At 43.3% G+C, this 230,686-nt stretch carries 187 protein-coding genes, 2 tRNA genes and 2 pseudogenes (2 of these 191 cut by a window edge); 91 read left to right on the forward strand and 100 right to left on the reverse strand.

The genetic code is table 11. From position 1 onward, the window contains the following. Positions 1 to 2,196, reverse strand: partial view of a hybrid sensor histidine kinase/response regulator transcription factor gene (locus tag BDE36_RS00755; protein ID WP_141813358.1) — the 5' portion only. It extends 1,845 nt beyond the left edge of the window; only the first 2,196 of its 4,041 coding nucleotides appear in the window; its start codon is at positions 2,194 to 2,196; its stop codon lies off the left edge, out of view. Between the two features lie 340 nt (positions 2,197 to 2,536). Between BDE36_RS00755 and BDE36_RS00760 the strand changes: the two genes are divergently transcribed. From BDE36_RS00760 to purT, 7 genes are all read left to right on the forward strand, one after another. Next, on the forward strand, positions 2,537 to 5,671 hold the full coding sequence (locus BDE36_RS00760; protein WP_141813359.1) for a SusC/RagA family TonB-linked outer membrane protein: 3,135 nt from the start codon (positions 2,537 to 2,539) through the stop codon (positions 5,669 to 5,671). Positions 5,672 to 5,681: 10 nt separating this feature from the next. Beyond that, positions 5,682 to 7,313 carry a RagB/SusD family nutrient uptake outer membrane protein gene (locus tag BDE36_RS00765; protein WP_141813360.1) on the forward strand — a complete coding sequence of 544 codons (1,632 nt, stop codon included), beginning with the start codon at positions 5,682 to 5,684 and terminating at the stop codon, positions 7,311 to 7,313. Between the two features lie 5 nt (positions 7,314 to 7,318). After that, entirely contained in the window at positions 7,319 to 8,296 is a 978-nt protein-coding gene (locus BDE36_RS00770; RefSeq protein ID WP_141813361.1) for a DUF5017 domain-containing protein, read from the forward strand. Between the two features lie 34 nt (positions 8,297 to 8,330). Beyond that, a complete protein-coding gene (locus BDE36_RS00775; RefSeq protein WP_141813362.1) occupies positions 8,331 to 9,569 on the forward strand; it encodes a glycoside hydrolase family 88 protein in 1,239 nt (412 codons plus the stop codon). Between the two features lie 11 nt (positions 9,570 to 9,580). Further along, entirely contained in the window at positions 9,581 to 11,473 is a 1,893-nt protein-coding gene (locus tag BDE36_RS00780) for a heparinase II/III domain-containing protein (RefSeq protein ID WP_141813363.1), read from the forward strand. Continuing rightward, positions 11,467 to 13,407, forward strand: coding sequence for a sialate O-acetylesterase (locus tag BDE36_RS00785; RefSeq protein WP_141813364.1), 1,941 nt, complete (start codon positions 11,467 to 11,469; stop codon positions 13,405 to 13,407). Before BDE36_RS00780 ends, BDE36_RS00785 begins: the two co-directional genes overlap by 7 nt. 62 nt (positions 13,408 to 13,469) lie before the next feature. After that, positions 13,470 to 14,645, forward strand: a complete 1,176-nt coding sequence (gene purT / locus BDE36_RS00790) for a formate-dependent phosphoribosylglycinamide formyltransferase (RefSeq protein WP_141813365.1) — start codon at positions 13,470 to 13,472, stop codon at positions 14,643 to 14,645. 4 nt (positions 14,646 to 14,649) lie between these two features. Here the strand turns inward: purT and BDE36_RS00795 are convergent, their stop codons facing one another. From BDE36_RS00795 to BDE36_RS00810, 4 genes are all read right to left on the reverse strand, one after another. After that, complete coding sequence (locus BDE36_RS00795) at positions 14,650 to 15,360, reverse strand: hypothetical protein (protein WP_141813366.1); 711 nt, start codon at positions 15,358 to 15,360, stop codon at positions 14,650 to 14,652. A gap of 42 nt (positions 15,361 to 15,402) precedes the next feature. After that, the gene (locus BDE36_RS00800; protein WP_141813367.1) at positions 15,403 to 16,140 is read right to left on the reverse strand and encodes a hypothetical protein; all 738 of its coding nucleotides are present in this window, start codon (positions 16,138 to 16,140) and stop codon (positions 15,403 to 15,405) included. A gap of 147 nt (positions 16,141 to 16,287) precedes the next feature. Next, complete coding sequence (locus BDE36_RS00805) at positions 16,288 to 16,611, reverse strand: nuclear transport factor 2-like protein (RefSeq protein WP_141813368.1); 324 nt, start codon at positions 16,609 to 16,611, stop codon at positions 16,288 to 16,290. A gap of 48 nt (positions 16,612 to 16,659) precedes the next feature. Next, complete coding sequence (locus tag BDE36_RS00810; RefSeq protein ID WP_141813369.1) at positions 16,660 to 17,454, reverse strand: SDR family oxidoreductase; 795 nt, start codon at positions 17,452 to 17,454, stop codon at positions 16,660 to 16,662. 125 nt (positions 17,455 to 17,579) lie between these two features. On the opposite strand from BDE36_RS00810, the gene BDE36_RS00815 reads away from it, so the two are divergent. Beyond that, on the forward strand, positions 17,580 to 17,957 hold the full coding sequence (locus BDE36_RS00815) for a winged helix-turn-helix transcriptional regulator (RefSeq protein WP_141813370.1): 378 nt from the start codon (positions 17,580 to 17,582) through the stop codon (positions 17,955 to 17,957). On the opposite strand, the gene BDE36_RS00820 is transcribed toward BDE36_RS00815, so the two are convergent. Further along, positions 17,919 to 18,119 (reverse strand): hypothetical protein, encoded by a 201-nt coding sequence (locus BDE36_RS00820; RefSeq protein WP_141813371.1) that lies wholly within the window; start codon positions 18,117 to 18,119, stop codon positions 17,919 to 17,921. The genes BDE36_RS00815 and BDE36_RS00820 overlap by 39 nt on opposite strands. Before the next feature lie 178 nt (positions 18,120 to 18,297). Here BDE36_RS00820 and BDE36_RS00825 point away from each other — a divergent pair, with 178 nt between their 5' ends. Beyond that, positions 18,298 to 18,801 carry a GNAT family N-acetyltransferase gene (locus BDE36_RS00825; protein WP_235904420.1) on the forward strand — a complete coding sequence of 168 codons (504 nt, stop codon included), beginning with the start codon at positions 18,298 to 18,300 and terminating at the stop codon, positions 18,799 to 18,801. A gap of 18 nt (positions 18,802 to 18,819) precedes the next feature. Further along, positions 18,820 to 19,881: a basic secretory protein-like protein gene (locus tag BDE36_RS00830; protein ID WP_141813372.1), complete on the forward strand. Its 1,062-nt coding sequence runs from the start codon at positions 18,820 to 18,822 to the stop codon at positions 19,879 to 19,881. A gap of 88 nt (positions 19,882 to 19,969) precedes the next feature. On the opposite strand, the gene BDE36_RS00835 is transcribed toward BDE36_RS00830, so the two are convergent. Beyond that, the gene (locus tag BDE36_RS00835; protein ID WP_141813373.1) at positions 19,970 to 20,938 is read right to left on the reverse strand and encodes a GlxA family transcriptional regulator; all 969 of its coding nucleotides are present in this window, start codon (positions 20,936 to 20,938) and stop codon (positions 19,970 to 19,972) included. A 199-nt stretch (positions 20,939 to 21,137) separates the two neighbouring features. On the opposite strand from BDE36_RS00835, the gene BDE36_RS24070 reads away from it, so the two are divergent. Beyond that, positions 21,138 to 22,052, forward strand: coding sequence for an SRPBCC family protein (locus BDE36_RS24070; RefSeq protein WP_235833163.1), 915 nt, complete (start codon positions 21,138 to 21,140; stop codon positions 22,050 to 22,052). A gap of 199 nt (positions 22,053 to 22,251) precedes the next feature. On the opposite strand, the gene BDE36_RS00850 is transcribed toward BDE36_RS24070, so the two are convergent. The 3 genes from BDE36_RS00850 to BDE36_RS00860 all read right to left on the reverse strand — a co-directional run bounded on the left by BDE36_RS00850 (position 22,252) and on the right by BDE36_RS00860 (position 24,305). Then, positions 22,252 to 23,028, reverse strand: coding sequence for an SDR family oxidoreductase (locus BDE36_RS00850; protein WP_128770661.1), 777 nt, complete (start codon positions 23,026 to 23,028; stop codon positions 22,252 to 22,254). Between the two features lie 61 nt (positions 23,029 to 23,089). Further along, positions 23,090 to 23,668 carry a TetR/AcrR family transcriptional regulator gene (locus BDE36_RS00855; protein ID WP_128770660.1) on the reverse strand — a complete coding sequence of 193 codons (579 nt, stop codon included), beginning with the start codon at positions 23,666 to 23,668 and terminating at the stop codon, positions 23,090 to 23,092. A gap of 292 nt (positions 23,669 to 23,960) precedes the next feature. Next, a complete protein-coding gene (locus BDE36_RS00860) occupies positions 23,961 to 24,305 on the reverse strand; it encodes an EthD domain-containing protein (protein WP_141813374.1) in 345 nt (114 codons plus the stop codon). A gap of 161 nt (positions 24,306 to 24,466) precedes the next feature. Between BDE36_RS00860 and BDE36_RS00865 the strand changes: the two genes are divergently transcribed. From BDE36_RS00865 to BDE36_RS00875, 3 genes are all read left to right on the forward strand, one after another. Further along, positions 24,467 to 25,126, forward strand: coding sequence for a hypothetical protein (locus BDE36_RS00865; protein WP_141813375.1), 660 nt, complete (start codon positions 24,467 to 24,469; stop codon positions 25,124 to 25,126). Positions 25,127 to 25,252: 126 nt separating this feature from the next. After that, positions 25,253 to 25,765, forward strand: coding sequence for a hypothetical protein (locus tag BDE36_RS00870; RefSeq protein WP_141813376.1), 513 nt, complete (start codon positions 25,253 to 25,255; stop codon positions 25,763 to 25,765). 173 nt (positions 25,766 to 25,938) lie between these two features. Then, positions 25,939 to 26,253: a PD-(D/E)XK nuclease family transposase gene (locus BDE36_RS00875; protein WP_128770657.1), complete on the forward strand. Its 315-nt coding sequence runs from the start codon at positions 25,939 to 25,941 to the stop codon at positions 26,251 to 26,253. 727 nt (positions 26,254 to 26,980) lie between these two features. On the opposite strand, the gene BDE36_RS00880 is transcribed toward BDE36_RS00875, so the two are convergent. Then, the gene (locus BDE36_RS00880) at positions 26,981 to 27,433 is read right to left on the reverse strand and encodes a carboxymuconolactone decarboxylase family protein (RefSeq protein ID WP_128770656.1); all 453 of its coding nucleotides are present in this window, start codon (positions 27,431 to 27,433) and stop codon (positions 26,981 to 26,983) included. A 66-nt stretch (positions 27,434 to 27,499) separates the two neighbouring features. Further along, positions 27,500 to 28,075: a Crp/Fnr family transcriptional regulator gene (locus BDE36_RS00885; protein WP_128770655.1), complete on the reverse strand. Its 576-nt coding sequence runs from the start codon at positions 28,073 to 28,075 to the stop codon at positions 27,500 to 27,502. Positions 28,076 to 29,313: 1,238 nt separating this feature from the next. Here BDE36_RS00885 and BDE36_RS00890 point away from each other — a divergent pair. The 15 genes and pseudogenes from BDE36_RS00890 to cap12 all read left to right on the forward strand — a co-directional run bounded on the left by BDE36_RS00890 (position 29,314) and on the right by cap12 (position 42,228). Next, the gene (locus BDE36_RS00890) at positions 29,314 to 30,204 is read left to right on the forward strand and encodes an Rpn family recombination-promoting nuclease/putative transposase (RefSeq protein WP_141813377.1); all 891 of its coding nucleotides are present in this window, start codon (positions 29,314 to 29,316) and stop codon (positions 30,202 to 30,204) included. After that, complete coding sequence (locus tag BDE36_RS23860; protein WP_141813378.1) at positions 30,182 to 30,532, forward strand: hypothetical protein; 351 nt, start codon at positions 30,182 to 30,184, stop codon at positions 30,530 to 30,532. The genes BDE36_RS00890 and BDE36_RS23860 overlap by 23 nt, the downstream gene beginning before the upstream one ends. Before the next feature lie 185 nt (positions 30,533 to 30,717). Continuing rightward, positions 30,718 to 31,926 carry a peroxiredoxin family protein gene (locus BDE36_RS00900; protein ID WP_141813379.1) on the forward strand — a complete coding sequence of 403 codons (1,209 nt, stop codon included), beginning with the start codon at positions 30,718 to 30,720 and terminating at the stop codon, positions 31,924 to 31,926. 15 nt (positions 31,927 to 31,941) lie between these two features. Beyond that, positions 31,942 to 32,445 carry a hypothetical protein gene (locus BDE36_RS00905; RefSeq protein ID WP_141813380.1) on the forward strand — a complete coding sequence of 168 codons (504 nt, stop codon included), beginning with the start codon at positions 31,942 to 31,944 and terminating at the stop codon, positions 32,443 to 32,445. 921 nt (positions 32,446 to 33,366) lie between these two features. Beyond that, positions 33,367 to 34,908: an IS1182 family transposase gene (locus tag BDE36_RS00915; RefSeq protein WP_141813451.1), complete on the forward strand. Its 1,542-nt coding sequence runs from the start codon at positions 33,367 to 33,369 to the stop codon at positions 34,906 to 34,908. A 251-nt stretch (positions 34,909 to 35,159) separates the two neighbouring features. Continuing rightward, positions 35,160 to 35,546 (forward strand): hypothetical protein, encoded by a 387-nt coding sequence (locus BDE36_RS00920; RefSeq protein ID WP_141813381.1) that lies wholly within the window; start codon positions 35,160 to 35,162, stop codon positions 35,544 to 35,546. Between the two features lie 76 nt (positions 35,547 to 35,622). Further along, positions 35,623 to 36,045, forward strand: coding sequence for a hypothetical protein (locus BDE36_RS00925; protein WP_141813382.1), 423 nt, complete (start codon positions 35,623 to 35,625; stop codon positions 36,043 to 36,045). A 73-nt stretch (positions 36,046 to 36,118) separates the two neighbouring features. Next, entirely contained in the window at positions 36,119 to 36,469 is a 351-nt protein-coding gene (locus BDE36_RS00930) for a hypothetical protein (RefSeq protein ID WP_141813383.1), read from the forward strand. An 82-nt stretch (positions 36,470 to 36,551) separates the two neighbouring features. Beyond that, positions 36,552 to 36,863: a hypothetical protein gene (locus tag BDE36_RS00935; RefSeq protein ID WP_141813384.1), complete on the forward strand. Its 312-nt coding sequence runs from the start codon at positions 36,552 to 36,554 to the stop codon at positions 36,861 to 36,863. A 122-nt stretch (positions 36,864 to 36,985) separates the two neighbouring features. Continuing rightward, entirely contained in the window at positions 36,986 to 37,249 is a 264-nt protein-coding gene (locus BDE36_RS00940; protein WP_202618231.1) for an ASCH domain-containing protein, read from the forward strand. A 195-nt stretch (positions 37,250 to 37,444) separates the two neighbouring features. Then, positions 37,445 to 37,804, forward strand: a complete 360-nt coding sequence (locus BDE36_RS00945; RefSeq protein ID WP_141813385.1) for a YbjQ family protein — start codon at positions 37,445 to 37,447, stop codon at positions 37,802 to 37,804. A 183-nt stretch (positions 37,805 to 37,987) separates the two neighbouring features. Continuing rightward, positions 37,988 to 38,525 (forward strand): annotated as a pseudogene (locus tag BDE36_RS24075) (DUF1016 N-terminal domain-containing protein). After that, positions 38,423 to 38,919: pseudogene (locus BDE36_RS24080) on the forward strand (PDDEXK nuclease domain-containing protein). Before BDE36_RS24075 ends, BDE36_RS24080 begins: the two co-directional pseudogenes overlap by 103 nt. 1,315 nt (positions 38,920 to 40,234) lie before the next feature. After that, entirely contained in the window at positions 40,235 to 41,290 is a 1,056-nt protein-coding gene (locus BDE36_RS00955) for a nucleotidyltransferase-like protein (RefSeq protein WP_141813386.1), read from the forward strand. Further along, positions 41,290 to 42,228 (forward strand): CBASS system CD-NTase-associated NAD(+) hydrolase Cap12, encoded by a 939-nt coding sequence (gene cap12 / locus BDE36_RS00960; protein ID WP_141813387.1) that lies wholly within the window; start codon positions 41,290 to 41,292, stop codon positions 42,226 to 42,228. The genes BDE36_RS00955 and cap12 overlap by 1 nt, the downstream gene beginning before the upstream one ends. Positions 42,229 to 42,293: 65 nt before the next feature. Here cap12 and BDE36_RS00965 read toward each other — a convergent pair whose 3' ends face one another. The 4 genes from BDE36_RS00965 to BDE36_RS00980 all read right to left on the reverse strand — a co-directional run bounded on the left by BDE36_RS00965 (position 42,294) and on the right by BDE36_RS00980 (position 47,240). Then, positions 42,294 to 43,205, reverse strand: a complete 912-nt coding sequence (locus BDE36_RS00965; RefSeq protein WP_420837437.1) for an IS982 family transposase — start codon at positions 43,203 to 43,205, stop codon at positions 42,294 to 42,296. A 462-nt stretch (positions 43,206 to 43,667) separates the two neighbouring features. Next, positions 43,668 to 44,543 carry a macro domain-containing protein gene (locus BDE36_RS00970; protein WP_141813389.1) on the reverse strand — a complete coding sequence of 292 codons (876 nt, stop codon included), beginning with the start codon at positions 44,541 to 44,543 and terminating at the stop codon, positions 43,668 to 43,670. A gap of 2 nt (positions 44,544 to 44,545) precedes the next feature. After that, a complete protein-coding gene (locus BDE36_RS00975; RefSeq protein WP_141813390.1) occupies positions 44,546 to 45,040 on the reverse strand; it encodes a TIR domain-containing protein in 495 nt (164 codons plus the stop codon). Positions 45,041 to 45,158: 118 nt separating this feature from the next. Continuing rightward, entirely contained in the window at positions 45,159 to 47,240 is a 2,082-nt protein-coding gene (locus tag BDE36_RS00980; protein ID WP_141813391.1) for a hypothetical protein, read from the reverse strand. A 37-nt stretch (positions 47,241 to 47,277) separates the two neighbouring features. Here BDE36_RS00980 and BDE36_RS00985 point away from each other — a divergent pair, with 37 nt between their 5' ends. The 3 genes from BDE36_RS00985 (at position 47,278) to istB (ending at position 50,646) form a co-directional block, all read left to right on the forward strand. Continuing rightward, the gene (locus tag BDE36_RS00985) at positions 47,278 to 48,027 is read left to right on the forward strand and encodes a hypothetical protein (protein WP_141813392.1); all 750 of its coding nucleotides are present in this window, start codon (positions 47,278 to 47,280) and stop codon (positions 48,025 to 48,027) included. A 344-nt stretch (positions 48,028 to 48,371) separates the two neighbouring features. Then, positions 48,372 to 49,928, forward strand: coding sequence for an IS21 family transposase (gene istA, locus BDE36_RS00990; RefSeq protein WP_141813393.1), 1,557 nt, complete (start codon positions 48,372 to 48,374; stop codon positions 49,926 to 49,928). A 1-nt stretch (position 49,929) separates the two neighbouring features. Then, complete coding sequence (gene istB, locus BDE36_RS00995; protein ID WP_141813394.1) at positions 49,930 to 50,646, forward strand: IS21-like element helper ATPase IstB; 717 nt, start codon at positions 49,930 to 49,932, stop codon at positions 50,644 to 50,646. Positions 50,647 to 50,970: 324 nt separating this feature from the next. Here the strand turns inward: istB and BDE36_RS01000 are convergent, their stop codons facing one another. After that, positions 50,971 to 51,774, reverse strand: coding sequence for a DUF2971 domain-containing protein (locus tag BDE36_RS01000; RefSeq protein WP_141813395.1), 804 nt, complete (start codon positions 51,772 to 51,774; stop codon positions 50,971 to 50,973). Positions 51,775 to 52,084: 310 nt separating this feature from the next. Further along, a complete protein-coding gene (locus BDE36_RS01005; protein ID WP_141813396.1) occupies positions 52,085 to 52,717 on the reverse strand; it encodes a hypothetical protein in 633 nt (210 codons plus the stop codon). A gap of 655 nt (positions 52,718 to 53,372) precedes the next feature. On the opposite strand from BDE36_RS01005, the gene BDE36_RS01010 reads away from it, so the two are divergent. The 3 genes from BDE36_RS01010 to BDE36_RS01020 are packed head-to-tail and all read left to right on the forward strand — an operon-like array spanning position 53,373 to position 59,680. After that, positions 53,373 to 56,711, forward strand: coding sequence for a SusC/RagA family TonB-linked outer membrane protein (locus BDE36_RS01010; protein ID WP_141813397.1), 3,339 nt, complete (start codon positions 53,373 to 53,375; stop codon positions 56,709 to 56,711). A gap of 22 nt (positions 56,712 to 56,733) precedes the next feature. Continuing rightward, a complete protein-coding gene (locus BDE36_RS01015) occupies positions 56,734 to 58,125 on the forward strand; it encodes a RagB/SusD family nutrient uptake outer membrane protein (RefSeq protein WP_141813398.1) in 1,392 nt (463 codons plus the stop codon). A gap of 13 nt (positions 58,126 to 58,138) precedes the next feature. After that, a complete protein-coding gene (locus BDE36_RS01020) occupies positions 58,139 to 59,680 on the forward strand; it encodes a TlpA family protein disulfide reductase (protein ID WP_161993432.1) in 1,542 nt (513 codons plus the stop codon). Positions 59,681 to 59,761: 81 nt separating this feature from the next. Here the strand turns inward: BDE36_RS01020 and BDE36_RS01025 are convergent, their stop codons facing one another. The 3 genes from BDE36_RS01025 to BDE36_RS01035 all read right to left on the reverse strand — a co-directional run bounded on the left by BDE36_RS01025 (position 59,762) and on the right by BDE36_RS01035 (position 61,228). Beyond that, on the reverse strand, positions 59,762 to 60,112 hold the full coding sequence (locus tag BDE36_RS01025; RefSeq protein WP_141813400.1) for a hypothetical protein: 351 nt from the start codon (positions 60,110 to 60,112) through the stop codon (positions 59,762 to 59,764). Further along, positions 60,109 to 60,591 carry a MauE/DoxX family redox-associated membrane protein gene (locus tag BDE36_RS01030; protein WP_141813401.1) on the reverse strand — a complete coding sequence of 161 codons (483 nt, stop codon included), beginning with the start codon at positions 60,589 to 60,591 and terminating at the stop codon, positions 60,109 to 60,111. The genes BDE36_RS01025 and BDE36_RS01030 overlap by 4 nt, the downstream gene beginning before the upstream one ends. 67 nt (positions 60,592 to 60,658) lie before the next feature. Further along, on the reverse strand, positions 60,659 to 61,228 hold the full coding sequence (locus BDE36_RS01035; RefSeq protein ID WP_141813402.1) for a Crp/Fnr family transcriptional regulator: 570 nt from the start codon (positions 61,226 to 61,228) through the stop codon (positions 60,659 to 60,661). A 249-nt stretch (positions 61,229 to 61,477) separates the two neighbouring features. On the opposite strand from BDE36_RS01035, the gene BDE36_RS01040 reads away from it, so the two are divergent. From BDE36_RS01040 to BDE36_RS01060, 5 genes are all read left to right on the forward strand, one after another. Beyond that, positions 61,478 to 62,698: a hypothetical protein gene (locus BDE36_RS01040; RefSeq protein ID WP_141813403.1), complete on the forward strand. Its 1,221-nt coding sequence runs from the start codon at positions 61,478 to 61,480 to the stop codon at positions 62,696 to 62,698. Between the two features lie 114 nt (positions 62,699 to 62,812). Further along, positions 62,813 to 63,127, forward strand: a complete 315-nt coding sequence (locus tag BDE36_RS01045) for a helix-turn-helix domain-containing protein (RefSeq protein ID WP_141813404.1) — start codon at positions 62,813 to 62,815, stop codon at positions 63,125 to 63,127. 366 nt (positions 63,128 to 63,493) lie between these two features. Then, the gene (locus BDE36_RS01050) at positions 63,494 to 64,135 is read left to right on the forward strand and encodes a DUF6266 family protein (protein ID WP_128768203.1); all 642 of its coding nucleotides are present in this window, start codon (positions 63,494 to 63,496) and stop codon (positions 64,133 to 64,135) included. Between the two features lie 61 nt (positions 64,136 to 64,196). Then, complete coding sequence (locus tag BDE36_RS01055; protein WP_128768202.1) at positions 64,197 to 64,826, forward strand: DUF6266 family protein; 630 nt, start codon at positions 64,197 to 64,199, stop codon at positions 64,824 to 64,826. Between the two features lie 132 nt (positions 64,827 to 64,958). Next, entirely contained in the window at positions 64,959 to 65,315 is a 357-nt protein-coding gene (locus BDE36_RS01060; RefSeq protein ID WP_141813405.1) for a hypothetical protein, read from the forward strand. 16 nt (positions 65,316 to 65,331) lie between these two features. Here BDE36_RS01060 and BDE36_RS01065 read toward each other — a convergent pair whose 3' ends face one another. Both BDE36_RS01065 and BDE36_RS01070 read right to left on the reverse strand, forming a co-directional pair. Next, positions 65,332 to 65,628 carry a type II toxin-antitoxin system RelE/ParE family toxin gene (locus BDE36_RS01065; protein ID WP_141813406.1) on the reverse strand — a complete coding sequence of 99 codons (297 nt, stop codon included), beginning with the start codon at positions 65,626 to 65,628 and terminating at the stop codon, positions 65,332 to 65,334. Then, positions 65,625 to 65,867 (reverse strand): DUF2683 family protein, encoded by a 243-nt coding sequence (locus BDE36_RS01070; RefSeq protein WP_141813407.1) that lies wholly within the window; start codon positions 65,865 to 65,867, stop codon positions 65,625 to 65,627. Before BDE36_RS01070 ends, BDE36_RS01065 begins: the two co-directional genes overlap by 4 nt. A gap of 45 nt (positions 65,868 to 65,912) precedes the next feature. Here BDE36_RS01070 and BDE36_RS01075 point away from each other — a divergent pair, with 45 nt between their 5' ends. The 4 genes from BDE36_RS01075 to BDE36_RS01090 all read left to right on the forward strand — a co-directional run bounded on the left by BDE36_RS01075 (position 65,913) and on the right by BDE36_RS01090 (position 67,852). Next, entirely contained in the window at positions 65,913 to 66,593 is a 681-nt protein-coding gene (locus BDE36_RS01075; protein WP_141813408.1) for a hypothetical protein, read from the forward strand. Between the two features lie 44 nt (positions 66,594 to 66,637). Further along, positions 66,638 to 67,168 carry a hypothetical protein gene (locus BDE36_RS01080; RefSeq protein WP_141813409.1) on the forward strand — a complete coding sequence of 177 codons (531 nt, stop codon included), beginning with the start codon at positions 66,638 to 66,640 and terminating at the stop codon, positions 67,166 to 67,168. Positions 67,169 to 67,246: 78 nt separating this feature from the next. After that, positions 67,247 to 67,435 carry a type II toxin-antitoxin system HicA family toxin gene (locus BDE36_RS01085; RefSeq protein ID WP_141813410.1) on the forward strand — a complete coding sequence of 63 codons (189 nt, stop codon included), beginning with the start codon at positions 67,247 to 67,249 and terminating at the stop codon, positions 67,433 to 67,435. Between the two features lie 27 nt (positions 67,436 to 67,462). Then, positions 67,463 to 67,852, forward strand: coding sequence for a helix-turn-helix domain-containing protein (locus tag BDE36_RS01090; protein ID WP_202618227.1), 390 nt, complete (start codon positions 67,463 to 67,465; stop codon positions 67,850 to 67,852). A gap of 51 nt (positions 67,853 to 67,903) precedes the next feature. Here BDE36_RS01090 and BDE36_RS01095 read toward each other — a convergent pair whose 3' ends face one another. The 4 genes from BDE36_RS01095 to BDE36_RS01110 all read right to left on the reverse strand — a co-directional run bounded on the left by BDE36_RS01095 (position 67,904) and on the right by BDE36_RS01110 (position 71,009). After that, positions 67,904 to 68,572 carry a lipid-binding SYLF domain-containing protein gene (locus BDE36_RS01095; protein WP_141813412.1) on the reverse strand — a complete coding sequence of 223 codons (669 nt, stop codon included), beginning with the start codon at positions 68,570 to 68,572 and terminating at the stop codon, positions 67,904 to 67,906. Positions 68,573 to 68,656: 84 nt separating this feature from the next. Beyond that, positions 68,657 to 69,442, reverse strand: a complete 786-nt coding sequence (locus BDE36_RS01100) for a LytR/AlgR family response regulator transcription factor (RefSeq protein WP_141813413.1) — start codon at positions 69,440 to 69,442, stop codon at positions 68,657 to 68,659. Continuing rightward, positions 69,435 to 70,451, reverse strand: a complete 1,017-nt coding sequence (locus BDE36_RS01105; protein ID WP_141813414.1) for a sensor histidine kinase — start codon at positions 70,449 to 70,451, stop codon at positions 69,435 to 69,437. The genes BDE36_RS01100 and BDE36_RS01105 overlap by 8 nt, the downstream gene beginning before the upstream one ends. A 15-nt stretch (positions 70,452 to 70,466) precedes the next feature. Then, positions 70,467 to 71,009: a serine hydrolase domain-containing protein gene (locus BDE36_RS01110; protein ID WP_141813415.1), complete on the reverse strand. Its 543-nt coding sequence runs from the start codon at positions 71,007 to 71,009 to the stop codon at positions 70,467 to 70,469. Positions 71,010 to 71,083: 74 nt separating this feature from the next. Here BDE36_RS01110 and tnpA point away from each other — a divergent pair, with 74 nt between their 5' ends. The 3 genes from tnpA to tnpC are packed head-to-tail and all read left to right on the forward strand — an operon-like array spanning position 71,084 to position 73,333. After that, complete coding sequence (gene tnpA / locus BDE36_RS01115; protein WP_141813416.1) at positions 71,084 to 71,386, forward strand: IS66 family insertion sequence element accessory protein TnpA; 303 nt, start codon at positions 71,084 to 71,086, stop codon at positions 71,384 to 71,386. Beyond that, positions 71,387 to 71,746 (forward strand): IS66 family insertion sequence element accessory protein TnpB, encoded by a 360-nt coding sequence (gene tnpB, locus BDE36_RS01120; RefSeq protein ID WP_141813417.1) that lies wholly within the window; start codon positions 71,387 to 71,389, stop codon positions 71,744 to 71,746. A gap of 51 nt (positions 71,747 to 71,797) precedes the next feature. Then, positions 71,798 to 73,333 carry an IS66 family transposase gene (gene tnpC / locus BDE36_RS01125; RefSeq protein ID WP_141813418.1) on the forward strand — a complete coding sequence of 512 codons (1,536 nt, stop codon included), beginning with the start codon at positions 71,798 to 71,800 and terminating at the stop codon, positions 73,331 to 73,333. Here tnpC and BDE36_RS01130 read toward each other — a convergent pair. Both BDE36_RS01130 and BDE36_RS01135 read right to left on the reverse strand, forming a co-directional pair. Further along, positions 73,321 to 73,905 carry a serine hydrolase domain-containing protein gene (locus BDE36_RS01130; RefSeq protein WP_161987509.1) on the reverse strand — a complete coding sequence of 195 codons (585 nt, stop codon included), beginning with the start codon at positions 73,903 to 73,905 and terminating at the stop codon, positions 73,321 to 73,323. The two genes, tnpC and BDE36_RS01130, sit on opposite strands and share 13 nt — an antisense overlap. Before the next feature lie 23 nt (positions 73,906 to 73,928). Then, positions 73,929 to 74,300, reverse strand: coding sequence for a hypothetical protein (locus BDE36_RS01135; RefSeq protein ID WP_141813420.1), 372 nt, complete (start codon positions 74,298 to 74,300; stop codon positions 73,929 to 73,931). Positions 74,301 to 74,495: 195 nt separating this feature from the next. Here BDE36_RS01135 and BDE36_RS01140 point away from each other — a divergent pair, with 195 nt between their 5' ends. Beyond that, entirely contained in the window at positions 74,496 to 74,987 is a 492-nt protein-coding gene (locus BDE36_RS01140; RefSeq protein WP_128768193.1) for an exonuclease domain-containing protein, read from the forward strand. A gap of 19 nt (positions 74,988 to 75,006) precedes the next feature. On the opposite strand, the gene BDE36_RS01145 is transcribed toward BDE36_RS01140, so the two are convergent. The 7 genes from BDE36_RS01145 to BDE36_RS01175 form a co-directional block, all read right to left on the reverse strand. Next, positions 75,007 to 75,768, reverse strand: a complete 762-nt coding sequence (locus tag BDE36_RS01145; RefSeq protein WP_235904465.1) for a LytR/AlgR family response regulator transcription factor — start codon at positions 75,766 to 75,768, stop codon at positions 75,007 to 75,009. An 85-nt stretch (positions 75,769 to 75,853) separates the two neighbouring features. Beyond that, positions 75,854 to 77,173 (reverse strand): RagB/SusD family nutrient uptake outer membrane protein, encoded by a 1,320-nt coding sequence (locus BDE36_RS01150; RefSeq protein ID WP_141813421.1) that lies wholly within the window; start codon positions 77,171 to 77,173, stop codon positions 75,854 to 75,856. A gap of 7 nt (positions 77,174 to 77,180) precedes the next feature. Beyond that, positions 77,181 to 80,537 (reverse strand): SusC/RagA family TonB-linked outer membrane protein, encoded by a 3,357-nt coding sequence (locus BDE36_RS01155; protein WP_141813422.1) that lies wholly within the window; start codon positions 80,535 to 80,537, stop codon positions 77,181 to 77,183. A gap of 15 nt (positions 80,538 to 80,552) precedes the next feature. Further along, positions 80,553 to 83,141, reverse strand: coding sequence for a zinc-dependent metalloprotease (locus BDE36_RS01160; protein WP_141813423.1), 2,589 nt, complete (start codon positions 83,139 to 83,141; stop codon positions 80,553 to 80,555). Positions 83,142 to 83,275: 134 nt separating this feature from the next. Beyond that, positions 83,276 to 84,886, reverse strand: a complete 1,611-nt coding sequence (locus BDE36_RS01165) for a histidine kinase (protein ID WP_141813424.1) — start codon at positions 84,884 to 84,886, stop codon at positions 83,276 to 83,278. Positions 84,887 to 84,973: 87 nt separating this feature from the next. Then, positions 84,974 to 85,651 carry a hypothetical protein gene (locus tag BDE36_RS01170; RefSeq protein WP_141813425.1) on the reverse strand — a complete coding sequence of 226 codons (678 nt, stop codon included), beginning with the start codon at positions 85,649 to 85,651 and terminating at the stop codon, positions 84,974 to 84,976. A gap of 63 nt (positions 85,652 to 85,714) precedes the next feature. After that, positions 85,715 to 86,431, reverse strand: a complete 717-nt coding sequence (locus BDE36_RS01175) for a hypothetical protein (protein WP_141813426.1) — start codon at positions 86,429 to 86,431, stop codon at positions 85,715 to 85,717. A 159-nt stretch (positions 86,432 to 86,590) separates the two neighbouring features. Between BDE36_RS01175 and BDE36_RS01180 the strand changes: the two genes are divergently transcribed. Next, entirely contained in the window at positions 86,591 to 89,245 is a 2,655-nt protein-coding gene (locus BDE36_RS01180) for a glycoside hydrolase family 78 protein (RefSeq protein WP_235904462.1), read from the forward strand. Between the two features lie 4 nt (positions 89,246 to 89,249). Here BDE36_RS01180 and BDE36_RS01185 read toward each other — a convergent pair whose 3' ends face one another. The 8 genes from BDE36_RS01185 to BDE36_RS01220 all read right to left on the reverse strand — a co-directional run bounded on the left by BDE36_RS01185 (position 89,250) and on the right by BDE36_RS01220 (position 102,769). Further along, entirely contained in the window at positions 89,250 to 91,664 is a 2,415-nt protein-coding gene (locus BDE36_RS01185; protein WP_235904460.1) for a GH92 family glycosyl hydrolase, read from the reverse strand. A gap of 21 nt (positions 91,665 to 91,685) precedes the next feature. Beyond that, positions 91,686 to 92,885, reverse strand: coding sequence for a glycoside hydrolase family 76 protein (locus BDE36_RS01190; RefSeq protein WP_141813427.1), 1,200 nt, complete (start codon positions 92,883 to 92,885; stop codon positions 91,686 to 91,688). Between the two features lie 61 nt (positions 92,886 to 92,946). After that, the gene (locus BDE36_RS01195) at positions 92,947 to 94,089 is read right to left on the reverse strand and encodes a SusE domain-containing protein (protein ID WP_141813428.1); all 1,143 of its coding nucleotides are present in this window, start codon (positions 94,087 to 94,089) and stop codon (positions 92,947 to 92,949) included. 16 nt (positions 94,090 to 94,105) lie between these two features. Beyond that, entirely contained in the window at positions 94,106 to 95,710 is a 1,605-nt protein-coding gene (locus BDE36_RS01200; RefSeq protein ID WP_141813429.1) for a RagB/SusD family nutrient uptake outer membrane protein, read from the reverse strand. 10 nt (positions 95,711 to 95,720) lie between these two features. Then, entirely contained in the window at positions 95,721 to 98,720 is a 3,000-nt protein-coding gene (locus tag BDE36_RS01205) for a SusC/RagA family TonB-linked outer membrane protein (RefSeq protein WP_141813430.1), read from the reverse strand. A gap of 39 nt (positions 98,721 to 98,759) precedes the next feature. After that, positions 98,760 to 99,863 (reverse strand): ROK family protein, encoded by a 1,104-nt coding sequence (locus BDE36_RS01210; RefSeq protein WP_202618205.1) that lies wholly within the window; start codon positions 99,861 to 99,863, stop codon positions 98,760 to 98,762. After that, positions 99,863 to 101,026: an MFS transporter gene (locus BDE36_RS01215; protein ID WP_141813431.1), complete on the reverse strand. Its 1,164-nt coding sequence runs from the start codon at positions 101,024 to 101,026 to the stop codon at positions 99,863 to 99,865. The genes BDE36_RS01210 and BDE36_RS01215 overlap by 1 nt, the downstream gene beginning before the upstream one ends. Positions 101,027 to 101,044: 18 nt before the next feature. Continuing rightward, a complete protein-coding gene (locus tag BDE36_RS01220) occupies positions 101,045 to 102,769 on the reverse strand; it encodes a class I mannose-6-phosphate isomerase (RefSeq protein WP_141813432.1) in 1,725 nt (574 codons plus the stop codon). Positions 102,770 to 102,898: 129 nt separating this feature from the next. Between BDE36_RS01220 and BDE36_RS01225 the strand changes: the two genes are divergently transcribed. After that, positions 102,899 to 103,633, forward strand: coding sequence for a GntR family transcriptional regulator (locus tag BDE36_RS01225; RefSeq protein WP_141813433.1), 735 nt, complete (start codon positions 102,899 to 102,901; stop codon positions 103,631 to 103,633). A gap of 107 nt (positions 103,634 to 103,740) precedes the next feature. Here the strand turns inward: BDE36_RS01225 and BDE36_RS01230 are convergent. Both BDE36_RS01230 and metG read right to left on the reverse strand, forming a co-directional pair. Next, positions 103,741 to 103,815, reverse strand: a tRNA-Arg gene (locus BDE36_RS01230). A 5-nt stretch (positions 103,816 to 103,820) separates the two neighbouring features. Further along, a complete protein-coding gene (metG, locus tag BDE36_RS01235) occupies positions 103,821 to 105,881 on the reverse strand; it encodes a methionine--tRNA ligase (RefSeq protein WP_141813434.1) in 2,061 nt (686 codons plus the stop codon). 130 nt (positions 105,882 to 106,011) lie between these two features. On the opposite strand from metG, the gene BDE36_RS01240 reads away from it, so the two are divergent. Further along, positions 106,012 to 106,902, forward strand: a complete 891-nt coding sequence (locus BDE36_RS01240; RefSeq protein WP_141813435.1) for a S66 peptidase family protein — start codon at positions 106,012 to 106,014, stop codon at positions 106,900 to 106,902. A 41-nt stretch (positions 106,903 to 106,943) separates the two neighbouring features. On the opposite strand, the gene BDE36_RS01245 is transcribed toward BDE36_RS01240, so the two are convergent. From BDE36_RS01245 to BDE36_RS01315, 17 genes are all read right to left on the reverse strand, one after another. Further along, positions 106,944 to 109,106: a hypothetical protein gene (locus BDE36_RS01245; RefSeq protein ID WP_141813436.1), complete on the reverse strand. Its 2,163-nt coding sequence runs from the start codon at positions 109,104 to 109,106 to the stop codon at positions 106,944 to 106,946. Between the two features lie 230 nt (positions 109,107 to 109,336). Then, positions 109,337 to 110,476: a DUF4249 domain-containing protein gene (locus tag BDE36_RS01250; RefSeq protein WP_141813437.1), complete on the reverse strand. Its 1,140-nt coding sequence runs from the start codon at positions 110,474 to 110,476 to the stop codon at positions 109,337 to 109,339. A gap of 1 nt (position 110,477) precedes the next feature. After that, complete coding sequence (locus BDE36_RS23935) at positions 110,478 to 111,101, reverse strand: TonB-dependent receptor (protein WP_202618204.1); 624 nt, start codon at positions 111,099 to 111,101, stop codon at positions 110,478 to 110,480. After that, positions 111,085 to 113,223 (reverse strand): TonB-dependent receptor, encoded by a 2,139-nt coding sequence (locus tag BDE36_RS01255; protein ID WP_202618203.1) that lies wholly within the window; start codon positions 113,221 to 113,223, stop codon positions 111,085 to 111,087. Before BDE36_RS01255 ends, BDE36_RS23935 begins: the two co-directional genes overlap by 17 nt. A 52-nt stretch (positions 113,224 to 113,275) precedes the next feature. Then, positions 113,276 to 114,013 carry a hypothetical protein gene (locus BDE36_RS01260; RefSeq protein ID WP_141813438.1) on the reverse strand — a complete coding sequence of 246 codons (738 nt, stop codon included), beginning with the start codon at positions 114,011 to 114,013 and terminating at the stop codon, positions 113,276 to 113,278. 5 nt (positions 114,014 to 114,018) lie between these two features. After that, entirely contained in the window at positions 114,019 to 114,852 is an 834-nt protein-coding gene (locus BDE36_RS01265; RefSeq protein ID WP_141813439.1) for a hypothetical protein, read from the reverse strand. Positions 114,853 to 114,940: 88 nt separating this feature from the next. After that, complete coding sequence (locus BDE36_RS01270) at positions 114,941 to 115,954, reverse strand: toxin-antitoxin system YwqK family antitoxin (RefSeq protein ID WP_141813440.1); 1,014 nt, start codon at positions 115,952 to 115,954, stop codon at positions 114,941 to 114,943. 135 nt (positions 115,955 to 116,089) lie between these two features. Then, complete coding sequence (locus tag BDE36_RS01275) at positions 116,090 to 116,497, reverse strand: hypothetical protein (protein ID WP_141813441.1); 408 nt, start codon at positions 116,495 to 116,497, stop codon at positions 116,090 to 116,092. A gap of 5 nt (positions 116,498 to 116,502) precedes the next feature. Further along, positions 116,503 to 116,904, reverse strand: coding sequence for a hypothetical protein (locus BDE36_RS01280; protein ID WP_141813442.1), 402 nt, complete (start codon positions 116,902 to 116,904; stop codon positions 116,503 to 116,505). 45 nt (positions 116,905 to 116,949) lie between these two features. Then, positions 116,950 to 117,486, reverse strand: a complete 537-nt coding sequence (locus BDE36_RS01285; protein WP_141813443.1) for a hypothetical protein — start codon at positions 117,484 to 117,486, stop codon at positions 116,950 to 116,952. A 42-nt stretch (positions 117,487 to 117,528) separates the two neighbouring features. Next, on the reverse strand, positions 117,529 to 117,987 hold the full coding sequence (locus BDE36_RS01290; protein ID WP_141813444.1) for a hypothetical protein: 459 nt from the start codon (positions 117,985 to 117,987) through the stop codon (positions 117,529 to 117,531). Further along, positions 117,984 to 118,931, reverse strand: coding sequence for a TolB family protein (locus BDE36_RS01295; RefSeq protein ID WP_141813445.1), 948 nt, complete (start codon positions 118,929 to 118,931; stop codon positions 117,984 to 117,986). The genes BDE36_RS01290 and BDE36_RS01295 overlap by 4 nt, the downstream gene beginning before the upstream one ends. Positions 118,932 to 118,949: 18 nt before the next feature. Continuing rightward, positions 118,950 to 122,561 (reverse strand): DUF6443 domain-containing protein, encoded by a 3,612-nt coding sequence (locus tag BDE36_RS01300; RefSeq protein WP_141813446.1) that lies wholly within the window; start codon positions 122,559 to 122,561, stop codon positions 118,950 to 118,952. Between the two features lie 27 nt (positions 122,562 to 122,588). Continuing rightward, positions 122,589 to 124,811: a PKD domain-containing protein gene (locus BDE36_RS01305; protein WP_161987511.1), complete on the reverse strand. Its 2,223-nt coding sequence runs from the start codon at positions 124,809 to 124,811 to the stop codon at positions 122,589 to 122,591. Further along, positions 124,708 to 126,477: a hypothetical protein gene (locus BDE36_RS23515; protein ID WP_161987512.1), complete on the reverse strand. Its 1,770-nt coding sequence runs from the start codon at positions 126,475 to 126,477 to the stop codon at positions 124,708 to 124,710. Before BDE36_RS23515 ends, BDE36_RS01305 begins: the two co-directional genes overlap by 104 nt. 245 nt (positions 126,478 to 126,722) lie before the next feature. Then, the gene (locus BDE36_RS01310) at positions 126,723 to 128,186 is read right to left on the reverse strand and encodes a SusD/RagB family nutrient-binding outer membrane lipoprotein (protein ID WP_141813448.1); all 1,464 of its coding nucleotides are present in this window, start codon (positions 128,184 to 128,186) and stop codon (positions 126,723 to 126,725) included. Between the two features lie 21 nt (positions 128,187 to 128,207). Continuing rightward, positions 128,208 to 131,774: a TonB-dependent receptor domain-containing protein gene (locus BDE36_RS01315; protein WP_202618202.1), complete on the reverse strand. Its 3,567-nt coding sequence runs from the start codon at positions 131,772 to 131,774 to the stop codon at positions 128,208 to 128,210. 296 nt (positions 131,775 to 132,070) lie between these two features. On the opposite strand from BDE36_RS01315, the gene BDE36_RS01320 reads away from it, so the two are divergent. The 3 genes from BDE36_RS01320 (at position 132,071) to BDE36_RS01330 (ending at position 136,662) form a co-directional block, all read left to right on the forward strand. Next, on the forward strand, positions 132,071 to 132,403 hold the full coding sequence (locus BDE36_RS01320; RefSeq protein ID WP_128768169.1) for a PadR family transcriptional regulator: 333 nt from the start codon (positions 132,071 to 132,073) through the stop codon (positions 132,401 to 132,403). 104 nt (positions 132,404 to 132,507) lie between these two features. Beyond that, positions 132,508 to 134,067 (forward strand): PspC domain-containing protein, encoded by a 1,560-nt coding sequence (locus tag BDE36_RS01325; protein WP_141813449.1) that lies wholly within the window; start codon positions 132,508 to 132,510, stop codon positions 134,065 to 134,067. Between the two features lie 150 nt (positions 134,068 to 134,217). After that, positions 134,218 to 136,662 carry a TonB-dependent receptor domain-containing protein gene (locus BDE36_RS01330; RefSeq protein WP_141813450.1) on the forward strand — a complete coding sequence of 815 codons (2,445 nt, stop codon included), beginning with the start codon at positions 134,218 to 134,220 and terminating at the stop codon, positions 136,660 to 136,662. 401 nt (positions 136,663 to 137,063) lie between these two features. On the opposite strand, the gene BDE36_RS01335 is transcribed toward BDE36_RS01330, so the two are convergent. Next, on the reverse strand, positions 137,064 to 138,605 hold the full coding sequence (locus BDE36_RS01335) for an IS1182 family transposase (RefSeq protein WP_141813451.1): 1,542 nt from the start codon (positions 138,603 to 138,605) through the stop codon (positions 137,064 to 137,066). 146 nt (positions 138,606 to 138,751) lie between these two features. Here BDE36_RS01335 and BDE36_RS01340 point away from each other — a divergent pair, with 146 nt between their 5' ends. The 6 genes from BDE36_RS01340 (at position 138,752) to BDE36_RS01365 (ending at position 143,224) form a co-directional block, all read left to right on the forward strand. Next, the gene (locus BDE36_RS01340) at positions 138,752 to 139,303 is read left to right on the forward strand and encodes a hypothetical protein (protein WP_141813452.1); all 552 of its coding nucleotides are present in this window, start codon (positions 138,752 to 138,754) and stop codon (positions 139,301 to 139,303) included. Next, positions 139,300 to 140,199, forward strand: a complete 900-nt coding sequence (locus BDE36_RS01345) for an IS3 family transposase (RefSeq protein ID WP_141813453.1) — start codon at positions 139,300 to 139,302, stop codon at positions 140,197 to 140,199. The genes BDE36_RS01340 and BDE36_RS01345 overlap by 4 nt, the downstream gene beginning before the upstream one ends. A 134-nt stretch (positions 140,200 to 140,333) precedes the next feature. Then, positions 140,334 to 140,885, forward strand: coding sequence for a hypothetical protein (locus BDE36_RS01350; protein ID WP_141813452.1), 552 nt, complete (start codon positions 140,334 to 140,336; stop codon positions 140,883 to 140,885). Then, positions 140,882 to 141,781, forward strand: coding sequence for an IS3 family transposase (locus BDE36_RS01355; RefSeq protein WP_141813453.1), 900 nt, complete (start codon positions 140,882 to 140,884; stop codon positions 141,779 to 141,781). Before BDE36_RS01350 ends, BDE36_RS01355 begins: the two co-directional genes overlap by 4 nt. 193 nt (positions 141,782 to 141,974) lie before the next feature. Then, complete coding sequence (locus tag BDE36_RS01360) at positions 141,975 to 142,346, forward strand: helix-turn-helix domain-containing protein (protein ID WP_141813454.1); 372 nt, start codon at positions 141,975 to 141,977, stop codon at positions 142,344 to 142,346. Next, a complete protein-coding gene (locus BDE36_RS01365; protein WP_141813263.1) occupies positions 142,346 to 143,224 on the forward strand; it encodes an IS3 family transposase in 879 nt (292 codons plus the stop codon). The genes BDE36_RS01360 and BDE36_RS01365 overlap by 1 nt, the downstream gene beginning before the upstream one ends. 442 nt (positions 143,225 to 143,666) lie before the next feature. Here BDE36_RS01365 and BDE36_RS01370 read toward each other — a convergent pair whose 3' ends face one another. From BDE36_RS01370 to BDE36_RS01380, 3 genes are all read right to left on the reverse strand, one after another. Continuing rightward, complete coding sequence (locus BDE36_RS01370; protein ID WP_141813455.1) at positions 143,667 to 146,978, reverse strand: vitamin B12-dependent ribonucleotide reductase; 3,312 nt, start codon at positions 146,976 to 146,978, stop codon at positions 143,667 to 143,669. Positions 146,979 to 147,369: 391 nt separating this feature from the next. Further along, the gene (pyk, locus tag BDE36_RS01375; protein ID WP_128768165.1) at positions 147,370 to 148,800 is read right to left on the reverse strand and encodes a pyruvate kinase; all 1,431 of its coding nucleotides are present in this window, start codon (positions 148,798 to 148,800) and stop codon (positions 147,370 to 147,372) included. 62 nt (positions 148,801 to 148,862) lie between these two features. After that, positions 148,863 to 149,282, reverse strand: coding sequence for an IPExxxVDY family protein (locus BDE36_RS01380; protein WP_128768164.1), 420 nt, complete (start codon positions 149,280 to 149,282; stop codon positions 148,863 to 148,865). A 148-nt stretch (positions 149,283 to 149,430) separates the two neighbouring features. Here BDE36_RS01380 and BDE36_RS01385 point away from each other — a divergent pair, with 148 nt between their 5' ends. The 3 genes from BDE36_RS01385 (at position 149,431) to rnc (ending at position 151,854) form a co-directional block, all read left to right on the forward strand. Beyond that, positions 149,431 to 149,667 carry an acyl carrier protein gene (locus tag BDE36_RS01385; protein WP_008508386.1) on the forward strand — a complete coding sequence of 79 codons (237 nt, stop codon included), beginning with the start codon at positions 149,431 to 149,433 and terminating at the stop codon, positions 149,665 to 149,667. A 20-nt stretch (positions 149,668 to 149,687) separates the two neighbouring features. After that, positions 149,688 to 150,941: a beta-ketoacyl-ACP synthase II gene (gene fabF / locus BDE36_RS01390; protein WP_128768163.1), complete on the forward strand. Its 1,254-nt coding sequence runs from the start codon at positions 149,688 to 149,690 to the stop codon at positions 150,939 to 150,941. A gap of 184 nt (positions 150,942 to 151,125) precedes the next feature. Further along, positions 151,126 to 151,854 carry a ribonuclease III gene (gene rnc / locus BDE36_RS01395; protein ID WP_202616824.1) on the forward strand — a complete coding sequence of 243 codons (729 nt, stop codon included), beginning with the start codon at positions 151,126 to 151,128 and terminating at the stop codon, positions 151,852 to 151,854. 269 nt (positions 151,855 to 152,123) lie between these two features. On the opposite strand, the gene BDE36_RS01400 is transcribed toward rnc, so the two are convergent. From BDE36_RS01400 to BDE36_RS01415, 4 genes are all read right to left on the reverse strand, one after another. Continuing rightward, complete coding sequence (locus BDE36_RS01400; RefSeq protein ID WP_141813456.1) at positions 152,124 to 153,095, reverse strand: MlaD family protein; 972 nt, start codon at positions 153,093 to 153,095, stop codon at positions 152,124 to 152,126. Then, positions 153,095 to 153,868, reverse strand: coding sequence for an ABC transporter ATP-binding protein (locus BDE36_RS01405; RefSeq protein ID WP_128768161.1), 774 nt, complete (start codon positions 153,866 to 153,868; stop codon positions 153,095 to 153,097). The genes BDE36_RS01400 and BDE36_RS01405 overlap by 1 nt, the downstream gene beginning before the upstream one ends. A 1-nt stretch (position 153,869) precedes the next feature. After that, positions 153,870 to 154,652 carry an MlaE family ABC transporter permease gene (locus tag BDE36_RS01410; RefSeq protein ID WP_128768160.1) on the reverse strand — a complete coding sequence of 261 codons (783 nt, stop codon included), beginning with the start codon at positions 154,650 to 154,652 and terminating at the stop codon, positions 153,870 to 153,872. A gap of 307 nt (positions 154,653 to 154,959) precedes the next feature. Continuing rightward, positions 154,960 to 155,193 carry a DUF3072 domain-containing protein gene (locus BDE36_RS01415; RefSeq protein ID WP_141813457.1) on the reverse strand — a complete coding sequence of 78 codons (234 nt, stop codon included), beginning with the start codon at positions 155,191 to 155,193 and terminating at the stop codon, positions 154,960 to 154,962. Positions 155,194 to 155,274: 81 nt separating this feature from the next. Here BDE36_RS01415 and BDE36_RS01420 point away from each other — a divergent pair, with 81 nt between their 5' ends. Next, complete coding sequence (locus BDE36_RS01420) at positions 155,275 to 156,345, forward strand: PA0069 family radical SAM protein (protein WP_202618224.1); 1,071 nt, start codon at positions 155,275 to 155,277, stop codon at positions 156,343 to 156,345. Positions 156,346 to 156,418: 73 nt separating this feature from the next. Here the strand turns inward: BDE36_RS01420 and BDE36_RS01425 are convergent, their stop codons facing one another. The 7 genes from BDE36_RS01425 to BDE36_RS01455 form a co-directional block, all read right to left on the reverse strand. Continuing rightward, the gene (locus BDE36_RS01425) at positions 156,419 to 157,177 is read right to left on the reverse strand and encodes a zinc ribbon domain-containing protein (protein ID WP_128768157.1); all 759 of its coding nucleotides are present in this window, start codon (positions 157,175 to 157,177) and stop codon (positions 156,419 to 156,421) included. After that, positions 157,177 to 158,271 (reverse strand): Nif3-like dinuclear metal center hexameric protein, encoded by a 1,095-nt coding sequence (locus BDE36_RS01430; protein WP_141813459.1) that lies wholly within the window; start codon positions 158,269 to 158,271, stop codon positions 157,177 to 157,179. Before BDE36_RS01430 ends, BDE36_RS01425 begins: the two co-directional genes overlap by 1 nt. Beyond that, positions 158,268 to 158,729, reverse strand: a complete 462-nt coding sequence (locus tag BDE36_RS01435; RefSeq protein ID WP_141813460.1) for a hypothetical protein — start codon at positions 158,727 to 158,729, stop codon at positions 158,268 to 158,270. Before BDE36_RS01435 ends, BDE36_RS01430 begins: the two co-directional genes overlap by 4 nt. Before the next feature lie 70 nt (positions 158,730 to 158,799). After that, positions 158,800 to 159,015, reverse strand: a complete 216-nt coding sequence (locus tag BDE36_RS01440) for a DUF2905 domain-containing protein (RefSeq protein ID WP_128768154.1) — start codon at positions 159,013 to 159,015, stop codon at positions 158,800 to 158,802. Positions 159,016 to 159,021: 6 nt separating this feature from the next. Next, on the reverse strand, positions 159,022 to 159,378 hold the full coding sequence (locus tag BDE36_RS01445; RefSeq protein ID WP_128768153.1) for a TM2 domain-containing protein: 357 nt from the start codon (positions 159,376 to 159,378) through the stop codon (positions 159,022 to 159,024). Beyond that, complete coding sequence (locus BDE36_RS24215; RefSeq protein ID WP_141813461.1) at positions 159,378 to 159,671, reverse strand: DUF2752 domain-containing protein; 294 nt, start codon at positions 159,669 to 159,671, stop codon at positions 159,378 to 159,380. Before BDE36_RS24215 ends, BDE36_RS01445 begins: the two co-directional genes overlap by 1 nt. After that, positions 159,672 to 160,085: a DUF4199 domain-containing protein gene (locus tag BDE36_RS01455; RefSeq protein WP_128768151.1), complete on the reverse strand. Its 414-nt coding sequence runs from the start codon at positions 160,083 to 160,085 to the stop codon at positions 159,672 to 159,674. A 269-nt stretch (positions 160,086 to 160,354) separates the two neighbouring features. Between BDE36_RS01455 and mfd the strand changes: the two genes are divergently transcribed. Beyond that, positions 160,355 to 163,702: a transcription-repair coupling factor gene (gene mfd, locus BDE36_RS01460; protein ID WP_141813462.1), complete on the forward strand. Its 3,348-nt coding sequence runs from the start codon at positions 160,355 to 160,357 to the stop codon at positions 163,700 to 163,702. 114 nt (positions 163,703 to 163,816) lie between these two features. Here mfd and BDE36_RS01465 read toward each other — a convergent pair whose 3' ends face one another. From BDE36_RS01465 to BDE36_RS01480, 4 genes are read right to left on the reverse strand one after another with little or no spacing between them, the layout of a single operon-like run. Continuing rightward, positions 163,817 to 164,821, reverse strand: coding sequence for an energy transducer TonB (locus BDE36_RS01465; RefSeq protein WP_128768149.1), 1,005 nt, complete (start codon positions 164,819 to 164,821; stop codon positions 163,817 to 163,819). A 10-nt stretch (positions 164,822 to 164,831) separates the two neighbouring features. Beyond that, on the reverse strand, positions 164,832 to 165,638 hold the full coding sequence (locus BDE36_RS01470) for a phosphatidate cytidylyltransferase (protein ID WP_141813463.1): 807 nt from the start codon (positions 165,636 to 165,638) through the stop codon (positions 164,832 to 164,834). Further along, on the reverse strand, positions 165,635 to 165,847 hold the full coding sequence (locus BDE36_RS01475; RefSeq protein ID WP_235833016.1) for a putative signal transducing protein: 213 nt from the start codon (positions 165,845 to 165,847) through the stop codon (positions 165,635 to 165,637). The genes BDE36_RS01470 and BDE36_RS01475 overlap by 4 nt, the downstream gene beginning before the upstream one ends. After that, a complete protein-coding gene (locus tag BDE36_RS01480) occupies positions 165,831 to 166,754 on the reverse strand; it encodes a CPBP family intramembrane glutamic endopeptidase (RefSeq protein ID WP_161987513.1) in 924 nt (307 codons plus the stop codon). Before BDE36_RS01480 ends, BDE36_RS01475 begins: the two co-directional genes overlap by 17 nt. A gap of 65 nt (positions 166,755 to 166,819) precedes the next feature. On the opposite strand from BDE36_RS01480, the gene dusB reads away from it, so the two are divergent. Continuing rightward, positions 166,820 to 167,818 carry a tRNA dihydrouridine synthase DusB gene (gene dusB, locus BDE36_RS01485; protein ID WP_128768146.1) on the forward strand — a complete coding sequence of 333 codons (999 nt, stop codon included), beginning with the start codon at positions 166,820 to 166,822 and terminating at the stop codon, positions 167,816 to 167,818. Positions 167,819 to 167,929: 111 nt separating this feature from the next. Then, positions 167,930 to 168,316, forward strand: a complete 387-nt coding sequence (apaG, locus tag BDE36_RS01490; protein WP_128768145.1) for a Co2+/Mg2+ efflux protein ApaG — start codon at positions 167,930 to 167,932, stop codon at positions 168,314 to 168,316. A 215-nt stretch (positions 168,317 to 168,531) separates the two neighbouring features. Here the strand turns inward: apaG and BDE36_RS01495 are convergent, their stop codons facing one another. Next, complete coding sequence (locus BDE36_RS01495) at positions 168,532 to 170,073, reverse strand: IS1182 family transposase (protein ID WP_141813451.1); 1,542 nt, start codon at positions 170,071 to 170,073, stop codon at positions 168,532 to 168,534. Positions 170,074 to 170,173: 100 nt separating this feature from the next. After that, positions 170,174 to 170,869 carry a zinc metallopeptidase gene (locus BDE36_RS01500; RefSeq protein WP_128768144.1) on the reverse strand — a complete coding sequence of 232 codons (696 nt, stop codon included), beginning with the start codon at positions 170,867 to 170,869 and terminating at the stop codon, positions 170,174 to 170,176. Positions 170,870 to 171,120: 251 nt separating this feature from the next. On the opposite strand from BDE36_RS01500, the gene BDE36_RS01505 reads away from it, so the two are divergent. Then, positions 171,121 to 172,464, forward strand: a complete 1,344-nt coding sequence (locus tag BDE36_RS01505) for a DNA recombination protein RmuC (protein ID WP_235904431.1) — start codon at positions 171,121 to 171,123, stop codon at positions 172,462 to 172,464. 11 nt (positions 172,465 to 172,475) lie between these two features. On the opposite strand, the gene thiL is transcribed toward BDE36_RS01505, so the two are convergent. Both thiL and nadA read right to left on the reverse strand, forming a co-directional pair. Further along, complete coding sequence (gene thiL, locus BDE36_RS01510; protein WP_128768143.1) at positions 172,476 to 173,513, reverse strand: thiamine-phosphate kinase; 1,038 nt, start codon at positions 173,511 to 173,513, stop codon at positions 172,476 to 172,478. Positions 173,514 to 173,760: 247 nt separating this feature from the next. Next, complete coding sequence (gene nadA, locus BDE36_RS01515) at positions 173,761 to 174,753, reverse strand: quinolinate synthase NadA (protein WP_128768235.1); 993 nt, start codon at positions 174,751 to 174,753, stop codon at positions 173,761 to 173,763. Between the two features lie 411 nt (positions 174,754 to 175,164). Here nadA and nadB point away from each other — a divergent pair, with 411 nt between their 5' ends. Continuing rightward, positions 175,165 to 176,751, forward strand: a complete 1,587-nt coding sequence (gene nadB, locus BDE36_RS01520; RefSeq protein ID WP_141813465.1) for an L-aspartate oxidase — start codon at positions 175,165 to 175,167, stop codon at positions 176,749 to 176,751. A gap of 76 nt (positions 176,752 to 176,827) precedes the next feature. On the opposite strand, the gene BDE36_RS01525 is transcribed toward nadB, so the two are convergent. Then, positions 176,828 to 176,900 (reverse strand) — tRNA-Gly (locus BDE36_RS01525). Positions 176,901 to 176,926: 26 nt separating this feature from the next. Between BDE36_RS01525 and BDE36_RS01530 the strand changes: the two genes are divergently transcribed. Continuing rightward, entirely contained in the window at positions 176,927 to 177,478 is a 552-nt protein-coding gene (locus BDE36_RS01530; RefSeq protein ID WP_128768141.1) for a gamma carbonic anhydrase family protein, read from the forward strand. Here the strand turns inward: BDE36_RS01530 and BDE36_RS01535 are convergent. The 12 genes from BDE36_RS01535 to BDE36_RS01590 form a co-directional block, all read right to left on the reverse strand. Next, positions 177,429 to 179,063 (reverse strand): Ig-like domain-containing protein, encoded by a 1,635-nt coding sequence (locus BDE36_RS01535; protein ID WP_141813466.1) that lies wholly within the window; start codon positions 179,061 to 179,063, stop codon positions 177,429 to 177,431. The genes BDE36_RS01530 and BDE36_RS01535 overlap by 50 nt on opposite strands. A 132-nt stretch (positions 179,064 to 179,195) precedes the next feature. Continuing rightward, positions 179,196 to 181,058: a tRNA uridine-5-carboxymethylaminomethyl(34) synthesis enzyme MnmG gene (mnmG, locus tag BDE36_RS01540; protein WP_141813467.1), complete on the reverse strand. Its 1,863-nt coding sequence runs from the start codon at positions 181,056 to 181,058 to the stop codon at positions 179,196 to 179,198. 53 nt (positions 181,059 to 181,111) lie between these two features. Continuing rightward, entirely contained in the window at positions 181,112 to 182,983 is a 1,872-nt protein-coding gene (locus BDE36_RS01545) for an ABC-F family ATP-binding cassette domain-containing protein (RefSeq protein WP_141813468.1), read from the reverse strand. Continuing rightward, complete coding sequence (locus tag BDE36_RS01550; RefSeq protein WP_141813469.1) at positions 182,980 to 183,633, reverse strand: NAD(P)H-binding protein; 654 nt, start codon at positions 183,631 to 183,633, stop codon at positions 182,980 to 182,982. The genes BDE36_RS01545 and BDE36_RS01550 overlap by 4 nt, the downstream gene beginning before the upstream one ends. 86 nt (positions 183,634 to 183,719) lie before the next feature. Then, complete coding sequence (locus tag BDE36_RS24320; RefSeq protein ID WP_202618197.1) at positions 183,720 to 183,962, reverse strand: Txe/YoeB family addiction module toxin; 243 nt, start codon at positions 183,960 to 183,962, stop codon at positions 183,720 to 183,722. Positions 183,963 to 183,992: 30 nt separating this feature from the next. Next, the gene (locus tag BDE36_RS01560; protein ID WP_128768136.1) at positions 183,993 to 184,247 is read right to left on the reverse strand and encodes a type II toxin-antitoxin system prevent-host-death family antitoxin; all 255 of its coding nucleotides are present in this window, start codon (positions 184,245 to 184,247) and stop codon (positions 183,993 to 183,995) included. A gap of 189 nt (positions 184,248 to 184,436) precedes the next feature. After that, the gene (gene ybeY / locus BDE36_RS01565) at positions 184,437 to 184,868 is read right to left on the reverse strand and encodes an rRNA maturation RNase YbeY (protein WP_128768135.1); all 432 of its coding nucleotides are present in this window, start codon (positions 184,866 to 184,868) and stop codon (positions 184,437 to 184,439) included. Continuing rightward, on the reverse strand, positions 184,868 to 185,302 hold the full coding sequence (locus tag BDE36_RS01570; RefSeq protein ID WP_141813470.1) for an ATP-binding protein: 435 nt from the start codon (positions 185,300 to 185,302) through the stop codon (positions 184,868 to 184,870). Before BDE36_RS01570 ends, ybeY begins: the two co-directional genes overlap by 1 nt. Positions 185,303 to 185,306: 4 nt before the next feature. Further along, positions 185,307 to 188,630 (reverse strand): coiled-coil domain-containing protein, encoded by a 3,324-nt coding sequence (locus tag BDE36_RS01575; RefSeq protein ID WP_141813471.1) that lies wholly within the window; start codon positions 188,628 to 188,630, stop codon positions 185,307 to 185,309. A gap of 107 nt (positions 188,631 to 188,737) precedes the next feature. Then, on the reverse strand, positions 188,738 to 189,979 hold the full coding sequence (locus BDE36_RS01580) for a sulfate adenylyltransferase subunit 1 (protein WP_141813472.1): 1,242 nt from the start codon (positions 189,977 to 189,979) through the stop codon (positions 188,738 to 188,740). A 64-nt stretch (positions 189,980 to 190,043) separates the two neighbouring features. Next, a complete protein-coding gene (gene cysD, locus BDE36_RS01585) occupies positions 190,044 to 190,952 on the reverse strand; it encodes a sulfate adenylyltransferase subunit CysD (protein ID WP_141813473.1) in 909 nt (302 codons plus the stop codon). Positions 190,953 to 190,972: 20 nt separating this feature from the next. After that, on the reverse strand, positions 190,973 to 191,689 hold the full coding sequence (locus BDE36_RS01590; RefSeq protein WP_128768130.1) for a phosphoadenylyl-sulfate reductase: 717 nt from the start codon (positions 191,687 to 191,689) through the stop codon (positions 190,973 to 190,975). A gap of 675 nt (positions 191,690 to 192,364) precedes the next feature. Between BDE36_RS01590 and gltX the strand changes: the two genes are divergently transcribed. From gltX to BDE36_RS01695, 21 genes are all read left to right on the forward strand, one after another. Then, positions 192,365 to 193,885, forward strand: a complete 1,521-nt coding sequence (gene gltX / locus BDE36_RS01595; RefSeq protein WP_128768129.1) for a glutamate--tRNA ligase — start codon at positions 192,365 to 192,367, stop codon at positions 193,883 to 193,885. A gap of 384 nt (positions 193,886 to 194,269) precedes the next feature. After that, positions 194,270 to 196,603 (forward strand): GH92 family glycosyl hydrolase, encoded by a 2,334-nt coding sequence (locus BDE36_RS01600; RefSeq protein WP_141813474.1) that lies wholly within the window; start codon positions 194,270 to 194,272, stop codon positions 196,601 to 196,603. 521 nt (positions 196,604 to 197,124) lie between these two features. Continuing rightward, positions 197,125 to 198,885, forward strand: coding sequence for a RagB/SusD family nutrient uptake outer membrane protein (locus tag BDE36_RS01605; protein WP_141813475.1), 1,761 nt, complete (start codon positions 197,125 to 197,127; stop codon positions 198,883 to 198,885). Between the two features lie 118 nt (positions 198,886 to 199,003). After that, positions 199,004 to 199,453 carry a DUF5004 domain-containing protein gene (locus BDE36_RS01610; RefSeq protein WP_141813476.1) on the forward strand — a complete coding sequence of 150 codons (450 nt, stop codon included), beginning with the start codon at positions 199,004 to 199,006 and terminating at the stop codon, positions 199,451 to 199,453. A gap of 10 nt (positions 199,454 to 199,463) precedes the next feature. Beyond that, positions 199,464 to 200,456, forward strand: a complete 993-nt coding sequence (locus BDE36_RS01615) for a DUF4961 domain-containing protein (RefSeq protein ID WP_141813477.1) — start codon at positions 199,464 to 199,466, stop codon at positions 200,454 to 200,456. Positions 200,457 to 200,550: 94 nt separating this feature from the next. After that, a complete protein-coding gene (locus BDE36_RS01620) occupies positions 200,551 to 203,619 on the forward strand; it encodes a SusC/RagA family TonB-linked outer membrane protein (protein ID WP_235904428.1) in 3,069 nt (1,022 codons plus the stop codon). Between the two features lie 21 nt (positions 203,620 to 203,640). Then, a complete protein-coding gene (locus BDE36_RS01625) occupies positions 203,641 to 205,419 on the forward strand; it encodes a RagB/SusD family nutrient uptake outer membrane protein (protein ID WP_235904426.1) in 1,779 nt (592 codons plus the stop codon). A gap of 36 nt (positions 205,420 to 205,455) precedes the next feature. Next, on the forward strand, positions 205,456 to 208,458 hold the full coding sequence (locus BDE36_RS01630) for a SusC/RagA family TonB-linked outer membrane protein (RefSeq protein ID WP_141813479.1): 3,003 nt from the start codon (positions 205,456 to 205,458) through the stop codon (positions 208,456 to 208,458). A gap of 28 nt (positions 208,459 to 208,486) precedes the next feature. Then, the gene (locus tag BDE36_RS01635; protein ID WP_141813480.1) at positions 208,487 to 210,373 is read left to right on the forward strand and encodes an RICIN domain-containing protein; all 1,887 of its coding nucleotides are present in this window, start codon (positions 208,487 to 208,489) and stop codon (positions 210,371 to 210,373) included. A gap of 46 nt (positions 210,374 to 210,419) precedes the next feature. Beyond that, positions 210,420 to 211,805 carry an SGNH/GDSL hydrolase family protein gene (locus BDE36_RS01640; protein WP_141813481.1) on the forward strand — a complete coding sequence of 462 codons (1,386 nt, stop codon included), beginning with the start codon at positions 210,420 to 210,422 and terminating at the stop codon, positions 211,803 to 211,805. Positions 211,806 to 211,836: 31 nt separating this feature from the next. Then, positions 211,837 to 214,116: a GH92 family glycosyl hydrolase gene (locus tag BDE36_RS01645; protein WP_141813482.1), complete on the forward strand. Its 2,280-nt coding sequence runs from the start codon at positions 211,837 to 211,839 to the stop codon at positions 214,114 to 214,116. A 40-nt stretch (positions 214,117 to 214,156) separates the two neighbouring features. After that, positions 214,157 to 216,487 (forward strand): alpha-L-rhamnosidase-related protein, encoded by a 2,331-nt coding sequence (locus tag BDE36_RS01650; RefSeq protein WP_141813483.1) that lies wholly within the window; start codon positions 214,157 to 214,159, stop codon positions 216,485 to 216,487. Positions 216,488 to 216,527: 40 nt separating this feature from the next. Further along, positions 216,528 to 217,454 (forward strand): prolipoprotein diacylglyceryl transferase, encoded by a 927-nt coding sequence (locus BDE36_RS01655; protein WP_141813484.1) that lies wholly within the window; start codon positions 216,528 to 216,530, stop codon positions 217,452 to 217,454. 100 nt (positions 217,455 to 217,554) lie between these two features. Beyond that, positions 217,555 to 219,762 (forward strand): GH92 family glycosyl hydrolase, encoded by a 2,208-nt coding sequence (locus tag BDE36_RS01660; protein ID WP_141813485.1) that lies wholly within the window; start codon positions 217,555 to 217,557, stop codon positions 219,760 to 219,762. A gap of 52 nt (positions 219,763 to 219,814) precedes the next feature. Beyond that, a complete protein-coding gene (locus tag BDE36_RS01665; protein WP_141813486.1) occupies positions 219,815 to 220,918 on the forward strand; it encodes a glycoside hydrolase family 130 protein in 1,104 nt (367 codons plus the stop codon). 1 nt (position 220,919) lies between these two features. Next, complete coding sequence (locus BDE36_RS01670) at positions 220,920 to 223,574, forward strand: glycoside hydrolase family 2 protein (protein ID WP_141813487.1); 2,655 nt, start codon at positions 220,920 to 220,922, stop codon at positions 223,572 to 223,574. A 39-nt stretch (positions 223,575 to 223,613) separates the two neighbouring features. Beyond that, on the forward strand, positions 223,614 to 225,035 hold the full coding sequence (locus BDE36_RS01675; protein ID WP_141813488.1) for an MGH1-like glycoside hydrolase domain-containing protein: 1,422 nt from the start codon (positions 223,614 to 223,616) through the stop codon (positions 225,033 to 225,035). A gap of 82 nt (positions 225,036 to 225,117) precedes the next feature. After that, the gene (locus BDE36_RS01680; RefSeq protein ID WP_141813489.1) at positions 225,118 to 225,954 is read left to right on the forward strand and encodes an alpha/beta hydrolase; all 837 of its coding nucleotides are present in this window, start codon (positions 225,118 to 225,120) and stop codon (positions 225,952 to 225,954) included. Between the two features lie 59 nt (positions 225,955 to 226,013). After that, positions 226,014 to 227,186 carry a DUF4185 domain-containing protein gene (locus tag BDE36_RS01685; protein ID WP_141813490.1) on the forward strand — a complete coding sequence of 391 codons (1,173 nt, stop codon included), beginning with the start codon at positions 226,014 to 226,016 and terminating at the stop codon, positions 227,184 to 227,186. 40 nt (positions 227,187 to 227,226) lie between these two features. After that, a complete protein-coding gene (gene fucP / locus BDE36_RS01690) occupies positions 227,227 to 228,465 on the forward strand; it encodes an L-fucose:H+ symporter permease (protein WP_141813491.1) in 1,239 nt (412 codons plus the stop codon). Between the two features lie 77 nt (positions 228,466 to 228,542). Then, complete coding sequence (locus BDE36_RS01695; protein WP_141813492.1) at positions 228,543 to 229,580, forward strand: LacI family DNA-binding transcriptional regulator; 1,038 nt, start codon at positions 228,543 to 228,545, stop codon at positions 229,578 to 229,580. 33 nt (positions 229,581 to 229,613) lie between these two features. Here BDE36_RS01695 and BDE36_RS01700 read toward each other — a convergent pair whose 3' ends face one another. Further along, positions 229,614 to 230,686: the 3' end of a S41 family peptidase gene (locus BDE36_RS01700; protein WP_141813493.1), read on the reverse strand. It continues 1,171 nt past the right edge of the window; 1,073 of the gene's 2,244 nt are visible here — the last part of the coding sequence; the start codon falls outside the window, past its right edge; the stop codon is at positions 229,614 to 229,616.

The following is a 230,686-nucleotide window of genomic DNA, read 5'->3' on the forward strand; positions in this document are numbered from 1 at the left end:
GCCCTTCAGCAGGTATTTATAAGTGTTTTTTGAAGCCTTTATATAGTTGAGCGCGGCAAAGTCAATGGTAAAAAGATTTTGATCATAACGGAGTTTGACTTCTCTTCCGGCGGTTTCAGATTTTAATCTTCTCTCTTCTTCATCCGTTAAGCCTTTATCGTCATTAAACTTCAGTTTTGTAATATATACAGGTGGCGGTGCCTGGTTAATCTCTATATTCTCTGGAAAAAAACTGATAAAACCATTATAACCGCCGAAGAACATCGCTCCGCCTTTACTTTTATAATAGGAGTTATGATTGAAAATGTTCCCCTCCAGTCCGTCTGCTTCCGTATAACTGGTAAAAGTATTATTGCTGATATTAAAGCGGCATAAGCCATTCCCAGTACTTATCCAGAGCGTATTTCTATCGTCCTGGAGTATCCCCACCACATTGTTGTCTGAAAGACCGTCAGCTTCACTGTAAGCATGTATTAATTTCCCCTGCTTACTGTATTTCCGGAGGCCATTATTGTTAACACCGACCCAAACATCTCCCCGGGCGTCTTCAAACAAGCAATTTGCTTTTACCGCCGATACATCACCCGATTGCCGACCGGCAACCGAAATTTTATCCTTGCCAATAATATACAGGCCACGTACAGTGCCAAGCCATATGTTGTTACCGGTAGTCTCCAGTATCGAAAGTATAGCTGCATTTTTTGTCATCCGGTTTACCGGTACTATGTTGACGGGAATAATATCCGTACCGCTTTTCTTGAAGGTTCTTATTCCGGCCGTCTCTGTGCCCACCCAAAACACACCACGGCTGTCCTCCAGCATGCACGTGATCTCAGAACCTAAAGTTTCATTGTTTTCATACATGAATCTTCTGAAGGTCTTTCTGTCTTTATTGAGCAGGTTGAGCCCGCCTCCATGTGTCCCTATCCAGATATTTTTGTCTTTGTCTTTATAAATAATTTTCACCAGGTTTGAGCCAAGGCTTAACGTGTCGTCGGGATTGTGAGTATAGTATACCACCCGCCCAGTGGACATATCCAGGTAGTTAACACCGCCGCCCTCTGTTCCCACCCAAAGATTTGAATGATCATCTTCAATAATTGAACTAATGACGTTATTATTGAGCCTGTTCCGTGGTGAGCGGTTATTATATAATTTAAATGCAGTTTTGTACGAAAAAAAGCTGTTCACTCCGCCAAAAAATGTTCCTATCCAGATTGTTCCCGTTCTATCCCTATAGAAACTATGGATAGAATTTTGGCTCAGGCTTAATCTGTCCCAGGGATCATTCCTGTAGTTTCTGAACGTTTTAGTTTTGATATCCAGTATCGAAAGCCCATCCTGAGTACCAATCCATAGGTTTCCTTTAGTATCAGTGAGCAACTTTCTGATATTATTATTTATCAAACTTCCCTCATTAGCATTGTTATGAATAAAATGGATGAACGAGCCCGATAACCGGTTATAAAGATTCAGGCCACCCGCCGATGTTCCAACCCAGATATTCCCCTGAGTATCTTCAACGATACTTGTCACGTGATTACTGCTTAGCCCGCCTTTGCTCTCTTTATTTTGAAGCGTATCTAAAAGTACAAAACCGTTTTTACCATCTCTCAGCCTGATCACCCCATTGGAAGTACCAATCCAGAAAACGTTCTCCCGATCCTGATAGATGCACCGTACGATCAGCTTCTTTTTAAACAAAGGAACAGTACTAACCTTGATTTTAGCGCCGGCGCGATTCAAGATCTTTACTGTAAAATCTGTACCAATCCAGATCTGGCCTCTCCGGTCCTGGTAAATACAATTTATAGATTTATTGACCTCATCAGAAGAGGTCCCGGTTGCGAGCGATATCCTGGTAAAACTATCACTGTCAGCATCGTACCTGTTTAATCCCTGATGTGTCCCCGCCCATATTGTATTCTGTTTGTCGCACAGCAACGCAGTGATATAGTTATCTGAAATACTACCTTTCTTTAACGGCGAATTTTTATAAACAGTAAAGCGGTATGAATCGTACTTATTGAGGCCGTTACGCGTTCCGAACCATAAAAAGCCGTTGCTATCCTGGGTTATCGATAATACGGAATTTTGCGACAGGCCATTTTCAATACTGAGATGGCTGAATTCGATTTCCTGCGATATACCAGCCAAAGTAAAAAGCAATAAACAGTAACTGAAGATGTACTTCATATAGAGTGTTGAATACTGTTTTAACGATTAAAAGTAAATTAGCCAGAATCTGATCGCCCGGTAATCAAATTTATAAAAAAGATTATCATAACCGAAAACTGCAATAGCGCCTTGCATCACCGTCGCTATTTTGCACGTTCTTTGTACTGTCTGCTATTTTTGATTTTCTGCCCTGAGAGGCATGAAAAAGACCAAATTTTAAAAATTGCCCCCAAATGCTCGATTTTTTGACCCACGACTATAATGAACATTTTCCAGTTTTGTCTTGACCAAATGGAGTGCACGACGTGGTCTGCCTTCAGATAAATAAACTATTAAACTAATATTAAACGAGTTGCGGATGACACTATTATTTTACCATGAAGCGGGTAAAGGAAAGGTCTTTTTTTTAAAACCCTTTCTTGCCTTGTCTGCCTTCCTGTTCTTTTCATTAAACGCCTTCTCTCAAAAGAATATCTCAGGATATGTAAGAGATACAGAAGGACCAATACCAGGCATTAATGTAACCGTTAAAGGAAAGGCAGGCGGCACCCAAACCAATGCCGGAGGCAGGTTTAAGATCAACGCCGGTTTAAACGACATAATTGTTATTTCAGGTGTGGGATACGAGTCTGTAGAGCTAAGGGTCGATTCAAGAAATGAGTATACCATAACTTTGAGAAATAAGGTAAACGACCTGAGTGAAGTGGTCGTCATTGGTTATGGCACAGTTTCAAAGCGCGATCTAACCGGAGCTGTCGAAAAGGCTGATATAAAAGAAATGCAAAAAGCGCCAGTGCTGGGTTTCGATCAGAGCCTGGCCGGAAGGGTCGCTGGCGTAAACGTAGTTTCGGCCGAAGGCCGCCCGGGTGCCGAAGCTGACATTGTAATCAGAGGAGCCAATTCTCTAACCCAAAATAACAACCCCCTATATGTTATAGACGGTTTTCCCCTAGAAACTTCTATGAGCAATGCCATAGATCCTAAAGACATAGAGTCTATTGAGATCCTCAAAGATGCCTCAGCTACCGCGATTTACGGTGCCAGAGGAGCCAATGGGGTCATTATGATCACAACGAAGGCAGGTAAAGGGACGAAGCCGACCATAGCTTACGACGGTTTCTTTGGAACACAATCAGTAACCAGGAAGATGGATCTAATGGATGGTTACGAGTTTGTAAAACTTCAGAGCGAAGTTTTCAATGAAGAGACTATGAACAAGTATTACTTTTTCGATGGACGGACGTTAGAAGACTATCGCGGGACCGGTATTGATTTTCAGGATCAGTTGTTCCGTACGGCGCCCATGCAAAAACATGGTTTGTCGTTAATGTCCGGAGCCGGCACCACTAAGTACAATCTATCTCTTTCGTATACCGGGCAGGATGGAGTTGTAATAAATACCGGATTCGACCGGCTGCAGGGGCGTTTTTCACTAGACCAGGAATATAGGAAATGGTTAAAAGTGGGCACCAAACTTTCCTATTCGCACACAAAATACAGCGGAACCTTTCTTTCTGAGGGGACAAGTACTTACAGTTTAATGCAAAATACATGGTCTTACAGGCCTGTTACCGGCTCAAGTGATTTTGATCTGGAAAATGATCTCTTTGATCCGATACTTAATTCTAACGACAACTACCGCATCAATCCGATCATCGCAGTTAACAACGAGCTGAACGACAATAACTACACTTTTTTCACTGGTAATGGATATGTGGAGATCGATCTCATGCGGAATTTAAAATTCAGAAGCACCGTGGGCTACTCTAAAAACAGTACAAGGAACGATGTTTTTAATAATTCAAAAAGCCGCAGCGGAAATCCTCTTACCAGCTCGCTTGGCGTAAATGGAGCACTCGGATTTAACGAGAGGTCTAACTGGCTTACAGAAAACACCCTTACTTATACCAGAAAGAAAGGCAGTCATAATCTTGATGTATTGGGTGGCTTATCTATGCAGCACGAAAATTATCTGTACAACTATACAAGAATGCAACAGGTTCCATACGAAACCCTGGGCATGAGCGGATTAGACCAGGGTAGTTTTTATTCAATGAGCACCTATCGGAATGAATGGTCGTTGATGTCATTCTACGGACGACTGAATTACAACTATAAGTGGAGGTATTACCTTACCGCTACCATGCGCGGAGATGGATCTTCTAAATTTTCCGACCGTAACCGCTGGGGCTATTTCCCTTCAGCTTCATTAATGTGGCGTTTTACAGGTGAGAACTTCATGAAGAAGTTAACGTTCATTAATGACGGAAAGCTACGTGCCAGCTGGGGTATGACCGGAAATAACAGAGTCGGCGAATACGCCTCGTTAGCGCAGATAACTGCCGAACGGCCTGATAAATATTACTTTGGAGGAGTGCCGGTTATCGGAACAGCAAAAACGACCATGGGCAATCCCGACCTTAAATGGGAAACAACCATACAAAGCAATATAGGTCTGGATCTTACGATGTTTAATAAACGCGTAAACCTGACCGTGGATGCTTATCAAAAACGAACCAAAGACTTACTGTTGAATGCTCAGCTCCCCGGTTCGTCTGGTTATATGGCTTCCTTCAAAAACATCGGTGAAGTCGAAAACAAGGGCCTTGAATTTACCCTGAACACGCGAAACATTAGTAAACCAGCTTTTTCGTGGCAAACTAACTTCAATATATCTTTCAATAAAAACAAGGTCCTGGGGCTTACCGAAAATCAGCAAACGCTGGTAAGCACAGTTTTCTGGGAATTCAGTCGCGACACCCAACCAGCATACATTGCCCGGATTGGTGAGCCAATGGGTCTGATGTTCGGTTATGTCTATGAAGGAACCTACAAACCCGATGAGTTTACCCAAACAGCGGGCGATTTCTACCTGAGGGATAATGTTGCTTACCCCGGAACCAGGAGAAATGTGAGGCCTGGCGACATGAAGTACAGCGACATTAATGATGACGGCATTATCGACGGAAACGACCGCACCATCATTGGCAACGGCGTTCCGGTGCATACGGGCGGTATTACCAATACGTTCACCTATAAGAATTTCGATTTAAGCGTATTCTTTCAATGGTCGTACGGCAATGATATTCTCAATGCAAATAAATACATGTTCGAGCGCTATTTTATGCAGAATTCTAACATGTACGCTTCTTATAGTAACAGGTGGACGCCTGAAAACCCCTACAGTGACATTCCACGGGTGAACGAGGGGTCGGGAAGTTACTATTCGTCTTATGGCATAGAAGATGGTTCATATTTGCGGCTCAAAACCCTTTCACTCGGGTATGCCATCCCACAGAAAAGCCTCGCAAAATCCTTTCTGCAAAATTTACGGCTATACCTGTCGGCGCAGAACCTCTGGACATTAACCAACTACTCTGGCATGGACCCTGAAGTGTCTACCCGCAATAGCGCTTTAACACCCGGTTTTGATTTTTCAGCCTATCCCCGCGCCGCAACAATTACAATAGGACTTAATATGAGCTTAAAATAAAAGAAACAAGATGAGAAACAGATTTTTATTCGTTTACGTTTTTTGCCTGTCAACTTGTTTAACCGCATGCGATAAGTTCCTCGAAACAACACCCAAAGATTTTCTGTCCCCCGAAAACTATTACAATACAGAAGATGATATCGTAAATGCTCTCGGAGCAGTATACGTTACTTTAGGCAGTAATTACACGTACGGCCGGTATATGGTGATCGATGGCGCCATGGACGATCTTGGGTACTGGAACCAGACAGAAGTTAACCTGATCGACAGGCTTTCGGGCTGGAATTACACAGCAGCCCAGCCTCAGATCGCGATGATGTGGCAGCGACTTTATGAAGGTATCGAAAGGGCGAATGTCCTGCTTGAAAATATTGACGATGCGGAAATGAGTGATGCCGCAAGTGAGAGGTACCGGGGCGAGGCTATTTTCTTAAGGGCCTATTACCATTATTTATTGGCCGACCTCTGGGGAGACGTACCTATGCGCCTTACTTCCAATCAGGCTGTAACCGATGTGAATATTGAACCGACACCAGCCCTGGCCGTTATTGAACACTCAGCAGCAGACATCGAAGAGGTGATCGGAAAAGGGATGCTGCAAGCAGCTGCCGCCTATCCGCATAGCAGCAGGGTTACGATAACAGTAGCGCAAGGCATCCTGGCCAGAATATACCTTAAAATGGCCGGTGAGCCTTTTAAGATTCAGGGAATGTACGAAAAAGCACTCCATTGGGCAAGCCTGGTAAAATCAAGCGGACAACATTCCCTGAATCCTGATTATGACAGGATATTTATCAACCATTCACAGGATTTATATGATACGCAATACCGGGAAAGTATGTGGGAAGCTGAGTTTAACGGCAATTCGACTACAGATCCCGGCAAATCTGACAAATACAGCTGGGTGGGCGTTACCAACGGTATTATTTGTTACGATCCTTCCGACGCACTGGGTTATTCATATGGATATATCCGCACAAGGTTAAAGCTGTGGGACCTGTTCGAAGCCGCTGACAAGCGTAAGAGCCGGAGCATTGCTTCGTATAGGTATAACACTACCGACAACACGAAATACAATGAAAGACTTACGACCTTTAGCTCTGTAGCCGAACGGTGCTCAGCAAAGTGGCGAAGAGAAGAAGAGACATTAAAACCTAAAGACAAAAACTTCAATGCTACCAATTTTCCTATACTTCGCTATTCAGACGTATTGCTGATGATTGCAGAAGCTGAAAATGAATTAAACGGACCAACAGCCACGGCATTAAACGCAATCAACGAAGTAAGGCAAAGAGCAGGTGTAAAGAGCTACAGCACAGCGTCCGGGCCCGATGTAATTACTATTTCGGGGAAAGATGATCTTCGCGAAGCAGTGAGAGACGAACGAGCAAGAGAGCTGTGCTGGGAGGGGATCAGGCGCCATGACCTGATACGTTGGGGCATTTTTGAAGAGGCTATGCAGCAAGCGGCTGCCGAGCCATTCATTGCAGCGAATGTTGGTAACGGGCGCACCGCGAACGCGTCTCAACGCACCATAATGGCAGCAATAGCGGGTAAAATGTCTGAAAAATACCGGCTATACCCCGTTCCCCAAAAAGAATTAAATCTGAATAATAAAATGAGACAAAACAGATTCTGGTAGTTACAATGAAAAAGAGCATTTTAATACTAATATTTGCCGGGATCCTCGCCTGTGTATCTTGCGAGGACAACAGGCTAGATGTCCCCCAGTTTAGCGTTACCGTAGATACCGGGAACGCTGTAGGGTTCGATGATGCCGGAACACCAGTGTTTAAAAAGGGCAGCAGCGTTAAGTTCATGTTCGATGGTCAGGCCGATATGATCACATTCTACTCGGGAGAACCGGGAATGATGTATCAGCATAAAGACCGCACAAAGCTTCAGGGATTTCCCTTTATGCAATTTAATACTCAAATGGAAAATGGGAATATGCCTCCCGGATTCCTATCGGTATTGCTTTCTTCCGATTTTGCAGGGTTTACAAAGAACAGGGAAACTGATGTCCGGAATATCTCAGACGCCACCTGGACTGACGTCACAGAGCAATGTAATATTCCCCTCACACAGACCACTCAATTATCTCCACGCATAGACTTGTCTGCTTATGCCGGCAAACCCCTATACGTAGCTTTTAGATATAACAGGCCTGCAAATACGGATTTCCCAAGATACCAGATCAAGAACTTCAGAATCCAAAATGAGGCAGATGGAACAGCATACGAAATAATGACGACCAGAAACGCCGGATGGACTGCTTTTGATTTCAATGCACCTGCCAATACCGACCCGTACGCTTCTACCGGTGGCGGAACGGCAAACAGGATATGGGATTTACGAAATGCCACATCGGATGACCGGATCGCCATAGGTTATAACAGCCAGATTAACAATAACGACTGGGCAATCACGGCTGCAATCGACCTTACATCGGTTTCACCGGATCTCGGGCAAGGCATCAAGGCCTATAACGACGACCGATTAAAAGAATATCGCTATATATTCAATACCGCCGGAACCTTTACGGTTAGTTTCCTTACTACCAATTCAAGATATTCAGAAACAAAAACCTCTTTAAAAGAAGTGACCATCACAGTCGAAGAATAAACATCACAGCTTAAATAACATCAAAATTTTTGAAATGAAATACTATATTCCAGCGTTTTTAATACTTGCCTTCTTTACAATAGCATTTACCGGCGACCCATCGGAAGAACGTTTTATACAGGAGAACTTCCATTTTTCGGGCAAGCAGTTAAGTTCTTTGTTGAATGAGGCCAACAAGGCAGATACATTATATCCCAGAACCCTTGACGAAAACGGGAAAGTTAAGCTGACCAATAAATACGAGTGGACATCTGGTTTTTTTGCGGGTACTTTATGGTATGCTTTTGAAGGATCAAAAGATTTAAATTTAAAGAAGGAAGCAATCAAATGGACAGAGAAACTCGAGCCACTCAAAAACTTCACGAGGCATCATGATCTGGGCTTCATGATGTATTGCAGCTATGGTAATGCCTACCGGTTAACCGGAAATAAAAAATATAAAGACATTCTGATACAGGCAGCGACTTCGTTAAGCAGCAGGTACAGTGCGAAAACAGGCAGCATAAAATCATGGGATGTATTTGGTTCATGGCGTGGCAAAACCCGTTACAACTTCCCGGTCATTATTGATAATATGATGAACCTTGAACTGCTTTTTTTCGCATCGAAAGAAACGGGAAATCCATACTTCAAAAATATTGCAGTGAGACATGCAGAGAATGCAATGAAAAACCAGGTACGACCAGATTACAGCTGTTACCACGTGGTTTGTTACGACCCCGAAACCGGAAACGTTCTTTCGAGAGAGACAGCACAGGGATATGCCGATAATTCTACCTGGTCGAGAGGGCAGGCCTGGGGAATATACGGGTTTACCATGACCTACCGGGAAACCGGTGATAAAAGATTTCTTCAAACTGCTGTTAAAATGGCGGATTATTATCTTAATCACGCAAATCTGCCCTCTGATAAAGTCCCTTACTGGGACTTCAACGCAAATCAGGAAGGATATACACCTTCCGTACGATCGCGTGCCCCAGAAACTCCGGTAAACTATCGCGACGTTTCGGCTGCAGCCATAACGGCTTCGGCGTTGTTTGAATTAAGTACGCTTAAAGGAGTCGACGGCAATAAATACCGCGACGCAGCTGTAACGATCCTGCATTCTTTAGGCAGCCCTGCTTATAAAGCAAAAACAGGCGAAAATGGTGGCTTCATTTTAAAACATAGCGTAGGAAGCATTGCCCATCACTCAGAAATTGATGTTCCATTGATTTATGCCGACTACTATTACCTTGAAGCCTTAAACAGGTATAATAAAATGATCAACTAAAGTCTCAGATAATGTTAAACCGATATTATTCAGAATTCAGCCTGACGTCAGTTGCGATCTGTTTATTTTTCGTGCTTATCTCTCAGGGGATATACGCACAATCACTTCCGGAAACTGTTTCAAAAATCACAGAGCACCCTCGCTTATTACTTTTAAAAGGGGAAGAAAATGCCATCAGGCAGGAGCTTCAGAAAGATACTGTGCGGGGACGTGTAAACAGAGCAATCCTAACCGAGTGCGATCTTATCCTAACGCAGCCCCCTGTCGAACGGAAGATGATCGGCAGGCGGCTGCTCCAGGCTTCAAGGGAAAGTTTAAGGCGCATCTTTTTTCTGTCGTATGCATGGCGGATCACCGGAAAAGAACAATATTTCCAAAAATGCGAAAAGGAATTACTGGCCGCTGCTGCTTTTGAGGACTGGAATCCCACCCATTTCCTGGACGTTGCCGAAATGACCCTGGCATTATCAATCGGTTACGATTGGCTGTATAATGGTCTCTCTGCTAATTCACGTGACATCATCAGTAAGGCAATCATACAAAAGGGGCTGAATCCGTCTTTTGACCCCAAATACAACGGCTGGCTACGAGGATCGAATAACTGGAACCAGGTATGCAATGCCGGAATTACTTTCGGCGCGCTGGCAGTTTACGAACAGCAACCCGAATTATCTGGAAAACTAATAAACAGGGCAATAGAGAGTGTGCTTATTCCTATGAAAAAATATGCTCCCGACGGTAACTACATGGAAGGATACAGCTACTGGGCCTATGGCACCTCCTTCAATGTTTTCCTCATCAGCGCACTTGAGAAAATTTTTAAATCCGACTTTGGACTGAGCAAACAACCGGGCTTTCTGAAAACAGCATCTTTCTACGAACAGCTCACCGGAACGTCGGATATGCCGTTCAATTATGGCGACGGAGGCGGACCAGAAGGTCTGCAGCCAGCCATGTTCTGGTTTGCAGAAAAGCTGCAGGATCCATCGATACTTTACATTGAAAAAGAGAACCTGTTATCGTCTCGGTTTCATGTAAAATCAAACCGCTTACTGCCTGCGGTAATGTTATGGGGCCGGGCCATTCCGGTTGACAAAATAACGGTGCCCACTACTCTGTTCTGGGCTGGTGTAGGGGAAAACGAAGTCGCCATTCTACGGACCGGCTGGGATAAGAACGGCATTTATGTAGGTTTTAAGGCCGGCACCCCATCACTCAGCCACGCCCATATGGACATAGGTTCTTTTGTTATGGATGCCGAAGGGGTAAGATGGTCTGCTGATTTAGGTATGCAGCAGTATAATTCACTTGAATCTGCAGGTTTAGATATTTGGAATATGGCACAGAACTCACAACGCTGGCAGGTCTTCCGGTATTCAAATCCCTCGCATAGCACCTTGACCGTTAACGGGCACCACCAGAGTGTTAAGGGCAGGGCAAAAATCATCGCCAGGTCTTCTGATCCGCAGCATACAAGAGCCGTTATAGACATGTCGGAGATTTATAACGAAGATCTCGTGACGGCAAAAAGGGGAGTTGCGATTACTGGCAGAAAGTATGTGAACGTTAGAGATGAAATAGAAACCGGCGACAGCGAATGCACCATAAGATGGGCAATGCTTACACCAGCGAAAGTTAAATCGATCGAAGGCGCTCAAATCCACCTGGTCAATAAGGGAAAACACCTCAAAATGTACATCGCCGGCATAGAAGGCGCTGTGTTTAAAACCTGGAGTACCGACCCCCCGAATAATTACGATGCACCCAATCCCGGCACCACCCTGGTTGGTTTCGAGCTGAAGGTACCCGCGCATACAAAAAAGTCCTTCAATGTTATTTTGGCACCGGGAAATGAGAAAATGGAGGTTAAAAATATTAACTTAACGGCTTTAAACGAATGGTAAAGCAAATAAAGTATTATACAATCCTCCTGTGGATATTTATACCCGCAATCGTAAAATCGCAAATAAAACTTCCCAGGCTTATCAGCAACGGAATGGTATTGCAACGCGATCAAAAAGTAAATATATGGGGATGGGCCTCACCCGGAGAAAAGATCACAATCAGCTTTAATAATCATATAGTACATACAACCTGTTCTGAGAATAAAAAATGGCTGGTTACTCTACCTCCGATGAAAGCAGGAGGTCCTTTTGATATGATTATTAAGGGCAAGAACAGCGTTGTGGTCAAAGACATCCTGTTAGGTGATGTATGGCTTTGTTCAGGCCAATCCAATATGAATTTCGAGCTATACAAAGCCCGCGAGCTGTACACTAAGGAGATCGAAGCTGCTGGAAATAACCAGATCAGGGAATTTTCGGTAAAACTGCCTTCTAGTTTTGCAAAACGGGATGATGTAGAAGGAACGTGGAAACCAGCTAATCCGGGCAACGTTCTGAATTTTAGTGCAGTGGGCTATTTCTTTGCATTGAGCCTTCATAAAAAACATAAAGTTCCCGTCGGAATCATTCATTCCAGTTATTCGGGAACACCTGCAGAGGCCTGGATAAGCGAAGAAGGGCTGAAAAACTTTCCTCATTACCTTGAAAAAGCTGCCACATTTAAGGATACAGCATACGCCAATGCTGCCGTTTCGAAAGATAAACAAACCACCAGTGAATGGTTTGCAGCAATAGAACAGCATGATAAGGGACTAAAAGGCAAGGAAGCGTTGTGGGCGCAACCCTTTGCCGATACTTCAGGCTGGAGACCAATCGTCTTTCCCGGCTACTGGGAAGACCAGGGTATTGATGGTATCGATGGCGCAGTATGGGTCAAAAAAACAGTAAATGTGCCGGCGTCAATGATCGGGCAGCCGGTTTATCTGGAGCTCGGATTAATAGACGACATAGATATCACATACGTCAACGGGCAAAAAGTAGGTTCTAAAGACAATAAGTACCTGGCACGTCGTTATGAAATACCATCCCATTTGCTAAAGGAAGGAAGAAACACCCTCACCATCAGGATCATTGATAAAGAGGGCCGGGGAGGTATTGTTCCCGGCAAGAAATACAGATTTACAAATGGAAAAACAAGCATTGATCTTTCCGGAACATGGTACTATAAAACAGGTTATGCATTACCGGAACTTCCGGTATCCCGTTTCGTACGGATGGATTATATGCCAACGATCATGTACCATAGTAGGATAGAACCGATCATTGGATACACGATAAAAGGAGTAGCCTGGTACCAGGGTGAAGGAAATTCAGGTAAAGCCATTGAATACAGAAGCCTGCTGCCAGCGTTGATCGCCGACTGGCGAAAGAGATGGGGACAAGGCGATTTTCCATTCCTTATCGTTCAGCTGGCAAATTACATGGACCCTCCGCAGGTACCCCAGGAAAGCAGGTGGGCAATGCTGAGAGAATCGCAGGCAAAAGTAGCAGACTCGATACCAAACTGCGGACTGGCAGTTGCTATCGACATTGGCGATGCAAACGACCTTCACCCTTTAAACAAGAAAGAGGTTGGAAACCGGCTCGCCCTTATCGCGCAAAAAGTGGCTTACCGCGACCTGAAAGCCGTGTATCCGGTGCCCCAATACGAATCTGCCACTTTCAATGGGAGCAAGGTTATTATCTCTTTCAAACATACAGGCAGCGGTTTGACAGCAAAAAACGGGGCGCTGAAGCACTTTGCTATAGCCGGCGAAGATCGTAAATTCCGTTGGGCCGAAGCAGAGATCAAAAATGGAAAGGTAGTAGTTTGGAGTAAAGACATTGCAAAACCAGTAGCCGTAAGATATGCATGGGCCGACAACCCCGCCGGTTGTAACCTGTATACTAAAGAGGGTTTACCGGCAGCACCTTTCAGAACAGACAAATGGTGAGCTCAATCACATCTTTTTAAACAGCATTTTCGTAGTTTTGAAGCTTCAATATTTTAGCTTTTATGCAGAAAAAGATCATGCTTTTGGGCTCTGGAGAGCTGGGTAAAGAATTCGTAATAGCAGCCCAAAGGCTCGGCCAACACATCATAGCAGTAGATTCTTACGACGATGCCCCTGCACAACAGGTGGCCGACGAAAGGGAGGTGATCAATATGCTGGATGGCGCCGAACTGGATCGCATCGTAGCTAAGCACAAACCCGACATCATTGTGCCCGAGATAGAGGCCATAAGAACGGAGCGTTTTTATGATTACGAAAAACAGGGCATCCGCGTCGTACCAAGTGCTAAAGCAGCCAATTTTACAATGAACCGGAAGGCCATCAGGGATCTCGCAGCAAAAGAGCTCGGCCTGCGTACAGCCGACTATCGCTACGCAAACAACCTCGAAGAGCTTCAGGCAGCAGTAAAAGCCGTAGGCATGCCTTGCGTGGTAAAGCCACTTATGTCTTCTTCCGGCAAGGGACAGTCGGTAATCAGGAATGAAGCCGACATTGAAAAAGCATGGGAGTATGCACAACATGGCAAGCGCGGCGACCAGACCGAAGTAATCGCAGAGGCTTTTGTGAAGTTCAACTCTGAGATAACCTTACTTACAGTAACCCAGGATAGCGGTATTACCCTATTTTGCCTGCCTATAGGCCACCGGCAGGAGAATGGCGACTACAGGGAAAGCTGGCAACCCGCAGCTATAAGTCCCGAACATTTAACGGAGGCGCAGGATATGGCCGCCAAAGTAACCCGCGCACTTACGGGAGCAGGTATTTGGGGCGTTGAATTCTTCCTCGCCGATGAAGGAGTATATTTCTCAGAACTGTCGCCAAGGCCGCACGATACCGGCATGGTAACCCTGGCAGGCACACAAAACCTGTCGGAATTTGAACTGCATGCCCGTGCCGTATTAGGCTTGCCGATTGCTGAAATAACACACGAGCGAAATGGCGCAAGCGCCGTAATTCTGGCCGATACCGAAGGCAGCGAGCCGGTGTTTACCGGCGTGGAACAAGTGTTGGCGCAACCAAAAGCCGACATCCGCCTGTTCGGCAAACCTATAGCCAGGCCTCAACGCCGTATGGGGGTGGTGCTTACTTATGATGGCACCGGCACCAATGTAGATTCAATAAAAGATCGTGCAGCAGAACTCGCACAACTGGTAAAGGTAGTAACCCAGGTTCATTAAGTTTCTATTTTCCGCCATTCATGCTTGGGAACAGGGAAGTGGAAATCAAAATCTGCAGCGCCTGTTCCTTTGAAAATCCAACTTCAATGAGTGCATCGTAGTAATCTTTGTTTATTTGAGCCAGTTCCTTTAATTTTTTTGGCTGTTTCAAATAGTTCAGGTAAGAATCAATCGTGGCTTTATACATCTCCGCAAATCCCCTTACCATATCACCAGGAGGAGGGGGCGGAGTTAGAACAACCTCCGTCTCTATTCTTCTTTCTGTGAAGTGCGGTTTTTGGCTATCAGAAGTTCTTTTTTTATTCAAATTTACCCCGTAAAAGTTGAAATCATATTGTCCACCCGACTCAACTTCTATTAGGTCAAATTCCTTTACCTTTTTTGGAAGGGGCTCAAAATAAACCTTGAAAGCATGCTTCTGCTCCCCGGGAGCAAAATTATACTGACCGGGAACCAGCGGTATATCCTCAGATTTAACATAATTTAACTTCTTGCCGGTATTCGTTCTGATGAAAATAGCAGGGTCGAGCCTTATCCATCCATTGTTGTTTAAATGTTCGAAGCTTACAATCGTATTTTGCTTGGTCACTTCAACTTTGGTTATAAAGCAAATTCGGTCCCCAACGCTCTCCACGTAAGGGTCAACGTATGTTTGAGCAAAGCCGAAGCTGCAAAGAATGGAGATTAGAGAGGTTAAAATAAGTTTAGCTTTCATTGTTCTTCTTTTAATATTATGACTTCATGATATAAGATCCTGCTACTCCTCTTTGCTTACCACAACGTTTACTACGGTTTGCCAGTTCTGTATAACCTGATCGTAAAATGGCTCATCAGCCGATCCCCCCTTCCAAATAACATAGGTCTTCTTATGATCTGGCCAGGTATAGCTCCTCGCTGTTTGCAGTGCAGCTGTTGTGATTCCTGTTAACACTCTTGTCAGGTCAAAATTAAAAATCACGTTATATTTACCTGACGGATCTATTGCGATTTCTGTAACAGTGAGATTCGCTTCAAACGGATAAGAACTTCCCACCATAATGCTATCCTTCCCTCCTTCAGTATTTGTAAATGTACCTTTAAAGTCAAAAGCCATTTCCGACCTCGGCGACTTCTTAAAAAACATTTTGATCTTTACATCTCTATAAGAACCCGCAGGCAATTTGATTATACCAGCTAACGCATCTGCACTAAAAATGTCCAGTTTCTTTTCTATTGTAATTGTGGTATCAAGCAAACTATTGCTCTTCCCGGAAAAAGCAATTTTTTCTACGTAAACAGATGCGGAAGACCAGCCAACAGATACCTGACCTCCAACGGTATCAGATTTAACCGAGGCCGTTTTGCTATGTGAACCAAAAGCTTTTGCAAAATAGGAGACATCGCCATACCCCGAAGTTATCTTTTCAGAGGGATTATCTTTTTTGCAGGATATAATTGCGGATGTTGCCAGAAGTGCGCCAAGGCAACATATCAATAATAACGATTTAGGTCGCATATGATTTAGCTTGTGGGTTTAAATTTCAGTATAAATATACGAAAACTTTCAAGCTGCAACATTATTTTTATAATCGATATGGAACAGGTTTTAACCGCCAATCCTATCCCATATCTGTCAGAAATAAGATCTCCCGCCATTATCTCATTATCCGGTTATTTTCAGCGACCGGACCAACCCGTCAATGAATTCGAAATGATAATTCAGAACAATCGGACTTCCTTCAAAATCGCCAGAAATATCCGCCGTTAAAATGCTTTCTGGACCTTTCTCTACAAAGCTGATTGGCTTCATTACACTCTTATACTTCTCATTAGCGTTAGATATCCAAAGCTTGATCTCTGCTCTTCCTGTGTACGTCTGGCCCTCATCAAACACTACGGCATCTTCGGTAAAACAATTTGTATAAGCAACGCTATCATAATTGTCCTGTGCCTTAACTAAATCTGCTACTACTTTTGGTAAATTCATATTCTTCTTTTTTGTTTAATGATACATACTCTTCTTTTATTGCGAATCTTAAATTGTTGGGATAGTGCCGCCGTCGATTACATATTCCGCACCGGTCAGATAATTTGCCCTTGGCGAGACCAAAAATCCAACTAATTCGGCCACCTCTTCAGGTTGTGCAGGCCTGCCATACGGAATTCCTCCTAAGCCGTCCATCACGCTTTTTGTAGCCTCTTCAACGGTTACGTTTGAGCTTTGCGCAATGCGCTCCATCATTCTGGTGGAAGATGCAGTCATAATCCAACCTGGCGAAACCGTTAAAACCCTTACACCTTTTGGTGAAACTTCATTTGACAGACCTTTACTGTAATTGATCAAACCGGCTTTAGCAGCTGCATACGGCAAAGTAGAATCGTACAATGGCAATTTTCCCTGAATAGAAGCTATGTGAATGATAACGCCCTGGCCCCGTTCAAGCATTTGCGGCAGGAACTGTCTGTCTAAACGTACAGGAGCAAGTAAATTGGATTGAATAGTCATTTCCCAATCTTCATCGCTCAAAACCGCAAAACCACCACCCTGCGTTTCAGAACCGCCTAAGTTATTTACCAAAATATCCAGCCTTCCATATTTTGCTAAAGCCCCACCGGCCACTTTTTTTGCTCCGCTAGGCTTACTCAAATCAGCCGGAATAAAATGCATAGCTTCATTAAGCTCGTCGGGGGCATTTCTTGCCGTAATGATCACCGTTGCGCCTGCCGCCAATAATCTTTGGGCAATAGCTCTGCCTGCACCTTTTGTGCCTCCTGTTACTAAAGCTATTTTCCCTGATAGCTCATCGCTGTAATTAAATTCCTTATTCATTTTACAATTTCCTCTGAGCAAATTTCAGTGGTATATTCACTTCAAACAAGTACGGAAAATCGAATTGCATAGGGATAAATTCTTCCCCTATTGCACATTCTGAACAATGGGAATACCTTTGCAATATGTATGAAAGAAAGATTCCGTTAAGCTTAAATTGCGGTCTTGATCTGATCGGTGAGGTACTTTACGGCAAATGGAAAATCCGCTTGCTGTGGTTTATTAATGAGGGCCATAAACGTCCAAGTGAGCTGCAGCGCAAAATCCCCGACGCTTCACGCAGAGTATTGAACATACAACTAAAAGAATTGGAAGGACACGAATTGGTCGTCAAAAAGATTTATCCCGTTGTTCCACCAAAAGTAGAATATACCCTTACCGAATTTGGCAAAACGCTAATTCCCGTGATTGCCGCACTCGGACAATGGGGCGATGAGAACGAAGAACGTTTAAGGAATGTAATTTTAAATTGCCAGCAAAATCCGGAAAGCCCCATAATTTAGCTGAATTAATGACAACATGCCCGCCGAGACGTCGCGTAGCTGACCGGTTTCCGCATTAAGCGCCGGCGTAGGTTTTGCCGTACACGAACGGGTGGAAAGTGTACCGCCCCTTACAGCCACTACGACAAGCTGACTACCCGTCATCTTCGCTTCGGCGGACATGCGTCAAATATTTTAAAATTCGATCTTCAAAAAACTAATAAACTGCCACTTGAACTTTGTAAAATCAAAAACCAGGCCAATAGCAAGCCCGCAAATCAACCTAAATAGCTTTCCTGACACCAATCAATAGGAGGTAACATTGCCCTCGCGTCAAAGGAGTATTACTAATGCCCATAATATGGGCAATAACATTACCTTTATTTTCAGACATTTGACCATGATTTTCAGAGAAGCAACAGTAGACGACATTAAACAAATACAGATTGTAAGGAATTCAGTCAAAGAAAACGCATTGTCTGATCCCAATTTAGTAACTGATCAAGACTGCAACGTCTTTATGTTCCAAAGAGGCAAAGGCTGGGTATGCGAAATTGACAATACAGTTGTGGGGTTCGCAATTGCCGATCTGGTTAACAACAATATCTGGGCATTATTCCTCCATCCAAATCATGAGCACAAGGGCATCGGAAGAAAACTCCATGATATGATGCTCGACTGGTATTTCTCAAAGCAGGACAACGTTTGGCTCGGCACAGCTCCCGGCACAAGAGCAGAATTATTCTATCAAAAATCAGGCTGGCGCAAAGCTGGTATGTATGGCAAGGAAACCAAATTTGAAATGACGGCAGAAGAATGGAAATCTATTAAGCAAACCCGCAAAACGATGATATTGGGTATCTAACTATTTTAATTTATTTTTATGCCAAATAATCAACTCATGCTCAAAAATACATTCACCCTGGCCTTCTTTGCACTGTTTTGTTTTGCAGCAACAGCACAGCCAACTTCAACCAATACCACTACAGCGGGACAGACGTCCCAGCGCAGACGCGTCGGACCTCACCCTTACACCATAACTATTTTAAATAAAACAAAGGTTAAACTAGACACGGTGAAAGTAGATGCGGCATTCCAGGCAACCTATCCGGCTTTTGCAGTAGCGGATGGTTATCGCACCAAAAGGGAGGTAACCATGCGGGTTATTGATACGGCAAAAAAGTTCACGATAAGCGCCAAACCCGGTGAAATCGTAGTAAACAGCCGGTGGATTAAGAAGAAAGATAACATCAACAGATTCCAGGCTCACCTGCAGGAAGCGCTTCATAAAAACTGGACGTCAGTTGATACGGTTAAACAGGGTGATTATCAATTGGTATTTATAAACAAAAACTCAAACTTCAACCCCGTAATTCAGAAGGAACTCATTGAAACCTATTTCAAGGTTTTCCCCGTACTTGTCAGTACGTTTAATGATAAAACCACCCATGAGGTTATATTTGTGACCGACACTGCATATAAAGGGGTCGCCGAAGCCAGCGGAAACCGTATTTTATTCAGCACTACTTATATGAATGCGCATCCAACGGATATTGATATTGTCACACACGAAGGGATGCACCTTGTGCAAGGTTACGGTTACGGATCAGGACCAGTTTGGTTAACCGAGGGAATAGCTGATTTTATACGTTATAAATATGGCGTTGATAATATTGGCTCCAAATGGTCACTACCAGCATTTACAGCGCAGCACAACGAGAAAAAATACGAGAACAGCTACCGCATAACCGCACGCTTTTTTGAATGGATTGATCAAAAAGTTAAACCGGGAATGATCATACAATTAGATAAAGAATTGAGAAACCACACCTACAATCAGGATACGTGGGTAAGGTTATCAGGAAAAACAATTGACGAGCTTTGGGACGACTATGCGAAAAACCCTGAATTAACGCTTAAATACAGCGGGAAGGAGAGAATCTGATTTACATCAGTAGATGTTTAAGCCTTGCTTAACCAGAAAACAAGCCAGTATACCGTCTTCATCAGTTTCAAATTCAGGAGCAGGCGAGTCATCTATTGTACTTGCTCTTGTATTCCAACGGACTGATACCGGTTACTTTTCTGAATACTTCCCGGAAAGCCTTAACATCAGAATAACCTACCTCGTACATCACTTCATTAACTGTTTTACGATTGTTTTCAAACGCCCGTTTTGCCCACTCTACCCTTGCCCTCTGCAAATATTCGAGAGGGGTATTGCCTGTGGCTTTAATAAATCTTCTGTCAAAGTTACGTCTGCCAACAGCAAACCTGGCGGATAAATGCTCAATCGCTATTTTCTCATGAAGGTTGCTTTCAATATATGACTGCGCTTCTTTTACCATGTCGTCATCGTGCTGTTTCTGACCCTTAAAGATTATAAATTCCTGCTGGCTCTGCCTCCCTATTTCAATTTGAAACACTTTGGAACAGTAAATGGCAGTCTGCCTGTCAAAATATTTTTCTACAAGGTAAATGAGCAAGTTCAGAAAAGAATACGCGCCGCCATTTGTATAGATTCCCTTTTCGTCGGTAATTAACTTGTCTGGCTGCAAATTCACTTTAGGAAACTCCATCCTGAAATTATCTGCAGCAATCCAATGTGTAGAACAGCTCTTACCGTCTAATAAACCTGCCGATGCCAGAAGATATGCGCCTGTACACACACTGGCTATCTCGGCTCCATTTCTATATTGCTGGGCAATCCAGGTAATCAGATCCTGGTTTTCCTGGATCGCCCTTTTATAATTATGGTTTAACGACGGTATAATCACAAAATCTGTTTTTTCTAAAGCCGAAATATTGGTATGAGGTTTTACTGCAAAAAGGCCTTCATAAAACTCCACTTTTTCGCAGCTTCCAGCCAGTTCCACCTTAAATACCGGCGGTCTGTTACCGGCCTTCCAAAATTCATTTGCCCGGGTTAATATCTTATAAGCGCCCACAATACTGCTGAGGTTATTCTCGCCATTGGGCACCAATATAGTAAGGTGTTTCATGTCATTTTTTTCTAAAGGTACATAAACAACCTGTCCAAATCAACCCGTCATAATGTCCATTTTGCACCCCTATAGCCAGAAATTGAGACGATACCTTTGTAATGTGACAATGAAAGTTAATTACCATGATAAAACTTTGTATGTATTGCTTTTAACCATTTCCAGCCTCGTTTTATTTAACAATAAAAAAAATACACCGATGACAACATTTGATTTTACAACAACCTTATTGGTAGACCAAACGCCCACTGAAGTGTTTAATGCTATTAATAGCGTACCCCTGTGGTGGTCCGAAGATTTTAAAGGTCATTCGCAAGCGTTAGAAGATGAGTTTGAAGTGCGTTTTGGCGATGTACACTATTCTAAACAAAAGTTAGTTGAAGTAGTGCCCGGCAAAAAGATAGTTTGGCTTGTTACAGTGAGCCATTTGAGTTTTCTTAAAAACAAGACGGAATGGACAGGAACAAAGATCATCTTTGAAATTGAGCCAGCAGGCAAGAAGACGCAGATACGCTTTACCCATCAGGGACTGTCCCCGCAGGTGGAATGTTATAAGGACTGCACAAGCGGCTGGGAACAATTTCTGCACAGTAGCTTAATCCCTTTAATTACCGCCGGAAAAGGTAATCCCAACGTACTCAACAAGGAAATCAAGGAAAAAACCGCCACGGCTGCGAAAAATTACACTACATCCTTTACGGTAACCAAAAGCGCCAAAGAAGTGTTTGATGCTGTTACAAATGTTCGCGGATGGTGGTCAGAAGAAATTGAAGGCGATACGAAGAAACTTGATTCCGAATTTAAGTATCACTATAAAGATGTTCACTCATGCACCATGAGAATAGTAGAGTTTGTACCCGGCAGGAAAGTAGTGTGGCTGGTTACCGCCAACCATTTTAATTTTACCGACGACAAAACCGAATGGATAGGCACAAAAATCAGTTTTGAAATCACTGAAAAGGATAGCAAAACACAGTTGTGCTTTACGCATATTGGCCTGATTCCAGAATATGAATGTTACGAAATTTGCAGAAATGCATGGACCGATTATATCAACACAAGCCTATTCAACCTTATCACTACAGGAAAAGGAAAACCTAACTTAAAAATGTAAAAGTATCGGTATGGCTGCCAAGGCCCGGCAGCAGACATCTTTGATAAATCTTCAGTGTCATTAAGAATCACATCTGGGCAGGCTTCAGAATAAATTATAAACCCGGCTATGCCGGGTTTTGCCAGGAGTTCCACCTCCTAATTCTTACTTCAGAAAAACAGGAGATGGCAGGGTACTCTGGCAATGCATGGCCGTTTTTTTATACTACCGGCATCAGGCCGCCATCAACCAGGTAGTTTGTCCCTGTAAGGTACCTCGCCTCATCAGAGGCCAAAAATCCTACAAGATTTGCAACTTCTTCAGGTTCTGCCATCCTGCCCAGGGGTAGGTTCCCAACTTTTTCTACTAATGTTTTAGCAGCCTCATCCGTTGAAATGTTCATGGCTTCCGCCATATTGTCGATGAACTCCTCCATCAAAGGCGTTCTAACCACTCCCGGCGAAACAGTCAGCACGCGTATGCCCTTCGGGCCAAGTTCACCGGACAGACCTTTGCTGTAGGCATTAAGCGCAGCCTTAGCAGCCGAGTACGGTATCGTTATGTCCCATAAAGGCAGCATAGCGGCGCCCGAAGAAATATTTATAATTACTCCGCTTTTTTGGGCAACCATTGACGGCAGTAAGGCCTTGTTAATACGGACTGCCGACATCAGGTTCAACTGAAATTCATGATTCCAATCTTCATCAGACAATGTACTGTAGCCTCCATTAGGGCTTGTGTTAGCACCAGCGTTATTTATAATGATATCTACCCGGCCATACTTTTCAAGTAAATTTGCTGACACAGTCAATGCACCATCCGGCGTCGAAAGATCAGCTGCGATAAAATAGTGATCATTTTCACCATCTTTTGGTGCAGTTCTGGCTGTAATTACAACCGTGGCACCTGCCCGATGTAATGTATCGGCAATAGCCTTTCCGATACCTTTAGTTCCACCTGTAACCAAGGCAATTTTTTCATTTAGTGAGTAACTCATAATTATTGTATTTGATTATAATTTATTTTAAAGCGATTGATTTAAAATGAGGTAAATTTTTTTACTGTTTTAATTGCCGGATAGATAAGCCAGCCATTTTGAGGATACGCTGACCATCCTTATGCATAATAAAAGAATTATACCACCCGGTAAACAAGCTATCCAAATAATCAGCTATTATATCAGCGTCTTCATGAGCTGCAATCTCGCCAGCCTCCTGTGCGTTCTCAACCATACGTTTTATAAACTGATGAACATGATCATTATACTCATTGATCGCTTTCTGCACTTCAGGGTCACAGCCTTCAGTTTCAAAAGTTGCCTTTACACACAGGCAACTGTTTGGCTCTGATACAATCGTTTTGGCCGCGTCATTTATAAAACTCTCCAGGGCTGCAAAAGGCGAATCAAAATTAGCTACACGTTTTTGCGCGGACTGTATCCGGCCATTAGTATAATGCCTGATACATCTGATAAATAATTCATGTTTATCGCCTATACTATTATACAGGCTACTGATGTTTATCTGCATGGCATCAGTCAGGTCACGCATCGAAGTAGCTGCATAGCCCTTTCTCCAGAAAACTTCCATTGCTTTCTGAATTACCTCGTCTTCATTGAATTCCAGATTCCTTGCCATTGGGACAAAGATAGCATTATTTTAAATCGATTGATTTAAAATAATGCTATCTGATTGTAATTTTACGTCACCTTAGAGTTTATTTATACCACTTAAGTAATGTCCCGTCCGTCGCCCCGAGTAAAATTGGCCAGTCTTTTAATTGATGCACATGGATATTAACTGCACTTATGCGGATAATAATATAAACATCGTTGGCTTTAAAGGAGAGTTAGTGATTGTATTCATTGTATTTGAAATAACAGCCATCTCACTTAATGGGTGAGATAGGTGTTATCGACAAAGTTATTAATTATGCACCAGCTTTGATGATTGTTTCATTGGTTGCCATTGCAATATAGTTTGAAGTATCAAAAAATTTGGGCTCATCGGGATGCACCTTTGTTAAATAATTTTCCGATGTGAAGAAAGCGTTGAAATCATCGAACGAGTCAAACGAGATTTCTACTACAGCATCATATAAAGGCTTAGGAAAACCTTCAGCTACTATAGGGTGGTTAACTACATACTTTCTAACGTAAAGTTCTACCTCAGGGATGGAACAGAATAAAGGAGCGTGGTGATTTTTGTGATAATCCACAAATTCTTCAAGGCTCATGCCTGGCAGTTTTTGCACTAAAAACGTAAATTTGATCATTGTCTTTTTATAATCGCAAGGCAGCTATACATTGTATTACCGCTTTTTGATCTCATAGCCTAAATCCGATTTTCAATTTACCAATTCCATTACCCTTATTATGATTCTTCCTGTATATTTGAGTTATATCCTATATCTCATAAAAGAACCAATAAACCGACATGAAAAAACAACTGCTGTTACCATTACTACTTTTAGGACAGATCGCTTTAGGTCAGACAAACGAATTGATAAAAGTGGCAGGCACAAAATGCAGTTTAATTCCGCCATCTGGTTTTGTGACTGCATCAGTAAACGGAATTTATCCGGAAGAGTCGAAAACGATTGAAGGAAAAATAAAAGACGCGTTACTGTCCACCGTATATGATAGTGCTCAGAACGATGATCCACTAAGTGCCGCAACATTTTCAATAGACGTTACCAATACTGATTTTAAACTTATAAAGTATATATCGGGCAGTCTCATTTACTCTACAGACGGAAAGATCCCAACCGACAAGCCAACTTTAATTCTGGGCCACTCTATTGCCAAAGTTGCAGTTGATAATCAAAAAGAATACGCCGAAAAAAGACTTAAAAAGCTCCCCGGCGGAGAACGCCTCATTCTGAAGATAATTAAAGAAATAACTATAGACAATCTTAAAGGCTACGAAATTATTGCAGGCGGAAAAACCAAAGAAGATAAAACCGAGATAATTTATCAGGTCATGCTGTTTGACGGCAAGGGCGACTATTATTTGATAGTTGGAACAACAAGGGAGGATACAGCACAAAATATCAAAACGTTTAAAAGCATAGCAAGAACATTTAAGCGAAAATAGAGAAAGGTTCTGTATGTGCCTGAACTTAGAAAGCAGCCTTCTCTCCTTTACGAGAACTAATGAGTCTTTGTGAATAGATCATCACCAAACACACCCGGCACCGAGAAACTTCAAACTCATACCATTATGGGCAAAATAGTTTTTGCAGCTATACTTTGTTTATTATCATCATGTAAGTCTGCCTCACGGTATACGTATGATGAGCAAAAATATAACCTCATAATTGAGTATAACCCCTGGATAAAAATTGACCTTAATAATAGAGTGGCGATAATGGAATTTCATGACTTCAAGTCGGTCGATACTCTTGACTTGACGACAGCAAGTATAGACGCCATAAAAAGTTCTTTTGAAAAGAATAGAATTGGCATTATCCACGGAGATGTAAGCTACGGTGATCCTTTAGAGCTTCCTGCATGGGGGCTGAAAGTTAAGATTTTTAGGGCTGAGAAATTGCAGGCATACTTATCCATATTTAACGAAATCCATTTCAATAATAGTCCTGTATCTGATGGTGATAAACATGCGTTTCGTTTTAAAGACGAAATATATCGTGTTTTGGAAAAAAGCAAAAAGTTCAAAGCAGTAAAAGAGAAATGTAGGGAACAACAAAAGAAAAGTAATGAATATCTGATGTGATTGCAGTGTGGTAAAGGGCTGCCAGGTGGCTTGAATGGTCTGGCTGCCGGCTGGGTTAGATGGGTTTAATGGACAGAGACAGCAAAGAAATATTTTACAAAAAGCTGGGATATAAATTCTTGGAACCCCGAAGGGCTCTATCAGGCCATTAAAAACAAACACTTTCTGATAAATTGCCTAATTTTACAAAAGAGGCAGAAGATCTGGAAACAGATGTCGAAAAATGGACATACCTGTTAAAGAATATGAGCCGTTTAGATCAGATCCCGGTCTATCTGAACAAGCGGATATTTCAGCGGATTTTCCAGATAGCAGAAATAAGTAACTTAACACCGGAGGAGCAAACCATGTACGAAGCAAGTTTAAAAGATAAGTGGGATTACGAAAACGTTCTTGCCACTGCAATGAGAGAGAGTAAGCTAGAAGGTAAACTTGAAGGCGAGCGGAAGGGTGAACTTAAAGCAAAACTCGAAACTGCCCGCGAATGAAAGCTGCAGGACTGTCGATATCGCAGATTGCACAGTTCACCAAGCTCTCAGTCGAAGAGATCAATAAGCTATAATTATTAAGATTCAGCAATAACTCACAAGCCCGCCTACGCCGGGCTTTGTTGTTTTTAAGCATAGGCTCCGGCTTTGCTGAATGAGAACTTCCCCTTACCGGAACCCATAACAATGATAGATTTCCGGGATGCAGTACTTCAGTTTGCAGTGCGGGCCACATCATGTATTCCCTCGATAGTCTCATACACCATGCTAAAACAAGGATGGCTTACAACAAATAACAAACGCCTGGCTCTACTAAAAGAACCAGGCGTTTTAAGTTTATTCAATTCGAACGGCTAACGAGAGTACTTCACGTTCACATTTGAGTGATTTTCAACATTCCTTTGCTTCTCAAAAGCAAAGGAAATAATCGCCTTTTGCATTTTACTGTCGAGATATTTACCTATAATTGAAAACTTTTCCTTAGGAATCTTCTAAAACCTTAAATAGTTTCATTTTTCGCTACCTTAAAACCACCTTTTCATTTGAGGCTGTTACCAAACAAGAACAGAAACTGTTCAATATTTTCTGCGGGAGTATTGAAGGACAAAGCAAGTTCATTCATTGTTCTTAAACAGGCAGGGTAATAATCCACAGCAAAGAAAAATACATGAGCTTCTATTAAGGTCCAGTGTCATTATAACGACTTACGATCTTTTTTTATGTACTCTTATGCAAGACTTTCTCCTATTAATAGGTGGGTACTTAGAACAATCCTGTTCCATAGGTTGATGGTAGTAACTGCCATTATAATATCTGCAATTTGGGTTTCGCTAAAAAATTGTAAGGCTTTTGTGTAGGTTTCATCTGTTAATCCTTTTTGTTGGATTAACGTTATCTCTTCCGTTACTGCCAACACTACTTTTTCTTCTTCCGTAAAAACACCTTCAACTTCTTTCCAAGCACTTAGCAAGAAAATACGTTGATTGGTTTCACCACTTTTAATTGCGTCTTGAGTGTGAATATTAATACAAAACGCACACCCGTTTATTTGTGAAGCACGGATTTTGATGAGTTCTTTGGTAGTTTTGGAGATAGAACACTGTGATAAATAGGTTTCTAAACCAATAATTGCTTTCAGAGCATTTGGAGCTACTGCTTTAATGTTAAACCGTTTTTGCATTGTACTTCTTTTAAAATTGTTCACTACAAAATTGAAAAATGCTAAAACGGAAAAACTTAAACTGGTTTAAGAAATGCCCCTCTTACGGATCTCGCTTAAATATTCGGGGGTAAATCCTAAATATGATGCGATTAAGTACTGGGGAACACGCTGTACAAATTCAGGATGATTCCTAACAGCCTGGAAATAAAATGCTTCTTTCGAAAACGTAAAAAGATATTGAATACGCCTTTGAGCCGCTGCATAAGCCCGCTGGTAGACAAAACGGAAATACCGTTCCATTATCGGAAATGCCGTTAATAATTTTTCTTGATTGTCCTGTGATATATAAAGTATTGTTGATTGCTCTACGGCTTGAATATAAAAATCTGAAGGGATTTTATTTTCGTAGGCAAAGTTGTCAGTAAGCCACCAGGTTTCTATCGCAAATTCGGTTGTTTGTTCAGTCCCTTTCTCGTTGATGAAAAACTTCCGTAGCAACCCTTTTAATACAAAGTAATGGTGTTTGCAAATTTGGCCCTCCTCTAATAAGTTTTCTTTTTTAGCTACATCTTTGGTATCAAAGAATTTTTTTATCTCTTCAAATTCCTCATCAGAAATTTGTGCGAATTTTTCTATATGGTCTTTTAGAATATTCAACATTAGGTTTAAAAGAGTTTTGTTTTTTTAGATTACAGGTACCGAATAGCCTACACATACCCGTATTCCACTCTTCGAAGATAACATATTTAAGTATCGATTAAATGCGTTTCCATAGTTAGGGACATATGGTTCAAAAAGTCATTCACTTTTTGAACCATATCTAATTATATTAGAATGGAGATTCCGGAGATGCTGGTTCTTCGTATCCGTGTCCCGTAAGTAGGTTCCCGGAAGCCGGCATTCCGGTGCTATCCCTTCATTACTGGATTTATGTAAAAGAAAAAGAAAGCAAGACAAAAAAGAGGGATACCCTCTTTTGTTCGCCTGCAGGTGAAAGAAGATCAGACCCCACATCTGGATATCACCCTTGAACTGCCCCGGGATATACGGATTATCCTTCAGGGACAGGTGAGTGCTGAATATATCAAAAGTCTTCTTGCATGAGCCCTTACGGGAACCCGCAACCACCCTTCCCCGCCTCTCAGTATCTTTGCCCTATAGAACCAACAAAATGATGAATTTCTGAATGTAGCACTTCAATTTACGGCGTGAGCAGAAAAGCAGTGTAAAACTTTTCTTCCCTCTGCCTCTTGCAAAGCATCGTCCCCATCCTTACATTTACATAAACCTTCAAACGCTATTTTCCTTTCCCTGATACCGGTAAAAGGGTCGGCCATCGAAATCAAAGTAGTAGTCGGCACGATTTCGTTACTGTTGTGGAATATTCAAGAATATAATGAAAGTACTGTTATTCTCCTTAAATACATAAGTGCCTGGTAACATGAAAATAAGATATTATATCCTTATTATATTTTATGTGTTCTGTCTTTCATCTTTCAATATAGGAATGCAGATTAAGGACTACCTATATCATCTAAGTCAGTTTGATACCTTAACGAGTAGTTTCAGCTTCATCTTTGAGGGATTTATTCAAATGATTTACTTGTTGTTACTATTGTGGCTGGCTGTAGCATCAGGAACTTACGCCTTCGTTAAAAAAAGAATGGCAAGAGGAGATACTTCTAACACGATAATGAAAGAGTGGTTACTTGGAGCGAAGCTATCGCTGCTCTCTGTGCTAGCATTATTCATTATAGTTTCACTTATAATGTTTCTCGAACTATGAAGTTCAATATCTTTCGGGAAATCGCAATTTCCCCAAAAGTGACCCCGATCATTTCCCTGCTTCTGCAAAGCTCCTAACTTAGCTATACCAAACATTATTATTCAAGCAGAACATGGGCAGATATTTTGACCCACTGACGGACTGGTCATTCAAACGGCTGTTCGGAGGCGAGCCTGGCAAGGAGATCCTGATCGAATTTTTAAACGACCTGTTTGCCGGCGAAAAGGTGATCACCGATCTGGTATACGGTCCCGGCGAACATAACGGGCCAGCTAGCGATAAAAAGAAAGTAGTTTTCGACCTTTTTTGTACCGGGAATAAGGGTGAAAAATTCATTGTGGAGATGCAGCGCGGTCGGCAGGATTTTTTCCGGGAGCGGTCAATCTTCTATACATCCCGGGTAATCAGCGACCAACTACCGGCAGGAATGGAGCATTTCAGCTATGACATTCCCGAAGTATACCTCATCGCCATCCTGGAGTTCCGGATGGATAAGGAACCCTCAGAACAATATTTCCATAATATCTGTTTAATGGACAGAGACAGCAAAGAAATATTTTACAAAAAGCTGGGGTATAAGTTTATAGAATTGCCTAATTTTACAAAAGAGGCAGAAGATCTGGAAACAGATGTCGAAAAATGGACGTACCTGTTAAAGAATATGAGCCGTTTAGATCAGATCCCGGTCTATCTGAACAAGCGGATATTTCAGCGGATCTTCCAGATAGCAGAAATAAGTAATTTAACACCGGAGGAACAAACGATGTACGAAGCAAGTTTAAAAGATAAGTGGGATTACGAAAACGTTCTTGCCACTGCAATGAGAGAGAGTAAGCTAGAAGGTAAGCTAGAAGGTAAACTTGAAGGCAAACTTGAAGGCAGACTAGAAGGTGAGCTTAAAGCGAAACTCGAAACTGCCCGCGAAATGAAAGCTGCAGGACTGTCGATATCGCAGATCGCACAGTTCACCAAGCTTTCAATTGAGGAGATCAATAAGCTATAGCAGTAATGCGGGCCTCACAGATGGCGAAATCAGTAATTTAGCAGCCGAAGAAAAAGAGATGTCCGAAGCAAATATAAAAGACAAACCTAGTGATGATGACTTTTTTACAAGAGCCTTTGGAAACATCCCTTTCGCGAAGTGGGATTACGAAAACGTTCTTGCCACTGCAATGAGAGAGAGTAAGCTAGAAGGTAAACTTGAAGGCAGACTAGAAGGTGAGCTTAAAGCGAAACTCGAAACTGCCCGCGAAATGAAAGCTGCAGGACTGTCGATATCGCAGATTGCACAGTTCACCAAGCTTTCAATCGAAGAGATCAATAAGCTATAATTATTAATATTCAGCAATAAATCACAAGCCCGCCTACGCCGGGCTTTGTTGCTCTTAAGCCTAGACTCGCGCTTTGCAGAATGAGAAAGGAGCAAAATCTACATGGGTAAATAGTAAAAACCTTCCGGTATTGCAAATCGCAATCTCATCTCCTACATTTACATAAACCTTCACGCAATCCCCAAATGAAAAAAATACCATTCCTGCTGTTACTTTTCCCGGCATTATCCAGTTACAGCGTCGCTTACGCCCAGCAAACCGAAGGCAAACAGAATCAATTGTCAGGGAAGGTACATATAAGGATTGATGTTTCTCATATGCAGGATACATCCGGAAAATTTATGCTTATGATTGGAGGATCGGTGTTCTATCCATATATCCAAGGCAATATGCTTCTTGTTGACAAAGATCTGGAAGAGCCTAGAAGAAGCTTTTTAGCCTTTTTTCCCAAAAAGAAAATGAAGGAAAATCCGGGTAAGCCGCTTAATGAAATTGCCGCTGAGGTTTCAGACTATTTCAATTTTTTGGCTGTTCCAGGTACAAACAAAATTATTGTACAGGAGTCGGTGGCAGGCAGTGAGATTGCCGGGGGAACATGGGCACAAAAAGACTACTTCGCGTTGCTTAAGCTGAAAAACAATTTTGAAGTTCGGATAAAAGAAGAGTATGCGCCGTTGCTTAGCGAAATAAAGAACGAAAAGAAACCTTCCGTTAAAGATTCGCTCCTGTCGCTCTTTTATAGCTATGCCCGAAGAGGATTTCCTAAATATTACCGCGATACGATTCTTGGCTTTGTGAGGGACAACCCAGATTCGCCGGCCTCGCTCGTTGAACTGGAAGAATATTCGCATGAAGAAAACAAAGATCTAAAGCTATTCTCTTTTTTGTACAATAACCTCTCAGATAGGATGAAGGCACTGCCAACCGCAAAACGCATTTATGCCACGGTCGATGCCGAAACCTTTGCAGCCGATTCTCTTCTGGGCAAAATGGCACCGAACTTTAGTCAGAACAATCCAGCGGGCAAAACCGTTTCCCTAAGCGATTTTAAAGGCTATGTAACCCTGCTGGAATTCTGGGCAAGCTGGTGCGGCCCCTGCCGGGCATCCAACCCGGCTCTGGTGAAAATTTTTAATAAGTATAGCAATAAGGGTTTCAAAATCCTGGGAGTGTCTCTCGATGACAAGCGAGACCATTGGTTAAAGGCCATAAAAGACGACCATCTTACCTGGGAACATACGTCCGACCTTAAATTTTTTAATAATTCTGTTGCCGTTTTATATCACATTAACAGTATCCCATCAAATTATCTAATTGATAGTTCCGGTAAGATTGTAGCCTGTAATCTCGATGAAAAGCGCCTCACAGAACAATTGGAAAAACTGCTGAATTGATTCAAGCCTTCGCCCATGAGAACAATTATCATCTTATCTGTGCTTTTAATAAGCAGGTGCGGTCATTCTGATCAACGATTACAAATAGAGAACACTACGTCGAAAGGCGTTTACTACATTTATTCAAAGGGTTATGTATTGAATAATATTGAGCGGGTAGATCGGTTTGTAGACGCCAGAAGTAGAATGGGCGATACTTCTTATGTTAACTATTTACCTCCCAAATCTATAACCCGAATCATTGTAGATTCTCCATGGGAGGGGTATGTAGAAAGCACTCCTGGCGAGCGCATCAATTTCTTCTTTTTTTCGGCAGACACTTTGAGTCGATATACCTGGGAGGAAATTATGGAGGGCCGCCGTTATTCTAATATGCTTTCGTATAAGATTAGCGATCTAGAGCGAATGAATTGGCTGATAACCTATCCTGCGGAGAATTATAAAGTTCCTTCTGGTCGAGTTTTGTTTAACAACAAAACTCTTCTCAAGATGCTTAACGTTGATTCTACTTTTAGATAGAGGCTTAGTGGAGAAAGCGTGCACCAAAAGGAACTGAGGACTACAAAGAAAAGCTCCTCCTGGTGCACCTTATATCTGAATATGAAAAAATAGAATGGGATCTTCCTGAAGTTGATCATAAAAGCTATGAATTGAGCAAGCCTATTGAAGTACAGGTCTGGTCGGATAAAATTGAAGTCATGAGCTACCCCGGCCCTGTACCGCCCGTGGATGCACCGGATTTCCGACTTTTAAATTCGAATCAACAACTCAAACACCTATGCCAATGCCGGATATCCGTATGGTTAAGTTTCCGCCACCGACTAAAAAACATTCGAAATAGCAGTTAATTGGCATAAAGTCAACTATCCACCCGCGTGGCAGGGGTAGATGTGCGCAGACAAATAATACAATGCATAGAAGCTAACGGAACATCCTATATAAAACACATGCTTATTTTCGTCGACTGAAATGGGGGAATCCGTAACTCCTTCTCCTGTGCCTTTGTATCTTTGCCCTATAGACCCAATAACACAACTGACACTCTCGAAGGCTGGGAGATCAACGAGTATTTTCCTCCGGTTTCCTCTAATGTGCTGCAATTGCTCTGATGAACATTATAATATACTCGTCATTAGCTATATTTAATAAATTTGATTCATGTCCACTTATATTGATGAGATTAAGCAAATACTGGCTTCCGCCCGGCAAAATGCCTATACCGCAGTAAATAAGGCTATGGTCGAGGCCTAATGATTAATTGGGAAGCGTATTGTAGAGGAGGAACAGCATGGAGCAGATCGTGCCGTTTACGGAGAAAGGATTTTAAAGCAAAACTTTCGCCAGTTCTATTTAACATATCGATATGATAAGAAAGAGGGTGTCCAAAAAGTAAGGACACCCTTTTTTGTTTTCCCATTAATTCGTAAATTAATGGTGCTAATGAAAACAAGATCAAATGTACATTTTAAGGCGTTAACCTCGCAGCAGGTTGTGCTTTTTCCCTCGAACATAGGGGATCGGATTCCATCAGATCATCCTGTCCGTATTGTTAACCAAGTTGTTGAATCACTTAATATCGATGATATTCTTTCAGGATATAAAGGCGGCGGTACCAGCAGCTTTCATCCCAGAATGCTAATTAAAGTACTTTTCTACAGTTACTTCTGTAATATTTATTCTTGTCGAAAGATGGCTCAGGCCCTGCAGGAAAATATCCACTTCATGTGGCTATCAGGCAACAGTACCCCTGATTTCCGCACTATTAACGATTTTCGTGGTAAGCGGTTAAAGGATAAGATCCAGCATCTGTTTGCAGAACTGGTCCGTTTGATGGCTGATCTTGGCTATGTCAGTCTTGATATCCAGTATGTGGACGGCACCAAGCTGGAATCGGCTTCGAACCGGTATACCTTTGTATGGAAAGGCTCTACAGAGAAGAATAAAGCAAAGCTGGAAGAAAAAATAACCGGAGTACTTGGGGATATAGATAGGTCTATAAAGCATGATAAAGCGGAACTGGCCTCACCGGAAAAGCCAGGCGTTCCTGTAAGTTCAACGGAACTTAAGAACAGGATAGATGAACTGAACGGTCGTTTGGCAGAGCTGAACAAGCAACAAAAAAAAGAGGTTAAGAAGCTTGAAAAAGATGCACTTCCCCGACTTGAGAAATATGAAGCGCAACTGGAAACTTTAGGCACACGCAACAGCTACAGCAAGACCGATCAGGATGCTACTTTCATGCGGATGAAGGAAGACCATATGAAAAACGGCCAGCTTAAACCGGCTTATAATACCCAGATTAGTACCGAGAATCAGTTTATTACCAACTTTTCCATTCACCAGCGTGCCGGAGATACTGCCACTTTGACCCTCCACCTGGAGCAGTTCAAAGCACATTACAATAAACAATCAAAGAAAGTAGTGGCAGACTCAGGGTATGGAAGCGAGCAGAACTACCAGTGGATGGAGGATAATGATATTGAGGCTTTTATCAAGTACAATTACTTTCATAAAGAACAAAAACGCAGCTTTAAAAAGAATATATATCATGCCTCAAACCTGCCCTACGATGTGCAAGGGGATTACTTTATATGTCCGGCAGGCAAACGTATGATCAAAATGGAGGAATCTGAGCGCATCTCAGAGCTGGGGTATAAATCTAAGGTGAGCTGTTACAAAACAGAGAGCTGCCAGGGCTGTCCGCTCAGGAAAATGTGTTATAAAGGCGATGAAGACCGTAAAATTGAGGTCAACCATGCCTTAAGGGCCTTTAAGGAGAAAGTGAAGCAAAAGCTGTTAAGTGAAGAAGGTGTTAGGCTCAGAAAGAACAGAGCGATAGAACCAGAAGCTGTATTTGGTCAACTAAAAAGCAATAACAGGTTCAATCGATTCAGACTACGTACACTCCCTAAAGTAAATATCGAGTTCGGACTGGCCGCCATAGCACATAACTTAAGGAAAATGGCAGCAAAAGCTGCTTAAAAAGCCTAAATTGACGCGATTCATCATGATAACACAATGTCTATACGATCTAATGCAGCAATTAACTGCATTAAACATAAAGTGAAAAGCTATTTCATAAGAATCTGAAAAACTCCTACTCTCTTGTAAAAGGAAAGAGGGTGCCTTTTTGGACACCCCCAATTGACATGGAGCCATAATCGAAAGGTTAATTAATTATGGGTTTTAAAAATAAAAGGTTACGGAGGTTATCAATATTTATTCTTTTTTTTATGTCATGCGATCCCGCAGATAACCGGTTAAACATCAAGAATACTTCAAATTATCCAATATACTATACTTATTCGGCTGAAAATAAACTAAATGAGAATGAGATAAGAATTGGTATTAATATTGACTTGAATGACCCTACTGCGAAAACACCAGATAACTTCTATCTCATTTCACCTAAAAGTACTGCAAATGCAGCTTTGACCAGTGCAAAATGGGAGTCAATAGCGAATAAGTCGGAAGAAGGAAAGGTGTATTTCTTTTTTTTCTTAAAGGATACATTAATTCAATATAGCTGGGAAGAAATTGTTAAAGGAAATAAATACGCAGGTAAAGCCTTCTATTCAGGACCTAAAAAACATGAATTGGGAAATAATTTATCCTGTTGAAAACTATAGGGCTCCGACAAAAAAATCACATCTAGAAGAAAGATGAAAGATACCATAAGAAATCAAGATTAGAGTAATGAAAAAGATACTTTTAGTATTAGGCATTCTCACTACACTCATTGTGTTGATTATGATATACATTAACGAAAATATAACCTCTCCTAAAAGTAGATTGAAACAGCAATTTAACCTGGAACTAAAGGATGGCCAGTTTTCAATAGCAAATGAACGAGAGCAATGGTCTCCTAATGGCGATGGGTTTTACTACGTTGAAATTAATCTAATAAACGATTTCAGCATTATTAAAGAAATACAATCCAAATTTAAGTCACTACCAGTCAAAGAAGATTTTCCAGGTAATTCTGTCATCGGAAATGTCAATAATTTTCAAGATGGCTATTATAGTATAGGAACAATTGAATCTGACCCAACAACTTTTAAAATTGCCCTCTATGATTCAAAGAAAAAGAAAATAATACTCTACTATGAAATTTTGTAACAATTATTCACGGATTTTGATACAATTGTCTGTTTTAATTTATGTTTCTGGTTGTATGACTTACAAACCTTTAATGAACAATAACATAAAAAAAGTTTATGTCCTTTTTAAAGATACTTCTTGGAATCACTACGAGGGCTACAAATTGCACGATGGCGCTACAGTTAAGTGGGATAAAAAGTATGATCATGTTAAAAAAACATTAAATGACTACAAGGATAAAATACAAGAATTACCACAGGAAAGCTCCAATTACATGCAGCATTTTCTTTTGAACAAAAAGGCAGTAAAATACACCCCTATCAAGACAGTGCCTCTAAAAGAGTTCGGATTTCTAGAGACAAATTCAAATGATCTCACTTTTTACGGAATTATAGGCGATTCTGTGTTAATTGATCTAAGTAGAGGCCGTATCTATTACTAATTAATCAAACGTCGTCATGAATATAAGTTATATCTGCGTTAGGTCAACTCTATTATTGTTGTTAACTTTACTTTTTACGACTGTGTCTGCCCAATCACTCAACAATACCCAACTTGACGGCAGCAGACAAAATAGCCTCCAGACCGCCGTTCCCTTCCTGCGGATTACTCCCCATTCCCGGTCAGGCGGCATGGGAAACGCAGGAGTAGCTGTTGAAGGCGATGCCAATGCTTCGGCGATCAATGTCGCTTCGCTGGCTTTTCTTCCGTTTAACACCGGCGGCGTGGCTGTTTCTTATAGTCCCTGGTTAAAGGAACTGGCTTCCGATATGAGCCTGTCTTATCTTAGCGGTTATTACCGGCTGGATGAGCGCAACACCATAACGGTTGTATAATATTCGAGAACGTGATGAAAGTACTGTTATCCATAAAGCCAGAATACGCCTTTAAAATTTTTGAAGGATAAAAGAAATTCGAATTCAGGAAGACCATTTTTAGAAACCCTAACATTAAAACGGTGGTGGTTTATGCATCCTCCCCTGTACAGAAAGTAATCGGAGAGTTTGAGATAGATAGCATACTTAGTAGCAGTCCTGAAATGCTATGGGAAGAAACCCGGGATTTCTCAGGGATATCAGAGTCGTTCTTCTTTGAATATTTCGCCAATAAAGAGGTAGGTCATGCAATTAAAATTAAGAATACGCTTATGTACGACAAACCGAAATCAATAAAGGATGATTTTAATGTAGCCCCGCCTCAGTCATTTGCTTATTTGCGTTAATATGTAGTATGTCGAAATAGATAATGTATAATGGACGCCACAGAGATAAAAATAGCTCATTTAGTTAAAGTCCTAACCAATAAAGAGTGGCTTGATTGATATCCACCAGCCCCTCCCTTACGGAAACCCGTAACCTCCCTTTCCTGTACCTTTGTATCTTTGCCCTATAGAACCAATAAATAACCTCAATCTTCAATGAACAGAATCATCACCACCACTACCGACACCCTCGAAGGCTGGGAGATCAATGAGTATTTTCCTCCGGTTTCCTCTAATGTGGTTGTCGGGACAAACATTTTTAGCGATATCACCGCTTCCCTTACCGATTTCTTTGGAGGGCGCTCAGGCACCTACGAAAAGAAACTGCAGCAGCTGTATAGTCAGGCCATTTCGGCAATAGAAAGTAAGGCGAAAGCTGTGTCTGCCAATGCCATTGTAAGGCTAAAGGTCGATATCGATGAGGTAAGCGGTAAGAACAGCCAGATGTTTATGATCACTGCTTACGGAACAACGATTAAAGTCGCCCGGCTGAAACCCAATGTTCCCGAGTCGTAATAGACACAGAACTCCGTTATTGACTGAGCTTATATCATGCAAAAGGTTATAGTTAAAAAAGTATTTTTGTTGATCCTTTAAATATTAATGATGGCAAATATTTCTTCAAGCAATTTGCTCCAAAAGATATCAACGCTACTTAATGACGCCCGGCGAAGAGCAGTCCAGTCAGTTAATCAAACAATGGTCCTGACCTACTTTGAAATTGGACGGATGATTGTAGAAGAGGAACAAAATGGACAAGAGAGGGCCGATTATGGAACACAGCTTATAAAAACTCTTTCCAAAAAGCTAACGATCGATTTTGGAAAGGGCTTTTCCCAGGAACCTTGAACAGATGAGGCAACTTTACCTTGTATACTCAAAAGCGCAAACGCTGTCTGCGGAATCTGAAAAAGAACATGCAATGTCTGATCGATTCAAGTTAAGCTGGTCCCATTATCTAAAACTAATGAGAATCGACGATGAATACGAGCGAAGATTTTATGAGATAGAGTCCTTGAAGAACAATTGGAGTCTACGCGAACTCAACAGGCAGTACGACTCAGCGTTGTTTACACGTCTTACGTTGAGCAAAGACAAAAACCAGGTTCTGAAACTTGCGGAGAAAGGCAGGTTGTGGAAAAGCCCCAAGATGCAATTAAGGACCCTTACGTTCTGGAATTTCTCGGATTACCTGAAAAGTCTTTCTATTCTGAAAGCGAGTTGGAGCAGAGGCTGATTGACAAACTGGAACATTTTCTTTTGGAACTGGGCACGGGTTTTACATTTGTAGCAAGACAAAACCGGATAAGCTTTGATGATAAGCACTTTAGGATAAATCTGTTTTCTATAATAGGGTCTTGAGGTGCTTTGTGCTCATCGATTTGAAAGTTGGAGAACTGAAACACCAGGATATTGGTCAAATGCAGATGTATGTCAATTATTATGATCGAAAGGTAAAGCTTGAGGAAGAGAACAAGACCATTGGTATTATACTTTGTCAAAACAAAAGTGAAGCTGTTGTAGAGTTTACACTTCCGGAAAACAATCAGCAAATTTTTGCAAGTAAATACCTGACCGTGTTGCCAAGCAAAGAGACATTGATAAAATTCATTGAGAATGAATCCTATTGAGCCCGCGATTTAAGGATATGATCCGGGTTCCTGTTCTGCATGCTGTAAAAATACGATAGTCATTTAATTTTTTTCTATGGGTTCCATTTTCTTTTGATATAGACACAAAGGAATTAACCGGGGGCAGTTACTACCGGTATAACAGGGACACAAAGAAAAGGCCCTGGTGGAAAACAGGGCTTTGAAAGCCCATGAATGACTCACAATCGACGCTTAAAAACTCGTCAAAACAGAAGGAGCGGGTAGCAGCCTGTGTGTCATACGACCCAAGGATTAGACTGCTGAAATGATCTTAAAAGGAAAGACATTCTATTACATCTAACAAAGTTAAATAGTTTAATATGAGGATATTGAGATATTATTATTTTAGAATTTATACTTATTATAGCAAAGGGGATCCCGATCCGTTTTTAAAGACTTTTGTTGTAATCTTCGCTGGTGCCTTTTTTAACTTTTTGACACTTGCTTCAGCCATATCTATAATTCGTAAAGTAAAGTTCACTTTTTTTACTGTAGAGAAAGGAATAGGACGTTTATGGCCTTTGCTGCTCTTGTTACCGCTTTTTGGACTATTTATTTATTACTTTAAAAAACTAAGATACCATGATAAAATCATTCAAGAATTTCGAGTTGAGACCTCCAAACAAAAGTTTAAAAGCAGCTTTTTTGTGATTTTATATTTTGTTATCACCATAATTTTGTTCGTATTCAGTTTGTGGATACGGCAAGAGGCGAATGGTTATTGAGTAGGTCGCCTGGATCTTTAAATATTGTGATCTTCCGTCTTTCCTTGCCCGTCCGGGTCTTTCAAAGAATTCAGAAATAAAAACACTGCACCAGGCAAGTTGGCTTAGTTCTATCTCAAATCGAATATACTCTAATTTTATGAATAATAGTGTCAACTTCTCCCTTACGGGAACCCGTAAACTCCCTTCGCCGCCCCTCTGTATCTTTGCCTTATAGAACCAATAACAATGATAGATTTCCGGGATTCAGTACTTCAATTTACAGCGGGCACCGAAAAGCAGTATGAAATTTTTCTTCCCTTTCTCTCTTGCAAATCACCATTCGCTCTCCTACATTTACATACACCTTCAAACTCTATTTTCCTTTCCCTGATGCAGGTAAAAGGGACCGACCGTCGAAACCAAAGTAGTAAGAAGCAGAAATTAAGTGAATGCCCAGGCCAAGCGTAAACCTATTATACAAACGACAAAAATCATCCGTAATGCCGACTGGCATATCCACCGGCAGGTGTTTGGAAAAATATTACTTAAATTAAAAACAACATATTTTTAGCTGACAATTATCGCTCATGAACCATAACTACAGGCAACTAACTGAAAATATCCGAAGCCGGATCAACCCAGAAAATATTATCCTCTCTAAAACCTACAGGGACGACCTGTCAGGCATTTCCTATAGCGACGCGCTTGTATTTATCAGAACCGCAATGAAAGCTGTTGAACCCGAATACACGTTAAAAAGTAAGCAAGCCGGAGAGAGGGTAAAGGATCATCTATCGGATTTACAGAGAGTATCTTTTGAGTACCAGGGTTCCGTTATGACCAATACCCACATTAAGGGTTATAGTGATATCGATTTACTGACTATCTCAGATAAGTTCTATCAACCCGACCGCATTGGTATAAATCAATTATTGGAATCCTCGGAGCAGGTAACCAGGCTTTCAACCTCTTCTATTTCTAAACTGAAAAACGAAATAAGTGCTCCTTTTTACCAAGGAAACGCAGAAGATGATCTTAGGGCATTGAGAATGGAGTGCGAAAACACGTTAGAAACAGTCTATTCGGTTTGTGATAAAACCAAGCCAAAATCCATCAAGATAAAGAATCTCAATCTGAACCGAGACGTAGATATTGTAATTGCCAACTGGTACGATGACATCACTTCGATCATCAACGATAAACAAATGTATCGTGGCATACAGGTTTACAACAAAGAAACGCACTCCAGGGGAAAAGCTGACTTTCCCTTTTTAAGTATCAAAAGGATTAACGAGCGAGGCGACGAAACAAATGGCAGAATCAAGAAAATGATCCGATTTATTAAAAACATCAAGTCACTTTCAACAAAGAATATTGAGCTTAGCAGTTTTGACATCAACGCCATCTGTTACGACATATCTGTCGATAAATATCGTTATTCCACTTACCTGCAGCTTGTTCCCATTCTTTATCATCAGATAAAAAGCTTGTGCGAAGATAAAAATCACTCGGATAACTTGGTCTCCGTAGATGGGCGTGAACGGATTTTTCGTAATAATAATGCCAAGCTGGAAAATTTAAAACTAGTTCTTACAGAATTTATTTCATTAATCGCTGATATGCCTGCAAATAGTTTGTCCTGATGATCAAAAAGAAAATATTCATAGGTTCTTCATCCGAAGAACTGCCACTGGCTGAAATAGTAAAAGCCACACTCGAAAAAGATTTCGATGTTACCATCTGGAACGAAAGCTTGTGGGATACCGCCGTATTTAAAATCAACCAAAACTTTTTAGCAGATCTGTTAAAAGCTTCGCTCCAGTATGATTACGGCATCCTAATTGGAACAGAAGATGATAAAGTAACTGTCCGCGGGAACGACATGCTGCAACCCCGTGACAATGTTTTGTTCGAACTCGGGCTTTTTACCGGAAGGCTTGGTAGTACAAAATGTGCCTTTTTGATCGAAAAAAACATCAAATTACTCTCAGACCTGGCCGGGCTCACCCTTGCTAAATTTGACAAAACCAATCCTGCCACGCTTATCAAAAGCACCCAGCAAATCAGCCAGCTTTTTATGGCTAGTGCTGACGACGAAATCAACTTCTTTCCTTCGGCGACCTTAGCTGCGGTCTACTTTGAAAACCTGGTTTCGCCTATCTGTAAATTCGTCATCGAAAACGATGGCTTTGAATCCAAAGGCTCCACCTATAAAAACTGTCGGCTGAACATTATTGTTCCTGAGAAAATCCATGGAGATGTCAACCTACAATTTGAAAAAATGAAGCGTCAGATCGCAACCGAAAATGTTTCCTTTAAGTATGCGGGCAGACCGAGATATATAAGTATCGACACCCAGATCAAAGATGACACCTTGGTCTTTATTGATTTCCCTACAATCCTCACAGGGATCAACCATGCAATAGCCAATCTGCTGCCAAATGACTTCAATAATTTGAGTCCGGATTACAATGCAATTTTAGACAGGGAGCTTAGAAGATTTATTACGACGTTAAAAAAACTGCTCATCCGGCATGGGTTCGATGAAATGGTATTTGTCAAAAGGGATTCCAGCATATAAACGATTGAGGTCCCTCAATATAAAGTCAGGCTTTTACTTTTATAACTATTAACCCGTTGTGCGGTTTAAGCGGCAAGGGCATGTTTTAAGTGATTAATGGGTTTGTTGTTTTTGAAATTGATCAACTGCAGAACGGCTACGCCACTTATCTTTGAACACATCCTTGTGAAGAGCCCGCTGAGCGATTTTGCATAATTCCTTTTGATGTAAAGGTGGTCGCAAAGCTGAGAAAACAGAGTTTCCACTCTCTTGCGGACGTATCGGTAAGAAGGATTCCAGAGCGTTGTTCTTTTCTTCATATTATTCCTTAAAGGGGTGATTAACCGAATCCTGTCCTGTTCAAAAAGAGTGGTTTGATAGGGCAGGGATAAATATCCTTTATCTGCAATTAATTCACATTCATTTAGTTCCAGATTTTCAAGCTGGCTGAGATAGTGTACATCATGTACATTAGCAGCCGTTATTCCCATTGATACCGGAACACCGGCTTTCGAAATAATCAGTTGCATTTTGAAGCCGTAATAATGCAGCCTGTGAGATGCATGATACCCTCTGGAAGGTTGTACATGCAAATCTTCTCTGCAAATGCTGGTCCTGGAAATCCTTACATTCTGACAAATAGGAACAGGTACCGAATCTATAATAAACTGGCGGTTATCGGGATTGATTATTTCCGATATAGGTTGAGCCACCAGGGCAATATAATCCTGAAGTCTCTTTCGCCTTCTGTTGTAATTAGACCGGTCTATTAAATTAGGAAACTCCCCGCTATATTCTGTTCTAAGTTTAGAAAACAGCAGGTTTTCCGAGTCAATACCCAGTGCTTCGGAAGTAATAGACAAAGCAACTATCTCTATATCTGACAGTTTTGGCAAATTCCTGTACTTGAAGAAGTTGCCATCCGCTAACATATATTCTGTCAAAGCAAGTTTGCTAATCTCAAGAATCTTATCGAAATTGGTCTTTAAGTTGTGCATGTAAGAAAATGTCGAATACTTTCTTAATTTACTGCTTATCAGTAACGTGCACAACTTTATTCCTTCTTCTTTTTTCATTTATTTACTTTTACTCAAACCGCACAACGGGTTAACTATTAGCAATTTTACTCGCTGTTCTATTGAGTGGAGAGAGGGGAATCGAACCCCTCAAGCCCGCATTATGGGAAGTCGGAATAACTTTGGTCTGAACTTCAAAAGGCTATCTTGGGGTGGTATTCATACCAATATCTCCGCTAAGGCCCCACACCAGATTTTTTTGCCAATAGTTTTATAGTCTACTTTCATAATTCTTTGTTTTAAATGTTTAAATACTAATTCCAATATTTCGTGGAGAATAACACCAAACACCACCCCAAAGACCCAGTGAAGTAAAAGAGCTAGACCGACTTTGATCCCCAATATTTTTAACGTGCAAATATAAAGAGTGAAAACCAAATATTCTTATGGCAGATAATGATGAAGTAAGTCTTTGACCTCAAATAAATTCAAATTTGCCTTGTCAACATCAGTGGGATGAATCACAATGGTAAGCTTATTTGCGAAGATTTGACTTTCAGAAGCTGTTACAAATGATTGTGCGATCAAAGCAATCAATTTTTTACGACTGGTAGAAAGCCTGCCAAGTCCAGAACCCACTACTGGGATTACCGTATCTAATTTTTCTCCTTTAGTTTCAATGAATTCCCACAAACCTTCTAGTGCCTGGTTTATATGCTTAAGTTTGGTGGTTGCAGTATTGCTTGCATTTAGATCTGCCATGGCAAACCAGTAAAAATAATCACCTGCAATTCTTAGTTTGACTGTTGTACCAAAATCATAGCGAGTAGTTTTTCCAGACTGTTTCTGTACAGTTGTACTGGTAATACCACTTAGGCCTTGGGCAAGCTCGGCATCTAATTTTGGAATATCTCCAGGGTAATATTTTTGAGTGAACTGGCCCTGTAAGCTATTTAAGGAAATTATTCCACTACCTGTGTCTGTGTCAAACGTAGTATTTGTACTTATAACCTTCTGTCCCGGGACTGCGAATAGATCACCAATTAGAACTTCAATCGTTAAATCCATTCCAGGATATTTATACTTGATTTTCTTAACTGGCCTTCTGGTAAATATAACGACCACAATTCCGAATATAAACAAAGGCGCGAGCAACCATAAAGGTAGTTTTGCTTTTTCAAGACAGTGAAAGGAATCTAAAATATCTACAAAAGTCCATATTCCTGCTACAACAGCAACAAATGTCTTTAATGAGTCTACAGACCATAAAGCATACGCCCAATATGACCTGGTACTAAATGATCTGATGTGATAGTTCATAATTATATACCCAAGTCAGTGTACACATTTTGCTCGTAATAAAACGGACCGGTCTTGCCATTTTGTTGATGAGCTTTATGCCAGCTGGGCCAATATTTTATGGCAAAATCAACTATCTTATGGGCAAAAGGTATATGAATAGCCAACGTATTTCGTAATATTGGAGGGCATAAATCGGAATCCATATGCCTCTTCTTGTTCAAATTAACAACGATAATTGGCATGTTTTTCTCAATTGCTACTTCAATTTCCCAGCGAACAAATTTAAAAAGATTCTTTGTGCTGTCCCCAACCAATACAATTAAAACATCACTGGAATCTAGCCTGATTCGAAGACTACGCTTAATGGTTTCTTCTGTACTGGAATCCCTTGCTTGGGTGATATCGTGAGCATTCACAAAAGTGAAATTAAAATTTTCATTTTCGTGCCATGCTTGCATTAGTCGGTAATAATGAATGTCATTATCCCCGTCAAAACATGTGTAACAAGTAGCCATATTAATTTAAGATTATGGGATAAATATAATCTTAACTCGGGTAATATAAAATTGACTGTAACAGGTCTATTCAGAAGGACTTTACTTTTTAATTGCCCATTTTTCCAACTTCTGAGACCTACGCTATTTTATCGGTCTCAGCCCAATGTAAAGCGATTGGTGCCCACTTGGTAAAATTGACTCCTTCAAAACCATTATCAAGCCATGCAGAACGCCTTGATGTGAAATAATTTTCTCCAGAATCAGCACAAACACTTTGCAATATATGGATAGATGGGATTGCCTCGATTCCCGGTTCGTCAAACATAAGCTGCTCATCTTTATTCAAATTTATTGTCCATTCAAAATTGTGTAGCCTATTTTCTTTGAACTCATATTCGGAATTAAGCAAAGTCCGCTTGGCGTAGAGCACTCCATCCATTTGAATCATTTCAGCCATCAAAGGCTTATCCGGATTAAAGGCAAATCTTTCGAGGTATGTTCTCTGATGAGATACCCAATCAGCAAATGTTTCTTCTTCATCAGGAAAAGGAAGATTTTCTAACAGCCATTCATATAACTCACTAACCGGGCCATATGCGGAAATTTGGACGATTTTGCCGTCAATTACAATTCCTATCGTCATTGATACCTTAAAGAAATATTCCCTATCTATCATTTTGGAATAGAGCAACTTAAAAGCTGCAATTGTATCCTTTAAGAGGATCCAGGAATTTTCACCATTATGCATGATTAATGGTATGTTCCAATAGTTATCTGGGCTTCTGATCAATAACACATCCTCTGGGATTTCGAGGTCACAATCAAATCTCATCAATGCTTTCTTGAATTCTAAAATGTAATAGTCAAGGCAACGATATGATTTCTCCATATCCCCTATAATATCGAAGGAATTTATAAATCTTCCTTCTTTGAGATTTTCAGGAATGGGAATATACGATATTAGCAGACGAATTCCATCACCAGGTTCTATGCCATAGGGTATCACACTTTCTTTAATGGACAACTTTCTTTGCACTGGAGATTTCAATTTTTCAAGGTCTTTTTTCAGACCGAAGTATTCGTATATAATAGGATTTCCCCTTAAATATAGAGTGACAAGAAGCTTCCAGGTTTCCAATGGGAATTTGCCGTTAATTTTAAAAAGTTTTGTGTAGCGTGATTTTTTTCCGTAGGATTTAAAATCTTTGTCCAATCTTTCCAACATTTCATAAGAATCATATGCCCGCACCGCACCATCAAAATGCTCTAAGCACGACGTAACTTTATCATACACTGTATGAACATACCTGCAATTGTATTGGTCTTGTTCCGTTGGAGATTCCTCATCTTTTAACTCTTCCATTTGAAACGAAAACTTGGTTTTCTTTTTATCCCATTCCCAAAGAAACTCACTTCTACTGAAACCGTAATACGCCCTTTCAAAATCATCACAATCATGGCGTGAAAGTCCTTCCTTAATCGATTCAAGTTCGTCACTATACTTCGGCCCCCATTGGTACTCTAGCTCCATGTATTCCTGAAATGAAGGAGCATAACCAATCTGGTTTTCGTCAATCCTTATTGATAGATCTAAACTTTGCTCATCTTTTAAAGCTAAAAATCGATCTAAAAATGCAGAATTTGGCGTATTATGTACTGATTCAGAGCGTCTGAAGTAGCGATGTGCAAATACGGTTAGTTCGGATGTTTTATTTTTAAATACTCCTTGTCCCAGATAGTCGAAACTTGCTAAAAGAATGCTAAAAGGAACAAGTTCATCCCGGTAATCTTTACTGAATAATTCTGGAAATAATGTACTGGCTATTTTTTCCCTATTTGCTGTTAGGCAATTTATATTGGTGATCTTAAAGTCACTAATGCCTTTTTGATTTAAAACCTCATGAAATGTTTCCAAGTACTTTTTTGATGAATTATAATATCTGTTCGACCTGAAAATATTATGGTTGTTTAATACTTGTTCACTTTCTTCTTCGGTGGTTGGTGTTGCCTGTATTGCAATCAGACGGGTTAGATGAGGTTCTAAATACAATGCAAAAGGAGTACCCCATCCAATAGGTTTGTGATGATCGTGACCAAAAAGCATCGGTATTCCTTCTCGCATCCTATCTCGTAGCATCATCTCCAATGCCTTAATGTGGATTCTGTATCCATACCTATCGACTGAATCTGAACTTAATACGATTAAATTGGTTTTCATCTCTTATATTTAATTTTTAGCGTAATTGGATCACGCAATGAAAAAAGTAGACAATAAAAATAACAGAATGTCGCAACAAAAATGCGCATTATGTGGTAAACATGAATTGCTCACGTTTGAGCATATTCCGCCTCAATGTGCTTTTAACAACAAAGCTATTTTTGTTCAGAGCCACGAACATCTTACTGAAGAGAACAGCTATTTATATGGTAAAATGAAAAAATCCCAACGAGGATTTGGCAAACAGTCACTTTGTGCATCATGCAATAACAGTACTGGTAATTGGTATGTAAAGGATTTTTGCAGTTTTGCGGAGCAGGGGATGAAGATCTTGAAAGACAATAAAGTTCCGGAATATATTCAGGGAAACTATATTATTAAACCCCAAAACGTAATTAAGCAAATACTGATCATGTTTTTGGCGGCAGACTCCTTGGGTGCGATTAGGGATTCCCCCGGTATTTCAGAATATTTGTTAAACAGGGAAAGCATGGCCTGGCCAGAAAAGGTAAATATTTATTTGTACTCAAACTCATCTCCTAAAAAGCGTATGCTTGGATATTGCATAGTTGGCGATATTGGTGCTCAAGGTGTATATAAGTGGTCTGAAATAAACTATCAACCATTCGGGTATTTTTTTACTTACGATAGTCCTCCTCCCAATGAATTTATGATCAATATAAGCGATTTTAGTAAAGTGCCATATAACATAGAAAAAAGTGTACAAATCACTACTGCATATCTAAAAGTAGAAAATATGCTGATTGGTCATTACGCTAATATTTAAACCAGGCTGCAAAAATTACTGGTCTTCAGACCTAAGATCATCAAGCACTGCCTGTCTAGGTTTATCAGGGTAAACGTAGTCCGTAATTGCTGGTGGATATTCCGGAGCATGTTGACCCCTCAAAAGCGGTTAGAATAGCGCATAGGAATGCGGCTTAATTCAACAGAATCGCCTGCCATTCCGGCGGATGCTGACCCCCTCTAGGAGATAGGCGCAATGCGTACCGGAGCATGTTGACCCCCTTGATATGATTAAAGGGAAGGCTTTACCGGAGCATATTGACCCCTCTAACTTTGGTTTTGGTTATACTTAGTGATCCAATTTATTAAAAAAGAAGATCGCTGATGGCCGGAAAACCAAGACCCATGAGTCAGATAAAACAACTATTACGCTTACACACCCAGGGCTATTCTATTAAGGCCATCGCACGAACGCTGAACATCAGCAAGAACACGGTGAAGTCTTATCTTGCCAAGCTTCAGTCTGCTGCCCTGGACCCACAGGAACTGCTTCAGTTGGAGGATCCTGTCCTGGAAACCCGGTTCCATTCCGGTAATCCTGCTTATAAGGATCCACGTTATATTCATTTCAAAGGAAAACTGGAATATCTCTCCAAAGAGCTTAAAAAAATAGGGATGACTAAAAAACTGCTGTGGGATGAATACATTCTGGGTTTTCCCCAGGGGTATGCCTACTCCCAGTTCTGCTTTCATCTGCATCAGCAGCTTGTTGCCCGTAAGCCGACCTCTGTATTAAGCCATGAGCCTGCCGATAAGCTGTTCGTCGACTTCGCCGGCAAACAGATCAGTTATACAGACCGCCAGACCGGGGAAATTATCAGTTGCCAGTTGTTTGTAGCCTGTCTTCCTTTTTCTGATTATGCTTTTGCTATGGCTGTACCCTCTCAGCGAATCGGTGACTTTCTGTATGCCCTTTCCTGCTGCCTGAAAGAATTGGGCGGGGTACCCCGGGTACTGGTACCCGATAACCTTAAGTCTGCTATCGTCAAGGCAGACCGGTATGAGCCGGAGGTCAACCGGAGCCTGGAAGACTTTGCCAATCATTATCAGATGTCGGTCGTGCCTGCAAGACCGGGCCGTCCCCGCGATAAAAGTCTGGTTGAGAACCAGGTAAAGCTGCTCTATACCAGAGTGTATGCCCGGCTGCGCAACCGGCAGTTCTTCGATCTGGCTTCTCTAAATCAGGCCATCAGCGAAAAAGTACGCGAGCATAACCAGACCCGCATGCAGCGTAAGGACTACTGCAGGGAAGAACGCTTCCTGGCCGCTGAAAAGCCGTTACTCTCTGAGCTGCCCCAGCAGGACTTTGAACTAAAACACTATTGTGAACCCAAGGTAGCCAGTAACGGGCATGTCAGTGTTCAGAAACACTTTTACAGTGTTCCCTACACGCTGATTGGTTCCAAAGTAAAGGTGATCTATACCCGCAGTATGGTCTCTATCTATGCTGAAGGGAAACAGGTGGCTGTCCATATCAGAAGCTACAGCGGGGGATATACTTCGGTAAAGGAACATCTGAGTTCTGCTAATCAGGCCTGGCTGAACCGCAGTCCGGAATATTACCTGGAGCGGGCCCGTTATAAGTCGGAAGATCTCTACCGCCTCCTTGAGATCATCTTTCAGCAGGACCGTTATCCAGAGCAGTTGTACCGCACCTGCGACGGCCTGTTCCGTTTACACCGGAATACCGAGGCAGAAAAGTTCACCCGTGTTTGCCGGATCGCTGTGCAGCACCGGATCTGCTCCTATAAGGCCATCCAGAAAATACTGGAGAACAACATGACGCTCTATCTGCAGGAGGAGAGCATTGAACATCCGCTTCCTGCCCATAACAATATCAGAGGAAAAGAATACTATATACAATCCACTATTCACTTTTAATATGCAAATCGAAACACAACTCAAAGAGCTGCGCCTGCATGGAATGTGCCGCAGTTGGCAGGTACTGCTGGAGACCCGCCGCCATCACGAACTGAACCTCTCAGAGGGCCTACAATTGCTGCTGCAGGCCGAACAGGAACAGCGCAGCGGAAAACGCTTTGACCGTCTGCTTAAAAATGCCGGCTTCCGCTACCGGGCTTCTGTGGAAGAACTGAACATGGATGCCTCCAGGGGGATTGACCGTTCACTCATTACGGACCTTGCCATGGGAACTTATCTCTCCAGTGGAGATGCCGTTCTGATCAGCGGGGCCTCAGGTGCCGGTAAAAGCTTTCTGGCTTCTGCCCTGGGGCACCAGGCTTGTGCACAGGGATATAAAGTGGCTTATTATAACCTGCAGAAGTTACTGCTGCGCACGAAGATGAGCCGGATTGATGGGAGCATCTATAAGTTTATGGAAAAGCTTTCGCGCACGGAACTGCTCATTCTGGACGACTTCGGACTCACTCACCTGGAACAGCAGCAACGCATGGATCTGATGGAAATCATAGAAGACCGTCATGGCCGCAAATCTACTATCATCGCCAGCCAGCTGCCGGTGGCAAGCTGGTATGATGTGATCGGTGAAGAGACGATTGCTGATGCCATACTCGACCGGTTGGTACATACCGCTTACCGAATTGAACTTAAAGGTGAAAGTCTAAGAAAAAAAAGGTAAAATTGTCAGGCCTTCAGAATCTAAGGGCCAAAGCCAAATTAGGGGGTCAGTATGCCCGGTACGGGGTCAGCATCTCCGGAATCTCCAATGTGGCCTGCCTTCCAAATTATTCTGATATGATCTTGCTGTGAAAAAATCTCTTGCATCTCCCTCATCTGCAAAAAAGGAATAGTAAGTCCCCAGTCTCAAGCAGACCTACTAAGCAGTTGTTGATTACCTTCTGAAATTCTTCCAATATTACATCAATCACCTCATCTTCATCATTAATCAATTGAAACATGCCCTTGCCGGTGTTAGTATTAAGTATAGGCTCACGATCTCAATTTACTTTCGGATAATCCCTTTCAGTGCACTACGTTTTGCCGTGCCATTAGGTGCATATATTTTCAATAACGATTCCACTATAATTTCATTAGAATGGGAACAAAGAGGTCCTGTCGTCACGATAATATTTTGAAGTTTATCACTATCTATTTCCACATCAATATACTCAACAGAATTTCCGATGCCATAGCTCATGCAATAATTAACTAATTCCATTTGCTTGAACTTGGAATGATTCACTAGCGGATGATCAAGAGGTAATAAAGGATGTGCTAACAGGGTAAAACGACTTTCTTGCTGAAATTCCCATTGAGTCTTTTTGTACAGACCCAAATCAAAGGTATTTTTAACATGATAGCCTTTTTCATCAGCCACGAAGAAACTTTTGTATATTTCTGGATAATCATTTCTATAAACAATTTTCTTATAAAATGAATTTGGTTTGTCAAACAAATTCATTATTATATAATTGTCGGTAAATGTTTCTTCTTTACTTAGGGGGCCCCAATAATCTTGATTACTGCCATAATTCGCTTCATTAAACGCCGGGACAAATTTTCTCTTAAACAGATTCTTAGGAAATGAAATTTTTACCCCAGCCATGTTTGGTGTATACATCTTCCACAAAGGGATGCTTTCTTCAGCCTCTTCGGTCCAGCACGACACAAATATATGGGTTGAAAAAAATTGTGCTATACCTTCAAGCTCAGAAACATCGTCAACTAAATCAAGTCTATTAAATCGGATTTTTCCATACTTAAGGATTAAGGCGAGCGTTTCGACAGATGTATAATGATGGATCATGTGTTATATTCTATGCCTTACTAATGATAATTTCGCATTCTTGATACTAATAATGTCTGCTATAGTATTGTCTAAGTCAACGTCCACTTTAACTTTATCGTTGTTTTTCAATAAAATTGTAACCAAGAGCTACCAGTGGTATTAAACAAATAAAGCCTTCGTCCAACATAGTCAGCAAGCTTATTCTTAGAATAAAACAACTAAGAATATTGAATTGGTACAAAAGTAAATAAGCTAAAGCCATTTCATTTGTCAATGGCCTTAAAAATAACGATGCATTATATGCAAAAAAAACGAATCAATTTGCATATTATTCTCGTCTGCTCTCTTTATTTTTATCCGAGCTATCTCCTAATCTTATAACAGTCTTTCCTTTTTCAGTGGTAATGTAAGTTTGATTTGGAGCATTTTTAGCTGTCTGTGTCATTTCCAGCCAACCATATTCTTTTAATTTATTGGCAGCTCTTTTGAAGGTATTGTACGAAGTATTTAATTCAAATTCGCTTAAAATTTCAATGCGACTTTTTGCTTCCAGGCAAGAAATTAAAATATCTACATATCGTTGTGCTACTTTGGAGCTTATTTTGACATTTGTCGCTGCTTTCTCTTGAATAGCTACTTGTGACATTACTTGCAATACTCTTGCTTTTTTCATTTCATTCACAACCCTAGAACGACCAGAATTATCACTTAAGTAGTCAAAGTTCAACCACCCACTAACCTGAACCCCAAGCTCAAACAGCAGATCTCGGAAGGTTAGCATGTTCATGTTTTTGCCGGACTCGTACTCGTAATATTGCGAGCGATGCCTTCCTGTGAGATGTACAAATGCTTCAGGAGTAGAAAACCCTGCCTTGATACGGAAATATTTAATGATTGAACCTAATAGCCTGTAAAATGCTTCATCATCCGTATTAGGGTCTTTGGAGTCGATATTTTCCATGCTTTCAAGATGGTCAAATCGATTTATTCCGTCATCCAATTATAATTGGATTTATAAATTTAATTTTTATATATAAAAAGTTATATTTGTATTGAAAAAAAGCCCTTATAAGTGCAATTTGTATGAAAATGTAAAAAATAATTACTTGTGACATTTTAATATATATTAAGTTAGAGTAGAACATTGGTAAAACGAACCTCGTAGCAAGAATCTGGTAAATTTTTAGTGATACGAGCGTGAGTGAAGCGCCAAATGTCCTATCTTTAGGACTTATCCTAATAAGATAGGGCAAAGCGCTCGCTTATAGTCTTTTTGTATCACTACGCCGGCCTTTTCAGGTTGGCAAAACGAAAGTTGGCATTTGCCACGAGTAGGAGGCCTACCAGAGCCTTTGCTGCATTAAGATGCGAGTCGCTGGCCCTATTTTCTTAGGAATAGAGCCTCCTGAATCCTGTCGGTTCGTTCTTAAAGAGCGAACAGTATGAATCAACAAACTCAAAAAAAGCAGTTCCAGAAAAATATCATCAGAGCCCCCGAATGAGGCGACATGCCTCATTGGCAAGTATTTTACCCATCCCCCCATTCCCGCACCGGGGCCCCGTGCAGAGGAATTTTCCTTAATCAATTAGTGTGAAACTATTAACTTTTACAGATAATGAAGCCCAAAACAGGCTGCACAGGATCCCCATTGCCGTTTTTCCGGCCCAGCAAACACAGAAAGCAAGTCCATTATTCGAACTCTTCAACAACTAAATACAATGATGATAATCGTTTACAAGGCCTTTACATTGTTTTATTCTATCTGCTCCTCATTACAGTTCTTTCCCTCTCTGATATTATCAGTTCTTATGCGCAAACCATTCAGTCCGTCCAGGGTCGCGTAGTCGATGAAAGAGGCGAACCTCTTACCGGGGCCATCGTGAAAATCAAAGGCCATACAGCCGGTACTTCTACCGGGAAGAATGGCGAATTTTCTCTCCGGCAGATTCCTGCTGATGGGGTTTTGCTCGTCTCCTTCATAGGTTATAAAACAAAAGAGCTTGCCGTTCCGGCTGTAAAAACCAGCCTTCTTATTACCATGGTTCCCGATGCCACCCAACTTCAGGAGGTTGAGGTGGTCAGCACCGGCTATCAGCAGATCCCGAAAGAACGGGCTACCGGAAGCTTCGTGCAGATAGACAGTGCCCTGCTGAGCCGCAGGGTAAGCACCAACTTTCTTGACCGGCTCGATGGAATAACCAGCGGATTGGTGTTTAACCGTCAGCCGGGTGCTACCGACCAGAATATGCTGAATTTTATTCAGTTGCGCGGACGCTCTACGCTTGGCAGCTATGGCGCTCCGCTTTTAGTAGTAGATAATTTCCCCTATGAGGGCAGCATCACAGATATCAATCCCAACGACATCCGGAATATTACCGTACTAAAAGACGCCACGGCGGCTTCAGTATGGGGCGCCCGCTCGGGAAATGGGGTCATTGTGATTACTACCAACAAAGGGCGGCTCAATGGAAAGCCCCAGCTAACGGTCAGCTCGGCAGTGTCTGTTACACAGAAACCAGATTTATATGCTGCCAGCCTCCCGCAGCTGAGCGCTGATCAATATATCGAAGCCGAGCAGTTTCTGTTTAACCGCGGGGCATACAACCAGGCAATCAGTAACGGATATACCGGCCTCTCTCCGGCAGTCGAGATCTTCCTTGCATCAAAAAATGGACTGATATCACCCTCTGATTCTCTTGCCCGTATCAATACCCTGAAAGGGTACGATTCGAGAAAAGACCTCCTTAACTATTACTACCGGCATGCGCTCAATCAGCAATACTATGCTGCCATTTCGGGCGGAAGTACGTCTGCAAAATATTATTTCTCGGCAGGCTATGATAAAGATCTGCAAAATGTGCGTAACAGCGATAATGACCGCGTCAGCCTGAATGCCAACCATTCTTATTTTCTGCTTGATAACCGGCTGGAACTGGCTACCCGCCTTGTTTATACGGCCAGCCGCTCTGAATCGGGAGCGTCGGTTTCCGGCTTGTATCCGTATGACCGCCTGGCAGATAACGAGGGAAATGCGCTTGCTTTGGTAAATAATGCGGCGGGGTCGCTGCGACTGGCCTATACGGATACTGCCGGGGCCGGTAAGCTGCTCGACTGGAAGTACCGCCCGCTTGACGAGATCAGGAAGGGCTATAGCACGGCTCAATCAGAGCGGAACAGCTACCTGCTCAATTTCTCCCTGAACTACCGCGTGAATAACAGCCTGAATGCTTCTCTTATTTATGGCTATGAGCGGGGGGACAGCGAAACCGGCAGGCTGAATGAGGAACAGTCGTTTTATACGCGCAGCCTGATCAACACCTTTACGCAGATAACCGGCTCGTCGGTAACGTATGGAATGCCCCGTGGCGACATTCTTGTGAATGGAGAGAACTCGGCACGGTCGCACAACGGCAGGTTCCAGGCAGATTATAACCATACCTGGCACAAGCATTCGCTGACAGCACTAGCCGGATACGAAATAAGGCAGGTTACTAATTTTAATACAGGCTATACGCTGTATGGCTACAATCCGGCAACTGCTACCAACCAGAACGCTGCGATCATTCCCGACCGGTATTATCCTTATTACTATGGCTCTGGGAGCGGAACGATCAGCACGGTGCTGTCGCAGGATGGCACGGAATATCATTTTCTGTCGGCTTATGCCAATGCCTCTTACACCTATTCAGGCAGGTATACTGCCTCCATGAGTATACGGAAGGATGAATCAAACCTGTTTGGCGTGAAAACCAACCAGAAAGGGGTTCCCCTGTGGAGCGCCGGACTTGCCTGGAATGCCACCGGCGAGCCTTTTTACCGCTTTGCCTGGTTGCCCTCGCTGAAGATAAGGGCTACATACGGCTATACCGGCAATGTGGATAACAGCCTTTCGGCGCTGCTGACGGCCTCGGGCAGAAGTACCAACCTGAATATGTACAACGACCTGTACCTCGCCATTGTAAATCCGCCCAACCCATCGCTGAGGTGGGAAAAAGTCCGGAATATGAACCTGGGGCTTGATTTTAGACTGAAAGAGAACAGGCTGAGCGGAAGTGTCGACCTCTGGCGGAAGAAAGGGGTAGACCTGATTGGCCAGAGTCCTCTTGCTCCTCAAACGGGAGTCGTTTCTTTTAAGGGCAATTCGGCTAACACGCGTTCCAGGGGAGTGGATGTGCAGCTTAATTCTGTCAACCTGAAGGGGGCTTTCGGCTGGAACACCGGCCTGCTGTATAACTACAGCAAGGATGAAGTAACGAAATACATGGTTGAAAGCGGCAGCAACTTCAGCGTGGTAACTACTAACTCTATTAACCCCTTGCCGGGCTATCCGCAATATGCTGTTTTCAGCTTTAAATATGCCGGGCTGGATGCCACCGGCGCGCCGCTCGGCTACCTGAATGGTGAACAAAGCAACGATTACAGTGGTATTTACAATTCTTCGAACCGCGCCGATCTGGTTTACAACGGCCCTGCCGTGCCGGTACACTCGGGAAGCCTGATGAATACTTTTACGTTCAAAGGATTTGCCCTCTCGGTAAACATCAGCTATAAGCTGGGCTACTATTTCAGGAGGCAGTCGCTGGATAACAGTTCGCTCTACGGGGGAAATGGTGTGGTATATGCGGGGCAGGCTGATTACGATAAACGCTGGCAGAAACCGGGCGATGAGTTGATAACTAACGTCCCGGCATTGATATATCCGGCCAACACCTATCGCAGCGCCCTTTATACGTACTCGGATGCCCTGGTAGAAAATGCAGGCAACATCCGTCTCCGCGACCTCCGGCTGAACTATCATGCAGGGAAAAGCGCCTGGCATCCCTTCCGTAATCTCGATCTCTTTGCTTACCTCGATAATGCAGGCATTCTCTGGCGGGCTAACAAACATCACATCGATCCTGAACCGTGGTATGCGGTCCGCTCGCTGTCATTCGGATTGAAAGCAGCGCTCTGATAATCAACTAAACAGAACAAAAATGAAAAGACATTTATTGAACAACTACTGGATTGGCATTCTGCTCTTACTTGCGGCATGTGATAAAGACAGCTTCCTTGATAAAAAGAGCTCGACTGCTATTGTCTCGCCCACCAGGCTTACCGACTTTCAGCAGTTACTGGATAATACGATTTTTAACTACACGGCGGCTTTGCCTCAGCTGGCTGCGGACGAATACGAAGTAAGTTATGCCAGCTGGCAGGCTTCGGCCTCTGTTACTCAGAGGAACTCGTATATCTGGGCAAAGGATATATACGGCGGCGAAAAGAACGTGCGCGACTGGAATGTTGCCTTCACCCAAATATTTTACACGAATGCGGTGCTGGAAGGGCTGGCATCGTCGGAAAGCGCCGGTACCCCGACCGGCCAGTTTATTAAAGGCCAGGCGCTGTTTAAGCGCGCCTACGCCTGTTATGATCTGGTCCGCAATTTTTGTAAGGCGTATGACGAAGCAACGGCTGCCACAGATGCCGGAATTCCGATCCGCCTGAATGCCGGGGTTAACGAGATAGCGCAGCGCGCTTCCCTGAAGCGGAGTATGGACCAGGTTTTGACCGATCTGCGCTCTGCCGTCCCGCTGTTACCGGCTGCGCGGCCTTCCACAGATTTGTTCCGTCCGTCAAAGCCAGCGGTCTATGCCCTGATTGCCCGTGTTTATCTGGATATGCGACACTATACGGAGGCAGAGGCATATGCTGATTCGTGCCTGGCGCTGTATAGCAGGCTTATTGACTACAACAGCGTGAGCACCTCGTCGGCTACTCCTTTTTCGACCACCAACGACGAGCTGATCTATAATACCTGCGGATTTGCGAATGCCACCCAGGCCTATACGTTTATACAGGCATCCACCTCATCGGCTGCTAAGGTGCCGGCTGCCCTTACCGGTTTGTATGCTGCCAGCGACCTGCGTCTGAAAGTGTTTTACGCCCGGGCGGCCGATGGAAGCTACACGCGAAAAAGGGGGTATTACGGAAGCGGAAACTATCCGTTCACGGGCCTGGCTACCGACGAAGTTTATCTCGTTAAGGCTGAATGCCTCGCCAGGAGAGGGGAAACGGCGGCGTCCTTACTGGCATTGAACACATTGCTGCAAAAGAGATTTGTGAACACGGCAGCTTACGTGCCTGTTACGGCTGCCACACCGCAGGAGGCGCTGGACAAGGTTTTACTGGAACGGCGGAAAGAACTTTCGTGGCGCTGCCTTCGCTGGCCCGACCTGAAGCGGCTCAACAAAGAAGGTGCAGGCATCGTCCTCAGCCGCGAGCTGAACGGCGAAACGTATACACTCGAACCCAATTCGCCCCGGTATGTGCTCCCGATTCCCGACGACGAGATCGCTCTTAGCGGGATAACCCAGAATGAACGTTAATAATCACCGCTTTATGAAATGTATCAAGTTAAAAATACGATGGCGCCTGCTTTTTGCCTGTACGCTTTTTCTTCTTATTTCGGCCTCCTTAGCCGGACAGGCAGGGCCTGCGGCGCCACCTTTACAGGCTGTGATCGACCTGATCGCCGAAGACAGCAGCATGCTGGAGGACGCGGTATTCCGCTACGAAACTTTAAAAGGAGGGGTTAACTCTCTTTATTCTTTACAGGCAAACGCCGGAGAGGAAAAGATAACAGGGCGGGAAAGCCGTCATGTTATCCTGCTCCCGGAGGCATACAGCTATGTAAGGCTTTCATACAAGGCCGCGTATCACCAGGGCGAAGACCCCGATCTTCGTCAGCCACTGGGGGTGGATCCATGGCTTTTGCAGGATGGCGATACCGTCGTTATTCACCTTAGCCGCAGAAAGAACGGTGTATGGTTCAGCGGAAATGCAGCCACCAAAATGACCTGCATGCTCCGCATCCGGCGGAAATTCAGGAACGGGATCGGCAGTTTCAGCCGCTCAAATAACCTGTACCGGCAGGCTCGCTACAGCGAGGCACTGGAAGCAAAGAAGCAGCAGTTCGATTCATTGTATACGGTGTGTTCGGGGATATTGAATGAGTACCGCCCGCAGATCAGCGCACGGGCTGCAGCGCTGTTGGCCACAGACTGTCTGGCCTACTATTATACGATGATGGTGAACCACTTTAGTCTTGCGGGAGACGAGCCTGATCTGCGTGCTTCATTTGATGATACGAAAAAGGTGTTTATGCGCTATTTCGGAAGTTTCAAAGAAGGGAATAATAGAGACGAGGGGCTGCTTACGCAATCGTACTTTTATGCTGATTTCCTGCTGAAAAAGGATATGGCATTGCTGGCGTTCCGCAATAGTTCTGCGGATGCTTTTCGTAAATGTACGTTTGAAGAACTAACGGACTTTATTGCCCGGAACTATCAGGGGATGCTGCGTGATAAGCTTCTTTTGCTGGCCTTTTACCGGAGTGGAAAAGGGAAGAATCTTACCGAAAAAGAGCTAAGCCAGAGTATTGATAAGGCCGGCGACAGCCGCTATGGCCGGGCATTGAGGGAATATGCGACGAGAATAAGCGCCGGTATACCTGCATATAACTTTTCGCTTTGGGATGAAGCAGGAAAGGTGGTGCGGCTGGCCGATCTCCGTGGAAAACTTCTGGTAATGGATTTCTGGTTTACAGGTTGCCATGGCTGCACCCTTATGGCTGAAAAGTTAAAGCCTCTGGCCGGGAAATATAAAGACAATCCGCGTGTGCTGTTTATATCGGTAAGTATAGACCGTAAAAGAGACCAGTGGCTCAGGAGTGTGAAAGAAGAGAAATATTCGGGCAAGCACGAGCTTAACCTTTGGCTGGGTACCGGTACCGGGAGGTGCCCTCTTCCGGAGTATTATAATTTTGATAGTTATCCGCAGCTGATGGTCATTTCGGCCGATGGGAAGCTCATCACCACCTCTCCTCCGGACCCCAGGCGCAGCGAAGAAGCGTTTATTTCTTTTATTGAAGGCTCCTTATAATCTTATTTATCAGAGTGCATATTTATTGAAAGAGGCCGTTCCCCATGGGGAGCGGTCTCTTCTTCAAAAGGAGAGAGTCCTTTAGTTATCGTACAGGGCGGGCTGAGAATCGGCGTCTGCTGCTATCCACCCGTTACTCAGATAGGTGGTGACCTCTGAGTCGCTGTAACTTGTCTGATCGGGAATATTCGTTTTCCCTGAAGCGGTGACATCGTACACACAGTGGCGGGAATCGGTGTCATTACAGTTAGCAAGAGGATCAACCGATGCCCGTTGCTGGAAGTTGCTGGTCCCCTTGTTCACAAGGAAATTGCCTGAGATCATACCGCTTTTGAGTTGTCCGTACCCGGCTGTGTTTGCGGGTGCGTTGGTAAACGCACTTACGCCTGCTGCTGTGGCTGCCACGAGCAGGCTCAACATGATTCTTTTCATGATGCTGAATTTGATGAATGAAATAAATGATTGAATTGATGCTTGAACGTATATAAACGCGCTTTAATAGTTCCGATAGAAAGGAGTCCGGGTTTTAGAGCCAGTACAGCCAGCATGATCCAGCCGGTATTGAATCCTATATGCTGTCCCCAGGTCATACGAGAGATCACCCCTCCGCAGTGGCAGGGGAGGTTCTGTTGTACCTGCATCATGATGATCAGGTAAATGGTGAAGCCCAGCATAAGTGCCAGCGAGGCATACAATCCGGCCCTGACCGTTTTCGGTATTACCAGTAGCAATGATATGGCCAGCTCCGACAACGGTATCAACCAGGCAAACGCTTCTGCCTGAGCGCCTATTATCACTGATTTGGAAAGCACACTGGCAAAAGCGGCGTGATCTGTAAGTTTTGCATAGCCTGTATATACAAACAGGAATACGAATAGATATGGCACGATTACAGAGAGCATCTTTTTCATAGCACAGTAGATTATTTGTTGAATCCAAGTTACAGCGGTGCCGTGTCTGCAGCAGTGCCATCTGGAACTATTTCAACTTTTTCATCGTCCGGTAAAGACTGGTCCTGCTGATACCGCAGTAGCTGGCAACATGCTCAGGTTTTGTTTTCTGCAGGATATCCGGATACCGGGCAAATAACTTTCTCACCCGCTCTTCGGGGCTGTCTTCAAGCAAAGAGCGCAGCCTTCTTAAAGCCATCCGCCTGTACAGGTTACAGAAATAGATCAGCACACGGCTGATGTTATCAGTAGAGTGCATCAGCATCATCAGGTCAGGATAACTAACGGAAAGAACTTCGGTAGTTTCCTCAGCGATAATATTTTCCTCAGCACGGGTCTGATCAAAAAACGCCGTGGATGTAACGAATTCGCCTTCCCTCGCAAAGAGGTAGGTAACCTGCTTTTCGGGGCTGTTGAAGTAAATTCTTACAACGCCCGATTTAATAAAGTACAGTCGCCTGCTCCGCTCATTGTCGTGCTGTAAAAAATCATTTTTGTTGAATTTTTCTTCCTCGAGGATGCCCAGGATGATTTCCTGATCGGACAAAGCTAAGCTATGTCCCTTATTGAGTGTTTTTAACAGTAAATCAGTATCCATATGTATTTAAAATTTCATATGGTTGTAAATAAAATAGGTTTTTTTGGCAAAAAAGAACAAAGAATGGTGGGTAAATGGCGGTTACCTGTAAAAAAATTCAATCTTTTGTTACATTCTGATACTTTTAACGTATAAACTCTAAAATGAAGAACTCCCGGAGACAAAAGTAAAGCGTCCCGCCTTGTCCCGCACGCTGCCAGAAAAACGATCCCCTGACGGATTCTTCCTGTGTTTTAAAATCTTATACGTATGGACCATTATCCCTTTACTACCTTTATTGAGCTGTTCTGCTCCTTAAATCCTGTTCAGATGAAGGAAGCTTCGGCTTCACCCGAACGTCGCCGCGAATTCGAAGAACGGTTTTGCCGGAGATTAAAAGAACTAAAACTACAAGTGATTGCCCTGCACCATGATGCAGATTCAGACGAGCTGTCGAGGCGGTACTTTAATGACTACCTCTGCAATCTCTGCCAATATATGGAGCTGCTTACCGGGCAGTTGGGGCCCGACGGCGCCGGAGAGTATTTTAAAAAGAAGCATCGCTCGGATTACACCTCCTTTATTGCCTCCCTTTTAACCTGCGTAAACAGAGATATCAGGAACCTGGCCGAATTTTTCGGCAAATATTTTGACTACGACGCACCTGCTCCGGCCTTAACTGGCCTCGAGTTTTATCTCAACCAGAAAGATCATCTGGCCCGGCTGATCAGAAAAATGAAGAAAAGGGTGGACGATGCGGAACTGGTGCAGGTGATAGAAAATTTTATTCATTCGTTCGCTGTTAAAAACAACCACAGTTCGCGGCCCTTTTCCGACTACCGTTGCCTGCACCGCCTTGGTATCGTGATGCAGGAAATACTGCTGCGGAAGGGTGGAAAAGATACCGGCGACAACCTCCGGGTGGCTTTGATGACCAGGGGATTTAATGACCCCGCATTTGTAATGCACTGCCTCGGATGGCTTAATAAAAAGCTGGCTGCTGATAGTGGACGTGAGAATGTGCTCCTGAAGCTTCATGAGCTCGGCCCTCTTTTCGTTTCCCTCAAGGGCGATCAGCTGCAGCTCCCCGCACTGCAGTCGCTGTGTGCGGCATGTACCGGCTGGAGAGACGATACAAGGGCTTTCTGGTTAAGCGAAGAGCAGTTTGAGGCACGTGTACAGGAGAGGCTTTTGCACAGGCTTGACCAGATGCGATTCTCAACCTCCCTTTCGGCAAGGGCACTGGCCATGTTTGCACGCTGCCTGTATGAAACGAAGGTAATTACAAACAAGGATCTTGAAAAACTGCTTGAAATATGGCGTCTGATGTTTATAACGGTGCGCAATCATAATAAAGAAACGGCTGAGGGAAGCTTTAAAAAAGCATTTTATGGAACCGACCAAAAGGTAGCCGCTACCCTGAAAGGCGTTTTTGATATGGGAACCGACTGGCTCAACCGGAAAACGAAACTGAACGAGAGGGACTACTAACCGCCATTTACCTATGCAGAAGGTCTTATTTTTTTTAACTTAATTGGATTCCGTATTTATTTAAGACGCCACGATTATCTATCCGTTAACTTAAAATCCAGACCCATATTAGTTATGCACGAAACCAGACGTATCGAGAAGAATATTTCTGACATCCGCTCGGAACTCGGCAACATTAATGAAACGCTGGTGGATTTCTATGAAGGACACCGCCAGCTCGCCACCAGCCTTATGTCTTTTATCAGCTATTATACCGGCGAAGTTTTCCTCTCGCAGAAAGAAGTTGCCGACCTTCTGGGGGTAGACGAACGCACGGTAAGAAACTGGAAAACCAGCGGAAAACTGCTGCCCGAGCAGGTGGGCTCTTGCCGCCTGTATGCAAAATCGAAAATTCTTCAATTTGGCCGCGATAAAGGGCTGATCAGGTAGGAGCCTGAATAATTACTGCCATCCCTTTGTTCACCTGCCGAACTGCTTCGGTAAAGGTTGGCGTGCGGCCGCATCAGTTCGGCAGCTGCACGGCGTTCGTTCGGTCTGCTTTCAAAGCCGGGTTAGAACAGGGCCTGAAGCCTGCGTTACAGGGGGGATGTTTCATGATGTCCGTTTTCCGGAAACCGGAAAATAACCGGAAATAACCGGAAAATCAAGGTTTAAAATTCACCTCCGTGGCCGTGGTGGCTACGTTTGTTCCATCAGCACGACGTACCGGTACTATTGATAGCTGTTCCCTTCGGTTCCTTCCGGGGGGGTGACAAAAACGGAAGGAAACATGTTTAACAGTTAATTTTTTTTAAAATGGCAGAATTAAAACCTGGTGTGATAGGCACCATTTCCGGAAAGATCGGCAACGTGGTTGCAAGCAACTGGCGCGATATCAAATACCTTCGCGGGGTAGCTGCAACCAGCAGTAAAACGGCTACCGAAGCGCAGCTTACTCAGCGCGCTAAGTTTACACTACTGTTTGATTTTCTCGCATCGTTTGCCGGGGCGATCGATCTTGGCTACAAATACCAGTACCAGGGCCGCAGCACGGCTTTCAACCTGGCTATGAGCACCAACATGCGTGTGATCGGGGGCACCCTTGCCGCCCTTTCGGTAGACTACCCTTCTGTAGTGATCAGCAAGGGAAGGCTGCTTCCGGCGGCCGATACCCACGCCTCCAGTACGGAGCCGGGCGTGGTAGATGTTTCCTGGCAGAACCTTGATGTGGCCACCGACCAGGGCCTCTCAGACAAGGCCGTGGTGATTGTATACAACCCGGTTAAAAAACTGGCCGTGTACAGTACCGACGCTGCCGTGCGCGGAGATCTGAAACTGGCGATGCATGTTCCGGCCTCGTTCTCAAACGATGAGGTGCATGTTTACCTGTTCTTTTCGGGTGTGGCGGTCAGGAAAAATTCCCAGTCTATGTATGTAGGCTCTGTGGTAGTATTCTGATAAGCAATGTACCGGCCGGATTTCGGCCGGTACTGATTTTTCAATTAATATTCTTTCAGCTATGGCAATTATTGTTAACGGACAGATTTCGGGCAGGGTGGGCGACTTGGTCTACTGCCGCGGAAAAAATAAAAGAAACTATGTAAGAAAGGTAGGGGTGATTAAAGTACCTCCCAGCGAAGCGCAGCTCGCAAACAGGAAAAGAATGGCGGCTACGAGCAACTTTCTCACTCCCTTGCGCGGATTGATCGACGAACTTTGGGACCGCCGCCTGCTTACGAAGCAAACCGCCTTCGGAACGGCTTTCAGCTACATGATGCATTATGCTTTTGATCATTCGGCTCCTGAACCGGTGATATGCTACTCTAAAATTTTGCTGAGCAGGGGCAGGCTTGAGAGCACGTTCTCTGCCGGGCTCTCAAGGGAGGGCGACATGGTTACCGTAAAGTGGGCCAACTCCCCCCATCCCAACAGCTATCGCTGCCTCGATGAAGACATGGCGGTGCTTGTTCTGTATTTCCCTGAGAAGGAGGCCAGCCTGGTGTTCCGCAACGAGGCGGTACGCCGCGATGAGATGCTGGCGGTTGCTTTGCCCGGGGTGTATGCCGGGTGCAGCTTGCATGCCTGGCTGATCTTTGCCAGCAGGCGGGGGCTGGGGTGTTCAACGAGTTTGTATGTTGAGGGGCAATAAGTTGTGAGTTGTGGGTTGGGGGCGTGGGAGGATGGGGTATCAAGTATCTGGTATCAGGTAGCAAGAGGTAGGTTGCATATTTAGTATCTGCAGCCAGGTTTAAGTATTAATCATTATTAAGTATCAATTATTATGAAAATGTTTTCTGTTCTTCGTCGTTCCCTCCATCATGAGGGCTTTCTTATCTTTCTGAGTATCTGTAGTTTTCTTTTATTTCCATGGCTGTCGAGGCATGTGGATGTTACCGCGGCTCCTGTTGATCCAGGCATCTTCAGCCTGGTGCTGACGGCACTGCTGGCTTTCCTGGTTTTCAAGTCGGTTACCTGGTGGGCCATCAGGATCATCTGGCCGGTGTTCGCCGAATACTCTGAGCTGCATTTTGAACGCAACTTCAAGTCGCTCCTGCCCCTGCAGAAGGTAGTGATCTATTTAGGCTTTTACATGCTGCTGTTGTTGGGTTTTGTGTGGACGCTGGGGGCGTTAATGTAAGGAGAACCGCTTGTATTTACCTGTATTTCTTTTCGGGAATTCGTTTTTGATGGTAAACGGCTATTATAACAACAAGCTCCTTGGGTGAGTCAATCCTGTAAATGATGGTAAACGGGAATTTTTTGAGATGATATTCGCGATAATTTTTGTATTTGGAACTCCAAATGTAAGGATCGGAGCAAATAAGACTGAAAGCGGTTTCTATAGCTTTAACAAATCTTGATGCCGTCCGTACGCTTTTTGATAAGTACCATTCAATTGACTCTTCGTATTCTTTTTGAGCTTCAGGATGGAGAATATAACTATATGTCATTTTTGACGGCCAGCAGCTAAAATTTGCTGAATTCTTTTCCGGCTGTCATCAGCACTGATCATTGAAACGCTTCCGTCAATATAGTCTTGATATCGCTTGTCAAGTTTCTCTTTTAGCTCGTCAGAATAAGATGATTCAGAGTCAGCTTCAATATGAAATTTTAATCCCAGCCCCACTAAGAATTCTTTCAGTACAGGCAAATGCTTCTCATTATCAATATTAACTGTCAATGTTGCCATAAGAACAAATGTACGGAAATTCAAAAATTATTTTATATAAATTTCATGAAAACCACACTGCTCTTCCTGCTAATTACTTTGATTATCAGGAACAATGCCGGTCTTGATCCTTCTCATGCCAAGCCTTTTCGGGATGCTCAGAAGGCTGTTATTTCATCCCTTGCCGATTCGACACGGCAGTTACGTCAAATCTATACCAGCGAACTTGGTGTTCGCGAAGCGTCGAATCGTAACGACGGCAACCGGGTAGAAGAATATCTGCACTGCGTTGGCCTCAAAAAAGGCTCGCCCTGGTGCGCCGCCTATGTGTGTTTTTGCCTCGGGAAGGCCGGCATTCCCAATCCGCGCAGCGGCTATTGCCCTAATCTGTTCCCGGCAGGGAAGGTCATCTGGGAGAGAAAGTTTAAAGTTGAAGGTTCAAAGTTGAAAGTTGAAAGCCAACAAACGGCAGCACCGAACCCACAGCCCGCAGCTCTTACGGGCGCCCATCCCGCAACCCAAAACCCGCAACCTGCAACTCAATCCCCCTCTCCCGGCGATGTCTTCGGCATCTGGTTTCCAGACAAGGGGCGCATTGCACATGTGGGTTTTATTGATAACTGGGGTGAAAAATATGCCGTGACAGTTGAGGGGAACACCAACGAGGCGGGCAGTCGCGATGGCGACGGGGTGTACCGCAAACGACGACTAATCTCGTCGCTTTATAAGATCTCACGTTACCGGTAAACCGGTGAAAGTATCACCTGAAACATTATTTCAATAACCAGAACATGAAACAGTTTGTATTCCTTCCTGTATTATTTTCCTTCCCTATGTTATTTTCCCTCTGCTCCTGCTCCATCTTTAAGGAAAAGCTAGTGCGAAAGGCCGACAGTGCGTCCTCCAGGCAAAGCAGCTCCGCTGAAAGCAAAACGGTGAGCAGCACTTCGCAGCAGCAGCGCCTGCTCGTTATAACGGATTCATCCGACCATCAGTACACGGCTGAGATCATTCCCGCGGGGCCTTTCCATTATTCGCCCAAAGAGGGCTTTACCGGCACGGCTTCCCGCATACTGATTACCGGGAGGCTCAGTGACGAGTCAACCCGCCGCGATTCATCAGGCAGCGTTAGCACCCTCGCCGCCCAAACAAACACTACTTCAGCAGAACAGCAGCAGACACAGGTTACCCGTTCTGAAAAAACGAAAGAAGTAAAAAGGAGTGGAAAGTGGTGGTTGTGGGTGGTACTGGCCGGGGCGCTAGCGGCGGGAGGGTATGTGATGAAGAAATTGATCTCCCACTCCCTGATTACGAGCGGATAAAAGGTAAATAAAAGTTTACTTTCAGTATATCAAAAGTAAACTTTTATTTACCTTTGTATTAGCAAATGTTCAATTGTAATGAAGAGTTCTGAATTATTAAGAATTCTGCTTAGAGACGGTTGGTATGAGGAAAGGAGAGCAAAAGGAAGTCACATGGTTTTGAAACATCCACGAAAATCCGGAATAGTTATTTTCCCAACTCATGGAAGTGCGGAGGTCGGAAAAGGCCTTGCTGCAAAGATTTTGAAAGATGCGGGAATTAAATAAGACTTACATTTTTACTATATGAGCATAATGAAAACGTTTGAGATCATAATAGAAAAGACGAATACCGGGTATTCAGCTTATGCGAAAGACTATCCTGTAGTTACTACGGGCAGCAGTATGGCAGAGCTAAAGAATAATATAACAGACGCATTGAACTTGTATTTTGAGGCTGCGGGTAAAATAGTAACGGTTGACGACAGAAATTTAAAAATCACCCTGGATCTGCCCCAGTTTTTTGAGTTCTATCAGGTGATCAATGCGAAAGCTCTTAGTGGCAGGATTGGCATTAATCAGACATTGTTATCCCAATATGTAAACGGACATAAGAAACCTTCGCAAAAACAGCTTTCAAGGATAATAAATGGCATAAAACAGTTAGGACAGGAGCTTTCTGGTCTTGACTTAAATCCTGCTTAGGCTGAATGACAAAACTGAAGGATTAATCTTTAGAATCCTTCAGCTTTGTTATTATAGTGCTGACACTGCGCTTCTCAATGCTACAATGTTAGCATTCGTGCTGGTTGATTTGCTGAACTGGGAGGAACCGGCTGAACTTCCATAGAAACTTGAATTAGCGGTTTTGTCAAGCGAGATATTTGAACCGCTCACGGTGATCCCGGCAAAAAGGCCTTTGCTGCGCGAATAAGAGTACACTTCGGCCTCCAGATTTACATTGGTGCTGGCTGTAGAGCTCCTGCCTACAGGGCCTGCTGCTACTGAAATATCGCCGCCGAGGGTGAAATCGCTGTTCGTTATCTTGGTGAGTGTCGACTTGTGCTTAAATACCAGCACCAGATCGACCGACTGCACGCCTGCCTGAAGGCCTAAGCTGCCTCCGGTAATGGCTACAAACACCGGATTGCTCCACGCACCTGAAGCTGTTTTTACCACGGCTACTCCTTTTCCGTGTTTGCCTCCAATGCCAAGGCCTGCATTGATCAGATTGGGAACTACTATTATTCCTTCGGCTATTTTTAGCAGCTCAGAAGGAATGCTTTCCTTCATTTCGGCAAAGTCTTTAAGCACCTGAGTTGATTTTTCGAGTCTTTTGGTTTCCTTGCCCGCATCAGTGGCAGAAGCAAACACGATAAATACGGCCATAAGGGCAGGCCAGCAGAAATATTTTAACGTTTTCATAGTTTGATTTATTAATAATGTTCACATTATTAATATCTTAACCGCCGGAAGGCAGAATGGTTTCATTTGCTAATTGTGTTCCACTTAACTATTCATCCAGGCTTTAAACAGAGGGACACGTGCCTTGCTGATAAGGATTCTCTCTGGTGCTTCGGGCTTCACTTTTACCGAAAGGCGCCCGTTGAAGTAAAAGTTAGCTTCGAGAATTGCTGTTCGGTTGATTATAAACTGGCGGTTAGCTCTGAAAAACAATTGTGGGTCTACCTGCTGCTCGATCTGTTCCATCGTAAATTCTACCGCTAATTGCTTCCCGTCCATTGTGCAGGCATAGGCCACTTCATTGGCAGTATAAAACCAGCCAATCTTTGAAACCTCCACAGGAATGAGTTTTTCGCGGAAATGGATCAGAAAGGATTTTTTATAAGACCGTGTTAACTGAGTAAGCTGGTCAATAAGCTGACTGGTTACCAGTTTAGCATTCACTCCGTCGTGGTCCCTTAGAGCTGTGAGACTTCTGTATTTCTGAAGCGCCCGGCTAATATCTTCCTCATCAAAGGGTTTGAGCACATAATCTATTCCGTTATTCCTAAAAGCCTGCAATGCGTAATCGTTATAGGCTGTTACAAAAATTACGGGTCTCAGGATTTCTGCATTCTTAAATATATCGAAGGAAACGCCATCAGACAGGCGGATGTCCATAAAGACAAGGTCGTAGTTATGGGGATTTGCAGCAAACCATCTAACCGATTCGTCAACAGAAGAAAGATTGGCAGAGATACGAATAAAGTTATCCGCCGTACGCAATAGATGCGACAGGTTCCGGGCAGTAGCGGGCTCGTCTTCAACAATTACTATTCGCAGTTCATTCATGTTGCAGCGGCAATTTAACGAGAAAAACATCAGCTTGCTTTTCTATAATGATTTCCTGGTTCATAAGAATTCTAAAACGTTCGCTAAGGTTAAGCAATCCCAGTCCGTTACTAACTGCTTCCACGGGATTCAGGTTGTTAATGACATTTATACTGTCATCTTCCACCACTATTCTTACTACCAGCGGGCGTTCGGGAGTGGCTGCATTGTGCTTCGCCGCATTTTCTAAAAGGGGCTGCAGCGACAAGTGCGGCAGCTTGTAGTTCGTGAAGCGCTCGTCGACAGTCACTTCTAACCTGAACGAGTCTTCGAAGCGCATTTTGAATAACTGCGCAAAGGATTCTACCATCTTTAGTTCTTCACCGACTGTAACGAGATTATTCGCCGGCCGGTTTAGCGCATAGCGGAATACACGTGACAAATGCACAATATATTGCTGTGCCAGTACGGGGTCTTCACGCACGACAGCCGACAAACTGCTTAGAGAGTTAAACAAAAAATGGGGGTTCATCTGATCTTTCAACAGCTCCAGCTCGGTATGCATGTAAGAACTCTTCAGCTGCTCATTCTCACGCGCTTGTCTGCCAGACTCGCGCATCAGCAGCATTACCTTAACCATCATGCCCGTGAGGATCAGCGACAATCCAAATCTTGAAAAGTGTATAGCCCTGAAAAAAACAGGCACTTGTTCGGGATAGAACAAAAACCGGAAACTCATGGCCAGAGTACCTGTGAATACAAAAAAGATCAGTCCGTTTATGGCCAGGTACCTACCAAGCTTGTTTTTAACCCTTAATGCTGAAATTGAATTGGTACCAAGATTCAGGACAAAGAAGAGATAGCAGAATAAGAATATGGCAGTGAGCTGGAAGCCAAACTCGGCAATATCGAACCGCCATAGTCGCGATAGAAGTCCGCTTTCACGCAAAGCCAACAGTTTACCCGAGTTAAGCAGGGTGGTAATGGCGAGTGAGCTATATAAACTTATCTGCCTCTCTGTCTTGTCCATAACTATAAATATACATTACTTACCGCCTGCTTCGATAATATCCCTGATCATCTGTCTGATCTTCAAACTTGTAGCCTGGCTTTCTTTAGGTTTTGTTCTGGTGAAGATAATGCCGGCTGCTTTATGTTTTGAGTCTTGCCACGGATGCGTGCCGAACATCCCGGGGCTGCTTGATTCAATTACATTTCCTGAATTATCTACTACATCAAGCCAGTTTCCTATCCCGTACCGGAGGCCGGTATTGCCGTATTCGGAAAAGGGATTGGCCGGATAGGGAGTCGCTATGATCTCTGCTCCGCGAGTCTGATCCTTTATCATCTGGGTTAAGGCTTCAGCGCTCAGAACGCTTGTACCCTCAAAAGTACCGCCGTTGACGATCATCTCCAGAAAATTGAGATAGTCGCGCGCCGTTGTTCTTACCCCGCCGGCAATCAAGGGGTTCGGACCGTTAAACGAATAAACCGCTCTCATCCGGCAGGGACCGCCAATCTTTTCGTCGAAAAGCGCTTGCCACGATTTTCCGCTCACAAGCTCCGCGATTCTCCCGGCTACCTGCATACTCGCGCTGCCGTAACGTAAGCGTCCGGCCGTCCCATCTTTGCCGGGAATATGCTTAGAGGTACCTTTATCGCATGAATAAAACAGTATCTCAGGAAAGCGAAATGTTTCCGCATATTCAAGCGTGGAAGTCTAGCGGTCTCAGCCAAAAATCCTATTGTGAACAAAACAATATTGCTTCCCATATTTTCCATTATTGGTTAAGTAAGTACCGCATTAGAGAGCAGGGTGTCGATACTGAAAAGGGATTTGTTGCTGTAAAAGTGGTTTCTGCCAAGAAACCTGCTGCTTCTCTGGAGGTAATTGGATGTAATGGAAATCGTCTGATCTTCTTTGAGCAACCCGATGTATCCCTATTAAAAAGTCTGTTGAGCTAAATGCTTGCCCTGTCTTCTGCCTGTCGTTATTACTTTTATCAGGGTATTACAGATTTCAGATGTGGCTTTGATGCACTAAGCGGTATTGTACGCTCCCGGTTGGGTCAGGATCCTACTACTGGTGATATTTTTATCTTTGTAAACCGAAAGCGCAGTCAAATTAAACTTCTTCACTTTGAAGGCGATGGTTTTGCCTTATATCATAAGCGCCTGGAGAGTGGGAATTTTGAGGTACCGCAGGCTACTGATGGTACTAAGCATACTACCATTAGCAGTGATGAACTTATGCTTATTCTTAAAGGAATAAATCTAAAAAGTGTACAAAGAAGAAAGCGTTTTTCAATGAAAAAGATAGCCTGATAGACGCTCAAATGCTTGTTTAAGACGCTAAAAAGCCGTATTTTAGCAGTAATGACAGCAACGGCAAATCTTAGTATGGAAACCCTGCTTTCCAAATTCAATGATTTGGCTGAAACTGTTGAACGCAATGAAAAGCGTTACCAGGAAGCCCTTCAATCTAAGGACCTGGAGAACTTACAACTCAAACACGAGCTGGCCCAGCTAAAGAAAATGATCTTTGGGACCAAAAGTGAACGGTTTGTTCCCGCTACCTCACCCAAGCAAATGTCCATGTTTGCTGAGCCATTAGTCCAGCAGCAAGACACAGAGCAGCAAGTAAGCTATACACGTACACTTTCGCAGCCAAAAGAATCGAACCATCAGGGAAGGTTACCCTTGCCCGCCAGTTTACTTCGTCAGCAAATTATTCTGGAGCCTGCAGGCATAGACGTTAAGACACTTAAAAAAATAGGTGAAGAGATTACCGAAGAGCTGGAATACACTCCGGGTAAACTCTTTGTTAAACAATATGTTCGTCCTAAATATGCAGATCCCACAACTGGTGGAGTGATATGCGCGCCATTACCTGAACGGCCTATTTCTAAAGGAATAGCAGGTCCTGCGCTTCTAGCTTATATTATCATCAGCAAATTCGTCAATCATTTGCCAGTGTACCGTCAGCTTCAACAGTTTTCAAGAGAAGGTATCAACATTCCTTCCTCTACAATGAACGATTGGATTACTGCCTGCTGCAAACTATTGGAACCACTTTACCAGGCATTGGTAAAGACGGTATTGAGCTGTGACTACATCAAAGCGGATGAAACTCCCATTAAAGTACTGGATAAAACTAAAAAAGAAGGCACAACCAGAGGCTACCACTGGTTGTATCAATCGGCACAGCCCGGGCTGGTCCTGTTTGATTACCGGGCAGGACGAGGCAGAGAAGGTCCGCTTGAAATACTAAAAGACTTTAAAGGATATCTTAGCACAGACGGGTATGCCGCTTACGACATCTTCGAACAAAACAAAGACATCAAAAGACTTTGTTGCTGGGCGCATGTGAGACGTAAATACACTGAGAGTAGAAACAACGACCCTTCCAGGGCTGATCATGTATTGACTCAAATCCAGAAGCTATATACTTTGGAGCGTCAAGCTAAAAATGAAGGACTGTCTTTTGAGCAGATCAAAGATCTTCGCACGCAAAGCGCTCTGCCGGTACTGGAGGAACTAAAATCCTGGCTGATGGAAAATTACCAGCAGGTATTACCCTCAAGTCCTATCGGAAAAGCTATTGCTTATAACTTGACACTTTGGGACAAATTGGTGGTCTATCTTCAGGACGGAAGATTGCAACCGGACAATAACGCTGTAGAAAACTCAGTCAGACCTTCAGCGATTGGACGACGTAACTATTTATTTGCAGGATCGCATGAAGGAGCTAAACGGGTTGCCATGCTCTATTCTTTCATGGGAAGTTGCAAAATGCATGGGATTAATCCTCAGCAATGGCTGCAAGACGTCCTGGAGCGAATTCCAGAACACAAGGCAAATAAACTTTTTGAACTTCTGCCTAATAATTGGACTCCTTCTCAAATGCAATAATCGCCACTTTTACTCTCATAACATAGATGGGGCGGTCGGATGCTTACGCCGTAACTAAAGGCTGAGCCGGGAGTATGGACCAGGGGTGTATGAACAGCTATCGAATCGACGGCCTGCGCCAGCGTAAGGTCTTTTTGGTATTCGTACTTGTCTGAAAACTCGCCTGGCTCCTCAAGGTCGCCCTCAAACCCTGAGGTATGAGAGAACAGCTGCCTGATGGTGATCTGTCCCTTATGATTCTCCGTAAAAGCAGGAAGGAACTTTCCAACAGTATCATCCAGCGAGAGTTTCTTTTCGTCCACAAGCTTCATAATGACAGCCCCCGACAGCCATTTTGAAGCCGATGCGATCATACGGGGCGAGTTAATGCCGAGGTTCACCTCTTTCCGGTAAATCACCTCGCCATTCTGGGAAACCAGTACTGCTACCTGATTCTGATAAACCTCCAGGTTTTCATCGATAAACCTATCGACAGAAGAAAAATCATATTTACTATCCTTGTAAGGATTCTCGTCATCCTTTTTACAGCTCCCAAATAAGAAAGGCAGAAGAAGGATTAGTATGGTATTCATAAAGTGTGATTTCATGGGTGCTGTTATTTCTGTTTCCTTTTTTTTCTAACGTTCTCCTTCATTTCTGATTGGAATTTCTTGTATTCCTTGTATTGGTCGTCGTTGAGCGTCTCTTTCATCTGAGCATCTCTCTTTGACCGGAGGGCAGAGAACTTCTTGTATTTTGCCATTTTCGATTCGCCGGATGACTTTAAGGCGGAGAGCCCGTTGAAAAATTCGGAATTGATAGACTTTACTTTTGTTTCCTGTTCATCTGTGAGGTTCAATTTCGTTTTAAACTCTTCGAATTTGGCCAGGGTTTCCTGACGTTGTTCGTCGGTCATTTTTGTTTGAGCCCTTAGGCTCATGCCTGACAGCAAAAACATACAGGCAATAAGTGGAATGAGCTTTTTCATCTTGTTCTTTCTTTAAGTGTTTGATACAAAGAAAGGGCAGGCGTTTAATGCCGTGGTTCTTTAACATAGGGAAGCTGTAATTTTTGAGGATGACACTGCCGGATCAAGCCGTGAAACGACTGCTGCCTAAACCGGAATCTGCGTTTTGTTTGATATCTTTGATGCGAAATAACATTCAGATAAACACGATCGCAAATGCCCGATACCTTCACTGCAATTGACTTCGAAACCGCTCAGGGGAAACGATGGAGCATCTGTCAAATCGGCCTTATCAGGGTAGAAAAAGGAATTCCGACACAAAAGGTAGATATATTGATAAAGCCTCCGGGCAACGAGTATAGTTTCTACAATACTCAGGTTCATGGAATTACTGCTGCAATGACAGCTACAGCGCCAACCTTTAATGTTGTATGGCAATCACTGCTTCCTTTTATCGAAGGGCAGAGGGTAATAGCACATAATGCAGCATTTGATTGCAGTTGCCTGGAACAAACTCTTACATATTATAATCTAAAGATACCCGATTATACCAAAGTTTGCACTTACCAGATATACAAACGAAAGCTATCAGAATTGTGCTCGATGTATGATATCAGCCTGAGACATCATAATGCTCTTTCGGATGCACTGGCTTGCGCTCAGCTGTATTTAAGATATTTACGAACCGGCAAGGATGCTGGCAGATAATAAGAGATACTCAATCCGGCTACATATTTAACCAGGATCTGAACTGGGAAGCACGGTCTTCGCTTACTACTACTGTCAGATTTGCGGGCGGGGGAGGATCAAGTACCACCTTTATCCGGTTACGCGACAACTTAAACATTTCCCTTATTGAACTGATGTGAATAATAAACTTCCGGCTGATCCTGAAAAATTCCTGCGTGGAAAGCTGAGGTTCGAGGCTGGTAATAGTTTCGTCGAGAATGTACGATTCGCCTTCTTTTGTAAACAGATAGAGATATTTATCCTCGGCCATAAAATAGGCAATATCGTTTGCGCTAACCGTTTTAATGCGACTCCCCAGATTGACCATGAAGCGGTTCCTGGTTCCGGTCAGAGGCTGCACGGCTTTGAGCGGAGCTTTGGCTTCAACGCCTGGATATTGCTCCTGCAGGCCTTTCAGCTTTTTAAGTGCTTGCTCAATATCCTCACGATCATACGGTTTCAGAATGTAGTCGATGCCCTGGTTTTTAAAGGCTTTCAGGGTATACTGATCGTAAGCTGTAGTGAAAATGACCGGGCACTTTACTTCTGTACGCTGAAATATTTCAAAGCTGTCGCCGTCACCCAGATGGATGTCCATGAATATCAGATCTGGAGCCGATTCCTTCAGTATTTTAACGGCAGCTTCAATAGTGCCAGCAACAGCAATTACCTCAATAGAAGTATCTGTTTCTGATAAAATAGTCCGGAGTTCACTCGCCGCCAGTTCTTCATCCTCAACAATCAGTACAGTCATCGCCATTTGATGGCATCAAAATAAACAAAAAACTCCGGCTTTTTAAAGACCGGAGCTTTCTACAGTTTATCAGGCTGTATTAATCATTAATTTATTGAAGGTTTGGGTTATTCTTTATTGCTGATGCCGGGAATCTCAACGTATAGCGGGGATCGTTCTGCTGAAGCACGAAAGTTTCTCCGTTAAACTTATGAGTGATGCTGGGCTGGCCATAACGCCGAAGGTCATACCAGCGATGTCCTTCGAGTGCAAGCTCGCGGGTGCGCTCTGCGAGTATTTCAGAGAGCAGTGCAGGGCCACTCAGCTGGCCTACTTTGGCAGCCTCTTCTGCATATCCCTGTGGCGTGAACCGTTTTGCTTTTAAAGCAAGAAGTGTTTCGCGGGCAAGGGCTGTGTTACCTGTCTGGTAGGCAGCTTCTGCTTTGATGAGATACATTTCGGCATTGCGGAAGGTGACTTTAAATTCGTCGCTGCCGGTCTTCAGTGAATTGTAACCGCTGTCGTCTTTGCTGAAAAACTTGGTTAAACGAAGGTCTGCACCCGCCTGGTATTTGCTTATCAGATCGGGAGAAACAAACACCGCTTTGGCAACAGATGTGTGGAGCGTGTTCTCTAACGACATAATGCTTTCTGTTGAACGAAAATCCGTTGGTTTGCGGTCAGAGCTATTCAAGTCTTCAAGTTCATTGTTAAGAGACAATGCTTTTTCGGCTGAGCTCAAAGCTTTATCCCACTCACCACGATATTCGTAAATGCGGGCTTTGAATGCTTCCATTGCCCTGCGGGTGAAACGATAATTTTTACCCGTTTCGTAAGTGTTTATATTCATTAGGGTTTCTGCATTCGCGATATCGGAGAAGATCTGCGAATACACCGCTTCAACTGGCGCCGGCGCCAAAATCTTTTCGAGGTCGATTTCTGTAGAAATGGGCACGCCTCGGTCAGCGGAAGCCGTTTCTTTGTTATAAGGCTTTGCAAACAGGTTCAGCAACTCGAAATAATTATAAGCGCGCAGCAAATAAGCTTCTCCACGAATTTGATCTACTTCAGCACTCTTCCCGGCCGTTGCTTCCGCACTAACGATGATCTCGTTTGTATAGAATATACTTTGGTAAAATGACTGGTAAGGAAACTCTGTTGTTGCCGGATCGGCTGAACCATCTTTCCATGTAAAAATATCCCTTGAATAAATAGCGTCTTCTGAATATTCATCCATGATCAGTTCATCCGTGCGGAGAGCAAGCTGCCCCTTGAACGCTGGAAAAGTACTGTAAGCGCTGCCTAACAGAGCGCGAAAATCTTCTGTTGTTTCTGGCCTCACCCGACCAACAGGTTTGATATCCAGATATTTTTTGCAGGAACTCGCTGATATGAAAACCAGAAGAAGCACTGCGGATAATAGTTTTTTCATACTTTATTTAAAAGCTTGCGTTAATACCAATGTTGATGCTTTTTGTAATCGGTTGCGCATAAATATCACCGAATGTCTCCGGATCAAAATATCCGTCGTAGTTTTTGCTGGCTACAAATAAGTTATTCCCTTCTACACTAAATCGCAGGTGCCGGGCACCTATCCGTTTAGACACCGCAGAAGGAAGGGTATAGCCGAGTCGAATGCTGTTTACACGCAAGTAACTGAGAGATTTAGCCCAAATATCATAGTATTGATATGTATTCATGGGGTCAGCTACCGAGTTCCACTGATTTACCATCCACCGGTCTGCATTCTCTGTACTATAACTAATGATACGGGGAAGTGAAGAAGCGGTATTTTGCGGTGTCCAGGTATTTAACAGTTCACGGGAATAGTTTATGCCTCTGTCAACCTGCGCTGGATTGTACATGTCCTTACGGAGAACGGTTTTGTCAAGAAAGAAACTTGTAGTTACAGCCAGGTCAAAGTTTTTATACCTAAACTTATTAATAAATCCACCTGTGAATTTCGGATCGGCATCTCCTGCATAGCTAAAGAGATTTCTGTATTCTTCATATGTCAGTTTAGATTCTGTGAGTTCTCCCGGAAAAAGGTCTGCCCAGGGATCATACAGTTTAAAGAAATTTTCGAAAGACACCACCTGTCCGCCCTGATAAAACTGGACGTATCCCTGATCATCAAGGCCAGCTGTTTTGATCACGAAAACGCTATTGACAGGATATCCTTCTTTTGATGGCATCCGGTCTGTGTCCCTGGCTATTTGCCTGGTGACTTTGCTTTTGTTGCGGGAAATATTAAAGTCAGTTGACCAACTAAAATTGCGGCTTTCGATATTGCGGGAGTATAATGAAACCTCAAGACCCTCGTTTTTCACCCTGGACCAGTTCACATTCAGGTAGGCAAAACCGGTTTCAAGAGGCAGGGCTCGCATTGCCAGCAGGTCTTTGCCGTGCCGGTTATAATAGTCGACCGTTAGCTGAATTCTGTTATTCAGCACTCCAAGGTCAATTCCGCCATTCAAAGTTGAGGTTTTCTCCCAACGTAATTTATCATTTGGAGGAGACTGGACCGTAATTTGCTGTTCCGGATAACCAGGTAAAATTGTGCCGTTCTGAAAATAGCCCAAAAGATATGGAGACGATGTCTTATCAATATTACCCTGTAATCCGTAAGAGGCCCTCAGTTTCAAGTTAGATAACCATTTTACATCCTCCAGGAAGCTCTCCTGTTTTGCATTCCAGGCACCTGATACAGAATATATTGGCAACCATTTGTATTTGGGATCTACACCGAATAAATCTGATCCATCATACCGGATGCTTCCGTAAAGCGTATATCTCCTATCGTAAGTGTAGGAAAGAATACCATAAAAAGAAGCATAAGCATTGCGAGCCTCCATTCTGTTGTATGGCTGATATGTTGTAGTCGAAGTACCACTATAGCCGGAGGGGAAAACTATTGGGGAAGTTGTGAGTGTCTTTGGGTCATACCCGAACCCCCTGCTTAAGATATTATCATTGTTATTCCTTCTAAACTCGGATCCGGCCATTGCTTCAATCTCATGTTTCTGATCGATCACTGTATTGAACTCCAGAATATTCTTCCAGTTATATTGAAAGAACGAAGTATTCTGGTTCTCGATCATGCCTCCGGCAGGAAGAAAATACTGGTATTTTTTAGTGGAAGAATTGTAATAAGATGTTCCGGCACGGAACTTCCTAACATAAAAACTCTCCTGATCGCCATACTTCTCTGAATTGTTTTCATCTATCTGAATTCCCATTTCCGTGCGGAATTTCAACGGCTGAATGATTTTCCATTCAAGATTGAAAAGTCCTTTGAAGCTTTTATTATTAAAAGTATAGTCAGTATTCTCCCTTTCCTCAATAGCATTAAAAGGAAGATAAATATCACCTGCGAGGTTTGACGATCCAGTAATATCAGGATCGTAAACAAATGCACCGTTCTCGTCACGCACCCTCAGATAAGGATTGACATTTCTGGAGTATGTTGCAGGCTTAGTCTGCGCGGAAGCTTCGGATATATAACTTTCACGATCAGAAGCTGTACCAAATAAACCTGCACCAACTTTAAGTTTATCTGATACTTTCAGATTCGTTTTCAATGTAACATTATATCTTTTCAGACCTGTACCCTTTGTCGAGCCTTTTTCATTGTAATAGCCTGCGGAGAAATAATAATCGGCATCGTCATTACCGCCCGATATACTGGCAGTATACTGCTGGTTCACCGATGTTTGATACAGCTCCTTGCCCCAGTCGGTGTTGACAGATCTGAGATTGTTTATACTCTCCTGGGTAGCTGCATTCAGCGCGCTGAAGCCTCCCTGGCGAAATGCGTTCAACTGACCGTTCTGATTGAGGATCCTTGCCACGGCGCCATACGTATCGCGGTAAGTAAGATCTTCGCGGGCGGCAAGGCCCAGCTCCCAATCTACTTTTTCATTAGAGTTCATCAGGTTCAGCCGACTGAAATCAGGACGCTGACCGATGAACGAGTTAGCATTCACGTTTACCTGCATCGGACCTTTCTTACCATTTTTTGTTGTGATCACAATCACACCGTTAGCAGCCCTTACGCCATAAATGGCTGTAGCCGCAGCATCCTTTAGGATGGTAATGTCTTCAATGTCGTCGGGATTGACGCCGGCAATAGGAAAATTGCGAAGCTGATCAATATTGTCTTTGTCGAGTACAGCGGGCATATTATCCCCTTCAAGAGGGATTCCGTCGAGAACCCACAGCGGCTCCTGGTTACCGTTTAAAGAGGCGGTTCCCCTGATCCGGATCTTTGGCGCTGCGCCGGGTCCACCGTTCAGGGTAGTAACCACTACACCGGCTACCTGTCCCTGCAGCATCTGGTCAACCCCCACCACACCGCTCTGGCGGATATCGGCAAAGCTCACCTTAGATGAGGCTGTGGTGTTTTTACTCTTCTTAATCGAGTTGTATCCCGTAACAATTACTTCCTTCAGTTGATTCTCGTCGTTAGTCAGCCGCACACGTATAAAAGTCTTTCCACTTATGTCGATCACTTTCGAGGCAAAGCCAAGAAAACTAACCCGGATGGTGCGGATACCTGCCGGGAGGGTGAGACTGAAGTTACCTTCGACGTCTGTTACAGTACCCAGAGCCGAGCTGCGGATCACGCCGGTTTCGCTGGTCTGCTCGCCTATCGTCGACTTGTCGGCAATGACTGATGCTCCAGGTACCGGCTTTCCGTCGTCGTCGGAGAGCACCTGCCCCCTGATTGTCACCTGCTGTCCGTGCACCACAGTGCCCAGAAGCAGTAGAAATAATAAAAGTAATGATCTATTCATGTGTGATTTATGTTGCTATTGAATATTAAGTCCCCGGCGTATCCTGAGCATCAGGTCCTGATAATGCCCGCGTGTTAGTTCGTCCCCCGTTTTTTCTTTACGTTCAAGGAGCCGGAATACTTTTAAGAGTTCGGCGCGTTTTAAAAGCGCAGCTTCGGACGTACGCGACATGAGGCTTACATTCATATTCCTCAAGGCGGTTGGCTCCTGATTAAAGTCGGCTTTCGGCTGCATGTAATCACAGTCGTCATACAGGCTTTTCGCAGACAGCTTTTCGAGCAGTTTACCTGAGCTGACAAGCAGGGCATCTACGTAATTCTGCTGAAACATCCGTTCGTAAATATCGAGCGACTTGCCTTTATACGTAGGCCTAAAAACTTCAGCATGTATCCTGCTGAACAGCTCCGTTGCCGTAAATACATTTTCTTTGCCCCAGAATACCTCCGCTTCGGCCATCCTCAGCAGGCGCTCATCGGCCAAAAGCTTATAGATGATGTCGTACTGTGCATTTCTGCGAATGTTATACGGTGTATACTCAAAAGGCCCCATCGGAGAATCCTGAACCGGCAGGAACTTCGCAAGGAGCTGAGACTCCATTAACCATCCCGGCATATTGAATGCTTCTTTCTTAAGGTAGTCGAAAGCTTCTTTCTGCCTTTGTGCCGGTACCGGCTTCCAGGCTCCCTTGCCATCTCCCTGTACAGGGTTCTCCAGGTAAAAACCGCCTATATTTGATAGCACATGCCCGGCATACATCTGCCATTGTTGGATAGCTGCCAGTAAAAGTTTTCCGGCTTCGTAATAGTCTTCTCCTACAGTTGCGGCAATCGTACTTATTTGGGGTACGATGTGGCGGAGATTTTGAAGCCCATAGTAACTGGCTTTTACGTTGTTGTCTCCCAGATCTTCCGACTGCGCCCTTGGGTCTACAGTATTCTGTGCATCCTGCTGCTCACCATACTTGTACATCGGGTCGTTCTCATGTTGCCTGATCCAGCTCTGAAGTACAGGCAGCTCCTTGTGCGGGTCGCCCGCATCCAGCCACCGGTAACCCCATTCAATGGCATACCGGTCGTATACGCCGATCTGCGGGTTAATGTTCCGTACTCCATCTCCCGGCTGAGCAACATAATTGAAACGCGCATAATCCATGATAGAGGGGGCCGTTCCTCCCATACGGGCAGTGAAAGAAGGTGATCGAAGCGAATCAACCGGAAATGCTGATGACGCTTCCATATTGTGTTTTAATCCAAGTGTGTGTCCTATTTCATGAGAAGATACGAAGCGGATAGCATTAGCCATCAGTGCAGACGAAAGATTCTTTGCGCTTGCCGCCGTATCAATCGCTCCTGTTTGAATGCGCATCCAGTATTTCAGCGAGGTCATTACATTATGCCACCAGATCACGTCGGACTCGAGGATCTCGCCGGAACGCGGATCAATTACCGACGGCCCCATGGCATTCGACTTCGGAGATGCTGCATAAGTTACAACCGAATATCTTACATCGTCAGCATCAAAGTCGGCAGTGTCAATAACTTCCCTTGCCTGTATGGCATTTTTAAATCCTGCCTGCTCAAAAGCCTTTTGCCAGTCGTTGATACCTGCCTTAATCGCGTTTACCCACTGAGGAGGGGTCGCCGGATCAACATAAAAAACTATCGGCTTAACGGGCTCAACCAGTTCGCCTTTTTTATATCGCTCCCGGTCTTCCGGCTTTGGCTCCAGTCGCCAGCGTGTGATGAGCTCGCGCGACTCCATTTGCTGTTGCTTATCCGAAAAGTACCACCTTGGCGTGGTAAAGAAGCCAATTCGCTTGTCGCCGAAGCGAGGAGTCATCGGCTTATCGGGAAGCAAAAGCACGTTCGTTGTGACCTTCACACTTACCGGCATGGTGTTATTTCCCTCGGTTACTGAAGTCGTTAGTAATGATTTTACGACCAGGTTCTGGGGGAAGGTTTTAATATCTTCGATGGCCGAAAGAGAACTTTTCGCACTCGTTCCAAGTCCGATATCGTTAAATACATCGTTAAAGCTTTTTTCCGTACCATCGAACACGCGGTTCACTTTCACCACTACAGCCGAAGAATCGGTATTGTATGCTTCTATTTTAAATGATTCGATAACCGAGCCGGTAAAGTTCTCTTGTACCGACTGTGTGATCTTATCGGAAGCGGGCGATTCTACCCTTGGAACAATGGTTTTTACCCAAACTGTTCCGGCCCTCCTGTTGAGAGAGAAGCGGATTACTTTATTCTCGGTATTCATCCCTTTATTGATCCCTGCTTCGTTAATGGAAAGCGGAACAGAGGAGATCTTATTTACGAGCAGAAAGTCTCTTTGCATCCAGCGGAGCGGAATCTCAAAATAAAAGTCGTTATCGACGCGGTGTATGTCGAAAATACCCTTTATTGTCGTTGCTTTTTTCAAAAGCTCTTTATACGACTTGCTGTTGCCCTTCTTATCTGCCTCGGCGCTGTCGGCACGAGCCTCCGTTTTCTTTTCTGCCGGCTTTACGGTCGATTTAGTTTTCGTTTGAGCGAAAATATCTGCAGAAAAAGAAAATACCAGAAACAAAAAGAGAATTACCTTAAAAAAATCCATGAAAAGGACGTTGTGCGCCCTGTTTATCCCGAAAATCACACATCCAATATCACCTAAAATCACTCTATCTTAAAATCATACCGAACGAAAGCGCTGTTTGCCGGTGTGAACACGCATTTTGAGGGAGCAAATTTTCAATCAATTTGAATATTTGATTGTTGAATGACCGGAAAAGAGCATATAAAAACATCTCCCTCCTGTTTATAGGAAAACCCGGCAATTTTATAATGATCATAAATACTTCGAATGTAATTTAACCCGTACCCTCCCGAGTCTACCGGAGTTGACCGTGGTTGGAAATCACTTTCAACAAGGACTTTATCTCCATCGCTTCTGACCGAAATAGTAAGAGGCTGCTCTTTTGAAACGACGTTGTGTTTCACTGCATTTTCTACTGCAGTTTGAATAGCCATAAAGGGAAGCTTGCCCTGCAAATGGAAGATATCGATATCTGTATGAAGAATTTTGAGTGCATCGCCAAACCGCACGCGTAACAGGTAGGTATATTGTTCGGCAAAATCAATCTCCGACTGTACAGAAGACAGACTGTCGGGAAACTCATTTAACACGTACCTGTATACCTTAGAAAGTTTCATCACAAATGTTTTAGCGGTTTCAGGCTCCCTGCCGATCAGTGCACTCAGTGACCCAAGAGAATTAAAAAGGAAGTGAGGATTGATCTTCTGCTTGAGCTTATCCAGCTGCAGGAGGGCATTCTCTTTCTCCTGCTTTTCTGCCATCAGCAGCAATTTTTGTTTTTCCAGGAGCAGCGATTGCTGTTCGTCCTCAGCGCTCTGCCTCATCGAGAATTCCTTAAACCATTTCCTTTGGCTATACGCTCCGGTGATCAATATCACAACCAGGGAGAATAAGCCGAGAAGCGCCGAGTATTTGGATATGGAATTTATCTCCTCATCTACAAGTAAAGTGGGTGTGTCAACAATAAATAGCCAGGGCTGTTCAGCTACCGCAAAAGAAGAGTACTTTCTTACCACCCGAACACCTAAAAAATCGGACTCTACGGTATCCATTAAATTCACTTTACCGGAATCCGACTTTACAAACTGGAGTTCTTTCGGTGTTAGAACCCTTTTTCCAATGAGCTTTTGATCGGGGTAGAAGATAGAAACGCCCTCTTCATCGGTTATAAACGCATAGGCCTGGCCTTCCGGATCGGCCTCTTCCATATATTTCTGCAGCTCACGCATATCCAGGTTAAAGCCAAGAAAGAAAGCTGCTTTAGTGCGGGGATTAACAGCTTTTACACCATAAATCCATCTGACGGAGCCGTTATCCTTCACTAAATCACTATAGGAGTCTTTGGAGGTTAAAACCTCCGATATCCGGTCTCTTATCTTATTATCGTTGATTGTACTGATATCCGCCGCAGATTTACGGCTCAGCGAAGCAAACTGACTTTTTCCCTTGCCTTCAGAAGCATACCAGATATGATTGATAATGGGATCGGAAAAAAGAATGGTTTTGAATAGTTCTGGTTCTTTCCCGTTTTTTAGCTCCTGTGCGGCGGTCTGCCGGGCTAGTTCGACTTTATCCAAAAGCTCGTTAAACCTGCTTCGAAAAAAAAACTCCTTATGCCGCTGAACTCCGGCGGTGAGTGTTCCGCCAATTGTTTCCGCCGATTTGCCTAGCCTCCAATTGATAAAAAAGGCAACTGCGAGAAAAGATATCACCACAATAACCGCGGGAAGCAGCAGATAAGGACCACCTTTCACCTGATTCTTCATCGCGCAAAGATAACTCTATTTTAACTGCAGCAATAAAAACGACACATGGCTGAAGGCGAGATATCCACAGAAGAGCAGGGGGCAATGTTAAAAAGGAAGTTTATAGCTCAGACCAATCCTTAAAAACCGGGAGTAAACTTCCGGATCGGCCCCAATCATATTAGCCTGATAATTAATCGTTCCATAGGAGTACCCCACTGTAAATCCCATACTTTTATGATAAGCTGTGGCATTGATTCGAATACGGGCATCCACGGCTGGGATATCTCTTTCGTTCTTTATCTGCAAATTAAAGTCGGGTACGGTTCCTTTCTCCATACTTTTTAATCCGATGCCAAGGTCCGGCCCAACAGAAATGTCGACAGGAATTCCAAAATTAAACCGGTGGCCCGCGTATGGGTGTACTGATATAAATTGGTTTCTTAAAGAGGCATGGCCAAAATCTTCTTCCTTAGCAGGAGCTCCATAGTAAAGTATTCTATCAATCTTTATCCTGCTTGCAAGGGATTCGTAACCCGATTGTAAACCCCAGATAGTATTGTTCTTTGTTATTCTCTGAATCTGTAAATAAAGAGCATAAGAAAACGAACTTCCGGTCCCGTAAGGATTGTTGGTATAACTGCTATTTATAAAAGAACTCTTTTCGGCCGATTTTCCACCGAAACTAAAAAGACCTGTTTGGGCATGGACGGAATACTCGGTTTTTTGAGCAAGAAGGGAAAGGGTACAAACAGTGAAAAAAGATACAAGGATGAGGAGTTTCATAATGGGTTTTTCTGTCCATACGAAAGTCGCGGCCTGATTGATACAAAGGTTAGTTTAGCTGTTCTATCCTGGTGAACCGGAATGGTCTTTATTCTTTTTCCACCAGCCCCAGTTATAATTACTCATATCGAAGCCTTCTAAATAGGATATTTTCCAGGTCCCCGCATTCTTGATCGCCGTAACTGTATAGTAGAAATCCTCGCCCCAGGTCCACTTAAACTGTGCTTTATTATTGGTAATTTGAATATCCGTGAGTTTTGTTATGCTCAAATAGTTATCAGGATAATCCTGACAGTTACACCACTCATTGACATCTTTGCTAAAAGTGGGGATCTCACCCTCGCGCCAAAATGAAGAGCCATCACGCAACTCCTTGTCCATTCGAACAGCGATCTTGCGATAATCACTCAAAAAGCTTTCCGCAAACATTCCCATTTGCCTAAGTTCCTCTATCGCCTTTTTATTTTTTTCCAGGTTGATACCGGAATACGTTGTATCTGTTGTTTTATTTTTTAAAGGAGGGAAACCCTCGAATTGCATTCCCGATGTTTCATGCCATTTTAATAGCTTTTTGACCAGATTTGTAAGCGCAACAGTATCATTCGAAGGAGGTTCGGGAGATGTAGAAACTCCGGAATCTGATGATGCTGTGTCAGCGAAGGCCGTGTCGGAGGCGCTTGTCTCCGCACCCCTGGGACTACTGCAATTTGAAAAAATAAAAGACAAAAGGATGAACGCAACGTTCAGGTTTATAAAGCGACAGATTAGGTTGGTTTTCATGATTCTAAGGTAGAAAAAATTATTTCCCATAAGGTAAATAAAAAAAGAAATAAATATTTGTATCAAAAAGTATAAAAGAAAAAGAAATAAATAAAATATTTTTGCTAAATCGATTAATTATTAAGAATAGCCGCATATAAACTTACTTATCCAATTATAATGATGAAATTCTGCTCTATTTTAACAAGCGCCACGATTATGTTGGTTGTCTTTAATCTTACTGCTTCCGCTCAGAAATTAAGCGTAACTGATTTACAGGTGGAACATCAGGTAAATCCGCTTTCTGTAGAACCTGCTATTCCCCGAATGAGCTGGAAATTAGCGTCGACTGCCAAAAATATTCTTCAGAAGTCTTACGAGATCAGGGTTGGGACAGATGCGAAAGCCACTTCATCCGGAAAGAACCTGCTTTGGAATAGCACAAAAACCAGTGATCAGTCTGTATTAGTAGAATACGATGGGACTGCACTAAAGCCGGGCCAACGGTACTACTGGCAGGTGAGAGTAACAGACAACCAGCGAAATACATCGCCATGGAGCGCAGTTCAGTTCTGGCAAATGGGACTAAAGGCTTCCGACTGGAAGGCAAAGTGGATCTCTGTGCCTGAAAAGGATACTGCACTGGCTAGCCCCATGTTCAGAAAAACGGTGAATTTGAGCAAAACGGTAAAACTAGCGACAGCGTACATTACCGCAAGGGGGCTTTACGAAGCTTATATCAACGGCAAAAAAGTAGGGGATGCTTACTTCACTCCCGGCTGGACCAGTTATAAAGACCATTTGCAATACCAGGCCTACGACGTAACGGCATTACTAAAAAAAGGAACCAACGCTCTGTCGGCTATACTCGCCGATGGCTGGTACAAGGGACGGGTGGCCTTCGCAGATCGCTCATCTTTTTACGGCGACACGCGTGCGCTGCTGATGCAGGTGCAGGTACAGTATACAGATGGCAGCAGCGAAACCTTGATATCTGATGATAGCTGGAAAACCGCTTATGGCGCCTTATTGAAATCGAGCCATTATGATGGTGAAATTTACGATGCAAGAAAAGAACGGGCAGGATGGACCCAGACAACGTATAACGAAGGGAGCGACTGGCGTGCGGTGCGGATAATGGATTATGGCTACGGCAACCTGGTTGGCATGAGTGGACCGGAAGTGCGTAAACACGAAAAAATTGTTGCGGTAAAAATAATTAAAACCCCTAAAGGGGAGATAGTGGCCGACTTCGGTCAGAACCTCGTGGGATGGGTTGAACTTAAAACAAAAGGACCGGCGAATACCAGGATTACCTTGAGCCACGCCGAAGTACTCGATAAAGCAGGAAACTTTTATACCGAAAATCTTCGTTCGGCCAAGCAACAGAATACTTATTATCTTAAAGGGGATCAGGAACAGGTGTTCTCTCCTCATTTCAGTTTCCAGGGATTCAGGTATGTCAAGATAGAGGGTTATCCGCAAGAATTAAAGCCTGAGGATCTCACCGCAGTAGTACTTCACTCTGAAATGACGCCTACCGGCACATTTAAAACATCTAATACACTGCTTAACCAACTGCAACACAATATAACCTGGGGGCAGAAAGGGAATTTCGTGGATGTGCCAACCGATTGTCCGCAGCGCGATGAACGCCTTGGATGGACAGGTGATGCCCAGGCTTTTTACTATACGGCTGCATACAACATGGATGTAAGCGGCTTCTTTACCAAATGGCTAAAGGATGTAAAGGCCGATCAACACAAAGACGGAAGTATCCCTTTTGTAGTGCCCGACGTGTTAAACCCTGGTGATGCAGGCGCTGCTGGCTGGGGCGATGTTGCCACTATCATCCCCTGGGGTATGTATGATACCTATGGCGATAAACGTATACTCGAAACGCAATATGAAAGTATGAAGGCCTGGGTAGATTTTATCAGTTCGAGGTCAAGGAAAAACCTTTGGAACACCGGGTCACACTTCGGCGACTGGTTATTTTACCGTCCGGATGATGATAATGACGGTCGTGCTGCGGTAACAGATAAATATATGATCGCACAATGCTTTTATGCGCATTCTACGCAGCTGTTAATAAACGCGGCGGAAGTGCTTGGCAAGAAGGACGATCAGGCGAAATACTCATCGCTGCTGAACGACATCAAAAAAGCATATGTGAACGAATATCTTACACCTAGCGGAAGGCTGGTATCGTCTACACAAACGGCTTATGTTCTGGCTCTGCAGTTTGATATGCTGCCCGAAAACCTGAGGGCACAGGCTGCGGAAAGACTGGTTGCCAATATCAGGGATTATGGCACCCACCTGACTACGGGTTTCCTGGGTACCCCATACTTATGTCATGTATTAACTAAGTTCGGTCATAACAAGGTAGCTTACGACTTGCTGATGCAGGAAAGTTACCCTTCGTGGTTATACCCTGTTAAAATGGGGGCTACCACCATATGGGAACGCTGGGATGGTATAAAGCCTGACGGCAGTTTCCAGGTGCCCAGCATGAACTCGTATAACCATTACGCCTATGGCGCAATAGGCGACTGGATGTATAAAAACATAGCAGGTATCCAGGCTGGCGCCCCAGGCTATAAAAAGATCGTCATCAAACCCATCATTGGCGGCAAGCTTACATGGGCAGAAGGATCGTACGACAGCGACTACGGCACGATCAGCAGTAAATGGAGAATAGAGGACAATAAACTGAAGCTGGATGTTACAATTCCCCCGAACACCACCGCCCAGATATGGGTGCCGGATGCTCAGGGGAAATCATACAAAAGCTTTAACGTGGGTGCTGGTGAGCACTATTTTGAGAGATAGCTGCTCAAAGCTTCAGATCGTTGTTGGGTTTGCTGTCCATTGTTAACTTCAGCTTACCGCCGTTTACAACATCTGCAAATGGGATAGATATAGAATTTTGCTTCTTTCCATTATTGAAGACTGATTGGACATAGATATTCCCCGGCGAATTATTCTCTGCTTCAATAACAAACTTATCCCCCTTATGGTATTCCTTGTTCAGCTTGATTTCGATCCGGCTGAACAGGGGACTTCCAATCTGAAACTTTGGATCAATTTGGGTCAGACCCTTTACGTCGAACAGTCCAATGCCTGCCATCACATACCATGCCCCCAGTTGTCCCTGGTCTTCATCCTGTCCATACCCGTATCCATGTAATCCTTCTGTACCATAAAATTCATTACAGATGGTACGTACCCATTTTTGTGTTAAATAGGGTTTTCCCGAGAAATTGAATAACCAGGATATATGTAAGTTCGGTTGATTACCATGATTATAAAGCGCATGCACTCCGGCAAAGGCATTAACTGTTTTACCACCTCCAAATGTATCGTTTTGGGAGAGCACAAAAATGCTGTCGAGGCGATTATTGAAAGTTTCCTGCCCGATCTTATTGATTAATTTCCCGGGTTCGTGAGGAACATAGAACGTATACTGCATGGCGTTCCCTTCCTGAAATCCTTCCCATGCAGCCAGTGGTTTGAAATTCTTAAGGAAATTCCCATCGCTGGTGCGGGGACGCATAAACTTCATTTCCGGATCGAACAGGTTTTCCCAGTTGGAGGCCATCTTAGACAGCAACTGATAATCGCTCTCTTTGCCCAGATGCTTTGCAAATTGTGCTACTGCAAAACTGCTGTATGAATATTCCAGGGTATGCGATGCTCCAAATACCGACCCTTCTTCCTGCTTGGTTATAAAGTAGTCGTCGCTCGGGATATAGGGACAATATCCCCGTTTTACAAATGCCCCTACATCCAGCTTACCGGCGCCTGCAGGGCGGTTTTTACCCACTGTTTCGTTCTTAAATGCAGCTTCGTATCCTAAATTATAATCAAAATCCCGTATACCACAATTGTAGGCGGCAGCAATAGCCAGGCTCGTAAAATTAGTTCCTACTCCGGATACATATTTGCTGTTAGCGATACCATCGCCCAACCAGCCTGTTTCCTTATACACTAACAGCTGGCTCTGCACCCAGTCTGAATAATATTCGGGATAAACTAAAGCCCACAATTGTGTAAGGTTCCAGGATCCTCCCCATATTGCATCTGAATTATAGTATTTGTATTCCGGCCGCTTATTTTGATCCAGAGCGATCTGACCAACCGTTCCATCATTCTTTGGGTAAGCTCCGTTAACATCACTAGCCAGTCCCCTTCCTAATAGTGCATGATATAAACCGGTATAGAATTTCACTTTATCGTTATGAGTACCGCCTTCAACTTTTATCCGCCCTAAAGCTTCATTCCATCTGCTCAGAGCTTGCCGTTTAGCCGTATCAAAGTTCATACTTACGGCTTCTGTATTATAGTTCAGCTTAGCGTTCTCAACAGAGGTATACGACTGGCCTATCTTCACTGTGATTTGTTCGTTTGCCGAAGTTTTATAGGCCACCGCCATACAAGCGCCAACCCCTTTTATTTCCTTTTGAGATACCGGCTGTTCGCCTCTTTTAAAAACCTTCACTTCAGTAGCAGGCCTGCTAAGCTTAGCATAGAAGTACATATTAACCTCTGCATCCGGCTGATACTTCTTAACATATTCCGGTTTTGTAATGACATAGCCTTCGATGGTAGTCTCGTCTACCAGTTTAATGTAGGCATCTTTTATTGCTCCGCTTTCGCCCAGCTGATTACCAATATCGAACAAGATATACGACTCATCCGACTTCGGGAACGTATACCGCTGAAAACCGACATGGTCTGTTGCCGTTAGTTCCACTTTCGCATTGTACTTGTCAAGAACAACTGAATAGTATCCCGATGTGGCATGCTCATTCTCTTTCTTAAAAGGAGAGCGGTAACCGGTTTCAGGCTGTTCTAACGTACCGGGCATAGTTTTCAATTTGCCCACCACAGGCATAAGCATTACACCGCCTACCTGAAATTCGTGAAAAACTGGAAATCCCTCGATAGACGAATGGTTGTCCTCATATCCCACCGCTTCCCAGCCTTGTTTATTTCCATACGACCCATTTGTTGAGGCGCCTAACTTTGCCATTCCAAACGGCACAGCTGCCGGCGTGTAAAAAAACCACCGGCTGTGAACAGAGCCTATGTTCGGATTAACATAATCTGATAACTTCGGTGCAGAAGTTTGTTTAAGACTCGCACATGAAAGCAACTGCCCGAAGACAGCCAATAAGATGACGTAGCTGAAAGCTTTTTTTACCATGGCCTGCAATATACAACCGGTTTGATTAATTACTTTTATCATAACGATACGGATCTGCTTTTCTTAGTTTACTTTTTCCTTTTTATACATACCTAAGGCTCCGTATGATTCCACTACTGCAGCCTGCATGAGCAAGGAGTAATATCTGCCCTGCTTTGCACCAGTCCAGTCTTCGAAAAAGAAACCCGCCTGAGTTCTGGCTTTATTATAGCCGTTATTTATGAAATTGCTGTATGTTTCTATATAGGTTTTAGCCTTCTCGTCATAGGGTGCCAGATCAATATATGCGCGTAATAACTTAGTGTTGAACCAGGGGTCGGTATCTGTATAGGATAAAATGCCATTACGTATTTTAACAAAATAATCATACGCGCCCTGGGCTGTTATTTTAGCTTCTTCCAGATATTGAGGATTGCCGGTAATTTCTGACAAACGGACTCCATTTTGTACCATGACCGCTGCGTTGTACGTCCAAAGGGTGGTATTTATAGAACCGTTAGCGTTGCGGTCATTCCAGTAACATTTAGTGGCGGGATCGTAAAGGTTAGACCGCATCCAGGTATATAGTCCTGTAGCCAAACTTAATATATGCTGCTTTTCAGACTGAGGGCACACTTTATAGTACTCAAGCAAAAAAAGAGTAGCATAGCCATTGGCACAGGCAGGTTTATTGGCATCTGCTGATGCCTGGCTGTATTTAAAATCTTCGTTCCACCATAAAGCTCCTCCCAGTTTGCTATCAATACCACTTTCGAGAAAAGGTACAATCCTGGCTGCGCGCTGCAGGTAAGTCACATCCTGTGTAATCTTGTATGCTTCGAGCAGACTGATTCCAACTATAGAATTATCGTCGTAGAAACGAGTACTTCCGCCCTTGCTCCCGTCAGTGGAAGAACCATATCCTCCAATGCTGTTGCCATGTGCAGCTGTCACGAAATACTTCTCATACCCATCAACTATTTCGGTGTACCGGACATTATATCCTAATGAGTGGAGCTGGGCTGCGCCGCTTACCATTGCGTCGTATGGCCAAAGGAAGGAATACGCCGCATCGCCACTTTGTGCAGGATAGTTTTCTTTGAACATATTGCCGGCCTTATAATACTGATTGATCAGATCAAATATCTCTTTAGCTCTCAAATGGTTATAAACCGTTTCAACAGGAGCAGGGCCTCCGCCTTCCGGCTTAATATAAGGCTCCGAGCCGTCACTGCACGAAGTTATCATAAAAGCCCCTATTAGTATACAAATTAACTTTTTCATCTTATCTGTTTTTAATAATCCGTCCATGTACCTGTTTCGGGGGAACATGAACGGATTAGAATTAAAGAGTTGTTATATTAGAAAACTGATGGACCATCAGATTATCCTTGTTGGTATCGATGGTTATGGTAGCACGCTTCAGGTCGAGATCACCGCTCATTTTCCAAAGATGATCCCATTGGCTCCAGGAAAACTCGCCTAACTGGTAAAATGACAACGGCTCATTTCCAGAAGGTCTTTCTGCACTTACGCCATCCATGCGTCCCCAGCATTTATCGGACCCATCTATATTTGCGATAAAGTAGTAGCGTTCTTCAGTCCAGCCCAGCCATCCCGGAGGATTTGTATCGGGCCGGCTCGGGTCGATAAATTTAATAGCACAGTTCCTTGCTTCAAACTTCCCGCTTCCGATATAAGCAAGGTTTCCGATTGTGCCGAATGTTGCTCCCCAGATGCACCTTACGCCAGAAATAACCTCCGTTTTAACCGATAGCGTATTGAAGTTTACTGTGATCCTGTAGGGGTTTGCATTGGGCGCTAATTTGATAACTCCAGGCCCTTCTTTAAGTTTCGTTCCATCCAGGTAATAACTGAACTCGTCTTGGCCTAAAGTTCCTTTCAGTTCCAGGTCGCCGCTGCCGGAAACCTTCGAATAGATCACGTATATGCCCTCTGAAGCTTTTCGGAAAGGCAGGCCACTAGCTCCGCTGCTCTCGTTACCAGAGCCATGGAGATATAATTTATCAGGCATATTATCAATTCCTTCTCCTCTGGTAAGCTCAATATCACTGCTTACTTCCGCTTTTTTAACATCTCCCCCTTTGGAAGTTAGCACGGTCCACGATAACGTGCCTGTCTCCCCAGGCTTTATCCCCGCTTTACGGGCAATACTATTCAGCTGATCGTGGCTTAACGTTAATTTAGTTAAAGCTCCGTTGTCGCCCGGAAGTTTTTGAATGGGATTGCTGAAATCGCCTCCCTTTTTGTCGAAGACTACATCATACAATACATATGAACCATCGGCAGCCCCGCCGCCGCTCCATGAAAACGTGATCGGGGAGGATGAAGTAACATCCAATATCACTTTCTTGGGTGACGACAAGTCGCTGGGAACAGTAAAGTCAGTTGATAGCTGGTAATCATCTTTACAACCAAAGAATGCCAGCAAAACAACCATTATAATTGAAACTTGTAACTTTTTCATAATCTGATAATAATGGTTACCAATTTGGATTTTGTGTAAGATTCTGATTCAGGTCGCGGTCTTTTTGAGGAATAGGCCACAAATAGTGCTTAGCGGAGTCAAACTTTCTGTTCTCAACCCTTACAAAGCCATTATCTGTTCCTGTAACATCTCCGGTATAAAGACCGTGGACCCAGCCGTTCATCACATTTTCGGCCGTCTTCCAACGAACGATATCTTTATGCCGAAGGCCTTCGAGGGCTAATTCACAGCGACGTTCGCGGCGAACGATATCAATCAGATTGGCAGAACCTGGGAAATTAAGCGCTTTGCTATCTGAAAATCCGGCACGCTGACGGATCAGGCGGATCGTGCGGTCCCATTGAGTGGCGTCTAATTGACCTTGCTCTGCCAGTGCTTCAGCATGCATTAACAGGATGTCGGCATAACGCATCAGGATAATGTTCAATCCCGACATTAAATTCGCACGGTAGCTGTTATCCCAGTATTTTTTTATATAGTACCCTGTAGCAGAGGCATCAGAAGAAAAGCCATATCCATCGGGAGATACATTCTTGCCCGTATTGACAACATGATTAGTACCATCTGCCTTCTTATACGAATTTCCGGTATAAATAATTGTTGCAGCGAGCCGGGGATCACGGTTGCTGAACGGATTAGCAGGATCGTAGCTCCCTGCAGGAGCGTTCTTTATAGAATACCCGTCAAGAGTGATATAATCATCCACCAACTCCTGAAGCGGCGAAAGCTGGGAGTAGCCTCCTAATGAAGGAGGCAGGAAGTGATACTGGATGTTATGTTCGCGGTTGACTGCCATGTATTGAACATCTAACATCACCTCGGGATTATTTTCATTCTGTACGGTGAAAAGGCCTTCATAACTTCCGAAAAGGGAGAAACCACCATTCGTGATTATTGCATTCGTGACAGGCACCACCTCAGCGTAGCGACGTTCGAACATCAGGATGCGGGCTTTGAGTCCCATGGCAGCCCAGCGGGTTATCCGCCCGGTATTCTTACTGTCGTATGAAGCAGGAAGATAATTATTATCAATAATTGCTGATAAATCACTCAGCAGTTTATCGACCACCTCGGCTTTAGGCGTACGGGCGATCGACTTTGCATCGCTCATAGAAAGAACATTCGTGAAATAAGGTATATCACCAAATTTCGAATACAGTTCGAAATAATGGTAAACCCTTATAAATGTTGCTTCGCCTATATAACGATTGCGTAATTCATCGGTTAAACCGGGTACCTGCTGAATATTATTCAACAGAAGATTACATTGACGAATACCGGAATAGCGGTAATCCCATACGGAGGCCACATACGAATCGGCGGTAGAGAAGGAGCCGTTGCCCACGGCCTGATTATGCGTATTAGGCACTTTGGTATAAGCATTATCAGTCATTGCATCAGAATACAGTACCTCATCGGCGTTGTTTATACTCTGATAGCACTTGTTCACGGCCGACAGAGCAGCTTCGGGTTCTTTCCAGTAATTAAGATCGGTATCTCTGTCGTGCGGTGCAAGATCGAGCTTCTGGCAGGACACTGCCGAGAGTAGTACAATAAGCATTGCAATACCATGTCTTACTGTTTGGATATATCTTTTCATGGCTATACTATTAAAAGTTGAGATTCAGTCCAAAAGAATAGGTTCTGTTTACCGGGTAAATACGTCCGCCACCATCGGTGGTTTCGGGATCCCATCCGCCTTTCATGTCAGAGAAAGTCAGGGCATTTTGAACCGTTGCATAGATGCGTAAGCGACTATTGGGCAGCTTATTTGTCCATTTTGCTGGCATTGTATAACCAAGCTGAACATTTTTAAGCCTCAGGTAAGCCGCGTTTTCAATCCAGAAGTTGGATTTAGCAGCGTTGTTGGCCGACTCGGCACCTACAGTTAAACGCGGATACGATGCATCCGGGTGGCTGGGTGTCCAGCGGTCGATGTGAAAATTGAATACGGGACCTTCGTTATTGTTGTGAAATGCCTCAACAGATTCACCCCTCAACCAGACATTACGCTGCCCTACTCCCTGCCAGAACATCGAAAAGTCGAGATTTTTCCATTCTGCTCTGTAGTTGATTCCATAAAGCAAGCGCGGCTCCCTGTTTCCTAATACAAAACGGTCGTCGTCATCTTTGATTATTCCATCTCCATTCTTATCCAGATAACGTATGTCGCCCGGCTTTGGAGTAATGCCTGCTAAATGCGGCCCTTTAGCTACTTCGTCAGCATTCTGAAAGTAACCGTCAGATCTGTAAGCATAATAGGAATTGATGGGATATCCTTCTTTGATAATAGTAGTAACATCGGTTCCGTTTATGAAGTAGGATCCCTTCAGATCGCTTACTTTATTTTTGCTGTCGGATAACGTAGCAGATAATGTGTGTCTAACGCCACCCGTTTTCAGATTATACCTGGCCGATAACTCCCAGCCTTGTGTACGTACTTCGCCTGCATTTTGAATTGGCGCAGCAGAGCCATATAATCCCGGCAGCGGAAGTCCAACAAGAATATCATACGTATCGTTTATAAAATAGTCGGCAGAGAACGACAGCGCATTACTGAAGAAATCAAGATCGGCGCCTACATTGAACATTCGCGTTGTTTCCCATTTTATATCAGCGTTATAGGGGTCGAAGGTTGCAACAGAAGCGACATTTGAGCCAAAATTATATCCCTGTCCTACATTGACATTTGCCTGATATTGATAGTCTCCGATGCGGTTATTCCCTACCAGTCCAATCGAACTCCGGATTTTAGCCCCGGGCATGATGCCTTTCAGGCTTTCGGGATAGAAGTCCTCTTCAGACACGCGCCATGCCAGTGATGCCGAAGGGAACCATGCCGAACGGTTTCCTTTTTTAAATTTAGAAGAGGCATCATCGCGCAAATTGAATTCGAACAGGTATTTTTCCTTGAAATTGTAGTTGAGGCGGAAGAAAGCTGAATAGATCGACCATTCCGTCTGCCATTCCTGGTTTCCGGTATTCGAGGTTTGTTCTCCTCCCATAATGTCGTATGGGCTTCGGTCCGTCACCCGGAATGTGCTGAACCGGTTATCGGTGTTTCCTTCATACGATAAACCGCCTAAAGCACTGAGGTTATGATTTCCGAATTTCTTATCGTAAGAGAGAATCAGGTTGCTCGTAATCTCCTGAATACGCTGCGAGCTATTGGTCATCCGGTTTTCCTTATCGCCTGAACCTTCTATTGCCTTACGGTTTTCTTTAAGACGATTATTGTACAACTTAGCGCCGATCATTCCCCTTAACTTCAGGCCGTCTATGATCTTAAACTCACCATTCAGAATTCCCGACAGATCATCATTCTGACTTTCCCGAAGACCACCTTGCTCAAGACGGGCAAGGGCATTTGAGTTACTTCCACCCGGGAAGGTATAATCGCCGTTTTCATCCTTAATCGGATAGATAGGAGGCATACGTGTTGCCTGCTCGATCAGCCATTCTGTCCAGTATGCATGATCTTTTATGCCGTTGCGTGTATAAGCAGCCAATACATTGAACTTAAGACGATCAGATACATTCGTTTCCAGGTTCACACGAAAGTTACCGCGTTTAAGGCCATAATCGGGCCCCTGGAACAAACTTGCCTGGTCGAGGTAAGCTGCAGAGACCAGATAAGTAGTTTTGTCGTTACCCCCGGCAATAGAAAGATTGTGCGATTGCTGAGGAGCGGAAGATCTATAAATTTCTTCCATCCAGTTTGAATTAGGGCCGTTTTGCCTGAAGTCCCTGATTTGATCAGCCCCAAATTGTACTGGCCGGCCCGAGTTCACTAATGCCTCGTTTCTTAGTTCGGCATATACCCACGAGTCGACAATGTCGGGCATAAAGGTAGGGGTTTGAAGCGCATAAGAGTAATCGTATGCGATACGGGGCTTTCCCTTGATTCCTTTCTTTGTGGTAATTAGTATTACACCATTTGATGCACGCGAACCATAGATGGCCGTAGAGGAAGCATCTTTCAACACCGAAATATTCTCGATGTCGGTTATATTCACGTTTTGGATGTCGCCCTGCATGCCGTCAATGATCACTAATGGATCGTTATTATTCAGAGTATTGACGCCGCGAATATTAATAGCAGGACGGCTGCCGGGCATCGAATTGCTTTGCTGGATAGTTAGGCCCGGAGTTGTGCCTTGTAATGCTTCCACTACATTCACTACCGGCTTGTTTTCCAGGTTCTTCATGTTTACAGACGACACTGCTCCAGTTAGATTGACCTTCTTTTGCGTGCCATATCCCACAACTACTATTTCATCCAGGTCGACCCTGCTTTCCTGTAAAACAATTTTTAATGTCTGCTTACCCGCTATAGGTACGCTTTTGGCCTTATAACCGATATAGGAAATAGTGAGCGTTGCATTCATGGATGACACCTTTAATGAAAAGCGGCCATTGATATCGGTCATGGTCCCGCTGGCGGTTCCGTTCTCCTTAACAGAAGCTCCAATAATGGCCTCATTATTTGCATCCACTACAGTCCCACTAACTACGCTTCTGGTATCCTGCGCATAGGTTCCTGTACCATATATGCAAAAACATATATGCAAAAGAACTCCAATACAAATTTTAGTTAATGATTTTTTCATGAAATTTGATTTTAATTGGTGTTGTAATACTTGTTAGTTTTAGTTGTCGAGCATACTCAACGCATATGAATATGCACCGAGCGACACAGCTTTACTGGTTCCAAGAAGAGTTTTCATAATTACTGTCTTTTTATTTGGGTTATAACTGACTGTTTTATTTGAACCCCGTACAGCCAACGGTATACTTTCCTCTGAAATAAGCTGCCCAAACTGGCGGACGTCCTCCGGATCAATTACATCCATTTGCAAGCGGGGGAAAGTATTGCCATCGAACGTTGCCAGGCTGGAATGCAGTTCCTTCATAAGGGGTGGCATAATGTATTTGGCTGCTCCTATAATACCCCCGCCAATAACTACAATACCATCCGTAAAAGTGAGCAGATGCGCTATAGCGTCGCCGGCAACCTCTCCAAACTGAGTGAAGCTTGTTATTGCGGCCTGCTTATCCCCCTCTTTTTCACCTTCTGCAATAGCAAATATTTCTTTAGGTGTGAGGGAGCTATCCTTAGTTTTTGCAAATTCATTATACACGCGAACCAGAGCCCGCACGCTCACACTTTCTTCGGCTATTTTGCCGGGATAGAGCTTATTACGAAATACCCACACATCTCCTCCACAATGATTGTCACCGGTTAGAAGGCGCCTGTTAATAACTATTCCAGAACCGAAGCCTGTTCCGAAAGTAATCCCAACTAAATTTTGATAAACTCTGTTACACCCATTAGCCCTTAATCGTTCGTTAAGCGCTGGCAGTGCTCCGGCCAAAGCTTCCCCATAGGCAAAGAGATTTCCATCATTATTAATAAATACCGGTATCTTAAAATGCTCCTGCAAAAACGGTCCGAGGGGAACACCGCCTCTGAAGGAAGGGAAATTAGGTAAATCTCCGATTATACCGTTTTTGTAATCAGCCGGGCCTGGAAAAGCAAAGCTAATGGCAACGGGCATCGCAGGCAATTGATCTTTGACATGTGTAAATCCATCGATCAGCGTATTCAGACATTTTTCCAGATCGTCCGGATAGGCGGGCAAACAAAAAGGGTCTACTATTTCATTATTGGCCTGAATGGCTGAGAAGACAAAATTGGTACCCCCGGCATCCAGAGTCATCACAATACGGTTATCATGGTTATATACAGACATCACGATTTGAATTTAAATGAGATGAAACCCGTAATTACCAGACTGACGAGGATAACCGACATACCGGATGTGAAGTTCCACTGATCGGTGATCAATCCTTGTATGGGAGATAATAATGCGCCTCCAGAAACACCCATAATCATCAACGCCGATATTTCATTTGAATGCGTCATATCGTGTTTCAGAGCAAGGGTGAAGATAATAGAGAACACGTTTGCACAAGCTAACCCTACAACCGCAATAAGAATGAGCAATGGCCAAAGGGATGAAGAGAGCATCATGCCTGCAAACGCGAGAATGGCGACAATCAGCGTTACGCGCAAAAACCCAACAGGAGACAGCTTAATTAAAAGAAGCGCTCCTATAAAAGTGCCTATAGTACGCGATGCAAAATACAAGCTTGTTCCTAAAGCTGCGTCGTCCAGATCCAAACCTGCCCGCTCCATCAGCAGCTTAGGAATACTGGTATTTAACCCGACATCTATGCCCACAATCAAAAGGATGACGATAATACAGTATACCAGGTGCCGGTCTTTAAGCAGAGCAGCAATCTGTCTAAAAGAAGAGGATTGCTGCGGTGTTTCTGACGCGGCCGATTCATTTATTGGTAACGTGAAGAGAACAACAACAGAAAGAACAGTGATGATGCAGTAAATCAGAAAAGCTAAATGCCAGTTACCTAACTGACTTGCCGAAAATGCTACTATCACAGGGCCAAGAAAAGACGATACAGCCTTGATAAACTGCCCCATAGAAAGCGTGCTCGCCAATTTCTCCTGGCTTACGATAGCTGCCGCCAGCGGATTAAGTGACACCTGCAGGACGGTATTTCCAATTCCTAAAAGAGCGAAAGAAACCAGTGCGCCAAAATAATCAAAGAAGCATAATGGCAGCAGCATGGCTATCGCCGTTATAAACAATGATATGAGGACTGTTTTCTTCCTGCCTATTCTTCCCATCAGCATGCCTGTTGGAATAGAAAATATCGCGAACCATACGAATACCATCATCGGTATGAGGTTAGCCATTGAGTCGGAAAGACCAAAGTCCTTCTTTATGTAATTGGTAGCTACCCCCACTATGTCCACAAAGCCCATCACGAAGAAGCTGAGGAAAACAGGGAAAAATATTGCAAATTTCTTTTGAGATTGTGCTTGATCCATTGTGTAGCGGATTGATGATTAAATTCTTACTGATGCCTTTATCGTCTTGCATTCTTTACCTTCCGACGCTCCGTAAGGCCGTATGGTATATTCACCTATTGAAGCCGGGATAATGAACGTTTCAGCATAGTGAATGATCAGAGGATCGAAAGCATTTACAGGACTTTCAACTATGATTTCCTCGCCATCAACTAGATTCAGAACATTTACACTTTCGTCCGTGTAGTGAGTTACCGCTTTGGTGAATGTGTGGCGACGTGTTTCAATAAACTGGTTACGATGAAGCCCTGTCTTTTCTTCTTTCCAGCCATCTCCTTCGGCAACAATCTCAAATCGGTTTACCAGGTTTTCGTGTATATACTCAGTATCACGCCCCCAGTCGATCACATCTTTTCCCCGCTGTACATTTATAGGCCTTGGTTTCCCGTCGAGCCCAAGACGCTGCCAGTCCCATAATTTGAACGTAAAGAGGTTAGGCGTTGCACTAATTTCAAGAACCACTGCATTTGCTCCCGAACAATGCACCGTTCCGCCCGGAATAAGGAAATGATCATGTTTCTTTACCGGAAGCTTGTTGACGTATTTCTCCGCATCGAAGGTAAAGCCGCCTTCTTCTGCCTTCTGCAGATCACAGATCATAGCATCTTTATCAATACCCGTCTTCAGCCCGAGATAGACCTCGGCATCCTCTTCTGCTTCCATAATATAGTAGCTCTCATCCTGCGTGTAGTGCAGTCCGAAATTTTCCTGTGCATATTGAGTAGTAGGATGCACCTGTAAACTGAGATTGCCACCTTCCAGTGTGTCAAGAAAGTCAAACCGGATAGGAAATTCCTTTCCAAAACGCGATTCAACAGGTTCGCCTAAGAGCTGGCGACTCTTTGTGTAAACAAGGTTCACCGAAGGCATTTCGAATACAATATTATCAACCTCAAGTAAGAGGCTGTTTTCTTCAGGAACACAATCGAAGCACCAGCCATAGTTGGATTTGGAGCGATCGAGATTGCATACATCTTTCATCCATTGCCCTCCCCATGGAGCAGGATCGAAAAATGGTACTACCCTGAATGGCGATGTGGCAGCCTTGTCCATTCCTGCATAAAATGTCTTCTTATCAATCATTTTAGGCTCGTTCGGAACAACGGTGTCGAGCCAGTAGTCTACAGAAGAATAAATAGACCGCTTATGCTTATCTAGTACACGCCAGTCGTTGAACAATCCCCGTTTATATTGTAAAGAGAACGGCTCTTTGCTATTGTCTATCCCAAGACCTTTTGCCTCCTGGCTACGCATTCGCTGTATTATTTCCCAGCGCGGCATATCGGCATAGATCAGCAGATCGCTTTTTGTAACTAACTGTGCACCGCAGCCGAATATAATAACCCTGCCGTTTGTACTGCTTATTACGCTGCGGATAGCATCTAACTTCGCCAGATCAAAATATTCTGATAAGGAGATGTTTGACATATATCCGAACAGTGTATCATCTGTCATAAAACGCGTTGTTAGGGCTTCTGCATCCTTTTGTGAGACAAAAAGATCGTTTGTATCAACAAACAGCGTATGTTCTAATGAGGCAAGCTGCAGCTTTAATTCACTATAATGTATTCCAGTATAACAGTCGATAGCCACGACCTTTGTTTCTGGACTCTTTTCGGCTATAAAAGACTTAACAGCGTCCCAACCTTTTGTAATAAAGCCGTCTACCTGAATTGATGGTGTTTTATTGTATGAACTTATCATTTATATATTGGCGTAAATGTTCAGTCATTTATATATATATGTATATACATACTAAACATGGAGCAAATATATGTCTTCATTTATAAAAAACAAATTTGATTGCAGTATTTTTATACATTTGTAAACAAGATGATACTTGAGATTAACCACGAAAGTCATACGCCCCTGCACAAACAGGCCGAAACACTTATCAGAGAGCTTATTAATAAGCCTGAATATAAGAATGGGAAGCTTCTTCCAAATGAAGTCGAATTGTCTGAACAATTAAAAATTTCCAGGAACACATTACGCCAGGCAATTAATACGTTAGTGATGGAAGGCTTGCTGGTGAGAAAGAAAGGCGTAGGCACACGTGTCGAAAATAAGAGAATATTCACCGGGGCCAGTAACTGGCTGAGTTTCTCGGAGGAAATGAGAATCCTGGGAATAGAGATTCATAATTTCGAATTACAGATCTTCCGGCACGAAGTATCTCCGGAGGCGGCTGCTTTCTTCAACATTAAACAAGGAACAAAAGTGATGAGACTGGAACGCTTAAGGGGGAAAAAAGAGCATCCTTTTGTGTATTTCACTTCGGAATTTAATCCGCAGATTCCTCTTTCCGCTTCTGAAAATTATAATCGCCCGCTTTATGAGATCCTCGAGTCAGATTACGGGATTATTGCTCAAACCTCGAAAGAGGAGATAAGCGCAGCAGCAGCAGATAACTTCATTGCTTCTAAACTGGAAATTAAACATGGCGTTCCAATCTTGGTCAGGAAAAGATATGTGTTTGACATCTACAATAATCCTATTGAATACAACGTAGGATGTTATCGCGCAGATTCATTCACCTACACGATTGAAAGCAAGAGGAATGTTTGAACATACTTATCAGGAGTGGCTCAGCTCATAACTGAGGTGCCGACAAGGATACGAAACTGACAACGATTTATAAGAAAAGCCGCTCAGTTTATCACTGGCGGCTTTTCTGGTAGCCCCGACGGGAATCGAACCCATATCTAAAGTTTAGGAAACTTCTATTCTATCCGTTGAACTACAGGGCCAACTGTTACCGGATCACACTACCATTAGCAGCACTTTCGCCCGGAGTTACAAAAATAAGTTTTCCATCCGGATTTTCCGACATCAAAATCATTCCTTTTGAAACAATTCCTTTAATTTCCCTCGGCTCGAGGTTCACAAGAATGCTTACCTGCTTGCCAACAATCGCTTCCGGTTCAAAATATTCAGCAATACCTGAAACTACGGTCCTGGTATCCAGACCGGTATCTATAGTAAGTTTCAGGAGTTTTTTCGTCTTAGCGACCTTCTCTGCTGCAAGGATAGTTCCCACGCGAATATCCATCGCCGAAAACTGATCGTAATTTACATTCTCCTTAGCCGGGCTTACTTCAACAGCTGCAACAACCTCCTGCGCTTTATTCAGGAGCTTTTCAAGCTGCTTCTCAATCACCGCATCTTCAACCTTTTCAAAAAGGAGCTCCGGCGTATTCAACTGATGTCCGTCTTCAAAGCTGATCTTCTCATCATAAGAAAATGCATCACCCGAAAGGTTCAACATAGAGAAGATCTTTTTGGAGGCCGAAGGTAAAAATGGCTGAGCCAGCACTCCTAAATGCGCAATGATATGAAGACAGTTCTGCAGCACTTCCCGTGTAGCCGCAGGATCTGTTTTAAATGTCTTCCAGGGCTCCTTATCTGTAAGGTACTTATTTCCCAGGCGTGCAACGTCCATCAATTCCGATAGTGCCTGCCGGAATTTATAATTTTCAATACTTTCCTGGATTGAATCGTATGCTTTCCCAATCTGACCGTAAAGAACTTCGTCTTTCAGGTCTGCGAGGCCTTCTACTTTCCCCTCATAATATTTATGCATCAGGATCATCACCCGGTTCACAAAATTACCAAGGATTGCAACCAGCTCGTTATTTACCCGTGCCTGATAATCTCTCCAGGTAAACTCACTGTCAGACGTTTCGGGCAGGATAGAAGTAAGCACATATCGAAGTTCATCCTGCTTTCCGGGGAATTCTTCCAGATACTCGTGCAGCCAAACCGCATGATTCCGCGAAGTAGAAAGCTTATCGCCCTCCAGATTCAGGAATTCATTAGCCGGTACGTTTTCGGGAAGGATATATTCACCATGTGCATGAAGAATAGATGGGAAGGTGATACAATGGAAAACGATATTGTCTTTTCCGATAAAATGGATCAGACAGGAATTGTCTTCCTCATTCTCCTGCCGTTTCCAGTATTTTTGCCAGTCTTTATTGTTATCCGCGGCCCACTGTTTTGTAGCAGAGATATAACCGATAGGGGCATCAAGCCACACATAAAGCTTCTTGCCTTTCGCTTCCTCTAAGGGAACATCAATCCCCCAGTCGAGGTCACGGGTCATAGAGCGTGGCTGCAAACCCGCCTTCAGCCAGGAGCTGCACTGACCGTATACATTGGTCTTCCACTTATTCTTTTTGCCTTCTAAAAGCCATTCTTCAAGCCAGGGCTGATATTTATCCAGGGGAAGGTACCAATGTTTGGTTAATCTTAACACGGGAGCCTTACCGCTCAAGGTCGATTTCGGATTAATGAGATCGGTCGGGCTCAACGATGTTCCGCATTTTTCACACTGATCTCCGTAGGCACCATCGTTCCCACAGTTAGGGCAGGTACCTGTTATATATCTGTCGGCCAGAAACTGATCAAATTCTGCATCATAATACTGCTCAGATTCCTTCTCAATAAATTCTCCTTTTTTGTAAAGATTGAGAAAAAACTCCTGTGAAAGATCATGGTGAACAGGCGAGGAGGTACGGTGATAAATATCGAAAGCAATCCCGAACTGTTCAAAACTCTCTTTTATCTGCTGATGATACTTATCGATGATCTGCTGAGGCGTGATCCCTTCTTTCTTAGCCTTAATGGTTATCGCTGCGCCATGCTCATCCGAGCCGCACACCCAAACAACGTCCTTCTTCCGGAGGCGAAGGTGCCTTACAAAAATATCAGCCGGAATATATGCACCAGCAAGATGGCCAATATGAAGAGGTCCGTTTGCATAAGGCAAAGCGGAAGTAACAGTATATCGTTTAAATTTATTTAAATCAGACATTAAAAATATATTGTGGATAACCGGGCAAAGATACAGATTGAGGCTGAGAAAATATAAGCCCTTTCTTTCGGCTTATTGCATAAAACCCTTCAAAAACTCTTAACTTTCGACCCACAACTTTCAACTTCGTATGATAGCACCCCCATATCTGAAAAAAGGCGATAAAATCGCCATCACCTGTCCGGCTAAGAGCTTACCCTCAGATATTGATACAGCCATACAGATGTTAGAGTCATGGGGACTAGAAGTAGTGATTGGAGAAACGGTTACTGTGACCTACCACCAGTTTGCCGGCACTGATGAGCTGCGCACCAAAGATCTGCAGCGATTTCTTGACGACGAGTCCATAAAGGCCATCGTTGCTGCCCGAGGGGGATATGGTACCATCCGGATCATCGATCAACTTGACTTTTCAAGGTTCTGCCAGAATCCAAAGTGGCTGGTCGGATTCAGCGACATAACTGTACTTCACAGTCATATTCATGCCACCTGCGGAGTGCAGACCATTCACGGACAAATGCCTTTAAACGTCCCAGATGCTACAAAGCCCTCACTTGAGTCGCTGAGAAAAGCCCTGTTCGGCGAGCCCCTTCATTATGAATATGAAAGCCAAACACCCGGTCGTGACGGCGAGGCTGAAGGCATCCTGATAGGAGGAAACCTTACCCTGCTGATGATGATGGGTGGATCCATCTCTGAGATGGATTACTTGGATAAAATCCTTTTCATTGAGGATGTAGGGGAATACCTTTATTCCATCGACCGCATGCTCTGGCAGCTAAAACGTGCAGGCAAGCTTGCAAAATTAAAAGGTCTGATAATAGGAGGGTTTACAGACGTAAAAGACAACGCCATCCCTTTCGGCCAGACAGTACCTGAAATTGTGATGAACCTCGTGAAAGAATACGACTATCCGGTTTGCTTTGACTTCCCGGCAGGGCATATTGATAATAATTATGCGCTGAGATTAGGGGAAAAGCTACGACTGAATGTAACAGAAAAAACTGTCTTTATAAAATAAATATCTGCCCTTTCAAAGTAAATATTACAAGTAATAGAGCTTCACTTCACATTAAAAGTAAAAACATGGTTAACAAAAGATCCGTCATCAGTTACTCCCTGTAAACTTCCGATATATGTTCCTTTCTGGTCTGAAGTATAGAATTCTATAAATGTCTTTCCATCTGAAGAATCAGTAACGATATCGGGAGACCAAAATAAAAGATTTCTGAAGTCAGGAAGAGGACTGGATACTTGTTCGGTTGTTACATACTGAGGCGAATAAAACTTTCTTTCTTCCAGCATGCCTTCATAGTCAACCACAGTATCATTTGGATCGAGCTGAAAACCATCCAGATTCCCCTGATAGGTTTTGAAAGACACTATTCCATCGAAAGAAGTGGGCCCCCAGTAATACCGGTGCCCGACAACATCAATAGACCTGATCTTAAGCGGATCGTAACGAAGTATTTTACTGGATTGAAAAACAGGCACACCGTCAACCAGCATTAATGGTTCAGTATTAAACAATCCCACTCCTCCCAGATCAGATAATGTAAGCTTTAAGCTTCCCTCTTTTCTTTGCAACCATATTTCTGGTATATACTCGCGGAAAACTTCTTCTGTTGTCGCAAATCTGGTATAACTGTCAAGTAAATAGGTTTTTTCCGGTTTACCGAAAAACGCAGCAGAGTCAATTTCAGGTGCTATATATCTGTTTTCTTTACTTTCCCAAAAGATATTCCGAACCACCCTGTTTAAATTTGCACGCCAAATGCCTTTTTCCAGACTATCAGTAAATGGAGAAAAAACAGGGATGTCAGCTTTTGTATAACTACTAAAATAGGGGCTAAGAAGATCTATTTTATACTTGTCCGCATTGTCAGGGTACAGTTGCAGAATAAATTCGTTTCTTCCATATATATCCTTTGTGTTGAATCTTACAACACCTGCACTGTCACTTTTTGCTGTAAACAACTGCACTCTTTTTCCCGGAATAGATAAAAATGCAATAACGTCAGATGCAGGCTTGTTATTTACATCTTTAATCAATGCCTGCACCAGGTGTCCTTCATATTCCGGCACATGCGATATCTTTTCAGTACTAAAGCCAATCTGCCCGTAAGCCAGCATCAGGTTATCAACCAATATATCTTTCCTGGCTTCCCTCTCTTCAAAGTAACTCTCGGGATCCTCTACAGATCCCCTTAATTCAGATGTCAGCAACATATATGATACTATATCAGCTGCCCTAATATTCAAATTAGAAGGGGCATAGAATACCGACACAGATAAGCTAGATGCGAGAGATTTTTTCTGGCCGTTCTTAACCGAGATATCCAGATTTACTTTTTGTCTCCTGGAGAAAGTATCTGAATTAAGATGGGAAACTACCTCCGCATTGTCATTCGGAAATTTAAAATATAACCGCTCCCCGACTGGTTTTCTGCGTTCATCAAATAATGTGAAACAAGTAACCCCGGCCAGCAAATTCTTCATGTCAACGAAAAAAGTGGCTGATCCATCTGAAAGCATCTGCTGATCAGCGAACCTGATTGCATTATGCGTGTGTCCAACCAGATATACTCTTGATGAGGCTGAACCATTAGATTTAACACTGATTCTAATTTTACCCGGCGAATCCGTTTCTGCTCTCATCACATATCCACTTTCGAGGATTTCAGGCAGCTGAGCAACTATAGACCGGCCATCTTCACTTACAATAAGAATGCGATACTTTTCATTTATATCCGGAGTAAATTTAAAAGTGCCTATACCAAATTTCTCAGGTTTGAAACGCAAAATAGTATCGCTTTTTCCTTTAATAATCGTTCCTCTAAACTGAATCCCTTTATTGTCAGCCCCGGTTACTTTAAAAGCAATTTTACTCTCTATTCCATTCACCAGATTACCACCTTCGGGAATCAAACTGACGTTAAGAGCATTTTCCGGCGAAATATGAATACTATCCTTTGTTCCTTGTGTATTTATGATACAAATACTCTTTTTAAAGAAGTTCTCCAAGCCAAAATTCTTCATGATGCTGGTGTACGCCCTAAACTGATAATTACCGGAAGGCAAGCCAGGAGGAAGAGTTACAGATCCTTTTCCTGTCCCTCCTTTTAATGATATTTTCGCCTGTAGAACTGCCCCTTTTTCCTTACTGATCAACTCAGCATACAACACCTTACTTACATCCGATAATTTAGAATTACTTGTTGTCACATATGCTTTAAACCATAATACTTCCCCAGTCAAATAGGCCTCCCTATCAGTATGCACATAAACCTTTTCCCGTAAAATCCTTGTATTTTCCTTGTTTATAACAGCCTCAACCGACAGCAAATCCTGTGATTGAGACCTCACAAGAACCGGCAAAAAAGCATTCAAACAGAATAACAATGCTGCCCTTTTATACGGTTTTAAATCTCTTATTTTATTGAACATCTTAAAATTTATGGCCAGAATGATGGTTTTTTATTTGTGCCGCTCAATGTGCAATCAATGCATGTAACGGAAGCCCCCGTATATCGGGTTTGGCCGTCCCTAAAATATTTACCTACAGGATCAACCTGGCCCCCATGAAAAGCAGCTTTCAAACTATCCGGGTTATCCAGCACATCAACGGTAAAGCAATCAGGCCTATAACGCCATGGCTGAACCTGGGCATTGGATATGAAGATCCTTCTCTCACGTGGAACACAAGCTCCTACATATCCAATTACCACTTCATCTTTATCAGAAACGCAATGGATATTCCCCGGTATTTCGGAAGGTTGAGGATCGAATATACTCCCAAGTTCTTCCGTATTCTTCTTTATTTTCTGCCAGTACTGATATTCTTCTTGGGTCATCACATACTGTTTTACCAAAACACTGTATAAAACGCTCAAATACCATGAATTCATCGGGATATTTAAAAGTTGATAGTGATCAACCTGATCTTTACTCAGGTTTACAGTCGATTTGATAATTACAGTAGAAGAACTTTGACTCTTCCAGCACTGAAAAATATCATTGCTGTTGATCCGGTCAATAATAAAAGGCTCCTCATAATCATAATTAGAAATATACGGAGAATGGAACTCCCAGGTCTGTTCATACAGCCATCGGTAGTAGCGCCCACGATTTTCATCATCATGAGCATTGACGCTTATTGAAACACCATCTGCATTTTTTGCCCAGGTAACGCTATCAATTTCCGGCGTATTCTTTAATGCAACAAAATCAGAAAGATACTCTTTCCCATTAGACGTTTTGATCCTCAGCCTGTATTTCTTATCCACCTGTAAATTAGTCAGGGTGGCCGAATAAACGCCGTTTTCCTCTTCAGCTAAACCAAACTTACTGTTATCTTCGTCCTCTACTGTCAAAATGGCTTTGGCCTCTCCCTTAACTTTAGTATCCTTCAGATCTGCTGTTCTCGAAAGTTTGATGACGGTTTTATTATCTCCATTAAAGATCGTTCCTTCAACCACCAGATAATATGCCCCTGACTTATCCACATCCGGATAATATGGCTCTTTACAGGATGTCATACAGATCAATACGATGACCGGTAATATAACCGCTTTTATTAATTCCTTTCTTCGCATCTTAAAATCTGATATTATAGTTAATATAAGGTACAGGACTACTAAAAATAGATAACTTGTATCCGTTTATGATTCCCCCCTCGGTAGTAAAATAAGTAGAATAAGCATTCTTCCGCGCAGTAAGATTATACACACCTATCGTCCATGAATTATGAGTGGCCTGATGAACTTTATGATTTCCCTCTACATTTACTCCTATATCCATTCTAAAATAATCGGGTATCCGGTATTCATTCCTGTCAGAATATAGTACCCGCTGCGCCCCTCCATACCAGTATTTACCTATAGGCAAAGTAATGGGTCTGCCTGTACTGTATGTTGTATTTAAGGATAAGCTGTACCGGTGAGAAAACCGATAATTACCGATCAATGTAACATCATGAGGTTTATCATAGTTACCCGGATAATAAGCCCCTCCGTTCACCAGCTCCCCAGCCGTAAGATCATCTGTTTTCAACAATGTACGCGAAAACGTATAGCTAAGCCAGCCATTAATCTTCCCGGCATTCTTTCTGACCATAAACTCCGCTCCATATGCCTTCCCTTTCGTACTAATTACATCCGTTTCTATATGCGGGTTCAAAATAAGACTAGCCCCGCTTTTGTAATCAAGGTAGTCCTGCATCCGTTTTATAATATACCTCTACAGACGTCTCTATCGTGTTTGATTTAAAATTCTTATATATGCCGAGGGCAAACTGGTCTCCGTACTGAGGCTTAATATTATAGTCACTCAATTTCCATATATCAGTCGGAGCAATGGCAGTTGTATTGGAAAGCATGTGAATATATTGCCTCATGGTATTATAACCCGCTTTAACAGAAAGTTCATTTTCAAATATGTACCTGGCCGAGATCCGGTATTCGGGACCATGATAGGTCTTAATAGCCTTATTACGCCCATACGTTACAGATTCAAGGGTATTAGCTTCTTCCAGGGGCAAACCGGGAGAATACTTATTCACTGTTTTAGGGCCCAGGCTCTGATAAATGGAGTATCGTATCCCCGCATTAATAGACAAACCCGAAGTAATGTCAAATTTATCATTCACATACAGTGCATTCTCCAGGCCTCTTTCATCTTCTATATCCTGTCTGATAATTAAAGACTCACCGCCCCGGGGATCAAACGTACCGGGATTCAGTTTGTAATAGATCCCAGATACTCCGGCATTAATGGTATGCTTCTGGCTGGGGTACCAGTTAAAGTCAGTTTTAAAAGATGCCTGATTGATATTAAACTCCATAGTATAGGATTCTGCCCTCGAAATGTCACTAAAGTTATTATAGCCATAGTTGTCATATCCCGCCGTAAAAACACTGAACAACTTGTTTCCGAACACATGTTTCCATTTAACAGACAAACTTTGGTTGTTGTAACTATACGTCGTATCACTGTTCAGATTTGATTTATCTTTGCTGTAGTAGCCGGTAACATACAAACTATTCCCTTCATTGAATTGATGGCTTAGATGTACATCAAGATCCGAAAAAGAAGCCTTACTTCCCTTATATTCTGCTTTTCCGGGAAGAGCTTTCAGTAGCCAGTTGGAATACGTGGTTCTGCCTCCGATCATGAAAGAAGTCTTATCTTTCACTAAAGGCCCTTCTACATTAAATCTGCTTGTCAAAAGACCTATACCTGCCGATCCCGTAAATTTCTTTTTATTGCCATCCCTTGTGTTCACTTCAAGAACAGAAGAAAGCCTTCCCCCATAATAGGCAGGAATACTGCTTTTATAAAGTTCCACATCCTTTACACTTTCGGGATTAAAAGCAGAAAAGAACCCGAAGAAATGAGAAGGGTTGTAGATTGTAGCTCCGTTATAAAGAATCAAATTCTGATCCGTCGCGCCTCCTCTCACATTAAATCCGGTACTTGCTTCTCCCACAGATTTAACTCCCGGTAAAGTTAATACCACACGAAGCACGTCAGCCTCTCCAAAAACTGTTGGTACCTGTTTAATATTCTGCAATGTCAGTTTTTCAACTCCTAACTGCACATTTTTAATATTCCGGACTTTTTCAGATGATATTACCACTTCCTTTAAAGTTTGTACCTGATCCAGGGCCTCAATATTCAACCGCCCATTGCCGTATAAATCGATCTGACGACGCGTATTCCTTATCCCAATCCCGCTTATTGCGAGCATGTAATGGCCTTTGGGCAACTGCAGTGAATAATATCCATACTGATCAGTCACAGTGCCAGATTTGGAAGGCTCCGCTTTAACGGAGACCCCCGTTAGTGGTTCGCCCGTTCTTGCGTGTCTGACATATCCGGACAGGCTCGCTTCTCCACTTTCAAAAGTTGAGGTCTTTATCCCTATTTCATATATTTTATTCTCCAGCGTAGCCTTCACAGCAGGTCGTTCTTCATTCGAAGCCTCACTGTTGGGAATAACCTCTTTCCGGAATACAGCCCCCGGCCGGCTGCTAATTGAAAGAAGAACAGGGGAAAGGGCGGCATCCATCCGTCTTTTATAGGTGATAAAAACATTTTTCTCTTCCTGATCGACAAGAAAGTAATAAAAAGTATTTCTAAACGCCTTCGCTAAAAGGCTATCCAGGGATACCTGCGACACTTCAATGTTTACCGATAATGAATCCCGATGTTCCGGGTCATAATAAAAAGTATAACCACCTTTATTTTCCAGTTCTTTGACGAACTGACCCAGCGTCAGATGATTAAATGTACCTGTGATATTTTCCTTTGTTTCCTGTGCGTAGATTAACTCGCAAATCATTATTGCAGATAAACAGATGAGATATCTCAACTTAATTTTATACATACCTATTCTACCTGCTAATGTTATCTCTGTATGATACGATTTCAGTCAGCACCCTTTCCTTGTCCTTCTTATACTTGAACTTGTTCTTTTTCAAATATTCTTTAATCTCACCATTATCTCCCACAATCTTCAAAGCTGTTTTAGCACTATTAACGGAATAAGCAGTACGGTCCCTGATAATATAAAATTTAACATGAGATTCAATTGTTGTTGCCATTTTATTACCCGAAATCACATTCCGGCTAAGAGCATAACGGCGCGCTAACAACCGAAGTGATCCGCTATAACATATCTCGAAGATCCCTTCTTCCAAATTAACCAGGCCAGCGTTATTGCCTACTTTTACAAAATGATGCCCTGAAAAGCTAAAAGAACTTAACCTGTCATCGAGTAGGCGAATACGAAAAGGCGTATTAAAATACTCAATCACAACAGCTTGTTTAAGCATATCGTACAATAAAGGTACATTATGATAAGTTACCCCATCATAGATAACAGACCCTTTACTAAGTTTATCAGTAAGGTAATAAGGACTACCTACAAGTCCTGCCGGATATCCAGGATCTTCCACTCCGTTAAACAACCACAACTGGCTTTTCAAACTCTTTCTAAACACAGACAGCGTATTCTCTACCGCCGCAGAATCGTTGTCATTCACAACTTGCCCATAAGAGAGCTCTTTCAAAGAGATTAATACAAACGGGATTAAGAGACAAACCAGTCCCAGGTTATTCTTAGTATACACCTTTATTATTTGCTATTGGTATCAGACGCGCCATTCTCATCACTCACTAAAGCAGCTCCGCTAACTATTGCCGCTGCACCAACAACATAGGTAGTTTTGCCAAAGAATGTCGGCTTCTTTATATAGAAAATATTAGGTGCCTTATTTTTATACTCTGCAATAAAATTGGGGTTAGAGTAAGTTTTGATTGACTTAGAAATGTAAAATTCGTCCTGAAATACAAATGGAATTGCCTCCTTATTATTAGAAGTAGTAAATAAGGTTATATAGCTCTTAAATGCTAAAGGCGACTGGTCTTTAGCGAAGTTAGCAGCTTTTACTTCTACCGGGCCCGTTTCAGGATAAAAGTATTCCTTCTCTGCATAGGTGTATTTGGGAATAGCTTCAAATTGAGAAATATTTCCTAATACTATTACTTTTTCGATGTCTGAATGAGGGGGAATAAAACTGACACTGTTAGGTAAGGAGGCAGAAGCATTTAAATCCCCGAAATGCGAAGTCCAAAACTTGTCCCAGTTATAGCTATCACCGTTAATTGTACCAGTAATAACAACCTTATTATCAAGATAGCTTACTGCACGGTCCCTGATAATCATCGCCGATCTAGACCAATCAACATATAACGGGGAATTTGTCCTATTCTTTACTATTATATGAAGAGGGGCACCTTCGCCAAAAAAGTTATAGGTAACCAATACCGAATCGTTTTCATGTTTGAACACTCCATTTCCATCAAACGATGTACTTGCGCTGCTTACTGTATTAACATAATACTTGGCACAAGAAGACAAAAAAACCGGAAACAATAATAAGATAAGGAATTGATAAGCGCTTTTCATTTTCGTGTTGTTTGAATGCAATGTATTGAATATTCTGCAATTCTTATATTGTTAACAGACATTTTACAAAATTGACATTTACGGCTGATCAGAAGCCAGATATCATTGGTTTGAAAAGCTTCTCGGAGACCCGTTTTGCCTGCTCACTATCTCCCCATTCAATAGTCTTTTCGGGGATCGAAATAGTTACCGGAATACTGATTTCAACCAGTTGATCTTTGATTTTCGCCGGTTTCCACGACGGTGCATTCTCTACAGCAAATATGGCGTCAAGTATAATTTCGTCTGCAAAATAAGATTGGGATAAGAAGTTAGAAACAATTAGCTTTCCATTTTTATTAAGTGTGCAGGATAGCGTTAATCTGCCTCTGGCGTCTCCGAAATTACTATTATCTACCGCTTCTGACAAATAACTATTAAAATTGTAGCCCGGCACGCCTCCTGTATATTTATATTGTTCACTTGCCTTAAGCTTTGATGGACGATGGAGGGACTTACGCAGAATATTGTTCTTGTAGGTATCTTCCACAAGTATATCACCAGATGCAGCAAACGTCAACCACTTCCCCTCCTTAGAGCCGTTCTCATAGTTTCCCTCTATCAGTATTTTTTGAGTAGTGTAGTTATAGCTTCTAAATCTGCCATTCAACTGATCACCTTTGTAGGTATATATATACTCAATGCGTCCGTCTGAAAAAAAATGCGTCCACTCACCCTCCTTTTGTCCGTTTACATAGGCCCCCGAATCTGCTATGTAGTATCTTAGGGGAATTATCTCTGTCTCAATGCGTTTGCTTAATGGGCTATATTTTCTTTGTGATGAAATCCGAAACAGATTATACACCACAAATTTCCCATGCGGCACTTTAAGTTGCTCGTCTTTGAAGCTGCCGATAACCCGCAAAGTATCAGAGAGTGTATATTGTTGCATTTTCCAGGTTGAATCCGTTTTATCGTATTCAACCAGAATATAGAACTCCGCTTTTGTTGAATCACTCACAATTTCATTGCCAGGGCCCAGGTAATACCGGCGGGTTTGAGCTCTGTTGTTGATCGAAAGGAGTAGCAGAAAAGGAACGATAAGATATTTTTGCAGCATCATACTTCAAATTTAATAAAACGCGTTATATTATTTGTAATGTTCTAAATTTAGCTCACACTATTTCGTAAAATATTTCAGATAAATCTGTATACCGTTATTGATAGGGGTGTACCCGCCGAGTTAGCATCTCAAATATCAGCCAAAGAAGCTTTTCCCACCTATCATATTATGACGAATCAGACCATAAAAAACTGGGATTGTTAATAGGATGATGAGACTCCAAACGATCAATCTTCCTCGCTTTCTTTTTCTTGATGGATCTTCATCCTTCCATGTTCTTCTCAATTCCGGATACAAGGATTTTTTCTCATATCGATACCAATTCATCACTCCTAATACAACAATGAGCGGCAATGCCCACACTTTACTAAAGCCAGAAGGAATGGTGTATTCATAAAAAATTCTGACAAGTATAAATATATCGAGAATAAAAAAGAATTGTAAAAGCGAAACAATCAGCGAACCAGCTGTCTCTGGCGACAAATCTTTTTTTCTTTTGTAATAGAATGTTATTCTATAAAAAATGTAATCAAAAAAGCTCATATGAATTACCAAAATTTAATTGAAGCGTTAGGGTCCGTAAATTTTCCCTGGAGGTGCTGTCCCAAACTTTGTCCACTGTAAGCCTCTACACCCCAGTTAACAAGAAAGTAAGCGGCAGAAATTGGGGCGCCCCAACCTGTAAAAGCGAGTCCACCCATAGCAGCATCCAATGTGTTACTTAAATTTACTCCATTATATGCCATATCAACTGCCGTCATGGCAAGACCTGCATAGCCCAGACGACGACCAGTCTTTGATAGTCCTCTAAGTGAATGATTTATTGATCGTGAAAAATCGCCTGCAATTTGCCTGTTTAATCTGGCTTGCATTAAGTACTCTGCCTCAACAGCCTTTCTAACGTCTACCCCTACGCCAGCAGTTCCAAGTCCTTTACCTGCATAGTCCAATGCATCCTTAAACCAACTATTCCCTCCCGAGTTAGCATCAACAGGCTAGCAGCCACAAGTCCCAACAAAAGTCTTTTTTAGCTCTTCTTTGCCTTTTTTTATCGTAAGGACACCTTCAATGTTAGAAGTTTCGTCACCACCTGTAGATTTTTTTGTTATTTCAATCTTTAAATCATATCGCTCATTAGAATAGGAATAGAAATTACTTCCTTCATCGTGCTCCTTAAGTTCGAATTTTTCAAGCCTATTATTTACGAAAACAAATGCTGTACTCGCGAAATCGTTGACAAAAATATACTTATCCTCCTTTTCATCTTTTTTAGACAAATAGAAATAGCAGCCGCAACCATCCAACTCCTGCGGTAATTCTGTAAACGGTTTAAGATCAATGGCATTTACCTCCTCTTCTTGGTTATTTGCCTTGAGGTCATTTGGATTTATTGTGTCTATTTTTGTTAACGTTTTATTTGCTGGTGCAGCCACAGATTCGTTGACGCTATCATTTACTGCATTCTCTCTGGAATTTTTAGAAGAGCAAGAGGACAAAGCGAGCAATCCTACAATTAAGAATGTTTTGTTCATATAGTTTTTCTTTCCTTATTTTTTACGATACTACTGAATTGTTTACCATGGCACAGATACGTGAATATGATTATAATGGCCTCCAGGTATTTCTCTTGCCCATGGAGCTAAGATTGGAGAGCCGTTGCTCATCTTTTGAATAATTAATGGCCCATAATTTTCTCTCCATCTTGGAGTTTCTTGGATGATAGTTTGCATCGTACCGACAAATGGGGCACTCGTAGACACATGAACCCCATTGATATAATTGATATCAAATGCTCTGGCTCCATTCGCTTTCGAATGAGCTGACCGTTTTGAGTTTGAAGGATGATTTGTGGTGCTGGAGATTCTTACTGAAGTTATCCCTTGTCCCGAGGCTTTTTCCATAACGGTCGAAAAATAGGCCGACAATTTTGAAGACACAGGGTTGTCAGCACCAGGATCAAAGCTAACATCTACAAATGAACTTCTTAAATAGGTTCCCTCCGAGTTAGCATACTTGTAAACTGCAAATATCACTTAATGTCCAATGGAATTTCATTGAGTCCTGTCCCATCCAGGTTGATGGAAAATACCCGGTTTTTTTTTCCGGAAACGATAAAATAAAGTCGTTTGTCTCCCTTATTAAAACTCAAACTTCTAAATTCCCCGGAGGGACTTCGTCCGATTTCTTTTTCTTCGCCTGTCTTTAGGTCTATTAAAAGAAGTTCATAATATGAGGAACAAGCAATTAAAGTAGAATCTATCACAACGGGGTTAGAATAACTTAACATATCTCTGTCTCCTTTATTTCGGGGAATAATTCGTCTGATTGAATCGCCTGATTTCGAAAATATAAAGAGCCCTTCCTCTGTATCAATAGAGTTAAATATAATCTCATTATTTGAGAAATTTGTAATATAATACAACCCATATGAAGCAAGGTTCGTTATTTTATCAACTACCCCATTGGCCATAGATAATGAATAAATATCATAGCTATGAGCTGCACGTCTCCCAATAGGGGAATAGCTTTTATAATCATTCGCCTGACAAAAGAAAACGCTATCTTCAGACAAAGAGAACATTGCTTCTGTACGTATAGTCTTGTTATCTGTAAGTTGCTTCATTCCGCTTCCATCCTTATTTATCATCCATACCGAACTATTTACAGCACCTTCTTCAAATCCGACAAAAACTATCTTATTACCACTTGTGGAGACTTTGGGATTTAAAAACGAAATGCCAGCTTCTGATTCTGCCAGAATCTCGGGTTCAGACCCGTCGATGTTTGCTTGATATACAGACGCTTGTCCATTATTCACCCACGAAAAAACAATATTAGCTCCATCGGCTGATAAGGTCATACTATGCAAACCTTCGTCTCGTTTTATATCAGGTTGATCATTGCAAGATTGTAGAATTAAAGTCAGAAAAAAGATGATTAATGTCAATACTTTCTTCTCGTCCTTGTCTCGTATCATATAATAGCTATTTATCATTTACCATCCACCAAGTAGATTATTATACCAGTTGTTTATTCTCTGCTGAGCAGTAGAAAGTGGCGTTTTAAAAAAGGATATTGTTCCGAAAGCACCGATAATAGCATTAGCTTCACTATATGTGTACTGGCTTATAGGCAATTGGGTAACAGGGTCTATATGTCCCCCTTCTTTGTATAGCCTTGAGACCCTTAATGCTTCCGTGTATAATATTTTATCGGCCATTGCTACTGCCGGAGAATGATTAAAAAGTGCACCTGATATACCAGATGCTTTTGCATGAAAATATGCGCGATCATGATAGAAAGCTGCCCGATCTATCATATCTTTTGGCCTCAGTCCAAGGGAGCCAGGATCTACATCTGGTCCTGGGCCAATGAAATTCGATCCAAAATATCCTGCCCCATCATACACCGGTCCCGCCGAGTTAGCAGCAATCGGATCCTCCGGTATCAAGCCATACTGGACCAGTTCCACACCTCCTCTGATCGCTGTTCCTGTTGCAACGTCCGTCTTTGCCGTATTGGAAAACAGGAAATAGCTGCCATCCTTTTCTCTGAATGTCATACTTCCACTTTTCACTTCATTCATGTTACTGGCGAACTCTTTTGCTGCTGTATATTCGTCATTCGCCCCGTTCTTCCCCCAGGCCTGGAAGCCGTCCATATAGGACTTCATAGCGTCCCACACGTCTCCTTCGTTCCTGAACAACGTCGTTTGCATTCCCCCGCCTTCCGTGAACGTGATGGTCCCTCCATAGCGGCCCCATCCTCCTTCCAGGGTCTCATCTAACGGGGCTTGTTTATCTCCCAGCGGGTCATTATACATCACCGGGTTATTACCTCCGTACTGATAAGGGCTCTGGTAGGCATAGTAATCCGCCAGAGGGTCCATCCCCATGAAGCGCCCTACTGCCGCATCGTACATCCGGTAGAACGTCTGGTAGTAGTCCGGCAAGTCCCCGTAGTCGTTCTGCCATTCCGAGCCGCCATTATACAGGTTTTTATTTGGCTGGGTAGGTAAGGTACCTCCGGGCATCACCAGCCCGTAAGGGTAGTAACTGTTCTCCTGCCGCACCGCCGCCTGACCGTTCTGCTCCTCAAAGCTCACCCGTACGTTCCCCTGGTAGTCCCTGATCATGTATTCTGCCTTCAGGCTGCTGCCTGTATTGCGTACCCGCCCTTCGGCCATCGCGAAGTAACTGAGGGTGCCGTTCTCGTACACAAAGCTTTCTATATAGTCGGTGGTCTTCTGCAGCGTGTTGCCATCGTACTGCTGCTTTTTGATCAGCGTCCCGCTGCCGTCATAGGTATAGCGGATATATCTTCCCGTTGCCGTGGTGATGGTGATCTTCTCTGTCCGCCCCAGCTCGTTATAGGTCTGGCTGAGCCCTTTCTTAGGGTCTCCGGTCAAATTGCCCGCGGCATCATAGCTATAGACGGATGCCGAGCCCGTCAGGTTCCGGTAACCCAATGCCGAGCTGCCCCCGTCGCTGAGGTTTTCCAGACGGTTCCCGCTATAGCTGTATGCCAGGTTATCTATCATCGTAACTGATCCTGCGATATACGCATTCCGCTGCAAGGTAAGGATATTCCCGTTCTGGTCATAGCGGATGTTCTTCTCGTCATAGGCCCCGTTGGCCGTCCAGCTGCCCCCCGGTACGCGTTCCTGGTACAGGGCCTCTTTCAACCGGTACAGCTTGTCGTACGCAAAACGGTAGCTCCGTTCTTTGGGGGTACCCCCTGAGGGGTCTCTGGACTTCCATTTGACCGCTGTAATCATTCCGGTATAGGATACGCTGTTGCCCAGTCCCGCATCCGCCTGCTCATAGAGCATTTCCATGCCGAACACATCATTGGTCTCGTCATTCCTCTCATCGGCCGTCAGGCTGCTGTTGTTGATGCTAATCAGGCTTCCCCGGATGTTGTAGCGGTAGTCTACAGACTGCAGGTACGTGCTTCCCCCGTTGGTGGAGTGTAGCTTCTTGTCGGTCAGCTGGCCCAGCTCATTGTACTCGTAGCTGGCCACCCGGATGGCAGCTGCCCCATTATAGCTGTCGTCGATGGACTTCAGCCTGCCTGCAGGGTCATAGCTGAGGGTGCTCAGGATGGTGGTACTCCCGGTGGCGTGGGATTTTATGGTCTTCGCCTTCAGGACATTCCCGGTGAAGTCATGTACTGTTGTTTTGGTGTCTGACATGGATGCCTGAAGCTGGTTATTGCTGAGCTCCTGGATGGCATTCCCCCGCTTGTCGTAAAAGGTCACGCTGGTCAGCCAGGTCTCCGTGCCCATGATCCGCTTCCTGAATGCCGTGAGCTGGCCGCGTACCCGGTAAAGAGGGGCGGCTTCGCCCGCCAGCGACTGCGCCTGGTAGCTGTAATCGGCCGTGCCGTCATTGTTCAGATCGTAGTTATCGTAGTAATAATAGAGAAGGGGCTGGGTGCCGCTCGTGGGGAACTGCTGGTTGCTGTACCCGAACGCCGTGCCGCCCTGCCGCTCTTCGCAGTAGGCCGTGCTGAAATCCTGGGTGTTGACGTAGGACTGCATCGCAGCGGGGGTAGTCCGGGTGGCATCGGTATAGATGCCTTCGCTGATGATACGCTGCCGGCTGTCGTACTTGCTGTAGCGCCATTTGTTCTGGGCCCGGAGGTTCCCGTCCTGTACCAGCAACGGGCGGTCCAGCGGGTCATAAATGATATACACCGGGGCGCCGCCGGGGGCCTTCTTTTCGCTCAGGCGGCCCTGCCCGTCGTAGGTATAGCTGTACACCAGGTCGGAAAGCAAAGCGGCCGTGAGCTGCCAGCTTCCGCTGCCCTTCATCTGCGATACGGCTTTGGGGGGCAGGGTGTAGCGCACATTCCCTGCTGCATTATAAATATAATAGATATCGTAGAAGGTTTCTGTTACGCCGTTTACCGTTTCGTCTGCCTGACGGCGGCGAAGGACTTCCTGACCTTCTTTGTTCTTGAACTGCAAGGTTATGTTTCCGCTTTCGTCAGTACTTTCGGTGACTGACAGCTGCCCGGCACTGTACACCGAAGGGCTGCTGCCGTCTTCTTTCCAGATACGCACCCCCTCGGCAAGGGTATTGGTCCGGTAGGTCACCGAACGGGCATGCTGACCCGGCTGGTACCCTTCCCCGGGACTGCCTTCTGTCAGCAGCCTAGTCAGGGGGCTGTTTTCGTATTGAATACGGGTGTACGGCTTGTTATCGTCGGCAACTTTGTCGCTGCTGCCGTTGGCGTAGTAGGAGGACTGTGCGTTCAGGGCACCAGCCTGATAGGAGCCATCGCTGCTGGTGGAAACATAGGGCAGGTAGGTTACCGGCTGCAGCCCGTACTGGTCAAAGGCTACCGGCTGCACGATATCTTTCTGCAAGGGGCTCCCTTTCTGTGTTACGGTCTGGATCCGCCGGGACTGCCCGTCGGCATATTCGAGGATGACGGTCTTCTGCTCTGCTGTCAGACTGTATATCTGACCTCCTGTTTTCACATTTTCTACCCGGATGATCTCGGTTTGTTTGCAGGAGGGTTTGGTGATGGTCTGTGCCCCGGCTTTGCCGGTGAACAGCAGGAGCAGGCTGGCTGTATAGAGGGTTATGAGACGGTTCATTTCTGTGTGGTTATCGGTTCATATTGTTTAGTTACAATCCGGACTACTGTACCAGCCAACGAACTGCATGATGTTGGAAATACCGCTCCGCCCGCAATTGGAGCTTACTTTGCATCTGATCCAGTACGAGGGATAGCTTTGTGCCGTATTGACCGAGGCCGAATAAGTAGTTCCCGTTCCTGCAGCGGTCCAGCTTAACATATCGGTAGAGGTTTCCCACTGGTAGGTATACGTGGTCCCGGCAGGGCAGCCGGAAACGGAGCTCATATTGAAATACGTATGACGGTTGTCACTGGGAAAACCCGGACAGGTCAGGATCAGAGGCGGCTCCACATGACAGTTGTCTACATTGATCACTCCCGAACCGCAGATCGTAACGGTCAATGGCTTTACTTTGATGTTAACTGAGTCCGAAATGCTTTTGCTTCCGTACAGGGGATGGGTGGCCGTGAGCGTGACATTGTAGGTGCCCGCTGCGACGAAGGTATGGGATGGGTTCGCTCCGGTAACGATAGCGGTGCCGTCCCCAAAATTCCACGTATAGGTTATCCCCTCAAGACAAGGGTTAACGGAGGTATATACGGAAAACGGAATACTAACCCCGTCTACCGCATTGACCGACGGATAGCTGAATAATGGTGTTTGCAGCGTAATGCTGGTATTATAGGCCGTATAACTTTCTTTTCGGACGATATTCCTGTCCTGGTCCCTCACGAACCGCAGCCTGCCGGCCTGGTCGTATTCATAATAGGTGGCAATGCCGTTGGTTGTGGTTTGAGACAGCTTATCGTCCGACAAGTTATAGGTATAAGTCATCACCTCAGCATTTTCGGGATAGAACAGGGCATCATCCAGCAAAACAGTGGTACCCGGCTGGGCTTTTATACTGAACTCTGCAGCCATTTCTGTCACCGGGACAGGGAGTTCGTAATAAGCCCATTCTGCCGATGCGGAATATACCAGGGGATAGGTACGGGTTACAGAGGCGCTTGTCAGCGTAAGGGTAAGCGTGCCTGCTGCTGATGGCTTCAGCCAGCAGGAAAAAAGATAGCTCTTTCCGTTTCCTTTCTTCAGCGACTTTTGGATATAGCCGGAAGGACTTAAGCTGACGGCACTGCTACCTGTCCGGCTGTCTGTCACAGGATTGCAGCCGGTACAACCGAAACTGGTGGTTTCGTCTTCTCCCAGGGAGCTCTCAAAACCCGAATACACCACTTCGTTCTGCCTGGCATTGCTGATCACAGCAACAGGCATCCGCGAGCGGTTCACGAAGTGCCACGAGCGGATGCTCCGGCTGCGGTCGCTGACCGTCGAGGCGGACCCGTTCCGGTTGTAGGACTCAAATGTTAAGGCCGGACGGTAGGCGCTGTTGTACTGGAAGCTGGTCCCCGAATTTACCTGTGAAGGACTAAAGTTGCCGACTCCTGCATTGTTGGAAAAATCGAGTACCTCGGAGGGAACATACATTGTGGTGTTCAGGTAACTGTTGGCCACACTCTGATATTTGGTCAGCTTTCCGGATATCACCTTTTCTGTTTCCCCGGGCCGGCTCACCGTCTGGTAGCTCTCCACCACGGGGTTCATGTGCTTTTCTGACATGCCGGCCAGGGCTTTGGCGGTCTCATCACCATTGGCAGAGGCCTGGTAATCGTTGCGATATTTCAAATAGGAGCTCCGGATGGTCCCGTCGCTTCCGGTCTGGGATGTTTTGGTCACATTTTTATGGGTGCTGCTCTGGTAGCTATATACGGTACTTGTTTCCGAAAAACCTGAAGGCGCGTTCTGGTCAAATGTCGTCTTTTTCTCGCTAGCCACTACATTGTCTGCCGAGGAATAGATCTGGTATTTTGAGTAGCTCGTGAAGCCGTCCAGGTTCTCTGTTTTGATTCCGCTGATTACCTGCGGCGGCCCGGTCCGCTGATAAGCGAATTCTTTTTTGATAATAACGTTATTGTTCTCATCATAAACGGTAGCCGACGTCAGAAGGCCCCGTTCGAAGTCGTAATTGGGATTGGGTGCATAAGGGTACGTATTTTTTGCATTGACCACACTTCCTGCAACTGCGCAATTAGCACTCCCAGCGTATTGCATCGAGGGGGACCAGTCGCCTGAGGACTGGTCCCAGAATGTTCCGGGGCTTGTAAATTCATATACCGTCTTTCCATGGCCGGTTTGCCGGGCGGTGACGTAGCTGTAAACAACCTCGGTCAGTTCTGCCCGACAGGTCGTTTTCGGAGCGGATCGTGGCATTTTCCCAGTAGGCCTGCGTCCCCGGAGTTCCGTTGTAGGGCCGGGTGAAGGCAAAGGAGGGCAGGTGGAGGGTTTTTCCGCTGCTTGTTGATGAACCGGGAAGCGTATATATGAACTCCCTGACCATATCTTTGGATGGGTCCATCCCGTCCGACTCAGTGATCTTTTTGATCCGGATGCCGCCGCCGTTGTATTCAGCCTGTGCATTGGCATCATAATACCTGTTCGGTTCGTATTCGAGCAGAGTGCTTCCTCCCATCGGGTTTTCTATCTTCGTGAGGGTACCGCACATCACCACCGAGGGATTCACCGCCCTGTTGGCCCCTGGCAGGGTGAACCACGTGCCTGTATACCCCGGCACGGGCGTAAGCCGGTACCGTTCCAGGTTGGGGTACGAGGCGTTGGGCGGGTATACATATACCTGCGGGGTAAGCTGGGTATCAGAGCCCGCATTATAATAACCCCATAGATCCTGCTGCCTGGAATCGGAGGCTGGCAGGGGGCTTTCATTTGATCCATAGTTCACACTATGATAGTAGAATTCGAAAGGCGGCTGCGCGTCACATCCGGAACTTGCTATTCTGCGCAGGTAAGCCCTTTGTGTTGAATTTCCGGCGGCATCCGGAATCGTACTGTTGGTATGATACTGTATGGAAAGGGCTTGCCCGTTCTTCAGGATAATGGATGACAGAAGACCGGTAATGCTGTTAGTGGCAGCATAAGAAAAGACGACATCTGCTGTTATACCGGATATTATTTTCTTAAGGTATCTCGGCTGGCTGGTAGTGGAGACTGAGTACAGTGTCTTTTTTGTTAGTCCGCCACTTCCGTTGGGCAGCATCACTTCTGTTTTTGTTGCGCCGGGCTCACCGGGTTCAGGGTCGGTATATTCAAAGGTGACCACATTACCGGAGGCGTCCTTGATATGTTGCAGGTGCCAACGGGAATAAAATGTCTGCTGGGTACTATACTGGTGGTACTCCCTGCTGTAAAAGGCAAGCGGAAGAGTGGCCTCGGTACAGTGCCTGGTCATGAGTTCAGCATTTGCAAAATAATAGCTGACACCCTGGTCATTAATGAGTGTAAAGGTATTGATGCCGTAACCGTCCGTAGTATAACTCACCTTTAAATCTTTATAGGGAATGATCTGCGGAACGCGGTTCTTGTCAAATACCAGTTTGCAGGAAAGGCCCGGGGCAGTAACATTAAAGATGTCCGGCTCGGAGTCTGTACCTACCGGGAAATTAGAGTTAAGATGATTAATATCTGCGGCTTCATCTGAACAGGAGGACGCGTTGCCGTCATTGGCTATATTGAAGGATAAAGCGAGATTTCCGCTGTTGTTATTCAGCCATCCCCCGGATAACTTGTCATCCGGCAGGTCAGCCAGTTGTCTACGAATAGATCCGCTGGCAACTAAACTCCAGCCGAGTCCGTATGGCTTGCCTTCTCCTTCGGAAACTTTTACGCCTGCCGCAGCATACTCAAGGCTTACCGGCACCGCGATACCCCCCTTTTGAATACTCGTCAGGGGAATGCTCAGGGTCGCTCGCCCCCGGTACATATCGGCATTTACAAGGCCCTGGGCTCCGGCTTCTTTTACCAGAACAAACAATGAAAGGGCAGCACCAACAAGAAAAAAAATACGTGGTATAGGGTTATACATACAAATAAGTTATCAGAACGTCAGAATTCCGCTTTAATACCCCTATTCCTTTGCTTGCAAAAACTGATTTAGGCCCCCTTTCTATCACGATAAGGCAAAGATATTCAGAGCGTTTAATTGGTTAAATTTAAAGAAGGATTGGATTAATTCCAAGTATATTTCAACAATTTTCTTACAAATAAAAGAGGGCGTTCCACTATTCAGGAACGCCCTCTTTCTATTAAAGTGATATTTTAAATTAACGTTTATTTATCCCACCAAACCGGTTGGTAAATAGGAACAGTTCCCGGGAAGTTTGCGTTACTTGTAACTTCCGTGTTTGGATACAAGAAGCGTAGCGCTGTACGGCCCTGTCCAAGAATAGAAGCTACCGAAGGTGTAAAGAAGTCGGGGTAACCTGTCCTTCTCCATTCTGTCCAGGCTTCGAAACCCTGGAAGCCACACATAGCATAATATTTCTGGGTAATGATTGCCTTAACTTGCGCTTCTGTTCCCACCGGGAATGCTGCGTCAGGTGCAGTAGCAATATAGGTAGTAGCAGCTGCCGCTGTTAAACCTACAGACGTGAAGCTCTGATTTATTCCTTGAGTAAACAAATTATACGCATTACCAGACGCCCAACCTCTGGCAACTGCTTCCGCCTGAAGAAAATAGCTCTCTGCGGCAGAAATCAATTTAACAGGAGCAGTGGCTGACGTTGGATCAGAAGCACGAGCTCCAACTAAGGCAGAAGGAGGGGAAACAGCTTTGGTGGTATTAGAGTTGTAGCTTCCCTGAGGGATGTGGGCTATTGTATCCTGACCGCTAACTAAGTCATAAAACTTAAATCTCCGTGGATCACTGTTTCTAACAAAAGCCTTGACAGCTGTAGCGCTTGCAACCAGATTCTGAGTTCTACTAAGACCAACCATTTCATTATATAGCGGATTCTCATTACCTCCCGTCGTTGTATATTTTATCGAGGCATCGGCCGTAAGAAATGTAGCTCCGGAGTTGTAGAGGGAAGCAATACCCGCGCTAGCTTTAGATTGATTTGCTTTTGAAATCCTTAAATATGCCCTTAGTTTCAATGTATTAGCAAAAGCCTTCCACTTGCTCACATCGCCTTGGAAAATCATGTCCTGAGCTCCAGGAGAGGTAGCATTTGACACATTAAGCAATGCCACGCCTTTGTCAATATAATTGAATATGCTATCATATACTACCTCCTGGCTGTCATAGTTCGGGTTCCCATAGGCTGAAGCATTTAGAGCTTCTGTTAAAGGAATATCGCCGAAAGCGTCTGTCGCTAGTTGAAAAGCGTAAGCTTTCAAAATGTAAGCAATACCCTGATAATGCTGATTGGTAGATCCGGTTTTATTAGTAATTATTAACTCTGCATTTACTAAGGCACTACGATAAAGCGTTAACCAGGGACGGTCAAAACTCGTATTGCTAAGATTGAATTGATCGACCGACTTATACTGGGAAGATGTTGGGTTCTGTGTCCAGTATTGACCCCATATTCCCCCGTAAACTTGGAAACTATTACCAACTATCTGACTTACCGCTGCTTCTACTGTAGGCAGAAGCAAGCTTGGATCAGCAGAATCTGGATTATTCGGGTTGTCATTTACATCTAAAAAATCTTTACAGCCTGTAAACCCAACAGTACTTATAAGAATCAGAAGCAAAAGCTTCTTTATGTTAAAAATATTTTTGGTTCTCATAATAATATTTGAGATTGTTTGTTAAAATGAAACGCTTACATTGAAGCCATAATTACGAACAGAAGGCTGTGCAGTATAGTCAAATCCTTGTTCATTAGTCGCACCCGCAGAATTCACTTCAGGATCTGCATATTTATTCTGGCTTGGGGTCCATAAGAACAAGTTGTTTCCGTATAGACCTATTGTCAAAGCACCAAAAGGCGTGCCTTTTAACTGCTCTTTCTGGAATTGGTACGAAAGACTGAGATTACGTAATTTCACATACGATGCATCTATAACATTTACTCCCGGATTCAAATCTGAGTAGTAATCTTGTTTGTTAAAGGTTACATCAGTATTTACTACGCTATTGCCATCATCATCCAGGTAAACGGAATTAGGATAAACAACATCTACTCTTGGCCCGCCAGTTTCAACTGAAGTACCAACAAAAGCCATTATATCTTTTGTCCTTGAGAAGAAAACTCCACCCTTCTTTGTGTCGAACAACGCATTTAAAGACCAGTTTTTATACTTTAGGTTGGTACCTAAAGATGCAAGATACTTTGGATTGTAACTTCCTAAATAGACGGCCTTATCTGTTGGCACCGGAATACCAGTTTCCGAATCTACAATTGTTCTACCTTCAGCATCAGTAGCGTCAGTCACAGCAAAAAACTCACCATATGTTCTTCCCTTTGCCGCAACAATAGACATGCCTGAAAATCCACCAATTACAAATTGTTCAACACCATCCATTAATTCCACTACCTTATTCTTGTTCCTTGTATAAGTTCCATACAGTTCCCAGTTCAGGCCATAAGACGTTTTTATAGGGTTAAGTCTCAAGCTTAATTCTATACCTTTATTTTGAACTTCGCCCGCATTAACAACTTTAAAACCATATCCGGTTGAATTAGGAATCGGAATGCTTAGGATCTGATCTTTAGAATTGTTGGAATAATAACTGAAATCGAGCGAAATTCTGTTTTGCAGAAAGCCCAGTTCAGTTCCAACTTCAAAGGAAGAAGTCTTTTCAGGCTTTAGACTGGGGTTCCCAATTGTCGACCCAGCCATTAAAGCTGCAACGTTTCCAAAAGGAAAAGTTGTACTACCAAAGTTACCATTTACTGTAGATCTCGAAAATGTTGTCAGCAGTTGATATGGATCGGTGTCATTTCCCACTTGTGCCCAGCTAGCTCTCAACTTACCGTAATTTAACACATCAACTAATGATGAGTTCTTTAACAGTTCCGAGAATACAAATGAAGTACTTACACTCGGATAGAAAAAAGAATAATTGTTTTGAGGTAAAGTAGACGACCAATCATTTCTGGCTGTTGCTTCGAAGAACAACATGTTCTTATAACCCAAATTTAAATCAGCATAAAGGCCTACCAATCTTCTCGTGCTCATGTAATCACGAACCACGTTTACAGGACCATTACTATTTGCTAGGTTATACCATCCTGGAACAACTAAACCACCGCTGGTATTTGTTGCAGTTAAATTGGTTGATGTACTTCTCGAACGGATATTATTCCCTACCATTAAGGATCCTTCAAAATCCTCGTTAAATTTGTGACTGGCCGTTACCATCAGATCGTGTACAATCTCAGTAACGTTAAGTTGATCAACCTCATACAATCCCACCGATCTTTGAGTATTACTTGCAGAGTAGTTTTTTGTAACGTTATCAATCGGTGCAAAAGTGAACTTTGGTTGTTGTATTCTTCTTCTCTCTGAATACGTATCAACGCCCAGGCGTTCCTTAATATCTAACCATTTTACTGGTTTATATCCTATATTAAAGTTTCCGGTTACGCGATTCAGGTCGTCGTAGTTATCGTAGTTCTCAAGAACCCAGTAAGGGTTCATAGCATAGGCTCCATAATAACCGTATTGATCACTATGACTTACGCCGTTTGCATCCGTGTATCCGTATCCATAATATGGATTATTCAAATCTCCCATCTTATCAAGAGGAATATCTCTTGGAGTCTGCAGGACATTGTCATATACAGAGTTATCTCCCTGACCGCCAGCAACCTGATTGCTATTTATTTTGATGTAGTTGAAATTTATACCTGCATAAAAATTGTTAGCAAACTCAGAAGTTCCGTTAAATCTGACGCTATATCTATTATAGTCATCCTTTTTACTAGGATAAACCCCATCAGAATTCAGCGAATAACCGTATTGATCACTATGACTTACGCCGTTTGCATCCGTGTATCCGTATCCATAATATGGATTATTCAAATCTCCCATCTTATCAAGAGGAATATCTCTTGGAGTCTGCAGGACATTGTCATATACAGAGTTATCTCCCTGACCGCCAGCAACCTGATTGCTATTTATTTTGATGTAGTTGAAATTTATACCTGCATAAAAATTGTTAGCAAACTCAGAAGTTCCGTTAAATCTGACGCTATATCTATTATAGTCATCCTTTTTACTAGGATAAACCCCATCAGAATTCAGCGAGTTCAGACCCAGATAGAATGTTGTCTTCTCACCGCCACCCGAAAAACTCAGGTTATTATCAGAAGCAAAACCAGTATCAAAGAAATTGCGAATATTATCAGGTTGAGCAACGTAAGGCTTCTTCAGACGGACTCCATTAATTTGCTGTCCCCATTCTAACTCTTCGCCGTTAAAAGGTGCACCCCAGCTCCAATTTTCCTTAGGATCGTGCTCAAAAAGGGGATTTCCGTCCGCATCGTAGTCATACAGAAAATATCCCTGGCCATATTCATTCTGAAAATCCGGTAGCTTTAAAATAGAAGAAAAAGTATTAGAAGTAGTGAAGTTAACCTCAGTTTTGTTAGCACCTTTATTTCCACTTTTTGTTGTAATAATAAGAGCACCATTAGAAGCCCTCGACCCATACAGCGCAGCAGCGGCGGGGCCCTTAAGAACCGTTATAGAAGCTATATCATTTGGGTTGATATCATTACCTCTGTTTCCAAAGTCCACGCTAGTTAAACTAGATGCTCCGCCAAGGGAACTACTGGAAGCTCCTCCGATAACGCTTGAGTTATCAATTGGCACCCCATCAACAACAATCAAAGCTTGGTTTGATCCCGAAATTGAAGATCCTCCCCGTAGAACAACTCTGGACGAACTACCTGGTGTACTCGCTGTAGATGTGATATTCACCCCGGCAACTTTTCCTTGCAACGCGCTTATTGCACTTGTCTGCCGTCCTTCTGTAAGTTCGTCAGTATTTACACTCGGAGCTGAATAACCAAGAGTTCTCTTCTCTCTTTTGATGGCATTAGCGGTTACTATAACCTCCCCGAGCTCTCTTGTGTCTGAAACTAAAAGCACATTAAAGGAGCTTTTAGATCCCACTGCGACTTCCTGTGTAGTATACCCTATATACGTAAATACGAGTACGGAATTGGTCCCGGGAACGGTTATCGAAAACTGTCCGTTTGCTCCGGTTTGAGTACCGGTTGCTGCACCTTTTATTCTTACACTTACACCGGGAAGCGGTAAACCATCCTCCCTGCCTTTTACCGTACCCGTTACAGTACGCTCTTGCGCTATTACGCTTGTCATGAATAGCAACAAGATGAATAAACTTGATAGAAGTTTTTTCATATGTTCTTTCTAAATTAATGATTAAAGCATAAAGTTGGGGAGATTATTCCATTTTTCAAATTATTATTTGCATTTTTTTTATAATTTAACAACAATTCATGGGTAAAATGTGCTTTTCCCTACATTTTTCTGTATAAATAACAGTACTGTTACAATTCATTTCCCATTTATCTTTTTGGAAATCCGGGAGTCGATAGAATCAAAATCACCCGTACTTTAAGCTGCAAACAGGTGATTTAATATTTTTATACTACTATGTATTGCATAATACTAAACAAAACATATATCTTTGTATCATGATAGTAGAGAACACGCAAACCCAAATGAGGAAGGGGATACTCGAATACTGTATCCTCTCTGTTATCTCGCGGGGCGAGATATACGCCTCTGATATTATCAGCGAGCTGAAGAAGGCCCGGCTGCTGGTAGTGGAGGGTACTTTATACCCTTTATTAACACGACTAAAAAATAATGGCCTTTTGAGTTATAACTGGGTAGAATCCACTTCCGGACCGCCTAGAAAATACTACACGCTTACTCCCGCGGGTGCAGAAGTTCTGAAGCACCTCGACAAAACCTGGGAAGAGCTGGTTTATGCGGTAAACACATCAATCAGCGGAGCTGGATAGGGTGTAAGTAATAAGTTATAAGTAGCAGGTATTAAGCAACAGATAATAAAATAAAAGCTATCGCTGTAAAAAATCATCAGCAACAGCATCAAAAAATAAATATCATGAATAAAACCATTATCATTAACATAAACGGCATGGTCTTCCATATTGAAGAAGATGCCTACGAGGTGCTCAGAAGTTATATGACGGATGTGAAGCGCCATTTTGCTTACTCGGCCGACAGCGATGAAATTGTGACCGATATCGAAAACCGCCTCGCCGAAATGTTTAATGAACGTCTTGCCGACCAAAACAAACAGGTTATCGTACTTCAGGATGTGACAGACATAACCGCCCGCATGGGAAGTGTAAACGACTTCGACCTTCAGGACGAAGAACCTTCCTACGGACCTCAGGGATTAAAGACCGAACGTAAACTTTTCAGGGATACCGACGACCGGATAATAGGAGGGGTCTGCTCCGGGATAGGTTACTATTTCGACATGGACGCTAAATGGGTACGACTGATCACCTTCCTGATCACCCTTCTTTGGGGTACCGGTCTCATTGTCTATATCATTCTTTGGATCGTGCTTCCCCCTGCCCGTACGCGTTCAGAAAGGATGGCGATGAAAGGCGAACCTATCAATCTGCAGAACTTCAAAAAGAATTTCGACGAAGAGTTGGAATCACTCAAGCACCAGGTACGTCCCGGCCTCGACAAAACGGGAGCTTTCCTTCGCGATGCAGGGCAGCATACGGGCAACTTTGTGTTGAAGGCACTGAACGTAATCGTAAAAGTCATAGGAGCCTTTGTAATCTTTATTTGCGCCTTAACCCTTTTCTCGCTCTTCATGGGACTCATATTCGCGCTTGGCTTCCTTAACAAGGGAGAGCTCAATGCCTTCCCCTTCAATGTTATTAATCCCGAATATCAGTCGCCACTGTATTTCAGCGCCTTTATTATCGTGATAATCCCGCTGCTGGCATTGATCTTCTTTGGCATGCGTGTCATATTCAACCGTAAAATCACTGGTCGCACAACTTCCTTTGCGATGCTGATCATATGGTTAACGGGCCTTGGAATGGCAGTTTTCTACGGCTCGAAAGTAGGAGCCGAGTTCAGGGAAGAAGCAAAGATCGAACAGCGGTCGGATATCGTTCCTTACCCGGTATATTATCTGAAACTGAACCCAGGACGCTTCTTTACCAAAGACGACAGCGCCAGATATGGAATTAGCTCCAAATGGGACAAAAGCAGAATCAAGATATCTAACGACTTTGGAAAGATCGATCTCTTCATAGAAAAAAGCGAAGACGGCAAAAGCACTTTATTTAAAGAATTCAGTGCCAGGGGAAGAGATTTTGAACAAGCTTTTCAAACTGCTCAGCAAAGTGGATATCGATTCGTGCAAACCGATTCAATCCTCGAACTCGACAAGTATTTATATCTTACAGGACAGGCCCCCTTTCGGGATCAGGAGGTGGACGTTACATTAAAGGTGCCTGTTAATACGCGGCTGGTCATCGATGGAGAACTTAACGAGCATCTCCACAATTACAACCTCCGCGACTGCCTTCCTGAAGATAGTGATTGGAAGACTCCCTCTGTTTGGATTATGACCGCCGAAGGGATGAAATGTGCAAATGATTCTCTGAGAGTTAAAAACGAAAATCGATAAAATGAATTTTTACGTGTAACCTTCCGAGAGATAGCAGCGTCATAATACAGGAACACAGAAAATAGAATCCAAAAATTTTAAATTTTATCCTGAAAAGGGCTTTATAGGCCCTTACAGGATAGCTATGTCCTTAAATAACGCTAAACACACATGAAAGCTCAAATATCAAAACTACTCAAACTGCTCGCTTTTCCCGCAGTATTTCTATCAGCATCCATTTATGCGCAAAGCCTGCAGGTAACAGGCACGGTAACAGACCATAATAAGAAGCCTCTCGATTACGCTACAGTAGCTCTATTAAAAGCGAAAGACTCGGCCATGGTGAAAACGGCGCTTACCGATGCCAGGGGAGAATTTCAGTTTTCTGGCCTGAAGGAAGGCGGATACCTCGTTTCGGTAACATCCATAGGATATAAAAAAACGCTAACAAAGCCATTTAACCTTTCTGTAAATGCGCCATTGTTCCATGTGGAACCAATAAGACTCCAGGCTGAAAGTCGCAGCCTGAAAGAAGTAAATGTTACGGTACAAAAGCCTTTTATTGAGCGAAAAGCAGACAAGCTGATCGTTAATGTAGAGAACAGCAGTGTATCGGTAGGTTCCACGGCACTCGAAGTATTACAAAAGGCTCCTGGAGTAAGCCTGGATAAAGATGACAACATCGCCCTGAAGGGACGCCAGGGTGTGCTTGTGATGATCGATGGAAAACAAACCTATATGAGCAACGCCGATCTGGCTAACCTCCTGCGTAACATGCAGAGTAACGAAATAGAGGCCATTGAAATAATTAATAATCCCTCGGCAAAGTACGAAGCTTCCGGAAAGTCGGGAATTATCAATATCAGGCTCAAAAAAAATAAAAACTTTGGTACGAACGGAACACTAACTGCAGGTGCCGGTTACGGAAAAAGATATAAATCGAATGCCGGATTATCCCTGAATAACCGCAACAAAGACGTTAACTTGTTTGGTAACTATAACTACTCGAATAATAAAAGATACCAGGATATGCAGATCGACCGAATCAACTCGGGGTCCCAAAGAGATACCTATTTTTATCAATGGGGAGATTCTGAACGAAAAAATCAAAACAATAACTTTAAGGTTGGCATCGATTACTTTATTAACAAAAATAACACGATAGGAGCGCTGGTTACCGGCTATATTAATAACGGCGGAGAACTTTATGATAACAGCACCATTATAGGAGCAACACCAGGTAAAACAGATTCTTCTGTGGTAACCATGAACGACGGAAACTACAAATACAGGAACTTTAGCTATAATGTAAACTATAAAAGCGTCCTGGATACTAACGGACAAGAGTTCCAGGTAGATGTGGATTATTCTAACTACAATGGCAGCGATAATACACTATACGACAACATATATTACTATTCCCCTTCAGCTGCAAACGGAGTTTCCGAGCTGTTAAGAAATAAAACCCCTTCTGATATTCACATATATTCCGTTAAAGCGGATTATACCTACCCGCTTAAAAAAGGGATGAAACTGGAAGCGGGAATTAAAAGCAGCATGGTCAAAACCGACAACGACTTCCAATTCAACCGTTATCTGGGTAGTGAATGGCAAAACGACCCATTGAGAAGCAACCACTTCGTTTATGATGAAAATGTAAATGCCGCCTATCTTAATTTTAATACGGAGATTAACAAAACTACCATACAAGCTGGATTAAGAGGAGAGCAAACAAACTCGAAAGGGAATCTTGTGACTACAAATTATATCGTTAAAAGGCACTATTTTAACCTTTTCCCTAGTGCTGTGATCAGCCATAATTTTACCGATAACAACACCTTGGGTTTATCCTACAGCCGGAGGATTAACCGCCCCAGCTACGATGCATTGAACCCTTTTGAATATTATCTTGATAAGTATACTTATAATCAGGGAAATCCGTTTCTCAAGCCGGAATATACCAACGCGTTTGAGCTTTCGTATACTTTGAAAAAGGCTTACACAGCTGCAATCGGTTATAATATCACTACCGATGTAATAACAGAGGTGCTCCTCCCAAACACGGAGAAAGAAGCGCTGTATCAGACAAATCAGAACCTTGCAAAGCAAATCTCTTATAACTTTACCATGAGTGCCCCTATTACGTTTACAAAGTGGTGGAGCAGCAATAATAACGTGAATGTGTTTTATCTTGGATTTCGCACACCGGATCTGAATGGACAAAAACTAGACAACGGAAAAACAGCTTTTCAGATCTATTCAAGCCAGAATATCAAATTAAGCAAGACCACCTCATTTGAATTGAACGGAAATTACCAGTCGTCGTTAATATATGGCACTCTGAATATAGAACCTCAGTATGGAATTGATTTAGGCATCAGTCAATCGTTTTACAATAAAAAAGCAAACGTAAAACTGGCAGTTAACGATGTTTTTAACACTCAAACCCAAAAGATCTCAAGCGCTTATCCCGGCCTGAGCTATACTTTGAATCAAAAGCACGAAACGCAGGTAGTAAGGCTAAGCCTTTCATACCGGTTCGGAAAGAATGAAATCAAGCCAAGCAGAAACCGCTCCACCGGCCTGGACGCCGAAGAGAGCAGAATGAAAAAATAAAATGGTTTTTGAGGGGTTGTACTTTTTTCTTTGACCGCAAAGAAAAAAGCTACCAAAAAAGAAACTCACGGCTGCTTTCATTGCTTTGAAAGGGCGTGTGCCGATACGGAGTTTAGTGCTGCCGCAATGAAAAAGGCCGCAGGTTTGCTTATGGCAGGTCAGTAATGGTAAATGGAAATAAAGGGTAGAGGGATACAGGCAGAACAGGGACGTGATAATATCCGGTGTCGATTCCTAAAAAGGGGGTGTCCAAAAAGGCACCCTCTTTCCTTTTACAAGAGAGTAGGAGTTTTTCAGATTCTTATGAAATAGCTTTTCACTTTATGTTTAATGCAGTTAATTGCTGCATTAGATCGTATAGACATTGTGTTATCATGATGAATCGCGTCAATTTAGGCTTTTTAAGCAGCTTTTGCTGCCATTTTCCTTAAGTTATGTGCTATGGCGGCCAGTCCGAACTCGATATTTACTTTAGGGAGTGTACGTAGTCTGAATCGATTGAACCTGTTATTGCTTTTTAGTTGACCAAATACAGCTTCTGGTTCTATCGCTCTGTTCTTTCTGAGCCTAACACCTTCTTCACTTAACAGCTTTTGCTTCACTTTCTCCTTAAAGGCCCTTAAGGCATGGTTGACCTCAATTTTACGGTCTTCATCGCCTTTATAACACATTTTCCTGAGCGGACAGCCCTGGCAGCTCTCTGTTTTGTAACAGCTCACCTTAGATTTATACCCCAGCTCTGAGATGCGCTCAGATTCCTCCATTTTGATCATACGTTTGCCTGCCGGACATATAAAGTAATCCCCTTGCACATCGTAGGGCAGGTTTGAGGCATGATATATATTCTTTTTAAAGCTGCGTTTTTGTTCTTTATGAAAGTAATTGTACTTGATAAAAGCCTCAATATCATTATCCTCCATCCACTGGTAGTTCTGCTCGCTTCCATACCCTGAGTCTGCCACTACTTTCTTTGATTGTTTATTGTAATGTGCTTTGAACTGCTCCAGGTGGAGGGTCAAAGTGGCAGTATCTCCGGCACGCTGGTGAATGGAAAAGTTGGTAATAAACTGATTCTCGGTACTAATCTGGGTATTATAAGCCGGTTTAAGCTGGCCGTTTTTCATATGGTCTTCCTTCATCCGCATGAAAGTAGCATCCTGATCGGTCTTGCTGTAGCTGTTGCGTGTGCCTAAAGTTTCCAGTTGCGCTTCATATTTCTCAAGTCGGGGAAGTGCATCTTTTTCAAGCTTCTTAACCTCTTTTTTTTGTTGCTTGTTCAGCTCTGCCAAACGACCGTTCAGTTCATCTATCCTGTTCTTAAGTTCCGTTGAACTTACAGGAACGCCTGGCTTTTCCGGTGAGGCCAGTTCCGCTTTATCATGCTTTATAGACCTATCTATATCCCCAAGTACTCCGGTTATTTTTTCTTCCAGCTTTGCTTTATTCTTCTCTGTAGAGCCTTTCCATACAAAGGTATACCGGTTCGAAGCCGATTCCAGCTTGGTGCCGTCCACATACTGGATATCAAGACTGACATAGCCAAGATCAGCCATCAAACGGACCAGTTCTGCAAACAGATGCTGGATCTTATCCTTTAACCGCTTACCACGAAAATCGTTAATAGTGCGGAAATCAGGGGTACTGTTGCCTGATAGCCACATGAAGTGGATATTTTCCTGCAGGGCCTGAGCCATCTTTCGACAAGAATAAATATTACAGAAGTAACTGTAGAAAAGTACTTTAATTAGCATTCTGGGATGAAAGCTGCTGGTACCGCCGCCTTTATATCCTGAAAGAATATCATCGATATTAAGTGATTCAACAACTTGGTTAACAATACGGACAGGATGATCTGATGGAATCCGATCCCCTATGTTCGAGGGAAAAAGCACAACCTGCTGCGAGGTTAACGCCTTAAAATGTACATTTGATCTTGTTTTCATTAGCACCATTAATTTACGAATTAATGGGAAAACAAAAAAGGGTGTCCTTACTTTTTGGACACCCTCATTTCAGGACAAGACACGTATAAGACCCGTATAAGACCGGTGTCGATTCCTAAAAAAGCTATACACCCAACAAGAAGTGTATGGAAACAAAAAGAGGAGGAAAAAAGTCAACAAGGGAGAATAAGAATGTTCCCTTTGACAAGCGAGAAATTGAGACAATAGTCGAAATGATCGAATCAGGCGTACCCCGTCGGGAGATACGGAGTCAGTACGGGATGCATGAATCGACCTTGACCAATTGGATGAGCCGGTATGGATCAGAGGCGTATCATGCAGGGCAAAACCGGAGGTATAGTCCCTCGGAGAAACGGTCAGTGCTGCGGGCCGTGGAGTCAGGGATGTCGGTTCGGGAAGCATGTATAGCTTTTGGAATAAGGAGCAAAACAGTAGTAGCCGGCTGGCTAAGACAACAGAAAGCAGAAAATGCCGAACTTAGGCGTCAAATAGCACCCGTGAAATCAGAAGAGAAGGAACCAAAAGGAGATTCGTCAGGCCAGGTCAAGAGGTTGGCGGAACAACTGGCAGAGGCACAGTTAAAGATCCGGGCCCTGGAGACGATGATCGATATAGCCGAAGAACAGCTTAAAATCGATATCCGAAAAAAGTCTGGAGCCAAACAGTCACCAAAATGAAACAGGAGGAGCCCCGAATGGGAATAAAGACGCTGTGCAGATTGTTTGGCAAGAGCCGCCATGCCTGGTATGACCACCAGTGGCGCTATGAGGATATTGGATTAAAAGAGGAGATCACCCTTCAGCATGTCCATCAGATCCGTCAGGGCCTTCCGCGGACAGGTACCCTGAAATTACATTACATGCTCGCTCCCATGCTGGCAGAGCATGGCATCCGGATCGGGCGGGACTATTTATTTGATCTGATGCGGGAGCACGGACTGGATATCCGTCGCAGAAAGAGGCGGGTAGTGACGACCGATTCGCGCCATTGGATGCATAAATATGCCAATCTGGTGAGAGAATTGAGGGTTAACCGTCCCGAGCAGGTATGGGTGAGTGACATTACTTATATCCGCATGAACAGCGGATGGGGTTATCTCAGCCTGGTGACGGATGCTTACTCCCGCAAGATCATGGGTTACTGCTTTCATAAAGATCTCAGCGCGGAAGGATGTGTAGAAGCACTGCGAATGGCCCTGGACCAGCGGATCTATCAGGATGAACTGATCCATCATTCCGACCGGGGATCCCAGTATTGCAGCAAAGAGTATGTAGAGGTTTTACTGGGCAGCAGGATTGCCATCAGTATGACCGAAAATGGCGATCCCTATGAAAATGCACTGGCTGAACGGGTGAACGGGATTCTCAAAGAAGAATTCAATCTGCATCACTCAGGACTCGGCTTTGAGGACACCAAAACAAAGATCGCCGAAAGCATCCGGGCATATAATGAGGTAAGACCTCATGCCAGTTGTGATTACCTAACCCCTGAGCAGGCGCATTTACGGGCAGGGGTCTTGATGAAACGCTGGAAAAATAAAAAATCAAAAAAGGAGGGACTTGTCCTTGTATAGTTCAAACAGGATTAACAAATTGCAGTGTATAATCGAAACAGGAATAACAAATCGAAGTGTATAATTAATTCAGGATTTATTCATTAACCTGTATTGTCGATTCCTAAAAAAGCTATACACCCAACAAGAAGTGTATGGAAACAAAAAGAGGAGGAAAAAAGTCAACAAGGGAGAATAAGAATGTTCCCTTTGACAAGCGAGAAATTGAGACAATAGTCGAAATGATCGAATCAGGCGTACCCCGTCGGGAGATACGGAGTCAGTACGGGATGCATGAATCGACCTTGACCAATTGGATGAGCCGGTATGGATCAGAGGCGTATCATGCAGGGCAAAACCGGAGGTATAGTCCCTCGGAGAAACGGTCAGTGCTGCGGGCCGTGGAGTCAGGGATGTCGGTTCGGGAAGCATGTATAGCTTTTGGAATAAGGAGCAAAACAGTAGTAGCCGGCTGGCTAAGACAACAGAAAGCAGAAAATGCCGAACTTAGGCGTCAAATAGCACCCGTGAAATCAGAAGAGAAGGAACCAAAAGGAGATTCGTCAGGCCAGGTCAAGAGGTTGGCGGAACAACTGGCAGAGGCACAGTTAAAGATCCGGGCCCTGGAGACGATGATCGATATAGCCGAAGAACAGCTTAAAATCGATATCCGAAAAAAGTCTGGAGCCAAACAGTCACCAAAATGAAACAGGAGGAGCCCCGAATGGGAATAAAGACGCTGTGCAGATTGTTTGGCAAGAGCCGCCATGCCTGGTATGACCACCAGTGGCGCTATGAGGATATTGGATTAAAAGAGGAGATCACCCTTCAGCATGTCCATCAGATCCGTCAGGGCCTTCCGCGGACAGGTACCCTGAAATTACATTACATGCTCGCTCCCATGCTGGCAGAGCATGGCATCCGGATCGGGCGGGACTATTTATTTGATCTGATGCGGGAGCACGGACTGGATATCCGTCGCAGAAAGAGGCGGGTAGTGACGACCGATTCGCGCCATTGGATGCATAAATATGCCAATCTGGTGAGAGAATTGAGGGTTAACCGTCCCGAGCAGGTATGGGTGAGTGACATTACTTATATCCGCATGAACAGCGGATGGGGTTATCTCAGCCTGGTGACGGATGCTTACTCCCGCAAGATCATGGGTTACTGCTTTCATAAAGATCTCAGCGCGGAAGGATGTGTAGAAGCACTGCGAATGGCCCTGGACCAGCGGATCTATCAGGATGAACTGATCCATCATTCCGACCGGGGATCCCAGTATTGCAGCAAAGAGTATGTAGAGGTTTTACTGGGCAGCAGGATTGCCATCAGTATGACCGAAAATGGCGATCCCTATGAAAATGCACTGGCTGAACGGGTGAACGGGATTCTCAAAGAAGAATTCAATCTGCATCACTCAGGACTCGGCTTTGAGGACACCAAAACAAAGATCGCCGAAAGCATCCGGGCATATAATGAGGTAAGACCTCATGCCAGTTGTGATTACCTAACCCCTGAGCAGGCGCATTTACGGGCAGGGGTCTTGATGAAACGCTGGAAAAATAAAAAATCAAAAAAGGAGGGACTTGTCCTTGTATAGTTCAAACAGGATTAACAAATTGCAGTGTATAATCGAAACAGGAATAACAAATCGAAGTGTATAATTAATTCAGGATTTATTCATTAACCTGTATAGCTATTTCAGGACAAGACATATAGCTATTTCAGGACAAGACACGGACTGTCCATTCCTAAAAAAAGTTTACATAAGAAAGTTTTCAAAGAACAAGAAAATGAGTATTAAAAATGAATTACCCCGGAAGGGAAAATTGGGAAAAGAATCGAATCATTCTGATAGTTTCAGGATTCAGGTGGCGTTAGAATATTTAGATGGCGACTATAGCCAGGCACAGGTTGAAAAAAAATACGGATTACCAGAAAGAAGTGTTTATCGTTTTGTAAATTGGTATAACGATAACCAGAAAGAGCTTATGCAAGACCAACCGGTAGAAGCACAGGAAGCTTCGTTTACTTCAAAGGAACTGGCTGCGCTTGAAAAGAAGCTATCCCTTGCAGAGATGAAGATCGCAGCCCTTGAAAAAGTCATTGCTATGGCCAACGAAGAATACCGGACAGATCTTAAAAAAAAAGCTGTTACCAGGTGATGGCCGAACTGCGGGGAACACGCAAACATTATAGCTTAGCCAATCTTTGCGCGGCATTTGGTTATACCAGGCAGGCCTGGTATAACTATTTAAAAAGATCAGAACTTCAGATTTTTCAGGAGCATATTGTATTGCAGAAAATTAAAGAGATTAGAAAGGAACTGCCTAAAACCGGCTGTATCAAACTTTACAAAGAGCTCAATAATGGTTTTTTGCAGGACTTAGGGATAGCAATGGGCAGAGATGCTGTATTTGACCTGGTTAGAGAGAATGGGATGCTTGTCAAATCCAGCAAAAGGCATGTGTGTACTACCAATTCCTATCACAGGTATAGAATTCATCCTGATCTGGTGCAACGAAGGCATCCACAGCACGCTGAAGAAATATGGGTGAGTGACATTACTTACATTACCACCATGTCCGGATTCAACTACCTGTCTTTAGTAACAGATGCGTACTCAAGAAAAATAACAGGGTACTTTCTGTCAGTAAACCTCAAAGCTGAAGGATGTATAAAAGCACTCGATCAGGCACTAGCTGCAAGGATATATCCTGAAAACACATTAATACATCACTCGGACAGGGGCACGCAGTATTGTTGTGATGATTATGTGTCCAAACTCAGGCAAAGGGATATCCAGATCAGCATGACACAAACCGGCAGCCCCTATGACAATGCCATCGCAGAGCGTATTAACGGAATACTTAAAACAGAATTTGATCTTTATAAAACCTTCAAATCTCATAGCCAGGCAAACGCAGCAGTGGATAAGGCCATCTTTAATTATAACAACCTGAGGTTACATGCAAGTTGCAGCTACCAGACTCCGGAACATACCCATAATCAAGAAAAAACAAATCAAATCACCTTAAATTAAAGTTATGTAAACAAATAACAGAAAGAAAACTTAACATTGTAAACCCAACACAGTTATAATAACTTTTGCTGTAAACACAGAGTAGTAACAACATTTCTTATTGTAAACTTATTCCAGTATAGGACAGACCTGAAATAGTGCGCACCTGAATCGCACTTTCCGCGCACTTTGTTCGCACTTCGTTCGCTCGGCGAGCGAATAACGTGCGCAAAAAGTGCCTGCTATGTAAGCACTAAGTGTGCCTTATTTCGGGCGCGGGTCTCTGCCGATCCTCTTTTCGGCCCCCCGGCTATATGCAAAAAGCCCGGACCTTCCGATCCGGGCTTCAATTATTTCCCTTTTCTAATTTTAGAATCCAGGCTCCTCAGCTAATGGCATCCATTCTCTAATCCGTCTCCGCTGCCTCTTGCTTCCTGATTCTTACTTCTTTTCTCTCTTAATCCTACGAGCAACCTCCCTGTGTACCACAATTCAGACATTTGTAACAGGTTCCCGAGCGAACCATAATATGGCCGCAATTAGTACATGCCGGAGCGTCTGACTGGGCGCCTCCCGAAATATCAAGAACTGGTTTGTATACTTTATCTGCTTTAACTTTCTCAGAAGGGGTTTCTGCGAAAGTATTCTCGTAGGCGTTCTCATCTTCATCAACAAGCTGAGGGTTGCCTAAAACAGCATTTTGCTCGGTTATCACGTGTACAAGATCAGATCTGTCAAGGTATTCATATCCCAGAAGCCTGAAGATGTAGTCGATTATAGAGGTAGCACTCTTAATATTATCGTGACCCGAAACCATACCTGAAGGCTCAAAGCGGGTGAACACGAACTTATCCACAAATTCTTCGAGCGGCACACCGTACTGAAGGCCTACCGATACTGCTATAGCAAAGCAGTTCATCAGCGATCTGAACGTAGCACCTTCTTTATGCATATCCACAAAGATCTCACCTAGTGTCCCGTCTTCATACTGTCCGGTACGTACATAAATGGTTTGTCCGCCTACCGCTGCTTTCTGCGTGAAGCCACTACGTTTAGCCGGCAAAACTTTGCGTTGAACAACAGACGAAAGCTGGCGTTTGAACGTGGTATCGGTTGATTTCTCGATGATGGCACGGGCTGCTTCAAGCACCTGTTCAGGAGTAAGATCGCTTAACTTAACATTGGCAGCTTCACCTAAAACCTCTTCCACAGAATCTATTGAATCTTCTTCCTTGCTGGAAGATTTGGTAGAAAGAGGCTGAGATAATTTACATCCGTCGCGGTAAAGTGCATTCGCCTTAAGACCTAATTCCCAGGAAAGCTGATAACAATCCTTTATTTCTTCTACTGTTGCTTCGTTGGGCAAATTGATCGTTTTAGAAATAGCGCCCGAAAGGAAAGGCTGGGCTGCAGCCATCATTTTAATATGACCGTGAGCATGGATATACCGCTGACCTTTCATTCCGCATTTATTAGCGCAATCGAATATTGGGTAGTGGCTCTCTTTAAGGTAAGGAGCACCTTCCAGGGTCATGGTTCCGCAAATAAATTCGTTTGCTTCGGCAATCTGCTGACGGCTGAATCCAAGTGCACGCAGAAAATTGAAATCAGGAGAGTTATATTTTTCAGGTTTGAAGCCCAGACGTTTCAGGCAGTCTTCGCCTAGTGTCCACTGGTTAAATACAAATCCTATTTCAAAAGCTGATATTACTGCTTTATCTAATTTTTCGATTTCAGCCTGTTTAAAGCCTTTGGAAAGAAGTGTATCAAAGTTAATGTGGGGCGCACCTTTTAGAGTCGCACTACCTTTGGCGTAATTGATAATCGCCTCGATCTCATGTTCCTTATATCCAAGGTTTTTAAGTGCAGCTGGTACCGCCTGGTTGATGATCTTAAAATAACCGCCGCCAGAAAGCTTCTTAAATTTCACAAGAGCAAAATCAGGCTCGATACCGGTAGTATCGCAATCCATTACCAGGCCAATGGTTCCGGTAGGTGCAATAACCGTTGTCTGAGCATTACGATATCCGTATTTCTCGCCTAGTTCTACGGCCTTATCCCATGAATTGCAAGCTGCAGAAAGGAGGTAATCAGGGCAATATTTCGGGTCAATTCCCGGAGGCGCAATTTCCAGGCCTTCATAGTTCTCTGTCGAATTATAGGCAGCAAAACGATGATTACGCATCACACGCAGCATATGCTGTTTATTTTCATCATAACGTTTGAATGCACCGAGCGACTTGGCCATTTCCGCTGAAGTTGCATAAGCGGTACCGGTCATGATAGCGGTGATAGCGCCACCTATAGCCCTTGCTTTTTCACTGTCGTAAGGAATACCTGCAACCATGAGCATAGAGCCCAGGTTAGCATATCCAAGTCCCAGAGTGCGGTAATCGTACGACAGCTGAGCTACTTCCTTAGAAGGGAACTGAGCCATCAGCACAGAGATTTCTAACACGACAGTCCAGATACGACAGGCGTGTTCATACCCCTTCACATCAAACACAAAGGTATCGGGGTTAAAGAAGTGCGCCAGGTTAACAGAGGCAAGATTACAAGCCGTGTTATCCAGGAACATATATTCTGAACAAGGGTTGGATGCATTGATGCGTCCGCCTTCGGGACAAGTATGCCATTCGTTGATAGTAGTATCATACTGAACACCAGGATCGGCACAGGCCCAGGCAGCAAATGCGATATCCTGCCAAAGCTTATCAGCGGAGATCGATTTCAGTGTGCGGCCATCGGTCCTTGATTTTAAATCCCAGGCAGACCCGCCCTCTAGTGCTTTGAAGAATGCATTGGGGATACGAACCGAGTTGTTTGAATTCTGACCAGATACTGTGCGATAAGCTTCGCCTTCATAGTCGGAAGAATATCCGGCGGCAATCAGAGCGGCTACTTTGCGTTCTTCTTCTACTTTCCAGTTAACAAAATTTTCTATTTCAGGGTGGTCCAGATCAAGACAAACCATCTTTGCAGCACGACGGGTAGTACCCCCCGACTTTATTGCTCCGGCAGCACGATCGCCGATCTTAAGGAAGGACATTAATCCGGATGAATAGCCTCCTCCCGAAAGTTTTTCATTTTCTCCGCGGATAGAGGAGAAGTTCGTTCCGACGCCTGATCCATATTTAAATATGCGTGCTTCACGTACCCAAAGATCCATGATGCCACCGTCGTTAACCAGATCGTCGGTTACCGACAGAATAAAACAAGCGTGCGGTTGCGGGCGCTCGTAGGCGGAAGTAGATTTCTTCAGTTCTTCTGTTTCGGGATCAACAAAATAGTGTCCCTGTGGTTTACCTGTAATTCCGTAAGAGCTGTGTAAGCCGGTATTGAACCACTGAGGCGAATTAGGAGCAGCAAGCTGACCTACAATAGTATAGACGAGTTCGTCGTAAAAAATATCAGCATCTTCTTTAGAAGCAAAATACCCGTAACGCTGGCCCCATTGCTTCCAGCAGTCGGCCATACGGTGCGCTACTTGTTTAATGCTTCTCTCAGAGCCGGTAGTTCCGTCTGCCTGAGGTACACCGGCTTTTCTAAAGTATTTCTGCGCAAGGATATCTGTAGCCACCTGGCTCCATGAGTTCGGAACTTCCACATCTTTCATTTCAAACACTGCATCACCTGCAGGATTTCTAATGACCGAGGAGCGCTTTTCGTAGGTGAAAAGATCGTAAACGTTCACTCCTTCTTTGCTGAAGTAACGCTGGAACTGCAAACCGCTGCCGGTTCCTCCTGCTGTCTTTGCTGCTGTTTTTTTGCTCATAGTTTGAGTACTTTTTATATTATTAATGTCTTAAATTTTAGTTTTGGTATGTTCCCCAATAGATAGACCCCGTAATTTTAAGGGGTTTTTACTCAAAATTAACATTAAGGTTAACTGAAGTGAATTCTGGTTTTCCACATGCCTGCAAACCGTACCCCTTTCACTGCTTGAAATGTGTTAGAGAACGTTGATTCTGAAACATTTAATTTGTGGAAAACTATAAAGAAGCTATTGGCTATTGGCTGTTGGCAGTTAGCAGTAGCAAGGATAATTATTTGGACGTGCTAAGCGTTTTCTGTAATGTTTATAGTCAAAATAAAAGAGGTTGCCTGGCTAGAAGCAACCTCTTTTATTTAATACCTTTATTCGCCAATAGCTAATTGCCAATAGCCTAATCAACCACCGTCACCCGGATCATGTTGGTTTTGCCGCGCTTTTCTATCGGCATGGCCGCTGTATTAATTACAGCATCGCCCGGCATGATCATCTTTTCTTCTTTTAGGATGCGGTTAACATCGCTGATAGTCCGGTCGGTACTTTCCTGCTTATCATAGTAAAAACCACGTACGCCCCAAAGAAGGCTGAGGGTATTCAGCAGATTTTTGTTATTTGTGAAAATGTAGGTCGTAGCTTTCGGGCGGTGGCTCGAAATTTCGAAAGCGGTGTAGCCCGAAGAAGTCATTGATATGATGCCACAGGCATTCGTCTTTTCTGAAAGATAAACAGCAGAACCACACACAGCATCAGCCATGTAGGTTGCAGAATTTACATCCAGTTTTTTCGGTGTATAGTACGGATACGCTGTTTCCTCAATGTTCCTGATGATCTTGCTCATTGTATCTACTACGATCACAGGAAATTCTCCAACTGAAGTTTCACCGCTAAGCATTACCGCATCGGCGCCATCCAATACAGAATTGGCCACGTCGTTTACTTCAGCACGGGTAGGACGGGGAGTAGTGATCATACTTTCCAGCATCTGTGTTGCAATTACAACCGGCTTGGAGGCCTCACGGCATTTGCGTACGATCATCTTCTGAAGAACAGGAACCTGCTCCATTGGCATCTCAACTCCGAGATCACCACGGGCAACCATCACGCCGTCAGTAGCTCTGATGATCTCGTCGATATTATCAACAGCTTCAGGTTTTTCAATTTTGGCTATTACCCTGGCCATTTTTCCGCTGCGGTTAATGATCCGCTTCAGATCGATGATATCTTCGCCGGTACGAACGAAAGAGAGCCCGATCCATTCAACATCGTTTGCAAGTGCAAATTCAAGGTTGCTCAGGTCTTCTTCAGTAAGACTTGGTATAGATATTTTTGTATTTGGAAGGTTCACTCCCTTACGTGATGTAAGAATTCCTCCGTGAACAACCTCGCAGGTAACCTTGTCTTTGTTATTGGTGTCGAGTACGCGCAACTGAAGTTTTCCGTCGTCGAGAAGGATAATTTCGCCTGCTCTTACATCTTTCGGAAAATTCGAATAGGTAATATAGATCTGCTGTTCATCTCCTATCATTTCGTTAGTAGTGATATCGATCTGATTTCCGTTGATCAGCTGGATCCCGCCGTCTTTAACCATTCCTATCCTGATCTTAGGGCCCTGCAAATCAGCAAGGATTCCCACGTGGATCTTATACTTCTGATTAATATCACGGATTGTATCGATAACTTTCTGGTGATCTGCCTGACTGCCATGCGAAAAATTGAGGCGACAAACATTTACCCCTACCTTGATCATACTTAGCAGCGTTTCCTTGCTTGCCGAGGCAGGCCCTAATGTTGCCACTATCTTTGTCCGTTTGTGAACTTGTCTCATCTTAACCTATTAAATATGGTATGTGTATTAGTGTAAATATGTTACACTTAAATTAATTTGTGCTAAAATATCAGATTTTCTTTAGATTTTAACTTTTCGGGATTTACTTCTGCAGCAACTACTACCTCGGGAATCTTATTAATCCCGTCCAGAAAGCTTTCCATGTCCTCTTCATCTAAATAATTCTTTATCAGGATAAAATAATCTACTCTTTTCATTTCGGGAATTAAATATCCTTCTGTACCTTTATTTGCTAACAGGAAAAAATCAGTTTCTGTTTCGGGTATCTGATAATGATATCTTGAAAAATAAACCGTTTCTCCTGAGGCACTTAACTGAAGAGGCAGTTCTGTAATACGAACAAAACCGATCGATAATTGCTTATTGATTTTAAAACAAAGCATATAATCCTTCAATGAAGAGGTTATTGCGATTAAAACAAAATCGAGGTCTGGTTCGTATTTTAGAGTAAGTCTATTCAAAATGCAATAAAAAACGGCACGAAGGTACGAAAGAATAACAATTATTGAGCCATGTTATTCATTTTTAACCAAAAACAAAAAGGTTTGATATTTATCAGAATTTATTTTTCTTTGCACAGAATTTTTAACCATTAAAATAATAAAAACTATGTCTGATATCGCTTCAAGAGTAAAAGCAATTATCGTTGAAAAATTAGGTGTAGATGAGAGCGAAGTGACACCTGAAGCATCATTTACAAATGATCTGGGTGCAGACTCTTTGGACACCGTAGAATTGATTATGGAGTTCGAAAAAGAGTTCAACGTGGCTATACCTGATGACCAGGCCGAAACTATCGGTACAGTAGGCCAGGCTATCGCTTATTTAGAAAAAAACGTAAAGTAATTCACGCTGCCACACTATAAATGGAGCTAAAAAGAGTTGTAGTAACAGGACTTGGTGCGCTCACCCCAATTGGAAATACCGTTACAGAGTATTGGAACGGCCTCATCAATGGGGTGAGCGGCGCTGCTCCGATTACACGGTTTGATGCTACAAACTTCAAAACTAAGTTTGCCTGTGAAGTAAAGAACTTCAAACCGGAAGATTTCCTCGACAGAAAAGAAGTACGTAAGCTGGATCCTTTTGTTCAATACGCATTGGTTTCGACCGATGAGGCTGTTATTGACTCAGGATTAGATTTTGACACATCGGATACCAATCGCATTGGTGTAATCTGGGGATCAGGGATTGGAGGATTGAAGACATTCCTCGACGAAGTAAGCAATTTTGCTAAAGGCGACGGCACCCCCCGTTATAATCCATTCTTCATTCCCAAGATGATCCTCGATATTGCGCCAGGGCACATCTCGATAAAATATGGCCTCAGAGGTCCTAATTTTTCAACGGTATCTGCATGCGCTTCGTCAACTAACGCTCTGATAGACGGCTTTAATTACCTTAGGCTGGGGATGGCCGATGTGATTATTTCCGGAGGATCGGAAGCGATCATCAACGAAGCAGGGATGGGAGGTTTCAATGCGATGCATGCCTTATCCACCCGTAATGAAGATCCGGCGACAGCCTCAAGGCCTTTTGATAAGGACCGCGATGGTTTTGTGGCGGGAGAAGGTGCCGGAACAATCATCTTGGAAGAGCTGGAACATGCCAAAGCCAGAGGTGCTAAAATCTATGCTGAAATCGTCGGCGGAGGCATGAGCGCGGATGCGAATCATATCACAGCTCCTCACCCGGAAGGACTGGGTGCCAGACTGGTAATGACAAATGCCCTGAAGGACGCAGGCCTCAGTACATCTGATATTGATTATATCAACGTGCACGGTACGTCTACTCCTCTTGGTGATATCAGTGAATCAAAAGCTATCATCGATTTATTTGGTGAGGATGCTTTCCGCCTGAATATCAGTTCTACCAAGTCAATGACAGGCCACCTGCTTGGAGCCGCCGGAGCAATTGAAAGTATCGCTGCTATTTTGGCGGTGAAAAACAACATTGTTCCTCCTACTATCAATCATTTTACTGACGATCCGGAAATTAATCCTCGTTTAAACCTGACATTTAACACAGCCCAGGAGCGACTCGTAAGAGCTGCTCAGAGCAATACGTTTGGTTTCGGCGGACATAATGCTTCTGTGATCTTCAAAAAATATGAAGGATAATTTTAGTAGGGAGTTAGGTTTTTTGTTAAAGCTGTAATTCTGTTTGGTTTGCACCTTAACGGATGGACGTTAGCGAAATAGAAACAAAAGCGAATATTTCATTATTTGGTATATGACTGTTCCTGGAATGTCATCCGTTAATAACATGATTCCTGACTCTTTACTCTAGATTCTTCTATAGCAGATGCCTTTCTCAACAATTTATAAACTTTATTTCTCCCCGAAGCGAAAGTATATAAACTTATTAAAGAACCTGTTGGGTTTTGTTCCTGGAAATGTCACGCTCTACAGAATGGCGTTCAGGCACAGATCAGTAGCGATTCTTTTGAAGAATGGCACGAAGAACAGCAATGAGCGCCTGGAATTCCTGGGAGATGCTGTTCTGGGTTCGGTAATTGCTGAGGAACTTTTTAAACTGTACCCTTACAAAACGGAGGGCTTTCTTACCGAAATGCGTTCTAAAATTGTAAGCCGTGCAAACCTTAATCAACTTGCCAGAAAACTTGGTCTGGGTGAATTGATTGAATACGATAACCGGATCGTTAACTTTCCAACCAAACAAAGCTCCTTACTAGGAGACGCTTTTGAGGCGCTTATCGGCGCAATATATCTCGATAAAGGATATAATTTCACCAGAGACTTCATTATCAACAGGATCATCAAACCACACGTTGATATACTCATGCTCGAAAAAACAGAAAGTAATTTTAAGAGCAAACTGATAGAGTGGTGCCAGCGCGAGGGAAAAGATATTACTTTTGAACTGATTGAAAACGAAGAAGGCGAAAGCTCCAAGCTTTTTACAATCAGTGTACTCATCGACGGAGAGAATAAAGGGGTCGGCCGCGATTACAACAAGAAGAATGCTGAAAAGCTAGCCGCCGAAAAAGCCTGCGAAGCGCTGGGAATTTGAAAAAGCAGCATGCTTTTTCAGCTATTAGCTGTTAGCTATTAGCCCAGGCAGAGCGTTCAGAGATTAGCTATCAGGATTCAGCTAAAGCTGAGCTTTCAGACGTTAACTGTCAGAATCAGATTATTATTGACAAAAAAGGTTTAGTAAGAATATTGAGTTTAATACCTTTGCCCGTTTAACTTTACTAGATACTTGATACTTGATACTTGATACTTGATACTTGATACTTGATACTTGATACTTGATACTCACAACCTACAACCCGCAACTCACTTCCTGCCTTCCTTCTCTTTCTTCCTGAAAAAGCCCCTGAGCAGGAAGTTATGTTGAAGCGCCTCCAGATTCTCATCCAACTTCTTTGTGCTCGTTTCAAGGTTCATAATCGTCTTTCTCAAGCTTTCAGCAGATTGCTGGTCGTTTAACAGCAGACCTACCGGACTGTTTGTTTCATTCAGTTTCTTGCCGGCATTATCAAGATTTGCCGAAAGAGAAGAGGCAGACACGCTTAATTTCTGTATTTCAGCTATTGACGATTTTAAATCTTTAAATACTACGGTATCCGTTAAAAGCTCGTCTACCAGTCCCCCTTTGGTATTGAGTTTAGAGGAAAAGTTTGAAAGCGATACTGCAGTGCGGTTAATATTCTGCGAGGCATCCCGAAGCCCAGTCATGGTAGCACGCAGGTTAAGCGCCATAACCGAATCGGTCAAAAGAGCGCCAATAGCTCCTTCTCCTTTTGCAATCCTGGTGCTGATAATCTTAAGGTTTCCTGTTATATCTATCAGGTTCCTGTTATTTGTCTGTAAATCAGCGAGCATCTGATCCGTGCTCACAGAATTTTTGGCGCGCAGAATATCACCGTTCTCTACAATGGGAAGATTTGGACTGCCTCCGTCGATGACGATGATCCGGTTCCCGATAAAGCCTTCGGAGCTGATCTGAGCAAAAGCATTTTTGTGTATATACTTCTGCGCTTCCTCCTCAATGCTCATCTTTATCTTTACCTGGGCTATTCCATAAAAGTCTATTTTCTTTACCGTTCCAACTTTCACTCCCGAAAACCAAACGTTATTGCCTGCTTTCAGACCAGCAACATCGTTGAAAACGGCATTCAGCTCGATGCTTTTTACAAAACGTTTCTGCTGCCCGGCAAGGGTAAATATACCCGCAACAAAAACAACTATTCCAAGCAGAACGAAAATTCCTACTATTACAGACCTTTTATTTTCTGTAGCTTCCATCAAGTTGTAAAATTATAATTATAAAATGTTTTAATCCTCTCATCCTCTGTATTAAATACGTCTTCGAATGATCCCTGCCTCTCGAAGCGTCCTTCCAACAACATCATAATTCTGTCGCCAGTCGATTTCGCACAGGTGAGGTCGTGGGTGATTATAATAGATGAGGTATTATATCGCTCTTGCACCTCGTTTATGAGATTATTTATATCTATTGAAGTAATTGGATCAAGGCCGGCTGTGGGTTCGTCGTAGAGCATAATAAGAGGCCGCATGATCAACGTTCTTGCAATACCTATACGTTTACGCTGCCCGCCTGAAAGTTCCGATGGCATCTGGTTAATCGCTTGCAATAAACCAACAGCATCCAGTACCGACTCAATCGCACTGTTTTTTTCGGCACGGCTTAAATGCTTTGAATTTCGCACCAATGGGAATTCCAGATTCTCACGTACCGTCATACTGTCGTAAAGCGCGCTGTTCTGAAAAGAAAAGCCTATTTTAAGCCGAAGCTTCTGTAAATCTTTTGGAGTGAGCTTGTCGACCTCCTGGCCCAGTACGTTAACTACTCCTTTATCAGGCTTTAGCAGTCCCGATATTACTTTAATTAATACCGATTTACCTGTACCTGATCGTCCGAGAACCACCAGATTCTCTCCCTGATAGAGCTCGAGATCTACCCCCTTTAATACACTGAGGTCGCCAAAAGACTTTTCAAGCCCCTTTATAGAGATAACATGATTCGAGCTGTCTATGGGCGATAATTTCTTTTCCATCTTACCTTATAGCGTTCACTACCTGAACAACAAGTATTTCTTCAATAAAAATAAGGAACATCGATACCACGACAGCAGAATTCGCAGCCTTGCCGACACCTTCAGTACCTTTTGAGGAGTTAAAACCCTCGTAACAACCAACGGTTCCTATGGTAAAGCCGAAAACAGTAGCTTTAAATACCGACGAAAACAAATCGAGAAATGAGATACTTTTAAATGCGTCTTCTATAAAAGCGGATAAACTGGTTTGCTCATTCTGGCTCACGTTAATAAAAGATCCGAGCATACCCACAAACCCGGTATACATTGCAAGTATGGGTATCATTAATGTCGTAGCGACAATACGGGTAACTACAAGAAACTTAAAAGGATTGGTGGCTGATACTTCCATAGCGTCTATTTGCTCGGTTACTTTCATAGAACCCAGCTCTGCTCCAATGTGTGATCCAACTTTTCCGGCAGCAATCAAAGCGGTAACCAGCGGCGCTAAAGCTCTGATAATCGCAATTGCGACCAGGCTTGGTAACCAGGATGCTGCACCGAATTCTGCAAGAGAAGGACGCGACTGCTTTGTAAAAACCAATCCGGTAATGAAACCCGTTAAAGTGATCAGCGGAAGGGATTTATACCCCACCTCGTAGCACTGTCTGATCATTTCCTTAAATTCGTAAGGAGGCAGGAATACCTCTTTAAAAAAACGGACTACAAATCTATAGACATCACTTAGCTGGAAAAACACCTTGTCAATTCGCCGGGATACTACATACTTGCCTGACCTTTTCATTCCTGTATAAACGTCTAAAATATTAATGTTTAATATCAATAAACTGGATTGCTATTGAATTAAAGCTTTCAGGTTTAAGCGTTATACTATAAAACTGACGTACTGACTCTAAAAGTCCGGACCTGAAATGCCGCGCAAACTTAGCTTAAAAAATAAAAAACCAGCGTATTTATAATCTCATTTTTACGATTTTTTTAAAAGATGAACGTTCGGGGAATCAGAAATCGTATTCAGATCGGCTAAAAGCATTAAATTTCCTCCTTAAGAAAACTCAACTTTCAACATCTTTCGCCAATGAGTTGATCCATTAATCCTTACTCTCCAAGCCCCTGCCGGTTTTATGTTGGAGCTCATCAATTAACTTTGAAGCCTCCGCTTTAGTTAGATTTTCATCAAACACCTCACCAGCTTCAGACGAAAGCGTTGTTAGATATGAACGTTGCGCTCCTGTCATTGGTTCATCACCTGTAGTCCATTCGTCCGGATCTTTCACCGTATTCGATCCTTTTAGCGTTTCCTTATTGTCATTCACTTTTTCCATAGCTTATGTAATGATGCAATTCATTAACTATTAACTCTGAATATTGTTTGAACAATACTAATATATTTAGCATTTTTGCGTATGCCTTTTGAAAATAACGACGATTACTTTAAGGGAAGGGGAGCCCAGATAAATACCCATAATAAATTCCTTAAGAACAAATATGTTACTGAACATATAGAAGGTTTGGATGAAATACTTTATGAAAATATCGCTACACAGATTATCGAGGCTCATCCTAAATCAATTGTGAGCGTATCCGACAGTCCCGATATCTCATTTTCGTATTCAATCAACCCCTACCAGGGGTGTGAACACGGCTGTCTATATTGTTATGCCCGCAATGCGCACGAATACCTCGGTTTCAGTGCAGGGCTCGATTTTGAAAGAAAGATTGTGGTAAAGAAAAATGCTGCAGAATTACTTGAAAAGTTTCTCAACAAGCCCGGCTATAAACCTTTGCCTATAATGCTCTCAGGAAATACCGACTGCTATCAACCTATTGAAAGAAAGCTTAAAATAACGCGCTCTTTGCTCGAAGTATTCCTTAAATATAAGCACCCCGTGAGCATTATCAGCAAAAACAACCTGATTGTGAGAGATATTGACATCCTGAAAGAACTTGCAAAGCTCGATCTGGTACAGGTTAATGTAACTATTACTTCGTTGAATGAAAGCCTCAGGCAGAAACTTGAACCGCGCACAGTCACGGCAAAGACCAAGTTAATGGTGATAAACAAGCTAACATCGAATGGCATTCCCGCACGGGTAATGATGGGTCCTATAATACCGGGCCTGAATAGTGACGAGATCCCGGCCCTGATTAAAGCAGCGGCAGACCAGGGGGCTCTCGGTGCAATCTTTACCCTGATCAGGCTGAACGGCGCGATAGGAGAGATCTTCAGCGACTGGATTCACAAGGCATATCCTGACCGCGCAGAAAAAGTGCTGAACCTGATCGCATCATGTCATGGCGGAAAACTAAATGACAGCCGTTGGGGAAACAGGATGCGAGGCGATGGCAAAGTAGCCGAAAGTATTCATCAGTTATTTAAGATCTCTGTGAATCGCTTCCTTAAAGGACGATCAATGCCGGCTTTAAATTTAAATCATTTTACACCGGCTGCAGGAAAACAAGGGAAGCTCTTTTGAAGGCTAGATTACCCACTAAACAAGAAAAGCGCCATATCCGGCGCTTTCTTAATTTTATGATAAGTACTGATACTTAAAACTCATTTTCGCTAACTTCCTGGTGTTCGGCAGTAAGCGCCTCGTCAACAAGGATTCGTCCGCAATGCTCGCAAACTATAATTTTCTTGTGCTGGCGGATATCAAGCTGACGCTGAGGAGGAATCTGGTTAAAACATCCCGAGCACGAATCACGTTGGATAGTTACTACAGCAAGGCCGTTTTTAGCGTTATTACGCAAACGTTTATATGCAGTTAAAAGTCGTTCTTCAATCTGAACTTCGGCCTCTTTCGCTTTCGCTGAAAGGTCCTGCTCTTCTTTTTCAGTTTCAGAAGTAATATTATTCAGCTCAGCCCTTTTTATTTCAAGGTCTTTCTGCCGTTCTTCAAGATCTGCCTGTGCTTTCTCGTATACCTGAGTTTTATTGGTTATCTCAAATCCATATTCCCGGATCTTCTTCTCGCATACCTGAATTTCCAGTCCCTGAATCTCTATCTCTTTCGAAATAGCATCATACTCACGGTTATTCTTTACCTCGTTAAGCTGAGTCTCATATTTTTTAATATTCGACTGAGCATCCCTGATCATGTTTTTCCTGGTGACAATAGAATCTTCCAGCTCATCAAGTTCCGCCTTAATTTTCTGTATGCGGGTTTCAAGGCCGGCTACTTCATCTTCCAGATCAGCTACTTCCATTGGAAGTTCACCCCTTACCTGCCTGATTTTATCAATTTTAGTATGGATGGTTTGCAGTTCGTATAAAGCCTTAAGCCTTTGTTCTACGGTTTGTTCCATTAAATTAAATAATTTATTGGGTTTGTATGTATTGATGTTAAATGGAGTGCAAAGTTAGGAAATTTTTTTGTAATTATTTCAAATAACAATTCCTGTGTAAATTGCTCACTTTCAAAATGTCCCACGTCCGAAATAATAATTTTCCCGTCGGCATCAAAAAACTCATGATACTTAAAATCAGCAGTAACAAAAACATCCGCTCCCGATGCAATTGCCCTCTGCAAAAGGAAGCTTCCTGAACCTCCGCAAACCGCCACTCTTCTTACCTTTTTACCCCGTAAAGCGGTATGGCGTACCACTTTCGCACTTAATCTTTCTTTAAGTAGTTGCAGAAAGGAAAGCTCATCCATCTCCTCCGACAGGTACCCAACCATTCCTGACCCGGTTTCAAAAGAATTAGTTAAAGGATAAAGGTCGTAAGCTACTTCTTCGTAGGGGTGCGCCTGTAAAAGGGCAACGATCAGCTGCCGTTCGATTACTGCCGGATAGATGGTTTCAATCCTCACTTCAGCTTCCCGGTGCTGTACGCCTTTTTCACCAACAAACGGATTTGTATTTTCAGTGCCTTTAAACGTGCCGAATCCTTCAGTGTTATAACTGCATTCAGAATAGTTGCCTATCGAACCAGCACCGGCTTCAAAAAGAGCGTTCCTCACTATGTCAGCGTGCGCGGAAGGGCAAAAAGTAACCAGCTTTTTTAACAGTCCTCCCTTCGGCGAAAGTATCGTAAAATCTTTGACGCCAAGCTTTTCACAGATTCTCGCGTTCACGCCGTTAAGAACGTTATCGAAGTTTGTATGAATAGCATATAACGCGATATCGTGTTTTATAGCTTTCATCACCACCCGCTCCACATAAGTCCGCTTATTGAACTTCTTCAAGCCCTTAAAAACAATCGGATGATGAGAAATAACCAGGTTACATCCTAAGCGTATAGCTTCGTCTAAAACAGGCTCCAGGCAGTCAAGCGAAATCAGGGCGCCGGTAACTTCCATATCCGGACTTCCTGTTATCAGACCCGAGTTATCATAGTCCTCCTGATAGGATAGGGGGGCTATCGTTTCTAAAAAAGAGCAGATTTGTTGTAACTTCATGCCTCTTCTTCTCCTAAGCTATCCCGTTTAAGAATTGTTTTATACCAGTTTACTTTCATCCAGTACTGCACAAAGAAAATCAATTGCAGCAAGCCTATCACCCCCAATGCCCAGAACCATTCTTTCGGAACTTCGATTACATAGGGCACAAGAGCCAGGCATGAAACAACCGAATAACCTATGCCCGAAAATAATCCCGGCTTATCCGTCACCTCATAATCACGGCTTAAGAGTTCATCCTTTATTGAGGTTGCGAGGCCCAATACCACAAAAAAATTCCAGATAATATTGAATCCCGGAACAAATAACAGCCAAACGGTCACAGGTTTGATCTTCCGGTTCTCCGGTTTAATCAGGATCAGGGTGTTGTAGAGCGTTAAGCAAAATAACGCTGTAAATACTAGTCCAATTATAGCCAGAAGGCCTAAACTTCCGGATGCAGCAAAATCTTGAGGCATATCCTACAAAAATAGATATTAATTGCATCTGGAAGTTATCATCCTGAATATTTGTACGATAAAGACAGCATTATCTGAAAAGCCGGATAACAAGATTTATAATCAGGCTGATAATAATCATTGTTGTAAAAGGGAAATAAAATCTGAAGTTTTCCCTTTCAATCCTGAGATCGCCCGGAAGATTCCCTAGCCAGTGAAGTTTATCATGAAAGAAATAGACTGCCACACCCGCGAGTAAAATAAAAGCGCCGGCAACGATCATCCATTTTCCTGCTTCACTGCCCATAATAAATTACATCATCTTCACCATCTGAGCGCATTCAATTGCTGCATCCTGATTAAACTCCTGGGCAAGACTTCTGTGATTTATAGCGTCAACAATAGTACCAATAAAACATAAGCCGCCCGTAAGAAAATACAGTATTCCCATACCGATCTGCCTGGTGATGAACCTTTGTATACCCGCCACTCCAAGAAATCCAATAAGGGTAAAAACTAAAATATCATTCGGACTGCGACGTTTGCCCGAATAAAACATGATAAATCTTTGCGCCTGCTCAGGCGTCATACCGTTCATAATCTGTTGCAGAAAGCTGAACTCCTCAGGGGTTACACCTTTAAGGTTGTAGAGTAAATTTTGATAGTCCATTATGTTGGTTTATGCCCGAAATATACCAAACATTTTTTAGACAATTGCCAAATCCTGTGCAATAAAAATAGAGTGGCCGGAACCCCAAACCAATGATACTCAAAAGAAAGCCCAAAGTTTCCATGAAGGATACAGGCTATAGAACGTCCCAAGCCACAACCTGGACACCAGCTAAAACCAAGGTTGGCTAACGGACATAATGTATAATGATGGCTGGCGGGGTTTACAAAAGCAAGTGCAATTAGAGCAAAAACCCATACAGATAACTCAAATAAATAATTTACTGGCTTCAACTACAGGTTCCTTTGTTTATTCATCAAAAGTAACGAAATCGCCAAAGTAAATAAAACACCTACGACACCTGCACCTCCTATACGTCCCATAACATCCATCTTTAGCGACTGAGCCACATATTGAATATAAACAGTAGCAAAGAATGCCGCAATAATTCCACCTACCACCATAATCTTAAATCCTTCGAAAATACCTTCAAAAAATTCCATCCTGCCGCCGTTATAATTATCCCTGAAGCTCTTTATTCCGAAATACAGTCCCACAAAAGGTATAATAATGGACAAATATTCCAGCCACGAAAATCCATCAGAGTTTGGATAGGCATTTTCATATGCACCGGCAAGATGCAGAATCAGTATCCATATACCGCTTAAAATTCCGATAACAGCCCCGTATTTAATAGCATTTTTCATATTTAAAAGGTCTAAATGTAATGTGCTTTTAACATCTGTAACGGGCTATTTGTTCCTTAACCGGTGAAATTTTCTTATATTTAAGTTAAATGACCGTTATCGCCGGCAGCAACATTCAAGGGTCCATGATAAACGTATAAAATCAGGAAACAAAAACAGAAGCCGCGCATTTCTATAATACATGCCGTTTTACCAGCGTTAAAATTAAGCTGCGGCACATGGATAATTGCTGACGGCAAAAAATTTATATTTGCGGCTGATTTTAGAAAGTGAACGTACGGGAAATATTAGATCTGTATAAAAAAGATTCCAGGATTGAAAAACTAGCGGCAGTTTTAAATTCGGGAAAGAATCCGCGGATTCATTTAAAAGGGCTCATCGGATCCAGCGATGCTATGGTTGCTACTGCCTTTTACTTTTTGCAGCACCGGAACATGGTATTTATAATGCCCGACCGCGAAGAAGCAGCTTATTTTCAAAGCGACCTTGAAAACCTTTTTGAAAAAGAAATATTACTCTTCCCTTCCTCATACCGCAAACCATTCGATTTTACGCAACCGGATAGTGTGAATGTTCTGCAGAGGGCAGAGGTGTTAAATGAGCTCATCCACGCCACAGAATTCGGAAAGCTGATCGTAACTTACCCCGAGGCGCTGGCAGAAAGAGTAATTAACCGGGTCTCTCTTGAGAAAAACACGCTCGAAATTGCCACGGGCAATAAGCTGAGCATCGATTTTATAAATGAATTCTTAATAGAGTACGATTTTGACAGGGTTGATTTCGTTTACGAGCCAGGTCAGTTTTCTATCAGGGGAGGCATTGTCGATATTTTCTCTTTTTCGCACGACCTTCCGTACCGGGTTGAATTCTTTGGCGATTTTATTGAAAGTATCCGTACTTTTCAAATCGAAGATCAGCTTTCACAGGAACAGGTAAAAAGTATCACCATTGTTCCTAATGTACAATCGAAATTTCTTACCGATCATAATATCTCTTTGCTGGAGTATATAGATGCCGATACCTCCATCTGGTTTAAAGATGTACAGTTCACCCTCGATATCCTCAGCACAGGTTACAAAAAAGCGGTAGAGTTATGGAAAGCGTTATCGGCAGCAGATAAAAACAAAAACCCTGATTGGATAGATCCTAAATTCAACTTCACCGATGAGAAGCTGCTGGCAGATCAACTTAAAGACTTCCCGGTAACCGAATTTGGCAAGCAGTTTTTCTATCAGCCTACCGAGGTTATTGAATTTGAAACCAAGCCGCAGCCCTCTTTTAATAAAGATTTCAATCTCCTGATTCATAACATCCATCAGAATGAATCAGAGAAAATAAGCAATTTTATCTTTACCGATTCGGCCAAACAGGTAGAACGCTTATATACTATTTTCGCCGATATCGATAAAACGGTAAAGTTTACCCCGGTTAATATCTCCCTTCGGGAGGGATTTCTAGACTATAGCTTAAAGATCGCCTGTTATACCGATCACCAGATTTTCGATCGCTATTACAAATACAAACTCAAAAAAGGATATGCCCGCTCGCAAGCTATTACCCTGAAAGAACTCAGAGAGCTAAAGCCGGGCGACTATATCACCCATATTGATCATGGTATCGGTAAATACGCCGGACTTGAAAAAGTGGAGGTGAATGGCAAAACCCAGGAAATGATCCGCCTGATCTACGCCGACAATGACCTTCTTTATGTGAATATTAACTCCTTAAACCGCATTTCTAAATATTCAGGTAAAGAAGGAATGGTTCCCAGGATGAATAAGTTAGGGACAGACACCTGGGAGAAGCTCAAAAAAACGACAAAAAAAAAAGTAAAGGACATCGCCCGGGACCTGATTAAGATTTACGCCTTGCGTAAAGCACAGAACGGAACCGCGTTCCTTCCTGATACTTATCTCCAGACTGAGCTTGAAGCATCTTTCATTTATGAAGACACGCCCGACCAGGAAAAGGCCACGGCCGACGTAAAGAAAGATATGGAATCGCCCCATCCTATGGACCGTCTGGTATGCGGCGACGTGGGCTTTGGAAAGACTGAAATTGCCGTGAGGGCCGCTTTTAAGGCTGTAGCCGACAGCAAACAGGTAGCAGTGCTTGTTCCTACTACTATTCTTGCCCTGCAGCATTATAAAACCTTTAAATCGCGTTTGAAGGATTTTCCCTGTAACATAGATTATGTAAATCGTTTTAAGTCTAGCAAGCAAATTAAGGATACACTAAACAGCCTACAGGAAGGAAAGGTCGATATTATCATAGGTACCCACCGCCTCGTAAGTAAAGACGTAAAGTTCAAAGACCTCGGCCTTCTTATAATCGATGAGGAACAGAAATTCGGAGTCGGTGTAAAAGAAAAACTCAAGCAGCTGCGAGCCAATGTAGATTCGCTGACTTTGACGGCCACACCTATACCACGCACATTGCATTTTTCGCTGATGGGAGCGAGGGACCTCTCTATTATAGCCACCCCTCCGCCAAACAGACAGCCGGTAGTTACAGAATTGCATGTCTTTAACGAAAAACTCATCAAGGAAGCTGTCGAATTTGAAGTCGACCGGGGAGGGCAGGTATTTTTTATTCACAACCGGGTACAGGATCTTCCTCAGCTAGGGGGATTAATTAAAAAACTGGTACCAAAAGCGCACATAGGTATAGCGCACGGACAGTTGGAAGGAGAGCAGCTGGAGGATGTTATGCTGAAATTTATAAACGGCGAGTACGATGTGCTGGTGGCCACCACAATTATTGAAGCCGGTCTGGATATTCCAAATGCCAACACTATCCTCATTAACCATGCCCACATGTTTGGACTAAGCGATCTTCACCAGATGCGTGGCAGGGTTGGCCGTTCCAATAAAAAAGCGTTCTGCTACCTGTTAAGTCCTCCGCTTTCAACCTTAACACCCGAAGCAAGAAAACGCCTCAGTGCAGTCGAAGAATTCTCCGACCTTGGAAGCGGTTTCAATATTGCTATGCGTGATTTGGACATTAGAGGCAGCGGAAACCTCCTCGGTGCAGAACAGAGTGGATTTATTGCCGAGATTGGGTTCGAAATGTATCATAAAATCCTCGACGAAGCCATCCAGGAGCTGAAGGACGACGAGTTTAAGGACCTTTTCAAGGACGAAAAGCCCCGTCCTGTTATTTCTTTCACTCAAATAGATACCGATCTGGAAGTGTTGATACCAGATAGTTATGTAACCAACATTACAGAACGATATAACCTCTACACAGAGATTTCCAAGCTCGAAAACGAAGAACAACTTGAAGCGTTTACCCAGAACTTAGCCGACCGTTTCGGTCCCGTACCAAAGCAGGTGAGGGAGTTATTAAATACTTTAAAGCTGCAATGGCTCGGTAAGGAAATCGGTTTTGAGAAAGTGTCTTTCAAAAAGCATACTCTGAAAGGTTATTTCGTGTCCGACCAGCAGTCGCCCTACTTCGAAAGCAACCAGTTCGGCAACGTTCTTCAGTTCGTAAAAGCAAATGAACGCCGCTGTAACCTCAAAGAAGTAAAGAAAACCTTAAGAATTGCCGTAGAGAACGTCAAAGACCTGAACGACGCAATAGAAGTGCTGGAACAGATGTACTATGGGGCTTAGACGTCGCGTAGTATCAAGATATTAGTATCAGGTATCAAGACGAGCGTTTATCCTGATACTAGCATCTTGATACTAAGATCTTGATACTCGATACTACTATCTTGATACTAATAATCATTCCAGCTGAAAAGTCACCGGCAGAATGCAGTAAGTTCTAACCGCACTTCCTTTGATCATTCCGGGCTTCCACTTTGGAGAACTTCTTAAAACCCGGATAGCTTCTTCATCACATCCGCTGCCGATACCCTGCTTCACCTTAATATCATTTATAGATCCGTCTTTCTCAACAATAAATGAGAGGTAAACCTTCCCTTGGATATTATTCTGGCGGGCTGCAGCCGGGTACTTAATATTATTGGAAATATATTTATTCAATTCGCGCTGGCCTCCGTTAAACTCGGGAGCGGATTCAACAAGATTCATATCGTATACCTTCGAATCGGCATCCTGAGACACAACAGCTGGAGAAGCCTCTATCAGTTCTGTATTCAATAAAGCCGAATCAGGTGCTACTTTATTAGCCACCTCATTACGAACCTCTATATCTCGCAAAGATTCTATTTTTCCTTCCTCATCAATGATCATTTCATATTTAATATCTGCCGAGTACTGTTCCCTGACAGAGGGTTTGAAATAGGATTCTTTCGTCCAGTAGCTCGCGATAATTTTCGAATCTTTTCTTTCAAAATCCAGGGAAGATACAACCCAGTTGCGACTGAAATTATGCATATCAGCCAGTCGTTTCCAGTATATATCTTTTAAACGCTGGTAATTAAGATTGTGATAATTGTAGAAAGTGACCGTAATTTTCGCAAAATAGCTTGGTGGATCAAAATACCCCTTACGCTGATCATAGTAGAAGGCTTCAATAAACTTAACCAGAGAGGCCCTGACCTCCTCGTCACTCATCGACTCGCTCTTGTTAAGAATAGATGAGTTTCCCTCGTCTAAAACCTTTTCGGGCACTTCATCCTTTCTGAATATTTTCCAGGGGTCGTCTACAAAGAGAGTCAGATATCCCATTATCAGGATCAACAATCCCAATCCAATGCCCATATATAACAGTGAACGGTCCTTGTATACCGGTACTTCTTCTTCAGGTTTTTCAGTTTCTTCCATTTCCTATGCGTTAGACAGAAAAAATCAAATATAAATAAACATACACCAGGGGAGCTGACAAAAGCAATCCATCGAAACGGTCAAGTAATCCCCCGTGACCAGGTAATAACGATCCTGAATCCTTAACATTCATACTTCGCTTCAGCATGGATTCAAAAAGGTCGCCAAAAGTCCCTCCCACCACAATCAGAAAAGAGATAACAGCCCAGTTCAGAGACGATAGTTCTGTAAACTGCGTGCTCAATATAAAAGCAACCGCCAGACTGGTGATCATCCCACCGAAAAACCCTTCCCAGGTTTTCTTCGGTGAGTGGCGTTCAAAAAGCTTATTCTTCCCTAACTTTATGCCAAAAAGGTAGGCGCCGGTATCGCTGGCCCATAAAAGAAGCAGAAAGCCCAGCGAATAATGAAAGCTGTACTCTCCGTTGCTAAAAGCTGCTGCAGTATAAAAACTAAAGGGTACTATCACCATCAGGACCCCAAAAAAAGTATACGCTATAGAATGAAAAGGTTTCTTCTCCTTACGAAATAGTTCGCTGATACAGATCAGCACGGAAACCGGCACTGATATCAATATCCAATGAATATTATATCCGTAAATGAAATGAAGTATAACAGGTACAAAAATACTTAGGCCAAGCAGAATACCACCCGCACGTACAGGCCTTGTCTCTTCTGTTTTTACAAGCTGATAAAATTCATTCAGACTTAAAAGACTTAGTACTAAAAAGAAAATGGAAAAAGTAATCTCGCCCAGCAACACGGCCGAAAGCATAACTAATACAAAGAAAAAACCAGTAATGGCTCTTGTTTTCATAACTCCGAACTAATAATAATCTCGATCGCCCTGTTAAAATTACTCTGATGGACGTAGACCTCAACTTCACCTATACGATAGGGGAATCCCTGCTTATCGAGTACCACCGCATCCACTTCATGCTCGGTAAGAACCTGGCGCACAATTTCCGACTTAAAGTAGTCGTGTGAGGTATATACTTTCACCCATTCACTATCCATTTTGCTCATCAATTAAATTCGTTTTAGTACGGTAAGTGTAGAATGCCCATAAAATAAGAGAGGCGAAAACTATACTTACCACCACCATATAAGGTGAAGAATTATCCTGTATTTTATCCAGTTCTTCCAGCGACTTACCCTTCCTTTGAAGAAAATAAGCTCCCGTAACCGCAGTTCCGTTATTGATAAAATGTGCAAGTACCGGTATCCAGATGCTTCTGCTCCATACAAAGAGATATCCGAACAAAGCTCCAAGCAGCATCCGTGGTATAAACCCAAAGAACTGAACATGAATAGCGCTGAATAAAATAGCAGCAATCCATATGCCCAGGTGATAGTTTCCCGTCCACCTGCTGAAAATATTCTGAACGCCCCCTCTGAAAACCAATTCTTCCCCGATGGCCGGAATCAGTGCAATGATAAGCAGATTTATCAGAAAATCGGATATGCTATTCATTGTCAGAAGCTGCTTTGTCATATTTTCAAGCTGATCCTCTTTTTCTCTCATCCAGTTCTCGAGTCCCCTTAAAAACTCAGGAAGATGCATGTTTTGGTTTATCCGGATCGTCCACTCCAAAAAAGGAGATGAAACGAACATGATCACTACAGTTAGCAAAATGAGCTGAACACTGGCATTCTTGTAATCTCCAAAATAGTTAATCCCATATTTTCGTTCCGTCCACGATAAAATGAGAGGCGGGAGAATGAACGCACCTGCAGAAGTGACTCCCTGGATCAATCGAAGCATACCAGTATCTACATCACCTGCTGCAATAGCAAGAATATCTTTTCCATACATCAACGAGGCGAGAAAGAAAGCTATAAACGCAAAAACTATATAGCACGTTAAAAATAATAATATCAGCAAAAGCAGAGAAGTTAAAGGATGACGTTTGATTGACCCGTACTGAGGCATATAGCTGTATATTTTTGTACTTTTGCAGTTTAAACTTCGCAAAGATAAAGTATTGAGCATAAGTGATGCCGGTAAAAATAGGAAATATTGATTTAGGTGAGTTCCCGCTGCTGCTGGCACCAATGGAAGACGTGAGTGATCCTCCGTTCAGGTTTGTATGTAAACAAAACGGCGCAGATCTGATGTACACCGAATTTATCTCATCGGAGGGTCTTATACGCGACGCCGCTAAAAGCCGGCAGAAGCTTGATATTTTTGAATACGAACGTCCAATCGGGATACAAATATTTGGGAGTAACATCGAGTCTATGCGTGAAGCTACTGAAATAGCGTCTCAGGCAGGCCCCGATCTTATCGACATCAATTATGGATGCCCGGTAAAGAATGTTGCCTGTAAAGGCGCCGGCGCCAGCTTGCTTAAGGACATTGATAAGATGGTAAAAATGACAAAAGCTGTTGTTGAAGCCACTCACCTGCCTGTAACTGTTAAAACGCGTCTTGGATGGGATGATAACAGCAAAAATGTTTATGAAGTTGCCGAACGGCTTCAGGACGTAGGTATTAAGGCATTGACTATTCATGGCCGTACCAGATCTCAAATGTATAAAGGACAAGCCGACTGGAGCCTGATTCGAGAGGTAAAACGTAATCCGCGTGTTGCTATTCCAATATTTGGAAACGGAGACGTAGATTCTGTGGAAAAAGCCGCCAACTGGCGACTTGAATACGAAACAGATGGAATAATGATAGGTCGTGCAGCTATTGGCTACCCATGGATATTCCGGGAAATAAAACATTTCTTCAATACAGGTGAACTCCTCCCCGGGCCTACTATAACGGAACGGGTTGAAGTGTGCTTAACTCATCTCGCCAAATCCATCGCCTGGAAGGGAGAAAAAACGGGCATATTTGAAATGAGGAGGCATTATTCTAACTATTTTAAAGGCACTCCCAATTTCAAGGAGTACAGAATGAAATTAGTTTCACTGGAAGACGTTGCCAGTATATTCGAAGTACTGGAAGAGATAAAAGGAAACTATAACGAAGCCGAAATCCTGCAATAGTACGGTTTTTTTGTTGTCCTGATATCAAATTCATTATACTTCAGTATCTTAAAAATAAGATGGCGTGATTTTTGCCGCAGTTTCGTACGTTTAAAATAATAGATTTTCACCATGATCACACAAATTACTGAAGGTGTAAAAATATCGGTAGAAACGCTCTATCAACCAGAATATTCAAATCCTGCGAACGATCATTATATGTTTGCATATAAAATTAACATTGAAAATCTTACTGAATACAGTGTACAGTTAATGCGCCGCCGTTGGTTTATTTTCGACTCTAACGGAACCCACAGAGAAGTAGAAGGAGAAGGAGTAGTGGGTTTACAACCTGTAATAGAACCCGGCTCATCACATGAGTACGTATCAGGATGTAACCTGAAGACCGACATGGGAAGTATGAAAGGATCTTATGCCATGAAACGATTGGCAGATCAGGAAGAGTTTGAGGTTAGCATCCCCGAATTCGCTATGATAGCGCCTTACAAAATGAACTGATCATTCAACGGTCTAAATAATCCTTCAGTAGTTTCTAATTCATTATAAAAAAGAAGGGGGTGTCCAAAAAGGCACCCTCTTTCCTTTTACAAGAGAGTAGGAGTTTTTCAGATTCTTATGAAATAGCTTTTCACTTTATGTTTAATGCAGTTAATTGCTGCATTAGATCGTATAGACATTGTGTTATCATGATGAATCGCGTCAATTTAGGCTTTTTAAGCAGCTTTTGCTGCCATTTTCCTTAAGTTATGTGCTATGGCGGCCAGTCCGAACTCGATATTTACTTTAGGGAGTGTACGTAGTCTGAATCGATTGAACCTGTTATTGCTTTTTAGTTGACCAAATACAGCTTCTGGTTCTATCGCTCTGTTCTTTCTGAGCCTAACACCTTCTTCACTTAACAGCTTTTGCTTCACTTTCTCCTTAAAGGCCCTTAAGGCATGGTTGACCTCAATTTTACGGTCTTCATCGCCTTTATAACACATTTTCCTGAGCGGACAGCCCTGGCAGCTCTCTGTTTTGTAACAGCTCACCTTAGATTTATACCCCAGCTCTGAGATGCGCTCAGATTCCTCCATTTTGATCATACGTTTGCCTGCCGGACATATAAAGTAATCCCCTTGCACATCGTAGGGCAGGTTTGAGGCATGATATATATTCTTTTTAAAGCTGCGTTTTTGTTCTTTATGAAAGTAATTGTACTTGATAAAAGCCTCAATATCATTATCCTCCATCCACTGGTAGTTCTGCTCGCTTCCATACCCTGAGTCTGCCACTACTTTCTTTGATTGTTTATTGTAATGTGCTTTGAACTGCTCCAGGTGGAGGGTCAAAGTGGCAGTATCTCCGGCACGCTGGTGAATGGAAAAGTTGGTAATAAACTGATTCTCGGTACTAATCTGGGTATTATAAGCCGGTTTAAGCTGGCCGTTTTTCATATGGTCTTCCTTCATCCGCATGAAAGTAGCATCCTGATCGGTCTTGCTGTAGCTGTTGCGTGTGCCTAAAGTTTCCAGTTGCGCTTCATATTTCTCAAGTCGGGGAAGTGCATCTTTTTCAAGCTTCTTAACCTCTTTTTTTTGTTGCTTGTTCAGCTCTGCCAAACGACCGTTCAGTTCATCTATCCTGTTCTTAAGTTCCGTTGAACTTACAGGAACGCCTGGCTTTTCCGGTGAGGCCAGTTCCGCTTTATCATGCTTTATAGACCTATCTATATCCCCAAGTACTCCGGTTATTTTTTCTTCCAGCTTTGCTTTATTCTTCTCTGTAGAGCCTTTCCATACAAAGGTATACCGGTTCGAAGCCGATTCCAGCTTGGTGCCGTCCACATACTGGATATCAAGACTGACATAGCCAAGATCAGCCATCAAACGGACCAGTTCTGCAAACAGATGCTGGATCTTATCCTTTAACCGCTTACCACGAAAATCGTTAATAGTGCGGAAATCAGGGGTACTGTTGCCTGATAGCCACATGAAGTGGATATTTTCCTGCAGGGCCTGAGCCATCTTTCGACAAGAATAAATATTACAGAAGTAACTGTAGAAAAGTACTTTAATTAGCATTCTGGGATGAAAGCTGCTGGTACCGCCGCCTTTATATCCTGAAAGAATATCATCGATATTAAGTGATTCAACAACTTGGTTAACAATACGGACAGGATGATCTGATGGAATCCGATCCCCTATGTTCGAGGGAAAAAGCACAACCTGCTGCGAGGTTAACGCCTTAAAATGTACATTTGATCTTGTTTTCATTAGCACCATTAATTTACGAATTAATGGGAAAACAAAAAAGGGTGTCCTTACTTTTTGGACACCCTCTTCTTTTTTATATACTTTTTATTTAACCGGTCACTTAATCTCTTCTTCCTCCGAATAGCATCATGCCGATATACAGCAACTGAGCAAGCGACCCTAAAGCAGCAACTACATACGTCATCGCAGCCCACCATAAAGCATTTTTAGCCTGGTCATGTTCTACGCTCGTCTGCATGATACCACGGTTAGTCTGTAGCCATGCAAGAGCACGGTTACTTGCATCAAACTCAACGGGAAGCGTCACCAGACTAAACAATGTCATCAGAAGCATTGCCCCGAATGCAATAAGTAACAGGTTATATCCCATACTGGACGCTGCCATAACAAGACCGAGCATGAAAACCCACTGCAAAAGATTTGCAGCAATATTAACTACTGGTACCATAGCCGAACGGAACTGAAGCCAGGAGTATGCTTTGGCATGCTGAACAGCATGACCACATTCATGTGATGCAACAGCGGCGGCGGCAATACTTCTTCCATTATATACTTCGGGGCTAAGATTGACGGTTCTGTTCTGAGGATTGTAGTGATCTGTCAGCGAACCTTCAACAGAAATGATCTTAACATCGTAAATCCCATGGTCGTGCAGCATCTTTTCAGCTACATCCCTTCCAGTCATCCCTGAAAGTAATGGGGTTTCAGAATATTTCCTGAACTTGCTTTTAAACCTGGCCTGCACGATAAAACTGATCAGTGCTACACCTATAAATATTATTAAACCTAATCCCATCGTTGTTAAATATTTGTTTCTATCAATAACGAACAAAAAGCGTTCCCGATATGAAATTACAACTATTTCTTTACAAATGACACTTATATCGCTGTAACTGTTACATTAAAGACTGACAATTCTTCATATTCCATGGACGGCTTAAACACTTAATTCAAGTTTAATTATTCCGGAGTTCTTCTTTTTCCGGCTATCGGAAGACCATTTTTATTCTGAAGATCTTTTAACTATTTTTGATAAAATATTTAGCAATGGATATTACTTATATAATAATTATAATTATTTTCTTAGTATTTATAACGGCTGTTAGCGCTATTAAAAATCGAACTTACCGGTCCGAAATAAAGTTTATAAAAACAGAAACGGAACAGCTAAAAATCAGTCTTGCAAAAGCAGAAGAAAAGATCAGCAATATTCATGCAGAGAAGGAAAGCATGGTCTTAATGTTACAGCAGGAACAGAAAAGACTGATTACCGAACTACAGACAGAACGACAGAACTTAGCAGATATCAACCTTTCTTACGAGAGCAGCCGTACTTACCTCAAGGTGCAGAATGAAAAAATCAAGGAACAAAAAGAAGAAATTGAAAAACTTCACGAAAAATTGAATAAAGACTTTGAATTACTGGCCGGCAGGATATTGGAAGAAAAAAGTCAAAAGTTTACTGAGCTTAACCGGGCCAACCTCGATCTGCTTCTTCATCCCTTAAAAGAAAACATCAAAGCTTTTGAAAATAAGGTCGATAAAGTATACCAAACGGAAGCTGCAGAAAGAAATATTTTAAAAGGTGAAATATCAAAGCTGATGGAATTGAATAAGCAAATTAGCGACGAAGCAAATAACCTTACCAAAGCACTGAAAGCCGATAGTAAAAAACAGGGTAATTGGGGAGAAGTAGTCCTCGACAGGATCCTGGAAGCTTCCGGCCTGATACAGAACGAGAGCTACATCAAACAGAGCAGTTTCACCGACGAAAATGGAAACAGGCTTCAACCAGATGTGGTGGTCACCTTACCCGACAACAAGCATCTTATTATCGATTCAAAAGTATCTCTAATCGCTTATAACAAGCTCGTAAATTGCGAGACAGAGATTGAAAGAATACAATATCTGAATGATCATATTACTTCTATAAGAAGCCACATTAAGAACCTGTGCAGCAAAAATTATTGTGATTTATATAGTATCAATTCACCTGACTTCGTTTTACTTTTCGTTCCTATAGAATCATCCTTTGCAATTGCGGTTCAGCATGATATAGAGTTATTTGAGTTCGCCTGGAATAAAAGAGTAGTAATTGTAACGCCATCTACTCTTTTAGCTACCCTCAAAACCATTTCATCGGTGTGGAAGCAGGAACAACAAACCCGAAATGCGATAGATATAGCTACCCGCGCCGGAGCACTCTATGACAAGTTTGCAGGTTTCCTTGATGACCTGAAGAAAATAGGGGATAACCTGGATAAAGCAAAAGATGCATACTCCGATGCCTTCAATAAACTTTCTTCGGGTAATGGAAATCTTATAGGCCGTGTAGAAACATTAAAAAAACTGGGAGCTAAAACCTCAAAGCAGATAAGTAATGAGATTTAAGTTATAACTTACTACTTAAACGAATTCCAGCCCTGTGCCTTTAATGGATGAACAATGCCCGATTTGGATATAATGTTCATTCCGGCGGCTTTCTCTGTTATATTACCAATAATGCTGATATCGGGGTCGTTCTTTATTTTATCGTAATCCGACTGGCGAATAGTAAATAACAATTCATAGTCCTCACCTCCACTCAAGGCACAAACTGTAGGATCCAGGTTAAACTCTCTTGCAGTTTCATAAGTCATCGGATCGAGCGGTATTTTTTCTTCGTAAAGATTACAGCCTTTTTCAGACTGTGTACAAATGTGGATAACTTCTGAAGAAAGGCCGTCAGACACATCTATCATGGACGTTGGTTTAACGCCCAAACTTTTAAGTAGCAAAACAATATCTCTTCTCGCTTCAGGCTTCAGCTGTCTTTCAACAATGTAATCTTTTCCTTCCAGATCAGGCTGTATCTGGGGATTTTCCAGAAATATATTCTTCTCCCGCTCTAGTAACTGGAGTCCTACATAGGCTCCGCCCAGGTCGCCCGAAACACAGATCAAATCACCTTCCTCTGCTGTATTCCGGTAACAAATATCCTGCTCATCAGCATAGCCTATACTGGTTACGCTAATTACCAAGCCTTGTTTTGATGAACTGGTATCCCCGCCTGCGATATCCACATTGTACTTTTTACAAGCTATAAGCATTCCTTCGTATAATTCCTCTACCGCTTCCAACGGAAATTTGCTCGATAAGCCCAGCGATACCGTTACCTGAGTAGCTATACCGTTCATAGCATAGATATCGCTCAGGTTCACCTGGATGGCTTTATAACCAAGGTGTTTCAGGGGTGTATAAGCAAGGTCAAAATGTATGCCTTCCAGCAGCAGGTCCGTTGAAATCAACACTTTCTTCCCTTCAAAATCTAAAACGGCAGCATCATCGCCGGCTCCTTTTATAGTTGAGGGGTTTGTTAAGGTTATATTCTTTGTCAGGTGATCAATCAAACCAAACTCACCCAGTTTACTTATATCCGTTCTTTCTTTATTCTCAAACATATTTGTTAGCTAACGTTAACAGCTATTGGCTTTTGGCAATTAGCTATTAGCTTTATGATGCAATCAGCTTTTAGCCATCAGCTATCAGCTGTATAATTCTATTATCTGTCCAAAAATGGATCACCAGCAGCCTCCATTTTCCAGCCTATCCACATCTCAATTCTCAAATCTAGTATCTCAAATCTTTTCTTATATCTCAATTCTATATCCTGATACTTGATACTAATATCTTGATACTACATACCCCTCACAGTCCCAGCCGCTCCGAAATTTCCAGCATTCTCTCTATTGGCCTCCTCGCTTTTTCTATGATATCCATTGGAACCGTTACTTCAGGAATTTCATTTTTCATGCATAGATAAAGTTTTTCCAGAGTATTTCTTTTCATGTGAGGGCAATCATTACAGGCACACGTGTTATTTGGCGGTGCGGGTATAAAAACCTTATCGGGATTAGCCTTCTCCATCTGATGAATAATACCGCTTTCCGTCGCAACGATAAATTCTTTAGCATCGCTTTTCTGTGTATATTTCAACAAGCCGGTTGTCGAACCTGCATAATCAGCAAGCTTTAATACCGCTTCCTCACATTCAGGATGAGCTATAAATTTCGCTTCAGGGTGTCGTTCTTTCAGTTTTACAATTCGCTGCAGTGAAAATATTTCATGAACCATACAAGCTCCGTTCCACAAAACCATATCTCTGCCAGTCATTTTTGATACATACCTTCCCAGGTTCCTGTCCGGACCAAAGATGATCTTCTGATCTTTGGGAAGGCTATCAACAATCTGAACAGCATTAGATGAAGTACAAACGATATCGCTTAAAGCTTTCAATTCTGCCGAACAATTAACGTAGGTTATTACAATATGATCTGGGTAATTCTCCTTAAACTTCGAGAAAAGATGCGGTGGACAGCTGTCAGACAGCGAGCACCCTGCTTTTAAGTCGGGCAATAAAACTTTCTTGTATGGAGAAAGGATCTTTGCTGTTTCGGCCATGAAATGGACCCCTGCAAATACGATGATCTCTGCATCGGTCTTTGCTGCCTGCTGAGATAAACCCAAACTATCTCCGATATAGTCCGCAATATCCTGAATATCGGGCTCCTGATAATAGTGAGCAAGTATAACGGCATTTTTTTCCTTTTTTAGTTTTTCAATCTCATCAAAAAGATCCAGACTTGGATCAATGGGTTCGTCTATAAAACCCTTCACATTTAACTCTTCAAAAATATCCATTCTCGACATTACAATAAAATACAATTACTTTTTAAAAAGATATCTTATGATTTATTAGGGTGTTAGTAATGTGAAGAAGAAGCCAAACAAAAATTTGGAATACTTTGTTCTCCCCCTTCTTTCAACATGTTATTAACATTGTTAACTATCCAAGATACTGTAGAATAAGCAGATATATTTTTCAAATTTTTCTTATTTTTTTTTTGATGTGGATTTTTACAATCTATGTAAAAGTTAACAACTATGGTTTATATGATGATAACTTTATTAAAATTCGTCTTAATTTGCATCAAATTCTGAAAGCAGAATTGTTGTTATAAATTATTGAACTTGTTTTTACACAAAATTAACATCTTTACCGTGTTTATCCACATAGGCGGGAAAAGATTACATTTTACAAATTAGTTTTCTATGAAATATGTTGATTTCTTGGTAGTCGGTTCGGGTATAGCCGGGCTTAGTTTCGCTCTCAAAGCAGCAAAGCATGGTAAGGTTCTGATAGTTACAAAATCTAATGAGGATGAATCGAATACCAAGTATGCCCAGGGGGGTGTAGCAGTAGTTGTGGATAAAGAGGATTCTTTTGAGAAACATATTGACGATACACTTATTGCAGGTGATGGATTGTGTAATAGGAGCGTTGTTGAAATAGTGGTGAAGGAAGGCCCGGCCCGCATTCAGGAGATTATCGATTATGGTACTAATTTCGATAAAACAACACAGGGCATATATGATTTGGCAAAAGAAGGAGGCCACTCAGAGCATCGCGTTTTGCATTATAAGGATATTACCGGGTTTGAGATTGAAAGAGCGCTCCTTGAACAGGTTCATAAGGATCCAAACATCGAAATATTGACACATTACTTCGCCGTAGAACTTATTACGCAACATCATTGCGGAACATTTGTGGATAGGCGATCGGATGATATAACGTGCTATGGTATTTATGCATTGAACACGCGCTCAGGCGTTGTTGAGAGAATTCTATCAAAAGTTACGGTAATGGCCAGTGGGGGTGCGGGACATATTTATTCTAATACCACTAATCCTACTATCGCTACCGGCGACGGGATAGCAATGGTTTACAGAGCGAAGGGAAAGGTGAGAAATATGGAATTTATTCAGTTTCACCCTACTGCTTTGTATAATCCGGGAGAATACCCATCGTTTCTTATTTCCGAAGCTGTAAGAGGCTTTGGTGGTGTTTTGAAAGACAGGAATGGGAATGAGTTTATGCAGCTTTACGACGAGCGTAAATCCCTCGCACCGCGCGACATTGTTGCCAGGGCTATTGACTCGGAAATGAAAAAGTCCGGTGACGATTTTGTATACCTTGATATCAGGCATCGCAGTAAAGAAGATATATTGAACCATTTTCCCAATATCTACGCGAAATGCTTGAGCATTGGTATTGACATGACGAAGGATATGATCCCCGTAACGCCTGCCTGCCATTATATGTGTGGGGGGATATTAGTAGATGAATCCGGAAGATCGTCAATAAAGAGGCTCTATGCGTGCGGGGAATGCTCCTCCACAGGTTTACATGGTGCTAACCGCCTGGCGTCCAACTCGCTTTTAGAGGCAACGGTTTTTGCTCATCGTATATATAATAGTGTAGTGTCCGAATATGCCGGTAATGTTATTCCTGATACGATTCCTGAATGGGATGAAACGAATACTCAGCTCTTGAATGAAGATATACTGGTAACACATAACCTTCGCGAAACTCAAAAGATTATGAGCGATTATGTTGGCATAGTACGCTCTGATTTTAGGTTGGAACGGGCAATGAGGAGGTTAGGACTTCTTTACGAGGAGACAGAGGATTTTTATAAACAGACCAAGCTTTCAGTTAAGCTTTGTGAATTACGGAATGTGATTCAGAGCGCCTATATCGTAATTAAGTCGGCGATGAAAAGAAAGGAAAGCCGCGGTTTACATTATACCACTGATTATCCTGTTCATCAGGAGACACCGGTAGACACGGTGTTATAGAAGCAATATTATACCGCAGACATTCTTACAACGTCTGCGGTATAATAGTAAATTAAATTGTTGTAATTGTTTAACGAGCGGAAAACGGGATTCGAACCCGCGACCCTCAGCTTGGGAAGCTGATGCTCTACCAACTGAGCTACTTCCGCATTCAATGAATATTTAGTGTAAATATATGCCACTTATTTTATCTGTCAAGGGAAAATTTCCAATTTTTGGTCGGGACTGCTTTATTGCAGAGAATGCAACGGTAGTTGGTGAGGTAGAGATGGGAAATAACTGCTCGGTTTGGTTTAATGCAGTAGTCAGGGGAGATGTTAATTATATTAAAATTGGAGATAATGTTAATATACAGGATGGGGTTGTAATTCATTGTACATACCAGAGAGCGCCTACTATTATAGGTAACGATGTATCTATAGGCCATAATGCTCTTGTACACGGTTGTACGCTTAAAAATAATGTGTTGATAGGTATGGGATCTATTGTTATGGACCACGCCGTTATAGAGGAGTTTTGCATTATAGCTGCCGGGTCGGTGGTACTTGAAAACACCATCTGCGAATCAGGGTATATATATGCAGGCACCCCCGCCCGTAAGATTAAAGCGGTCAGTGAAGAACAAAGGGCAATGTTAAAAAAGCTCCCTCAAAATTATATCATGTATTCCCAGTGGTTTACGGAACCGGGGGAGGGATCGTCAGCTTCTCTTCAAGATCCCAGTTAGCACGTAGTGTTATTTCGGTATTGCTGTTCCAGGTGAGTTCCGGTTGTCGTCTTGCCCGAACGTCTCCTGTGTCCCATTTTCTGTTTTTGTTATCATCATACACTACCCTGAAATGATATTTTCCGAGTGAATAAGTTGTATAATTTATCGTTTGATTTTTATTTAGAGGCGTTTCTTTTATGATATTGTCTTTGTCGTCAAGCAGCTGTACTATATAACTTTTGCTCGTGTCTGGTACCGTAACCGACAAAGAAAGATTACCGTAATTTAATACTTCGTCGAGGATGAATTGCTTGGTATAGGTTTTGTTAAAACCTCCGAATTTTCCTCCTATGGCATTAGTATCAATCTTGAGGATATATTGCCGCTCTGTCCGCCAGGGATACCTGAAAAGGTACTTCCTTGTTGAAAGGCTGTCTTTGATAATACGAAGTCCGCTTACCGGTATAGAATCCTGGAGCAAACTAATTTTTCTGGGATCAATTGATCCTACTGGTGCGGAAAAGGTGAGTATTAATTCTCCGCCCGGCTTTATTTTGTTTGAAGGATTATTGTCAGCTATTTTTATTTCCCGGTCATATTTATCCCTGGAGTTTCTTCTGATGATCGTGGTGTCCAGCGGAGTTCCTTTGTCTATCACCGCTACTTTTATGGAGTCGAAGTCCATCGATTTTGTCCATAGCGCTACGGTATCTTTAGTACGGCTGAATTCAACTATCTTATCTTTATCGAGTTCGTTGGGATGTAATATGCTGATTGAAGGTTGCTCTAATTTCTTGCTAAAGATGTAAGTTACCCGGCTGTCTTTTTCTATTTTTCTATCCGTTATCCTGAAGATTTTAGGTTCTTCTTTAAACAGGGCCAGCTTCACGCCTGCTATATTGTTTCTTAAAACGACTGAATCAACGAGAAATGCTATTTCTTCATTTGACGAATTATAAATCCTATCACCGCTCTCTTCTTTCAGTGCATAAACACGGTAAGTGTCGGGTCTCAGGTATTTCAAACTAAAATTTCCAGATGAATCGGTTGTGGTAAACAGGTTAGCTCTTCTTTTGCCGAAGATCGTATCCTGGTTCACCGGAATGATAAAAACTGTGGCATCAAGAACAGGTTTCTTTGTTAGTGTGTTGGTAACCGTTCCACTGATAGACAAAGAGTCGATTTTATTTCCTGTAGAAAAAACATACATATAATTCTTAAGCACGTTCCCCTCATTATAGTCAACAAGACCTCTGCCAAAGTTTATGGTGTACGTAGTATTTGCGGCGAGCGTGTCCTGAAATTTTATGTTGAGCGTTTTTCCTTTGACTTTGTAATAGGGACTTCTGTCCTGCGCAGGTGACATGCTGAACTCCTTCGACTCATTACTGATTTTAAAGTATTCATTGAAAGTTATGTTAATTTCTTTCGCTTTAAAGTTAAGAGTAAAATTCGCAGGAGTCTCTTTTAAAACTTTAGGAGGTTCCTTGTCTTTAGGTCCACCAGTAGGCTGCTGAATGCTGGCGCAGCCCGCAGCTAGTAAGATCAACGTAAAGACGGTTAAAAAATTTAACTTATAATAGTTGTTGTCAAATTTTAGCATTTATATGCGTTTTAAGCGGTTTTCTCTTTTGGATGAAGATTATGTTTCGGATTCTGAAAAATCGTCTTATATCAGATATATTAAAGCCGTTTTATTTCGTGTTTAATCTACTGTAAATCAGTTTGTTATAAATTATTTGGTCATATGTACCATTAAAACCGATATATCTGACGGTGAAACCCCCGAAATTCGGGATGCCTGGCCTAACGTTCTTGGTTTTATCTTCATTAGTTTTTCTCTTGCTTCTTTTGATAAGGATACCAGATTATGATAGTTGAAATCAGGATTGATTTCCTGGTCTTCCATACGGTTCATCTTATTTACGATCTCCATTTCTTTTTCGAAATAGCTTTCATACTTTACTTTAATTTCTGCTTGTTCGATAGTCTCCTGATCAAAGCTTTGTAGCAGATTGGCAAATTTTTCATTCGCTTTTCTCAGATCATTAATATTAATCTGCGGTCTTGTAAGCAATTGGAACATCTTTACATTCTGGCTGATTGGAGCTGTTTCTAAACTTTCAAGAAAGCTGTTTATTTCGCCAGGCACTACAGATGTGTTTTTCAGGAACTTCACTATCTCCGAAGAATCGCTTATCTTTTTATTTACTTTCTGCAATCTTTCGTCACTTATCAGACCCAGCTCATGTGCGATAGGAGACAAGCGAATATCGGCATTATCTTGCCTGAGAAGCAACCGGTGCTCTGCCCTGGAGGTGAACATACGATAGGGCTCTTCTGTTCCCTTTGTTACAAGATCGTCGATTAGTACACCTATATATGATTCTGATCTTTTCATGATCAGCTCATGTTTTTCATTTATTTTCTGATGAGCATTTATACCTGCAACGAAACCCTGGCTTGCCGCTTCTTCATATCCGGTGGTTCCGTTAATTTGGCCTGCCAAGAATAGGTTCTTTATCCGTTTTGTTTCAAGCGTAAGGTCAAGTTGGGTAGGGGGGAAATAGTCGTATTCAATCGCGTATCCCGGTCTGAACATTTTAGCTTTTTCAAACCCTGGTATCTTAGTGAGCGCTTTATATTGAACATCCTCAGGTAGCGATGTAGAAAAACCATTTACATATATTTCTACAGTGTTCCATCCTTCAGGTTCTACAAAGATTTGATGTCGTTCTCTCTCAGCAAACCGGTTTATCTTGTCTTCTATAGAAGGACAGTATCGGGGTCCGAGGCCTTTTATGCGACCGGTGAACATTGGCGATTTTTCAAATCCTTCTTTCAGTGCTTCATGAACCTCGCTATTTGTATAAGTTATCCAACAGCATCTCTCTTCTTTTGGCAGTTCAAAATCAGAAAAGGAGAAGCGGCCTTTACCGGTGTCACCCCATTGCTCTTCCATTTTTGAATAGTCCAGACTTCTTCCATCAACCCTGGGTGGGGTGCCGGTTTTCATCCTGCCAGCTTCGAACCCAAGCTCTATCAATTGTTCTGTTAATCCTGTAGCTGCTTTCTCAGCTGTACGTCCGCCCCCAAAGCGCTTTTCTCCTATGTGGATTAGTCCATTGAGGAAGGTACCATTTGTCAGTACCACTGCGCTGGATTCAATTTCTATACCCAGTGAGGTTTTGATCCCCGTTACCTGGTCGCCTTTAATTAAGAGCTCGTTTGCCGTATCTTGCCAAAAGTCGACATTTGGGATCCTTTCGAGTGCTAAACGCCATTCTTCCGAAAATCGCATGCGATCATTCTGTGTTCTTGGGCTCCACATAGCGGGCCCTTTTGAAAGGTTGAGCATTCGAAACTGTATAGTTGATTTATCAGCTATAATGCCCGAATATCCTCCCATAGCATCTATTTCGCGAACAATCTGGCCTTTCGCTACGCCTCCCATGGCTGGATTACATGACATTTGTGCAATTGTACCCATGTTCATCGTTACCAGAAGAACTGAAGATCCCAGATTTGCTGCTGCTGCCGCTGCTTCACAGCCTGCATGACCAGCTCCTACTACTATTATGTCGTACTTTTTAAACATATTATACTTTGTTCCACGTGGAACGTTCTGTTGCGTGTTCCACGTGGAACATCTTAATTAACATTTTCTTTAATTTCCGTTAGCTCAAGCCAACGCATGCTGATCTCATCAAGGTGTAATTTCTTTGTTTCAATTTCTTCAGCGAGACTCAACAGTGTTTGATGATCTGTAATTCCGGAATTCAATTGAATGGATAGTTCCTCAATTTTCCGCTCTGTGTTTGGAATTTCCTCCTCCAAACCTTCTAATTCTTTCATTTCTTTAAAAGAAAGCTTGTTTTTTTTAGCAGCCTGAGATGGTATATTCGGCTCCGTATTCTTCGCTGGTTCCTTAGTTTTTACGGTATTATCTTTTTCGAGCCTGTAATCAGTATAATTTCCATTATATAATCTCACTTTACTGTTGCCCTCAAGTATAAACAGCTGGTTGGTAAGCCTGTCCATTAAGTACCTGTCGTGCGACACCAGGAGAAGAACTCCGTTATAATTTTCGAGAAACTCTTCGAGTATATTCAGCGTGTCAATATCAAGATCATTCGTAGGCTCATCAAGGATCAGGAAGTTTGGATTCTTCATCAGTACCTTCATTAGCTGTAATCGCTTTCTTTCACCGCCGCTTAACTTTCCTACAATATTATGCTGTTTGGCAGGAGGGAAGAGAAAGTGTGTTAATAGTTGGGATGCGGTTATCGTCTTGCCATCGGCCATCATAATATACTCCGCAATATTCTTTACAACGTCTATTACCCGTTCATTCTGATCCGTATCAATGCCAGTCTGCTTGTAATATCCGAATACGGTTGTCTCTCCCTTTACTATGCTGCCCGAATCAGGTTGTGCAGTGCCAGTAATAAGATTGAGTAATGTAGTTTTTCCGGTACCGTTTTTACCCGCCAACCCAATTTTGTCTCCTTTTTTAAAGATATAACTAAAGTCTTCAACGATTGATTTATCACCGAACGACTTGTAGACCTTATCCATTTCAAGTATTTTATTTCCCTGCCGGGATACCTTAGTGCTAAGAGTTACCTTCTGATTATCATTTAGATTCTTTGTCTTCTCTTCCAGTTCGTAAAAGGCATCAATACGTGCCTTCGACTTAGTGGCCCTTGCCTGGGGCTGCCTGCGCATCCACTCCAGTTCTTTCTTTAAAAGGTTCCTGTTCTTTTGTAGAGAAGAGTTTTCTTCTTCTTCCCGCTGCGACTTTTTTTCCAGGAAATAACTGTATTTTCCTGCATAAGAATATAAACGCTGACGGGTAAGTTCAAGAATATTATTACAAACGTTATCCAGGAAATATCTGTCGTGGGTAACCATTAGTACTGTCTTTTGTCCCGACGTCAGAAAGCTTTCAAGCCATTCTATCATCTCAATATCAAGGTGGTTCGTAGGCTCGTCAAGGATAAAGACGTCCGGTTCATCTATCAGAAGCTTTGCCAGGGCTAGTCTTTTCCGCTGTCCTCCAGACAGGTTGCTTATTTTCTGATCCTGATCCTCAATTGAGAGACGTTGCAAAATGGTTTTAATCTCGTGCTCATACTCCCATGCATTCAGTTCGCTTATTTCATCCATAAGATCATGCAGCTCCTTGCTGTCGCTGTCTGCGCCAGAGATAAGTTCTTCATACCTCCGTATAACTTGTTGCTGTCTGTTATCTAAACTAAAGATATAATCAGCTATGGTATTTTGTCCGCCAAAGTCAGGGTCCTGCTCCAGATATCCTATCCGTAATCCCCTTTCCTTTACAACTTTTCCTTCATTCGGATCCATCTTACCGGCAAGAATGCGAAGAAGAGTAGACTTTCCAGACCCATTGATGCCTACAAGTGAGGTTCGTTGTCCCTTGGCTATGCCGAAGGTCAAATCTTTAAACAGCCAGGTGTCATTAAATGCATGACTTAGAAGTTCTCCTGATAGAATACTCATACTAGTTCTTTAATTTTATCAGAAGGATAACAAAACGTTCCATCAAGGTCCTTCAAATACTGCTTCACCATTGCTCTTGCAACAACCTCCGCCTCAATACTTTGATATTTCTTTAAACTGCCTCTCAGCATTGGGTTGATAATATTCATTACCATAACCGCAAATCTCTCCATAGGTCTTTTTTCAATTCTGTTCCCCGTAAGCAGGGATGGTTTGTATATATGTAATGATTTGAATATCAGCAACTTGATATCTCGTTCAGTTTCTCCCTTGAGCTTGCTATAAAAATTTACAGAGCCAGGGTCTGCGCCCAACGCAGATACAAGATGAAACTGTTCAACATTATTTTCCGAAGCTATTTTAGCCAGCAACAGGGGATAAGTATAGTCAACTTTTCTATAGTCGTTCAAATCCGGTGTCTTCTTCCTGGTGGATCCAAGACAACAGAAAACTGCTGAACCTTTCAGATATCCTTCAAAGCTTCCGGTCTCTGTAAAAGAAACGACTTTCTGTTTAAGTTTAGTATGAGTTATGGGCAGCGTCTTCCTTACCAGCGCGATCACTTCGTCTATCTCTTTTTCATCTAACAAAAGACGAAGAAGATGTGATCCAACAAGCCCACTTGCCCCAGCTATAATTACAGTTTTCAATACTATTTTTTGAAGTACAAATGTACGGGAAGTTTTTTATTACACACAGTCCATAAATGGAGGTATGGGTTGTAGGCTAACTCGTTCTATTTATCTCCATAATGCCCCTGAGCAGCTAAAATCAGAACAATCACTTTTTCCTCCAGAATCTGATAAACTAGTCTGTGTTTATGGCTTATTCTTCTCGAATAAAATCCGGAAAGGGTATATTTTTTTAGTTGCGGTTTTCCTGTTCCCGTTTTCGGGTGTTCCCTTAATTCTAACAAGAGTTTTTCTAGTTTTTTATAAGCTGGCTTATCGGCCTTTTTAAGAAAAAGATATGTCCTCAATTGCGTTTGCAGAAAATTTGAGCTCGTAACTCATAGTGAATCAAGAAAATCCTTTAATTCATTATTGGTTTTTACCGTTATTTCTTTTCCATCTCTAACTTGCTCTATAGATTGTTTAATCCGATTGAGCATCGCCGGTGTGAAATAGAGATCATCATCTGTTACGGGAGTAATGGCATAAGCTTTGTTCTTACCCCGTTGCACAATTATCTGTTCTCCATTATCCGCCCTGTCCATATACTCTGCTTGCTTTTCTCGAAATTCGCGGCTGCTTATTACTAACATAACCTTAAAATTACACGTGTACCGTAATGGTACAAATATAGTAATTATTTATTGCGTATGAAACTTTCCAGCCCGTCGCATTAAAAGGTTGTTACCCTCAAATTTATGATGTCTTTGATTCAGCGAACGTTATTTATGTGTATTATGGCTTTTTTGTTGCGATAGTAAGGTTCTCTGCGAGTAAACACCTCAAAAATTCCTTTTATTAAGATAGAAATCTTCCTTTTGCGTCATCAGATCTTTATCGGCTTTATTTTTGTCTTTATAGCCAAGGAGGTGAAGTATGCCGTGAATGATGACCCGGTGAAGTTCGTCTTTCTCTGTTGTGTTAAAATTAGAAGCATTTTCGCGAATGCGCTCAATACTAATGAAAATATCGCCCTCTATTAGGCTCTCATCTTCGCTATTATCAAAAGTAATAATATCAGTGTAGGTGTTATGGTTAAGGTACTGGTTATTTATACTGAGAAGATAATCATCGCTGCAAAATATGATGTTAAGTTCGCCAGCTTTCTTACCTTCAGAAGTAATAGTATCGTTAATCCAGCTTCGAATGCTGGTTTTCAATTTCAGGGAGAAGGCAATTTCCTCAGAAAAAAAAGAAATTTTTGTACGGATCATTAAAGTTTGAAATGTAGTTCTATTTCGTTGCCTTTCATGTTAAAGATAAACTGGTCGGCAAGATGTTTGATTATAAATATCCCTCTACCTGTTAAGTTCTCGAGATTCTCAGGCGCAGTAGGGTCGGGGAGACGTTCATAGTCAAATCCCTCACCTTCGTCAGCTACCGTAAACTGCATCCGTTTGCCGTCATGAACTTCCAGGTTAATATAGACTTTCTTATTCTCATCCTGTTTATTTCCGTGGATAATAGCGTTTATCGTAGCTTCACTCATACAGGTAAGCATGTTGGCATACGTATCGTCTGCTATTTTATATTCCTCTTTCAGGTTATCTATAAAATTCTCCACGGTAGTTATGCTATCTAGTTTTGAAGGTAACTGTAATGTGTATAATACCGTGTTATCTGAAATATCTACCCGGTTTGTTGTCATATCACTATTTTGAATCTAAATGTCTGAAATAATCACCAACTTTCAATTGGTAAAATAAACTTAAAGAAGCCGGAACTGTTTTAAGAAGTTCTGTTTCCCGTTGTTTCTCTTTTTTAAAGGCATCCAATATTGAATGGAATACCGGAGTTTGGTCACTGCCTTCCTTGCTTTCCCGCTGATTATCAGTTTCACGTTCGCGCTCTGCTTTCTCCGCTTCTAATAACTTAGAAAGAATTTGCTGCTGACGAAGTTCTGTTTCCTGTTTAATTTTTTTGTGTACGAAATCTGTCTCAGTTTGTTCCATTTGCTGGCTTAATTTTTCAAGATCGCCAAGCCGGCCCTTCCCATCCTTATTTAAATCCCTGTTAATCTCCTGTAACGCCTGCCTTATCAGCTGCTGTTCCTTCGCCATCTTTGCCATCTGCTCACTCAATGGACCTTTTCCTGCAGGCTGACCTTCCTTAATGCCCTGCTGCTTCATTTGCTCTCTTACCTTCTGCATATTCTTATTGAGCTGCTCCTGCATTTTACTAAGCTGAGATAAGCTTTTTTGTTTTCCTTTCCCACCCGGTTGTGCATTTTTGCTCATTTTTTGTAACTGTTCTTCCACTTCACTGAGCATTAAAGCGAGATTATTTATAGAAGTGAGGGCATACTGCTGATTGCGATTGGCCTCCGGAGAACGCCTGTCGGCAAGGTTTTGAATGGAACGATCAATGTTATCGTTAATAGCCTGTATCTCTTTATTTACAACGGATTGCAACTGCGGAACTTTCCGGCTCAGTGAATAAAGACTATCCTGAACCAATTTTAAGTTATCGCGAAGGTCCTTTTGCTTTTGAACCAGTTTTAAATAAACCGGAGCATCAGGCGAAGTGTTCCTCACCTCGAGCAAAAGTTTTTCCTGTTCAAAAGAAGACGTCAACAAATTAGCGAGAATTTCTCTGAGGTTTTGAATGCTGAGCCTGTTTTCTTCCATGTCATTCTCCTGTTGCATTTTGCTCAGCTTTTCAGCAAGTTGTTTCATTTTAGCGGCAGCTGTTTTCATCGGTTCTGCTGCCCTGGATACATTTCTATTATTCAATTGTTTATCAATGAAACCTTGTTGCTGTTCAATTTCCGACTGTTCCTCTTTTGGATTTTCGTAGTTGTTCTTCTTCTCAAGTTCGTTGTTCTTCCTTTCCAGCTCTTCCAGGTCACTTTTTGAATCCCGGAAACCGGCATTAATCTGTTCCTGTTCCTTCTTAACGCTATCAAGGCTCTGCGACTTTGGTGCAGCTGCACTTAACTGTCGCTGTTTATCAGAGAGCTTGTTTAGCTTGTCAGATACAAGCGACAGCTTCTGATCAAACTCCAGTTGCTTGTAAAGCTCAAGTATCCTGTCGAGTTCTTTTTGAAGCGATTTGTTATCCAACTGCATTTTAGAGAGCTCCTGCTGCGTTTCTGTTTTGTTATTCTGCTCAAGTAGTTGCCTGATGTTATTTAAAATTTCCTTCGTCTTTTCGTCGAGAACGTTGTTAAACAGATCGTCGATCTGCTTCTGCTTCCGCAGTATTTCTTCTTTCTGCTCCTGCAGCATATTTAATTTATTCAGATTGTGTTTATTCTCATTTCTGATCTCGCCGACAAGATTTTCAAGGTTTTTTTGCTTGTTTAGCAGGTCCTCAATTTGCTTCTTTTCATCAAATGAGAGATTCTTCTTATTGAGAAGATCACGATTCATCATCTGTGCGCCTTTCTCTATCGCTTTTGCCTGGCGGATAGCCTCGTCCATCTTATGCTTGATGTTTTCCGACGATTTGTCAACTTTCGCTTCCGTTTCTTCTTCTGTATCTATTCTTAATGTTCTTGTTTCCGACCTTGCCGATTTAGGCCCATTAAAGCCGTCGTTATCAAAAACCTCAAAGAAATACTCCGCCTGTTGCCCCGGCTTGATTTCAGCCTTTCCAAGGTCCCAGGAATGAAAGAAACTACTGCTGGTGGTATTTCTGTTAACGGGAATACTTTGGCTTTTATAAGCGCCCGCAACACCTTTATTCAGAATCCTGTAATTAAGCGCAAGTCTTGAAAAGCCGTGGTCGTCGTTCACCTTTCCCATAAAATAAAGCGCTTTTCCGTTTAAAGAATCCAGTTGTTCTGATACTTCTATGGACGGTCGTAAGTCGGGTATAACCGTTAGTTTATAGGAAATGAAGTCGTTGTCTTTGACCTGATCATTTTCCGGTCTGATAGATATCTGAGCGTTTTGTTTACCTGCAACGGCGAGCTGGAATGTGTTTTTTTGCTCAGGTTTAAGAAAATTGGTTTTATCATTTATCCTGATAGCCAGGGATTCTGTATTTAAGGTTCTGAATTTCCACCTTATTTTAGTCCCTTCGGGAACCGTGAGATCGCCCGTGTTTTCCAGTATTTCAGCGCTCTTGTGCAAATAAGCGGGGTATTCAAGCGACACATTAAAGTTCAGAAGCGATGGCCTGCTTTTAACGTCAATAACATAGGGATCCGAATAAAAGCCCCCAGCCGAAAGCCGAAAGTGTTTATTGTGCTGGAGGTTTCTGAATGTATGGCTAAAGCGCACAATGTTCTCCTTATCGAGCTTATAACTGCTCAGGCCATCTTCAATATAAATGTCCTGCGGAATCTCGCTGCCTTCCATTTTAATTTTAAGTTCCAGATCGTCACCTTGCACAACAGATAAGTTCCTGTTGAGAACAACAAACGTGAACGGCGCCTTCTTTACATACTTCTTATTGTAATGCAATATTCGTTCGGTTCCTTCACTAAAAATAGCCGGAGCGGTGAAGGCAATGAGAAGAATGACTGCCAGAGGCGGTATAGCGAAACGCAGATATTTTCTGTTATCGGCAATCTTTATGGCCGTTGTAAAAGGCACCGGGTTAAGATCTGCTATCTTTTGATTGATTCCCGCCTCGATTAGACTTTTCTGGGCGGGATTCTCATCAGCCAGTTTTTTTAGCTGAAGTGTATTTAGCAGTTTATCTTTTATGTGCCCGAAATGATTCCCTATGATTTCGGAGGCTTGTTCGTGGGAAATGGTGCTTCCAAGTCGGAAATAGGACAACAGCGGCAGAAAGATTAGCTTACCGAAGATAAACAGGTTTAAGAGAAGGAAGCTAAAGAATAAAACACTTCTTATAAGCTCGTTAAAGTTGCCGTAGTACTCAGCTATGGTAATAACAACATAACTGGCAAATAGCGACGCAGAAAGGTAAATAGCACCTCTTACTACTTTGTTGAGATAGTACTTCCGGATAAACTCATCAATTTTCTGAATGAGGTAAGAATAATTGCCGGTAGAGGAGCTCATATCGTCCTTTATATTCTACCAAGATAACGAAAAAACCGTTTACTTCTTATTTCAGAAGGTACCCCCGCGGACCTACAGGTTCTTCCGTAGGTCCCAGAGACTGTATCCTAATTTAACATACAACCTGCAACCGTTGTATGTGCAGTTTCATCAATCAAAATAGCGCCCCCGTTTGCTCTCAAAGAGAGGTAATTGTCATAGACAATCGGAGAGGCGGTTTTTATAGTTACATGAACAACATCATTCAACGCGGCTTCAGAAATATTCTCGTGCTTTTCGAGCGTATTCACGTCCAGCTTAAAGTTGATTTCCTTCACCACACAACGTACCCGCCGGCTTTGTACCTGCAGAAGGTATTTATTGCCCGCTACAAGAGGTTTATTGTCCATCCAGCAGATGGTTGCTTCAATGTCCTGTGAAACCTTCGGATGCGCCGTTTTTGTAACGATCACATCACCCCTGTTAATATCTATATCGTCTTTCAAGCGGATGACTGCACTCTGAGGAGCAAAAGCTTCTTCCACTTCTTGTCCATGCACTTCAACAGCTTCAATCACCGATTCTATCCCATCCGGCAGGACGGTCACTGCATCCCCTTTTTTATAAGTTCCGCTCAGCACCTTTCCTGCATATCCCCTGTAATCGTGAAGATCTTCAGACTGTGGCCGGATAACGTATTGCACCGGAAAACGGGATTCCGAAAAGTTGATGTCACTTACTACATCCACATTCTCAAGAAGGTGTAACAAAGTATCGCCTGTATACCATGGGGTGTTTTCTGAAGGATTAACGATGTTATCGCCTTTTAGCGCGCTGATAGGAATAAAAGTAACATCCTTAATATTCAGCGTGGCAGCCATTTTAGAATACTCTTCGACGATGCTGTTAAAAACCTCTTCAGAATAATCCACCATATCCATCTTGTTGATCGTTACGACAACATGAGGGAGCTGTAATAAAGAAGCAATGATACTGTGGCGGCGCGTTTGTTCGATTACCCCTAAGCGGGCATCGATCAGAATGATAATGAGGTCGGAGTTAGAAGCTCCTGTAACCATGTTACGCGTATACTGAATATGTCCGGGAGCATCAGCAATAATGAACTTTCGTTTGTCAGTTGCGAAATACTTATAGGCCACGTCGATGGTGATACCCTGTTCGCGCTCTGCACGAAGACCATCTGTAAATAAAGCGAGGTCTATCTCACCTTCTCCTTTATTTTTACTTTGTTTCTGAATAGTCTCCAGCTGATCAACTTTTATTGAATCAGTATCGTAAAGAAGACGTCCAATCAGAGTACTTTTACCATCATCAACACTGCCCGCCGTTATAAATCGAAGTAAGTCCATATGTTAAACTATCAGAATATAGCCTTCAGCTGTCAGCTTTGTGGCTTTTCTATTTTTTTCCAAATTAAAAATAACCGTTCTTTTTCCTGTCCTCCATCGCCGCTTCCGACACCTGGTCGTCGATCCGCGTTTCGCCGCGTTCGCTGATATTCGTCTTGTTGATCTCGGCAATGATATCATCAATAGAAGAGGCTGTCGATTCAACTGCAGCTGTGCAGGTCATGTCGCCAACGGTGCGATAGCGCACGTTTTTCTTTACGATCACATCGTCTTCATCAACACGGACAAAAGGAGAAAGAGCCACGAGGTGCTCATGATGAACGATCACTTCCCTTTCGTGGGTGAAATAAATTGACGGAAGTTCAATTCCTTCGCGTTTTATGTAGTTCCAAACATCAAGTTCAACCCAGTTGCTTATCGGGAAAACCCGTACATTTTCACCTTTCGAGATCTTCCCGTTATAGAGGTTCCATAACTCGGGGCGCTGTTTCTTAGGATCCCACTGTCCGAATTCATCCCGTACAGAGAATATCCGTTCTTTAGCACGTGCTTTTTCTTCGTCGCGCCGGGCGCCGCCAATGCACGCATCGAAGCCGAATTCTTCGATAGTATCAAGGAGGGTATAAGACTGTAGTGCATTTCTCGAAGCAAACTTTCCGGTCTGTTCTTTAAGACCTTTAGCTTTGATCGTATCTTCAACTTTCCTTACGATAAGCCGTGCTCCGGTTTGCTCTGCAATCCTGTCGCGGTATTCAAGCGCTTCCGGGAAATTATGGCCGGTATCGATATGTACCAGAGGAAAAGGGATCTTGCCAGGCTTAAAAGCTTTAAGGGCTAGTTGCACCAGTGTGATGGAATCCTTACCTCCGGAAAACAAAAGCGCCGGACGTTCGAACTGACCCGCTACTTCCCGCATGATATGTATCGATTCAGCTTCCAGCAGGTCGAGGTAATCTAATTTATGTAGAGGCATAAAGCTATATTGTTAATATTTTAGGAATGAGCGTGTAACCCGCATTCTTTACTTGTTTTATCTTCCCACCACCATCTGCCGGCACGGAAATCGTCTCCCGGCATAACGGCGCGTGTACATGGGGCGCAACCGATACTCACAAAGCCTTTATCGTGAAGGGTGTTGTATGGTATGCCATTTTCATTAATAAACGCTCTTACCTGATCGGTCGACCAATGCAGTAGGGGGTGGAACTTTAATATCTGGTTCGTTTCATCCCATTCAAGCTGCGGAAGGTCACTGCGGTCGGGTGAGTGTTCAGCCCTTAAGCCGGTTATCCACAACTGATTTCCCGCAAGCGCTCTTTGCAGTGGTTCCACTTTCCGGATGTAGCAGCAGCCTTTCCTGTTTTCAACCGATTCGTAAAAAGCATTAGGCCCTTTATCGGTAACGAAGCGTTCTATCAATTCCTGATTAGGGTAAAAAGCGTTAATGCGGGTATTATACAGCTCGTTAGTGCGGCTCCACACATAATAAGTTTCCCCAAATAAGCGACCTGTATCCAAAGTGAAAATGTTCACGGGAAGGTCCCGTGACAGTATCATATGGGAGATTGCCTGGTCTTCCCAGCTGAAACTGGTTGAAAAGACGATTTTTCCCTCGAATGCTTTTGCCAGCAGGGCAATGGCGTCCTGTGGCGAAAGACCGTCAAGCGCCGGAAGCAATTCTTCTAACTTACTCTTTAGAGTTTCAATCATTTTTTATCCCCGTATTCTAAATCTATATCCAAGCAAAAATACTGATATTTTATGGGCTCTCTATGCGCTTTATAAACGAATAGTCTATAGATGAAGTAGACAAATGTACGGAGAATTAGGCATTTATAGATCAACAAAATGAAAATTCCAGGAGGCTTTTCAGGATTCTAATCACCGCATTGCTATATACCACGACGGTCGACCTCGCTGGCTAAGGATAGGAGACGGACAGCATGGCTCGCGAGCTGGCTGCTTGAAGACATTCGGGGAGGAAAAAAAGTTGGATATAGAGACAAGGTCAGAAGCGCTATTTCCTGAAAATGTAAAAGTTGTGGATTAAACGTCGTAGGAAAAAAATCTGATAGTAGTCCGGAAAGATGCTGATAAATCCCCTAAAAACGTCTGACGAGTGCCTGACCAAGCCCGGATCATGTCAGCATCTCATCAGACTCTTGTCAGCATCATGTCAGACTCTCGTCAGACTTTAGTCTGACATTATACTGAGGAGATGCTGACATGATGCTGACGAGATCAGGCTTTGGTCGGGATTTTGTAAGGGATTAATAAGAGACAGGACCCTCCGCGGCCTTACTTTCATTACATTAGTTTGTGCCTGAGGTAAGATGTAAATTAAAGGAAGTGTATCTTTGCTGCTTCATATAAATTGATTTCAATATGCATGATAATGTTCGGGTGCGTTTTGCCCCAAGTCCTACGGGAGGCTTACATCTTGGAGGCGTTCGCACTGTTTTATTTAATTATCTTTTTGCACGTCAGCATCAGGGAAAGTTCATTTTAAGGATAGAAGATACCGACCAGACACGTTATGTGGCTGGTGCTGAAGAATATATTTTAGACTGTCTTAAATGGTGCGGATTTCAACCAGACGAAGGTCCGGTTAACGGTGGGCCCTACGGGCCTTACAGGCAAAGTGAACGCAAGGCCCTGTATCGCCAGTACGCAGAACAGTTGGTTGAAAGCGGAAATGCTTACTATGCCTTTGACACCCCTGCAGATCTTGAGCAGAAACGGAAGGAAATAGCCAACTTTCAATACGGCTATTTTTACCGCGACCAGATGCGGAATTCTCTCACACTGAGCAAAGAGGAGGTAAAGAAACTGATCGATAGCGGCGTGCCGCATGTTATCCGCATCAAGATGCCGGAAGATGAAACGGTATCATTTATCGACATGATCCGTGGTGAAGTAAGCTTTCAAACTTCGCAGTCCGACGATAAGGTGCTGCTGAAGGCCGATGGGATGCCGACCTATCATTTGGCTGTAGTCGTCGACGATTACCTGATGAAAATTACGCATGCTTTCCGTGGAGAGGAATGGCTGCCGTCGGCGCCCGTGCATCTTTTACTTTGGAAATATCTTGGATGGGAAGATGAAATGCCACGCTGGGCGCATCTTCCGCTTATCCTCAAGCCTGATGGCAATGGAAAGCTGAGCAAGAGGGACGGAGCGAGACTAGGGTTTCCGGTATATGCCATGAACTGGACCGATCCTAACACGGGTGAGCTTACACCGGGATTTCGGGAGATGGGCTTCCTTCCCGAATCTTTTATCAATATGCTGGCCATGCTGGGCTGGAATGATGGTACCGACCAGGAGCTGTTCGGCCTCGAAGAATTGATTCAAAAGTTCTCTCTTGATCGTGTGAATAAATCGGGTGCGAAATTTGATTATGAAAAGGCTAAATGGTTCAATACGGAATGGATTAAAAAGATCGACAGCAATGTGCTAAAGGGACTGGTTGCTGAACAGTTGAATAACGCCGGAATAGAGGTTGCTGACACCGCCAAACTTGAAACGGTTATTGAGCTCGTTAAGGACCGTTGCCATTTGCTGCCCGACTTTGTGGCACAGACCTCTTACTTTTTTAAAGCTCCTGAAACCTATGATTTGGCCGCAGTAAAACCTAAGTGGACGGAAGCTAAGGAACAATTTTTCAAAGCTTTTTCAGACTACCTTTTAGCTAACCCTTCACTCACATCCCATGACCTGGAAGAGAACTTTAAAGCCATGGCTCAGGAGAGGGGATTCAAAATTGGAGATGTGATGCTCCCGTACCGGATCATGCTGGTAGGAGGCAAGTTCGGTCCTGCCGTTTTTGATATTACCAAACTGATAGGCGAAGAAGAAGCTGTCGCCAGGATTAATAAAGCGCTGGAAGAAATAGCGAGAGTATAGTTGAAAGTTGAAAGTATAGAGTTGAAAGTCGAATAGTTTACTTTTAACTCTATACTTTCAACTCTAAACTTTTAACTCTCAACTTTTAACTCTCAACTTTTAACTCTATACCATATCTGGATAATATTAGCCCATCTTAAGCATCTCTATAATCTCAGACCGCCCAGGTCTGTAAATAATACATCGGATCATAATTACGATTTACTTACTCCTCATAGTGTTGACAGGGTGTGGCAATTCATAAAAAATTTTCAATTTAGTGTTGCTAAATCGGTTTTTTGCTACATTTGCGTTGCAACAAAGGTCGGACTTAGGTTCTGATCGCGTTCTAACCAATCGTGTCCTGGACATATATATGCTAACAATTCTAATTTTAAATAGGTCATGTGTGTTTTAAATCAAAAGTTATCAGGAGCTTTAAAGGCAATTGCGCTTCTTATTGGGCTGCACGTTCCTGGCCTAGCGACTACTGCCCAGACAAAAAAACCTGCGGATTACGTCAATCCCTTTATCGGAGCCAGTACCAGTGAGGGAGCTGCCGGAATATATCATGGCTTAGGTAAAACATTTCCAGGCGCCACTACGCCTTTTGGAATGGTTCAGGTTAGCCCAAATACGATCACAGGGGGGGATAACGGATCAGGATACAGCTTTGAGCATAAAACCATCGAAGGCTTTGCCCTTACTCAGATGAGCGGAGTGGGCTGGTATGGAGATATGGGAAATTTTCTGGTAATGCCTACTACAGGCTCTTTGCAAACCAGTTCGGGTAAGGAGAATGGCGCTAAAGGGTACCGGTCATTTTATGATAAGGCTAGTGAAAAGGCCTCGGCTGGGTACTATACAGCGTTTCTTACTGACTATAAGATAAAAGCGGAGCTCACCGCCACTCCACATTGCGGAATGATGCGCTTTTCTTTTCCGCGACACAACTCATCAAGAATACAAATAGACCTGGCAAGGCGGGTGGGAGGAACCTCTACTTCCCAATACGTAAAAGTTGTAGACCAGAATACCATCGAAGGGTGGATGAAGTGTACTCCCGAAGGTGGAGGCTGGGGAAATGGCGACGGGAAGGCAGACTATACAGTTTATTTTTGTGCAAAATTTAGTAAACCATTAAAAGATTATGGAGTTTGGAGCGCGGAAATTCCGGATGGCCGAAGCAGAAAACGCGAAGACGTAGAAAGCAAAGCCTATCAGGACCTTGTTGCTAAAGCGAAGATATCAACAGGAGTACCATCTTCTTCGGGCAAGCATTTAGGATTCTTTGCCAATTTTAATACCGAAGAAGGAGAGCAGATCATAATTAAAACGGGAATTTCATACATAAGTATAGAAGGTGCCAGGAATAATCTTTCGGCCGAGATCCCTGACTGGAATTTTACATCTGTTAAGGCCAAAGCAAGAGAGAGCTGGAATGCGGCTCTTGGGAAGATGAAAGTAAATGGAGGGACAGATGACGAAAAAACAACATTTTACACGGCTCTGTATCATACCATGATAGATCCGCGGGTTTTCGAGGATGTGGATGGCAGGTATATGGGCGGTGATGGACGGCCTCATAATTCCGGCAACTTCACAAAACGGACTATATTTAGCGGCTGGGATGTTTTCAGGAGCCAGATGCCCCTGCAAACCATCATTAACCCTTCTTTGGTAAATGACCTGATTAATTCACTGGTGACTCTGGCGGATGAGAAAAAGCTTGATTATCTGGAACGCTGGGAAATGCTGAATTCTTACAGCGGTTGCATGATCGGCAATCCTGCTATTTCGGTGATCGCTGACGCTTACGCGAAAGGTATCAGGAGATACGATGTAAACCATGCTTATCAGCTTTGCAAGAATACAGCTGAGAAGTTTGGGAACGGAAGTCGCGGCTATACATATGAATCTTTCGGTATAGCCAATACTTTAGAATATGCTTATTTTGATTGGTGCGTTTCACGTCTTGCCAGTGCTTTAGGCCGCACGGAAGATGCTGCAAAGTACCAGCTTCGGGGGCAGGCCTATCGCAATATATTTGACCCGCAGGTTGGCTGGTTCCGTCCGAAAGACAAAGACGGAAACTGGGAAGCTTGGCCCGAAGAGGGCAGAATGAAACAATGGTATGGCTGCATTGAAAGTAATCCTTATCAGCAAGGATGGTTTGTGCCTCATGATGTGGCTGGAATGACGGAACTGATGGGTGGGCGGGAGAAAGTACTATCAGATCTGGAACATTTTTTCGAAAAGGTTCCGGAGAATATGATGTGGAATGATTATTACAACCATGCTAATGAGCCGGTTCATCACGTGCCTTTTCTGTTTAACCGGTTGAAGGCACCCTGGCTGACACAGAAATGGACGCGTCAGATTTGCTCCAGAGCTTATAAGAATAAAGTAGAGGGTTTAGTTGGAAATGAAGATGTCGGCCAAATGTCTGCCTGGTATGTACTGGCAGCGATTGGTTTACACCCTGTTTGTCCCGGCGACACCCGATACGAGATCACCAGTCCGTTTTTCGATCAAGCGGAGATAAAAGTTGGGGAGCATTCATCTAAAATCTTCAAAGTAGAGGCAAGGAATAATTCTCCGGAAAATGTATATATACAAAGCGCTACACTCAATGGAAAGCCCTATACGGGAAGCAGTATCGATTATTCAGAAATAGTGAAAGGAGGCAGGCTTGTTTTACAGATGGGTCCTACCCCGAATACGAACTGGGGCGTCTGAAATTAAATGGCTTGTTAAACGGGCTGTATCATTACCATTCTGATCATTACTATATTAAAAAAAAGCCGGGCAAAAAGTGATTGATGTCCGGCTTTTTTGTGAAATCATGAAGGTTATTTGTTGGCCACGAATGATCGTAGAAAAGAGAGAAAAACAGTACTGTATTCTTTCAGTAAATCGATTTTGCATTCATCGTGTTTTAAGAAAAAAATAAACGTATTTCATAGGTAGGATTCTGCTGTATTGCGCTGGGATATTTTTAGATGTTTTAACAAAAACCGCTTGTTTTAGTTGAAAGTGCATCAATATGAGACTTCTGTTTTATAAATCGCATCTTTTTTGACGGATAACTGCATTTTTCATAAAAGTGTCTTATTGGTTTGCTAAATCGGTTTTATTAAATAATTTAGTCCTGAGATTATTACTACAAAAGTCGAGGTTTTGTAATCAATAGCAGCAATTAACGTAAGACTCCGAAGTATTCTCTTTTAAGGTATTAACTAATCAATTTCTCACTAATTATGGACAAAGCATTACCGTTTATCTCTTTGATCCTGTTCTCTGTATTGGTCGGGTCCTGTAAAAAGGAAAACTTTTTAGGGAAAACGAAATCTACAGACCTGGATGAAAACACTGTTTTTGCCGACAGTGCCTATACGATGAACTTTCTGAACGGCATTTATTCGGATATAGGCTTCAGTGTTGCTCCAAACAGATTTAAAATAAAAAACGCGAGCGGGTTTTATCTTAATGGAGGAGGGCTGGACGCAGCTTCCGACGAGGCGGAAGGCGCATTATCGGGCGCGGTGAACACGTACATTCAATTTGCGACAGGGACAGTAAACCCGGCTATTATCACAGATGATGCCTGGCGTATCAGCTATACGAATATTCGCAGGGCTAATATTTTTCTGAAACACCGGCCTCATGCAGACTTATCAGATAAACTAAAAACGCGCACAAAAGCAGAAGCGCGTTTCCTTAGGGCCTGGTATTATTTCATCCTGCTGGAGCACTATGGCGGCGTGCCGCTAATGGGAGATAGTGTGTATAACGCTGCTGATGATATTCCACAAGTGAGGAATACGTTTGCAGAATGCGTAAATTATATAGTAAGTGAGTGTGATATTGCCGCTGCAGATCTGGATTCGGTACAGGTAGCTGAGAACTATGGAAGGGTAAATAAAACCGCCTGCAAAAGTTTGAAATCGCGGCTTTTGCTGTATGCTGCAAGTCCCTTATTTAATGGCGGACAAATAGCGGAGTCCCCCGAGCTGCGCGCGATAACGGGATACCCTTCAGCCGATGCAAACCGCTGGAAGCTGGCAGAGGACGCTGCTCTGGAAGTAATGAAAATGGGTTATTACGGTCTTCTGGTTGATAACACCACGGAGCCGGGTTATGGTTTTTACCAGGTGTTTACACTGAGAAAGAGTCCTGAACTCATTTTTGCAAGAATGCAGGGGCCCAACCGTGAGCTGGAAGGTTTATGGCAGCCTCCCACACGTGGCGTTAGTAATCCTGCAGCTTACCCATACCAGGATCTTGCCGAAGCCTTTGGAATGGCTAACGGTCGTTCAATAACAGACCCCACATCGGGATATGATGCTTCGCATCCTTACAACAACCGTGATCCCAGGTTTAATAATACCTTTATTCACGACCAGACCCTGGTTATTCGCCGGCCGGAGCTCACTAAGTTTCCGGTGAATATCCACATCGATGCTACTGATCCAAGCAGGGTTAGCTCCGGCCAGGATGCCATTTATAAAGGCACGCCGACGGGGTTGTATACAAATAAAATGTTAAACCGGGATGTTGTTTCCGACTGGTTTAATACCAATACGAACCGCTGTTTTCCTTTGATCAGGTATGCCGAGATCTTGTTGAATTTTGCTGAGGCGAGGAATGAAAGGCTTGCCGCTCCCGATGCTGAGGTTTACTCAGCTGTAGAGGAGATTCGAAAAAGGGCAGGGCTCAATCCTTATACTTTGCCAACCGGATTAAGTAAAGCCGGTATGCGCACAGTCATTCAGAATGAAAGAAGGTTGGAGCTGGCTTTCGAAGGCCACCGGTTTTTTGATGTGCGGAGATGGAAAATTGCAGAGACTACGGAAAACCAGCAAATGCACGGGACCGAACCTACTAAGACGGCAACAGGTACGACCTACCGTACTATCAATGTTCGCAAGCACACTTTCGATAAACGAATGTATTTATGGCCGATTCCGCTATCTGAAGTTTCTAAGTCAACACAACTTCTTCAGAACCCGGGATACTAATACAATCTAATAGAACCAACGAAACAATGAAATCATCATGTGTCCACAAACTTTTACCTGTGCGAATAGAAGTTGTTCAATGTGATAAACTCATTGCTATAAATAAAAGATTATTCTAATGAAAAAGTACAGAATTATTTTGAAGGTATGCCTGGCGTTGTCGGTACTAAGTTCGGGGTTAGCGGGCTGCAGTAAGGAAATGACCGGTTTAACGATGGAACCGATGAAAGATATAGCCGGTACATGGAAGGTGGTACAGGTAACACGAAATGAGGAAGATTTATCTCAGAGATTAGATTTAAGTGCATTCCGGTTTATTTTGAAGCAGGATTACTCCTATTCCTTTGTCGATAAGTTTCCTTTTGTGGTTAACAAGGCGGGCACGTTTAGTTTAGACGACCCTCAGTATCCCTTTTATCTGCTGCTTAAACCGACGGGCGGAGTCACTGAAAGTAAGGTATCACTACAATTGCCTGTAAAAAAGGGAAAAACACAGCTCAGTATGACGCTAAGTCCCGGCTGTTCGACCAACAAATACAGGTACGTTTTTGAGAAAGTTCAAGATTAAGAAACGACAAATGAAGAAGTTACTTAAAAATATAAAGCTTGTTTTAATCATTGCAGGCTCGTTCCTGGTGATATTCCTTGCAAATTGCGGATTAACCTCACTGACGGTAGAGGCTCCCTCCGAAGCGAATGCAAATCAGGTAGCCGTCTTTACATTGAATTGCGGAACTGAACCACGCATTGTAAATACAGATCCCCCTTATACCACCAAACTCATCGTAGGGTTTATGGTGCCAAAAAGCTGGAACGCAGCCCAGAATACTACGGTCGAACTTATCAGCTCGGAAAAAGGAAATAGCACCCTGGTGTTGATTCCCAGCGCTGAAAAAGAGGTGGTTTCGGGGCTTTCGTGGCCGGATGCTGCCAAGAAGAGATTTGGGATTGGACCAAACCTGCTGGACGACTTTGAATGGCTTGTTTACAGAAGTGTACCTACCTATACATTTAATAATAACGAGGACATCAAGTTTAAAGTAAAGATATCTTCGAAAGTTGGTTCTGAAAACAGCCTCTGCAGGCTTGGGTTTTTCGTTCTCTCCTCTAAAGAGAACCTTAGGCCTGAGGATACTGACTATACAAAATATGCATTCTCCAACGATTTTTCAGTTGTAAACGGGTCTGGTGATTTTGTGGATTATGTTAATCCTCAACTGGCGAAAGTTGAACCGGTAAAAAGCCTCGATAATGACTTTATCTCTCTGACCTTCGATGCCGGGATATTGGAAACAGGGTTGTCAAATACGGATGACATTTATCTGGAAGCACGGGGGATTACGGAGAGCGGGCAGCAAATTTCAGTGAGCACCAAGGTGGATAAAACCAGGTTAAAGCCATTAGGGGGTAAAAAATACAGGATAGATATATGGCCCAGAGGGCTGCTGAATGTGCCGGACAATGAAAAGCTCGCACGCCTGGAGTATTATTTTACAGATCAGACGGGCAGCGCCAAAGTAGGATATGGCAATACCGCCGATCCCTTTAAGTATACTTTTAAATGTCCATAGTGTATAGATCTATTCATTATAACAGTAAAATAAATTTAAAAATCTTAATACTGATAAAATGCTGAATCGCTACTTAAAAAAGTGCATATGTGGGATGCTATTGCTGTTTTGTAATATATATATTACAGAAGCACAGTCTGTTCCCTCCAGGTTATCCGATCAGGGCCTGCGCGCAAAGCATGTAATAAAGGGTACGGTGCTGGATGAGTTCGGTAAGCCTCTGGTTAATGCCAGTATAACACTTCCCGGAGGTAAAACAGCAGTAGTTACCGATAATTCAGGTTCGTTCCAGATAGATGTTCAAGGTGAAGATGAGACGATCATAGTGGAGCATCCCGATTATACTACCAGGAAAATAAAATTCAAACAGGATGCACAGGTGCTGGTGAGAATGGATGAGAGCTATTTGAAAAGTCATGAAAACGTTCAGATATTATATAATACCCGAAACACAAAGGAAATTCTCGGAGCAGTGACTTCGATATACAACAAACAACTAACGAGCACACCCACTCCACTTTATCTGAATGCTCTTACCGGGCGTCTGGCAGGGTTTTACACTCAGGAAGTGAGCGGGTTCAGGACTGCACGAACAACCTCTATCACTGTAAATGATCTTGCCGGAACGCTCCCGAATGAAGCCACAAGGTACACTTCAGGCATAAGCGATAATTCTGAGATAAGTTTTAATCTGAGAGGGCAGGCTCCCGTCACGATTATAGACGGTATACAGCGCGACATCTATTCGATAGATCCGGAACAGATAGAATCGGTTACGGTTCTTAAGGATGCCCTTTCTACTTTGTTGTTAGGGCAGAAGAGTTCAAGAGGTGTCTTGCAGGTTGTTACTAAAACGGGTGTTGCCGGGCCGCCGAGGATATCTTTCACTGCACAGAGCGGCTTTCAAAGCGCTCTTAAAACTCCCAGGCCGCTTAGCGCTCATGAATATGCTTACCTGTATAACGAAGCGTTATTGAACAGTAACTTGCCTGCGGCTTATTCGGCCGAGGACTTTCAAGCATACCGGGACGGATCATCGCCTTATATCTACCCGGATGTTAATTGGTATAACACGATTTTGAAGGATAATAATCCTATCAGCAAGTACAGCCTGAATGTAAACGGCGGCTTGAAAAACGCGCGGTATTCTCTTGCTCTTAGTTATATGAACCAACAGGGCATGTTTAAATCCTCCGATGAGTTTGATTATAAAACCAATCTGGAGCAGGACCGCTATCTCATTAATTCTAACATCGATGTAGATGTCTCCAAAAGTTTCACTATAGGACTTCAGATTTTCGGCCGCATTCAGGAAGGAAGACAGCCGGGGGCAGGAGTAAACGAAATCCTGAAAAGGCTCTACAGTACCCCCAACAATGCCTATCCGGTTATTAATGGAAAAGGTTATGGCGGTACTTCCGACTATATAACAAATCTTTACCAGCAGACAACGGGGTCGGGTTATCTCCTGGATAATAACCGCGACCTGATGGCTAACCTCGATTTGAATTACAAGTTCGACAAGTGGCTCCCGGGATTATATGCAAAGGCGAAGGTTAATTTCTCTTCTTTGTCTTCAACATTGGTAAACAGGGCCTTCTCCCGGGAAGTGTTTGATGCTTATCTGGATGCTAAAGGGACGATTCAGTATAACCGGTTCGGTTCCATTTCGGACCCTCCAAATACGATGAATGCTACCTCTACAGCACAGCTGTTTTACGTGCAGGGGGCCTTAGGCTACAATTTCAGTAAGGAGGGGCATTCCGGAGGAGCCATGCTGTTCGTGGATCAGCAATCTTCAACGTACCAGTATGATCTGCCCGGAAAATACACCAACATAGCTGCAACCGCTAATTACAACTATAATAATAAATACTTCGCGGAGGCGGCAGTTAATTATGCGGGCTTCGACCGTTTCGAGCCTGGGAACCGGTTTGGGTTATTTTATGCAGCAGGATTAGGCTGGGATGTTGCGCAGGAAGACTTCTTTAAAGACAACGTCAGCTGGATCGAGCAGTTCAAGCTTAGAGGAACTTACGGTAAAACAGGAAACAGCAATGAAAATAGCCTTGGTTATTTCTCATGGCGCGGAGCTTTCGGGCAGGATGGCACAAATAGTTATCCAACGTCAACGAGTTATTCGCCGATATATGGATTAGTGGAAAGGAACATGGCGAATGTGAATGCTACCTGGGAAAAAGGACACAAGCTAAACATTGGTCTGGATATTCAGGTATTGAAGAACTTTACACTGAATGCCGACTACTTCCGCGATACCTACTACGATTTGTTGCAGCAGAGAGGTTCTACCACCGAAATCATCGGGATGTCTTATCCAAATGAAAATGTGGGAAAAAACCTTTACACTGGTCAGGAATTAACCCTTACCTACAGGAATTCCATTAATAAATTTAACTATTTCATCACGGCCAATGCTTCGCGTTTGCGTACGGAGGTGTTGTATATGGACGAATTGCAGCAGCGCTATCCATGGAACTGGAGGACCGGAATGCCTGTGGGGCAAACATTTGGTTATCGTGCCGATGGCCTTATTCAAACGCAGGAAGAAGCCGACAGAGCGCCTTTGCTTGCCGGAACAGTTGTCTATCCTGGTGATGTGAAATTAGTTGACCTGAACAGCGACGGCGTGATTGATCAGTTTGATCAGACAGCGCTCGGAAATACGAAACCTCAGATAAATTACGGAGCTACACTCGGTTTCAGTATAGCCGGGTTCGACTTCAGTGTATTACTTCAGGGTGTAAAGAACAGGACTTATCAGCAAACGGATTACTCTTTCGGGAATGGAGGGAAAGATCAGGGGTATGACTATATGCTGGGCAGATGGACTCCGGCTACGGCTGCAACCGCTACTTATCCGAGACTGACGGTAGGCTTCAATGCTAATAACACGCCTTACTTAAACAACTCGAGCTTCTGGACACATTCTGGAGAGTATTTCAGGATCAGGAATATTGATGTTGGTTATACCTTACCGTACAGTATTACCAGGAAGTTAAGGGTTTCGGGATTAAGGCTCTTCGCCAACGCTCAGAATTTATTTACTGAGACCGCCTACGAGCGCCTCGATCCGGAGGTGTACAGCAATGCCGCTTACCCGATCCAAAGAACAATAAACGCTGGTGTTAATATTAAACTTTAAGTGTTCCTAAAAAATAATCAAATGAAAAATTCACGTGATCTTACTTCCGGGAGAATGATAGCTAACGATTATACGAACACTTCAGGTGCATCAAAAAAGCTATTTATTCTAATGAAGAAGTACTATAAAGTATTGTTTCTGGCGGGGTTGACGTCTTTGTACGCCTCCTGTAAAAGGGACCTCGAAACTGTGCCGATTGAACAGCAGACTTTAGATGTTATATTCGACTCGAGAGACTCTGCAGGAGCAAATGCGAACCGCTTTTTATACGATTCTTATTTGCATCTTCCAAGCATTCATAACAGGGTGGGAGGTGATTTCCTCGATGCCGGCGCTGATGACGCAATTTCGTCAAATACCAGCAATACTTCTGTCTTTCAATTAGCAACAGGGGCCTATACCGCCAATGGCTATCCTGATAATCAGTGGTCTAATTTTTATACCGGTATCAGGCAAACTAATATTTTTATTTCCAATATCGACCGCGTTCCCCTGAAAGGGAAACTAAGTAATGGAACGCCCTTTAACCGGGTTTGGAAGGCCGAATCTAAATTCCTTAGGGCGCTGTATTATTTCGAATTATTGAAACGGTACGGAGGAGTGCCTTTATTGGGCGACAGAGTTCTTTCGCTGGCCGATGACGTTAATATTCCGAGAGGCTCTTTTAGTGACTGTGTGGAGTTCATCGTCAGCGAGTGCGATGTGATTAAGGACAGTTTAAGGACCAATCCAATCGACGCTAATAATATAGAGAGGCCAACTAAGGCGGCAGCGATCGCATTAAAAGCCCGGGTATTACTTTATGCAGCGAGTCCTCTTTATAACGGCGGGAACATAGAGGCGGGCAATCAGTATACAGGTTATGCATCTTATGATGCGGGCCGCTGGCAAAGAGCAGCGAACGCAGCCCGCGAGCTGATTGACCAGAACGTTTTAAGTCTCGATCCGTCCTTCCAGAACGTCTTTCTCAATCAGATGAGTCCTGAAAGGATTTTTGCCCGGCAGGGAGGGAACAACCAGTCTGTCGAGAACAATAATGGTCCCATTGGTTACACTTCATCGATCAACAATGGAAGAACCAGTCCAACTCAGGAATTAGTGAATGCCTTCGGAATGGCTAATGGCAAATCCATAACAGAGACGGGTTCAGGATATAACGCGAATTCGCCTTACGAAAACAGGGATCCAAGGTTTTATGCAACGATCCTGTATAACGGAGCGCCATGGTTAGGGCGTCCTGTGCAGACTCACGAAGGCGGTGCCGACAAACCCGGTGGTACGCGGCAGCAAACCCGCACTTCCTATTACGCCAGGAAGTTCATGGCTGATTATACCGGTTCAGCTCAGTACAGTAATATCCCTCATGATCATATCCTGTTTCGCTACGCCGAGGTGCTTCTGAATTTTGCGGAAGCAAGGAATGAGTATTTGGGTGCTCCCGATGCCGATGTATACAGCGCTGTTGAGCTAATCAGACGGAGGGCCGGTTTAAATCCTTACACTATTCCTCAAGGCTTAAGTAAAGAGCAGATGAGAGCGCTTATCAGGAATGAAAGGAGGGTAGAGTTAGCATTTGAAGAGCATCGTTATTATGATGTGCGCAGGTGGAAGATCGCAGAAACAGAGTTTAATAAAGAGCTGCACGGGAAGCTGATCTATAAGCTTGGTTCGGGAGCCTTTAGTTACCAGGATACCCCGGTGCTGCAAATGAAGTTTAAGGCGCCGCAAATGTATTTTGCTCCGATCCCATATTCAGAAGTAGTTAAAAATAAAAACATGGTGCAAAACCCGGGATGGTAGAATTTTTAACATGTCCGATTTAAATCTAATTCTCAGATGAAAAAATATTTATATGCGATTCTGCTCATTTTTTTGATGAGCCCGATTATATCCTTCGCCCAAACCAGGGTTTCGGGGATAGTTAAAGATGCCAGCGGGCCCCTGCCGGGCGTGAGCATTAAAGAAAAAGGCGTTGAACGAAGCGGTACGAGCACCGATGTAAACGGAAAGTTCACCATGGTATTAAGGGGACAGGCTAATGTGCTTGTATTCTCGAGCATAGGATTTCAAAGCCAGGAGCTGAAGGTTCAAGACGGGCAAAAGCTGGAAGTAATCTTACAGGCGAGTAACCGCAGTTTGGATGAGGTAGTGGTAGTGGGCTTTGGGAAGGCAAAGAGGATTACGACTACAGGTTCTGTAAGTGCAATCAAAGGTGCGGAGATAAGGGAAGTACCCACTTCAAGCGTTCAAAACGCGCTGCAGGGCAAGCTTCCGGGTTTTATAGCCCAGCAACGTTCAGGGCAGCCGGGGCGCGATGCGTCTGATTTTTTTATCCGGGGTGTAAGTTCTTTAAACAAGGATGGCAATCAGCCTTTGATCATAGTGGATGACATTGAGTATTCTTATGAACAGCTTTCTCAGATCAATGTAAACGAAATAGAAAGCATTTCGATATTAAAAGATGCCTCTACTACCGCCATTTACGGGATCAAAGGGGCAAATGGAGTTCTGATCGTTACAACGCGCAGAGGTAGTGCCGGAGCGCCAAAAATTAATGTGAGAGTAGAGACGGGTTTGCAGGCTCCTGTTAAGAAGCCTACGTTTTTAAATAGTTACGAATCAGCTTTGCTGGTTAATGAAGCGCTGACGAACGATGGCCAATCGCCCCAGTTCAGTGACGAAGATCTGGAGCATTTCAGAAAGGGCGACGACCCATACGGACACCCGGACGTAAATTGGTATAAGGAAATATTTAAGCCCATCTCTTTGCAGTATAACGGTAATATTGATATATCAGGAGGGGCAGAGGCTGTTAAATATTTTATTTCAGGAGGAGCATTTACACAGAATGGAAATGTGAGGACGTTTCAGGACGCAGAAAATCAGGTCAACCCGAATTATTATTACCGGAGGTTCAATTTCAGGTCGAACCTTGACGTACAAGCTTCCAAGACCCTGAACCTGCGTTTTGACCTTAGCGGAAGGTTTAACAGGGTCAATGCTCCATACGCAGGCAATATTGTTGGGGAAGTATATGATTTTTCACGTATCCACCCTTATTCGGCGCCTTTCTTAAACCCCAATGGAAGTTATGCCTATGCCAGTGACACAAAAGGGCTTCTTCCAACGATTAATGCCCGGCTAGCAACACAGGGTTACAAACTTGAGAGAAGAAATGATCTGAATGTGCTTTTTGGCGGCACACAGAAACTGGATGCCCTGACTAAAGGATTGTCGTTTATAGGAAGGGTTGCTTATGCGAGTGTTGAGTCGAATGCTCGTCTGCAAAGAAGAGAAAACCCTCCATCTTATCTATATGATCCCGATAGTGATACGTATACACTGAACGGTCCGACCTATACTTCAGGGAACTACCTTTTGAGTGCCGAACAGGGCTTGTTTAATCATCGTGTAAATATTCAGGCATATTTTAATTACGATCGCAGCTTCGGATCGCATAATGTGCATGGGATGCTGTTATATAACAGGGAGTCGTATAAGGAAAAGAACTTATTTGTCAACGCCAACAACTGGATACCCCAGAATTTTCAGGGTACAACCTTCAAAGCGATTTACGACTATAAGGAGAAGTATATAGTCGATTTCAGTGCGGCCTACAATGGGTCGGATCGTTTCAAAGCGAATAACCGCTTCGGATTATTCCCTGCTGTATCACTAGGATACAGTATCTCGAAAGAGAATTTCTTCAGAAAAGAAGCGCTCGAATTTGTTGACCTCCTGAAAGTCAGGGCCTCGTACGGTGTGGTAGGATCGGATAAGGTTGAGGGTAACCGCTACCTGTATGACCAGGTTTATTTACCTCAGCCCGGTGTCTCTTTTGGGGAGACTAATAATCCTGAAAATTCAATTATTGAAGGTCCGCTGGGTAATCCTGACGTTGCCTGGGAGAAGCAGAAGGAGTTTGATCTTGGGGTCGACGCCAACTTATTTGGAAGCAAGTTGAATGTTACCGTCGACTACTTCAATAATATGCGGTACAGGCAATTAATTAAGCCCACTTCCCTTCCTTTAAATATCGGGGTAGAGGCTTCGCCCAAGAACATTGCCAGGGTTCGTAACAAAGGATTTGACGGAGAACTGGGCTATCGCAGTAATGCAGGTAACTTTAGTTATAACGTTTCTGCGGTATTCTCTTACTTCAAGAACAAAATATTGTTCAAGGATGAGCCATCTCCGGCTTACCCCTGGCTCAGGGAGACCGGCCATTCTATAAATCAGCCTTTCGGGTATACATTTATCGGTTTTGACGACAAAGGAAATCTGAAGTATAAAGATTTTAACGAGGATGGCGTAATTGACGAGAGCGATAAGACTGCAATAGGAAAACCTAATTTACCGAGTACATCGTATGGTCTAACTCTTGGGGGCAGGTACAAAGGCTTTAGCATAAACGTACTTTTCCAGGGCACGGCAGGTTACAGTTTCGTAGTAAAAGGAACCGGAATTGAGCCTTTTCAAAGTCAGTTTCAGCCGATTCACCAGCAGAGGTGGACGCCCGAAAACAGCCAGAATGCTCAGTTCCCCCGGCTGACGACAAATCCTACATCGATAAACAGTCCGGCGGCTTACTTGTCTGATTTTTGGCTGATAGATGCCAAATACTTAAGGTTGAAAACTCTGGAGCTTGGTTATCAGATCCCGAATAAAGCGCTGCCTTTAGGAATAAGCAATGCCAGGATTTATCTCAGTGGATACAATCTGCTTACCTGGACTAATTATTCAAAATATCAGCAGGATCCGGAGGTCGAGTCGAATACAGCCGGAGACACCTACCTGAATCAACGTGTAATTAACTTAGGTTTTCAGGTAGGCTTATAATAGCGTTGGTCATTAATTAAAGTGTAATATGAAAAAAATTGTATTTCTGTTAATATCATGTCTGTTCCTTACCTGGGCTTGTAACGACGAGTATGTCATGCCGCCGCATCCGGGCAGGATGATCAAGCAATTCAGACTGGAACAGGGGCAAATAGGCGAGGCCGTTATTTCAAGAACGGCTGGAAAAAACAGAGTGGTGGTAACCGTTGGAAAAACAGTGAATCTGAAAGCAGTGACTCCACTCATAACTATTTCCGACAAGGCAACGATCTCTCCGAGATCGGGGGAGGTAGTGGATGTTTCGGCCACAAAGACTATTGAGTATACGGTTACAGCCGAAAGCGGACAGATGGAAATCTGGGAAGTAGTGTTCGTTGTGTTTGATCCGGCAGCAGTGGACTATGCCTCTTATACAATTAAAAATGTGGCTGCTGCAAAATTTCTCCAGGTAGCCGGGAATATTAAATTCACGGAGAAATATAGAAATAATCAGAAGATAGATTTGTTTCCCGCTGGCTCGGAAGGGGTGGCTGATATCTGGCAGAAATGGAAGCTCATTTATAAGCTGACCGAGAATAACATCAGATACTATGAGATGATGAACCTGCATAGTGGAAAGCTGCTAACTTCTCCCGGGACTGCCGGGGGCGCTGAGCTGTTACAACTTTCAGAGAAGGCTGTACTGGGAGGCGACCAGTTATGGGAGATCAGGGAAAAATCAGCTCAGGGTGCATATTCCTTTATCAACAAAGGGAATGGAATGGCTATTTCGTACATTGCATCTGTGGGTAGCAACCCGAGAGTGATACAGGAAACTGTTAGTACAGACACCAAGCAGCAATGGAATTTAAGTCCGATTGCGGAGGAATCTTACCGGGATGATAAAGCTGTTACGTTTTTCGAACGGAATTCGCCGAGCCAGGGGTCGGTAGCTTTTGACCAGGGAACCAGTATTCCTTTAAGTGATGGAAGAGTTTTATGGATCACTCAGGACGCATGGGATGGCGTTTCGCTTAGAGATGGAAACGTGTTCGATTGTAATCATTTCTTTAGTTACAACAACTCTGTAATGATTCAGCCCTCAAAAACTGATTGGGATCCTGCACATACCCCGAACATGACCATCGCTAACAGTGCTCATAATCGTCCTAAGCAGGTGTTCAACAATCAGCCGGGAACAACCTGGTCATGGCCGGGACTAGGCGTACAGATCGGCAATGATGTATGGGTGCAATGCGGTGAAGGCAGAGACTTAAATGCTACCAATCAATCCTTGTATAAGCTTAACGAAGTAGCAGGAAATCAATGGAGCGCCGTGCGTTTCGCTCCTGAAGGTATGAGCAACCAGGTTGCTGTCAGTTACTCTACCGGAATGGTTAAAAGCAATGACGGTTATGTTTATTCTTTTGGTTCCAGCGGTACAGGAATAACCACTACGAACGTCTTTGTGGCAAGGTTCCCGCAGAGTGATCCGATGAAATGGACCTTTTGGGATGGATCAAAGTGGGCTGACAGACCCACAAACGCTACGGAAGCACGCGTGAGCGCCGGAATGGCTAATGTGAGTGTTGCTTACTGGAAAGGAAAATACGTAATGATGAACATGACCCAGGGTTTCTTCTGCGACAATTCAGTCCGCGAGATCTATATGTCTTATTCAGATAGTCCAACTGGTCCGTTTACTACCCCTAAAAAAGTGTATGACATCGTTGAGTATTTCAAAGGTAGTTATGCGAGGTATTATACTCCTTCCATTCACCCTGAGTTTGATAACGGTCGCAATGAATTGCTGCTTACGTACTGTCTGAATGTCACGGGTTGTGATTTAAGCTGGTGCGAGAATGGAGGCATGGACCCTTATTACTACAGGGTTAAAGGATTACGCGTACCCGCCTCTATGATCTTTCCTCAATAGTTCACCGAAATGATGATTGTTAAGAAATAAGAATATCAAAAGAATTATGAAACTTCATTTTTTGTTGCCGGGTATTGCCTGCCTGTTTTTCCAGCTATCCTTTGCTCAGCCAAAGCCCGAACCGTTTAAATCAGGAGATAGGGTTGTTATTGCCGGAAACAGTATTACGGAAGCCGGTTTATATGGGAGTAATATTTGGTTGTATTATATGACCCATTTTCCCGACAGAAAAATACAAGTGTTAAATGGCGGCGTGGGCGGAGACGTTGCAGAACAGATTTACAAACGGCTTGAGGGTGATATTCTTACCCTAAAACCTACAGTATTGGCTGTAACGTTTGGTATGAACGACAGTAAATACTTCGAGTATAACTCGCCAAATCCGGATGTGAATAGTTTTGTAAAGGCTTCTCACGACAGTTATCTCAAGATAGAAAAAAAGCTGCAGGAACTTAAGGGTGTGAAAAAGATCATCATGGCCTCTTCTCCTTACGACGAAAATGTTCAGTTGCCAAATAATAACGCTTTTAAGGGAAAGTGGAAGACGATGGAGAAGATCATCGAGTTTCAGAAAAAGTCGGCAGTTGATAACCAGTGGGGGTACGTTGACTTCTTTTACCCGATGACTGAGATCAACTTACGCGAGCAGAAGAAGAATCCTGCCTATACCGCTTGTGGAAACGATCGTATCCACCCGAGCAGTGCAGGACATCTGATAATGGCATATATTTTTCTCAAAAGTCAGGGATTAACGAATTCCTATATTGCAGATGTTAATGTGGACTATAACAAAGGAAAGGTCATTCACTCAGTCAACGCAAAAAGCAGTGGTGTTATAAAAACGAAGAATGGGATCCGCTTTGATTATTTAGCCAATTCACTGCCTTTTCCGATAGATACTCTTCCCAGGGTGTGGATGAATCCGGAAGTACAAAGCGAAGCTTTGAAGATAATTCCTTTCAATCAGGAACTTAATAATGAGAGATTGGTGGTAGGCGGTCTCCCGGCAGGCAAGTATTCTTTAAAAATAGATCATGCTCAGATAGCCACTTTTTCTGCGGAAGAACTTGCGGCCGGTGTAAACCTGGCCGTGTTAAAAAACACTCCTCAGTATCAACAATCGCTGCAAGTACTTAAGCTGAGCAATGAAAGACGGGAAGTCGAATCGAAATTCAGGAACTATTTCTGGGTTAACTACAACTTCCTGGCGGATAAGAACATGCTGTTCGATCATTCTGACGCTGCAAGAGATACCATTGAAAAACATTCTCCTGAAAACGGCTGGTTGAATGGAAAGAAAGGTGACTGGGAAGCAGTGCGTAGTTCAGGGAAGGTACTCGAGAGCAAAATGGATGCTCTGGTAGATGAAATTTACCGGGTTAACAAACCAAAGAAGCATACTGTTGAAGTTGTAGCGGTTTCTTCCATATAGCCCTTTATTGTAAATCAGAAAGAGACGGTATATGAAGAAACTCCTTCTTCTGTTTTTAATTATTCAGCTTGATAGCAAGGCGCAGGAGAATCCTGTAAATTATGTGAATACCTTACAGGGCACTAATTCAGATTATAATCTAAGTGCCGGGAATACTTATCCGACAATCGCTTTGCCTTTTGGTATGCACACATGGAGTGCCCAGACTGGCAAAAATGATGATGGGTGGAAGTACTCCTATAAACACAAAACGATCCGAGGTTTTCAGCAGGCGCATGCCTGCAGTCCCTGGGTGGGAGATTATGCGGTATTCTCTTTGATGCCGGTTAAAGGTAAACTGAAAGTAGCAGAGGAAGAGCGGGCAAGTTCTTTTAGTCATGCTAACGAGGTTGCAAAGCCGCATTACTACAAAGTTACTTTCGACAATAAGATAAGTACCGAGATCTCTCCTACAGAAAGAGGGGCTCATTTACGGTTCAGTTTTCCCGGCCGGGAAAAGGCGTACGTCATACTGGACGGCTATACCAAAGAAAGTCAGATCACCATCCTGCCCGGAGAGCGAAAGATTGTGGGCTGGGTGAATAATGGTCGTTTTATTCCCGAAAATTTTAAAAGCTTTTTTGTCATTGAATTTGATAAGCCCTTTAAAAGCTACGGAACCTGGGATAATGTAAGTAACAAGACTGAGGCCAACAAGCCATCCGCTGCTGGCAAGGGTGCTGGAGCCTACCTCGAATTTGCGGCGGGAGCCACAGTGCAGGCAAAAGTTGCATCTTCATACATCGACAGTGCGCAGGCCGGGCTCACCTTAAAAAACGAGCTTGGCAGGTTTAAGCAACTGGAGCAAACCAGGGAGGCCGCTGCTCGTATCTGGAATCGCTTATTAGGGCGGGTTCAGGTAGAAGGAGGAAGCGAAGAGGATATGAAGACTTTTTACTCCTGCCTGTTCAGGGCGAATCTTTTCTCCAGAATGTTTTTTGAATATGATAAGAATGGGAAGCCGTATTACTATAGCCCGTACGACGGAAAAGTGCATTCGGGATATATGTATACAGACAATGGGTTCTGGGATACGTTCCGCGCGCAGTTCCCTCTGAATAATATCCTCCATCCTACTTATCAGGGCAGGTATATGCAAGCTTTGCTGGACGCTCAAAAACAATGCGGCTGGCTTCCTGCCTGGTCATTTCCCGGCGAGACGGGAGGGATGCTTGGCAACCATGCTATTTCTCTTCTTACGGATGCCTGGGTAAAGGGAATCCGTTCTTTCGATCCGGGGCAGGCTCTGGATGCATATTTCCATGAGGCAACGAACAAAGGCCCCTGGGGCGGAGCCAATGGCAGACAGGGCTGGAAAGATTACTATCAGTTAGGATTTGTGGCTTACCCCGGTTCGGAAGGAGCACTCTCGCAGACGCTTGAGTATGCCTATGACGACTTCTGCGGATATTCTCTGGCTAAATTAACGGGGCACAAATTTTATGAAGACCGGATGGGAAAACAAATGTATAACTATCGGAATGTTTATGATCCTTCCACCCGTTTTATGCGGGCTAGAAAAGCCAACGGCGACTGGCTGGAGAACTTCGATCCTTATACCTGGGGTGGTCCTTACACCGAAGGGAACGCCTGGCATTGGCATTGGTCTGTTTTCCACGACATACAAGGATTGATCAATTTGATGGGAGGCAATGAAAATTTTACAGCTAAGTTGGATTCTGTTTTTTCTGCAGGCAGTAAAGTAAATGTTGGAGCCTATGGAACTATGATTCATGAGATGACCGAGATGGTGAATGCCAATATGGGGCAATATGCGCACGGGAATCAGCCCATCCAGCATATGATATACCTGTATAACTATGCGGGGCAGCCCTGGAAGTCGCAGTACTATGCCAGGCTGGTGATGGAAAAACTCTATAATGCCACAGAAAACGGTTATCCGGGAGACGAGGATCAGGGGCAGATGTCATCCTGGTACGTATTGAGTGCCTTGGGCTTCTATAGCGTTTGCCCTGGTACCGATCAATACGCGCTTGGGAGTCCTCTTTTCAGGAAGGCAACTATTACGATGGAAAACGGAAAGAAGTTTGTGATCAATGCTTCGGGGAATTCAGCTACCAATGTCTATATCAAAAGTGCAACATTAAACGGTAAGGCCTATACAAAAAACTATTTTACTCATTCGGATATCGTAGATGGAGGGGTGCTAAACTTGCAGATGGTGGCATACCCGGAAAAGAACAGGGGAATTTCACGGGAAGATCTTCCTTTTTCACTTTCTGCGCCCGAAATGCCGGATACATTGAAATAAAGGAGGGATGTTTGTATCCCGGTTAGGAATTTAAAGCAATATGAAAAGGGTATTCAAATTTTTTACATTATTTATTCTGCTTACAGGGCAAGTCACGTTTAGTCAGTCTTCCTGGAAGGCGCAATGGATAGCAGCACAAAATATTACCGGACACGAGTACGGCGTTTACTATTTCCGAAAGGCAGTGGACCTGGCTGCCAGGCCATCCTCTTTTATTGTGCATGTATCGGCAGACAATCGTTATAAATTGTACGTTAATGGAAAATTAGTTTCACTTGGTCCTGCACGGGGAGATTCCTACTCGTGGAACTATGAAACGGTTGACCTGGCTTCTTATCTAACTGCCGGGAAGAATACCGTAGCTGCACTTGTATACAATGAAGCTGAGTACAGGCCTGAAGCGCAAATTAGCTTTCGCACCGGCTTTATCCTTCAGGGAAACTCATTGGCTGAAGAGATACTTAACACTGATAATACCTGGAAATGTATTCGCGATAATGGTCGTAAACCCGTACCGGGCTACTTTTTTGCGGCGAGCAAGGGTGAAATGGTTGATATGAAGCAAACGGTTAAAGGCGACTGGACAGTCAGCAGTTATGATGATACTGCATGGCCTGCTGCTGGAAAGGTATCCGATGGAAGTCTTAAAGGACGGGCCTGGGGAACCGAATGGGCCCTGGTGCCGTCATCTTTACTCCCCCGGGAAATGTCGTATCAGCGCATTCTGAAACTCAGAGCTGCTACGGCGGTAAAAGTACCATCCACTTTTCCTGCTAAAAAGACGTCATTTGTAGTTCCAGCCAATACCGTAGCTACTTTATTGCTTGATCAAACTTATGAGACAAATGCCTACATAACCCTTAACTTCAGCGGAGGAAAAGATGCCGGCATTTCGATTGGTTATGCTGAATCATTGTACGACAAAGGCAGCAATGGCCGGCGAAAAAGTAATCGTAACGAAGTAGAGGGTAAAGAGTTTATCGGGCGGATTGATAGTTTGATTTCAGACGGTACAACCGAACAATCCTTTACTACGCTGAACTTTCGTACTTATCGTTATATCCGTCTGATTATAAATACCGGGGACGAGCCTTTGGAAATTGAGGATCTTTATGGAACATTTACCGCCTATCCCTTTAAGCAGACTGCTGCTTTTAATACTTCGAATTCTGAAATCAAACAGATTCTCGATATCGGCTGGCGCACCGCAAGGCTGAATGCCTGGGAAACCTATACCGACTGCCCATATTACGAGCAACTGCAATATATCGGGGATACACGAATTCAGGCCATGATCTCTTATTACAATACTAATGACGACAGGTTGGCCAGAAATGCGCTTACTCAGATAGATCATTCCCGTCTTCCGGAGGGCGTCACAAGAAGCTGCTATCCTTCAAAAGGTACACAGGTCATTTCTCCTTTTTCATTGTGGTATATCGGGATGGTGTACGATTACTGGATGTACCGGAACGATGAAAAATTTGTTAAAGACAAGCTTATGGGCGTGAGAGGCGTGCTTGACTTTTTTAGTAAGTATCAGCAGGCTGATGGTTCGTTGAAAGATACTCCTTATTGGACCTTCGTTGACTGGGCCGGCAACCTGGCCGGGGAAGTTAAAGGCTCGGACGGAAGTGCCGCAGTATATGACTTGCAATTATTACTGGCCTACCAATGGGCTGCAGAAATGGAGGGGAAGATGGGATTAAAAGATTATGCTTCGCTGTACAACCAGAAAGCTGCACAGCTAAAGGCAACCATCCAGCAGAAATACTGGGATCCGGGTAAGAAGCTATATGCCGATACCAGAGAAAAGACAGGATTCTCGCAACATGCTAACTCGATGGCAATACTTGCAGGTATAGTTCCTGCAGAAAATCTGTCTTCGGTAGCTGCAGGCTTATTGAACGATAATAGCTTGACAAAGTGTACGGTATATTTTAAGTACTACCTTAATCAGGCGCTGGTAAAGGCTGGTATGGGGAATGATTATATGGAATGGCTTGATATCTGGCGTCAGAACATAGCAATGGGCCTTACTACCTGGGCCGAAGATTCAAGTTTGGAAACAGTTCGGTCTGACTGTCATGCATGGGGATCGAGTCCGAACATCGAGTTTTTCAGAACGGTATTAGGTGTTGATAGTGATGCACCGGGTTTCACCAGGGTAAAGGTAAAGCCCCACTTAGGAAATTTAACCAAAGTAAGCGGCGAAGTTCCGCACCCCGAAGGAAAAGTAGTGGTAAGTTACCAGTTACAAGGAAACAAATGGAGAATCAACATTGATCTTCCATCAAACACCACCGGCGTTTTTGAATGGAAAACGAAGGCTTACCAACTTAAGCCGGGAGGAAATTCATTTGTGATCTGATAAGCCAGGCAATTAGCGAATTTAAAAGGTTATTACCCGCATGTTTCCAACACTGTCTCATCTTATTAAGTACCTAGCGGGCCTGGATATTAATATTCCAGGGCAAACATTCGGATTATTCGTTGTACTATCGTTTGCAGCCTCCTGTTATGTCTTCAGGCTGGAATTTATCCGGAAAGAGCGTTTGGGAATGATCAAGCTGTCGCCTTCGCGGATCAAGCCGGGGCGCCTGGAGCATCCATTTCAATTAATGGACAAGTTATTATTATGGGCAGCAATCTGGGGGTTTATCGGAGCAAAGCTTTTCAGCTGCTTAGAAAGGCCTGCGCTTTTTTTCAGCGATCCTATTGGAATGTTCTTTTCTGCTGAAGGCTGGACCTTCTACGGAGGGCTCGTATTTGGGGCAATCGCTTATCTTATCATAGGCTTCAAGTATGGAATGCGACTCATAGATCTTGCTGATATAGGGTCGCCGGGGATGCTTGTAGCTTATGGCGTAGGCCGCATAGGATGCCATCTTTCAGGAGACGGCGACTGGGGAAAAGTAAACCTGAATGCTAAACCCTTCACCTGGCTGCCTGACTGGTTGTGGGCAAGCACCTATCCTCATAATGTTTTAAGGGAAGGGGAGTATATCCCGGGCTGCTGGGAGGAATATTGTTCACAGCTTATACAGCCTGTTTATCCGACATCTCTTTACGAGGCGATAATTATTTTGTCGGTGTTTGCATTGTTATGGCTGTTTAAGGATAAACTGCAAATACCGGGGCTAATGTTTTCACTGTACCTTATTTTAAACGGAGGTGAAAGGCTTCTGATGGAGCAGATCAAGGTTAATTTGAATTATCAAATAGCAGGCTTCTCATTCTCTCAGGCAGAGCTGATCGGTGCTCTGTTGCTGGTGTCGGGGGTAGCGGGTCTTATTATGTTATCGTTATGCAAATCATCGTCCGTTCCAGCTTCGTGAAAGACACCTTGAAAAGGCGTTTGATGCAGACAGGTATTTATGCTAAATCGATTTTATCATTATATTCGTACTCTATTATTTATAAACTAAAAAAACTTCGATGATTTTCTTTTCGAAACTATTTTCTTCTAATGCGAAACTTCTGTTACGAAAAATATGGTTGCTTTTTCTGTTCGGGACTGCTGCACCGGCCTATTCACAATCATCCGGAACCGTCGATTATGCCAATATTGTAAATACTCAAATCGGGACTAAAGGGAAGGGGCATGGTAAGCATGAGCAGTATCTAGAGGCGGGATATACATTCCCCGGCGCCATGTCGCCATTTGGTATGGTTCAGTTTACTACAACGTTTTTTAATGAAGATCGTGGCTTCGTTATAAATCAAATGAGCGGAGCCGGGTGCGAGCACATGGGAAATATGCCGCTTATTCCCCTGGATGGAGTATTGAAAGCGTCGCCGGATTCTATGACAACCTTTAAACCCGGATTCAAAATTCTGAAGTCTGTTGCAGGCTATTACAAGTCCGAAAATAGCCAGGGCGTGATTTCTGAGCTTGGAGTAACTACTCGTACAGGGATGGGCCGGTTTAGCTTTGCAAATGATAAGGGCACTATTATCATCGGAACCGGGATAAATGCGACGAAAATTACGGAAGCGAGTGTTAAAATTACCGGTTCGAAAAGCTTTGAAGGCTACGCCGACGGAGGCCAGTTCTGCGGTTCGCCGGCCAATTATAAACTCTATTTCGTGGCGGAGTTCAGCGAACCTGCCAGTGCTTATGGAACCTGGGAAGGAACAAATCTCCGGCCTTCGGGCAAAGCTGCTGAAGGAGAGAATTCTGGGGTATACTTTACTTTCAATACACAGGTTAAAAGGAAAGTATTATACAAAGTAGGCGTTTCTTATGTTTCTCTTGAAAATGCGCGTCAAAACCTCAAGGCTGAAAACAATGCCTGGAACTTCGACGAAGTAGTTTCTAAAACCCAGTCTGCCTGGAATAAATATTTAGGGAAAATAGTGGTAAGCAAGCCTGCTGAAGCCATACAGTTTTATACCGGCCTCTATCATGTTTTTACTCATCCGAATATTTATAACGATGTGAACGGCGAGTATATAGGGGCCGATTACAAGGTGCATAAAGTAAGCAAGGGTAATTATTATACCGCTTTTAGTAACTGGGATACTTATCGAACGCAGGTACAGTTGATTGCCATGTTGCTTCCCGAGGAGACTTCCGAGATGATGAACTCTATCATGACATTTGCGGAGCAAGCCGGAGGGGGATTTCCGAGGTGGGTGTTGAATAGTACAGAAACCGGAATAATGCAGGGTGATCCGACATCCATATTGGTAGCTAATGCATATGCTTTCGGCGTCAACAATTTCGACCTTGCCCGGGCATTGAAGATTATGCGCCGGGGTGCAGAAGATCCGCAAACGAAATCTCAGAAAGAACTGACCCGACCAATGCTCAGGCAGTATCTCGAAAAAGGCTATATGCATGCCTCTATGATGCTGGAATATACTTCAGCAGACTTTGCTATCGGCCAGTTTGCTTTACAGGCATTTAATGACTCTGATCTTTATCACAAGTATCTGAAACGCGCCCAGTACTGGAAAAATTTGTATAATCCTGAAACTACCTGGCTGCAATCCCGGAATGAGGATGGAAGCTGGAAGCCTTATAATCATGACTGGAGAGAACTGAGTTATAAGGGATATTTCTGGATGATTCCTTATAACTGGAAGAGTTTGATTGATACTATAGGAGGAAAAGAGGTTGCAGAGAAGAGGCTTGACGAATTCTTCAGCAAGCTGAATGCAAACTACCACGAAGAATGGTTTGCCTCTGGCAATGAACCTGATTTTCAGGTGCCATGGGCTTATAACTGGACAGGGCAACCGTATAAAACCCAAAGTGTAGTAAGGCGTATTATAAAAGAACAATATTCTAATCGTCCGAACGGGTTACCGGGGAATGACGATCTGGGAGCAATGGGTGCCTTTTACGTCTTTGCCAATATTGGTATGTTCCCGGTGATTCCGGGAGTGGGCGGCTTTTCTATAAATAGCCCCTCTTTCGACGAGGTTAAGATACATCTTTCCAAGGGAACGCTGGTTCTCAGGGGCGGAGACGCCGGCAAACCCTATATTACAAACCTTAAGCTTAACGGAAAACCGTTTGATAATACCTGGATTTCCTGGAAGGAAATTGAGAAAGGAGGAACATTGACCTTTAAATTGTCGGATGTCCCGGATAAGACATGGGGAACACAGACAGCGCCTCCTTCATATGATTACTAAATGTACAAATAAACACACTCTGTTCGCACAAAAAACATTATTAAGGCATTTTATGAAAAAGTTATTACTGGCAGGACTGTTATTTTGGGTGGTTTCCTCTAATGCGCAAGTATTATCCGACTGGGCATTGGGCCCTTTTGTCAGGCCACAAAACGTTAATCCGGTTATATCGCCAAAGTCATCCTCTATGTTTAACTGCCCGATGCTTGATAAGCCGGTGGCCTGGGAGGTTAATGATACTTTCAATCCGGCGGCTGCCGTGAAGGATGGGAAGATTTATGTGCTTTATCGCGCTGAAGATAAAAGAGGAGAAGGAATAGGCCAGCGTACATCAAGGATCGGTCTTGCTGAAAGCCCGGATGGGTTTAAAATGAAGCGAAATGAACGACCTGTTCTCTTTCCTGGCAAGGATGAGGAGAAAGAATATGAATGGTTTGGCGGCTGCGAAGATCCGAGGGTGGCAGCAACGGAAGACGGACGTTTCGTAATGCTGTATACTATGTGGAACAATAAAGTTCCAAGATTGGGAGTAGCCATCTCAAAGGATCTGAAGAATTGGACGAAACATGGTCCGGCTTTCAAACAGGCTTACGAAGGAAAATTCTATAACATGGCTACCAAGTCGGCCTCCATTATAACGAGGCTATCAGGTAAAGATCAGGTTATTGCAAAGGTAAAAGGCAAATACTGGATGTACTGGGGTGAAGAGAACGTTTATGCCGCAACATCCGAAGACCTGATAAACTGGCAGCCGCTTGTTGATGCGCAGGGAACGCTTGTAAAGCTGATGTCTCCCCGCCCGGGGTATTTTGATAGTCAGTTAACCGAGTGCGGGCCTCCTGCAATTATCACAGAGAAAGGCATTGTATTACTCTACAATGGGAAAAATCATGCTGCAGAAGGAGATAAAGCATATACTCCGAATGCTTATTGCGCAGGTCAGGCACTCTTTGATCTGAACGATCCTACCAAACTGGTAGCGCGTTTAGACAAACCCTTTCTTGTTCCTTCGGAAGCTTTCGAGAAGAGCGGACAGTATCCTGCCGGGACTGTGTTTATCGAAGGCATGGCATACCTGAAGAATAAGTGGTATTTGTATTACGGGTGCGCAGATTCGCGGGTAGGGGTAGCTGTTTATCAACCTTTAACAAAATAATATGAGGAATAAGCTAAAAGGAATTTTGCTCTCTCTGGCCCTGCTTACACAGCTGGCCGTCTTCCCGCAAAGTCAGCATATACAGCTGGAGTGGAAGCTTGCACCAGAAAGCGATGTGCCGGGGGTTGCTGTACTTTCATCACCCCAATTCCAAACAGGTAACTGGGTCGACGCCATTGTTCCGGGTACGGTATTTCATTCCTATGTTGCAGCAGGCCGGGAGAAAAATCCGGATTACGGGGAGAATATATACAAGGTTGACCAATCGAAATACAATAAACCTTACTGGTACCGCACTAAGTTTTCGGGCGAAAAGTTTGCGTCAGGGAAGCAAGTCTGGCTAAATTTTCACGGGGTGAATAAACGGGCTGAGATTTTTCTTAACGGTAAGCCGGTTGCCAGCATTACGGGCTTGATGAGAAGGGCGAAATTCAATATCACTCAGCAATTAAACAAGAATACCAATGTTCTGCTGGTGCTGATCGTTCCGCCTCTTTACAAGGCTACTCATGGTCAGGGCCTGGCAAACCGGGAAGCCCCCAGCTATCTGAGCAGTGCGGGCTGGGACTGGATGCCAGCGGTTCCGGGATATAATAGCGGCATAACAGACAGCGTAACTCTCACTACGACGGGGAATGTTTCGGTGGAAGATCCCTGGATTAAAACGGTTCTGCCTGATAATAAACATGCAGATCTTGCTATCGAGGCAAATCTTCGTAACGCTGCAGACCGTACGGTTTCGGGAGTCCTCAGTGCAATCATTAATCCCGGAAATATAAAGGTTAGCCGTCTGGTTACTGTAGATGCTAACGGTACGATAAATGTTGCTTTTAACAAGGATACTTTTCCGCAGCTGTCACTTCAAAATCCCAGGTTATGGTGGCCTAATGGATATGGCGGAAAGTCAGACGGCACCCAGCATCTTTACACGTGCAAACTTGAGTTCAGAGAAAACGGCGTGACATCCGAAGTATTAACAAAAACTTTTGGGATCCGGAAGGTAAGTGCCGATACTACCTCTCTTAACGGGCCATTACGATTGTATATAAACGATGTTCCGATCCTGATAAAAGGAGGGAATTGGGGCATGTCGGATTATATGCTCAAGGTGAGAGGGAAGGACTACGAGCCGAGGATCAGACTCCATAAGGAGATGAATTATAACATGATCCGCAACTGGACAGGCGAAGTCACCGACGAAGCCTTTTACGATTATTGCGATCAATACGGCATTATGGTATGGGATGATTTTTGGCTGAACAACTTCGGGCCGATCGACAGTCTCCAAGTATTCCGGGTAAACGCTATCCAGAAAGTAAAGACTTTCAGGAATCACCCCTCTATTGTTATCTGGTGCGGAGCCAATGAAGGAGTACCGGGTGGCGATCCGGATGGCTCTTTGAATATGGCTATAAAAAATGCTGTTCTGGAAAATGACCTGACCGACAAATTATATATTCCCCGTTCCAATGCGGGGATCACGAATCCTAACTTCTCGATTCAGGGAGGCAGCCGGAATTTTTCGGGGAGCGGTTTATGGGGCAATGTTGACCCGCGAACCTATTTTACAGATCCGCGAAATGGATACCTGTTTTCAAAAGATAGCTGGGGAATGCGCAGTGAGCTGGGAATGGCCACTTTTGTAAATGCAGAGAGCTTTAAAAAGTTTATGCCAAAGGAATATTGGCAGCCTCCGACTCCTGAATCCGTTGACAGCAAAACAAATATGTGGGCCCGGCACTTCTTCAGCACCCACGGTGAACTGGGAGGAGGGGCTACGCCGGTAAGATATATCAATGATATCAAGCAAAGCTATGGCCCCTCGAATTCTCTGGAGGATTTCTGCAGGAAAGCACAACTTCTCAACCTGGAGACCATGAAGGCGATGTATGAGGCCTGGAATGATCATATGTGGAAAGACGCTTCAGGTATGCTGATCTGGATGAGTCAGTCGGCCTATCCAAGCATGATCTGGCAAACATATGATTACTACTTCGATTTAACAGGTGCTTATTTCGGAGCAAAATCGGGCTGTGAACCTATTCACATTCAGTGGAACCCAGCAACCAGTTCGGTGAAGGTTATTAATAATAAACCTTACACGCTGAACAAGCTGATTGCAGAAGCTGAAGTATATAACCTCAATGGCCGGAAGGTTCCGTCGTATGATAAAAGAAAAGTGCTCGATGTGCCGGCTACCTCGGCTACTGAAGCCTTCATCGCTTTGCAGCAGGGAGATGAGACCTCTTTTTCTGACGTTTACTTCCTGAAACTGAAACTAAAGGATAGTAAGGGAAAGCTCCTGTCGGAGAACTTGTATTGGATTGGCAAGAAGTATCAGGACTATAACCGATTAAACGACCTGCCTTCGGTGAAAGGAATGCTGAGTGTTGGTAAGCCGCGGATAGGTACTGCTGTAAACAAAGTAAATAAGGTGTTAAGCTATACAGTAAGGAATCGTTCGACGAAGGCAGCCGCTTTTGGAATAAGGGCACAGTTACTCCGGCCAGACGGCAGTCAGATCCTGCCTGCGATTATCAGCGACAGCTATTTTGCGCTGATGCAAGGTGAATCGAAAGAACTAAAAATAGAAGTAGAGCCCAGTCTGCTGGTATCGGGATACCGGCTTGCTTTAGAGCCCTATAATGATAAGTAAACGGTTAGGGAATTCACAATAACATATATAAAGCTTCAAATGAAAGGTTTTAAAAAATACTGGGGCAGGAGTTCGGCATTTGTCCTTTTGGCAATCGCATCCGTTAGTGCTGATGCGCAAACTATTGTCTCGGATAACAAAGATGTGGAAAAAGCCTTTAAGCTTGCCATACAGGTAGTGGAAGGCAATGTGCGGGATGGAATATTAGCGGCGGGCGGTGATTATGGCGGCGAATGGACCCGGGATATTGCTATTAATTCATGGAACGCTGCCAGCCTTTTATGGCCGGAAGTGGCTGAGAAGTCGCTATGGAGTGTTACCATTAATAAAGATTCTATCGGTCATCAATATTGGGATAAGATCATCTGGTCAATCGCAGCGCTTCACCATTATTATGTAAACGGAGACAGGGCGTTCCTGCAACAGGCTTTTACCTGCACTAAAAACACCATGCTGCAGCTGGAGAATACACAGTTCGACCAGCAGTCGGGATTGTTTATGGGGCCCTCGGTTTTCAATGATGGCATTGCAGGCTATCCAGAACCGGTTTTCGATCCGTCGAACCTATCGACTTTCGTTCTGGATCATAGAAATTCTCATCGTATTAAATGTCTTAGTACCAATGCGACTTATTACGAGGCTTACAGGGTGCTCGAAAAAATGAGTCAGATCCTTCGAACCAATGAGGATGGACAGTTTCGGAGCAAAGCGACGCGTCTGAAGGACAATATCCTCAAAAACCTGTACAGTGCAAATACGAATACTTTTAATTATCTTCTGGACCATACTGGTAAAGCAGATCGATCACAGGAGGCCCTGGGTATCTCATTTGCCGCTTTTTTTGATATTCTTGATATAAAAAAAGCAAAGGACGTTATCGCCAAAGCGCACGTATCCAAATTTGGTATTCCTTCTGTATATCCTGACTTTCCGAGATATTCGGCCGATACTCCGGGCCGTCATAATAACATTATATGGCCGATGGTCAATGGGTTTTATGCGAAAGCCGCCATTCATACCGGAAACTACGATCGGTTCGAACATGAGCTAAGCAGCCTTACACATCTGGCAATAGATAAAGATAAAGGGAACATGGACTTTCGTGAGATATACAGTCCCTATACCGGAGCTGCTTTTGGCGGCTGGCAGAGCAATAAATTAACACTTTCCTGCAGAAGGCAAACCTGGTCGGCCACGGCGTATATTGATATGATCCTGTATGGCGTAGTGGGTATGAGGTTTGATAATGCAGACGGAATTACCTTCAGACCGTATATGCCGTCAGATATTTCCAGGATTCAAATAAATAAGGTTAGATACCGTGGTCGGTACCTGAATATTTCTGTGGAAGGCAAAGGGTCAAAAATCAAAGCGATGTATGTAAACGGTGCAAAAGCAAGCAACGCTACTGTTGGACATTTACCGCAGCAAAACAACGATATAAGGATTGTAATGATGTAGTAACTGTTCGGGTTTATTTAACAGTTCACTCATTGTATCCATTCAGTATTTATATTTTCCACACTAAACTAGTTTTTACTTCATGAATAAGAAATTCAGCTTTTTACTGGTCCCGTTCCTCGTGCTCGCTGTAAAGCTGGGCGCGGCTACTGTTGATACTGTTTCTGTCTATAGCGATAGTATGAATAAAAATATAAAAGATGTGGTTATCAAGCCTTCGGGGTACAAACCATCTCAAAAATATCCTGTATTGTATCTACTGCATGGCTATAGTGGAAACTATAGCGACTGGATAAAAAAAGATCCCGGGCTGCCCGGATTGGCGGATGAGTATGGTATGTTGATCGTTTGCCCTGACGGCGGTTTTGCCAGCTGGTATTTTGATAGCCCCATAGCAAAGAGCTCCCGATATGAAACTTACATTTCGAGAGAGCTGGTAACCTATATTGATAAACACTACTCTACTGTAAACAACCGGGCCGGTCGTGCTATCACAGGTTTAAGCATGGGAGGCCACGGAGCCCTCTACCTGGCGTTCAGGCATCAGGATGTTTTTGGAGCAGCCGGCAGTATGAGCGGCGGGGTAGATCTTCGACCATTTCCTGATAGTTTTGGGCTTAAGGAGGTTCTGGGTGAGTATAATCAATATCCCGAAAGGTGGGAAGAAGGCAGTATTGTTAATATGCTCTATATGATTAAAAGTAATTCGCTCGCTTTAACGTTCGATTGCGGGGCTGACGATTTCTTTTGCCTGTACAATAACCAGCTGCACGAAAAACTTCTGGAGCGTAAAATACCTCATGAGTATACCTCCCGGCCCGGCGGCCATTCGTGGGAGTACTGGTGTAATTCTATAAAGTACCAGGCAATGTTTTTCAGTACCTTCTTCAACTCAACCAGCAAGGTTAAAGCCGGTTGAACTGCTCGCGGTTCTTTTTAGCATTTGATCCTGAAAAAAATATTTATCTTGATCTTTTTATGAGAAGATTAATTGCCATAGCAATAGTACTTTCTTTTTCAGGGGAGTTGTTTGCTCAGAAAAAGGATTTGAACTATTTAAAATACTCGGTAGAAGAAGCGCCAGAGTGGTCTGCGCTTTTTAAGCGTAGCTCGGGATGGTTTGGGGGAGATGGGATTTACACCATTCCGCTAAATGCTCCTGAAAATAGGTTTGCCGGAGCTGCCGGCAAAACACTTTTCCTGTTTAGCGATTCAATGATTGGTACCATTATAGGTGATTCGCTTCAGGACGGCTCCAGAATGATCCACAATTCGGTCGCTGTGTTGAACGGAAACAAGCCGCTTCCCGAAAATATGGAGTTTCACTGGAAGAAGAATGAGAAGGGAGAAGCCGAAACGTTATTTGAACCCCTTACCCCCAGTACTCAGAAGGACGATTATTACTGGCTGGGCGATGGTTTTGTAAACCCACAGCTTAACAATGCTCTTTATATATTCGGATATCGTATTCATAATGTCTCCGAAGGGGCATTTGGCTTCAGGGAAGTTGGTAATACACTGATAAAAATCCCGGCAGGCTCAAAACCTCCGTTCTCTGATTATCAGCAGATGGATACGCCTTTCTTTCTTAAGGATGAGGATGGTGATATTGGCTCTTTTGGTGCAGGTATTTTTGTCAACACCAAAGACTCCGGCGCCCCTTCTCCCGACGGGTACGTTTATATTTACGGCGTTAGGGGGAAGGCAAAGAACCTGCTGGTTGCCCGGGTAAAGCCAGAAGATTTTGAGCGTTTTAAGAGATGGCGTTTTTGGGATGGCAAAAGCTGGAACGCGAACATCAATAAGGCTGCTGTTCTGACAAACGCTGTTTCCAATGAATTGAGTGTGTCTCCCTTGCCTGATGGCCGGTATGCACTCGTGTTCCAGGTTAACGGGATAGGAACTACCGTAGGCTTGCGTCTGGGCTCCAGCCCGGTGGGGCCATTCGGACCCATTATTAAAATTTGGGATAGCAGTAAAGATGCCGAGGAGAAGACTTACATAATGTATAATGCGAAGGTGCACCCCAGCTTGTCTGCACCGGGCGAGCTTCTGATAAGTTACAACGTAAACTCCGTAGACTTTCTCAGAGATCTAAAAAAGAACCCTTACCTTTATCGTCCCCGGTTCATTAGAGTGAAACTGCTTTAAAGTATTCGACGGAAAATGTGTTGGGTTTTACTAACCTTTTATGAGTTCAGGCCCCGATTTTATTGAAAAGAAACATCTTACGCTTTTTTTATTTGTGGTTGCTCTGTTTTTCTTTTGGGGAGTAGCTCTTACACTAGGCGACGTCTTAAACCGGCATTTTCAGAACGTATTACATATTTCAAAATCACGTTCCGGCCTGGTTCAACTGGCTATGTTCGGCGCTTATGCAGTGATGGGTATACCGGCGGGAATCTTTCTGAAAAGGTTTGGCTACAAGAACGGGGTATTACTGGGTTTATTTCTGTATGCAGGCGGCGCCTTTTTGTTTATTCCTGCTGCAGATGCGCGATCATTTGATTTTTTTCTTCTCGCATTATTTATCCTGGCGTGTGGATTGGCTACACTCGAAACGGTGGCACACCCTTTAGCCGCCGTGCTGGGCCCGGAAAGTACGAGCGATCGCCGCATTAATTTTTGTCAGGCATTCAATGGCCTGGGTGGTGTCATCGGACCGGCCCTTGGAAGTTTCTTCATGCTGAAAGCTGCAGAAGGCCAGCCCTCCGAACTGATCACGGTTAAGAACCTGTATCTTGTTATCGGAGCTGTTATTTCGATGGCCGGACTAGCGTTCTTATTCATACGCATTCCGGCCTCGCTAACCGATCATTCGGAAAAAACTAGTATTTATTTGCCGGATACACCTAATGGGTACTCCGGGGGGCTTATTCACCAGAAACATTTCCTATTTGCCGTAGCAGCCCAGTTTTTTAACGTCGCGGCACAAGGAGGTACCTGGGCTTACTTTATCAATTACGGGCATGAAGTAATGCACTTTACAGATGAAAAGGCAGGATACTTTTTTTCATTAAGTATCGCGATGCTCATGGTGGGGAGGTTTACAGGAACCGCTCTGATGCGATTTATTGCTCCCTCCAGATTACTGTCGATATTTGCACTGGCCAACGTTCTAATGTGCCTGATTGTTGCACAGGGAGCGGGTTGGGTGTCATTCATTGCCCTGTTATCCATCAACTTTTTTTTCAGTATTATGTTTCCCACGATCTTCAGCCTGGGCCTGAAGAATCTCGGAGGGAATGTGCAGCAGGGATCGTCGTTCCTTGTAATGGGAGTAGTAGGAGGGGGGCTTTTTCCGCCACTCATGGGTCTGGTAGCTAACCATAGCGTGGCAAAGGCGTATTACCTGCCTGTCGTCTGCTATCTTGTTATATTTGCTTTTGGCTATTTTTATCCGCGGCTGGTTAAAAGAGCAAAAACTTGATTGTGCAGATTTAATGGGTACATCAGTACGCCATAGCATGCCTTATTAATTTAAAGTATATTTGATAAAAAACAACCGTGAAGAAGTTATCAATTGCAGATATAGCTAACCATCTTAATGTTTCGAAGAGTACAGTTTCATTTGTGCTTAATGGACGCGCGGAAGAAAAGCGGATCAGTAAAGAGCTGGTAAGCCGGGTAGAGAAATTTGTTAAAGAAGTGGGATATACTCCAAGCCCGATAGCACGCGGGCTGAGGACCGGTAAATCCAATATTATTGGGTTAATGGTTGAAAGTATTTCGGATCCTTTTTTTGCTAACATCGCTAAACTAATCGAAAGCAGGGCCTATAAAAAAGGTTATCGGATCCTTTATTGCAGTACAGATAACGATACCGAGAAGACACGGGCTCTGATTGAAGTTTTCAGGGAAAGGAATGTAGATGGCTATATAATTTCTCCGCCGGTAGGGGTTGAGGATGAAATTAATGCGCTGACTAAGGCAGGTATGCCTGTCGTTCTGTTTGACCGAAGTTTACCAAATGCCGGTGCCGACTCTGTTGAAATAAATAATGAGTCCAGTGCTTTCAACGCGACGAGGCTATTGATTGATCAGGGCTTTACAAACATAGCCTTTATCACCTTCTCATCTTTGCTAACGCAAATGTCAGGTCGCTTATCAGGATATAAATCGGCGATCGAGCAGGAGGGATTAGGAGTAAACGTGTTGGAGATTGATTATAATCCGGATGAAGACAGTATGATACAGACGGTAAGCAACTATTTAAGTGAGAATAAGCATATTGACGCTGTCCTTTTCGGAGCCGTTCAGGCTGGAATCTGTGGATTAAAGGCTCTTACTGAATTGAACCTGAAGATACCTGAGGACGTGGCAGTGATTTCCTTTGATGATCATGATGTTTTTAAGTTGTTTGCTCCGCCAATTACAGCCATATCCCAACCAATTGAAGAAATTGCCGGTCGTATTATCAGCCTTTTGCTGGAAAGGCTGAACCCCGGGCAGAGTCATGCGGTGTCTCAAAAGATAATCCTCAACACAGAATTTAAATTAAGACGCTCACATGTAAACAAGCGGTTTTTGAGAAAGGCTGAATGACCTTTCCCCAAAAACCTGTTACTCAAAACCCTGTTATTCGCTTAATATCATTTCTTTGGCTTTTTCAAGTAGCTCATCTTTGCCGGCCCTGATTCCATTGATGGTGGGCTGCATGGGGATGTCTATTTTTACTCCTTTGCGCTGGGTTTCTGTGCCGTCGGGATAGTATACTCCTATTCCCGAGATCATACTGCTGATGCCTCCGGGAAGAGTAATGGCGGATACGTTTCCATCCGCGCCGGCTGTGGTGCTGCCAATAACTGTAACATTTGGAGAACTTTGGAATGCCATAGTGGTGTACTCGGCATTGCTTTGGGACAGCTCATTGACAATCATCACCACCTTTCCGGTGTATTTCCCTTTGCCTCCGTTACTGATCGCTCCGCCGAAAGTGAACAGGCCCGGATCCCGGATACTTCCAGTTGTGAATTTCACAAAGGGGCTTGATTTTGCCTTGATGTAATCACCAAAAGTAAAGGGCATGAAGTCTGAAGGATAACAGCGCATGTCGATAATGATTCCCTTTGTTCCTGCGAACAACTTTTCTATTTCTTTAAGCTGGGTATTCTTGTATTTGCCAGGGAACAGATACCCGATGTTGTTGTCGATGAGATAGTAAGCGGGCAGGTCAGCTCTCGGAATGTAATCGATGGTGAAGTTGAGTTTCCTTCTGTCTATTGTTGGTAATCGCAGTTCCGATACTTTACTCCCATCTGATATTTCAAAAAGAAGGGTAGAATCATTTGTCCTCAGAAGATAGTTTCGTGGAATATCCCTTAGCTGTGTTGGATAATTAGAGGCGGGAGTCAGCGGGAGGTATTTTTTTATAAGCTGAGCTGTTGTAATTCCATTTATTTTAGTGATGATATCGCCAGTCTTAACCTGGTTTTTAATTCCTAAAGTATCGGAATAAAAACCTGTTACAACAAGTTGTCCTTCGATAAACCGAGCCTGAAAGGCCGGAGAGCGTATACCTTTGTACATTTCAAGGACTTTATTTCCGCCCCATATATTCGCATGAGTATCATGTATCCTTGCTATCAGCTGCAATGCGGCCAGCGTATATTCCGTCTCGTTTTTGGCATTGAGGAACGTAGGAATAAAGC

Origin of the sequence: Arcticibacter tournemirensis (assembly GCF_006716645.1) — a bacterium.
GTDB lineage: Bacteria > Bacteroidota > Bacteroidia > Sphingobacteriales > Sphingobacteriaceae > Arcticibacter > Arcticibacter tournemirensis.

What these genes read in the sequence shown, in the direction of transcription:
- BDE36_RS01310 (WP_141813448.1), bottom strand. Translation starts at nt 128,186, where the DNA reads ATGAGAACCAAAAATATTTTTAACATAAAGAAGCTTTTGCTTCTGATT.
- BDE36_RS00915 (WP_141813451.1), top strand. Translation starts at nt 33,367, where the DNA reads ATGAAAACAAGATCAAATGTACATTTTAAGGCGTTAACCTCGCAGCAG.
- BDE36_RS01200 (WP_141813429.1), bottom strand. Translation starts at nt 95,710, where the DNA reads ATGAAAAGATATATCCAAACAGTAAGACATGGTATTGCAATGCTTATT.
- tnpB (WP_141813417.1), top strand. Translation starts at nt 71,387, where the DNA reads ATGCTTGCCCTGTCTTCTGCCTGTCGTTATTACTTTTATCAGGGTATT.
- BDE36_RS00945 (WP_141813385.1), top strand. Translation starts at nt 37,445, where the DNA reads ATGAACAGAATCATCACCACCACTACCGACACCCTCGAAGGCTGGGAG.
- fucP (WP_141813491.1), top strand. Translation starts at nt 227,227, where the DNA reads ATGAGTTCAGGCCCCGATTTTATTGAAAAGAAACATCTTACGCTTTTT.
- mnmG (WP_141813467.1), bottom strand. Translation starts at nt 181,058, where the DNA reads ATGTTTAAAAAGTACGACATAATAGTAGTAGGAGCTGGTCATGCAGGC.
- BDE36_RS01155 (WP_141813422.1), bottom strand. Translation starts at nt 80,537, where the DNA reads ATGAATAGATCATTACTTTTATTATTTCTACTGCTTCTGGGCACTGTG.
- BDE36_RS01530 (WP_128768141.1), top strand. Translation starts at nt 176,927, where the DNA reads ATGCCACTTATTTTATCTGTCAAGGGAAAATTTCCAATTTTTGGTCGG.
- BDE36_RS01255 (WP_202618203.1), bottom strand. Translation starts at nt 113,223, where the DNA reads ATGATTTGCGAGTTAATCTACGCACAGGAAACAAAGGAAAATATCACA.
- BDE36_RS01285 (WP_141813443.1), bottom strand. Translation starts at nt 117,486, where the DNA reads ATGAACAAAACATTCTTAATTGTAGGATTGCTCGCTTTGTCCTCTTGC.
- BDE36_RS01620 (WP_235904428.1), top strand. Translation starts at nt 200,551, where the DNA reads ATGCTATTGCTGTTTTGTAATATATATATTACAGAAGCACAGTCTGTT.
- BDE36_RS01150 (WP_141813421.1), bottom strand. Translation starts at nt 77,173, where the DNA reads ATGAAAAAACTATTATCCGCAGTGCTTCTTCTGGTTTTCATATCAGCG.
- BDE36_RS00850 (WP_128770661.1), bottom strand. Translation starts at nt 23,028, where the DNA reads ATGAGTTACTCACTAAATGAAAAAATTGCCTTGGTTACAGGTGGAACT.
- BDE36_RS00835 (WP_141813373.1), bottom strand. Translation starts at nt 20,938, where the DNA reads ATGAAACACCTTACTATATTGGTGCCCAATGGCGAGAATAACCTCAGC.
- BDE36_RS00880 (WP_128770656.1), bottom strand. Translation starts at nt 27,433, where the DNA reads ATGCAAAAACGGTTTAACATTAAAGCAGTAGCTCCAAATGCTCTGAAA.
- istB (WP_141813394.1), top strand. Translation starts at nt 49,930, where the DNA reads ATGCAAATCGAAACACAACTCAAAGAGCTGCGCCTGCATGGAATGTGC.
- BDE36_RS01160 (WP_141813423.1), bottom strand. Translation starts at nt 83,141, where the DNA reads ATGGATTTTTTTAAGGTAATTCTCTTTTTGTTTCTGGTATTTTCTTTT.
- BDE36_RS01050 (WP_128768203.1), top strand. Translation starts at nt 63,494, where the DNA reads ATGGCAGAATTAAAACCTGGTGTGATAGGCACCATTTCCGGAAAGATC.
- BDE36_RS01145 (WP_235904465.1), bottom strand. Translation starts at nt 75,768, where the DNA reads ATGGCGATGACTGTACTGATTGTTGAGGATGAAGAACTGGCGGCGAGT.
- BDE36_RS00920 (WP_141813381.1), top strand. Translation starts at nt 35,160, where the DNA reads ATGTCATGCGATCCCGCAGATAACCGGTTAAACATCAAGAATACTTCA.
- BDE36_RS01025 (WP_141813400.1), bottom strand. Translation starts at nt 60,112, where the DNA reads ATGAAAAGAATCATGTTGAGCCTGCTCGTGGCAGCCACAGCAGCAGGC.
- BDE36_RS01365 (WP_141813263.1), top strand. Translation starts at nt 142,346, where the DNA reads ATGGCCGAACTGCGGGGAACACGCAAACATTATAGCTTAGCCAATCTT.
- BDE36_RS01100 (WP_141813413.1), bottom strand. Translation starts at nt 69,442, where the DNA reads ATGAATGAACTGCGAATAGTAATTGTTGAAGACGAGCCCGCTACTGCC.
- BDE36_RS01295 (WP_141813445.1), bottom strand. Translation starts at nt 118,931, where the DNA reads ATGATACGAGACAAGGACGAGAAGAAAGTATTGACATTAATCATCTTT.
- BDE36_RS01370 (WP_141813455.1), bottom strand. Translation starts at nt 146,978, where the DNA reads ATGAGCAAAAAAACAGCAGCAAAGACAGCAGGAGGAACCGGCAGCGGT.
- BDE36_RS01560 (WP_128768136.1), bottom strand. Translation starts at nt 184,247, where the DNA reads ATGTTAGTAATAAGCAGCCGCGAATTTCGAGAAAAGCAAGCAGAGTAT.
- BDE36_RS00925 (WP_141813382.1), top strand. Translation starts at nt 35,623, where the DNA reads ATGAAAAAGATACTTTTAGTATTAGGCATTCTCACTACACTCATTGTG.
- BDE36_RS00825 (WP_235904420.1), top strand. Translation starts at nt 18,298, where the DNA reads ATGGGCAATAACATTACCTTTATTTTCAGACATTTGACCATGATTTTC.
- purT (WP_141813365.1), top strand. Translation starts at nt 13,470, where the DNA reads ATGCAGAAAAAGATCATGCTTTTGGGCTCTGGAGAGCTGGGTAAAGAA.
- BDE36_RS00815 (WP_141813370.1), top strand. Translation starts at nt 17,580, where the DNA reads ATGTATGAAAGAAAGATTCCGTTAAGCTTAAATTGCGGTCTTGATCTG.
- BDE36_RS00820 (WP_141813371.1), bottom strand. Translation starts at nt 18,119, where the DNA reads ATGTCCGCCGAAGCGAAGATGACGGGTAGTCAGCTTGTCGTAGTGGCT.
- BDE36_RS01250 (WP_141813437.1), bottom strand. Translation starts at nt 110,476, where the DNA reads ATGCGAAGAAAGGAATTAATAAAAGCGGTTATATTACCGGTCATCGTA.
- BDE36_RS00760 (WP_141813359.1), top strand. Translation starts at nt 2,537, where the DNA reads ATGACACTATTATTTTACCATGAAGCGGGTAAAGGAAAGGTCTTTTTT.
- BDE36_RS01140 (WP_128768193.1), top strand. Translation starts at nt 74,496, where the DNA reads ATGCCCGATACCTTCACTGCAATTGACTTCGAAACCGCTCAGGGGAAA.
- BDE36_RS01005 (WP_141813396.1), bottom strand. Translation starts at nt 52,717, where the DNA reads ATGGAAAATATCGACTCCAAAGACCCTAATACGGATGATGAAGCATTT.
- BDE36_RS01580 (WP_141813472.1), bottom strand. Translation starts at nt 189,979, where the DNA reads ATGGACTTACTTCGATTTATAACGGCGGGCAGTGTTGATGATGGTAAA.
- BDE36_RS01440 (WP_128768154.1), bottom strand. Translation starts at nt 159,015, where the DNA reads ATGGGCAGTGAAGCAGGAAAATGGATGATCGTTGCCGGCGCTTTTATT.
- BDE36_RS00785 (WP_141813364.1), top strand. Translation starts at nt 11,467, where the DNA reads ATGGTAAAGCAAATAAAGTATTATACAATCCTCCTGTGGATATTTATA.
- BDE36_RS01455 (WP_128768151.1), bottom strand. Translation starts at nt 160,085, where the DNA reads ATGAAAAATGCTATTAAATACGGGGCTGTTATCGGAATTTTAAGCGGT.
- BDE36_RS00830 (WP_141813372.1), top strand. Translation starts at nt 18,820, where the DNA reads ATGCCAAATAATCAACTCATGCTCAAAAATACATTCACCCTGGCCTTC.
- BDE36_RS00865 (WP_141813375.1), top strand. Translation starts at nt 24,467, where the DNA reads ATGAAAAAACAACTGCTGTTACCATTACTACTTTTAGGACAGATCGCT.
- BDE36_RS01065 (WP_141813406.1), bottom strand. Translation starts at nt 65,628, where the DNA reads ATGACATATAGTTATATTCTCCATCCTGAAGCTCAAAAAGAATACGAA.
- BDE36_RS01405 (WP_128768161.1), bottom strand. Translation starts at nt 153,868, where the DNA reads ATGGAAAAGAAATTATCGCCCATAGACAGCTCGAATCATGTTATCTCT.
- BDE36_RS01190 (WP_141813427.1), bottom strand. Translation starts at nt 92,885, where the DNA reads ATGAAAAAGTTAATTTGTATACTAATAGGGGCTTTTATGATAACTTCG.
- BDE36_RS23935 (WP_202618204.1), bottom strand. Translation starts at nt 111,101, where the DNA reads ATGCAGGACTACCTTGATTACAAAAGCGGGGCTAGTCTTATTTTGAAC.
- BDE36_RS01535 (WP_141813466.1), bottom strand. Translation starts at nt 179,063, where the DNA reads ATGCTAAAATTTGACAACAACTATTATAAGTTAAATTTTTTAACCGTC.
- BDE36_RS01205 (WP_141813430.1), bottom strand. Translation starts at nt 98,720, where the DNA reads ATGAAAAAATCATTAACTAAAATTTGTATTGGAGTTCTTTTGCATATA.
- BDE36_RS01495 (WP_141813451.1), bottom strand. Translation starts at nt 170,073, where the DNA reads ATGAAAACAAGATCAAATGTACATTTTAAGGCGTTAACCTCGCAGCAG.
- BDE36_RS23515 (WP_161987512.1), bottom strand. Translation starts at nt 126,477, where the DNA reads ATGTATAACCCTATACCACGTATTTTTTTTCTTGTTGGTGCTGCCCTT.
- BDE36_RS01340 (WP_141813452.1), top strand. Translation starts at nt 138,752, where the DNA reads ATGGAAACAAAAAGAGGAGGAAAAAAGTCAACAAGGGAGAATAAGAAT.
- BDE36_RS01435 (WP_141813460.1), bottom strand. Translation starts at nt 158,729, where the DNA reads ATGCCTCAAGATTTTGCTGCATCCGGAAGTTTAGGCCTTCTGGCTATA.
- tnpA (WP_141813416.1), top strand. Translation starts at nt 71,084, where the DNA reads ATGAATAAAACAGTATCTCAGGAAAGCGAAATGTTTCCGCATATTCAA.
- pyk (WP_128768165.1), bottom strand. Translation starts at nt 148,800, where the DNA reads ATGAGACAAGTTCACAAACGGACAAAGATAGTGGCAACATTAGGGCCT.
- BDE36_RS00800 (WP_141813367.1), bottom strand. Translation starts at nt 16,140, where the DNA reads ATGCGACCTAAATCGTTATTATTGATATGTTGCCTTGGCGCACTTCTG.
- BDE36_RS01605 (WP_141813475.1), top strand. Translation starts at nt 197,125, where the DNA reads ATGGACAAAGCATTACCGTTTATCTCTTTGATCCTGTTCTCTGTATTG.
- BDE36_RS01685 (WP_141813490.1), top strand. Translation starts at nt 226,014, where the DNA reads ATGAGAAGATTAATTGCCATAGCAATAGTACTTTCTTTTTCAGGGGAG.
- BDE36_RS01040 (WP_141813403.1), top strand. Translation starts at nt 61,478, where the DNA reads ATGGACCATTATCCCTTTACTACCTTTATTGAGCTGTTCTGCTCCTTA.
- BDE36_RS00795 (WP_141813366.1), bottom strand. Translation starts at nt 15,360, where the DNA reads ATGAAAGCTAAACTTATTTTAACCTCTCTAATCTCCATTCTTTGCAGC.
- BDE36_RS01070 (WP_141813407.1), bottom strand. Translation starts at nt 65,867, where the DNA reads ATGGCAACATTGACAGTTAATATTGATAATGAGAAGCATTTGCCTGTA.
- BDE36_RS01665 (WP_141813486.1), top strand. Translation starts at nt 219,815, where the DNA reads ATGAAAAAGTTATTACTGGCAGGACTGTTATTTTGGGTGGTTTCCTCT.
- BDE36_RS00765 (WP_141813360.1), top strand. Translation starts at nt 5,682, where the DNA reads ATGAGAAACAGATTTTTATTCGTTTACGTTTTTTGCCTGTCAACTTGT.
- BDE36_RS01085 (WP_141813410.1), top strand. Translation starts at nt 67,247, where the DNA reads ATGAAGAGTTCTGAATTATTAAGAATTCTGCTTAGAGACGGTTGGTAT.
- BDE36_RS01330 (WP_141813450.1), top strand. Translation starts at nt 134,218, where the DNA reads ATGAAAGCTCAAATATCAAAACTACTCAAACTGCTCGCTTTTCCCGCA.
- cap12 (WP_141813387.1), top strand. Translation starts at nt 41,290, where the DNA reads ATGATCAAAAAGAAAATATTCATAGGTTCTTCATCCGAAGAACTGCCA.
- BDE36_RS01415 (WP_141813457.1), bottom strand. Translation starts at nt 155,193, where the DNA reads ATGGAAAAAGTGAATGACAATAAGGAAACGCTAAAAGGATCGAATACG.
- BDE36_RS00980 (WP_141813391.1), bottom strand. Translation starts at nt 47,240, where the DNA reads ATGAAAACCAATTTAATCGTATTAAGTTCAGATTCAGTCGATAGGTAT.
- BDE36_RS01305 (WP_161987511.1), bottom strand. Translation starts at nt 124,811, where the DNA reads ATGCCACGATCCGCTCCGAAAACGACCTGTCGGGCAGAACTGACCGAG.
- BDE36_RS01095 (WP_141813412.1), bottom strand. Translation starts at nt 68,572, where the DNA reads ATGAAAACGTTAAAATATTTCTGCTGGCCTGCCCTTATGGCCGTATTT.
- cysD (WP_141813473.1), bottom strand. Translation starts at nt 190,952, where the DNA reads ATGCCTCTACATAAATTAGATTACCTCGACCTGCTGGAAGCTGAATCG.
- BDE36_RS01315 (WP_202618202.1), bottom strand. Translation starts at nt 131,774, where the DNA reads ATGAAAAAACTTCTATCAAGTTTATTCATCTTGTTGCTATTCATGACA.
- tnpC (WP_141813418.1), top strand. Translation starts at nt 71,798, where the DNA reads ATGACAGCAACGGCAAATCTTAGTATGGAAACCCTGCTTTCCAAATTC.
- BDE36_RS01335 (WP_141813451.1), bottom strand. Translation starts at nt 138,605, where the DNA reads ATGAAAACAAGATCAAATGTACATTTTAAGGCGTTAACCTCGCAGCAG.
- BDE36_RS00810 (WP_141813369.1), bottom strand. Translation starts at nt 17,454, where the DNA reads ATGAATAAGGAATTTAATTACAGCGATGAGCTATCAGGGAAAATAGCT.
- BDE36_RS01170 (WP_141813425.1), bottom strand. Translation starts at nt 85,651, where the DNA reads ATGAAACTCCTCATCCTTGTATCTTTTTTCACTGTTTGTACCCTTTCC.
- BDE36_RS00770 (WP_141813361.1), top strand. Translation starts at nt 7,319, where the DNA reads ATGAAAAAGAGCATTTTAATACTAATATTTGCCGGGATCCTCGCCTGT.
- gltX (WP_128768129.1), top strand. Translation starts at nt 192,365, where the DNA reads ATGCATGATAATGTTCGGGTGCGTTTTGCCCCAAGTCCTACGGGAGGC.
- BDE36_RS00890 (WP_141813377.1), top strand. Translation starts at nt 29,314, where the DNA reads ATGGGCAGATATTTTGACCCACTGACGGACTGGTCATTCAAACGGCTG.
- BDE36_RS01060 (WP_141813405.1), top strand. Translation starts at nt 64,959, where the DNA reads ATGAAAATGTTTTCTGTTCTTCGTCGTTCCCTCCATCATGAGGGCTTT.
- BDE36_RS01075 (WP_141813408.1), top strand. Translation starts at nt 65,913, where the DNA reads ATGAAAACCACACTGCTCTTCCTGCTAATTACTTTGATTATCAGGAAC.
- BDE36_RS01675 (WP_141813488.1), top strand. Translation starts at nt 223,614, where the DNA reads ATGAAAGGTTTTAAAAAATACTGGGGCAGGAGTTCGGCATTTGTCCTT.
- BDE36_RS01590 (WP_128768130.1), bottom strand. Translation starts at nt 191,689, where the DNA reads ATGATTGAAACTCTAAAGAGTAAGTTAGAAGAATTGCTTCCGGCGCTT.
- BDE36_RS01680 (WP_141813489.1), top strand. Translation starts at nt 225,118, where the DNA reads ATGAATAAGAAATTCAGCTTTTTACTGGTCCCGTTCCTCGTGCTCGCT.
- BDE36_RS01030 (WP_141813401.1), bottom strand. Translation starts at nt 60,591, where the DNA reads ATGAAAAAGATGCTCTCTGTAATCGTGCCATATCTATTCGTATTCCTG.
- BDE36_RS01465 (WP_128768149.1), bottom strand. Translation starts at nt 164,821, where the DNA reads ATGGAAGAAACTGAAAAACCTGAAGAAGAAGTACCGGTATACAAGGAC.
- BDE36_RS01225 (WP_141813433.1), top strand. Translation starts at nt 102,899, where the DNA reads ATGATACTTGAGATTAACCACGAAAGTCATACGCCCCTGCACAAACAG.
- BDE36_RS01650 (WP_141813483.1), top strand. Translation starts at nt 214,157, where the DNA reads ATGAAAAGGGTATTCAAATTTTTTACATTATTTATTCTGCTTACAGGG.
- fabF (WP_128768163.1), top strand. Translation starts at nt 149,688, where the DNA reads ATGGAGCTAAAAAGAGTTGTAGTAACAGGACTTGGTGCGCTCACCCCA.
- BDE36_RS01320 (WP_128768169.1), top strand. Translation starts at nt 132,071, where the DNA reads ATGATAGTAGAGAACACGCAAACCCAAATGAGGAAGGGGATACTCGAA.
- BDE36_RS01655 (WP_141813484.1), top strand. Translation starts at nt 216,528, where the DNA reads ATGTTTCCAACACTGTCTCATCTTATTAAGTACCTAGCGGGCCTGGAT.
- BDE36_RS01175 (WP_141813426.1), bottom strand. Translation starts at nt 86,431, where the DNA reads ATGAAAACCAACCTAATCTGTCGCTTTATAAACCTGAACGTTGCGTTC.
- BDE36_RS01505 (WP_235904431.1), top strand. Translation starts at nt 171,121, where the DNA reads ATGGATATTACTTATATAATAATTATAATTATTTTCTTAGTATTTATA.
- istA (WP_141813393.1), top strand. Translation starts at nt 48,372, where the DNA reads ATGGCCGGAAAACCAAGACCCATGAGTCAGATAAAACAACTATTACGC.
- BDE36_RS01105 (WP_141813414.1), bottom strand. Translation starts at nt 70,451, where the DNA reads ATGGACAAGACAGAGAGGCAGATAAGTTTATATAGCTCACTCGCCATT.
- BDE36_RS01385 (WP_008508386.1), top strand. Translation starts at nt 149,431, where the DNA reads ATGTCTGATATCGCTTCAAGAGTAAAAGCAATTATCGTTGAAAAATTA.
- metG (WP_141813434.1), bottom strand. Translation starts at nt 105,881, where the DNA reads ATGTCTGATTTAAATAAATTTAAACGATATACTGTTACTTCCGCTTTG.
- BDE36_RS01110 (WP_141813415.1), bottom strand. Translation starts at nt 71,009, where the DNA reads ATGCAGGTAGCCGGGAGAATCGCGGAGCTTGTGAGCGGAAAATCGTGG.
- BDE36_RS01625 (WP_235904426.1), top strand. Translation starts at nt 203,641, where the DNA reads ATGAAAAATTCACGTGATCTTACTTCCGGGAGAATGATAGCTAACGAT.
- BDE36_RS01275 (WP_141813441.1), bottom strand. Translation starts at nt 116,497, where the DNA reads ATGAGCTTTTTTGATTACATTTTTTATAGAATAACATTCTATTACAAA.
- BDE36_RS01500 (WP_128768144.1), bottom strand. Translation starts at nt 170,869, where the DNA reads ATGGGATTAGGTTTAATAATATTTATAGGTGTAGCACTGATCAGTTTT.
- BDE36_RS01240 (WP_141813435.1), top strand. Translation starts at nt 106,012, where the DNA reads ATGATAGCACCCCCATATCTGAAAAAAGGCGATAAAATCGCCATCACC.
- rnc (WP_202616824.1), top strand. Translation starts at nt 151,126, where the DNA reads ATGCCTTTCTCAACAATTTATAAACTTTATTTCTCCCCGAAGCGAAAG.
- BDE36_RS01210 (WP_202618205.1), bottom strand. Translation starts at nt 99,863, where the DNA reads ATGTCTGTATATAACCATGATAACCGTATTGTGATGACTCTGGATGCC.
- BDE36_RS01355 (WP_141813453.1), top strand. Translation starts at nt 140,882, where the DNA reads ATGAAACAGGAGGAGCCCCGAATGGGAATAAAGACGCTGTGCAGATTG.
- nadB (WP_141813465.1), top strand. Translation starts at nt 175,165, where the DNA reads ATGAAATATGTTGATTTCTTGGTAGTCGGTTCGGGTATAGCCGGGCTT.
- BDE36_RS01635 (WP_141813480.1), top strand. Translation starts at nt 208,487, where the DNA reads ATGAAAAAAATTGTATTTCTGTTAATATCATGTCTGTTCCTTACCTGG.
- BDE36_RS01345 (WP_141813453.1), top strand. Translation starts at nt 139,300, where the DNA reads ATGAAACAGGAGGAGCCCCGAATGGGAATAAAGACGCTGTGCAGATTG.
- BDE36_RS01130 (WP_161987509.1), bottom strand. Translation starts at nt 73,905, where the DNA reads ATGAATACCATACTAATCCTTCTTCTGCCTTTCTTATTTGGGAGCTGT.
- BDE36_RS01055 (WP_128768202.1), top strand. Translation starts at nt 64,197, where the DNA reads ATGGCAATTATTGTTAACGGACAGATTTCGGGCAGGGTGGGCGACTTG.
- BDE36_RS00775 (WP_141813362.1), top strand. Translation starts at nt 8,331, where the DNA reads ATGAAATACTATATTCCAGCGTTTTTAATACTTGCCTTCTTTACAATA.
- BDE36_RS01090 (WP_202618227.1), top strand. Translation starts at nt 67,463, where the DNA reads ATGAAAACGTTTGAGATCATAATAGAAAAGACGAATACCGGGTATTCA.
- BDE36_RS01185 (WP_235904460.1), bottom strand. Translation starts at nt 91,664, where the DNA reads ATGATAAAAGTAATTAATCAAACCGGTTGTATATTGCAGGCCATGGTA.
- BDE36_RS01010 (WP_141813397.1), top strand. Translation starts at nt 53,373, where the DNA reads ATGAAGCCCAAAACAGGCTGCACAGGATCCCCATTGCCGTTTTTCCGG.
- BDE36_RS01195 (WP_141813428.1), bottom strand. Translation starts at nt 94,089, where the DNA reads ATGAAAAAGTTACAAGTTTCAATTATAATGGTTGTTTTGCTGGCATTC.
- apaG (WP_128768145.1), top strand. Translation starts at nt 167,930, where the DNA reads ATGATCACACAAATTACTGAAGGTGTAAAAATATCGGTAGAAACGCTC.
- thiL (WP_128768143.1), bottom strand. Translation starts at nt 173,513, where the DNA reads ATGTTTGAGAATAAAGAAAGAACGGATATAAGTAAACTGGGTGAGTTT.
- BDE36_RS01080 (WP_141813409.1), top strand. Translation starts at nt 66,638, where the DNA reads ATGAAACAGTTTGTATTCCTTCCTGTATTATTTTCCTTCCCTATGTTA.
- BDE36_RS01645 (WP_141813482.1), top strand. Translation starts at nt 211,837, where the DNA reads ATGAAGAAACTCCTTCTTCTGTTTTTAATTATTCAGCTTGATAGCAAG.
- nadA (WP_128768235.1), bottom strand. Translation starts at nt 174,753, where the DNA reads ATGGATATTTTTGAAGAGTTAAATGTGAAGGGTTTTATAGACGAACCC.
- BDE36_RS00885 (WP_128770655.1), bottom strand. Translation starts at nt 28,075, where the DNA reads ATGTTGAATATTCTAAAAGACCATATAGAAAAATTCGCACAAATTTCT.
- BDE36_RS24070 (WP_235833163.1), top strand. Translation starts at nt 21,138, where the DNA reads ATGACAACATTTGATTTTACAACAACCTTATTGGTAGACCAAACGCCC.
- BDE36_RS01350 (WP_141813452.1), top strand. Translation starts at nt 140,334, where the DNA reads ATGGAAACAAAAAGAGGAGGAAAAAAGTCAACAAGGGAGAATAAGAAT.
- BDE36_RS00780 (WP_141813363.1), top strand. Translation starts at nt 9,581, where the DNA reads ATGTTAAACCGATATTATTCAGAATTCAGCCTGACGTCAGTTGCGATC.
- BDE36_RS01425 (WP_128768157.1), bottom strand. Translation starts at nt 157,177, where the DNA reads ATGGAACAAACCGTAGAACAAAGGCTTAAGGCTTTATACGAACTGCAA.
- BDE36_RS01325 (WP_141813449.1), top strand. Translation starts at nt 132,508, where the DNA reads ATGAATAAAACCATTATCATTAACATAAACGGCATGGTCTTCCATATT.
- BDE36_RS01270 (WP_141813440.1), bottom strand. Translation starts at nt 115,954, where the DNA reads ATGATGCTGCAAAAATATCTTATCGTTCCTTTTCTGCTACTCCTTTCG.
- BDE36_RS01570 (WP_141813470.1), bottom strand. Translation starts at nt 185,302, where the DNA reads ATGACAACAAACCGGGTAGATATTTCAGATAACACGGTATTATACACA.
- BDE36_RS00975 (WP_141813390.1), bottom strand. Translation starts at nt 45,040, where the DNA reads ATGGCTACTTGTTACACATGTTTTGACGGGGATAATGACATTCATTAT.
- BDE36_RS01265 (WP_141813439.1), bottom strand. Translation starts at nt 114,852, where the DNA reads ATGAAAAGCGCTTATCAATTCCTTATCTTATTATTGTTTCCGGTTTTT.
- BDE36_RS00855 (WP_128770660.1), bottom strand. Translation starts at nt 23,668, where the DNA reads ATGGCAAGGAATCTGGAATTCAATGAAGACGAGGTAATTCAGAAAGCA.
- BDE36_RS00930 (WP_141813383.1), top strand. Translation starts at nt 36,119, where the DNA reads ATGAACAATAACATAAAAAAAGTTTATGTCCTTTTTAAAGATACTTCT.
- BDE36_RS01165 (WP_141813424.1), bottom strand. Translation starts at nt 84,886, where the DNA reads ATGAAGAATCAGGTGAAAGGTGGTCCTTATCTGCTGCTTCCCGCGGTT.
- BDE36_RS00805 (WP_141813368.1), bottom strand. Translation starts at nt 16,611, where the DNA reads ATGAATTTACCAAAAGTAGTAGCAGATTTAGTTAAGGCACAGGACAAT.
- BDE36_RS01480 (WP_161987513.1), bottom strand. Translation starts at nt 166,754, where the DNA reads ATGCCTCAGTACGGGTCAATCAAACGTCATCCTTTAACTTCTCTGCTT.
- BDE36_RS01045 (WP_141813404.1), top strand. Translation starts at nt 62,813, where the DNA reads ATGCACGAAACCAGACGTATCGAGAAGAATATTTCTGACATCCGCTCG.
- BDE36_RS00955 (WP_141813386.1), top strand. Translation starts at nt 40,235, where the DNA reads ATGAACCATAACTACAGGCAACTAACTGAAAATATCCGAAGCCGGATC.
- BDE36_RS01600 (WP_141813474.1), top strand. Translation starts at nt 194,270, where the DNA reads ATGTGTGTTTTAAATCAAAAGTTATCAGGAGCTTTAAAGGCAATTGCG.
- BDE36_RS01180 (WP_235904462.1), top strand. Translation starts at nt 86,591, where the DNA reads ATGATGAAATTCTGCTCTATTTTAACAAGCGCCACGATTATGTTGGTT.
- BDE36_RS01035 (WP_141813402.1), bottom strand. Translation starts at nt 61,228, where the DNA reads ATGGATACTGATTTACTGTTAAAAACACTCAATAAGGGACATAGCTTA.
- BDE36_RS00900 (WP_141813379.1), top strand. Translation starts at nt 30,718, where the DNA reads ATGAAAAAAATACCATTCCTGCTGTTACTTTTCCCGGCATTATCCAGT.
- BDE36_RS00970 (WP_141813389.1), bottom strand. Translation starts at nt 44,543, where the DNA reads ATGAACTATCACATCAGATCATTTAGTACCAGGTCATATTGGGCGTAT.
- dusB (WP_128768146.1), top strand. Translation starts at nt 166,820, where the DNA reads ATGCCGGTAAAAATAGGAAATATTGATTTAGGTGAGTTCCCGCTGCTG.
- BDE36_RS01360 (WP_141813454.1), top strand. Translation starts at nt 141,975, where the DNA reads ATGAGTATTAAAAATGAATTACCCCGGAAGGGAAAATTGGGAAAAGAA.
- BDE36_RS01420 (WP_202618224.1), top strand. Translation starts at nt 155,275, where the DNA reads ATGCCTTTTGAAAATAACGACGATTACTTTAAGGGAAGGGGAGCCCAG.
- BDE36_RS01000 (WP_141813395.1), bottom strand. Translation starts at nt 51,774, where the DNA reads ATGATCCATCATTATACATCTGTCGAAACGCTCGCCTTAATCCTTAAG.
- BDE36_RS01215 (WP_141813431.1), bottom strand. Translation starts at nt 101,026, where the DNA reads ATGGATCAAGCACAATCTCAAAAGAAATTTGCAATATTTTTCCCTGTT.
- BDE36_RS01545 (WP_141813468.1), bottom strand. Translation starts at nt 182,983, where the DNA reads ATGAGTATTCTATCAGGAGAACTTCTAAGTCATGCATTTAATGACACC.
- BDE36_RS01630 (WP_141813479.1), top strand. Translation starts at nt 205,456, where the DNA reads ATGAAAAAATATTTATATGCGATTCTGCTCATTTTTTTGATGAGCCCG.
- ybeY (WP_128768135.1), bottom strand. Translation starts at nt 184,868, where the DNA reads ATGATCCGTACAAAAATTTCTTTTTTTTCTGAGGAAATTGCCTTCTCC.
- BDE36_RS01615 (WP_141813477.1), top strand. Translation starts at nt 199,464, where the DNA reads ATGAAGAAGTTACTTAAAAATATAAAGCTTGTTTTAATCATTGCAGGC.
- BDE36_RS01640 (WP_141813481.1), top strand. Translation starts at nt 210,420, where the DNA reads ATGAAACTTCATTTTTTGTTGCCGGGTATTGCCTGCCTGTTTTTCCAG.
- BDE36_RS00860 (WP_141813374.1), bottom strand. Translation starts at nt 24,305, where the DNA reads ATGATCAAATTTACGTTTTTAGTGCAAAAACTGCCAGGCATGAGCCTT.
- BDE36_RS01430 (WP_141813459.1), bottom strand. Translation starts at nt 158,271, where the DNA reads ATGAAGTTACAACAAATCTGCTCTTTTTTAGAAACGATAGCCCCCCTA.
- BDE36_RS01020 (WP_161993432.1), top strand. Translation starts at nt 58,139, where the DNA reads ATGAAATGTATCAAGTTAAAAATACGATGGCGCCTGCTTTTTGCCTGT.
- BDE36_RS00985 (WP_141813392.1), top strand. Translation starts at nt 47,278, where the DNA reads ATGAAAAAAGTAGACAATAAAAATAACAGAATGTCGCAACAAAAATGC.
- BDE36_RS01670 (WP_141813487.1), top strand. Translation starts at nt 220,920, where the DNA reads ATGAGGAATAAGCTAAAAGGAATTTTGCTCTCTCTGGCCCTGCTTACA.
- BDE36_RS01575 (WP_141813471.1), bottom strand. Translation starts at nt 188,630, where the DNA reads ATGAGCTCCTCTACCGGCAATTATTCTTACCTCATTCAGAAAATTGAT.
- BDE36_RS01470 (WP_141813463.1), bottom strand. Translation starts at nt 165,638, where the DNA reads ATGAAAACAAGAGCCATTACTGGTTTTTTCTTTGTATTAGTTATGCTT.
- BDE36_RS01300 (WP_141813446.1), bottom strand. Translation starts at nt 122,561, where the DNA reads ATGAACCGTCTCATAACCCTCTATACAGCCAGCCTGCTCCTGCTGTTC.
- BDE36_RS01410 (WP_128768160.1), bottom strand. Translation starts at nt 154,652, where the DNA reads ATGAAAAGGTCAGGCAAGTATGTAGTATCCCGGCGAATTGACAAGGTG.
- BDE36_RS00905 (WP_141813380.1), top strand. Translation starts at nt 31,942, where the DNA reads ATGAGAACAATTATCATCTTATCTGTGCTTTTAATAAGCAGGTGCGGT.
- BDE36_RS01220 (WP_141813432.1), bottom strand. Translation starts at nt 102,769, where the DNA reads ATGATAAGTTCATACAATAAAACACCATCAATTCAGGTAGACGGCTTT.
- BDE36_RS00870 (WP_141813376.1), top strand. Translation starts at nt 25,253, where the DNA reads ATGGGCAAAATAGTTTTTGCAGCTATACTTTGTTTATTATCATCATGT.
- BDE36_RS01660 (WP_141813485.1), top strand. Translation starts at nt 217,555, where the DNA reads ATGATTTTCTTTTCGAAACTATTTTCTTCTAATGCGAAACTTCTGTTA.
- BDE36_RS01445 (WP_128768153.1), bottom strand. Translation starts at nt 159,378, where the DNA reads ATGGACTATCAAAATTTACTCTACAACCTTAAAGGTGTAACCCCTGAG.
- BDE36_RS01610 (WP_141813476.1), top strand. Translation starts at nt 199,004, where the DNA reads ATGAAAAAGTACAGAATTATTTTGAAGGTATGCCTGGCGTTGTCGGTA.
- BDE36_RS01475 (WP_235833016.1), bottom strand. Translation starts at nt 165,847, where the DNA reads ATGAGCAAAATGGATAGTGAATGGGTGAAAGTATATACCTCACACGAC.
- BDE36_RS01135 (WP_141813420.1), bottom strand. Translation starts at nt 74,300, where the DNA reads ATGAAAAAGCTCATTCCACTTATTGCCTGTATGTTTTTGCTGTCAGGC.
- BDE36_RS00965 (WP_420837437.1), bottom strand. Translation starts at nt 43,205, where the DNA reads ATGCACAACTTAAAGACCAATTTCGATAAGATTCTTGAGATTAGCAAA.
- BDE36_RS01400 (WP_141813456.1), bottom strand. Translation starts at nt 153,095, where the DNA reads ATGGAAGCTACAGAAAATAAAAGGTCTGTAATAGTAGGAATTTTCGTT.
- BDE36_RS01015 (WP_141813398.1), top strand. Translation starts at nt 56,734, where the DNA reads ATGAAAAGACATTTATTGAACAACTACTGGATTGGCATTCTGCTCTTA.